The 228965-nt window shown below is 56.5% G+C and carries 219 protein-coding genes, 2 tRNA genes, 3 rRNA genes and 2 pseudogenes (2 of these 226 running past the window's edge); 148 read left to right on the top strand and 78 right to left on the bottom strand.

Annotated elements, in window-relative coordinates; all coding sequences use genetic code 11:
* Both tatC and tatD read left to right on the top strand, forming a co-directional pair.
* Positions 1–574: the 3' portion of a Sec-independent protein translocase subunit TatC gene (tatC, locus tag G7090_RS22485; protein ID WP_166184682.1), read on the top strand. 188 nt of this gene lie to the left of the window's left edge; only the last 574 of its 762 coding nucleotides appear in the window; the start codon falls outside the window, past its left edge; it ends in the stop codon at positions 572–574.
* Positions 575–615: 41 nt separating this feature from the next.
* Positions 616–1398: a 3'-5' ssDNA/RNA exonuclease TatD gene (gene tatD / locus G7090_RS22480; RefSeq protein WP_166184679.1), complete on the top strand. Its 783-nt coding sequence runs from the start codon at positions 616–618 to the stop codon at positions 1396–1398.
* On the opposite strand, the gene rfaH is transcribed toward tatD, so the two are convergent.
* The gene (rfaH, locus tag G7090_RS22475) at positions 1395–1886 is read right to left on the bottom strand and encodes a transcription/translation regulatory transformer protein RfaH (RefSeq protein ID WP_106995902.1); all 492 of its coding nucleotides are present in this window, start codon (positions 1884–1886) and stop codon (positions 1395–1397) included. The genes tatD and rfaH overlap by 4 nt on opposite strands.
* 183 nt (positions 1887–2069) lie before the next feature.
* Here rfaH and ubiD point away from each other — a divergent pair, with 183 nt between their 5' ends.
* Positions 2070–3554, top strand: coding sequence for a 4-hydroxy-3-polyprenylbenzoate decarboxylase (ubiD, locus tag G7090_RS22470; RefSeq protein WP_106995901.1), 1485 nt, complete (start codon positions 2070–2072; stop codon positions 3552–3554).
* Positions 3555–3596: 42 nt separating this feature from the next.
* Positions 3597–4298, top strand: a complete 702-nt coding sequence (fre, locus tag G7090_RS22465) for an NAD(P)H-flavin reductase (RefSeq protein WP_106995900.1) — start codon at positions 3597–3599, stop codon at positions 4296–4298.
* A 16-nt stretch (positions 4299–4314) separates the two neighbouring features.
* Here fre and G7090_RS22460 read toward each other — a convergent pair whose 3' ends face one another.
* From G7090_RS22460 to fadB, 3 genes are all read right to left on the bottom strand, one after another.
* Positions 4315–4662 (bottom strand): hypothetical protein, encoded by a 348-nt coding sequence (locus G7090_RS22460; RefSeq protein WP_166184676.1) that lies wholly within the window; start codon positions 4660–4662, stop codon positions 4315–4317.
* A gap of 142 nt (positions 4663–4804) precedes the next feature.
* On the bottom strand, positions 4805–5968 hold the full coding sequence (gene fadA, locus G7090_RS22455; protein WP_166184673.1) for an acetyl-CoA C-acyltransferase FadA: 1164 nt from the start codon (positions 5966–5968) through the stop codon (positions 4805–4807).
* A gap of 9 nt (positions 5969–5977) precedes the next feature.
* Positions 5978–8167 carry a fatty acid oxidation complex subunit alpha FadB gene (fadB, locus tag G7090_RS22450; protein ID WP_166185543.1) on the bottom strand — a complete coding sequence of 730 codons (2190 nt, stop codon included), beginning with the start codon at positions 8165–8167 and terminating at the stop codon, positions 5978–5980.
* Between the two features lie 187 nt (positions 8168–8354).
* On the opposite strand from fadB, the gene pepQ reads away from it, so the two are divergent.
* The 14 genes and pseudogenes from pepQ to G7090_RS22380 all read left to right on the top strand — a co-directional run.
* Complete coding sequence (gene pepQ, locus G7090_RS22445; protein ID WP_166185540.1) at positions 8355–9686, top strand: Xaa-Pro dipeptidase; 1332 nt, start codon at positions 8355–8357, stop codon at positions 9684–9686.
* Positions 9686–10300: an IMPACT family protein gene (locus tag G7090_RS22440; protein WP_106995895.1), complete on the top strand. Its 615-nt coding sequence runs from the start codon at positions 9686–9688 to the stop codon at positions 10298–10300. Before pepQ ends, G7090_RS22440 begins: the two co-directional genes overlap by 1 nt.
* A 40-nt stretch (positions 10301–10340) precedes the next feature.
* Entirely contained in the window at positions 10341–11792 is a 1452-nt protein-coding gene (trkH, locus tag G7090_RS22435) for a Trk system potassium transporter TrkH (RefSeq protein WP_106995894.1), read from the top strand.
* Positions 11793–11804: 12 nt separating this feature from the next.
* A complete protein-coding gene (hemG, locus tag G7090_RS22430) occupies positions 11805–12347 on the top strand; it encodes a menaquinone-dependent protoporphyrinogen IX dehydrogenase (protein WP_166184670.1) in 543 nt (180 codons plus the stop codon).
* Between the two features lie 360 nt (positions 12348–12707).
* Positions 12708–14247, top strand: a 16S ribosomal RNA gene (locus G7090_RS22425).
* Positions 14248–14318: 71 nt separating this feature from the next.
* A tRNA-Ile gene (locus tag G7090_RS22420) sits at positions 14319–14395 on the top strand.
* Positions 14396–14432: 37 nt separating this feature from the next.
* A tRNA-Ala gene (locus G7090_RS22415) sits at positions 14433–14508 on the top strand.
* Between the two features lie 207 nt (positions 14509–14715).
* Positions 14716–17622, top strand: a 23S ribosomal RNA gene (locus G7090_RS22410).
* A gap of 95 nt (positions 17623–17717) precedes the next feature.
* Positions 17718–17833: ribosomal RNA gene (rrf, locus tag G7090_RS22405) — 5S ribosomal RNA — on the top strand.
* The 16S, 23S and 5S rRNA genes sit together here with 2 tRNA genes alongside, the layout of an rRNA operon.
* A gap of 152 nt (positions 17834–17985) precedes the next feature.
* A complete protein-coding gene (murB, locus tag G7090_RS22400; protein WP_166184667.1) occupies positions 17986–19014 on the top strand; it encodes a UDP-N-acetylmuramate dehydrogenase in 1029 nt (342 codons plus the stop codon).
* Complete coding sequence (gene birA / locus G7090_RS22395) at positions 19011–19973, top strand: bifunctional biotin--[acetyl-CoA-carboxylase] ligase/biotin operon repressor BirA (protein ID WP_166184664.1); 963 nt, start codon at positions 19011–19013, stop codon at positions 19971–19973. Before murB ends, birA begins: the two co-directional genes overlap by 4 nt.
* A gap of 196 nt (positions 19974–20169) precedes the next feature.
* Positions 20170–22176, top strand: coding sequence for a biofilm formation regulator HmsP (gene hmsP, locus G7090_RS22390; RefSeq protein ID WP_207630089.1), 2007 nt, complete (start codon positions 20170–20172; stop codon positions 22174–22176).
* A gap of 158 nt (positions 22177–22334) precedes the next feature.
* The gene (dctA, locus tag G7090_RS22385; RefSeq protein ID WP_106995966.1) at positions 22335–23621 is read left to right on the top strand and encodes a C4-dicarboxylate transporter DctC; all 1287 of its coding nucleotides are present in this window, start codon (positions 22335–22337) and stop codon (positions 23619–23621) included.
* Between the two features lie 225 nt (positions 23622–23846).
* Positions 23847–25265: pseudogene (locus G7090_RS22380) on the top strand (M16 family metallopeptidase); the annotation flags it as partial.
* A 96-nt stretch (positions 25266–25361) separates the two neighbouring features.
* Here G7090_RS22380 and G7090_RS22375 read toward each other — a convergent pair.
* On the bottom strand, positions 25362–26291 hold the full coding sequence (locus tag G7090_RS22375; RefSeq protein ID WP_166184657.1) for a sugar kinase: 930 nt from the start codon (positions 26289–26291) through the stop codon (positions 25362–25364).
* Between the two features lie 232 nt (positions 26292–26523).
* Here G7090_RS22375 and pdeH point away from each other — a divergent pair, with 232 nt between their 5' ends.
* Together pdeH and G7090_RS22365 are read left to right on the top strand one after the other, a co-directional pair.
* The gene (gene pdeH, locus G7090_RS22370; protein ID WP_106995969.1) at positions 26524–27294 is read left to right on the top strand and encodes a cyclic-guanylate-specific phosphodiesterase; all 771 of its coding nucleotides are present in this window, start codon (positions 26524–26526) and stop codon (positions 27292–27294) included.
* Positions 27295–27410: 116 nt separating this feature from the next.
* Positions 27411–29453 (top strand): AsmA family protein, encoded by a 2043-nt coding sequence (locus G7090_RS22365; RefSeq protein ID WP_166184654.1) that lies wholly within the window; start codon positions 27411–27413, stop codon positions 29451–29453.
* Positions 29454–29527: 74 nt separating this feature from the next.
* On the opposite strand, the gene G7090_RS22360 is transcribed toward G7090_RS22365, so the two are convergent.
* The 3 genes from G7090_RS22360 to G7090_RS22350 all read right to left on the bottom strand — a co-directional run bounded on the left by G7090_RS22360 (position 29528) and on the right by G7090_RS22350 (position 33114).
* Positions 29528–30850 carry an MFS transporter gene (locus G7090_RS22360; RefSeq protein ID WP_166184651.1) on the bottom strand — a complete coding sequence of 441 codons (1323 nt, stop codon included), beginning with the start codon at positions 30848–30850 and terminating at the stop codon, positions 29528–29530.
* Positions 30851–31122: 272 nt separating this feature from the next.
* Positions 31123–32163: an inner membrane protein YhjD gene (gene yhjD / locus G7090_RS22355; RefSeq protein WP_166184647.1), complete on the bottom strand. Its 1041-nt coding sequence runs from the start codon at positions 32161–32163 to the stop codon at positions 31123–31125.
* Positions 32164–32214: 51 nt separating this feature from the next.
* Entirely contained in the window at positions 32215–33114 is a 900-nt protein-coding gene (locus tag G7090_RS22350) for a LysR family transcriptional regulator (protein ID WP_166184644.1), read from the bottom strand.
* A 119-nt stretch (positions 33115–33233) separates the two neighbouring features.
* Between G7090_RS22350 and G7090_RS22345 the strand changes: the two genes are divergently transcribed.
* On the top strand, positions 33234–33992 hold the full coding sequence (locus G7090_RS22345; protein ID WP_166184641.1) for an SDR family NAD(P)-dependent oxidoreductase: 759 nt from the start codon (positions 33234–33236) through the stop codon (positions 33990–33992).
* Positions 33993–34024: 32 nt separating this feature from the next.
* Here the strand turns inward: G7090_RS22345 and G7090_RS22340 are convergent, their stop codons facing one another.
* The gene (locus G7090_RS22340; protein WP_166184638.1) at positions 34025–34552 is read right to left on the bottom strand and encodes a GNAT family N-acetyltransferase; all 528 of its coding nucleotides are present in this window, start codon (positions 34550–34552) and stop codon (positions 34025–34027) included.
* A 153-nt stretch (positions 34553–34705) separates the two neighbouring features.
* Here G7090_RS22340 and G7090_RS22335 point away from each other — a divergent pair, with 153 nt between their 5' ends.
* Complete coding sequence (locus G7090_RS22335; RefSeq protein ID WP_166185534.1) at positions 34706–36301, top strand: STY4199 family HEPN domain-containing protein; 1596 nt, start codon at positions 34706–34708, stop codon at positions 36299–36301.
* Positions 36302–36313: 12 nt separating this feature from the next.
* Here G7090_RS22335 and G7090_RS22330 read toward each other — a convergent pair whose 3' ends face one another.
* On the bottom strand, positions 36314–37963 hold the full coding sequence (locus G7090_RS22330; protein ID WP_166184635.1) for an alpha,alpha-trehalase: 1650 nt from the start codon (positions 37961–37963) through the stop codon (positions 36314–36316).
* A gap of 748 nt (positions 37964–38711) precedes the next feature.
* Here G7090_RS22330 and G7090_RS22325 point away from each other — a divergent pair.
* The 18 genes from G7090_RS22325 to G7090_RS22240 all read left to right on the top strand — a co-directional run bounded on the left by G7090_RS22325 (position 38712) and on the right by G7090_RS22240 (position 59047).
* Positions 38712–38906: a DUF4762 family protein gene (locus G7090_RS22325; protein WP_166184632.1), complete on the top strand. Its 195-nt coding sequence runs from the start codon at positions 38712–38714 to the stop codon at positions 38904–38906.
* Between the two features lie 131 nt (positions 38907–39037).
* The gene (locus tag G7090_RS22320; protein WP_166184629.1) at positions 39038–39712 is read left to right on the top strand and encodes a DsbA family protein; all 675 of its coding nucleotides are present in this window, start codon (positions 39038–39040) and stop codon (positions 39710–39712) included.
* On the top strand, positions 39712–40659 hold the full coding sequence (locus G7090_RS22315; protein ID WP_166184626.1) for an ABC transporter: 948 nt from the start codon (positions 39712–39714) through the stop codon (positions 40657–40659). The genes G7090_RS22320 and G7090_RS22315 overlap by 1 nt, the downstream gene beginning before the upstream one ends.
* Positions 40660–40722: 63 nt before the next feature.
* Positions 40723–42861 (top strand): peptidase domain-containing ABC transporter, encoded by a 2139-nt coding sequence (locus tag G7090_RS22310; protein WP_166184623.1) that lies wholly within the window; start codon positions 40723–40725, stop codon positions 42859–42861.
* 26 nt (positions 42862–42887) lie between these two features.
* A complete protein-coding gene (locus G7090_RS22305) occupies positions 42888–44048 on the top strand; it encodes an efflux RND transporter periplasmic adaptor subunit (protein WP_166185531.1) in 1161 nt (386 codons plus the stop codon).
* On the top strand, positions 44041–45987 hold the full coding sequence (locus G7090_RS22300) for an ABC transporter permease (protein WP_166184620.1): 1947 nt from the start codon (positions 44041–44043) through the stop codon (positions 45985–45987). The genes G7090_RS22305 and G7090_RS22300 overlap by 8 nt, the downstream gene beginning before the upstream one ends.
* A complete protein-coding gene (locus G7090_RS22295) occupies positions 45984–47378 on the top strand; it encodes an efflux transporter outer membrane subunit (RefSeq protein ID WP_166184617.1) in 1395 nt (464 codons plus the stop codon). The genes G7090_RS22300 and G7090_RS22295 overlap by 4 nt, the downstream gene beginning before the upstream one ends.
* 3 nt (positions 47379–47381) lie before the next feature.
* Complete coding sequence (locus tag G7090_RS22290) at positions 47382–48650, top strand: beta-ketoacyl synthase (protein WP_166184615.1); 1269 nt, start codon at positions 47382–47384, stop codon at positions 48648–48650.
* The gene (locus G7090_RS22285) at positions 48650–49462 is read left to right on the top strand and encodes a MaoC/PaaZ C-terminal domain-containing protein (RefSeq protein ID WP_166184612.1); all 813 of its coding nucleotides are present in this window, start codon (positions 48650–48652) and stop codon (positions 49460–49462) included. The genes G7090_RS22290 and G7090_RS22285 overlap by 1 nt, the downstream gene beginning before the upstream one ends.
* Before the next feature lie 73 nt (positions 49463–49535).
* Positions 49536–49784: an acyl carrier protein gene (locus G7090_RS22280; RefSeq protein WP_166184609.1), complete on the top strand. Its 249-nt coding sequence runs from the start codon at positions 49536–49538 to the stop codon at positions 49782–49784.
* A 3-nt stretch (positions 49785–49787) separates the two neighbouring features.
* The gene (locus tag G7090_RS22275) at positions 49788–50522 is read left to right on the top strand and encodes an SDR family NAD(P)-dependent oxidoreductase (RefSeq protein ID WP_166184606.1); all 735 of its coding nucleotides are present in this window, start codon (positions 49788–49790) and stop codon (positions 50520–50522) included.
* 1394 nt (positions 50523–51916) lie between these two features.
* Positions 51917–52447: a fimbrial protein gene (locus G7090_RS22270; protein WP_166184603.1), complete on the top strand. Its 531-nt coding sequence runs from the start codon at positions 51917–51919 to the stop codon at positions 52445–52447.
* A 78-nt stretch (positions 52448–52525) separates the two neighbouring features.
* Positions 52526–53212 (top strand): molecular chaperone, encoded by a 687-nt coding sequence (locus tag G7090_RS22265; RefSeq protein ID WP_166184600.1) that lies wholly within the window; start codon positions 52526–52528, stop codon positions 53210–53212.
* Positions 53213–53304: 92 nt separating this feature from the next.
* Complete coding sequence (locus tag G7090_RS22260; RefSeq protein ID WP_166184595.1) at positions 53305–55854, top strand: fimbria/pilus outer membrane usher protein; 2550 nt, start codon at positions 53305–53307, stop codon at positions 55852–55854.
* An 8-nt stretch (positions 55855–55862) separates the two neighbouring features.
* Positions 55863–56957, top strand: coding sequence for a fimbrial protein (locus tag G7090_RS22255; RefSeq protein WP_166184592.1), 1095 nt, complete (start codon positions 55863–55865; stop codon positions 56955–56957).
* 23 nt (positions 56958–56980) lie between these two features.
* Positions 56981–57526 carry a fimbrial protein gene (locus tag G7090_RS22250; protein ID WP_166184589.1) on the top strand — a complete coding sequence of 182 codons (546 nt, stop codon included), beginning with the start codon at positions 56981–56983 and terminating at the stop codon, positions 57524–57526.
* 102 nt (positions 57527–57628) lie between these two features.
* Positions 57629–58339: a response regulator transcription factor gene (locus G7090_RS22245; protein WP_225760014.1), complete on the top strand. Its 711-nt coding sequence runs from the start codon at positions 57629–57631 to the stop codon at positions 58337–58339.
* 57 nt (positions 58340–58396) lie between these two features.
* On the top strand, positions 58397–59047 hold the full coding sequence (locus tag G7090_RS22240; RefSeq protein ID WP_166184585.1) for a LuxR C-terminal-related transcriptional regulator: 651 nt from the start codon (positions 58397–58399) through the stop codon (positions 59045–59047).
* Between the two features lie 132 nt (positions 59048–59179).
* On the opposite strand, the gene gorA is transcribed toward G7090_RS22240, so the two are convergent.
* Both gorA and G7090_RS22230 read right to left on the bottom strand, forming a co-directional pair.
* On the bottom strand, positions 59180–60532 hold the full coding sequence (gorA, locus tag G7090_RS22235; protein ID WP_166184582.1) for a glutathione-disulfide reductase: 1353 nt from the start codon (positions 60530–60532) through the stop codon (positions 59180–59182).
* Positions 60533–60602: 70 nt separating this feature from the next.
* Complete coding sequence (locus tag G7090_RS22230; protein ID WP_166184577.1) at positions 60603–61445, bottom strand: 23S rRNA (adenine(2030)-N(6))-methyltransferase RlmJ; 843 nt, start codon at positions 61443–61445, stop codon at positions 60603–60605.
* Between the two features lie 203 nt (positions 61446–61648).
* Here G7090_RS22230 and prlC point away from each other — a divergent pair, with 203 nt between their 5' ends.
* Together prlC and rsmJ are read left to right on the top strand one after the other, a co-directional pair.
* Positions 61649–63691, top strand: a complete 2043-nt coding sequence (gene prlC / locus G7090_RS22225; RefSeq protein WP_166184574.1) for an oligopeptidase A — start codon at positions 61649–61651, stop codon at positions 63689–63691.
* Between the two features lie 7 nt (positions 63692–63698).
* A complete protein-coding gene (gene rsmJ, locus G7090_RS22220; RefSeq protein ID WP_106995299.1) occupies positions 63699–64451 on the top strand; it encodes a 16S rRNA (guanine(1516)-N(2))-methyltransferase RsmJ in 753 nt (250 codons plus the stop codon).
* 87 nt (positions 64452–64538) lie between these two features.
* Here the strand turns inward: rsmJ and uspA are convergent, their stop codons facing one another.
* Positions 64539–64976, bottom strand: coding sequence for a universal stress protein UspA (gene uspA / locus G7090_RS22215; protein ID WP_032615029.1), 438 nt, complete (start codon positions 64974–64976; stop codon positions 64539–64541).
* A 282-nt stretch (positions 64977–65258) separates the two neighbouring features.
* Between uspA and uspB the strand changes: the two genes are divergently transcribed.
* Complete coding sequence (gene uspB / locus G7090_RS22210) at positions 65259–65594, top strand: universal stress protein UspB (RefSeq protein WP_106995298.1); 336 nt, start codon at positions 65259–65261, stop codon at positions 65592–65594.
* A gap of 59 nt (positions 65595–65653) precedes the next feature.
* Here the strand turns inward: uspB and pitA are convergent, their stop codons facing one another.
* A complete protein-coding gene (gene pitA, locus G7090_RS22205) occupies positions 65654–67150 on the bottom strand; it encodes an inorganic phosphate transporter PitA (RefSeq protein WP_106995297.1) in 1497 nt (498 codons plus the stop codon).
* Between the two features lie 230 nt (positions 67151–67380).
* Here pitA and G7090_RS22200 point away from each other — a divergent pair, with 230 nt between their 5' ends.
* Entirely contained in the window at positions 67381–68577 is a 1197-nt protein-coding gene (locus tag G7090_RS22200) for an NAD(P)/FAD-dependent oxidoreductase (RefSeq protein ID WP_166184569.1), read from the top strand.
* 139 nt (positions 68578–68716) lie between these two features.
* Positions 68717–69742 carry a TerC/Alx family metal homeostasis membrane protein gene (locus G7090_RS22195; RefSeq protein WP_166184566.1) on the top strand — a complete coding sequence of 342 codons (1026 nt, stop codon included), beginning with the start codon at positions 68717–68719 and terminating at the stop codon, positions 69740–69742.
* An 82-nt stretch (positions 69743–69824) separates the two neighbouring features.
* On the opposite strand, the gene G7090_RS22190 is transcribed toward G7090_RS22195, so the two are convergent.
* The 3 genes from G7090_RS22190 to G7090_RS22180 all read right to left on the bottom strand — a co-directional run bounded on the left by G7090_RS22190 (position 69825) and on the right by G7090_RS22180 (position 72291).
* Entirely contained in the window at positions 69825–70487 is a 663-nt protein-coding gene (locus G7090_RS22190; RefSeq protein WP_207630088.1) for an HAD family hydrolase, read from the bottom strand.
* Between the two features lie 94 nt (positions 70488–70581).
* Positions 70582–71376 carry an SDR family NAD(P)-dependent oxidoreductase gene (locus tag G7090_RS22185; protein ID WP_166184561.1) on the bottom strand — a complete coding sequence of 265 codons (795 nt, stop codon included), beginning with the start codon at positions 71374–71376 and terminating at the stop codon, positions 70582–70584.
* Positions 71377–71430: 54 nt separating this feature from the next.
* Positions 71431–72291, bottom strand: coding sequence for a LysR family transcriptional regulator (locus tag G7090_RS22180; RefSeq protein WP_166184557.1), 861 nt, complete (start codon positions 72289–72291; stop codon positions 71431–71433).
* A gap of 99 nt (positions 72292–72390) precedes the next feature.
* On the opposite strand from G7090_RS22180, the gene G7090_RS22175 reads away from it, so the two are divergent.
* Positions 72391–72897, top strand: a complete 507-nt coding sequence (locus tag G7090_RS22175; RefSeq protein WP_166184555.1) for a phenolic acid decarboxylase — start codon at positions 72391–72393, stop codon at positions 72895–72897.
* A gap of 5 nt (positions 72898–72902) precedes the next feature.
* Here the strand turns inward: G7090_RS22175 and acpT are convergent, their stop codons facing one another.
* Genes acpT through G7090_RS22080 form a run of 19 tightly spaced genes read right to left on the bottom strand, consistent with a single transcriptional unit; the run spans position 72903 to position 89189 of the window.
* Complete coding sequence (acpT, locus tag G7090_RS22170; RefSeq protein WP_106995290.1) at positions 72903–73484, bottom strand: 4'-phosphopantetheinyl transferase AcpT; 582 nt, start codon at positions 73482–73484, stop codon at positions 72903–72905.
* A gap of 2 nt (positions 73485–73486) precedes the next feature.
* Positions 73487–74716 (bottom strand): beta-ketoacyl-ACP synthase, encoded by a 1230-nt coding sequence (locus G7090_RS22165; RefSeq protein WP_166184552.1) that lies wholly within the window; start codon positions 74714–74716, stop codon positions 73487–73489.
* Complete coding sequence (locus tag G7090_RS22160) at positions 74713–75444, bottom strand: 3-ketoacyl-ACP reductase FabG2 (protein ID WP_166184549.1); 732 nt, start codon at positions 75442–75444, stop codon at positions 74713–74715. Before G7090_RS22160 ends, G7090_RS22165 begins: the two co-directional genes overlap by 4 nt.
* The gene (locus G7090_RS22155; RefSeq protein ID WP_166184546.1) at positions 75441–75914 is read right to left on the bottom strand and encodes a 3-hydroxy-fatty acyl-ACP dehydratase; all 474 of its coding nucleotides are present in this window, start codon (positions 75912–75914) and stop codon (positions 75441–75443) included. Before G7090_RS22155 ends, G7090_RS22160 begins: the two co-directional genes overlap by 4 nt.
* Positions 75911–77077: a beta-ketoacyl-[acyl-carrier-protein] synthase family protein gene (locus G7090_RS22150; protein ID WP_166184543.1), complete on the bottom strand. Its 1167-nt coding sequence runs from the start codon at positions 77075–77077 to the stop codon at positions 75911–75913. The genes G7090_RS22155 and G7090_RS22150 overlap by 4 nt, the downstream gene beginning before the upstream one ends.
* Position 77078: 1 nt before the next feature.
* Positions 77079–77663, bottom strand: coding sequence for a DUF3261 domain-containing protein (locus G7090_RS22145; RefSeq protein WP_166184539.1), 585 nt, complete (start codon positions 77661–77663; stop codon positions 77079–77081).
* On the bottom strand, positions 77660–79978 hold the full coding sequence (locus tag G7090_RS22140) for an MMPL family transporter (RefSeq protein WP_166184535.1): 2319 nt from the start codon (positions 79976–79978) through the stop codon (positions 77660–77662). The genes G7090_RS22145 and G7090_RS22140 overlap by 4 nt, the downstream gene beginning before the upstream one ends.
* Positions 79947–80552 carry an outer membrane lipoprotein carrier protein LolA gene (locus G7090_RS22135; RefSeq protein WP_166184532.1) on the bottom strand — a complete coding sequence of 202 codons (606 nt, stop codon included), beginning with the start codon at positions 80550–80552 and terminating at the stop codon, positions 79947–79949. The genes G7090_RS22140 and G7090_RS22135 overlap by 32 nt, the downstream gene beginning before the upstream one ends.
* Positions 80549–80971 carry a thioesterase family protein gene (locus tag G7090_RS22130; RefSeq protein ID WP_166184529.1) on the bottom strand — a complete coding sequence of 141 codons (423 nt, stop codon included), beginning with the start codon at positions 80969–80971 and terminating at the stop codon, positions 80549–80551. Before G7090_RS22130 ends, G7090_RS22135 begins: the two co-directional genes overlap by 4 nt.
* 3 nt (positions 80972–80974) lie before the next feature.
* Positions 80975–82666 carry a glycosyltransferase gene (locus G7090_RS22125; protein WP_166184526.1) on the bottom strand — a complete coding sequence of 564 codons (1692 nt, stop codon included), beginning with the start codon at positions 82664–82666 and terminating at the stop codon, positions 80975–80977.
* A complete protein-coding gene (locus G7090_RS22120) occupies positions 82657–83010 on the bottom strand; it encodes a hydroxymyristoyl-ACP dehydratase (RefSeq protein ID WP_166184523.1) in 354 nt (117 codons plus the stop codon). Before G7090_RS22120 ends, G7090_RS22125 begins: the two co-directional genes overlap by 10 nt.
* Positions 82997–84358 (bottom strand): AMP-binding protein, encoded by a 1362-nt coding sequence (locus tag G7090_RS22115; protein ID WP_166184520.1) that lies wholly within the window; start codon positions 84356–84358, stop codon positions 82997–82999. The genes G7090_RS22120 and G7090_RS22115 overlap by 14 nt, the downstream gene beginning before the upstream one ends.
* Positions 84351–84938, bottom strand: coding sequence for a hypothetical protein (locus G7090_RS22110; protein WP_166184517.1), 588 nt, complete (start codon positions 84936–84938; stop codon positions 84351–84353). The genes G7090_RS22115 and G7090_RS22110 overlap by 8 nt, the downstream gene beginning before the upstream one ends.
* Before the next feature lie 6 nt (positions 84939–84944).
* The gene (locus G7090_RS22105; protein ID WP_106995277.1) at positions 84945–85199 is read right to left on the bottom strand and encodes an acyl carrier protein; all 255 of its coding nucleotides are present in this window, start codon (positions 85197–85199) and stop codon (positions 84945–84947) included.
* A gap of 13 nt (positions 85200–85212) precedes the next feature.
* On the bottom strand, positions 85213–85470 hold the full coding sequence (locus G7090_RS22100) for a phosphopantetheine-binding protein (protein ID WP_106995276.1): 258 nt from the start codon (positions 85468–85470) through the stop codon (positions 85213–85215).
* Positions 85451–86266, bottom strand: a complete 816-nt coding sequence (locus G7090_RS22095) for a 1-acyl-sn-glycerol-3-phosphate acyltransferase (protein WP_166184514.1) — start codon at positions 86264–86266, stop codon at positions 85451–85453. The genes G7090_RS22100 and G7090_RS22095 overlap by 20 nt, the downstream gene beginning before the upstream one ends.
* On the bottom strand, positions 86263–86985 hold the full coding sequence (locus tag G7090_RS22090; protein ID WP_166184511.1) for a beta-ketoacyl synthase chain length factor: 723 nt from the start codon (positions 86983–86985) through the stop codon (positions 86263–86265). Before G7090_RS22090 ends, G7090_RS22095 begins: the two co-directional genes overlap by 4 nt.
* A gap of 57 nt (positions 86986–87042) precedes the next feature.
* Positions 87043–88107: a methyltransferase gene (locus tag G7090_RS22085; RefSeq protein ID WP_166184508.1), complete on the bottom strand. Its 1065-nt coding sequence runs from the start codon at positions 88105–88107 to the stop codon at positions 87043–87045.
* A gap of 8 nt (positions 88108–88115) precedes the next feature.
* Entirely contained in the window at positions 88116–89189 is a 1074-nt protein-coding gene (locus tag G7090_RS22080; RefSeq protein WP_106995272.1) for an AI-2E family transporter, read from the bottom strand.
* Positions 89190–89288: 99 nt separating this feature from the next.
* Here G7090_RS22080 and G7090_RS22075 point away from each other — a divergent pair.
* A pseudogene (locus tag G7090_RS22075) lies at positions 89289–90537 on the top strand (MFS transporter).
* Between the two features lie 4 nt (positions 90538–90541).
* Here the strand turns inward: G7090_RS22075 and G7090_RS22070 are convergent.
* On the bottom strand, positions 90542–91099 hold the full coding sequence (locus G7090_RS22070; RefSeq protein WP_106995270.1) for a DcrB family lipoprotein: 558 nt from the start codon (positions 91097–91099) through the stop codon (positions 90542–90544).
* A 72-nt stretch (positions 91100–91171) separates the two neighbouring features.
* Positions 91172–91837, bottom strand: a complete 666-nt coding sequence (locus G7090_RS22065) for a 7-cyano-7-deazaguanine/7-aminomethyl-7-deazaguanine transporter (protein ID WP_106995269.1) — start codon at positions 91835–91837, stop codon at positions 91172–91174.
* A 170-nt stretch (positions 91838–92007) separates the two neighbouring features.
* Here G7090_RS22065 and tusA point away from each other — a divergent pair, with 170 nt between their 5' ends.
* The 4 genes from tusA to G7090_RS22045 all read left to right on the top strand — a co-directional run bounded on the left by tusA (position 92008) and on the right by G7090_RS22045 (position 95267).
* Positions 92008–92250: a sulfurtransferase TusA gene (gene tusA, locus G7090_RS22060; protein ID WP_106995268.1), complete on the top strand. Its 243-nt coding sequence runs from the start codon at positions 92008–92010 to the stop codon at positions 92248–92250.
* A gap of 226 nt (positions 92251–92476) precedes the next feature.
* Complete coding sequence (locus G7090_RS22055; RefSeq protein WP_166184502.1) at positions 92477–93448, top strand: TRAP transporter substrate-binding protein; 972 nt, start codon at positions 92477–92479, stop codon at positions 93446–93448.
* A 12-nt stretch (positions 93449–93460) separates the two neighbouring features.
* Positions 93461–93970, top strand: a complete 510-nt coding sequence (locus tag G7090_RS22050; protein WP_166184499.1) for a TRAP transporter small permease — start codon at positions 93461–93463, stop codon at positions 93968–93970.
* A gap of 10 nt (positions 93971–93980) precedes the next feature.
* Positions 93981–95267 (top strand): TRAP transporter large permease, encoded by a 1287-nt coding sequence (locus G7090_RS22045; RefSeq protein ID WP_166184496.1) that lies wholly within the window; start codon positions 93981–93983, stop codon positions 95265–95267.
* 79 nt (positions 95268–95346) lie between these two features.
* Here the strand turns inward: G7090_RS22045 and zntA are convergent, their stop codons facing one another.
* Together zntA and G7090_RS22035 are read right to left on the bottom strand one after the other, a co-directional pair.
* Positions 95347–97533 (bottom strand): Zn(II)/Cd(II)/Pb(II) translocating P-type ATPase ZntA, encoded by a 2187-nt coding sequence (zntA, locus tag G7090_RS22040; protein ID WP_166184492.1) that lies wholly within the window; start codon positions 97531–97533, stop codon positions 95347–95349.
* 76 nt (positions 97534–97609) lie between these two features.
* On the bottom strand, positions 97610–98236 hold the full coding sequence (locus tag G7090_RS22035; RefSeq protein WP_106995263.1) for a lysoplasmalogenase: 627 nt from the start codon (positions 98234–98236) through the stop codon (positions 97610–97612).
* Between the two features lie 128 nt (positions 98237–98364).
* Here G7090_RS22035 and G7090_RS22030 point away from each other — a divergent pair, with 128 nt between their 5' ends.
* Positions 98365–98724, top strand: a complete 360-nt coding sequence (locus G7090_RS22030) for a DUF2500 domain-containing protein (protein ID WP_166184489.1) — start codon at positions 98365–98367, stop codon at positions 98722–98724.
* 105 nt (positions 98725–98829) lie between these two features.
* Here G7090_RS22030 and G7090_RS22025 read toward each other — a convergent pair whose 3' ends face one another.
* Entirely contained in the window at positions 98830–99111 is a 282-nt protein-coding gene (locus tag G7090_RS22025; protein ID WP_106995261.1) for a DUF1145 family protein, read from the bottom strand.
* The gene (gene rsmD, locus G7090_RS22020) at positions 99095–99697 is read right to left on the bottom strand and encodes a 16S rRNA (guanine(966)-N(2))-methyltransferase (RefSeq protein WP_166184486.1); all 603 of its coding nucleotides are present in this window, start codon (positions 99695–99697) and stop codon (positions 99095–99097) included. The genes G7090_RS22025 and rsmD overlap by 17 nt, the downstream gene beginning before the upstream one ends.
* 136 nt (positions 99698–99833) lie before the next feature.
* On the opposite strand from rsmD, the gene ftsY reads away from it, so the two are divergent.
* From ftsY to G7090_RS21995, 5 genes are all read left to right on the top strand, one after another.
* Positions 99834–101327 carry a signal recognition particle-docking protein FtsY gene (gene ftsY / locus G7090_RS22015; protein ID WP_166184483.1) on the top strand — a complete coding sequence of 498 codons (1494 nt, stop codon included), beginning with the start codon at positions 99834–99836 and terminating at the stop codon, positions 101325–101327.
* Between the two features lie 2 nt (positions 101328–101329).
* Entirely contained in the window at positions 101330–101995 is a 666-nt protein-coding gene (gene ftsE, locus G7090_RS22010) for a cell division ATP-binding protein FtsE (RefSeq protein WP_106995258.1), read from the top strand.
* Positions 101988–103046 carry a permease-like cell division protein FtsX gene (ftsX, locus tag G7090_RS22005; RefSeq protein WP_166184481.1) on the top strand — a complete coding sequence of 353 codons (1059 nt, stop codon included), beginning with the start codon at positions 101988–101990 and terminating at the stop codon, positions 103044–103046. The genes ftsE and ftsX overlap by 8 nt, the downstream gene beginning before the upstream one ends.
* A gap of 254 nt (positions 103047–103300) precedes the next feature.
* Entirely contained in the window at positions 103301–104158 is an 858-nt protein-coding gene (gene rpoH / locus G7090_RS22000; RefSeq protein ID WP_106995256.1) for an RNA polymerase sigma factor RpoH, read from the top strand.
* A gap of 296 nt (positions 104159–104454) precedes the next feature.
* Positions 104455–105555: a branched-chain amino acid ABC transporter substrate-binding protein gene (locus G7090_RS21995; protein ID WP_106995255.1), complete on the top strand. Its 1101-nt coding sequence runs from the start codon at positions 104455–104457 to the stop codon at positions 105553–105555.
* Positions 105556–105652: 97 nt separating this feature from the next.
* On the opposite strand, the gene panM is transcribed toward G7090_RS21995, so the two are convergent.
* Positions 105653–106036 (bottom strand): aspartate 1-decarboxylase autocleavage activator PanM, encoded by a 384-nt coding sequence (panM, locus tag G7090_RS21990; protein ID WP_166184478.1) that lies wholly within the window; start codon positions 106034–106036, stop codon positions 105653–105655.
* A 424-nt stretch (positions 106037–106460) separates the two neighbouring features.
* Between panM and livK the strand changes: the two genes are divergently transcribed.
* The 10 genes from livK (at position 106461) to ugpQ (ending at position 116525) form a co-directional block, all read left to right on the top strand.
* A complete protein-coding gene (gene livK / locus G7090_RS21985; RefSeq protein ID WP_166184475.1) occupies positions 106461–107570 on the top strand; it encodes a high-affinity branched-chain amino acid ABC transporter substrate-binding protein LivK in 1110 nt (369 codons plus the stop codon).
* Positions 107571–107620: 50 nt separating this feature from the next.
* Positions 107621–108547, top strand: a complete 927-nt coding sequence (gene livH, locus G7090_RS21980) for a high-affinity branched-chain amino acid ABC transporter permease LivH (RefSeq protein ID WP_106995250.1) — start codon at positions 107621–107623, stop codon at positions 108545–108547.
* Positions 108544–109821, top strand: a complete 1278-nt coding sequence (locus G7090_RS21975; RefSeq protein WP_106995249.1) for a high-affinity branched-chain amino acid ABC transporter permease LivM — start codon at positions 108544–108546, stop codon at positions 109819–109821. Before livH ends, G7090_RS21975 begins: the two co-directional genes overlap by 4 nt.
* Complete coding sequence (livG, locus tag G7090_RS21970) at positions 109818–110585, top strand: high-affinity branched-chain amino acid ABC transporter ATP-binding protein LivG (protein ID WP_106995248.1); 768 nt, start codon at positions 109818–109820, stop codon at positions 110583–110585. Before G7090_RS21975 ends, livG begins: the two co-directional genes overlap by 4 nt.
* A gap of 1 nt (position 110586) precedes the next feature.
* On the top strand, positions 110587–111300 hold the full coding sequence (gene livF / locus G7090_RS21965) for a high-affinity branched-chain amino acid ABC transporter ATP-binding protein LivF (protein WP_156264803.1): 714 nt from the start codon (positions 110587–110589) through the stop codon (positions 111298–111300).
* A gap of 243 nt (positions 111301–111543) precedes the next feature.
* Positions 111544–112860: a sn-glycerol-3-phosphate ABC transporter substrate-binding protein UgpB gene (ugpB, locus tag G7090_RS21960; RefSeq protein WP_166184471.1), complete on the top strand. Its 1317-nt coding sequence runs from the start codon at positions 111544–111546 to the stop codon at positions 112858–112860.
* 126 nt (positions 112861–112986) lie between these two features.
* Positions 112987–113874 (top strand): sn-glycerol-3-phosphate ABC transporter permease UgpA, encoded by an 888-nt coding sequence (gene ugpA / locus G7090_RS21955; protein WP_106995245.1) that lies wholly within the window; start codon positions 112987–112989, stop codon positions 113872–113874.
* The gene (ugpE, locus tag G7090_RS21950; RefSeq protein ID WP_166184469.1) at positions 113871–114716 is read left to right on the top strand and encodes a sn-glycerol-3-phosphate ABC transporter permease UgpE; all 846 of its coding nucleotides are present in this window, start codon (positions 113871–113873) and stop codon (positions 114714–114716) included. Before ugpA ends, ugpE begins: the two co-directional genes overlap by 4 nt.
* Position 114717: 1 nt before the next feature.
* The gene (locus G7090_RS21945) at positions 114718–115788 is read left to right on the top strand and encodes a sn-glycerol-3-phosphate import ATP-binding protein UgpC (RefSeq protein ID WP_166184466.1); all 1071 of its coding nucleotides are present in this window, start codon (positions 114718–114720) and stop codon (positions 115786–115788) included.
* Positions 115785–116525 carry a glycerophosphodiester phosphodiesterase gene (gene ugpQ, locus G7090_RS21940; RefSeq protein ID WP_166184463.1) on the top strand — a complete coding sequence of 247 codons (741 nt, stop codon included), beginning with the start codon at positions 115785–115787 and terminating at the stop codon, positions 116523–116525. The genes G7090_RS21945 and ugpQ overlap by 4 nt, the downstream gene beginning before the upstream one ends.
* Here the strand turns inward: ugpQ and G7090_RS21935 are convergent.
* A complete protein-coding gene (locus tag G7090_RS21935) occupies positions 116522–116899 on the bottom strand; it encodes a DUF2756 family protein (RefSeq protein ID WP_106995241.1) in 378 nt (125 codons plus the stop codon). The two genes, ugpQ and G7090_RS21935, sit on opposite strands and share 4 nt — an antisense overlap.
* Before the next feature lie 122 nt (positions 116900–117021).
* On the opposite strand from G7090_RS21935, the gene ggt reads away from it, so the two are divergent.
* Entirely contained in the window at positions 117022–118767 is a 1746-nt protein-coding gene (gene ggt / locus G7090_RS21930; protein ID WP_207630087.1) for a gamma-glutamyltransferase, read from the top strand.
* A 38-nt stretch (positions 118768–118805) separates the two neighbouring features.
* Here the strand turns inward: ggt and yhhY are convergent, their stop codons facing one another.
* A complete protein-coding gene (gene yhhY, locus G7090_RS21925) occupies positions 118806–119294 on the bottom strand; it encodes an N-acetyltransferase (RefSeq protein WP_166184460.1) in 489 nt (162 codons plus the stop codon).
* A 218-nt stretch (positions 119295–119512) separates the two neighbouring features.
* A complete protein-coding gene (locus G7090_RS21920) occupies positions 119513–120163 on the bottom strand; it encodes a polymer-forming cytoskeletal protein (protein WP_166184457.1) in 651 nt (216 codons plus the stop codon).
* A 173-nt stretch (positions 120164–120336) separates the two neighbouring features.
* Here G7090_RS21920 and G7090_RS21915 point away from each other — a divergent pair, with 173 nt between their 5' ends.
* From G7090_RS21915 to gntU, 5 genes are all read left to right on the top strand, one after another.
* Positions 120337–121374, top strand: coding sequence for an oxidoreductase (locus G7090_RS21915; protein WP_166184454.1), 1038 nt, complete (start codon positions 120337–120339; stop codon positions 121372–121374).
* Between the two features lie 123 nt (positions 121375–121497).
* Positions 121498–122193 (top strand): pirin family protein, encoded by a 696-nt coding sequence (locus G7090_RS21910; RefSeq protein ID WP_106995237.1) that lies wholly within the window; start codon positions 121498–121500, stop codon positions 122191–122193.
* Between the two features lie 93 nt (positions 122194–122286).
* The gene (gene gntR, locus G7090_RS21905) at positions 122287–123282 is read left to right on the top strand and encodes a gluconate operon transcriptional repressor GntR (RefSeq protein ID WP_106995236.1); all 996 of its coding nucleotides are present in this window, start codon (positions 122287–122289) and stop codon (positions 123280–123282) included.
* Between the two features lie 126 nt (positions 123283–123408).
* Positions 123409–123936, top strand: coding sequence for a gluconokinase (gntK, locus tag G7090_RS21900; protein ID WP_039032525.1), 528 nt, complete (start codon positions 123409–123411; stop codon positions 123934–123936).
* Between the two features lie 3 nt (positions 123937–123939).
* The gene (gene gntU, locus G7090_RS21895; protein ID WP_166184451.1) at positions 123940–125280 is read left to right on the top strand and encodes a gluconate transporter; all 1341 of its coding nucleotides are present in this window, start codon (positions 123940–123942) and stop codon (positions 125278–125280) included.
* A gap of 81 nt (positions 125281–125361) precedes the next feature.
* Here the strand turns inward: gntU and G7090_RS21890 are convergent, their stop codons facing one another.
* Positions 125362–125955: a YhgN family NAAT transporter gene (locus G7090_RS21890; RefSeq protein WP_032614883.1), complete on the bottom strand. Its 594-nt coding sequence runs from the start codon at positions 125953–125955 to the stop codon at positions 125362–125364.
* Between the two features lie 177 nt (positions 125956–126132).
* Between G7090_RS21890 and asd the strand changes: the two genes are divergently transcribed.
* The 6 genes from asd to glgP all read left to right on the top strand — a co-directional run bounded on the left by asd (position 126133) and on the right by glgP (position 136859).
* Positions 126133–127236 carry an aspartate-semialdehyde dehydrogenase gene (asd, locus tag G7090_RS21885; RefSeq protein WP_106995234.1) on the top strand — a complete coding sequence of 368 codons (1104 nt, stop codon included), beginning with the start codon at positions 126133–126135 and terminating at the stop codon, positions 127234–127236.
* 249 nt (positions 127237–127485) lie between these two features.
* A complete protein-coding gene (glgB, locus tag G7090_RS21880) occupies positions 127486–129672 on the top strand; it encodes a 1,4-alpha-glucan branching enzyme (RefSeq protein WP_166184448.1) in 2187 nt (728 codons plus the stop codon).
* A complete protein-coding gene (glgX, locus tag G7090_RS21875) occupies positions 129669–131645 on the top strand; it encodes a glycogen debranching protein GlgX (RefSeq protein ID WP_166184445.1) in 1977 nt (658 codons plus the stop codon). The genes glgB and glgX overlap by 4 nt, the downstream gene beginning before the upstream one ends.
* An 18-nt stretch (positions 131646–131663) precedes the next feature.
* Positions 131664–132959, top strand: a complete 1296-nt coding sequence (gene glgC, locus G7090_RS21870; protein WP_106995231.1) for a glucose-1-phosphate adenylyltransferase — start codon at positions 131664–131666, stop codon at positions 132957–132959.
* Positions 132959–134392, top strand: a complete 1434-nt coding sequence (glgA, locus tag G7090_RS21865; protein ID WP_166185519.1) for a glycogen synthase GlgA — start codon at positions 132959–132961, stop codon at positions 134390–134392. The genes glgC and glgA overlap by 1 nt, the downstream gene beginning before the upstream one ends.
* 19 nt (positions 134393–134411) lie before the next feature.
* On the top strand, positions 134412–136859 hold the full coding sequence (gene glgP / locus G7090_RS21860; protein ID WP_106995229.1) for a glycogen phosphorylase: 2448 nt from the start codon (positions 134412–134414) through the stop codon (positions 136857–136859).
* Between the two features lie 90 nt (positions 136860–136949).
* On the opposite strand, the gene glpD is transcribed toward glgP, so the two are convergent.
* Positions 136950–138458 (bottom strand): glycerol-3-phosphate dehydrogenase, encoded by a 1509-nt coding sequence (glpD, locus tag G7090_RS21855; protein ID WP_166184440.1) that lies wholly within the window; start codon positions 138456–138458, stop codon positions 136950–136952.
* Positions 138459–138665: 207 nt separating this feature from the next.
* Here glpD and glpE point away from each other — a divergent pair, with 207 nt between their 5' ends.
* The 3 genes from glpE to G7090_RS21840 are packed head-to-tail and all read left to right on the top strand — an operon-like array spanning position 138666 to position 140647.
* Positions 138666–138995 (top strand): thiosulfate sulfurtransferase GlpE, encoded by a 330-nt coding sequence (gene glpE, locus G7090_RS21850; protein WP_032614862.1) that lies wholly within the window; start codon positions 138666–138668, stop codon positions 138993–138995.
* 44 nt (positions 138996–139039) lie between these two features.
* The gene (glpG, locus tag G7090_RS21845; RefSeq protein ID WP_166184437.1) at positions 139040–139870 is read left to right on the top strand and encodes a rhomboid family intramembrane serine protease GlpG; all 831 of its coding nucleotides are present in this window, start codon (positions 139040–139042) and stop codon (positions 139868–139870) included.
* Positions 139871–139888: 18 nt separating this feature from the next.
* Positions 139889–140647, top strand: a complete 759-nt coding sequence (locus G7090_RS21840) for a DeoR/GlpR family transcriptional regulator (protein WP_166184434.1) — start codon at positions 139889–139891, stop codon at positions 140645–140647.
* A gap of 130 nt (positions 140648–140777) precedes the next feature.
* Here G7090_RS21840 and malT read toward each other — a convergent pair whose 3' ends face one another.
* Positions 140778–143483 (bottom strand): HTH-type transcriptional regulator MalT, encoded by a 2706-nt coding sequence (gene malT, locus G7090_RS21835; protein WP_166184430.1) that lies wholly within the window; start codon positions 143481–143483, stop codon positions 140778–140780.
* 585 nt (positions 143484–144068) lie between these two features.
* Between malT and malP the strand changes: the two genes are divergently transcribed.
* Positions 144069–146462 (top strand): maltodextrin phosphorylase, encoded by a 2394-nt coding sequence (gene malP, locus G7090_RS21830; protein ID WP_166184425.1) that lies wholly within the window; start codon positions 144069–144071, stop codon positions 146460–146462.
* Positions 146463–146471: 9 nt separating this feature from the next.
* Positions 146472–148556 (top strand): 4-alpha-glucanotransferase, encoded by a 2085-nt coding sequence (malQ, locus tag G7090_RS21825; protein ID WP_166184423.1) that lies wholly within the window; start codon positions 146472–146474, stop codon positions 148554–148556.
* A 53-nt stretch (positions 148557–148609) separates the two neighbouring features.
* Here malQ and gntT read toward each other — a convergent pair whose 3' ends face one another.
* The 3 genes from gntT to gntX all read right to left on the bottom strand — a co-directional run bounded on the left by gntT (position 148610) and on the right by gntX (position 151546).
* The gene (gene gntT / locus G7090_RS21820; protein WP_166184421.1) at positions 148610–149926 is read right to left on the bottom strand and encodes a gluconate transporter; all 1317 of its coding nucleotides are present in this window, start codon (positions 149924–149926) and stop codon (positions 148610–148612) included.
* 302 nt (positions 149927–150228) lie between these two features.
* On the bottom strand, positions 150229–150804 hold the full coding sequence (gene nfuA, locus G7090_RS21815) for a Fe-S biogenesis protein NfuA (protein ID WP_039031502.1): 576 nt from the start codon (positions 150802–150804) through the stop codon (positions 150229–150231).
* A 58-nt stretch (positions 150805–150862) separates the two neighbouring features.
* Positions 150863–151546: a DNA utilization protein GntX gene (gene gntX, locus G7090_RS21810; protein ID WP_166184418.1), complete on the bottom strand. Its 684-nt coding sequence runs from the start codon at positions 151544–151546 to the stop codon at positions 150863–150865.
* A gap of 36 nt (positions 151547–151582) precedes the next feature.
* Between gntX and bioH the strand changes: the two genes are divergently transcribed.
* Both bioH and G7090_RS21800 read left to right on the top strand, forming a co-directional pair.
* Positions 151583–152356, top strand: a complete 774-nt coding sequence (bioH, locus tag G7090_RS21805; RefSeq protein ID WP_166184416.1) for a pimeloyl-ACP methyl ester esterase BioH — start codon at positions 151583–151585, stop codon at positions 152354–152356.
* A gap of 113 nt (positions 152357–152469) precedes the next feature.
* Positions 152470–152739, top strand: a complete 270-nt coding sequence (locus G7090_RS21800) for a YdgH/BhsA/McbA-like domain containing protein (RefSeq protein ID WP_166184414.1) — start codon at positions 152470–152472, stop codon at positions 152737–152739.
* A 40-nt stretch (positions 152740–152779) separates the two neighbouring features.
* Here G7090_RS21800 and feoC read toward each other — a convergent pair whose 3' ends face one another.
* The 5 genes from feoC to greB all read right to left on the bottom strand — a co-directional run bounded on the left by feoC (position 152780) and on the right by greB (position 158851).
* Positions 152780–153016, bottom strand: coding sequence for a [Fe-S]-dependent transcriptional repressor FeoC (gene feoC, locus G7090_RS21795; protein WP_166184412.1), 237 nt, complete (start codon positions 153014–153016; stop codon positions 152780–152782).
* A gap of 8 nt (positions 153017–153024) precedes the next feature.
* Positions 153025–155343, bottom strand: a complete 2319-nt coding sequence (feoB, locus tag G7090_RS21790) for a Fe(2+) transporter permease subunit FeoB (protein WP_166184410.1) — start codon at positions 155341–155343, stop codon at positions 153025–153027.
* A 30-nt stretch (positions 155344–155373) separates the two neighbouring features.
* A complete protein-coding gene (gene feoA / locus G7090_RS21785; protein WP_106995215.1) occupies positions 155374–155601 on the bottom strand; it encodes a ferrous iron transporter A in 228 nt (75 codons plus the stop codon).
* A gap of 349 nt (positions 155602–155950) precedes the next feature.
* Entirely contained in the window at positions 155951–158275 is a 2325-nt protein-coding gene (locus G7090_RS21780; protein ID WP_166184408.1) for a Tex family protein, read from the bottom strand.
* Between the two features lie 102 nt (positions 158276–158377).
* Complete coding sequence (greB, locus tag G7090_RS21775; RefSeq protein ID WP_166184406.1) at positions 158378–158851, bottom strand: transcription elongation factor GreB; 474 nt, start codon at positions 158849–158851, stop codon at positions 158378–158380.
* A gap of 227 nt (positions 158852–159078) precedes the next feature.
* Here greB and ompR point away from each other — a divergent pair, with 227 nt between their 5' ends.
* Positions 159079–159798 (top strand): two-component system response regulator OmpR, encoded by a 720-nt coding sequence (ompR, locus tag G7090_RS21770; protein WP_001157751.1) that lies wholly within the window; start codon positions 159079–159081, stop codon positions 159796–159798.
* Positions 159795–161138: a two-component system sensor histidine kinase EnvZ gene (gene envZ / locus G7090_RS21765; protein ID WP_106995212.1), complete on the top strand. Its 1344-nt coding sequence runs from the start codon at positions 159795–159797 to the stop codon at positions 161136–161138. Before ompR ends, envZ begins: the two co-directional genes overlap by 4 nt.
* Before the next feature lie 95 nt (positions 161139–161233).
* Here envZ and pckA read toward each other — a convergent pair whose 3' ends face one another.
* From pckA to G7090_RS21740, 5 genes are all read right to left on the bottom strand, one after another.
* Positions 161234–162850, bottom strand: coding sequence for a phosphoenolpyruvate carboxykinase (ATP) (pckA, locus tag G7090_RS21760; RefSeq protein ID WP_166184404.1), 1617 nt, complete (start codon positions 162848–162850; stop codon positions 161234–161236).
* A gap of 379 nt (positions 162851–163229) precedes the next feature.
* Positions 163230–164108, bottom strand: a complete 879-nt coding sequence (gene hslO / locus G7090_RS21755; protein WP_106995210.1) for an Hsp33 family molecular chaperone HslO — start codon at positions 164106–164108, stop codon at positions 163230–163232.
* 23 nt (positions 164109–164131) lie between these two features.
* Entirely contained in the window at positions 164132–164533 is a 402-nt protein-coding gene (gene hslR, locus G7090_RS21750; protein ID WP_032614815.1) for a ribosome-associated heat shock protein Hsp15, read from the bottom strand.
* On the bottom strand, positions 164530–165213 hold the full coding sequence (gene yrfG, locus G7090_RS21745; RefSeq protein ID WP_166185516.1) for a GMP/IMP nucleotidase: 684 nt from the start codon (positions 165211–165213) through the stop codon (positions 164530–164532). Before yrfG ends, hslR begins: the two co-directional genes overlap by 4 nt.
* 64 nt (positions 165214–165277) lie before the next feature.
* Positions 165278–167413 carry an intracellular growth attenuator family protein gene (locus G7090_RS21740; RefSeq protein ID WP_166184401.1) on the bottom strand — a complete coding sequence of 712 codons (2136 nt, stop codon included), beginning with the start codon at positions 167411–167413 and terminating at the stop codon, positions 165278–165280.
* Positions 167414–167738: 325 nt separating this feature from the next.
* Between G7090_RS21740 and nudE the strand changes: the two genes are divergently transcribed.
* Positions 167739–168299 (top strand): ADP compounds hydrolase NudE, encoded by a 561-nt coding sequence (nudE, locus tag G7090_RS21735; RefSeq protein WP_106995207.1) that lies wholly within the window; start codon positions 167739–167741, stop codon positions 168297–168299.
* Positions 168300–168339: 40 nt separating this feature from the next.
* On the opposite strand, the gene mrcA is transcribed toward nudE, so the two are convergent.
* Entirely contained in the window at positions 168340–170892 is a 2553-nt protein-coding gene (mrcA, locus tag G7090_RS21730; protein ID WP_166184399.1) for a peptidoglycan glycosyltransferase/peptidoglycan DD-transpeptidase MrcA, read from the bottom strand.
* A gap of 120 nt (positions 170893–171012) precedes the next feature.
* Between mrcA and G7090_RS21725 the strand changes: the two genes are divergently transcribed.
* The 12 genes from G7090_RS21725 (at position 171013) to trpS (ending at position 180988) form a co-directional block, all read left to right on the top strand.
* Positions 171013–171795: a DNA utilization protein HofM gene (locus G7090_RS21725; RefSeq protein ID WP_166184397.1), complete on the top strand. Its 783-nt coding sequence runs from the start codon at positions 171013–171015 to the stop codon at positions 171793–171795.
* Complete coding sequence (locus tag G7090_RS21720) at positions 171792–172331, top strand: PilN domain-containing protein (protein ID WP_166184395.1); 540 nt, start codon at positions 171792–171794, stop codon at positions 172329–172331. The genes G7090_RS21725 and G7090_RS21720 overlap by 4 nt, the downstream gene beginning before the upstream one ends.
* The gene (locus G7090_RS21715; RefSeq protein ID WP_166184393.1) at positions 172315–172776 is read left to right on the top strand and encodes a hypothetical protein; all 462 of its coding nucleotides are present in this window, start codon (positions 172315–172317) and stop codon (positions 172774–172776) included. The genes G7090_RS21720 and G7090_RS21715 overlap by 17 nt, the downstream gene beginning before the upstream one ends.
* Positions 172766–173113, top strand: coding sequence for a HofP DNA utilization family protein (locus tag G7090_RS21710; protein ID WP_166184391.1), 348 nt, complete (start codon positions 172766–172768; stop codon positions 173111–173113). The genes G7090_RS21715 and G7090_RS21710 overlap by 11 nt, the downstream gene beginning before the upstream one ends.
* Positions 173076–174311: a DNA uptake porin HofQ gene (gene hofQ / locus G7090_RS21705; protein WP_166184389.1), complete on the top strand. Its 1236-nt coding sequence runs from the start codon at positions 173076–173078 to the stop codon at positions 174309–174311. The genes G7090_RS21710 and hofQ overlap by 38 nt, the downstream gene beginning before the upstream one ends.
* A gap of 296 nt (positions 174312–174607) precedes the next feature.
* A complete protein-coding gene (gene aroK, locus G7090_RS21700) occupies positions 174608–175129 on the top strand; it encodes a shikimate kinase AroK (protein WP_010436374.1) in 522 nt (173 codons plus the stop codon).
* A gap of 57 nt (positions 175130–175186) precedes the next feature.
* The gene (gene aroB, locus G7090_RS21695) at positions 175187–176275 is read left to right on the top strand and encodes a 3-dehydroquinate synthase (protein ID WP_166184387.1); all 1089 of its coding nucleotides are present in this window, start codon (positions 175187–175189) and stop codon (positions 176273–176275) included.
* 91 nt (positions 176276–176366) lie between these two features.
* Complete coding sequence (gene damX, locus G7090_RS21690; protein WP_166184385.1) at positions 176367–177638, top strand: cell division protein DamX; 1272 nt, start codon at positions 176367–176369, stop codon at positions 177636–177638.
* A gap of 67 nt (positions 177639–177705) precedes the next feature.
* Positions 177706–178518, top strand: a complete 813-nt coding sequence (dam, locus tag G7090_RS21685; RefSeq protein WP_166184383.1) for an adenine-specific DNA-methyltransferase — start codon at positions 177706–177708, stop codon at positions 178516–178518.
* Between the two features lie 41 nt (positions 178519–178559).
* Entirely contained in the window at positions 178560–179237 is a 678-nt protein-coding gene (rpe, locus tag G7090_RS21680) for a ribulose-phosphate 3-epimerase (RefSeq protein WP_106995198.1), read from the top strand.
* Positions 179230–179991, top strand: a complete 762-nt coding sequence (gene gph / locus G7090_RS21675; protein WP_106995197.1) for a phosphoglycolate phosphatase — start codon at positions 179230–179232, stop codon at positions 179989–179991. Before rpe ends, gph begins: the two co-directional genes overlap by 8 nt.
* Positions 179984–180988: a tryptophan--tRNA ligase gene (gene trpS / locus G7090_RS21670; protein WP_166184381.1), complete on the top strand. Its 1005-nt coding sequence runs from the start codon at positions 179984–179986 to the stop codon at positions 180986–180988. The genes gph and trpS overlap by 8 nt, the downstream gene beginning before the upstream one ends.
* 147 nt (positions 180989–181135) lie before the next feature.
* Here trpS and G7090_RS21665 read toward each other — a convergent pair whose 3' ends face one another.
* The 5 genes from G7090_RS21665 to nirB all read right to left on the bottom strand — a co-directional run bounded on the left by G7090_RS21665 (position 181136) and on the right by nirB (position 186593).
* The gene (locus tag G7090_RS21665) at positions 181136–181306 is read right to left on the bottom strand and encodes a YhfL family protein (RefSeq protein ID WP_032614785.1); all 171 of its coding nucleotides are present in this window, start codon (positions 181304–181306) and stop codon (positions 181136–181138) included.
* A gap of 134 nt (positions 181307–181440) precedes the next feature.
* Positions 181441–182814 (bottom strand): siroheme synthase CysG, encoded by a 1374-nt coding sequence (cysG, locus tag G7090_RS21660; protein ID WP_166184378.1) that lies wholly within the window; start codon positions 182812–182814, stop codon positions 181441–181443.
* A 14-nt stretch (positions 182815–182828) separates the two neighbouring features.
* The gene (gene nirC, locus G7090_RS21655) at positions 182829–183638 is read right to left on the bottom strand and encodes a nitrite transporter NirC (RefSeq protein WP_166184376.1); all 810 of its coding nucleotides are present in this window, start codon (positions 183636–183638) and stop codon (positions 182829–182831) included.
* 88 nt (positions 183639–183726) lie between these two features.
* Positions 183727–184053 carry a nitrite reductase small subunit NirD gene (gene nirD / locus G7090_RS21650; RefSeq protein WP_166184374.1) on the bottom strand — a complete coding sequence of 109 codons (327 nt, stop codon included), beginning with the start codon at positions 184051–184053 and terminating at the stop codon, positions 183727–183729.
* Positions 184050–186593: a nitrite reductase large subunit NirB gene (gene nirB, locus G7090_RS21645; RefSeq protein WP_106995193.1), complete on the bottom strand. Its 2544-nt coding sequence runs from the start codon at positions 186591–186593 to the stop codon at positions 184050–184052. Before nirB ends, nirD begins: the two co-directional genes overlap by 4 nt.
* Positions 186594–186833: 240 nt before the next feature.
* Between nirB and G7090_RS21640 the strand changes: the two genes are divergently transcribed.
* Positions 186834–188150, top strand: coding sequence for a cytosine deaminase (locus tag G7090_RS21640; RefSeq protein WP_166184371.1), 1317 nt, complete (start codon positions 186834–186836; stop codon positions 188148–188150).
* Positions 188151–188154: 4 nt separating this feature from the next.
* On the opposite strand, the gene tsgA is transcribed toward G7090_RS21640, so the two are convergent.
* Positions 188155–189339: an MFS transporter TsgA gene (gene tsgA, locus G7090_RS21635; RefSeq protein ID WP_166184369.1), complete on the bottom strand. Its 1185-nt coding sequence runs from the start codon at positions 189337–189339 to the stop codon at positions 188155–188157.
* Between the two features lie 278 nt (positions 189340–189617).
* Here tsgA and ppiA point away from each other — a divergent pair, with 278 nt between their 5' ends.
* The 5 genes from ppiA (at position 189618) to G7090_RS21610 (ending at position 192960) form a co-directional block, all read left to right on the top strand.
* Complete coding sequence (ppiA, locus tag G7090_RS21630) at positions 189618–190190, top strand: peptidylprolyl isomerase A (RefSeq protein WP_032614775.1); 573 nt, start codon at positions 189618–189620, stop codon at positions 190188–190190.
* Positions 190191–190298: 108 nt separating this feature from the next.
* Entirely contained in the window at positions 190299–190466 is a 168-nt protein-coding gene (locus tag G7090_RS21625; RefSeq protein ID WP_166184367.1) for a YhfG family protein, read from the top strand.
* Positions 190456–191058: a putative adenosine monophosphate-protein transferase Fic gene (locus tag G7090_RS21620; protein WP_166184365.1), complete on the top strand. Its 603-nt coding sequence runs from the start codon at positions 190456–190458 to the stop codon at positions 191056–191058. Before G7090_RS21625 ends, G7090_RS21620 begins: the two co-directional genes overlap by 11 nt.
* Before the next feature lie 30 nt (positions 191059–191088).
* Positions 191089–191652: an aminodeoxychorismate synthase component 2 gene (gene pabA / locus G7090_RS21615; protein WP_166184362.1), complete on the top strand. Its 564-nt coding sequence runs from the start codon at positions 191089–191091 to the stop codon at positions 191650–191652.
* Positions 191653–191739: 87 nt separating this feature from the next.
* Positions 191740–192960, top strand: coding sequence for an aspartate aminotransferase family protein (locus tag G7090_RS21610; protein WP_166184360.1), 1221 nt, complete (start codon positions 191740–191742; stop codon positions 192958–192960).
* 35 nt (positions 192961–192995) lie between these two features.
* Here the strand turns inward: G7090_RS21610 and G7090_RS21605 are convergent, their stop codons facing one another.
* Positions 192996–195083, bottom strand: a complete 2088-nt coding sequence (locus tag G7090_RS21605) for a YccS/YhfK family putative transporter (protein WP_166185511.1) — start codon at positions 195081–195083, stop codon at positions 192996–192998.
* A 57-nt stretch (positions 195084–195140) separates the two neighbouring features.
* Complete coding sequence (gene crp / locus G7090_RS21600) at positions 195141–195773, bottom strand: cAMP-activated global transcriptional regulator CRP (protein ID WP_000242758.1); 633 nt, start codon at positions 195771–195773, stop codon at positions 195141–195143.
* Positions 195774–196082: 309 nt separating this feature from the next.
* On the opposite strand from crp, the gene G7090_RS21595 reads away from it, so the two are divergent.
* The gene (locus G7090_RS21595; RefSeq protein WP_142487354.1) at positions 196083–196487 is read left to right on the top strand and encodes an OsmC family protein; all 405 of its coding nucleotides are present in this window, start codon (positions 196083–196085) and stop codon (positions 196485–196487) included.
* A gap of 42 nt (positions 196488–196529) precedes the next feature.
* Here G7090_RS21595 and G7090_RS21590 read toward each other — a convergent pair whose 3' ends face one another.
* Genes G7090_RS21590 through G7090_RS21580 form a run of 3 tightly spaced genes read right to left on the bottom strand, consistent with a single transcriptional unit; the run spans position 196530 to position 198667 of the window.
* A complete protein-coding gene (locus G7090_RS21590; RefSeq protein WP_166184357.1) occupies positions 196530–197399 on the bottom strand; it encodes a phosphoribulokinase in 870 nt (289 codons plus the stop codon).
* A 30-nt stretch (positions 197400–197429) separates the two neighbouring features.
* The gene (locus G7090_RS21585; protein WP_106995183.1) at positions 197430–197648 is read right to left on the bottom strand and encodes a YheU family protein; all 219 of its coding nucleotides are present in this window, start codon (positions 197646–197648) and stop codon (positions 197430–197432) included.
* Positions 197645–198667, bottom strand: a complete 1023-nt coding sequence (locus G7090_RS21580) for a hydrolase (RefSeq protein ID WP_166184355.1) — start codon at positions 198665–198667, stop codon at positions 197645–197647. The genes G7090_RS21585 and G7090_RS21580 overlap by 4 nt, the downstream gene beginning before the upstream one ends.
* A gap of 227 nt (positions 198668–198894) precedes the next feature.
* Here G7090_RS21580 and mdcA point away from each other — a divergent pair, with 227 nt between their 5' ends.
* The 8 genes from mdcA to mdcH all read left to right on the top strand — a co-directional run bounded on the left by mdcA (position 198895) and on the right by mdcH (position 205949).
* Positions 198895–200550, top strand: a complete 1656-nt coding sequence (gene mdcA, locus G7090_RS21575; RefSeq protein WP_106995181.1) for a malonate decarboxylase subunit alpha — start codon at positions 198895–198897, stop codon at positions 200548–200550.
* Positions 200550–201407: a triphosphoribosyl-dephospho-CoA synthase gene (locus G7090_RS21570; RefSeq protein WP_166184352.1), complete on the top strand. Its 858-nt coding sequence runs from the start codon at positions 200550–200552 to the stop codon at positions 201405–201407. Before mdcA ends, G7090_RS21570 begins: the two co-directional genes overlap by 1 nt.
* 9 nt (positions 201408–201416) lie before the next feature.
* Entirely contained in the window at positions 201417–201716 is a 300-nt protein-coding gene (gene mdcC / locus G7090_RS21565) for a malonate decarboxylase acyl carrier protein (protein WP_106995179.1), read from the top strand.
* A complete protein-coding gene (locus G7090_RS21560; protein ID WP_106995178.1) occupies positions 201709–202542 on the top strand; it encodes a biotin-independent malonate decarboxylase subunit beta in 834 nt (277 codons plus the stop codon). The genes mdcC and G7090_RS21560 overlap by 8 nt, the downstream gene beginning before the upstream one ends.
* A complete protein-coding gene (mdcE, locus tag G7090_RS21555; protein ID WP_166185507.1) occupies positions 202542–203342 on the top strand; it encodes a biotin-independent malonate decarboxylase subunit gamma in 801 nt (266 codons plus the stop codon). Before G7090_RS21560 ends, mdcE begins: the two co-directional genes overlap by 1 nt.
* A gap of 128 nt (positions 203343–203470) precedes the next feature.
* Entirely contained in the window at positions 203471–204430 is a 960-nt protein-coding gene (locus G7090_RS21550) for an AEC family transporter (RefSeq protein WP_106995176.1), read from the top strand.
* A 2-nt stretch (positions 204431–204432) separates the two neighbouring features.
* A complete protein-coding gene (locus G7090_RS21545; protein WP_166184350.1) occupies positions 204433–205053 on the top strand; it encodes a malonate decarboxylase holo-ACP synthase in 621 nt (206 codons plus the stop codon).
* Complete coding sequence (gene mdcH, locus G7090_RS21540) at positions 205050–205949, top strand: malonate decarboxylase subunit epsilon (RefSeq protein WP_166184348.1); 900 nt, start codon at positions 205050–205052, stop codon at positions 205947–205949. The genes G7090_RS21545 and mdcH overlap by 4 nt, the downstream gene beginning before the upstream one ends.
* Here mdcH and G7090_RS21535 read toward each other — a convergent pair.
* Together G7090_RS21535 and G7090_RS21530 are read right to left on the bottom strand one after the other, a co-directional pair.
* Positions 205939–206877, bottom strand: coding sequence for a LysR family transcriptional regulator (locus G7090_RS21535; protein WP_166184346.1), 939 nt, complete (start codon positions 206875–206877; stop codon positions 205939–205941). The two genes, mdcH and G7090_RS21535, sit on opposite strands and share 11 nt — an antisense overlap.
* A gap of 15 nt (positions 206878–206892) precedes the next feature.
* Positions 206893–208797, bottom strand: coding sequence for an ABC transporter ATP-binding protein (locus G7090_RS21530; protein WP_166184344.1), 1905 nt, complete (start codon positions 208795–208797; stop codon positions 206893–206895).
* Positions 208798–208918: 121 nt separating this feature from the next.
* Here G7090_RS21530 and kefG point away from each other — a divergent pair, with 121 nt between their 5' ends.
* The 4 genes from kefG (at position 208919) to slyD (ending at position 212175) form a co-directional block, all read left to right on the top strand.
* Positions 208919–209473 carry a glutathione-regulated potassium-efflux system ancillary protein KefG gene (gene kefG / locus G7090_RS21525; RefSeq protein WP_166184342.1) on the top strand — a complete coding sequence of 185 codons (555 nt, stop codon included), beginning with the start codon at positions 208919–208921 and terminating at the stop codon, positions 209471–209473.
* On the top strand, positions 209473–211278 hold the full coding sequence (gene kefB / locus G7090_RS21520; protein WP_166184340.1) for a glutathione-regulated potassium-efflux system protein KefB: 1806 nt from the start codon (positions 209473–209475) through the stop codon (positions 211276–211278). Before kefG ends, kefB begins: the two co-directional genes overlap by 1 nt.
* An 11-nt stretch (positions 211279–211289) precedes the next feature.
* On the top strand, positions 211290–211490 hold the full coding sequence (locus tag G7090_RS21515; protein WP_166185502.1) for a YheV family putative zinc ribbon protein: 201 nt from the start codon (positions 211290–211292) through the stop codon (positions 211488–211490).
* Positions 211491–211584: 94 nt separating this feature from the next.
* Complete coding sequence (slyD, locus tag G7090_RS21510; RefSeq protein WP_106995169.1) at positions 211585–212175, top strand: peptidylprolyl isomerase; 591 nt, start codon at positions 211585–211587, stop codon at positions 212173–212175.
* Between the two features lie 52 nt (positions 212176–212227).
* Here slyD and G7090_RS21505 read toward each other — a convergent pair whose 3' ends face one another.
* Positions 212228–212446: a protein SlyX gene (locus G7090_RS21505; RefSeq protein ID WP_106995168.1), complete on the bottom strand. Its 219-nt coding sequence runs from the start codon at positions 212444–212446 to the stop codon at positions 212228–212230.
* Between the two features lie 236 nt (positions 212447–212682).
* Here G7090_RS21505 and fkpA point away from each other — a divergent pair, with 236 nt between their 5' ends.
* The 11 genes from fkpA (at position 212683) to bfr (ending at position 220876) form a co-directional block, all read left to right on the top strand.
* Positions 212683–213501: an FKBP-type peptidyl-prolyl cis-trans isomerase gene (gene fkpA, locus G7090_RS21500; protein WP_166184337.1), complete on the top strand. Its 819-nt coding sequence runs from the start codon at positions 212683–212685 to the stop codon at positions 213499–213501.
* Positions 213502–213665: 164 nt separating this feature from the next.
* On the top strand, positions 213666–214388 hold the full coding sequence (locus tag G7090_RS21495; protein ID WP_106995166.1) for a transcriptional regulator: 723 nt from the start codon (positions 213666–213668) through the stop codon (positions 214386–214388).
* The gene (gene tusD / locus G7090_RS21490) at positions 214388–214774 is read left to right on the top strand and encodes a sulfurtransferase complex subunit TusD (protein WP_106995165.1); all 387 of its coding nucleotides are present in this window, start codon (positions 214388–214390) and stop codon (positions 214772–214774) included. Before G7090_RS21495 ends, tusD begins: the two co-directional genes overlap by 1 nt.
* A complete protein-coding gene (tusC, locus tag G7090_RS21485) occupies positions 214774–215133 on the top strand; it encodes a sulfurtransferase complex subunit TusC (RefSeq protein WP_166184334.1) in 360 nt (119 codons plus the stop codon). Before tusD ends, tusC begins: the two co-directional genes overlap by 1 nt.
* A gap of 7 nt (positions 215134–215140) precedes the next feature.
* Positions 215141–215428, top strand: coding sequence for a sulfurtransferase complex subunit TusB (tusB, locus tag G7090_RS21480; RefSeq protein ID WP_166184332.1), 288 nt, complete (start codon positions 215141–215143; stop codon positions 215426–215428).
* 124 nt (positions 215429–215552) lie between these two features.
* Positions 215553–215927, top strand: coding sequence for a 30S ribosomal protein S12 (gene rpsL, locus G7090_RS21475; RefSeq protein ID WP_003023654.1), 375 nt, complete (start codon positions 215553–215555; stop codon positions 215925–215927).
* 96 nt (positions 215928–216023) lie between these two features.
* Complete coding sequence (gene rpsG, locus G7090_RS21470; protein WP_106995162.1) at positions 216024–216494, top strand: 30S ribosomal protein S7; 471 nt, start codon at positions 216024–216026, stop codon at positions 216492–216494.
* A 96-nt stretch (positions 216495–216590) separates the two neighbouring features.
* A complete protein-coding gene (fusA, locus tag G7090_RS21465; RefSeq protein ID WP_106995161.1) occupies positions 216591–218705 on the top strand; it encodes an elongation factor G in 2115 nt (704 codons plus the stop codon).
* Positions 218706–218772: 67 nt separating this feature from the next.
* Positions 218773–219957, top strand: a complete 1185-nt coding sequence (gene tuf, locus G7090_RS21460; protein WP_166184330.1) for an elongation factor Tu — start codon at positions 218773–218775, stop codon at positions 219955–219957.
* A gap of 177 nt (positions 219958–220134) precedes the next feature.
* The gene (bfd, locus tag G7090_RS21455; RefSeq protein ID WP_003863268.1) at positions 220135–220329 is read left to right on the top strand and encodes a bacterioferritin-associated ferredoxin; all 195 of its coding nucleotides are present in this window, start codon (positions 220135–220137) and stop codon (positions 220327–220329) included.
* Positions 220330–220399: 70 nt separating this feature from the next.
* Positions 220400–220876, top strand: a complete 477-nt coding sequence (gene bfr / locus G7090_RS21450) for a bacterioferritin (protein WP_106996079.1) — start codon at positions 220400–220402, stop codon at positions 220874–220876.
* Here bfr and G7090_RS21445 read toward each other — a convergent pair.
* Positions 220860–221333 (bottom strand): A24 family peptidase, encoded by a 474-nt coding sequence (locus G7090_RS21445; protein WP_166184328.1) that lies wholly within the window; start codon positions 221331–221333, stop codon positions 220860–220862. The two genes, bfr and G7090_RS21445, sit on opposite strands and share 17 nt — an antisense overlap.
* A gap of 386 nt (positions 221334–221719) precedes the next feature.
* Between G7090_RS21445 and rpsJ the strand changes: the two genes are divergently transcribed.
* The 17 genes from rpsJ to rplF form a co-directional block, all read left to right on the top strand.
* The gene (gene rpsJ, locus G7090_RS21440; protein ID WP_001181005.1) at positions 221720–222031 is read left to right on the top strand and encodes a 30S ribosomal protein S10; all 312 of its coding nucleotides are present in this window, start codon (positions 221720–221722) and stop codon (positions 222029–222031) included.
* 32 nt (positions 222032–222063) lie between these two features.
* Positions 222064–222693: a 50S ribosomal protein L3 gene (gene rplC, locus G7090_RS21435; protein WP_016538466.1), complete on the top strand. Its 630-nt coding sequence runs from the start codon at positions 222064–222066 to the stop codon at positions 222691–222693.
* A gap of 10 nt (positions 222694–222703) precedes the next feature.
* Positions 222704–223309, top strand: coding sequence for a 50S ribosomal protein L4 (gene rplD, locus G7090_RS21430; protein ID WP_106996077.1), 606 nt, complete (start codon positions 222704–222706; stop codon positions 223307–223309).
* Positions 223306–223608 (top strand): 50S ribosomal protein L23, encoded by a 303-nt coding sequence (gene rplW / locus G7090_RS21425; RefSeq protein ID WP_004868363.1) that lies wholly within the window; start codon positions 223306–223308, stop codon positions 223606–223608. Before rplD ends, rplW begins: the two co-directional genes overlap by 4 nt.
* Positions 223609–223625: 17 nt before the next feature.
* A complete protein-coding gene (gene rplB / locus G7090_RS21420; protein WP_000301869.1) occupies positions 223626–224447 on the top strand; it encodes a 50S ribosomal protein L2 in 822 nt (273 codons plus the stop codon).
* A gap of 16 nt (positions 224448–224463) precedes the next feature.
* Entirely contained in the window at positions 224464–224742 is a 279-nt protein-coding gene (gene rpsS, locus G7090_RS21415; RefSeq protein ID WP_001138115.1) for a 30S ribosomal protein S19, read from the top strand.
* Positions 224743–224756: 14 nt separating this feature from the next.
* Complete coding sequence (gene rplV, locus G7090_RS21410; RefSeq protein WP_002919773.1) at positions 224757–225089, top strand: 50S ribosomal protein L22; 333 nt, start codon at positions 224757–224759, stop codon at positions 225087–225089.
* 17 nt (positions 225090–225106) lie between these two features.
* A complete protein-coding gene (gene rpsC, locus G7090_RS21405; RefSeq protein ID WP_000529945.1) occupies positions 225107–225808 on the top strand; it encodes a 30S ribosomal protein S3 in 702 nt (233 codons plus the stop codon).
* A 12-nt stretch (positions 225809–225820) separates the two neighbouring features.
* Positions 225821–226231, top strand: a complete 411-nt coding sequence (gene rplP / locus G7090_RS21400; protein ID WP_002919759.1) for a 50S ribosomal protein L16 — start codon at positions 225821–225823, stop codon at positions 226229–226231.
* Positions 226231–226422: a 50S ribosomal protein L29 gene (rpmC, locus tag G7090_RS21395; protein ID WP_032614707.1), complete on the top strand. Its 192-nt coding sequence runs from the start codon at positions 226231–226233 to the stop codon at positions 226420–226422. Before rplP ends, rpmC begins: the two co-directional genes overlap by 1 nt.
* A complete protein-coding gene (gene rpsQ / locus G7090_RS21390; protein ID WP_008503489.1) occupies positions 226422–226676 on the top strand; it encodes a 30S ribosomal protein S17 in 255 nt (84 codons plus the stop codon). Before rpmC ends, rpsQ begins: the two co-directional genes overlap by 1 nt.
* Positions 226677–226841: 165 nt before the next feature.
* Entirely contained in the window at positions 226842–227213 is a 372-nt protein-coding gene (rplN, locus tag G7090_RS21385; RefSeq protein ID WP_004160583.1) for a 50S ribosomal protein L14, read from the top strand.
* Between the two features lie 10 nt (positions 227214–227223).
* Entirely contained in the window at positions 227224–227538 is a 315-nt protein-coding gene (rplX, locus tag G7090_RS21380; protein WP_016538464.1) for a 50S ribosomal protein L24, read from the top strand.
* Between the two features lie 14 nt (positions 227539–227552).
* The gene (rplE, locus tag G7090_RS21375) at positions 227553–228092 is read left to right on the top strand and encodes a 50S ribosomal protein L5 (RefSeq protein ID WP_032614703.1); all 540 of its coding nucleotides are present in this window, start codon (positions 227553–227555) and stop codon (positions 228090–228092) included.
* A 14-nt stretch (positions 228093–228106) separates the two neighbouring features.
* On the top strand, positions 228107–228412 hold the full coding sequence (rpsN, locus tag G7090_RS21370; RefSeq protein ID WP_032614701.1) for a 30S ribosomal protein S14: 306 nt from the start codon (positions 228107–228109) through the stop codon (positions 228410–228412).
* A gap of 30 nt (positions 228413–228442) precedes the next feature.
* Positions 228443–228835, top strand: coding sequence for a 30S ribosomal protein S8 (gene rpsH / locus G7090_RS21365; RefSeq protein WP_032614699.1), 393 nt, complete (start codon positions 228443–228445; stop codon positions 228833–228835).
* A gap of 12 nt (positions 228836–228847) precedes the next feature.
* On the top strand, positions 228848–228965 hold the start of the coding sequence (rplF, locus tag G7090_RS21360) for a 50S ribosomal protein L6 (protein ID WP_166184325.1). Its footprint extends 416 nt past the window's final position; the window shows 118 of its 534 coding nt (coding positions 1–118); the start codon lies at positions 228848–228850; its stop codon lies beyond the right edge, outside the window.

Here is a 228965-nt window from a genome sequence, read left to right as displayed (position 1 = left end):
CGTGGCATCGCCCTTCTTTACGCCGATCAAGCTGACTTTCTGGGTCTCGCTGATTGCCTCAGCGCCGGTGATCCTCTACCAGGTCTGGGCCTTTATTGCCCCCGCGCTGTATAAGCATGAACGCCGCCTGGTGATCCCGCTGCTGGTGTCCAGCTCGCTGCTGTTTTATATCGGTATGGCCTTTGCCTACTTTGTGGTCTTCCCGCTGGCCTTTGGCTTCCTGGCAAATACCGCGCCGGTAGGGGTCCAGGTTTCCACCGATATTGCCAGTTATCTGAGCTTCGTGATGGCGCTGTTTATGGCCTTCGGCGTGGCATTTGAGGTACCGGTTGCCATCGTGCTGCTCTGCTGGATGGGGATCACCACCCCGGAGGAATTACGCAAAAAACGGCCATACATTCTGGTGGGCGCGTTTGTGGTGGGCATGCTGTTAACACCGCCGGATGTCTTCTCGCAAACCCTGCTGGCGATCCCGATGTATTGCCTGTTTGAAGTCGGCGTCTTCTTCGCGCGCTTCTATACCGGCAAGCGACGTGAAGATCACGACGAAGAGTCCGAAGGGACAGAAGAGTAACCCCAACCGCCCGCCAGGGCGGTTGTCATATGGGAGCCAGTATGTTTGATATCGGTCTGAACCTGACCAGCCCGCAGTTTGCCCAGGATCGTGACGAGGTGGTGGCCAGAGCCGTCGCCGCCGGGGTTAACGGCTTACTGCTGACGGGCACCAACCTGCACGAAAGCGAGCAGGCGCGGCAGCTGGCGCAGCGCTATGACCGCTGTTGGTCAACGGCGGGCGTCCATCCGCACGACAGCAGCCAGTGGACGGCGCAGAGTGCCGACACGCTCCGGGCCTTAGCCGCCTCCCCTGAAGTGGTAGCGATCGGCGAGTGTGGTCTCGACTTTAATCGCAACTTCTCCACCCCCGCCGAACAGGAATATGCCTTTAGCGCCCAACTGGCGTTAGCGGCGGAGCTGGGCATGCCGGTATTTATGCACTGCCGTGATGCTCACGAACGGTTTCTGGCATTGCTGGAACCCTGGCTGGATAAACTCCCTGGCGCGGTGCTGCACTGTTTTACCGGCACGCGGCAGGAGGCAATAGCCTGTCTGGATCGTGGTTTGTATCTGGGGATCACCGGCTGGGTCTGCGATGAACGACGTGGGCTGGAACTGCGCGAGCTGCTGCCGGTTATTCCTGCCGATCGACTGCTAGTGGAGACCGATGCACCTTATCTGCTGCCGCGCGATCTCCGTCCAAAACCGGCATCGCGACGCAATGAACCGGCGCATCTGGGTCATATTATTGAGCGGGTCGCCCACTGGCGCGGCGAAGAGGCGCAGTGGCTGGCAGCGCAGACGGATGACAACGTGCGTCGTCTGTTTGGCGTCGAATTTTAAACTTTGCGGAAGCTGGTATTTTTGACGCTCTGCTTCACTTCTTTATTCAGTAAGTTCAGCAGCAGCATGGAGCGGGCTTCCCCGTCCGGCTCAGCGAAAATGGCCACCAGTCCTTCAAAGGCCCCTTCGGTGATCACTACATCGTCGCCGGAGAAGGGGGTGTCGGGATCGGTAATGCCTTCGGGCTGTTTGTAGACCGAGAGCTGGTGGATCACGGAAGAGGGCACCGTAGCCGGGTGCGCGCCAAAGCGCACAAAGTGGCTGACACCGCGCGTCGCATTGATGGTGGTGGTGTGGATCACTTCGGGGTCGAATTCAACAAACAGGTAGTTAGGGAACAGTGGTTCACTGACGGTGGTGCGTTTACCACGGACCATTTTTTCCAGCGTGATCGCAGGCGTCAGACAGTTCACCGCCTGGCGTTCCAGATGTTCCTGAGCACGTTGAAGTTGCCCACGCTTGCAATACAGTAAATACCAGGCCTGCATAATGACTCTTTTCCGCTTGTTATGCCGGCAAGCATATCAAAACCCTGGCGGGATCGCTAAGCTGATTATAATGGCCGTACGCAGAAGAAGCCGTGAATCTTCACGCTTATTTAACAAAAATACAGCATCAGGCAGTCTTACGCCGTATAATGAAACGCTTACAGAGAGAGCTTGACTAACTGCATGAAATACAACGATCTACGCGACTTCCTGGAACTGCTGGAAAAGCAGGGCGAACTCAAACGCATCACCCTTCCTGTCGATCCTTATCTGGAGATGACAGAAATTGCCGACCGCACACTCCGTGCGGGTGGGCCAGCGCTCCTGTTTGAAAATCCGAAAGGCTACACCATGCCGGTGCTCTGCAACCTGTTTGGCACACCAAAACGTGTGGCGATGGGAATGGGGCAGGAGGATGTCAGCGCGTTGCGTGAAGTGGGTAAGCTGCTGGCCTTTTTAAAAGAGCCTGAGCCACCTAAAGGCTTTCGCGATCTCTTCGATAAGCTGCCGCAGTTTAAGCAAGTCCTGAACATGCCGACCAAACGTCTGCGCGGCGCACCCTGCCAGCAGAAAATCGTGGAAGGCGACGCGGTCGATCTGACGCGTATCCCGATCATGCAGTGCTGGCCTGAAGACGCGGCCCCGTTGATCACCTGGGGTCTGACCGTCACGCGCGGTCCGCATAAAGAGCGGCAGAATCTCGGCATCTATCGTCAGCAGCTGATTGGTAAGAATAAATTGATTATGCGCTGGCTGTCGCATCGCGGCGGCGCGCTTGATTTCCAGGAGTGGTGCGCGGCCCATCCGGGCGAACGCTTCCCGGTCGCCGTGGCGCTGGGCGCCGATCCGGCCACCATTCTCGGTGCGGTCACCCCGGTGCCAGACACCCTGTCGGAATACGCCTTTGCCGGGCTGCTGCGCGGCACCAAAACCGAAGTAGTGAAGTGCGTATCGAACGATCTGGAAGTGCCCGCCAGCGCTGAAATCGTACTCGAAGGCTATATCGAGGCGGGTGAGATGGCCCCGGAAGGGCCCTATGGCGACCACACCGGCTATTACAACGAAATCGACAGCTTCCCGGTGTTTACCGTGACGCACATTACCCAGCGTGAAGATGCCATTTACCACTCCACCTACACGGGCCGTCCGCCGGATGAACCTGCGGTGCTCGGCGTGGCGCTGAACGAAGTGTTTGTGCCGATCCTGCAAAAGCAGTTCCCGGAAATCGTTGATTTCTATCTGCCGCCGGAAGGTTGCTCCTATCGCCTGGCGGTGGTAACCATTAAGAAGCAGTATGCGGGTCACGCTAAACGGGTGATGATGGGCGTATGGTCTTTCCTGCGCCAGTTTATGTATACCAAATTTGTGATCGTTTGCGATGATGACGTCAACGCCCGTGACTGGAATGACGTGATCTGGGCCATTACCACCCGTATGGATCCGGCACGCGATACCGTGTTAGTTGAAAACACGCCCATTGATTATCTGGATTTTGCCTCGCCGGTTTCCGGTCTTGGCTCAAAAATGGGACTGGATGCCACCAATAAATGGCCCGGCGAAACCCAACGTGAATGGGGTCGTCCGATCAAAAAGGATCCTGAGGTGACTGCGCGAATTGACGCGATCTGGGATGAACTGGCCATAATGAATAACGGTAAAGACGCCTGAATGCGCCGTTATGCCCTTTAGACTTCCCGACAGAGAGAGCGAATGACAACCTTAAGCTGTAAAGTGACTTCGGTAGACGCTATCACCGACACCGTATATCGCGTCCGTTTAGTACCTGAATCGGCGTTCTCCTTCCGCGCTGGCCAGTATTTAATGGTGGTGATGGATGAGCGGGATAAGCGCCCTTTCTCAATGGCCTCGACGCCGGACGAGCAAGAGTTTATCGAGCTGCACATTGGGGCGTCAGAGCTTAACCTGTATGCGATGGCGGTGATGGATCGCATCCTGAAAGAGAATGAGATCGAGATTGATATTCCTCACGGCGAAGCCTGGCTGCGCGATGACGAAGAACGTCCGCTGATCCTGATTGCGGGCGGCACCGGTTTCTCCTACGTGCGTTCCATTCTGTTGACGGCGCTGGCGCGAAACCCGGACCGCGACATCACCATCTACTGGGGCGGTCGCGAGGCGAAGCATCTCTACGATCTCTCTGAGCTGGAAGCGCTGAGCGTGACCCACCCGAACCTGCGCGTTGAGCCGGTGGTTGAGCAGCCGGAAGAGGGCTGGCGCGGTCGCAGTGGCACCGTGTTAACGGCGGTACTGCAGGATCATGGCACGCTGGTCAATCACGACATCTACATTGCCGGTCGTTTCGAAATGGCAAAAATTGCCCGGGACCTGTTCTGCAATGAGCGCGGTGCGCGGGAAGATCGTCTGTTTGGCGACGCGTTTGCGTTTATCTGACGCGCCGCCGCACCACTTAGTGCTGTTCGGTGTTAAAGAAGGTTTTGTAGAGAATTTTATCCTCGTCGAGCAGGCACAGGATCTGCCCGACGACCCGATCGCGGCGCTCGACGGTGGCTTTCAGTTCTGAGGCAATGTGCTGGCTGCCAACCTTCGCATCGTAGCGATCGAGCGCAACGCTATTGTCTTTCACGCGCGTCCCTTCAAGTAATGCCATGACTTCCGGGTTCGTTTTGTACAGGGCCTGGATTTCGCTCAGACAATGATTTGCCATCAGACGATCGTCTGCGACGGGCTGTTGGGCAAACGTGTGGGATACGCAGAAAAGTAGTGAAAGGCCGAGCGCAGATACGCTTTTTTTCATCTTCATCATCCTTAATTGAAAGGCATTCGTCATTGAATGCGCGTCCTCAGAATACACCGTTCAGAATAAAAAAACCCGCCCCTGACAGGCGGGAAAACGGCAACTAAATCTTCGCCGGACCGCTCTGCGACCCGGCTTTTTATTACACTCTCTCAAACACTGTCGCGATCCCCTGGCCCAACCCGATACACATGGTCGCCAGACCAAACTGGGCATCCTTGCGTTCCATCAGGTTAATCAGGGTGGTGCTGATACGCGCTCCGGAACAACCCAGCGGGTGACCCAGTGCAATGGCACCGCCGTTGAGGTTAATCTTCTCGTCGATCTGATCCATCAGCCCCAGATCCTTAATGCACGGCAGGATCTGCGCGGCGAAGGCTTCGTTCATCTCGAAGAGGTCGATATCGCTGGTGGAGAGCCCGGCTTTTTTCAGTGCCAGCTTTGAGGCCGGCACCGGGCCGTAACCCATGATTGACGGGTCGCAACCCACTACCGCCATCGAGCGGATACGGGCGCGCGGCGTCAGGCCCAGCTCGCGGGCGCGGCTTTCGCTCATCACCAGCATCGCCGCCGCACCATCAGACAGGGCGGAAGAGCTGCCCGCCGTCACGGTGCCGGTTACCGGATCAAAAGCCGGCCGCAGCGTCGAGAGTGCTTCAACGGTGGTTTCCGGGCGGATCACTTCGTCGAAATAGAACTGCTTCAGCACGCCATCGGCGTCGTGACCGCCGGTGGGCAGAATCTCATTTTTAAACGCGCCGGACTGCGTCGCGGCCCAGGCACGGGCGTGAGAGCGGGCGGCAAAGCTATCCTGCATTTCACGGCTGATACCGTGCAGGCGGGAGAGCATCTCTGCCGTCAGGCCCATCATGCCCGCGGCTTTCGCTACCGTGCGGCTCATGCCGGGATGGAAATCGACACCGTGGTTCATTGGCACGTGGCCCATGTGCTCCACGCCGCCAATCATGCACACCTGCGCATCGCCGATCATGATCATGCGTGCCGCATCGTGCAGGGCCTGCATTGACGAACCACACAGGCGGTTGACGGTGACAGCCGGTACCGAGTGCGGGATTTCCGCCAGCAGGGCCGCATTACGGGCGATGTTAAAACCCTGCTCCAGGGTCTGCTGCACGCAGCCCCAGTAGATATCGTCCAGCGCGGTGGCGTCCAGCGCCGGGTTGCGCGCCAGCAGGCTACGCATTAAATGTGCGGAGAGATCTTCCGCGCGCACGTTACGAAATGCGCCGCCCTTCGAACGGCCCATCGGGGTGCGAATTGCATCGACAATGACAACCTGTTCCATTGTGACTCCTTAAGCCGTTTTCAGTGCGCCAACCGGACGGGCAGGCTCAACCGGGGGATAGTACGCTTCATTATTACGCGCTTTGGTACGCAGACCTTCCGGAGCCTGATACAGCGCGCCGAGATGCTCATACTGCTGCGTCATATCCAGATAGCGGGCGCTACCCTGCGTATCCAGCCAGCGGAACGCGCCGCCGTGGAACGGAGGGAAGCCCAGGCCGTAGACCAGCGCCATATCCGCTTCCGCAGGACTGGCGATGATGCCCTCTTCAAGACAGCGCACCACTTCGTTGACCATCGGGATCATCATGCGGGCAATAATCTCTTCGTCGCTGAAATCGCGCTTCGCGTGGCTGACTTCTGCCAGCAGGCTATCCACGGCAGCGTCTTCCTCTTTCTTCGGTTTGCCTTTGCTGTCTTCTTTATAACGCCAGAAGCCGAGGCCATTTTTCTGACCGTAGCGGTTCGATTCAAACAGGGCGTCGATGGCATCGCGGTAATCTTTCTGCATCCGCTGTGGGAAGCCTGCCGCCATCACCGCCTGGGCGTGATGCGCGGTATCAATCCCGACCACGTCCAGCAGATAGGCCGGGCCCATCGGCCAGCCAAACTGTTTTTCCATCACTTTGTCGATCTTGCGGAAATCCGCCCCGTCGCGCAGCAGCTGGCTGAAGCCGGCAAAGTACGGGAACAACACGCGGTTGACGAAGAAGCCCGGGCAGTCATTTACCACAATCGGGGTTTTGCCCATCTTGCTGGCCCAGGCCACGACTTTGGCGAGGGTTTCGTCAGAGGTTTTCTCCCCGCGGATCACTTCAACCAGCGGCATACGGTGCACCGGGTTAAAGAAGTGCATGCCGCAGAAGTTTTCCGGGCGCTTGAGGACGCTGGCCAGTTCGCTGATTGGAATGGTGGAGGTGTTGGACGCTAGTACCGTATCCGGGCGCACCTTGTCTTCCGTCTCTGCCAGTACCGCTTTTTTCACTTTCGGGTTTTCGACCACCGCTTCGACGACCACATCCACGCGATCGAAACCGCTGTATTCCAGGGTCGGATGAATCGTGGAGATCACGCCGGAGAGCTTCAGGCCATCGATCTTGCCGCGTTCGAGCTGTTTGTTCAGCAGCTTGGCGGCTTCGGTCATGCCGAGTGTCAGTGACTTCTCGTTAATGTCTTTCATCACCACCGGCACGCCTTTCCAGGCCGACTGGTAGGCGATGCCGCCGCCCATAATGCCTGCGCCCAGTACCGCCGCCTGTTTTGGCGTCTCGACATTTTTGGTGAGCTGCTTCGCTTTGCCCTTCACGAACTGATCGTTGAGGAAAATACCGACCAGCGCGCGGGCCTCGTTGGTATGAGCCAGCGGGACGAAGCTTTGGTTTTCTAATTTCAGTGCTTCGTCACGGCCGAGTCGTGCGGCCGCTTCGATGGTTTTCACCGCGGTGATCGGCGCCGGATAGTGTTTACCCGCCGTCTGCATCACCATGCCTTTGGCGATAGTGAAACTCATGGTGGCTTCAATTTTACTTAAGTGCAGCGGCTCCAGCTTCGGCTGACGCTTCGCTTTCCAGTCGAGGTCGCCGTTGATCGCCTGACGCAGAATGGCCAATGCCCCTTCATGCAGTTTTTCAGGCTTAACCACGCCATCCACCAGACCGAGTTTTAACGCCTGATCGGCACCCACGTCTTTACCGGCAGCAATGATCTCCAGGGCACTGTCGGCACCCAGCAGGCGCGGCAGACGGACTGAACCGCCAAAGCCCGGCATAATGCCCAGTTTGGTTTCCGGCAGGCCGATGCGCAGATCCGGGGTGGCCAGACGGTAATCGGTGGCCAGCACGCATTCGCAGCCGCCGCCCAGCGCATAGCCATTAACGGCAGAGATCGTCGGGACCGGCAGATCTTCCAGGCGGTTAAAGACGCTGTTGGCAAAATGCAGCCACTGGCTCAACTGCTCCTGAGGGACCAGGAACAGGGAGAGGAATTCGGTGATGTCTGCGCCGACGATAAATGCCGCTTTCTCAGAACGCAGCAGCAGACCTTTTAAGTCGGACTCTTTTTCAAGCACGTCCAGCGCATGGCCAAGGCTGGCCACGGTTGCGGTGTCCAGTTTATTCACTGAGCCGGGGGCGTCGAACACCAGTTCGGCAATGCCACCTTCCAGCCAGTCTACGTACAGGGTGTCGCCTTTGTAGAGCATGTCGGTCTCCTGAATCCAGCAATTGGATCTGGTCATACCAGATGATTCGGAGTGTGGGTTTTGTGTTAATGAAATGCAAATTAGTCATTAAATAATTGTAGGTCTGATCACGCTCGGCGGAGATCACGCAGCCTTTCTGAGGTGTGCTAAGATGCGGTGACTTGAGGTCAAGACAAAAGGAAGAATGATGGACTCACTGGCCGCGCTGTATAAAAATCACATTGTTACGTTACAGGAACGTACCCGCGACGTACTGGCTCGCTTCAAGCTGGATGCCTTACTCATCCACTCCGGCGAACTGTTCAATGTCTTTCTCGACGATCACGCTTATCCCTTCAAGGTGAACCCGCAATTTAAAGCCTGGGTGCCGGTAACCCAGGTTCCCAATTGCTGGTTGCTGGTGGATGGCGTGAACAAGCCGAAACTGTGGTTCTATCTGCCGGTGGATTACTGGCACAACGTGGAACCGCTGCCGACCTCCTTCTGGACAGAAGAGATCGAGGTGATTGCCCTGCCGAAAGCCGACGGCATTGGCAGCCAGTTACCTGCTGCCCGCGGCAACATCGGCTATATTGGCCCGGTTCCAGAACGTGCGCGCGGTCTGGAGATCTCAGCGGATAACATCAACCCGAAAGGCGTTATCGACTATCTGCACTACTATCGCTCCTATAAGACCGACTATGAGCTGGCGTGCATGCGTGAAGCGCAAAAAACGGCGGTCAACGGCCATCGTGCGGCGCATGAAGCTTTCCTGTCCGGCATGAGCGAGTTCGATATTAACCTGGCTTACCTGACGGCTACTGGCCATCGTGATATTGATGTGCCATACAGCAACATTGTGGCGCTGAATGAGCACGCAGCGGTGCTGCACTACACTAAACTCGATCACCGTGCGCCGTCCGAAATGCGCAGCTTCCTGTTGGATGCCGGTGCGGAGTACAACGGCTATGCCGCGGACCTGACCCGTACCTGGGCCGGGAACAGCGATACCGAATTCGCCCAGCTGATCAAAGACGTCAATGACGAGCAGCTGGCCCTGATCGCCACCATGAAGGCTGGCGTGAGCTACGTGGATTACCACGTTCAGTTCCATCAGCGTATTGCGAAGCTGTTGCGTAAGCATCAGATCGTCAGCGATATGAGCGAAGAGGCGATGGTGGAAAACGACCTGACCGGGCCGTTTATGCCGCACGGTATCGGCCACCCGCTGGGTCTGCAGGTGCACGACACCGCAGGCTTCATGCAGGATGACACCGGTACGCATCTGGCCGCGCCGTCCAAATATCCTTACCTGCGTTGCACCCGCATTCTGCAGCCGCGCATGGTGTTGACCATCGAGCCGGGGATCTACTTTATTGAGTCCCTGCTGGCGCCGTGGCGTGAAGGGCAGTTCAGCAAGCACTTCAACTGGCAGAAAATTGAGGCGCTGAAGCCGTTTGGTGGCATCCGTATCGAAGATAACGTGGTGATCCATGAAAACGGTACTGAAAACATGACGCGAGATCTGAAGCTGGCGTAATGGAAAGCTGGCTCATACCGGCAGCGCCGGTCACCTTTACGGAAGAGATCAAAAAAAGCCGTTTCATCACGTTGCTGGCGCATACCGACGGCGTGGAGGCGGCAAAGGCTTTTGTTGAGTCAGTACGGGCAGAACATCCTGACGCCCGCCACCACTGCGTGGCGTGGGTGGCCGGGCCCCCTGATGATTCACAGAAGCTGGGGTTCTCGGATGATGGTGAACCGGCGGGCACGGCGGGCAAACCGATGCTCTCTCAGTTAATGGGCAGCGGCGTGGGAGAAATCACCGCCGTCGTGGTGCGTTACTACGGCGGCGTATTACTGGGAACGGGCGGGCTGGTTAAAGCCTATGGCGGCGGCGTCCAGCAGGCGCTGAATCAACTGACAACGATCCGCAAAACGCCACTTACCGAATATACTTTATTGTGCGATTACGCCCAGTTATCCGGCATCGAATCGTTGCTGAAGCTGTATCAGGGCCTGATCGTGCACAGTGATTACCAGGCGGCGGTGCAATTACGTGTGGCGCTACCCCAGGCATCGCTTCCGGCATTCTCAGCAAAACTGGCTGATTTTAGTCGTGGTTCGTTGCAATTACGGCCGATTGAAGAATAATCCCCACCTTACTTTTTGAATACCTAAGGAAGCGGCAGAGATGCATTTTCGTGCCATAACCCGAATCGTTGGATTGCTGGTCATACTCTTTTCCGGGACGATGATCCTCCCCGGACTGGTGGCGCTTATTTATCGGGATGGTGCGGGCCGGGCCTTTACGCAGACCTTTTTCGTCGCGCTGATGATTGGCTCCCTGCTGTGGTGGCCTAACCGCCGTGAGAAGGGGGAGCTGAAATCCCGCGAAGGCTTCCTTATCGTGGTGTTGTTCTGGACCGTGCTGGGCAGCGTGGGAGCATTACCCTTCATTTTTTCTGAACAGCCCAACCTGACTATTACCGATGCGTTCTTTGAATCCTTCTCCGGGCTGACTACCACCGGGGCTACCACGCTGGTGGGGCTGGATTCACTTCCCCATGCCATCCTCTTTTACCGGCAGATGCTGCAGTGGTTCGGCGGGATGGGAATCATCGTATTAGCCGTGGCGATCCTGCCGATACTGGGCGTCGGGGGGATGCAGCTCTATCGGGCAGAGATGCCGGGGCCGCTGAAGGATAACAAGATGCGTCCGCGTATCGCCGAGACGGCCAAAACGCTGTGGCTCATCTATGTGCTGCTGACCGTCGCCTGTGCGCTGGCGCTGTGGTTTGCCGGAATGCCGGCCTTTGACGCTATCGGCCATAGCTTCGCCACCATCGCGATTGGCGGGTTCTCCACCCATGATGCCAGCATCGGCTATTTTGACAGCCCGACCATCAACACCATTATTGCAATCTTCCTGCTGATCTCCGGCTGTAACTATGGTCTGCACTTCTCTTTACTCAGTGGCCGTAACCTGAAGGTCTACTGGCGCGATCCGGAATTCCGCATGTTTATCGGCGTGCAGCTGACGCTGGTGGTGATCTGTACTCTGGTGCTGTGGCTACACGATGTCTATGCTTCGGCAGTTACCACCCTGAACCAGGCCTTCTTCCAGGTGGTATCGATGGCGACGACCGCAGGCTTTACCACCGACAGCATTGCGCGCTGGCCGCTGTTCCTGCCGGTCCTGCTGCTCTGTTCGGCCTTTATCGGCGGCTGTGCCGGTTCGACGGGCGGTGGCTTGAAAGTGATCCGCATCCTGCTTCTGTTCAAGCAGGGCAACCGCGAGCTTAAACGTCTGGTGCACCCGAATGCGGTCTACAGCATCAAGCTGGGTAACCGCGCGCTGCCGGAACGTATTCTCGAAGCGGTGTGGGGTTTCTTTTCCGCCTACGCACTGGTCTTTATCGTCAGCATGCTGGCGATTATCGCGACGGGGGTGGATGACTTCTCGGCGTTTGCCTCTGTTGTGGCCACACTGAATAACCTGGGACCCGGCCTTGGCGTGGTCGCAGATAACTTTGCCAGCATGAATCCGACCGCGAAGTGGATCCTGATTGCCAACATGCTGTTCGGGCGTCTTGAGGTCTTTACGTTATTGGTCCTCTTTACGCCAACATTCTGGCGCGAATAAAGGGAGCCATTTATGAAAACATTAATTCTATTTTCGACCCGCGACGGACAAACGCGCGAGATTGCCGCTTTCCTGGCGTCTGAGTTAAAAGAGCAGGGCATCTATGCCGACGTCATTAACCTGAACCGCACCGAAGAGATTGCGTGGCAGGAGTATGACCGCGTGGTGATCGGCGCCTCTATCCGCTACGGCCATTTCCATCCAGCGGTGGATCGCTTTGTGAAAAAGCATACGGCAACGCTGAACAGCCTGCCGGGCGCTTTCTTTTCGGTGAACCTGGTGGCGCGTAAAGCAGAAAAGCGTACCCCGCAGACCAATAGCTACACGCGTAAGTTCTTGCTGAACTCGCCCTGGAAGCCAGCGGCCTGTGCCGTCTTTGCCGGTGCTCTGCGTTATCCACGCTATCGCTGGTACGATCGCTTTATGATCCGTCTTATTATGAAGATGACCGGCGGCGAAACGGATACACGCAAAGAAGTGGTCTACACCGACTGGTCGCAGGTGGCCAGTTTCGCCCGGGAAATCGCGCAATTAACCCGCAGTTCGCGGCTTTAATAAACGTAAAGTGTGAAAAATAAGCGAACGGAAAACTTTTTGAGATTTATGCTTGTCACCGCCGAAGAACTCCCTATAATGCGCCTCCACTGACACGGAACAACGGCAAACAAGCCGCCGGGTCAGCAGAGAAAAGCGTGAAATTATCGCTTGACTCTGAAAGAGGAAAGCGTAATATACGCCACCTCGCAACGGTGAGCGAAAGCCGCGTTGCACTGCTCTTTAACAATTTATCAGACAATCTGTGTGGGCACTCAAAGTGACATGGATTCTTAACGTCGCAAGACGATAAATGAATACCAAGTCTCTGAGTGAACATACGTAATTCATTACGAAGTTTAATTCACGAGCATCAAACTTAAATTGAAGAGTTTGATCATGGCTCAGATTGAACGCTGGCGGCAGGCCTAACACATGCAAGTCGAGCGGTAGCACAGGGAGCTTGCTCCTGGGTGACGAGCGGCGGACGGGTGAGTAATGTCTGGGAAACTGCCTGATGGAGGGGGATAACTACTGGAAACGGTAGCTAATACCGCATAACGTCGCAAGACCAAAGAGGGGGACCTTCGGGCCTCTTGCCATCAGATGTGCCCAGATGGGATTAGCTAGTAGGTGGGGTAATGGCTCACCTAGGCGACGATCCCTAGCTGGTCTGAGAGGATGACCAGCCACACTGGAACTGAGACACGGTCCAGACTCCTACGGGAGGCAGCAGTGGGGAATATTGCACAATGGGCGCAAGCCTGATGCAGCCATGCCGCGTGTATGAAGAAGGCCTTCGGGTTGTAAAGTACTTTCAGCGAGGAGGAAGGCGGTGAGGTTAATAACCTCATCGATTGACGTTACTCGCAGAAGAAGCACCGGCTAACTCCGTGCCAGCAGCCGCGGTAATACGGAGGGTGCAAGCGTTAATCGGAATTACTGGGCGTAAAGCGCACGCAGGCGGTCTGTCAAGTCGGATGTGAAATCCCCGGGCTCAACCTGGGAACTGCATTCGAAACTGGCAGGCTAGAGTCTTGTAGAGGGGGGTAGAATTCCAGGTGTAGCGGTGAAATGCGTAGAGATCTGGAGGAATACCGGTGGCGAAGGCGGCCCCCTGGACAAAGACTGACGCTCAGGTGCGAAAGCGTGGGGAGCAAACAGGATTAGATACCCTGGTAGTCCACGCCGTAAACGATGTCGACTTGGAGGTTGTTCCCTTGAGGAGTGGCTTCCGGAGCTAACGCGTTAAGTCGACCGCCTGGGGAGTACGGCCGCAAGGTTAAAACTCAAATGAATTGACGGGGGCCCGCACAAGCGGTGGAGCATGTGGTTTAATTCGATGCAACGCGAAGAACCTTACCTACTCTTGACATCCAGAGAACTTTCCAGAGATGGATTGGTGCCTTCGGGAACTCTGAGACAGGTGCTGCATGGCTGTCGTCAGCTCGTGTTGTGAAATGTTGGGTTAAGTCCCGCAACGAGCGCAACCCTTATCCTTTGTTGCCAGCGGTCCGGCCGGGAACTCAAAGGAGACTGCCAGTGATAAACTGGAGGAAGGTGGGGATGACGTCAAGTCATCATGGCCCTTACGAGTAGGGCTACACACGTGCTACAATGGCGCATACAAAGAGAAGCGACCTCGCGAGAGCAAGCGGACCTCATAAAGTGCGTCGTAGTCCGGATTGGAGTCTGCAACTCGACTCCATGAAGTCGGAATCGCTAGTAATCGTAGATCAGAATGCTACGGTGAATACGTTCCCGGGCCTTGTACACACCGCCCGTCACACCATGGGAGTGGGTTGCAAAAGAAGTAGGTAGCTTAACCTTCGGGAGGGCGCTTACCACTTTGTGATTCATGACTGGGGTGAAGTCGTAACAAGGTAACCGTAGGGGAACCTGCGGTTGGATCACCTCCTTACCTTAAAGAACCTGCCTTTGTAGTGTCCACACAGATTGTCTGATGAAAAGTAAGCAGTAAAAAATCTCTGCAGGCTTGTAGCTCAGGTGGTTAGAGCGCACCCCTGATAAGGGTGAGGTCGGTGGTTCAAGTCCACTCAGGCCTACCAAATTTGCGACGCAAATTTGAAGAGATTTAACTACGATGGGGCTATAGCTCAGCTGGGAGAGCGCCTGCCTTGCACGCAGGAGGTCTGCGGTTCGATCCCGCATAGCTCCACCATCCTTTTACTGCGACAACACAAAAACTTCAGAGTGTACCTGCGAAGGTGCGCTGCGAAGTTTTGCTCTTTAAAAATCTGGATCAAGCTGAAAATTGAAACGACACACTGTGTCTGCTCTCCGTAATAAGGGCAGATGAAGGTGTGTTCGAGTCTCTCAAATTTTCGCAAAACGATGATGGATCGAAAGAGACATCTTCGGGTTGTGAGGTTAAGCGACTAAGCGTACACGGTGGATGCCTAGGCAGTCAGAGGCGATGAAGGACGTGCTAATCTGCGATAAGCGTCGGTAAGGTGATATGAACCGTTATAGCCGACGATTTCCGAATGGGGAAACCCAGTGCAATCCGTTGCACTATCGTTAAGTGAATACATAGCTTAACGAAGCGAACCAGGGGAACTGAAACATCTAAGTACCCTGAGGAAAAGAAATCAACCGAGATTCCCCCAGTAGCGGCGAGCGAACGGGGAGCAGCCCAGAGTCTGAATCAGCATGTGTGTCAGTGGAAGCGTCTGGAAAGTCGCAGGGTACAGGGTGATACTCCCGTACACGAAGATGCATGTGCTGTGAACTCGAAGAGTAGGGCGGGACACGTGGTATCCTGTCTGAATATGGGGGGACCATCCTCCAAGGCTAAATACTCCTGACTGACCGATAGTGAACCAGTACCGTGAGGGAAAGGCGAAAAGAACCCCGGCGAGGGGAGTGAAAAAGAACCTGAAACCGTGTACGTACAAGCAGTGGGAGCCTACTTGTTAGGTGACTGCGTACCTTTTGTATAATGGGTCAGCGACTTATATTCTGTAGCAAGGTTAACCGTATAGGGGAGCCGAAGGGAAACCGAGTCTTAACTGGGCGTTAAGTTGCAGGGTATAGACCCGAAACCCGGTGATCTAGCCATGGGCAGGTTGAAGGTTGGGTAACACTAACTGGAGGACCGAACCGACTAATGTTGAAAAATTAGCGGATGACTTGTGGCTGGGGGTGAAAGGCCAATCAAACCGGGAGATAGCTGGTTCTCCCCGAAAGCTATTTAGGTAGCGCCTCGTGAACTCATCTCCGGGGGTAGAGCACTGTTTCGGCTAGGGGGCCATCCCGGCTTACCAACCCGATGCAAACTGCGAATACCGGAGAATGTTATCACGGGAGACACACGGCGGGTGCTAACGTCCGTCGTGAAGAGGGAAACAACCCAGACCGCCAGCTAAGGTCCCAAAGTCATGGTTAAGTGGGAAACGATGTGGGAAGGCACAGACAGCCAGGATGTTGGCTTAGAAGCAGCCATCATTTAAAGAAAGCGTAATAGCTCACTGGTCGAGTCGGCCTGCGCGGAAGATGTAACGGGGCTAAACCATGCACCGAAGCTGCGGCAGCGACACTATGTGTTGTTGGGTAGGGGAGCGTTCTGTAAGCCGTCGAAGGTGGACTGTGAGGTCTGCTGGAGGTATCAGAAGTGCGAATGCTGACATAAGTAACGATAAAGCGGGTGAAAAACCCGCTCGCCGGAAGACCAAGGGTTCCTGTCCAACGTTAATCGGGGCAGGGTGAGTCGACCCCTAAGGCGAGGCCGAAAGGCGTAGTCGATGGGAAACAGGTTAATATTCCTGTACTCGGTGTTACTGCGAAGGGGGGACGGAGAAGGCTATGTTGGCCGGGCGACGGTTGTCCCGGTTTAAGCATGTAGGCGGAGGTTCCAGGTAAATCCGGAACCTTATTCAACGCTGAGGTGTGATGACGAGGCACTACGGTGCTGAAGCAACAAATGCCCTGCTTCCAGGAAAAGCCTCTAAGCATCAGGTAACATCAAATCGTACCCCAAACCGACACAGGTGGTCAGGTAGAGAATACCAAGGCGCTTGAGAGAACTCGGGTGAAGGAACTAGGCAAAATGGTGCCGTAACTTCGGGAGAAGGCACGCTGATGGTAAGTGAAGCGACTTGCTCGTGGAGCTGAAATCAGTCGAAGATACCAGCTGGCTGCAACTGTTTATTAAAAACACAGCACTGTGCAAACACGAAAGTGGACGTATACGGTGTGACGCCTGCCCGGTGCCGGAAGGTTAATTGATGGGGTTAGCGGCAACGCGAAGCTCTTGATCGAAGCCCCGGTAAACGGCGGCCGTAACTATAACGGTCCTAAGGTAGCGAAATTCCTTGTCGGGTAAGTTCCGACCTGCACGAATGGCGTAATGATGGCCAGGCTGTCTCCACCCGAGACTCAGTGAAATTGAAATCGCTGTGAAGATGCAGTGTACCCGCGGCAAGACGGAAAGACCCCGTGAACCTTTACTATAGCTTGACACTGAACACTGGTCCTTGATGTGTAGGATAGGTGGGAGGCTTTGAAGCGTGGACGCCAGTCTGCGTGGAGCCAACCTTGAAATACCACCCTTTAATGGCTGGTGTTCTAACGTGGACCCGTAATCCGGGTTGCGGACAGTGTCTGGTGGGTAGTTTGACTGGGGCGGTCTCCTCCTAAAGAGTAACGGAGGAGCACGAAGGTTAGCTAATCCTGGTCGGACATCAGGAGGTTAGTGCAATGGCATAAGCTAGCTTGACTGCGAGAGTGACGGCTCGAGCAGGTGCGAAAGCAGGTCATAGTGATCCGGTGGTTCTGTATGGAAGGGCCATCGCTCAACGGATAAAAGGTACTCCGGGGATAACAGGCTGATACCGCCCAAGAGTTCATATCGACGGCGGTGTTTGGCACCTCGATGTCGGCTCATCACATCCTGGGGCTGAAGTAGGTCCCAAGGGTACGGCTGTTCGCCGTTTAAAGTGGTACGCGAGCTGGGTTTAGAACGTCGTGAGACAGTTCGGTCCCTATCTGCCGTGGGCGCTGGAGAATTGAGGGGGGCTGCTCCTAGTACGAGAGGACCGGAGTGGACGCATCACTGGTGTTCGGGTTGTCATGCCAATGGCACTGCCCGGTAGCTAAATGCGGAAAAGATAAGTGCTGAAAGCATCTAAGCACGAAACTTGCCCCGAGATGAGTTCTCCCTGACCCTTTAAGGGTCCTGAAGGAACGTTGAAGACGACGACGTTGATAGGTCGGGTGTGTAAGCGCAGCGATGCGTTGAGCTAACCGATACTAATGAACCGTGAGGCTTAACCTTACAACGCCGAAGCTGTTTCGGCGGATTTGAAAGACGATTTTCAGCTGATACAGATTACTCATCACGCCTGAGGGCGGGGTGAACAACAGAATTTGCCTGGCGGCTGTAGCGCGGTGGTCCCACCTGACCCCATGCCGAACTCAGAAGTGAAACGCCGTAGCGCCGATGGTAGTGTGGGGTCTCCCCATGCGAGAGTAGGGAACTGCCAGGCATCAATTAAAGAAACCCCGTACCGGAAGGTGCGGGGTTTTTTGCCGTCTGCGCCTTCCCCGGCCTGCAACACCCCGCAGGCCCGGCAATTCCAGCCGACAAAGATCCCCCGATGGGGTAAACTATCCCGGTTTTTGCATCTGGATAGCGTCTATGAATCACTCCCTTAAGCCCTGGAATACCTTCGGTATCGACCGAAATGCCCGACAGATCGTGCGAGCCGACGATGCGCAGCAGCTGCTGACCGCATGGAATCATGCTACGCAACACCACCAACCTGTTCTTATTCTGGGCGAGGGGAGTAACGTTCTCTTTCTGGAAGACTTTTCCGGGACGGTGATCGTGAACCGCATCCGCGGGATCACGGTTGAAGAGACGCAGGAATGCTGGCGTCTGCACGTAGGTGCCGGCGAAAACTGGCACGATCTGGTGCAATATACCCTTGAACACAACATGCCGGGGCTGGAAAACCTTGCCCTGATCCCTGGCTGTGCCGGTTCATCCCCAATTCAGAATATCGGTGCCTATGGCATCGAGATCAGGCATGTCTGCGAGTATGTTGATTGTATTGAGCTGGCAACCGGCGAAGCGCGTCGCTTACAAGCCGATGAGTGCCGTTTCGGCTACCGCGACAGCATTTTCAAACATGAATATCAGGACAAATACGTCATCGTTGCGGTCGGTCTGCGCCTGACAAAAAACTGGCAGCCGGTTCTCTCCTACGGTGATTTAACCCGCCTGGATCCCGCGACAGTAACCGCGAAAGAGATTTTTACGGCGGTTTGCCAGATGCGTATGAGCAAATTGCCCGATCCGAAAGTGAACGGTAATGCCGGCAGTTTCTTTAAAAACCCGGTCATCTCCGCTGAAAACGCGCAAACCCTGCTTGCTGAATGGCCAAACGCGCCGCACTATCCGCAGGCAGATGGCAGCGTTAAGCTGGCTGCTGGCTGGTTGATCGATCAATGTCAACTTAAAGGCACTACCTGCGGCGGCGCGGCGGTTCATCGCCAGCAGGCGCTGGTACTCATCAATGAAAATAATGCTACCAGCGATGATGTCGTGCAGTTGGCCCATCAGGTGCGTCAGCGCGTGGGTGAGAAGTTTAACGTCTGGCTGGAGCCGGAAGTGCGCTTTATCGGCCATCACGGTGAAGTGAACGCGGTGGAGACCATTGCATGAAAGACCATACCGTCCCCCTGAAGCTGATCGCCATTCTGGCCGACGGCGATTTTCATTCCGGTGAACAGCTCGGTGAACATCTGGGAATGAGCCGTGCCGCTATTAACAAGCATATTCAGACCCTGCGTGACTGGGGGGTGGATGTCTTTACCGTGCCGGGCAAAGGCTACAGCCTGCCGGAGCCGGTTCAGCTGTTGAACGAAAGCTTTATCCATAGCCAGATCGCTGACAACAGCGTCGCCGTTTTGCCAGTCATTGACTCCACCAATCAGTATCTGCTCGACAGGCTCAACGAACTGCAGTCTGGCGACAGCTGCGTGGCTGAGTATCAGCAGGCCGGACGCGGTCGCCGGGGGCGTAAATGGTTCTCGCCTTTTGGCGCCAACCTCTACCTGTCCATGTACTGGCGTCTGGAACAGGGACCTGCAGCCGCCATCGGCCTAAGCCTGGTGATTGGCATTGTGCTGGCAGAGGTTCTGCAATCTCTTGGCGCCGACGACGTACGGGTTAAGTGGCCGAACGATCTCTATCTGAAGGATCGTAAACTGGCCGGGATCTTAGTCGAACTGACGGGTAAAACTGGCGATGCGGCACAGATCGTGATGGGTGCCGGGATCAATCTGGTGATGCGTAACGTGCAGGCAGATGATATTAACCAGGGGTGGATCAACCTGCAGGAAGCGGGGATCGCCATCGATCGTAACGTGCTGGCGGTACAGGTCATCAATGAGCTGCGCCACTCGCTGAGGATCTTCGAGCAGGAGGGGCTGGCACCGTTCCTTCCTCGCTGGGAGAAGCTCGATAATTTTGTTCACCGTCCGGTGAAGCTGATCATTGGCGATAAAGAGATCTTCGGCACGTCGCGCGGTATAAACGAGCAGGGCGCACTGATGCTTGAGCAGGATGGGGTTATCAAACCCTGGGTAGGCGGAGAGATTTCCCTGCGTAGCGCCGAATAAGGTATCAGGCCGCAGCCCCCGTTATTCGGGCCTGTAGCCGCCCTGAACAACCGCTCCATACTCTGTACGGAGCGGGAACCAGAATAATCCCTAAACGGTTGGTTACACTCTCTTAAACACATCACGATAAGGTATACTCTGAAAGCAGCGGGGTAACAGTTGATTAACCTGCGTTTCGCGTTTCTGGAGATTCATTTTGCGTGTCAGCCGCTCTTTAACTATCAAACAAATGGCGATGGTAACTGCCGTCACCATGGTGTTTGTCTTCGTCTTTTGCGTCATTCTGCTGTTTCATGCCATTCAGCAGAATCGCTACAACACGGCTACGCAGCTCGAAAGCATCGCCCGCTCCATCCGTGAGCCTCTCTCTTCTGCCATTCTGAAAGGCGATATTCCGCAGGCGGAATCCATTATTAAGAGCATCAAGCCGGCAGGCGTCGTCAGCCAGGCGGATGTGGTATTGCCCAATCAGTTCCAGGCTCTGCGCATGAACTTTATCCCGGAGCGTCCGGTGCCGGTGATGGTCAAACGCCTGTTTGAGATGCCGGTACAAATCTCCCTGCCGGTCTATTCCCTGCAGCGCCCGGCGAACCCGCAGCCGCTGGCCTATCTGGTGCTGCAATCTGACTCCTGGCGGATGTACAAATTCGTTATCAGTTGGGTCTCGACGTTGGTAACCACTTACTTATTATTGACGCTGATGCTGACCGTGGCGCTGACCTGGTGCATCAACCGACTGATCGTCCATCCGCTGCGGCGGATTGCCCGCGAGCTGGATACCATTTCGCCGCAGCAACAGGTGGGGCATCAGCTACCCGTCCCGCGCCTGCATCATGACGACGAAATCGGCATGCTGATACGCAGCTATAACCTGAACCAGCAGCGCATGATGCGTCAGCATGAAGAGCTGAACCATAACGCCACCCGCTTCGCGGTTTCGGATCTGCCCAACAAGGCGTTTCTGATGGCACTGCTGGAGCAGGCGGTGAAACGCCAGCAGCCCATCGCCCTGATGGTAGTGGCCTGTGAAACCTTGCAGGACACCGCTGGGGTGCTGAAAGAGAGCCAGCGGGAAATGGTGCTGCTGACGCTGGTTGAGAAGCTCAAATCTGTACTGGCGCCGCGGATGGTGCTGACCCAGGTGAGCGCCTATGACTTTGTGATTATCGCTAACGGCGTCAATGAGCCATGGCACGCCATCACATTGGGTCAGCAAGTACTCACTGTTATTAACGAACGGCTGCCGGTACAGGGGATCCAGCTGCGCCCGAGCGCCAGTATCGGCATCGCCATGTTTAACGGCAACCTGACCGCCGAGCAGCTCTTCCGTCGGGCCTTCTCGGCTGCCTTTACTGCCCGGCAGAAGGGTAAGAACCAGATCCAGTTCTTCGAATCCGAGCAGATGGAGAAGGCGCAGCAGCGGCTGTCAGAAGAGAACGATATCCTGACCGCGCTGGACCAAAACCACTTCGCCCTCTGGCTGCAGCCGCAGGTCGATCTGCATACCGGTAAGATAAAGAGTGCCGAAGCGCTGCTGCGGATGCGTCAGGCCGATGGTAGCTGGGAGCTCCCTGAAGGGCTGATCGACCGCATTGAGAACTGCGGCCTGATTGTGACGGTGGGTCAATGGGTGCTGGAAGAGTCCTGCCGCTTGCTGTCGGTCTGGCAGTCGCGGGGGATGATGATGCCGCTGTCGGTTAACCTGTCGGCGCTGCAGCTGATGCACCCGAACATGGTTCCGGAGCTGCTGGCGCTGATTACTCGCTACCGCATCCAGCCTGATACCCTGATTCTGGAAGTGACCGAGAGCCGCCGGATCGACGATCCTAACGAAGCCGTGGCGATACTCCGCCCGCTGCGTAATGCCGGCGTGCGCATTGCGCTGGACGATTTCGGCATGGGGTACGCCGGGCTGCGTCAACTGCAACATATGAAAGCCCTGCCGGTAAACGTGCTGAAAATTGATAAGGCCTTTGTTGAGGGCCTGCCTGATGACAGCAGCATGGTAGAGGCGATTATCCAGATGGCGCATAGCCTGAAGCTGGAAATTATCGCCGAGGGTGTTGAAACCGAAGCCCAGCGGAGCTGGCTGGCTAATGCCGGGGTTGAGTGCGGACAAGGTTTCCTGTTTGCTAAAGCCGTGCCGCGCGATGTTTTTGAAAGCCGTTACCTTCAGCCGAATGACCATCACACTGATGACTGAATTGTTGCTGGTTTGTGCGAGCCAGCTCAAATTTCTTAACATTTGTGTTTCAAATTCGGCCTGAGCTTCTATTTGTCCTGATTATTGGGTGCTATTTTAAGGCCGCAGGTGAGCAGTAACCCTACATTGCCTGCGGTTTTTCTTCCCAAGGACATCTTATGAAAACCTCTCTCTTCAGAAGTCTTTATTTTCAGGTCTTAACCGCCATCGCCATCGGTATTCTGCTTGGCCATTTCTACCCTGAATTAGGCACCCAAATGAAACCGCTTGGCGATGCCTTCGTTAAGCTGATTAAGATGGTGATCGCTCCGGTAATTTTCTGTACCGTCGTGACCGGTATCGCAGGCATGGAAAGCATGAAAGCCGTGGGCCGCACGGGTGCGGTTGCGCTGCTCTATTTTGAAGTGGTCAGCACCCTCGCGCTGATCATTGGCCTGGTGATTGTGAACGTGGTTCAGCCGGGCGCAGGCATGAACGTTGACCCTTCAACGCTGGATGCAAAAGCGGTGGCGGTTTACGCCGATCAGGCGAAAGACCAGGGCGTGGTCGCCTTCCTGCTGGACGTGATCCCCGGCAGCGTGATTGGCGCCTTCGCCAGCGGTAACATCCTGCAGGTGCTACTGTTCGCCGTGATGTTTGGCTTTGCCCTGCATCGTCTTGGCAGCAAAGGCCAGCTGATATTCAACGTAATTGAAAGCTTCTCGCAGGTCATCTTCGGCATCATCAATATGATTATGCGCCTGGCACCCATCGGGGCATTCGGGGCGATGGCCTTTACCATCGGCAAATATGGTGTCGGCACCCTGGTGCAGCTCGGCCAGCTGATTATCTGCTTCTACATTACCTGCATCCTGTTTGTGGTGGTGGTACTGGGCAGCATTGCTCGTGCCACGGGCTTCAACATCTTCAAGTTCATCCGCTATATCCGTGAAGAGCTGCTGATTGTACTGGGTACCTCCTCGTCAGAATCGGCGCTGCCGCGTATGCTCGATAAGATGGAGAAGCTGGGCTGCCGTAAATCGGTGGTGGGGCTGGTTATCCCGACCGGCTACTCCTTTAACCTTGATGGCACCTCGATCTACCTGACCATGGCGGCGGTGTTTATCGCTCAGGCCACCAACAGCCATATGGATATCTTCCATCAGATCACGCTGCTGGTGGTGTTACTGCTCTCCTCGAAAGGCGCCGCAGGGGTGACGGGCAGCGGCTTTATCGTGCTGGCAGCGACCATCTCTGCCGTCGGACATCTGCCGGTAGCCGGACTGGCCCTGATCCTCGGTATTGACCGCTTTATGTCCGAAGCCCGCGCCCTGACTAACCTGGTGGGCAACGGTGTAGCAACCATCGTGGTGGCGAAGTGGGTGAAAGAGCTGGACCACAAAAAACTCGACGATACGCTGAATAATCGTGCGCCAGACGGCAAAACGCACGGTTTATCCTCATAAAATCTTCTCTCTGGCCCGCATTCCCTTGTCGGGGTGCGGGCTCCTGCGCATAATGGCCCTGAATACTTGTCATAAACGGACAAGATTTATTTCGGGTATATTTCACTTCTTGCCGTGACGTTTCGCTTCACGCGCGGTCTAATCGGAGTGTTTTGAACATTATCTTTAGAGTGCGACAGGGCGTGTGGCACTCTTTGTAACCAGGAATGTTGATCAGGGGTTCACATGCAGGGCACAAAAATTCGACTCTTAACCGGCGGTTTGCTCATGATGGCAGCAGCCAGTTATGTGCAGGCTGACGCGCTCCAGCCTGACCCGGCCTGGCAACAGGGTACGCTGGCGAACGGTTTTCAGTGGCAGGTTTTAGCCACGCCGCAACGCCCCAGCGACCGCATTGAAATTCGCCTTTCCGTCAATACCGGCTCCCTGACCGAGAGTACGCAACAGAGCGGTTTCAGCCATTTTATTCCCCGTCTGGCGCTGACCCAAAGCGGCAGCCTGCAGGCCGTACAGGTCCGTTCATTGTGGCAACAGGGTATCGATCCTAAACGTCCTTTGCCGCCTGCCGTCGTCTCCTATGACTACACCATGTTTAACCTCAGCCTGCCAAACAACCGTAACGATCTGCTTAAAGAGGCATTGACCTGGCTGTCTGATACCGCCGGTAACGTCTCGATTACGCCTGATACCGTGAATTATGCTCTGAGCAACAGCGATATGGTGGCGACCTGGCCTGCTGATACCAAAGAGGGCTGGTGGCGCTATCGCCTGAAAGGCTCTGCGCTGTTGGGTCACGATCCGGCGGAGCCGCTGAAGCAGCCGGTTGATATTGAGCAGGTGAAGTCGTTCTACCAGAACTGGTACACCCCGGACGCCATGACCCTGATTGTGGTCGGCAACATTGATAGCCGCGCGGTGATCGAGCAGATCGGTAAAACCTTTGGTGAACTGAAGGGCAAACGCACCACCCCTGCGCCAGTACCCACCCTGTCGCCGCTGCGCGCAGAGCCGGTCAGCATCATGACCGATGCCGTGCGCCAGGACCGACTCTCTATTATGTGGGATAGCCCATGGCAGCCAATTCGTGAATCTGCCGCGCTGCTGCGCTACTGGCGCGCCGATTTAGCCCGGGAGGCGCTGTTCTGGCATGTTCAGCAAAACCTGAGCAAAAACAACGCTAAGAACATTGGTCTGGGCTTTGATTGCCGGGTGCTGTTCCAGCGCGCCCAGTGCGCCATTAATGTGGAGTCGCCGGGCGACAAGCTGAACGCCAATATGGCGCTGGTCGCCAAAGAGCTGGCGAAGGTGCGTGAGAACGGCCTGAGCGAAGAGGAGTTTAACGCGCTGGTGGCGCAGAAAAACCTCGAGCTACAAAAACTGTTCGCCACCTATGCCCGTACCGATACCGATATTCTGATCAGCCAGCGTATTCGCTCTCTGCAAAACCAGGTGGTGGATATTGCGCCGGAACAGTATCAGAAACTGCGTCAGGATTTCCTCAATAGCCTGACTGCAGAGATGCTGAGCCAGGATCTGCGTCAGCAGCTTTCACAGGATATGTCGCTGATTCTGATGCAGCCGAAAGGTGAGCCAGAATATGACATGAAGGATCTGCAGGCGACGTGGGACGGAATTATGACGCCCGCGAAATAAAAGCAAAAAGGCAACGTAAGTTGCCTTTTTTAATGTTTGCTCCCTCTCCCGGTGGGAGAGGGGCGGGGTGAGGGCACCAGACCGCACTTATGCAGGCATCGCTTCCCGCGGGATGATCGCGCCACGATACTGAATCACCGTGCTGGCGGTCAGGTGGCCGCGCTGGGCTGCGGCTTCCGGCGTACCGCCCGTCAGACGCACAGCCAGATACCCGGCGCTGAAGGAGTCACCCGCCGCAGTGGTATCAATCACCTTCTCTTTAGCCAGCTTCACCGCAGGCACCTCAATAATCGCTTCGCCGGCAACGGCCACCAGGCAGGAGTCTGCCCCGCGCTTAATCACAACTTCAGATACACCAGCAGCCTGAGTACGGGCGATCACCTCATCAACTGGCTTCTCGCCCCACAGGGCATCTTCGTCATCGAGAGTCAGGAAGGCGATATCGGTGCACTCCAGCATCCGGGTATAGACCTGCTGCGTCTCTTCGCGACTGGCCCACAGACGTGGACGGTAGTTGTTGTCGAAAATCACTTTCCCGCCGTTGGCGCGGCATTCGCGCAGCAGGGAGAACAGTTTTTCACGGCTGTCAGGGCTGAGGATCGCCAGGCTGATGCCGCTCAGATAGAAGTAGTCAAACTGGGCCAGCGCTTCGCAGATGTGGGCCGCGCTGTCGCTCTCCAGCCAGAATTTGGCGGCAGCTTCGTTGCGCCAGTAGTAGAAGGTGCGCTCGCCGGTACTGTCGGTCTCAATGTAATAGAGGCCCGGCAGGCGGTTTTCCATCCGCTGGGTCAGGGAGATATCGACATTTTCACTCTGCCAGGCGTCCAGCATCTGCTGACTGAAATTGTCTGTGCCCAGGGCCGTCACATAGTTGACCGCCAGCGCGTCAGCATCAACCTGACGGGCAATATACACCGAGGTGTTTAACGTATCGCCACCAAAGCCACGGTTCACTTCCGCGCCTTTCTGGGAGAGTTCGATCATACATTCGCCGATCACGGCAATTTTCTTAGACATAGTCGTGAACCTGAACAGTTAAATTAGCGCTAGTGTGCGCTGCGGCCCGGGAGTGGTCAACTGTATTAAAACGACGTTCCATTATTTTTTTGAACCAGGACAAGTTCCGGGTAAGTTTCAGATCTCAGATTTTCATTTTCGTCCGCAACCGAACATAAAGTTCTCATACCTGGGGCCGATAATCCTTTGACCAGCCCCGACAGGTTCTTCCCCAATCAACAGGATATCTGAAATGAAGTTAAGGCAGGACATCCAGCTGCTGAGCATCCCTGAGGCAAGTATTGAGAACTTGCAGGAACATCGCTACTGGCTGCAATGTGAGCGTGCTTATACTTATCAGCCCATTTACCGCACCGACGGTAAACTGATGGCGATCGAGATCCTGACCGTCGTGACCCATCCTTCAAACCCGGCACAGCGGATCGCCCCGGATCGCTATTTTGCGGAGCTGCCCGTGCGCCATCGTCTGGATATCCTTGAAGAGCAGCTCAGCATGCTGACGGCAAAACAGGATTTCTTTGCCGACAACACTATTCTGGCCTCGGTTAACGTCGATGGCCCAACCCTGCTGGCGGTCCGTCAGGATGAGAGCCTGCAGAAGCTGATCCACTGCCTGCCCTGGCTGCGCTTTGAGCTGGTGGAGCACGTGCGTCTGCCGCAGGACTCTTCCTTTGCCACCATGTGCGAATTTGGCCCGCTGTGGCTGGACGATTTTGGCACCGGCATGGCGAACTTCTCCGCCCTGAGCGAGGTGCGTTACGACTACATCAAAGTGGCGCGGGATCTGTTCATTATGCTGCGTCAGACCCCGGAAGGTCGCAATCTGTTCACCCTGTTGCTGCAGCTGATGAACCGCTACTGTCAGGGCGTGATCGTCGAAGGCGTTGAGACGCTGGAAGAGTGGCGCGATGTGCAAAACTCACCTGCCGCCGCCGCACAGGGCTATTTCCTCTCCCGTCCGGTGCCGATGGAGATGCTCGACAACGTTATCGTCACCCTGTAACCCCGGCTGCTTCCCATAATAGCGCGTGGCTAACGCGTTATTACCGGACGCTGCCGCCCCTTTTTTCTTTGTCTGAACTATATTCATGACTGGCAAGGTAAAAAAGGAATTATGGGATGACAAAAACAGCGAAGATTATCACCTGGTCCGGGGGGGTCTTCTTGTTGCTGATTGTGGTGCTCATTGTCGTGATCGCGACATTTGACTGGAACCGCCTCAAACCGACCATCAACCAGAAAGTCTCAACTGAACTCAACCGTCCGTTCGCCATTCGCGGCGATCTGGGCGTCGTGTGGGCGCGTCAGAAGGATGAAACAGGCTGGCGCAGCTGGATCCCGTGGCCGCACGTGCATGCCGATGACGTTGTGCTCGGCAATCCGCCCGATATTCCCGAAATCACCATGGTACATCTGCCACGCGTCGAAGCCACACTGGCTCCGCTGGCGCTGCTGACCAAAACGGTCTATCTGCCGTGGATCAAACTGCAGAAACCCGATGCCCGGCTGATCCGCCTGTCGGAAAAGACCAACAACTGGACCTTTGATTTCGCCGACAGCAAAGATAAAGAGGCTGACGCTAAACCCTCGACCTGGTCGTTCCGTCTCGACAACATCATTTTCGATCGCGGGCGTATCGCCATTGACGATGCGGTGAGCAAAGCCAATCTTGAGATCTTCGTCGATCCGCTGGGTAAAGCGCTGCCTTTCAGCGAAGTGACCGGCGCGAAGGGCAAAGATGAGAAGGGCAAAGTGGGCGATTACGTCTTTGGCCTGAAAGCCGAAGGGCGTTACAACGAACAGCCTCTGAAGGGTAGCGGAAAAATTGGCGGCATGCTGGCGCTGCGCGGGGAAGGCACGCCGTTCCCGGTGCAGGCCGATTTCCGCTCTGGTAATACCCGTGTGGCCTTTGTCGGTACGGTGAGCGATCCTATGAAGATGGGCGGGGTCGATCTGCGCCTCAAGTTTTCCGGCGATTCGCTGGGTGAGCTGTACGATCTGACCGGCGTCCTGCTCCCGGATACCCCACCGTTTGAAACCGACGGCCATCTGGTGGCGAAGATCGATCCAGAAAAATCGTCTGTCTATGATTACCGTGACTTTAATGGCCGGATCGGGGACAGCGATATTCATGGCTCGCTGACCTACAGCACCGGTAAACCGCGACCGAAGCTTGAAGGCGACATGGAATCTAAGCAGCTGCGGCTGGCCGACCTGGGACCGCTAATTGGCGTTGACTCCGGCAAAGGTACCAAGGCGCAGAAAGTCAGAAAAGAGGCGCCGCCGTCCGGGAAAGTGCTGCCTAACGACCGCTTCGAAACCGATAAATGGGATGTGATGGATGCCGACGTGCGCTTCAAAGGACGCCGAATCGAGCATGGCAGCAGCCTGCCGCTCAGCGACCTCTCGACCCACATCATTCTTAAAAATGCTGACCTGCAGCTGAAGCCGCTGAAGTTTGGTATGGCGGGCGGGACGATCTCGGCCAACATCAAGCTGGAAGGGGATAAGAAGCCGATGCGCGGCGAGGCAGACATTCAGGCCCGACGACTGAAGCTTAAACAGCTGATGCCCGATGTGGAGCTGATGCAGAAAACCCTCGGCGAGATGAGCGGTGATGCAACCATTCGCGGTACGGGTAACTCCGTGGCAGCCCTGCTGGGTAACGGTAACGGTAACCTGAAGCTGCTGATGAACGATGGGCTGGTCAGCCGTAACCTGATGGAGATCCTGGGCCTTAACGTCGGTAACTTCCTGGTTGGGCAGATTTTTGGTGACGATGAGGTACGGGTTAACTGTGCGGCGGCCAATATCGACCTGGTAAACGGTGTCGCCCGTCCACAGATCTTTGCCTTTGATACTGAAAATGCCGTCATTAACATCACCGGCACGGCCAGCATGGCCTCGGAACAGCTGGATCTCACCATCAATCCGGAAAGTAAAGGTATTCGCATCGTGACGCTGCGATCGCCGCTGTACGTACGCGGTAGCTTTAAAGATCCGGATGCCGGGGTGAAGGCGGGGCCGTTAATTGCCCGTGGTGCGGTGGCGGCAGCGCTGGCAACCCTGGTGACGCCAGCGGCGGCACTGCTGGCGCTGATCTCCCCGTCCGAGGGGCAAGCTAATCAGTGTCAGGTCATTCTGTCGCAGATGAAGAAATAGTACGGAGGTATTGCCCGGCCTACGGAAGTTGTAGTTGTAGGCCGGGTAAGCGCAGCGCCACCCGGCGTTAAGGATCACAGCGACTGATGGCGGGTCTCGTGGGTCATCAACAGGGCAATCAGCGTCAGCGCTGCCATGGCCGCCAGGTAAAACCCGACATACGCCAGACCGTAATTTGCCTGCAGCCAGGTGGCGATATAGGGTGCTACCGAGGCGCCAAGAATCGAGGAGACGTTATAGGAGAATGACGCTCCGGTATAACGCACTTCCGTCGGGAACAGCTCTGGCAGCAGGGCGCCCATCGGGCCGAACGTCAGCCCCATCAGGCTCAGACCAATCAGCAGATAAGCCATCACCAGCGCCGGATTACCGGAACCGAGCAGCGGCGGGAAGACGAACAGCGCAAACAGAATGATCAGCGAGGTGATGACAATCATGCTCGGGCGACGACCAAAGCGGTCAGCCAGCAGCCCGGCAATCGGCACCATCACGCCAAAGCCAATCACCGCCATCATCAGCATCCACAGTACTTCATTACGCGGCAGACCCAGGCCCACCGGCGCTGGCGTGGTGCTGTAGGTCATGGAGTAGACGGTCATGATGTAGAACAGCGTATAGGTCGCCAGCATGATGAAGGTGCCAAGCACCGTCACGCGAATGTGTTTAGTCAGCAGCGTACCGAGCGGAATTTTTACCTGTTTCTTCGCAGCGGCCACTTTGGCAAACACCGGGGTCTCATGCAGGGAGACGCGCACATACAGGCCGATCAGCACCAGCACCGCCGAGAAGATAAAGGGTATACGCCAGCCCCAGGTCATGAACTGCTCGTCGGTCAGCAGCCAGGAGAGCAGCAGGAAGGTGCCATTGGCAAAGAAGAAGCCAATCGGTGCGCCCAGCTGCGGGAAGGAGCCATACAGCGCACGCTTGCGCGGCGGAGCATTCTCGGTCGCCAGCAGCGCCGCACCGCCCCATTCACCGCCCAGACCCAGACCCTGGCCAAAACGGGCCAGCGCCAGCAGCACCGGAGCCAGAATACCGATGGTCTCGTAGGTCGGCAGCAGGCCGATGGCAACGGTGGAGATCCCCATGGTCAGCAGCGAGGCGACCAGCGTCACCTTACGCCCGACGCGATCGCCGAAGTGGCCGAACACCGCCGAACCAATTGGACGCGCGATGAAGGCGATGGCGAAAGTTGCCAGCGATTGCAGCGTGGCCGCCGTCGGGTCGCCCTGCGGGAAGAAGATATGCGGGAAAACGATGACCGCCGCAGTGGCGTAAATATAGAAGTCGAAGAATTCGATGGCGGTGCCAATCAGCGATGCGACGACGACTTTATTGCGCGAGTTAACCGGGGCGTTTTCCTGCTCTGAATTGAGTGTTGTGGCTGTGGCTTGCATAAACTTTTCTTATTTTTGGCGAACGAAAGGCCATATTACGCACAGCAAAAGCGACATTTCAATCTGTAACAAACGCAGCGGATGGCGAAAAAACCAGCAAAAAGCGAATAATTTTCAGACCAGGGAAATCACATCTATGAAATGCTTCACAGAAATTAATACTTAGAGGATAAAACTGCTTTTTGGTTAAATAAAAGTTACAGGCTGGATTTATATGCTGAAATGATGAATCGGGCTGAAATATTGCGTTCCTGTTCAGCCCGATGGGGTGCTTAACGGTGTGATTTGCCGGGCATTCTCCGGTCATCCGGGTACTCGGCGGTGGCGATCCACGCCGCGCAGAACAGCGTCAGTCTGGCGAAGAAGTAGAAGAAGGCCATCAGCCCCAGCACGGAACCAAATGCCGCCCCGGACGGCGAGGAGACCAGCGACGGCAGGGTATAGGTCATCACGATTTTGATTACCTCAAACCCGATAGCGGCAATGAAGGTACCGCGGATCAGCGCCTTGCGTCGTGGCCGGTGGCGCGGCAGACGCCAGAAGATCCAGAAGAACAGCAGATAGTTCGCCAGCATTGAGATACATAATCCCACCAGATGCCAGACCGGTTTCAGCCACTCGATGGTGTCGAGATAGAGGGCGGAGATGATCATCTGCTGCGCCGAACCTGCCGCGGAGGTAATGGAAAGGGTGATAACCAGTGCCACCAGCAGACCAATCAGCGAGATGAAGTCGCGGAAATATTTCATCCAGATCTTCTCCTCATCCTGGGGCTTACGCTCCCAGACGTCACGCGACTGGGCGCGGATCGCCTCCCGCAGGTTACCCATCCAGTTAATCCCGGAGTAGAGCGCCACGAACAGTCCGACAATCCCCACGGTAGTACGCTGCTCTACGGCGGTACGGATAGTGCTTTTCAGGGTAGTGGCCAGCGTCGGATCGCTGACGTTCTGCAGTATTTTATCGAAGATATCCTGGAGCAGCGTCGGGTTGGAGACCAGAAAAAAACCCGCTGCGGCAAAAGAGAGCATCAGGATCGGGATCATCGATAAAAATGAGAAGTAGGTGATCGCCGCGCCAAACTGATTGCCCAGCCGATCGTTAAACCGCTCGGTGGCACGCAGCAGGTGGGCAATGACCGGCTGCTGCTGAATCAACTGGAAGGCGTCCTTCGCTTTGTCCAGCAGGCTCCCCGTTTTACGTATAGAGGTGACTTTAGGTTCAGCCGCCGGAGGCGGACTGTTTTCCAGTTTTTTAATCGGTTCGAAGTCCAGATCATGGGTGGGGCGTTGCTCACTATTTTCCGGCGTCACGCGCACTTTCCTTATTAATTAGCGGGAGGTCCTTAAAATTATAGCCTGCACTCAGTCAACGTACGCTTTCATGATATCTGTGAGCCAGGCCATAAACAGATGCACCCGGCGGGAGAGGTTGCGGCGGTGGGGATAGATGAGCGATACCGGCATCGGTCGGGCGCGGTACTGGGGCAGGATCTCCAGCAGCTTTTTGGCGCGCAGCGCGTCACGCACGCCCACCCGTGGGACCTGAATAATTCCCAGCCCGGCGAGCGCAGAGGCGTGGTAGGTCTCAGTGCTGTTGACCGTCAGTACCCCGCCGGTCTTGATCCATTGGGTCGACTCGCCGTCGTAATATTCGAACCCCTGTGGCCGGGTGCCGAGATGCGTCGCGTAGTGCACCACGGCATGGGAAGATAAATCATCCAGCCCGTCGGGATAGCCAAAACGCGACAGATAATCCGGGCTGGCGCAGTTGATCACCGACAGCCGGCCGAGCGGACGGGCGATTAAGCCAGAATCCTTCAGGATGCCGACGCGCACCACACAGTCAAACCCTTCCCGCACCACATCCACCAGACGATCGCTGCTGCTCAGCTCCAGTTCAATTCCAGGATACTGCTGTAAAAAAAGCGGCAGTCGGGGGATGACTAAATTTCGCGCAACGCCCGTGGGCATATCCACCCGAATTCTTCCGCTGACGCTGGTGGGATCGTGCAAAAAAAGACCATCCAGTTCATCCATGTTAGCCAGTAGATCTTTGGCCCGCTCGTAATAGACCATCCCGTCCTGCGTCAGGCTGACGCGCCGCGTGGTGCGGTGCAGCAGCTGGGTGCCCAGCCCGTTCTCAAGGGCCTGGATCTGACGGGATACGCTACCTTTAGGAAGGCCCATAGAGTCCGCTGCGCGGGAAAAGCTCTCCAGTTCCGCGACGCGAATGAACAGCTGCATTGCCTGAATTTTATCCATAGGGAGCGCTCATTGTTGTTAGCTATGAAACAGTGAAGCGTTGTTAGCCATATTTATTGATTTTCTATCACCTAATAAGCTCTTTCTCAATCACCACCACAGCCGAAACGAGGTTTCTTATGACTGAACGTATTGCATTAGTGACTGGCGGTAGCCGCGGGCTCGGTAAAAACGCGGCGCTGAAGCTGGCAGACAAAGGTGTCGGGATCCTCCTGACCTGGAACCGCAGCCAGCAGGAGGCGCTGGATGTCGTGCGCGAAATTGAGCAAAAAGGGGTAAAGGCGGCGGCATTACAGTTAAACGTCGGGGATATTGCCAGCTTCGAACTGTTTGCCAGGCAGATGGAAGAAAAGTTGCATGCGGTATGGCAACGCAACAGCTTCGATTATTTGTTGAACAACGCGGGCGTCGGTTTATATGCTCCCTACGTTGATACCACCGAAGCGCAATTTGACGAGGTAATGAACATCCATTTTAAAGGCCCTTTCTTCCTGACCCAGCGCCTGGTACCGCTGATGAAAAACGGCGGGCGGATCCTGAATGTCTCTTCCGGCCTCGCGCGTTTTGCTCAGCCGGGTTCCAGCACTTACGCGGCGATGAAGGGGGCGATGGAAGTGCTCACTCGCTATCAGGCGAAGGAGCTGGGCGCACGCGGCATCACCGCCAATATCATTGCCCCCGGCGCCATTGAAACCGACTTTGGTGGCGGGCGCGTGCGTGATAACAAGGAGATCAATCAGCATATTGCCTCCCAGACGGCGCTGGGGCGCGTCGGCTTGCCGGACGACATTGGCGATGCGATTGCAGCTCTGCTCAGCGATGAGCTTGGCTGGATGAATGCGCAGCGGATTGAAGTCTCCGGAGGTATGTTCCTGTAGCGCGGTGCCGGGGAGGGATCCCCGCGGCACGCTCAGGGGTACTCTTTTTTTAACAGCCCAAACAGCCAGTCGTTATGCCACTGGCCTGCCAGCCAGTAGCTTTCGCGCAGTTCTCCCTCCAGCACAAACCCCACTTTTTCCAGCAGGCGTTTCGAGGCCACATTGCCTGCCGTTACCGTGGCGGTTAAGCGGCGAATGCCGCCCTGGCCGAAAGCGTAATCACACACCGCCTGTAAAGACTCATAGCCGTAGCCTTTTCCCTGGGCTTGCGGGGCGAATAAAAACCCGACTTCGGCGCAATCATCATCATGATGAATATACCCGGTGACCCCGAGCGGCATCTGGCTGGTGGTGTCGCGCACTACCAGGCACAGCCAGTGGTCGCTGCCTGGCGTCCACGCCGGCAGACGCGCGGTAAAAGCCTCGCGGATGGCGGCCTCCGGGCGGGCTTCGGCCACGTAGCGCATCACGTCGGGGTGCTGCTGAAGCGAGAGAAAAAAGGGCCAGTCTTCGTCCTGCAGCGGGGAGCAGGTTAAACGCGGGGTGTGCAACACGGGCATGCCAGATCTCCGGGAACTTTTGTAAATGGTTTTAACATTATCACTGAAATAGTACCCGTTATCGGGTATGTTTAATCTGGTATAACCACTTGAAATAAAAAACACTCTCCGACAGCAGCCCCTGCCTGGGTGCGCAGCATTTAAAGGAACATGATGACCCTCAGTAAATCGCACCTGATCCGCGAGCAGTTTGAACGCTGTCTGGGAATTATTCGTCAGGCCTCCGTGGAGATCCTGCTCCTGTTAAAGGTGCATGTTGCCGAAGGCAAAGATCCCCGTTGGTTCCTTGAGCAGCTTGACTCCGCCAGGCTGGCACTGGGGGGCTGGGCGAGGGTGGCTAAGCGGCTCAATCTGAATGATGCCGAGCTGTCGCAGTTCACCCTGCAACTGCGGCTGTTACAGCAGCGGGTGCCGCAGTATGAGAGCGGGCAGGAGGTGAGCGACAACCAACTGATCGCCGCGACGCGCTTTGTGACGGCGCTTGAACATCTCCGTCTGCAGCAGCCGCTACTGACCTACAGCACCGAAATGGGTCCCAGCGATGAGCTTCGCCAGCAGCAGGCGCAAAAGCAGGTGCGCACGCTCGAGCTGATGATTAAAGGGCTGATTATGCAGGCGTGGCCGGATCCGACGCGTCTGAACAATCATCTGAAAACGCTGTTCAATGCCGATCGGGTGCGCGGCTGGCTGCAGCAGGGTGAACGTAACGACGCCCTCGGCGGGATGATGTTCAGCGAGCTGGCCCTGATGCTGGTGGATAAAAAAGAGTACTCCCGCTCCTATTCGGCGCTGTTCAGCGATCCGACCCTGCTGACGCTGATGGTGGAGCCGCGCAAAACGCTCCAGACCTTCCTGGATGATATCCGGCTGATTCGTAATAAAATTATTGCCCAACAGCCGCTGACCTCCACGCAGATCCTGCTCCTGGACAACTATTACGCCCAGATCGCCAGCCCCGTGCAGCGCGCATTTAATGAAGGCCGCACCACCGTCAACCCGGCGGGACTGATGTCTGAGGACCTGGACGAGCTCGATCGCTTCTGGGAGAACGCCCGGATAAAAAACAGCGCCACCGGCGACGACATTTTTGAGGTGCGCGACACCATTGATAAACCGAACCGTCGGCCTGTGCGTACCCCGGAGCAACGCGATCACCTGATTTCGGTGGTGCTGTGGGGCGTGGTGGGGGTCATGGTGATGGGGATGTTGATGATGGGCACCTGGCTGCTCATTGAAAGCAGCACCCCGACCCAGGCGGCCAGCACCGTAGCGCCCGTCCAGACGGTGGCGGAAGAGATGCGTGAGACGCCTTCCTCCCGCGAGACGCTGACGCGGATGGGGGTCACCTGGGATGAGAATAACTTCCGCGCGGCGATAGACCGCAACGATACCCGGGTGGCATTGCTGTTCCTGAAAGCGGGAATGGACTGGAAGCTCTCCTGGACGGAGCATGCGCTCGCCGTCAACCATCGTGAGGTGCTGGATTTACTGATGCGCTATCGTCTGCAAATGACGCAGGAGAAGCCATGTCGGCAGTTTATTACCAACCTCGGCCACGCAATGTCAGCAGGCCAATCCCTGACGGGCCTGCGTAAGGAGTATCTTCAGGCATTTTGTACCGTCCCGGCGGTAGTCGAACGCCAGCGACGCGAGATGGACCAGGCGAAGCGGCGGGCACAGGCGCAGCCGAACGACAGCACTAAAAAATGGCAGTCGATCCAGACGGCCATTTATGAGGTGATCCGCTGATAAAGCGGGGAGCTACGGCTCCCCGTACAGACCAATCAGGCGTCGTACCACGCCGTTAGTCCAGCCAAACCCATCCTGCAGGGGATACTCACCCCCGCCCCCTTCACGAGGCTGGCTGCTGGCGATGTGATATTTTTCAATCAGCTTGTAATGCGTCTTGTAAAAATGATTCACGGTGTGCAGCCAGCTCCAGGCAATTTCATCCCCCAGCGAGTCGTTGCCGTATTGCTTGAACCCCTGGATCGCCATCCACTGCAATGGCGCCCATCCATTGGGTCTGTCCCACTGCTCGCCGGTTTCGTACTCGGTGGCGAGAATACCCCCCGGCGTCAGCAGGCGGGCTTTAACCGCATCCGACAGACGTTCAGCCTGCTCGTGGGTCGCCATACCGACGTAAAGCGGCACGATACTGGCGGCAGAAAAGAGCGCCAGCTCCTCCCGACGCCAGTCGTAATCACGGTAGCAGCCATTTTCGTCATCCCACAAATAGCGGTTTACCGCCGCGCGGCGATCGCTCGCCTTCTGGCGGAAGATCTCTGCTGTCTCTTTGTCCCCTTTCGAGGCCGAGATATTGGCGATGGCGCTCTCCAGCTTAAACAGGAAAGCGTTGAGATCGATAGGGATAAACTGAGTGGTGCGAATACTCGCCAGCCGGCTCGGATCCCGTAGCCAGCGGGAGGAGTAGTCCCAGCCGGAGGCGGCTCCGGCGCGCAGATCGCGATAGACCTCGTTGGGCGGACGACCGGAGTGACGAGCGGTTTCGACGTCCTCTATCCAGGACTCATCCCGCGGCGTGTCGCGATCATCCCAGTAACGGTTGAGCAGCGAGCCATCCGGCATACGCACTGCGCTGCGGTAGGCCTGATTAAGCAGTAGCGACTCCGCGCCGTCCATCCAGAAGGCGTACTCCATTTTCAGGTGATCCAGATAGCGCTTGGCCCCGCGTACACCGTCCTCTTCAAACAGCTCAACCATCAGGGCAAACACCGGTGGTTGAGAGCGGCTCAGATAGTAGGTGCGGTTCCCGTTGGGAATATGGCCATAGCGTTCAATCATCCATGCAAAGTTATCCGCCATGCATTTGAGCATGTCGTGGCGCCCGCTTTCGGCCAACCCCAGCATGGTGAAGTAGGAGTCCCAGTAGTAGGTTTCGCTGAATCGCCCGCCGGGCACAATATAGGCCTGCGGCAGCGCCAGCAGCGACGACCAGGGGATGTGATCCTGCGGCTCGCGGGTCAGCACCGGCCACAGGTTGTCGATATGTTCCTTGAGCGAGAGGGATGGATCGGAAACATACTCGCTCGACAGGACTTCCGGCAGCCAGAAATGATTTTCTACAAACTGGCGCAGGTCAAAGTCCCGATGGCGTCTCACCTTACGGTAGCGGATGAGGATATCCAGCGGATCCATCTTTGGTGCGCAGTCGGGGAAGGTTTTGCTGTCAGCAAACAGTCGCGTCGACTGCACATGCTCAAAGAGTTCAAGGTAGCGATCGGCAGGGGTGAGCGCATCGGATGCGGGCAGCCCTTCAATCATTTCAGGTTCCGGCTCCGCCTCGAGCATTTCATCCAGTTTTAACTCACAGGGATCGATTTCGTAGAGAAGTTCTTGTTCTATATCGAACTCTACGGTCTCTACAGTGCGTATATTCTGGTTGAACATGGTGGTCAGGACCTCCGGTTAGCGTTATCTCTAATAAGGGTGTTTCCCGGTCTCTATAAGCGTAGACACTCGCTTCGGTCTCCGCGGAGGGAAACGTGCGGAAGATCACATTTAACGTCAGAGCAAAATCACATGAACTGCCAACATCATTATGATTTCGTGGCAAAAAAAGGAGAATGATACGTAACCGAGTGAGAATAAAATTCAGAGCATTCGTTTAGCAGCGATTTTATGTATTGTCGAATGATCGGCTTGTGCTCATCGGTGCAACAGGCTTTCACTTCTGTGCGTAAAGAGAACTCACATGTGAGTCATCGACGTTAACCATGCTCCGCCTCTTCGCAAGTATTTCTTCTCATTTTATTAAAAAAAAATGCTATTACGCAAACCTGTTATCCGGGATTTTCGTAAGAATAATCCTGATATATTAATGCGTAAATTGAGTGAAGGATAAGGTAATATTCAGGGCGTTGATTAATATCTTATATTTTTCTAAGAAATATCCTGCAATATATCCATTGTGTTGGCATGTGTAAATTAACCTGCCTTTTTTGTATGTATTGCTCTCTAAAAAAACCATCGTTACAATGCGACGGATCCGATAATAACAGCCTGAGCGTTTTTCGCCTGGGTTATTGTTACGGTATGCAGGGATGTGTTGCTAAAACCCTCTCTATAGTGACATAACATTGGAAATATGCCAGTGGATATTATGTTAAAAAATTCATTATAAATAAGGATATCTAAGATGAAAAAGATGACCATGACAGAAGCACGTTCAATCGTTGGCGGTACTTCTCAAACTTGTGTTGATACCTACACCTCCGCTTTAGTAAACAATCAGACTGCTTGCTTCGCCGTTAAAACCTGTACTGATAAAAATGGCGTCGAGTCTAAGACCTATACCCCGGCTGTGCTGGCTGATTGCGGTAATGCAAACTAAGAAGTATCCGTTTTTAATTAAGGCAGAGTAAGTCACATTTATTCTGTCAGGGCGTTGTATCGTTGTGCAACGCCTGTTTACTCATTTCAGTGAGTGAATCGTAATATTGTTTTCAGAGCGAAAAACTTCCTATGAAAAAAAGAATCCTTCCCATTCTGATTTATACTGTTTTTGTCGCGGTTATTTCAGCACTGATCACCACTGCCTGGTTTCAAAACTTTGTATTAAATCAAAAAAATGATTCCGGTCAGAAATCACTGGTGTCACTGTCAGCGAAAGAGGTCGACGCGAGCCCGATCGGCGCCGGGGAGGATATTATTGAAATCTTCTCTTATGGTTGCCATTTTTGCGAACGCAATGAAAAGAATGTGGATGCGCTGGAAAAACGTATGCCAGCGGGCACGAAGCTGGTACGCCTTCATTACAGCCTCGATACCCAAAATGGGTTAGCGCGCTTTGCACCGGTCTTTGCCACCTTGCAGGTAATGGGTATTGAAGAGACGTATCGCCAAAGCGCTTATGATGCGGTTATCAAGAAAAAGATTGATTTAGGCGATCCGGAAAAACGCACTGCGTGGCTGGCAGGTAATAAAATCGATGTCGATGAATATAACAAAGTGAGCCAATCAGAGAAGGTTAAGAACCTTCTTGATTATATGACTCGCGTTACCAAATATTATAATGTTAATGCCACTCCGGCATACATTGTGGCGAAGAAATGGGTTGCGCTTCAGGATACGGACTTTCCGTCATTCTCCGACAAATTAATTTCAATGCTAGAAACACAACAGGCTCCGGAGGAATAATGAAATTCTTCGCCCTGTGGTGTGCAATGTTTTGGAAAAACCTCACTGTCAGATGTCAGTGGTTTTTGTATAAACTTAAGGTAATTGCCTACAGGGGACATTGTTTATTATTCCGGCACCTGCATTATCGCGTCGTTTTTGCCTTCTCACATGTCAGCCGTTTTCTGGGGCTAACATCACGCGATCTGAAATTGCGGGCTATCGTTGCGCAGTCTAACCGACACTCCCTGCTGAATGATAACAAGAAATTTGACTACATCTGGCTGACTCAGCGACGGCAGCTGCTGGTGCAGGCGGTGACGTACGGGCAGAATCAACAGGCATTGCAAGAGCTTGCCGACTGTTCTGCACAGCTCAATGCTATCGTCGAACCCCTGCAACGTGCAGGCCAGCCAGTGATCCTCGCGCCGCTGCACATGGTTTCGGACATTCTGAGCACGATGGTCGGTGCTTCGGCTTTCCCGGGGAAAGCAACGGTTATTACGTCACGCAGTGCCGACGCCCATTCGGCGGCCGAACGGCAGTTGGGTGGTCTGGATATCACCTATTGTTCAATTCATGAAGGCAACAAGAACATCGCCGGAAACCTGATGGCTTCGGTAATGGACGCGGCGGATAACCAGCGGAATATTATTTTATTTCCGGATATTACCCCGGACTTTACGCAGTTTGCCAGCAAAGATAAAGCGGAGAAATTAAGCTGTCAGCTATTTGATCGCGCAGCCAGTTTACACAGCGGTATTATCCGTCTGGCGAGAATAATGTCAGCCAAGGTGGTCTTTTACCATCTTTATTATGATAAAGGTTTGAAGATTTATATTCATGAGCCTGTTTCGGCTAAAAAATTAAAAGATGAAATGCCGCGCATTATCGAACAAAGCATTCGTGATCATTCAACTGACTGGATGCTATGGCATTCACACTCGCTGTTTTTCATTAATGATTGAATATGAATAAAAAGCAGTGCTGAGATTTTACTAAAGAGAACAGGGCGTTCTGAGATGTCGATTATGGACAATATTATTCCTAAAATGGTTTATCAGGCAGAAACCAACGAATGTGCGCTGGCCTGTATTTCTATGCTGGCGGAAACCCAGGGCATCAATGCCCCTCTTGAAACGCTACGCGAAAGTTTCCCGGCATCTGCCCACGGTACCGCGCTCTCCACCATGTGCGACATCCTCTCTGAACTGGCGATCCCTGCCTGTCCGGTGGCTTTCGATCTGCATGAACTCGCCGAAATCCCTTTACCCGCCATTCTGCACTACGGTGCGAGCCATTATGTTCTGCTGGCCTATCGCCAGGGGAGCTACGTGTGTGTGATGAATCCAGCTATTGGCGAACAGCTATTACCTGTTGCCGCGCTGAAATCTGAAATCAGCGGTTATGCGCTGGTGCTCGACAGGGAAGCCGGGATCGCTACTCCCTCCGTTGAGAAAGATAAACGTACGCGGCGTTTTCGCGCGCTGGAGTGCATGAGCCTGAAGCAGACGGCAGACATTCCCGGCATTTACCGGTTAATGATGCTGGCATTTCTGGTCTCGCTGACCTTATTCATTATGCCGGTGATGGTCAGTTCTGCGATTAACAACGTTTTTTCTTCCGCCGGTAAAATAGACTTTCCGTATTTTTATTATCTGCTGGCATTCGTCGTCTCGACGCTGCTGGCCTTCATTGTCCGCAGCGTAACCGAACGCGTTATCAAACGTTTTGTGGTCATGCAAAGCGTAAGTGGTTTTGCTCGACTTCTGACTAACTCACTGTCTTACTTCGAAAAGCGCAGTCCCGGTGAGATCTACAGTCGCTTCTCGAACTGGCAACTAGCGGCAGCCCAAAAAATTGAGCTGGATAATGGCCTGCGCGTGGATTGGGTGGTTGGCGTGATTGCGCTGGCGGTGATGTGTTACATCAGTCCGTTGCTTGCAGGCATTTCCGCCATTGGTGTGACATTGATGGGGTTAGTCAGCGTATGGGCGATTTTCCGTGACCGCTATTACACCCAGCAAATCCAGGTGAAAAGCGCCGAGCAAAGCGACTTTTTACTGGAAACCATTCAGGGTTTCGCCACGCTGAAATCCGCCGGATTACACAGCTATCGTCAAACCGTCTTTGCTCAGTATGCGTTATCCCTGTTTGACTGCCGCCAGAGACAGAAAGTGTATGAGCAGGTTAAGAGCAGTCTGTATCAGTTAATCGGCAGTCTTGAGATGGTCTTCTTCATGCTGCTGGCGTTGCCACTGCTGAAAGAAAACCTCATCTCACTGGGCGAGTTCTTTGCCTATAGCTTCGTACGCCAGATTTTCACGGCTTACATCACACAAATTTTCTTTTCGGTACTGCGCAAAAATCAGCTGCACGTGATCGATACGCGCGCGGCCGATCTGTTCCCGCCGGTTAAAGAAGAGAGTCACGACCCCGTACTGCAGCCCGTGCACTTTAGTCAGCAGCTCAACTACCGTGCCCTGCAGTTTGCTTACGATCCCGGTAAACCGGTTCTCGACCAGGTGTCAGTGATGCTTCACCGGGGGGAAACACTGGCTATTGTCGGTGAGTCTGGCGCGGGGAAGAGTACGTTACTGAAAGTCATCACCGGGATGATCGAACCTCAGGCAGGCGAAATCCGTGTGGATGGACATCCCGTCACCAGCCGTCAGGCGCAGAAACTGTTCTTCCTGCAAAGTCAGGAGGACATCTTATTTAACGCCAGCGTGCTGCAAAACATCTCGTTGTTCGATCGTGAGTACGATGCGAAAAAGCAGCTGCGCATCGATAAATCACTGCACGGGCTGAATTTGACGGAGGTGATTGACCGTCTGCCAGGGAAACAAAATGCGTTGATCCGCGAAAGCCATCCCGCGCTGTCCCTGGGTCAGCGTCAGCGCCTGATGCTGGCGCGTGCGATGTATAGCGATTGCCCGGTGATGGTGCTGGATGAGCCGACCGCGAATCTGGATGAACAGACTGCGCAGCAGGTGATGCGAACCCTGATTGACCATTGCCATGAATACGGAAAAACGCTGATCACTGTTACGCACAGTGAAACTGCGCTCCCCCTGTTTGACCGTGTTTTCACAATGAAAAATGGCCGTGTACACGCGGCGCAGGAGGAGTTTATCTCCGCTATCGTGCCTGACGGAGTACCGGCGTGAACGACTCAATCAAGCGGATACTCCTGATGGTCACCCGCCACCGCAAGGGATTCTATGCACTGGCGACGCTGGTGCTTATCCTGCTGGTTGCTGGCGCAGTAGCTCTGTACGTCAGGGTGTCCAGTACCGCTGCCCCTCAGGCGTCCGTGGTGATTGAGCGTGGCGATATTGAAAAGACCGTACTGGCAACCGGGATCCTCAAACCTTCTGTGCAAGTGAATGTCGGGGCGCAGGTCAACGGTCAGTTAAAAAAACTGTATGTTAACGCTGGCGATCGTGTCACCAAAGGTCAGTTACTGGCCGAAATCGACCCGACCCTACAAGAGAGTGAACTGCGGAAATCTGAAGCCGCGCTGGTCAGCGCGGTCGCGCAAAAAGAGGCCGCACAATTCACGCTTATCCAGTATCAACTTGAGCTGAAACGCCAGTTGCGGATGGATCGCGACGGTTCGGGTACAAAGAGTAATCTCGAGGATGCGCAAACCAAGGTCGATACCCAGAAAGCGCAGATTAAGGTTAACCAGTCACAGATCATACAGGCGCAGATGGCGCTGGAAACGGCAAAAGCCAATCTCGGCTATACGCGGATCCTGGCGCCCGTGGACGGGCAGGTTCTGGGCATCGTGACCAAAGAGGGGCAAACCGTCGTCTCCTCACAGACTGCCCCGACCATTCTGGTTCTGGCGAATGTCGATACGATGACCGTGCAAACGCGAATTTCAGAAACGGACATTCTGAAAGTACGTCCCGGCCAGCCGCTGTGGTTTTACGTTGTCGCCGATCCTAAACGTCGCTACCAAAGCGTAATGGGTATCCTGCAGGATGCGCCGAACGAGGCTCTGCAGGACGACAACACGCGTGCTCAGTCGCAGCAATCTTCTGCCGTCTATTACAACGGTGTTTTCAGCGTGCCCAACCCGGAGCATTTACTGCGCACGTCAATGACGGCGCAGGTCTTTATTGTCACCGAGCAGGCAAAAAATGTGCTGCGTCTGCCGATGATGGCGCTTGGCCAGCCGCAAGGGCGCGATAGCTATTATGTGCAGGTCATAAAAGGTGATGCGATCGAGAAGCGGTTGATCCAGGTAGGCATCAACGATCGTCAGTTTGTTGAAGTGAAGGAAGGCCTCAGCGAAGGTGAGCATGTGGCGATCGTGCAAAATGAGGCAGGGACGGCAAATGGCTAATTCCCCGGTCATTGAACTTTCACATATCTCACGCCATTTTGGTTCGGGCAACGCGGCGGTCACCGTGCTGAACGATATCTCCCTGCGCGTGGATGCCGGTGAAATGGTGGCCATCATCGGCGCATCGGGTTCCGGTAAATCCACCTTGATGAATATTCTCGGCTGTCTGGATCAACCGTCGGAAGGCGAAATGCGCATCATGGGTATCCCTGCGCAGGTGGCGAGCAGCGAGCAACTGGCGCAGCTGCGCAGTCAGTATCTGGGTTTTATCTTTCAGCGATATCATCTGATGCCCTATCTGACGGCAAGTGAAAACGTCACTATTCCTGCGCTGTATACCGACATGCCCGCCGCTGCTCGGCAAGCGCGCGCGGAATACCTGCTGACCCGTTTGGGTCTCGGTGAACGTATGCATTACCGGCCTGCTCAGCTCTCCGGCGGACAGCAGCAGCGCGTCAGTATTGCTCGCGCCCTGATGAACGGCGCGTCGGTGATTCTGGCGGATGAGCCGACTGGCGCGCTCGACAGTACGAGCGGCCAGGAGCTGATGACCATTTTGCATGGCCTGCATCAGGCCGGACACACGCTGATCATCGTGACCCATGACCGCAGTATCGCCGAACAGTGCCAGCGGATTGTCGAAATCCACGACGGCAAGATTGTCGCTGACCACATTAATTCCGTCATGACCCAGGTGAAATCTCAGGGATTACCGGCGATTGCCGCCACCGGGCGAACGCCTGTCGGGGAGAGTATAAAAGAAGCGGTGCGCATGGCGTGGCGCTCTTTACTTGGACACAGGGTCCGCGCCTTTCTTTCTATGCTCGGCATCATTATCGGCATCTCTTCCGTGGTGTCTTCCATGGCCGTGGGCGAGGGGGCGCGGCAAAGCATTCTCAGCCAGATAAGTCAGCTCGGCACCAGCACCATCGAAATTCGGCCTGGCCAGGGTTGGGATAAACCTCGTCCGGATTTTGAGCGTTCGCTGACTCTGGATGATGTGGATCTGCTTAGCAAGCAGGCGTACATCGACAGCCTTTCGCCGGTGGTAAGTAAAAGGGTAGTGGTGGTTGAGGGAGGGAAGCAGGTTCTTGTCTCCCTGTCCGGTGTCAGCAACGGATTCTTTCGCGTGCAGGGGCTGAATTTCATAAGTGGAAATTCGTTTTCCTCCCGCGATCTGGACGAACGTGAGCCGGTGATCATCATCGATCCGAACGTCAGCAGCACGCTGTTTCCTGATGGAAAGGCGTCCGTGGGCGAAATTATTCAACTTTCCGGCGTTCCTTACCGGGTTATCGGTGTTGCGGCTAAAAAGGGGCCGAAGCATATCGGTGAGCAGCCCGGTGCATGGATCCCCTACACCTCAATGCTGGAGCGTATGTCGGGTGATATGCCGTTGCAGTCCATCACCTTGCGCATCGCTGAAGACTATCCGATAGAGCTCGCACAGCGGAACGTCGAGCAACTGCTGGACTCAGTACACGGCAAGCGAGATTTCTTCACAATGACCAACGATCAACTGACGAAGACGATCCGCAAGGCGTCGGAATCCATGACGCTGCTGATCACCGCGATTGCAGGTATTTCGCTGCTGGTGGGCGGCGTGGGCGTGATGAACATTATGCTGGTGTCGGTGACGGAAAGGACGCATGAGATTGGTATTCGCCTCTCGGTCGGTGCCCGGCCTGCAGACATAATGCGTCAGTTTCTGATTGAGGCGATGGTGATTTGTACGCTTGGCGGCGTGATCGGCATTATTGGATCCGGTGTCGCGGGGCTGATTTTTTCTCAGGTTACCCAGGAATTCACCATGATTTTCACCTGGCCACCCATCCTTCTGGCCTGCGGGTTCTCCGCGTTGATCGGCCTCGGATTTGGTTTTTTCCCGGCGCGCAATGCTGCACGTCTGCATCCGACAGAGGCACTGGCTCGCGAATGAAAAAACGACATGTACTTTCACTGGTGGCGATGGCACTCATTTTGACCGGCTGTGGTCAGGCGCTGAAAAGTGACTATCAACAGCCGTTGCTGTCGATATCAGACGGCTGGCGGGTACCGGATACTGGCGAGGGCGTTGCGCAATTTTCTCCGCACTGGTGGGATAATTTTGGCGACCCGCAGATGTCGCGGCTGATCGTAGCCACCTTGCAAAGCAATAACGATTTGGCGCTGGCAGGCATAAAATTGCGCCAGGCGCGGCTGACTGCGGGGTTATCCAACCTTAATCTGACGCCTGATTTTGCTGTCAGTGGCGCGGCCCGCAACAGCAAAAATCTGGATCACGCCACAACCCCAACGGAAAGCTACGATAGCTCACTTTCGGCCTCTTATGAGCTGGATCTGTGGGGAAAACTGGCCCGCACGCGTGAGCAGTCCGAGTGGCTGGCAAAAGCATCCGAACAGGATTTACACGCTACTGCATTAACGCTTATTGGCACCACTGCGCAACTGTACTGGCAGATAGCAAGCCTGAATCAACAGATCGGTAATCTTCAGCAAAGTGTGGCTATTGCCAGGGAAACCCTGGTCGCGGTGACCTCCCGCTGGAAGGCGGGCGACCTGGGTCAGCTTGATTATTTGCAGGCGCAGCAGACGGTGTTGAGCCGTGAAAATAGCCTTCGTGATTTATCTCAACAGCGTGATGAGACGCGTAATGCGCTGGCAATTTTACTCAGCCGCCCCCCAGGGCAATATCCTGCGGAGCGGCAGGCGCTGGAGCTTCAACAAAGCGTGCCAGTGGCGCAGCGTTTGCCGCTGGAGGTTATCGCTAAAAGGCCGGATGTGCAGTCGGCTGAAATGAGACTGCGTGCTGCGCTGGCGGGTTCTGATGTTGCGCGACTGAGTTTTTATCCGTCCCTGACGCTGAATGCGTCCCTGAATGCGGGAGCCGCAATATTCCAGCAGTGGTTCAGCAATCCGGCCAGAACGCTCGGTTCTGCACTCGATCTGCCTTTTATTCAGTGGAATCAGGTGCAGATGAACATCGAAAAGTCTGGTCTGGATGTACAAACTGCGGCGATTCAGTTCAAAAGTGCTTCTTACAGTGCACTGCAGGACATCGACAACGCGATGTCACAGCGCCTGACCTGGCAGCAGGAAAAGTTGCGGCAATGGCAGGATCTGGCGTTGAGCAAGCAACGTCTGGCGCTGGTGGAAAGCCAGTATCGTCATGGTTCCGTGGCGTATCAGACGCTGCTTGATGCACAGAATGCATTACTGAACAGCGAGAACACGCTGGTACAAATTCAATATAACTATCTGTATTCCAGGATGAAACTCTGGCTGGCGCTGGGTGGCGGGGAAAATAGTACGATGAAGAAACAAGGATAAGTTATGGACATCGACGTTTCACAGACAAGGGGCGCGCCGCGTCGGGTTGTGGTCACCGGTTATGGTGCGGTGACGCCGCTGGGTATGAATTCCACCCAGAGCTGGGCAGCCATCATGGATTACCAGGTTGGTTATCGTTACTGCGATAAATCAGCCGCCGGGATTAAATCCCGTTTTTATGGCCTCATTGATGAGGAGCCTTCGCTCAAAGGCGTGCCTGCCGCGATCAGACGTCGGCTGCCTCGCTATGCGCGGTTGACTCTGGCCTCTGCGCGTGAAGCCATGCAGATGGCGTTTGGCGATGAGAAGCCAGAGCAGCATTACGATCTGCGCGACTGCGGCGTCATCATGGGCACCGGCTGGGCTGGCCAGGACGAGACGCAGCAATACTACGATGACTATCTGCGTACCGGTGTCGGTTCACCCTTTGGCTGTTTTTTCTCGATGCCTAACGTATCCACGGCAGCGGTCAGCCTTCTTTGGGGGCTGCGTGGCTATCAAAATACACCGGTGGCGGCTTGCGCGACGGGCACGATCGCGATTGGCGATGCATTCGAAGTGATCCGCAATGGCCGCGCAAGCATGATGCTGGCTGGCGCGGGTGAATCTCTACGCTCCGATTCAGCAGTATGGAATATCGATGTGCTGGGCGCGCTGGCCAGCGAGCAGGAGGAGATCACGCGTGCCTGCTGCCCGTTCAGCCCCCATCGCAACGGCTTTGTACTGAGTGAGGGCGCGGCGGTGTTGTGTCTGGAGGAGCGTGAATCTGCTATCGCGCGCGGGGCTAATATTCTGGGCGAAATTTTGGGTTACGGAAGTTTCTCTGATGCCTGTGATTTTACCGCACCGGCTGAGGATAAAATTGCGCGGGTACAGACTATTCGCAATGCGCTTAAACAGGCCGGCATTACTGCGAGCGATCTGGATTACATCAACGCTCACGGCACCTCAACACCGCTCAACGATCTTAATGAAACTGAGGCGATCAAGATTGCCCTGGGTGAGGCGGCCTATGTGACGCCATGTTCGAGCACCAAATCCTACACTGGCCATCTGATCGCAGCAGCAGGCAGTTTTGAATCGATTTTATGCCTTCAGGCCATGGAACATCAGATAGTGCCTGCGACCTGTCACCTTGATGCGTCCGATCCGCAATGCGATCTGGATTATGTACCGAATGTGCATCGTCCGGCGAAACTTAATACCACGCTCAATCTGAGTTTTGGGTTTGGTGGGGCAAATGCGGCGTTGGTTATCGGGCGAGGAAAATAATGTTCCTGAACTACAGTCTGCGTGATGCCGAACGCTGGGCGGAATTTTCCGGTGACTATAATCCGATTCATTTTGACGTTGCGAAGGCGAAGCAACTTGGCATGGACGGATTATGCGTACACGGTATGCGCGCGATGCTGGATGTAAAATCTGCGCTCAGTGCTACCCTGGAAAAACGCGCGTTAGCATCCTGCGGCCTGGTGTTTAGCTGCCGTTTGCGTGAGCCGGTGGCGTGCGGAACGCCCTATCAGTTATCCGTCGGTGAAACATGCCGCAATGAACAGGTGCAGGTTAGCGGGAAATTGCTGAATGCTCATACGCAGCAGATCGGTATGAGCAGCAGGCTGACCAGTAACGGTGCGCTGGTTTTATCGCCCATCAAGCAGGTGAAAACGCTCGATGGAGAAACACTGGCAACGCTTTACGCTCCCTTTCTTGCCGTGCAAAGCCAGGCCGCACCCCTGTGGAACTTTCTCGACGCGCTGTTGTTCCGCCAGATGGTAAATGACCCGGCTACGCTGGAAACCGTGCATAGCATTATCCCTCAGTCTGAGGCTGCCAGTTTGAGCGACGTTTTCAGCCAGGTACAGGTCGTACAGACCCACCATGAAACGCATTTCTCTCCACGTCTGTTGAGCCCGTGGCAGGAAAGGCAGCCACTTGAATCCCTGGATTACTGTATTCAGCCGACGCTGGTGATGGGTGAAAAAAACAGTGGGCTGGTTTTACTGGCCAACATTCAGGCCTGGAGCGCCGGTGAGCCGCTCATGTCTGTCACAGTTACCTTAAAAGCCAGTCCGCTGGTGGGTTAACCGACCCGGATCTTCAACAAAACACAATCAATCTCAACATACAACTGAGATGTCTGAATTAAAGGAATAAAACATGACGCAATTTGATGAAGTTTACAGCAAGGTTTGTGAGATGTTATGCGACGCGAAGGACCTGGAAATGGACGATCTGAATCCGGATATGCCGCTCTATCAACTGAAACTCGATAGCCTGGATTATGTGGAACTGATGGTGCTGGCCAAAAAAGAGTTTGGTGTCACCGTGGAATCCGAGCTGTTCGTGGATAACATCAACATGACGCTGCGTGAGTTATGCCAGTACCTCAGCGATAAAAGTCATTAAATCATGAGCAAGAAATGGATTTTAGTGACCGGTGGAAGCCGGGGGATCGGGCGTGCCGCGGTGCTGCGCCTGGCAAAAGAGTGGAACGTGGTGTTCACGTGGTATCAGAATGAAAATGCAGCCCTGGAAGTAGAACAGGCCTGCGCGGGATTACCGGGCAGGGTAGAAAGCTATCAGTGTGACGGATGTGATGAGCAGGCAGTATTTCGTCTTTCTGGCGAATTGCTGGCACAATATGGTGCGCCTCATGCGATTGTGCACAATGCGGGTATCACGCTCGACGCTCTGCACATCCACCAAAACTCCGATAACTGGCGCAAAGTGCTGGATACCAACCTTAACGCCATCTTCTACTGGAACCATCAGCTGATCGAACCGATGATGATGCAGGGCAGAGGTTCTGTGGTGATGATGTCTTCCGTTACCGGTGTGAAAGGTAATAGTGGGCAAAGCGCCTATGGGGCGAGCAAAGCAGCAATGATTGGTCTGGCACGGACAATGGCGGTGGAGTTAGGGCGTTTTGGCGTGCGGGTCAATTGCCTGCTGCCCGGTTATATCGACACTGAAATTATGGCCGATATGCCCAAAGAAAAGCGGGTAGCGCTGCGTCAGACCATTCCAATGAAACGCTTCGGAAAAGTAGAAGAAGTGTCCGGGGCGGTGGCGTGGCTGGTCAGCGATGACAGTACTTATATGACCGGGCAAACGCTTATTCTGGACGGGGGTCTTTCCGCCTGATCCGGACCTTGACAGAATATTTTTCATAAAAAGGACGCTATGCGTCCTTTTTTTTTACTGATGTGTAAAGTCCCTGCTTGCGAAAACCTCCTTAATTTGAAGAAAAAACGCTGCTGAATCACAAAAAAAGCAGCAAACCTCTAAGAAATTTCCTTGCGTAACGCGCCATTCCTAAGGAGTAAATACCATCTATTTGTTTGAAGTATGCAAGCTAAAGAGATGGTTTGATTTTTATTTGATGTTTTAAGTGGGCTGGAAATACCACCAAATCTTTTTATCTTAAATCTAAGGAGTTTAAGAACATCTTTTTATTGTAATCAACAACCCTGTTTCGTACATGCTGATCACAGTGCTCATCGTCATTGGTTCTTTTCTTTCTTGATATGCCTTGTTAAGCACTAATATTTAACGGAGATGATTTTTTGCTTCTCTTCAATGGGCGGTTTAGAAAGCGACTGAACAGAGAGGTGAATAATAATTAGAGCTTAAAACCCCACTGCGCAAAAATAATATTAAGCATTTTTCTAAAACATCATGTAAACGAAAAAGATCCATACTATCCGGCCCATCTGCGTTAACGAAATTGCGTAATGTTATGCTGCAAAAAAAACGAGGCTTTTTTGCTATTGATTTATATTGCTTTTATAGTGGCTGCTGCACCTGCAAGACCAGCGGCAGCGCTGTCAGATAACGTGATGGGAAGTACCATTTTCATCCCTTGATTAAATAATTAATTTCAAATCCAGTTATATTTATAACCAGGAGGCGTTATTAATGTTTTTACTATGTAACATACAGTGATGACATTGGCTCTTATTTTCCACTTCTGACACCAGCAAGGTGTAAAGTTATCAGGTTAAACAGTTCCTATGTAAAGGTGAGTTTCATTAAGTTGGCGCATTTTAAATGCGAAGAATAATCCATAGATAATACAGCGCTATTATATTATCGCCATGCTCATAACGCAGTGGATATATGAGTGGAGAGTAAGGAATTAGATCTTGTTTAGTGATGATGTACGAAAGTCTCTCCTGAAGGGCGCGTGGTTTGAATTTCATTTTATAAATAAGTGTGATGAATATAAGAAATAACCGAGAGGATTAATTATGACACGATACAGGAGAACACGGTAAGGCATTGAAGTATCTATCTTAAAAATAAATCAATCCGGGTTGCGGGAGTCAGTATTGACATCAATTATCCAGCTCACTACATTTAGCGCCAATTTAGTTCAAAATGGATTGTGTGTTTGGATAATTCCATACATTGAATTTATTGAATGAAGTCGGAAGCTTCATGAGCTAAATAAAAGGAATGACATACGGCTTTGTCAAAAGTAATTCGATATCCGGTTTCAGGCACATCGATATACATTGTTAATAGGGATACATTTAATGAAAAAGAATCTTCTTGCTGTTGCACTGATGGCTACCTCTGTATTTGCTTCTTCTGCTATTGCTGCTATTGCTGCTAGTGGTTCTGTGAATTTCATCGGTACCATCACCGATAACGTCTGTGTGGTTGATGCTGCGTCAAAAAACCAGGACGTTCAGATGGGTAATATTGACCGTCTCGAATTCCCTGTTGCAGGTGCTACGGCAGCTGCTAAGAAATTCACACTGGTACTGAAAGACTGCCCAGAAACCGTGACCGGTGCGACCGTGCGTTTCGACGGTAACCAGGTCCCGGGTGATAACAGCGTACTGGCCCTGACTGCTGGTTCCGATACTGCAACTGGCGTGGGTATCCAGATTTCTGACAACCAGAACAAAGTGATGCCACTGTACGAAGACTCATCCGTTTATGAACTGAAGAAAAATGTCGAAAACAAACTGGACTTCACCGCACGTTATATCGCCCTGACTGACAGCGTTACAGTAGGTAAAGCGAACGCTGTAACCCAGTTCACTATCGATTATAAGTAATTTCCGCTGAGCTAAATCAGACCGGGGGCATTTCCTGCCTCTGGTCTTTTTTAAACGGTTAAGACAGGCAGGGACAGCATGAAAACATGGCGCGCTACAGTAGCGGCAGCATTATTAATCGCCTTTGGTACAACGGCGCAGGCTGGTATTGTCGTAGGTGGCACACGTCTGGTCTATGACGGCGGCAAGAAAGAGTCATCCATTAATGTCGGTAATCCTGATAATAATACCTATCTCATTCAATCATGGGTGGATAGTGGGGATACACCGCAGGGCACACGAGCGGCAAAAGCTCCCTTTGTTGTTACTCCACCTTTATTCCGACTGGACGCTAACCAACAAAATATTCTGCGTGTAGTGCGTGCCGGGGGCAATCTACCAGAGAATAAAGAATCTCTGTTCTGGTTAAACATCAAATCGATTCCTTCAGCAGAGAAGAGAGAAAACACGCTGCAAATTGCGGTGAAAACCCGTATCAAACTTATTTTCCGTCCTGCCGGGGTTAAAAGCATGCTGGATGAGTCAGCGAAAAGCTTGACCTGGAAACGGGCAGGGAACCGGCTTCAGGTAACCAATCCCTCTCCGCATTACATCACTTTTTTCAACGTTAAAATCAATGGTTCTACGCTGAAAAACGTCACCATGGTGGCGCCGCAATCGGATGCCAGTTTTGATTTACCAGCTAATGTGGCGGGAGGTTCGCTGAGTTGGCAGTTTATCAATGATTACGGTGGCATCAGTAAAGTTCTGTCTGCCAGTCTCTGATCTCCATTGTCGGAGTTCTGTTTCGTTGATTAAACAAGGAAGTCAATAAAACGTTAGTCATCCAAGCTGCGTTAACAAATGGAAAAATAAAAATGAACAATATAACGAAGAGCCATACTTCGAGAGGTTTTTCACGTTCTCGTCTTGCCTTATTGGTGACATGTCAGATAGCCATGTTAATGAGCGGGACGGGACTGGCTAACGCTGCGGGCTATTTTAACCCCGCTTTACTTGAAATTGATAATCCAAACCAGGGCAATGCGGATTTATCTATATTTGAAGACGGGGCGGTGCAGCCTCCGGGTACTTACCGTGTCGATATTTACCTCAATGGGATGGAAGTCGACAGTCGGGATGTAAAATTTGTTCTGGCGACAGATGCTTCCGGGAAACAAAGTCTCCAGCCATGTCTGAGTGGTGAGTTGCTTCAGAATATGGGCGTAAGAATAGGGATGTTCCGCAGCCTGAAAGCTTCTGATGAATGCGCCGATTTTACCGGCGCGATAGCGAAATCCTCTGCTGATTTCCGCTTCAATCAGCAACGCCTGGATCTGAGCATACCTCAGGCGGCGCTAAGCTCTCAGGCCCGCGGTTACGTTTCTCCCGATAAATGGGATTCAGGGATCCCTGCCTTGCTGATGAATTACAGCTTCAGCGGCGCAAACACGGAGGCGCGAAATAGTGACGGTAGTGACTCTGATACCTATTACCTGAACTTGCGTTCAGGAGCGAATCTGGGTGCCTGGCGTCTTCGCAATTATTCAACCTGGAACCGTGACAGCAAGGGTAATGAGCACTGGGATTCAATCAATACCTATCTCCAGCGTGACATTCAGGTATTAAGAGCTCAGCTGACCCTGGGCGACAGCAACTCACCCACGGATATTTTCGATACTGTGCCATTCCGCGGCGTGCAGCTGGCCTCTGACGATGACATGCTGCCAGATAGCATGAAGGGCTATTCACCCGTGGTTCGTGGTATTGCCCAGAGCAACGCCCAAGTCACTATCCGCCAGAACGGCTACGTCATCTACCAAAGCTACGTTCCTGCCGGCGCATTTGCCATTTCTGACCTCTACCCGACGGCGGGCAGTGGTGACCTTAACGTAACAATTAAAGAAGCCGATGGTACCGAACGTACCATGGTCGTGCCTTTTGCTTCCGTGCCAGTACTTCAGCGTGAAGGACATCTGAAATACAGTATCACCAGTGGCCAGTACCGCTCATATAACGATGATGTCGAAAAGACCATGTTCACCCAGGGGACTGCAATTTACGGTTTGCCGCACGGTGTCACTATTTATGGCGGGGCGCAGGCCGCGAGTAAATACCAGTCGCTGGCAATGGGTTTTGGTAAAAACCTTGGCATCATCGGTGCTCTGTCCGCCGATATCACGCAGGCGTGGACCAAGCAGGAGCATATGGCCAAAGACAGCGGACAATCTTACCGACTGCGCTATGGCAAAAGCTTCGTTGAAACCGGAACTAACTTCAGTCTTGCCAGCTATCGCTATTCCACTTCCGGGTTTTATACCCTGCAAGAGGCGCTGGATAGCTATGCCGGTGGAAACAATTATTCCAGCGATCATAAAAAGAGCCGTGCTGAACTGACCCTTAGCCAGAACCTGTGGAAAGAGGGGGGCGCACTCTCGTTGAATCTGGTGAAAGAAGAATACTGGAACAACAACCGTTCTACCGAATCTGCCGGTGTGGGTTACAACAACACCTGGAAAGGGATCGCTTATGGGATTAACTACACCTATAACCGCAATGGTCTGGATAGCAGAAACAAACGGACTTACTACACCGATCAAATTGTAGCGGTAAACGTCAGTGTCTCATTAGATCAATGGTTACCAGGCAGCTACGCCACTTACAACCTCAATAGCAGTGAAAATGGTAACACTTCACAAAACATCGGCCTCAGTGGTACGGCGCTGCCTGATAACAACCTGAATTACAGCATCAGTCAGGGATACACCTCTCAAGGAGAAGGTGCTAACGGTTACGCCAGTGCAGATTATAAAGGCGGCTACGGTGAAGTGAATGTGGGTTATGGATATGACCGCAGTCAGCGACGTATGGATTACGGCCTGCAAGGCGGCATTCTGCTGCATGAAAACGGTGTGACCCTTTCGCAACCCTTGAGCGAAACGGTGGCGTTAGTTAAGGCTCCGGGTGCAGACGATGTAAGCATCACCAGCAATACCGGTGTGAAAACGGACTGGCGTGGCTATGCAGTTGTCCCTTACGTCACCGCGTACCGTCGTAACCAAATTTCTCTCGATACCGCAACCTTGCCAGACGATGTGGATATGACCCTGACCAGTGCGTCGGTGATCCCAACCCGCGGGGCGGTGGTGCGTGCAGACTTTAATCCGAACGTTGGTCAACGTGCACTGATGACGCTGATCCGTGCTAATGGTGAGGCTGTTCCTTTTGGTGCAACCGTGAGTCGTGAAGACGACAAAAAGAACGGTGGCAGCATTGTCGGCGATGGTGGACAGGTTTATCTGTCGGGCATGTCCGATAGCGGAACGCTCAAGGTGACATGGGGCAGCAGAGCGGATCAGACCTGCCGGGTGAGCTACAGCGTATCAACCACACCGGGAATTCAACTTATCAACGGAGACTGCCGGTAAGGCGGGATATGGAAATGAACGATTGTACGAATCAATTTTTCGCAGAGGCCACTTCACGCCGCAATCTATTTCGCCGTTATCTGGGTGGAAAAAACGGTGCGTTGATCTGCCTGATGCTGGCGGGTGGGATGTTAAGCACGGCTGCCCGGGCGGGAACGTGTGAGGCGCAAGGAGGATCAAAAGCCTTTAACTTCATAATGGACTACAGGTTAGACAATCCGACGGAAAACACCGCAGGAAGGGTAGTCCAGAATGCCTATCAGTGGAACCTAAACCAGGACTACGGCGTAGTCTGTGCTTGTACTGGACAATATACCGAAGCTTTTATCACGGCAAAAGTGCCGGATACCGGGGAGGTCTATAGCGATGGTAGCCTCCATTATTTCCGTATCAATGATTATCTGGCTGCCGCCACTTCAGTATTCGTTGGAGGGAATCTTGGAAAGAATTTGCCAACACCCTTCCCAAGCACCAGTAATCTACAGTCGGTGTCACAAAACTGTAGCTTCGCCGTCTATAGCACAGGATCGAAAGGGAATGTATCCCTTTACTTCATACGGCCATTTGTAGGGGTACAAACCATACCTCTGACCAAACTGGTAGATGTGTATGTCGCTACTGACCCCACATCGCAATCGTCTACACCAGTCTCAGTCGTCTGGATGAGCGGAACGGTGACAGTGCCTCAGTCGTGCGTCATTAATGGCGGTGGCGTAATTAACGTGCCGTTCGGCGACATCCTGTCCGGGAATATTGCCACTAAAGGGGAAAAGGCCAAAAACTTCACGCCAAAAACCGTCAACTTTGATGTTGCGTGCACCAACATTTCAGAAGGGGTGAAAGTCAGCCTCACTTTCCAGGGCACCCCGGATGCGACCGACCCTACTGCGCTGGCCACAACCAATAAAGATGTTGGTGTCAGAATTCAGAACCCTGCAGGGGCACCTGTCGCCCCTCAGAGCGGGGAGCTACCGCTGACAATGGACTACAGCAGTCAGGTGGGAACCTCGGCGATCAGCTTATTTCCATTTAATACCACTGGTAAAGCCCCTGAGACGGGTGACTTCACCGCAACAGCCACTATCCGTGCTGAAATACAATAAACCCGGAAAACCGGTAAGGGAAAATGATGAAGGAATCAACGTTTTTATTGACGAATAAGCGAAAAGCGCCAGCGTTACTTCTGGGTCTGGTGGCCGTTATAGCGTCGCATTCAGCTATTGCTGATACTCAGCTGAACATTACAGGTACCATTAAAGCCTCGCCGTGCACTATCAACATACCTACTGGCGGAGTAAATGTGGATCTGGGGGACAGTATTGAAGCTTCATCCCTGATTACGGCAGGCTCGGCAACTGCCTGGAAACCTATTGCAATTGAAGTGAATAGTTGCCCTGCAACGACGACGTCAGCCACCATGACGCTGAACGGTACGGCGGATACCACCGAAACCCAAATGTACAAAAACACCGGATCAGCAACTGAGGTGCAAATCGAGCTGCAAAGCGCTGCAGGTGCATCCCTGGGAAATGGCTCGACGATGGTTCAGGATATTGATTCCAAGACCAATGGCACGACTTTTAATATGCAGGCCCGTGCTTACAGCTCGGCGGGTAAAGCGACACCGGGTGACATCAACGGTGTCGTACAGCTTAGCTTTGTATACCAGTAAAAGAAGTCAGTGCGGAAACAGGACGTTTCCGCACGTAAATTAAAGCAGCATTCTCGGTCAAACTTCCGCGCGGAACGCTACTAAGAATTCAAGGAAAGTAAGATGAGCAGTGTAGATAGCTCAACATCTGACCCTTTTGCATCATGCACCTCTCCCTCAGATACAGTAAGGAAAGGCGTATTGATCATGGACGCATGTCCCGTCACTGCAATGGGTATCAAACGCGTATTGACGCAGTCCTGTGGGCTCACCGCGCCTGTAAACTACGTCCAAAATCTTGCCGGGATCTCGCAGTGCATCGACAGCATGTTGCCAAAGTTGCTTATCATGGATCTCTGTGGTGAAAAGGAACTTATGCTTGATGGGTTGCGTTTGTTAGCCCATCTGCACGACTCACATCCTTTAATGAAAATTATAGTTTGTACTGATTTTAGCGATCATCGTGTTCTTGAGCTGTTGGTGTCATCGAAGGTCAGCGGCATTTTACTGAAGCAAGAGCCAGTACTGGCTCTGGCACAGTGTGTCACCAACGCGTTGTCCGGAAAACCTCAGTGGCTGAGCCCAAGAGCAAAACTGCTGCTCTCTAAAGCGACCCCAGCCTATCCGTCGCTGACCGCCCGGGAGCTGGACGTGCTTGCCTGTCTTTTCTCAGGTCAGAGTGTTTCTCGAGTGGCGCAGACGATGCATCGCAATATCCGAACTGTGAGCACACATAAGCGTAATGCAATGGTGAAACTGGGTTTTCATAATGACAGCGAACTCTTTGCTCAGGGCACCTGGATGGCAAAAGTTGGCCCCGTTGTCTGCCATTAAAGATTGTGCATATGAACCTGTGGGGGAAACTCCGGCTCAGTCAGGAGTAACGACGTTATGAATTTATCTTACTCACCTGCGCGAACGGTCGCATTGATGGATAGCCAACCTCTGTCACTTTTCGGACTATCGACACTCATTCAGACTATTGATCCGACATGCGATATCCAGATCAAAGAGTCGAGCCTGGGCAAAATCGCAGAAGCAATGATGTATCAGTCCGTGGATATTCTCGTTACCGATCTGCAAAGCGCAGAAGAAGATCTGCAGCAAGGCCTGGATATTCTCTTACGTCTGGGGTCGCATTATCCCGACTTGAACGTAGTGGTATACACGTTCTGCCATGACTGCAACGCGTTGTGGAAGTTACTCAATCAACAAAACTTCAGCGTAATCGCGCGCGGTGAGTCAATGGAAGATACAGAAGGATTCTTCAAAAAAGCGTTTGCCCACAAGCGGGTATTAAGCCCTGTAATCTGCAGCGATCTCAGCCGTATTAATCAGAAAAATGAGACAGTGTTATCCAGATTAACGCCAAGTGAAACGGATGTGCTAAAGCATCTGTTTAACGGGATGGATTTGCAGCAAGTTGCCAGTATGAAGCAATTAAGTATCAAAACTATCAGCGCGCATAAGTGTAATGCAATGCGTAAACTCGGGGTACAAACTGATTCAGAACTTTTTGTTTTATTAAATAATACGTTTTAACGAGTCGTAATAATTTTTTATAATGACGTGTCGACCCGGTGAATTAACGTTGTACTGAAACCGTAAATGAAAAACTGGCAGTAAACTGCCAGTTTTCATGGATGCGCAAGGCGCCGGGCTTATTACTTTGCATTAACGCATAGTGACAAACTCTTCTGCCGCCGTCGGGTGGATCGCCACGGTATTATCGAAGTCTTTCTTGGTCGCACCCATTTTCAGCGCCACCGCAAAGCCCTGCAGGATCTCATCCATACCGAAGCCAATCCCGTGGATACCGACGATCTTCTCCTCCGGGCCGACGCAGACTAACTTCATACGGCACGGCTGACGGTGAGCGGTTACGGCGGTATACATGGCGGTGAAGGCGGATTTATACACTTTCACCTGGTCGTCGCCATAGTGCGCGCGCGCCTGCGGTTCGGTTAAACCAACGGTGCCGATTGGCGGGTGGCTGAAGACCACGGTCGGGATATTGCTGTAGTCCAGATGCTCGTCCGGTTTGTTGTTAAACAGACGCTCGGAGAGACGACGACCCGCGGCCACGGCCACCGGCGTCAGCTCAACCGCACCGGTGTTATCGCCCACGGCGTAAATGCCCGGCACGCTGGTGTTCTGGAACTTATCGACAACGATGTAGCCTTTCTCATTGGTTTTCACGCCAGTGGCGGACAGGTTGAAGTTGTCGTTTGCCGGTTCGCGGCCAATGGCCCAGATCAGGCAATCGACGGTCTGGCTACGACCATCTTCCAGCTCCAGGGTCAGGCTACCGTCGGCGTTTTTGACGACTGCTTTTGGAATAGATTCGGTATGCAGATGCGGACCTTCTGCATTCATCACTTCCACCAGCGTATCAACGATCAGCGGGTCGAAGCTGCGCAGCGGAGCGTGTTTACGCACAAACAGGTGCGCTTCTGCGCCCAGGCCGTTAATCACGCCCGCCAGCTCTACGGCGATATAACCCGCGCCCACAACGGCAACGCGTTTTGGCAGAGCAGGCAGTTCAAAGAAACCGTCGGAGTCGATGCCGTATTCCGCACCCGGAATAGACGGGTGGCTCGGACGACCGCCGGTGGCGATCAGGATATGATCGGCAGTGATCGTTTCGCCGTTCACTTCGATCGTCTTCGCATCAACGAAACGGGCGAAACCGCGGATCACATCGACGTTGTTCTTACCCAGCACATTGTCGTAAGAGGTGTGAATGCGGTCAATGTAGGCGGTACGGCTGGCGATCAGACGATCCCAGTCGAAGTTATTGATGGTGGTGTCAAAACCATAGTCCGGGCCATACAGGTGGATGGCTTCACGGATCTGCGCCGCATGCCACATCACTTTTTTCGGTACACAACCGACGTTGACGCAGGTGCCACCGAGGTCTTTCGCTTCAATCAGGGCGCACTTCTGGCCATACATGGCCGCACGGTTAATCGAGGCGATGCCGCCGCTGCCGCCGCCGATAGCGATGTAGTCATAATGCTTAGTCATGGTCTTATCCTTAATCGTTAATTGCCGCGATTGTATACCTGAAATCAATAGCTTCCACCGATTGCTGTAATTACTCAGGCACGATCCAGCTGACGGTGGCGTGGCCGGTACCGGCCGGAACCAGCTTTTTGTGCAGCCACGGCAGGACGTTATTCATCTGCGCTTCCAGCTTCCACGGTGGGTTAACCACGATCATGCCGGAGGCGGTCATGCCGCGTCGATCGCTGTCCGGGAGAACCGCCAGCTCAATTTGCAGGATCTTACGGATGCCTGTCGCTTCCAGATCCTTGATCATGCGTTTGATTTGCGAGCGCAGCACCACCGGATACCACAGGGCATAGGTGCCGGTGGCAAAGCGTTTGTAACCTTCGTGGATGCCCGCGACCACCGCCTGATAGTCACTTTTGATCTCATACGGCGGGTCGATCAGCACCAGGCCGCGACGGGACACCGGCGGGAGCTTCGCTTTCAGCTGCTGGTAACCGTCCGATTTTTCCACGCGTGCGCGGCTGTCTTTCTGGAATTCAGAGCGCAGCAGCGGGAAATCGCTCGGGTGCAGTTCGGTCAGCTGAAGGCTGTCCTGCTCGCGCAGCAGCTGGCGGGCAATCAGCGGTGAGCCCGGATAGTAACGTAGCTGGCCGCTGCGGTTGAAGTGGTTAATCACGTTGATGTACGGCTCAAGCTCTGCCGGCAGATCGTCCTGCTGCCAGATACGGGCGATGCCCTCGAGGTATTCCCCGGTACGCTCGGCGTGTGCACTGCTCAGCTGATAGCGGCCCGCGCCAGCATGGGTATCCAGATAGAGAAAAGGTTTATCTTTCTCTTTAAGGGCCTCGATAATCAGGCTCTGAACGGTATGTTTAAGAACGTCGGCGTGGTTGCCCGCGTGAAAGCTGTGGCGATAACTGAGCATGGGTAAATGTGTTCCGATAATGTCGATTGGCCACAGTTTACAGCAGAAAGGTGCAGATTACCCGCAGGCCTGGTAAGCGCAGCCCTGGCGGGCGTTTTTCTGTCACCTCAGCCATTGAAATTCACTACACTTAACCCCATCCTGGAAACAATATGCTCGCGCAGGATGCGCGCTTCATTCACTCATTTAACAGGACAGTGCTTATGACCAATCCATTACTGACGCCTTTTTCGTTGCCACCGTTTTCCTCCATTCTGCCTGAACACGTTGTTCCCGCTGTCACCAAAGCACTGGACGATTGCCGTACCGCCGTCGAAAGCGTGGTTGCGCAGGGGGCCCCTTACAGCTGGGAAAACCTGTGTCAGCCGCTGGCGGAAGTGGATGATGTGCTTGGCCGCATCTTCTCCCCGGTCAGCCACCTGAACTCAGTGAAAAACAGCCCGGAGCTGCGTGAAGCCTACGAACAAACCCTGCCGCTGCTGTCGGAATACAGCACCTGGGTCGGCCAGCACGAAGGGCTGTACCAGGCGTACCGCGATCTCCGTGAGGGCGATAACTATGCCACCCTCAACATCGCCCAGAAAAAGGCGGTTGATAACGCCCTGCGCGATTTTGAACTGTCGGGCATCGGTCTGGCGAAAGACAAGCAGCAGCGTTACGGCGAAATCGCCACCCGCCTGTCCGAGCTGGGCAATCAGTACAGCAACAACGTGCTGGACGCTACCATGGGCTGGACGAAGCTGATTACCGACGAAGCCGAACTGGCAGGTATGCCTGAGAGCGCACTGGCGGCGGCGAAAGCCCAGGCCGAGGCGAAAGAGCAGGAAGGTTACCTGTTGACCCTGGATATCCCCAGCTATCTGCCGGTGATGACCTACTGCGACAACCAGGCCCTGCGTGAAGAGATGTACCGCGCCTACAGCACCCGCGCCTCCGATCAGGGTCCGAATGCCGGTAAGTGGGATAACACCCCGGTGATGGCGGAAATCCTCGCCCTGCGTCACGAGCTGGCGCAGCTGTTGGGCTTTGACAGCTACGCGGATAAATCCCTCGCCACCAAAATGGCGGAAAACCCACAACAGGTGCTGGACTTCTTAACCGATCTGGCCAAACGCGCCCGTCCTCAGGGCGAGAAAGAGCTGGCCCAACTGCGTGCCTTTGCCAAAGCGGAGTTCGGCGTCGATGAGCTGCAGCCGTGGGATATCGCGTATTACAGCGAGAAACAGAAGCAGCATCTCTACAGCATCAGCGATGAGCAGTTGCGCCCATACTTCCCGGAAAACAAAGCCGTTAACGGCCTGTTTGAAGTGGTGAAACGCATCTATGGCATCACCGCCAAAGAGCGCAACGATGTGGAAGTGTGGCACGACGATGTCCGTTTCTTCGAACTGTATGACGATAAAAACGAACTGCGCGGCAGCTTCTATCTCGACCTCTATGCTCGCGAAAACAAACGCGGCGGCGCGTGGATGGACGACTGCGTGGGCCAGATGCGTAAAGCCGACGGCTCGCTGCAAAAGCCGGTGGCCTACCTGACCTGTAACTTCAACCGTCCGGTCAGCGGCAAACCTGCGCTCTTCACCCATGACGAAGTGATCACCCTGTTCCACGAGTTCGGTCACGGTCTGCACCATATGCTGACCCGTATCGAAGCCGCAGGCGTGGCCGGTATCAGCGGTGTGCCGTGGGATGCGGTCGAACTGCCAAGCCAGTTTATGGAAAACTGGTGCTGGGAGCCGGACGCACTGGCCTTTATCTCCGGCCACTACGAGACCGGTGAGCCGCTGCCAAAAGCGCTGCTGGATAAAATGCTGGAAGCGAAAAACTACCAGGCGGCGATGTTTATCCTGCGTCAGCTGGAGTTCGGCCTGTTCGATTTCCGTCTGCATGCTGAGTTCAGCCCGGAGCAGGGCGCGAAGGTGCTCGAAACCCTGGCGGAGATCAAGAAGCAGGTTGCCCTGATCCCTGGCCCGGCCTGGGGTCGTTTCCCGCATGCGTTCAGCCATATCTTTGCGGGTGGTTATGCGGCGGGTTACTACAGCTACCTGTGGGCCGACGTGCTGGCGGCAGACGCCTACTCCCGCTTCGAAGAAGAGGGGATTTTCAACCGCGAAACCGGTCAGTCGTTCCTCGATAACATCCTGACCCGCGGCGGTTCCGAAGAGCCAATGGAGCTGTTCAAACGCTTCCGTGGTCGCGAGCCACAGCTGGATGCGATGCTTGAGCATTACGGCATCAAGGGTTAGTTGATTCGTGAAGATTCACTTAGTAGATGAGACAGGCGCCGGAGACGGCGCCTTATCTGTTCTGGCGGCCCGCTGGGGGCTGGAACACGATGAAGAAAACCTGATGGCGCTGGTGATGACGACAGCGCATCTGGAATTGCGTAAACGCGACGAACCGAAACTCGGCGGCATTTTTGTTGATTTCGTCGGTGGCGCAATGGCCCACCGGCGCAAGTTTGGCGGCGGTCGCGGTGAAGCGGTCGCCAAAGCGGTGGGGATCAAAGGCAGCTATCTGCCGGATGTGGTGGATGCCACCGCCGGACTGGGGCGCGATGCGTTTGTGCTGGCCTCGGTGGGCTGTCGGGTGCGGATGCTGGAGCGCAACCCGGTGGTCGCCGCCCTGCTGGATGACGGCCTGGCCCGCGGCTATGCCGATCCGGAGATTGGTTCATGGTTGCAGGAGCGGTTACAGCTGATCCATGCCTCCAGCCTGACGGCGCTGACGGATATCACCCCGCGTCCGCAGGTGGTCTATCTCGACCCCATGTTCCCGCATAAGCAGAAAAGCGCGCTGGTGAAGAAAGAGATGCGGGTGTTTCAGTCGCTGGTGGGGCCGGACTTAGACGCAGATGGTCTGCTGGAACCTGCTCGCCTGCTGGCAACGAAGCGGGTAGTGGTTAAACGTCCGGACTATGCCCCGCCGCTGGCGGAGGTCGCGACGACCAATGCGGTGGTGACCAAAGGGCACCGGTTTGATATTTATTCCGGCACCCCGGAATAAAAAAGCCGGATGGCGGCTTCGCCTTACCCGGCCTACGGTTTGGTTTTGTAGGCCCGGTAAGCGTTAGCGCCACCGGGCATTTCGCACTTACTCGTCGTCTTCGTCGCGCAGCGGCACAATCAGCATATCCACGTGCACGGTGTTAATTAGCTGACGCGCTGAGGACATCAGCTTGCTCCAGAAGTCCTGGTGATGGCCGCAGACCACCAAATCCATATCGTATTTCTTGATTGCATCGACCAGCACCTGTCCCAGGTCGCCGCTGCCGCTCAGGGTTTCGGTGATTGGATAGCCCGCGTTGGTGGAGAGTTCGGTCAGCGCCTGGTGAGTCTCTTCGGAGATACGCTTCTGCATGTCGCCCAGATTCACATCAATCAGGCCGGTATAGAGATCGGAGTAGTTAACGTCCACGTGAATTAAGGAAACTTTCGCATTGTACGGACGCGCCATGGATACCGCTTTATCAACCAGCACCTTGCTCTCCGGGGAGAGGTCAACCGCGATAAGAATGTGTTTATAAGCCATAGTGTTACTCCTTCCTTAAGTTATCGATGACCAATGCGTTTAGCAGTCGTCTACCTGCTTTCATTACGGCCCAGTTAAACAAAATTTTCAAGCATTGGTGTTGATAACGATTAACCTTGTGGCAAAAAAATTAGCGGATCTCCTACACTATGAATAAGCCGTTCGGATACTAAAATGTGAAGCCGATCGGCTTTTGAGTCTCTCTTTCACTGAACCGTCTGTCAGGGCATGGGTGCGGTAGTCCCGAAGCATTGCTTCGCGGGCGGACGCCGGGGAGGAAGTATGATTAGCACCGTCGCATTGTTTTGGGCGTTATGTGTGGTTTGCATCGTGAATATGGCGCGTTATTTCTCGTCCTTACGCGCGCTATTAGTAGTACTTCGTGGCTGCGATCCGTTGCTTTATCAGTATGTCGACGGTGGGGGCTTCTTCACCTCGCATGGGCAACCCAGTAAACAGATGCGCCTGGTGTGGTATATCTATGCCCAGCGTTATCGCGATCATCATGATGATGAGTTTATCCGCCGCTGCGAGCGCCTGCGCCGTCAGTTCATTCTGACCAGCGCGCTGTGCGGCCTGGTAGTGGTGAGCATGGTGGCTCTCCTCATCTGGCATTGAGCGCAAAAAAAAGCGGGCCAGTTACCTGACCCGCTTTTAGCGTTGTTATCTGCCTGCGATTAGAGGAATTGCAGGGAGGTCCAGTACAGACCGCCAGACAGCAGAATGGAAGCCGGCAGGGTAAACACCCAGGCCATCAGAATGCTGGTCACGGTTTTGCGCTGCAGACCGCCGCCATCAACCAGCATGGTACCCGCCACGGACGAAGAGAGAACGTGGGTAGTGGATACCGGCATACCGGTGTAGCTTGCCAGACCGATAGAGACCGCTGCCGTCATCTGAGCAGACATCCCCTGGGCATAGGTCATGCCTTTCTTACCGATCTTCTCGCCAATCGTTGTCGCCACGCGACGCCAGCCGACCATCGTACCGAGGCCCAGCGCCAGCGCCACCGCCATGATGATCCAGATCGGTGCGTACTCGATGGTATTCAACATGTCGACTTTCAGCTTCTTCAGCAGACGTTTGTCGTCAGCAGAAACTTCCGGCAGTTTGGACACTTTTTCGGTCACGTCGGAGATGCACAGCATGATACGACGCATCTGGCCACGCTGCTCAGGCGTGAGCTTGTCGTAGCTTTCAACATCGGTCAGCATGCCTTTCGCCCGCTCCAGCGCGTTGATCGCATTGGCCGGATGGCAATGGAACTCAGCCGGTTGGGTTGCGCCTGCTTCCGGAGAAGGGATCAGCTGATCAACGCCGGTGGCTTTTTTCAGCAGGTCAGGACGCTGCTGGAAATAGGTTTCGACGTTATTGATTGCGTCACGGGTACGGGTAATTTCGTAGCCGGTGGCATTCATATTCACCACGAAGCCCGCCGGTGCCACGCCGATCAGCACCAGCATTACCAGACCAATCCCTTTCTGGCCGTCGTTCGCGCCATGAGAGAAGGCCACGCCGATAGCAGAGACGATCAGGGCAATACGCGTCCAGAATGGCGGCTTTTTCTTACCGTCTTTCTTTTCACGCTCGGCTGGCGTCAGGTGGATACGGGCACGTTTTTTGGTGCCGCTCCAGTAACGACGCAGCAGGAAGATCAAACCACCCGCGACAACCAGACCGACAATCGGAGAAATAATCAGTGAACCGAAGATACCTATTACTTTAGGGATATTCAGCGCGTCCACCACAGACGTACCGGTCATCAGCGCATTGGTTAAACCAATACCGATGATGGCGCCGATCAGCGTGTGAGAACTGGATGCTGGCAGGCCGAAATACCAGGTACCGAGGTTCCAGATAATTGCAGCAAACAGCAGCGAGAACACCATGGCCAGGCCATGGCCGGAACTGACATTGAGTAGCAGATCCGTTGGCAGCATATGCACAATGGCGTAGGCTACGCTCAGACCTCCCAGAAGAACACCAAAGAAGTTAAACACCGCGGCCATCACAACCGCAACTTGCGATCGTAAAGCACGAGTGTAGATAACCGTTGCGACTGCGTTCGCAGTGTCATGGAAGCCGTTAATCGCTTCGTAGAACAATACAAAGGCCAGAGCAAGCAAGAGTAAAAGCCCGGTATGAAAATCCAGGCCAGCAAACAAATGTAGCATAGGACGTTACGCCATCTTGAGGACATGAACGCGGCGCATTATCCAGGACAAATGCGCAACGGGCAAAGTGAAATATAGACTTTTTTTGATTTGCCTACTGACATAAGCGTAGCAGTAAAAGAATTATTTATTAAATTTCAATTAAATGAATGAGATCGCGGATATTTAAGCTGGAACGCTTCTTGAGGAAACTTTACAATTCGCGCCCTCAAAATCAGGAGAATCGAGACGTGGAAAAGTATGATGCCATTATTATTGGCGCCGGTGCGGCAGGTTTATTCTGTGCGGCGATGGCCGGACAGGCAGGGCGCCGGGTTCTGCTGCTCGATAACGGCAAAAAACCAGGTCGTAAGATCCTGATGTCTGGCGGGGGCCGCTGTAATTTTACTAATCTTTATATCGAACCCGCGGCTTATTTGAGTCAGAACCGTCATTTCTGTAAATCTGCACTGGCACGCTACACTCAGTGGGACTTTATTGAACTGGTAGGCAAACACGGTATCGCCTGGCATGAGAAAACTCTCGGCCAGCTGTTTTGCGACGACTCGGCGCAACAGATTGTCGATATGCTGGTAGCCGAGTGCGAAAAAGGTCAGGTTACCCTGCGTTTGCGCAGCGAAGTGCTGGAAGTTGCCCGCGATGAGACGGGTTATACCCTGCAGCTGAACGGTGAAACGGTGAGTGCGGAAAAGCTGGTGATCGCCAGCGGCGGGCTCTCAATGCCAGGGCTGGGCGCGTCGCCGTTTGGCTATAAAATTGCCGAACAGTTTGGTCTGAAGGTGCTCCCGACCCGTGCCGGTCTGGTGCCGTTCACCCTGCATAAACCCTTACTGGAGCAACTGCAAACGCTCTCCGGCGTCTCGGTACCTTCGGTGATCGCCGCTGAAGACGGCACCGTATTTCGTGAGAACCTGCTCTTTACCCACCGCGGTCTCTCCGGCCCGGCGGTACTGCAAATCTCCAGCTACTGGCAGCCGGGGGAGTTCGTCACCGTCAATCTGGTGCCGGATTGCGATCTTCAGAATTTCCTCGACGAACAGCGCGCGGCGCATCCTAACCAGAGCCTGAAAAACACCTTAGCCATGCAGCTGCCGAAGCGGCTGGTGGAGTGCCTGCAGCTGCTGGGGCAGATTCCCGATGTGTCGCTGAAGCAGCTCAACAGCCGTGACCAGCAGGCGCTGGTGGAGACCTTAACCGCCTGGCGCGTGCAGCCCAACGGCACCGAAGGCTATCGCACCGCGGAAGTGACCCTCGGCGGCGTCGACACTAACGAACTTTCGTCCCGCACCATGGAGGCCCGCAACGTGCCGGGACTCTATTTTATCGGGGAGGTGGTGGACGTGACCGGCTGGCTGGGCGGCTACAATTTCCAGTGGGCCTGGGCCAGCGCCTGGGCCTGTGCTGAAGCGCTGGCAGCGGGTGAATAAAAACGCAGAACTACGTTAATGTAAGGTAAAATACGGCGGTTTACTTTTTAAGGGGAGAAGGTCGTTAACGGTCCCCCCTTTTCTTTACTGGCTTCGCCAGTCTGCATGGTTTGTATTTTGTCTTCAAAAAGGGTTGTGTATGTCATCTGCTCATCTCGGTTTCCCGACGGAAACCGTTGTTGTATTTGTGGTTATGGCTGTCGGGGCGATGTTTATCGACCTCTTCATGCATCGCCATGACAAACCGATTTCACTGAAAAGTGCCGCGCTCTGGTCGATCTTCTGGGTAATGACCGCAATGGCGTTCGCCGGGTTCCTGTACGTTCATCACGGTGCCGAAGTGGCGAGCCTGTTCCTCACCGGTTATGCGCTGGAGGAGGTGCTCTCCGTTGATAACCTGTTCGTGATGATGGCGATTTTCGCCTGGTTCGGCGTGCCGGATCAGTATCGTCACCGGGTGCTCTACTGGGGGGTGATTGGCGCTATCGTCTTCCGCGGGATCTTCGTCGCCATCGGCACCAGCTTGCTGAGCCTCGGGCCGTACGTGGAAGTGGTCTTTGCCCTGATTGTGGCCTGGACGGCGGTAATGATGCTCAAGCGCGGCGAAGAGCAGGACGAGATTGAGGATTACTCTCAGCACCTGGCTTACCGGGCGGTCAAACGCTTCTATCCGATCTGGCCGAAAATCACCGGCAACGCCTTCCTGCTGAGCCAGAAAGAGGTGGATGCCGAGCTGGAAAAACCGGAGAACCAGGATGTGATGGTCGGACGGGTGAAGAAGGCGAAGCGCTATGCCACGCCGCTGCTGCTCTGCGTGGCGGTGGTGGAGCTTTCCGACGTGATGTTCGCCTTTGACTCGGTACCGGCGATCATCGCCGTCAGCCGCGAGCCGCTGATCATCTACAGCGCGATGATGTTTGCGATCCTCGGCCTGCGTACCCTCTATTTTGTGCTTGAGGCGCTGAAGCAATACCTGGTGCATCTGGAGAAAGCGGTGATCGCGCTGCTGTTCTTCGTGGCCTTTAAGCTCGGCCTGAACGCTACGGATCACTTCTGGCATCACGGCTATGGCATCGGGGCCACGGCGAGTCTGTTAGTGGTACTGGGCGTGCTGGCGATGGGAATTGTGGCGAGCCTGCTATTCCCGGGGAAACGGGAAGCCTGAGTGGTATTGCCCGGCGGCGCTGCGCTTGCCGGGCCTACGGATGTTGTAGGCCGGGTAAGGCGACGCCGCCACCCGGCATGTTTTACGGCTTAATAGGTGAATTCCGGCGCGCACGCGGCGGATGGAAATGCCGCCAGTGCGGATCCTGCGCCGCAGCCAGCAGTTCGTGATCGCCGCGGGTATCGCCCCAGGCGCGCACATGGTAATTGTTCAGGCTGCCGTAGACGTTCTCCAGTCGGGCCACCTTCTGCGCACAGCGACAGTTATGCCCGGTGATCCGCCCGGTCAGCTTGCCGTCTTTCACTTCCAGCTGGGTGCCAATAAGCTTAATGCCGAGCTTGTCGGCCCAGGGCTGCAATACCAGCGCCGGTGATGCCGAGCAAATCGTCACTTCCGCACCGGAGTTCACTTCCGCGGCCACCGCCAGTACGCCCTGCGGGCGCATCAGTTTGTTCCAGTATTTCTCGCAGAACAGTTCGGCCTGCTGACGCAGCCAGCGCTCATCCACGCCGGTCAGGAAGGTCCGAATCAGCACCTCTTTCAGCTCGTCACGGGTCAGCTTGCGGCGCACACAGTGAATGGTCGGTAAGGCCATCCGCACCAGGCGACCGGCAAAATAGCGTTTGCCGAACGCAAAGCGTAAGAAAGGGATAAAGCTGTCGTGATGCGTCAGCGTGCCGTCGAAATCAAATACGGAAAGCACGCTGGATTTTGCCACTGCCTCATCGGCAATCATATTGGTCATAACGAAGTCTTAGCTGAAATATAGATTCTGCCCCCAGTTTACCTGCTTTAGCAGCAGATGCCACCCGCCAGCGGACGGGCGGCCACTGGCATGGCTAGATAATATCGTCCACCACGCCGCCATCGACGCGCAGCGCCGCGCCGGAGGTAGCAGACGCCTGCTGGGAACAGACATAGACCACCATGTTCGCCACCTCGTCTACCGTGGCAGCCCGCTGAATGACCGAGCTTGGGCGGTGAGTCATGACGAACTCTTTCGCCAGCGTCTCCAGTGATTTCCCGGTTTTCGCTATCTCGTCTTTCATCATCTCCGCGAAGCCGTCCGACATCGTCGGGCCTGGCAAGACGCTGTTCACGGTGACACCGCTGCCGGCGACAAATTTGGCCAGCCCGCGCGCCAGTGACAGCTGGGCGGTTTTCGTCACGCCGTAGTGGATCATGTCCGCCGGAATATTGCAGGCCGACTCTGAAGAGATAAACACCACCCGGCCCCAGCCTTTTTGTACCATGCCGGGCAGTAGGGCGCGGGACAGACGTACCCCGGACATCACGTTGGTTTGCCAGTAGTTATTCCAGGTCTCGTCGTCGGTGGCGTAAAAATCCTGCGGCCCGTAAATTCCGGCGTTGTTCACAAGAATATCGACGCCAGAGGCGACCTTCAGCAGCTCCTCCACGCCGTCAGCAGTGCTGAGATCGGCCATCGCCGCCCGCACCTGCACGCCGGGTATCGCCTGCTGCAGCTCCTGGATGCCCCGGTTGACCGAGTCGATGCTGCGTCCGTTAACAATCACCTCTGCACCGCTTTCTGCCAGCCCTCTGGCGATGGCGAAGCCAATGCCGCCGGTGGAGGCGGTTACGAGCGCCACTTTCCCCGTAAGATCGATTTTCATGGTCTGCTCCATGTCATAGTTGAAGTTCAGACCGTTAAGCGTAGCAGTTCACCTTTACGACGGCTGGCTGAAGAGGTGCAGTAAGGTTTCAACCTGTTCGTCGAGCGGGGCGAGCGTGCGTTTTACAATCAGATGCAGCGGTGTGGCTCGGCGCGTGCCGTGGTTCAGGGGCACTGTTTTCAGCACACCGCTTTCCAGCTGTTGCTGAATTCGCTCTTCCGGCAGCCAGCCATACCCCACCTGATACATCACCGCATCGATAGCAGCGTCGATGGTGGAGAAGGTCCAGGCTTCGCCGCCGGGAGGCGCGGCGTAGTTCTGCCCGGCGATCTGGATGAGCGGCCAGGGGCGTAGCATTTCATCAGTGAGCGGCGTGTCGTGTGCAAACAGCGGATGATCCCGATGCGCCACGGCGACAAAATCGATATTCATCAGCCACTCGCCGCGCCCGGTCACATCCTGGCGGCGGGTTAGCACCATCACGTCGGCTTCGCCCGGGATCAGCGCCTCGCCGGCGTTCTCAAGTATTTCGGTCAGATGCACCTCGGTTTGCGGATAGCGCTGCTGAAACTGGCGCAGAATGGCAAACAGATGACGGCGAGGGAAAATACTGTCCACCACCACATCCAGTCGGGTACGCATCCCGTTGCGTAGCGTCATGGCGCGAGTCTCCAGCAGGGTAAAGGCGTTCAGCAGCGGTTTGACCTGATTTAACAGCAGCTCCCCTTCCGGGGTCAGCACCGCCTTACGACCCGCCTGAACCAGGAGCGCCACGCCCAGCCGCTCCTGCAACAACGCCAGGTTATAACTGACGGACGACTGGCTGCGATGCGTCTCCTCTGCGGCGCGGGCAAAGCTGCCCAACTCAACGACGCGTTCAAGCAATGACCACTGCTCAAGGGTAGTTTTGTGCATGACTCATCTAATTTTTGAATGAATTTGATTAAATCATAGCGTTATTCATCTAATTTTTGCAGGCGTAAGATGGCCTCATTGAAACAGAGGAGACAGAATATGAGCCATTTTGATAAACATGATTTGAGCAGTTTCGTCGGCAAACATCTGGTATACACCTACGATAACGGCTGGAATTACGAGATTTATGTCAAAAACGAACAGACCCTCGACTACCGTATTCACAGCGGGATCGTGGCGAACCGTTGGGTTAAAGATCAGCAGGCGTATATCGTTCGCGTGGGCGAGAGTATTTATAAAATTTCGTGGACTGAACCGACCGGTACCGATGTGAGCCTGATTGTGAACCTCGGCGACAAGCTGTTCCACGGCACTATCTTCTTCCCGCGCTGGGTGATGAATAACCCGGAAAAAACCGTCTGCTTCCAGAACGATCATATTCCGCTGATGGTCTCTTATCGCGAGGCGGGCCCGGCCTATCCAACCGAGGTCATAGATGAGTTCGCCACCATTACCTTTGTGCGCGACTGCGGTGCCAATAACGATGCTGTCATTGACTGTGCTGCCAGCGAGCTGCCGGCAGACTTTCCGAATAATTTGAAATAAGCGGGTTACAGAACCTGAAGTGCACCGTTATGAAGAGTGAAGGGCGTTGGCGTACAGACGGCGAGGCTGAGTTCGCCGTGCTGGAAATGGCTGACGCTCAGCGCAGAGGTAAAGGTGCTGTCAACGCTGACAATCTGCCAGGCGCTGCCGCCGCGCTGTTTAACGATCGCCTCTTTGCGCGTCCAGATGCGCCAGAAAGCCGACAGTTTTGCCTCCGGCGCCTCCCGCTCCAGCTCGTCATGTTCCGCGACGCTAAAGACGGCATTCGCCAGCGCCTGCCAGTTATCCCGGGGGCGGATCACTTCGATGTCGCAGCCCACTTCCCCCTCATCGCTTAACAGCAGGGCGATATCATCCCCGCTGTGGCTCAGGTTAAACCAGTACGGATGGGCATCGACGAAGGCGGGTTTCCCCTGTTCTCCGAAGATGATTTCCGGCACCGGGGAGGGCGACAGGGCCCGGGCGAGCAGAGTTCGCCCGGCCAGCCAGGGGTTGCGACGCGCCCCCTGGGGCGCCTGTTCGGCCAGCACTGACGCCAGAGGGTCAGCGCTGAGGGTAGAAATTTTTCCCAGTACAAACTGGTACATAGTCACGCCCAGCGTTTAATGATTATAGAAGTGTTGATGCCGCCGAACGCGAAGTTATTGCTTTGTAGATATTCGCAGTCAATATGACGGGCTTTTCCCATAATATAATCTAATGCACCGCATTGCTCATCTGGTTGTCTTAAATTGATGGTCGGAACGAACCAGCCCTCGCGCATCATCTCCAGACTCATCCAGGCTTCCAGCGCCCCGCAGGCCCCCAAAGTATGACCAAAATAGCTCTTTAAGGATGAAATTGGCACGCTGTCGCCAAACACCGCGGCGGTGGCCTGACTTTCGGCGATATCGCCCCGATCGGTCGCCGTACCGTGCGCCGATATGTAGCCTATAGCCTGCGGGCTCAGTCCGGCGATTTTCAGCGACTTCTCCATGCAGATCTGCATCGTTTCCCGCTGCGGCTGGGTGATATGCGCCGCGTCGCAGTTGGTGGCGAAGCCGACAATTTCCCCGTAAATGGTCGCGCCACGCGCCTTTGCATGCTCCAGCTCTTCCAGGATTAAGGTTCCGGCCCCTTCGCCAATCACCAGCCCGTCGCGCTGGATATCAAAGGGAGACGGCGTGGCCTCCGGCGCGTCGTTACGCTGGCTGGTGGCGAACAGGGTATCGAACACCGCCGCTTCCGACGGGCAGAGCTCTTCTGCGCCACCCGCCACCATCACCGTCTGATAGCCGTGGCGAATCGCTTCCCACGCATAGCCAATCGCCTGGCTGCCGGATGTACAGGCGCTGGAGGTCGGGATCACCCGCCCACGCAGACCGAAGAACAGGCCAGTGTTAACGGCCGTGGTGTGCGGCATCATCTGCACGTAGGTGGTGCCGGTGATGTTATTGGTGTGCTTCTCGGTGAGCATGGTGGCGAACTCGCTGATCGGCCCGGTGCTGCCGGTGGACGAGCCATAGGCAATCCCGGTTTCACCCTGGGTCAGAACCGGGTCGTCAATCAGCCCCGCCTGCGTCAGCGCCAGTTCGGTGGCGCGGGTCGACAGCAACGACACCCGGCCCATCGCGCGGATGCGCTTGCGGGTGTAGTGCTCCGGCAGGGTAAAATCGTCGATCGGCGCGCCCAGCAGGGTATGCAGACCTTCATACATCGCCCACTCCGGCATCTTACGCACCGCGTTTTTATAGTCCAGCAAGCGGGCAGCAACCGCCTGCCAGTTTTCCCCAAAGGCGGTGATGCCGCCCATGCCGGTAATCACCACGCGACGCGTCATAACATTCCTCCATTAATGGAAATGACCTGACGCGTTACGTAGCCCGCACTATCCGACATCAGATAGCTGGCCAGTCCGGCCACCTCGTCCGCCTGGCCCATTCGTTTCATGGGGATGCTGGCCATCGCCTCTTTCAGCGCGGCCTCTTCCATCTCGATCATCCCGGTATCAATCAGCCCGGGTGCGATGCAGTTAACGGTGATATTGCGCTTCGCCAGCTCGATCGCCAGCGCTTTGGTAGCACCGATAATGCCCGCCTTTGCCGCGCTATAGTTCACCTGACCCCGGTTGCCCATCACCCCGGAAACGGATGAGAGGGTGATAATGCGCCCGCCTTTGCGGGTGCCAATCATCGGCATGATGCAGGGGTGAATGACGTTGTAAAAGCTGTCGAGATTGGTGTGGATCACGCTGTCCCAGTCCTCTTCGCTGAGCGCCGGGAAAGCACCATCGCGGGCGATCCCGGCGTTGCTGACCACGCCATACCAGGGGCCATGAGCCTCGATATCCTGCTCCAGCACCTCGCGGCACTGCGCGCGGTTACCCACGTCAAAAGAGAGCAGACGCCCGTGGCCACCCGCCAGTTCGATAGCCTTCAGGGTTTCCTCTGCGCCAGCGGCATCGCGGTGGTAATGCACCCCGAGGGTAAACCCGTCTGCGGCAAGTTTAAGGGCGATGGCCCGGCCAATGCCTTTGCTGGCGCCGGTGACCAGAACGGAACGACTCATTGACTTACCCCCTGTTTAAACAGTGTTGCTAATTCCTGCTGACTGGGCTGAAAGGTGTTCACCCGCCCGGTGGCCAGCGTGGCCCCATCGGCAATGATGGCGCACTCGAAGCTGCTAAAGCGTTCATCCTGCATCAGCAGGGTAACAGTGACCGTTAAGACGCTGTTGGCGGGAAAGATCCCCGCAGCGCACACCAGTTCGCGCGCCCCAACCACCATACCAAGCGACAGGCTCTCCTGTCCCTGCTGCTGACGATGCCAGCCTGACCAGACCCCAACCGTCTGGGCCATCAGTTCGAGGGCATACCAGCCCGGCAGATCGCCCGTGGCGTTCAGGAACGGCACCAGCACGCCATGCGGATCGACCGTGACGCGGCAGTCGGCGGACTCTGCGGTGACGCTCTCGACCGATTCGAGCAGCAGCATGGGCGCGTCGTGAGGCAGATAGTCGGTCGGGGATAAATAACTCATGACACTCTCCCCAGCAGGATGCTGGCGTTATTGCCGCCAAAGGCGAAGGAATTGGACAAAATCACCGCTTTTTTCAGCGCGATGGGCTGATGCAGCACGCCGCAGGCGGCGAGGGTCGGATCCGGCGCATAGCGGTCAAAATCCTGGGCGGGCAGCGGCAGGTCGCGGGTCAGGATCAGCCAGCTCAACGCGGCCTCGGTGATCCCCGCCGCGCCCAGCGTATGGCCGGTCAAATGTTTGGTTGAACTGCAGGGCACGGCCTCGCCAAACAGATCATGCACCACCCGGGATTCAATCTGATCGTTAAGTGGGGTCGCGGTACCGTGCAGATTGATATAGCCCACCTCATCCGGGGTTAATCCGGCGTCGTTCAGCGCCTGGGTAATGGCGCGGATTGCCCCTTCACCTTGCGGGTGCGGGGCAGAAATATGATACGCATCGCTCGACTCGCCGGTTCCCAGCAGCGCCACTGGCTGCGGCTCGCGGGTAAGCACCATCAGGGCTGCCGCTTCGCCAATGGTGATCCCCCGCCGGTCACGGCCAAACGGCTCGCACAGCGTGGTGGAGAGCGATTCGAGGCTGCTAAAGCCATTCACCGGCATCCGGCTCAGCGTGTCTGCCCCGCCAACGATGGCGATATCCACCAGTCCGGCATCAATCAGCCGACGCCCGCTGATGATCGCCCGCGCGCTGGAGGAGCAGGCGGTCGACAGGGTGTAAGCCGGGCCTTCCAGATCCAGCCAGTTCGCCAGAAAGCGCGACGGATCGCCCAGCTCCTGCTGCGCGTACCGCCAGTTAACGCTGGTTTCACCGTTATGCGTCAGGCGCACATGCGCGTCGCCCTCGTCGAGCCCGGAGGTGCTGGTGCCCATGACCACCGCCACCCGGTCGCGGCCGTAACGGGCAATGGCCTCATCGACGGCAGGCTGGATCTGCGCCAGCGCGGCCAGCAGCAGCTGATTGTTGCGCGTACGGTGCGCGGCAAGGTTATCCGGGATCGCCGGTAATTCACCCTCAACGCCGCCCAGTACCGCGTCCTGGCCCTGCAGCCAGCCGCGGCGAATATGCATCCCGGGGGCCACGCCGCGCGTCAGGTTAGCGGCAACCTCGTCGGGGGCGTTGCCCAGGGCGTTGACCAGGCCCACGGCAGAAATGTAGATCATCTCAGTCATCCAGATATTGAATGGTGATGTGGTAATTAAAGACGTGCTGCTCGATGCTGATTGGCTCGCGCTTGCCTTTACGCTGCAGGTAGACGATCTCCGTCACCAGCTTGCCGTCAGCATTGCGCAGCTCACGCCGGTCGCCCTTATCCTTCAGCGTCCAGCCCTTAGGCAGTTGCGGCAGCCAGGCGTCGATCGGCCAGTGGCTGAGCATCACATCGGCCAGCACCTGGCTGGCCGGAGGCAGCTGCGGCACGATAATCGACTGCTCAGTATGAATGCCGGTGGCATCGTAGGTGGCGAGGAACAGGCGAATACCCACCGAGGACAGCCCGGCGAGCGTCACCTTCTGCGCATCGGCATTCAGCATCACCAACAGGGACTGGCTCTTGCCGTTGAAGCTCCCGGTCAGCAACTGCTGCGAGTTCAACGCCGGAGTGATGCCTGGCGCAGGCAGCGTCACTTTGGTGCCCGGCTGCAGCCAGGCCTGCGGGCGCGTACTGTCACTGTTTTGCGTGGTGTGGCTGCAACCGGTCAGCAGCAGCGCGCCGATCAGCACGGCAGCGCGGTAAAAAGGGGCGATCATCGTTTTCTCTCTTTTTTAGCTGGCATCGCCAGCGGCGCCAGCAGGAAGGCGGTGAAAATACCGCTGACCAGCACAATCCCGAAGCTGCTGATCGCCTGCGTGGCGCTGAAAACCAGCATGCCGAGGGTCAGCAGGGTGGTCATCATCGCCAGGGTGATGGCCAGCATGGAGGTCAACGGCGTACCGCGCGGGTTGTTGAAGAATAGCGTGTAGTTGATACCAATGCCGAGCACCAGTACCAGCGCCAGCAGCGAGAACAGGTTAACCGGGTGTCCTGTGACCGACAGCGCCGCCAGGCCACAGCCCAGCGACAGCAACGAGGGCACCAGAGTGATCAGTCCCTTACGCCAGCCGAGGCGCAGCATCGCGCCGCAGGCGATGGTCGCCAGCGCAACCGCCAGTAAACCGGTGAGCACGCTGCGGTAGAGGGCAAACAGGCTGTCGAAACTGGCCTTGCGATCCACCCACACCACCCCCGGATGCTTGTCGGCCAGCGCCGCCAGGGCCGGGCTGTTGTTTACCCCATTAACCGGCACCAGGACGCCGCTTTCTCCGTCGGGCAGCGTCAGCCAGAGCAGGCGCCAGCCTTCGCTGGCCGGGCTGGCAAGCCAGGTCTCAACCTGTACCGGGGTCGCATTGAGATCCGGCGACACCGTTGTCAGCCCGGCATTTTGCAGCACTTTCGTTACCGCCGGGGCCGCATTTTTCAGCAGGGCCAGATCGCTTGTCTGTCGTGCCAGCGAGTTCAGCGGCAGGGTGCGCCAGGACTTCAGGTCTCCCGCCTGCTGCGCCTGCGCCAGCGCCGGGGTAAAGGCCTCCAGCCGTTCCAGCGTCTGCTGGGCCGACGCGCCATGCACCACGAACCACTTCTGATCGACACTCTGCCCGGTCAGGGCGGTGATGCGTTTTTCCTGGGCCAGGATATCCTGCGGCAGGGCCTGGAGCTGGGCGATATCGTCATCCACCCGCAGCGTGGCCATGCCTGCGACAGCCAGCATGGCCAGCAACACCGGCAGCCCCACTGACAGCCTTTTATTTCGTCGCCATGCCGCCAGCCAGCGCAACATTAGCCCGCTGGCCGGAACCGGACGCACCGGTAAGCCACGACACAGCCACGGGTGCCAGAAGATCACCGTCAGGCAGGAGGCGCTCAGTCCCACGGCGGCAAATACCGCCATCTGGCGAATGCCCGGGAACGGGGCCAGCATCATAATGAGATACGCCGCCACGGTGGTGAGCAGCGCCAGCAGCAGGGCGTTACGCACCTTCGCCAGGCTCTGCCACGGCGAGATCTCTCCGCCGTGAACCATCCGCTCGGTCAGGTAGTAGAGGGTGTAATCCGCTGAAATACCGATGATGCTCATGCTCATCACCAGGGTCATCAGATGCAGTTCACCAAACAGCAGCAGGGTCGCCACCGTGCCCGCCAGCGCGCCGGTGGCGATGGAGATCAGGCACAGCATGAGCGGACGCAGGGAGCGGAACACCGCCACAATCAGCAGGATCACCCCCAGAATAGTGGCCACGCCGAGGGTCGAAATATCCCGTTTCGCCTGCTGGCTGGCGTAGTCGCTGTAAAACACGGTGCCGCGCGACAGCAGCTGCGCCTGCGGATACTGCGTTTTCAACTGGCCTTCCAGCCCGCGCAGCGTCGTGACCAGCCGGTGGGTTTGCTGCATATCGAACGAGGAGGCGGCCAGCTCGCCGTGCAGCAGATACCAGTAATTACCGGCCTCGTCTTTGGTCACCAGCCAGCCGTCCATCAGCCGCAGCTTCTGGCTGTTTTGCGCCAGCGCCAGCTGGGAACCGCGCATCAACATCAGCGGGTCGTTTTGCAGCTCTTTACCGCTGACGCCGGAGAAGGCGGAGTAAAGCTGGGACAAAATCCACTGTGCCTGTGCCTCGCCGCCGTTTTGCAGACGCGCCCGGGTGGCCGGGTCGATCAGGCCGTTGCGGTGCTGCCAGAAAAATTCTCCCCAGGCTTTTTGCCCGGCGGCGTCCATCGGCCCTTTTACCTCATGCAGCGACCCCGACTCTTGCAGCAGGCTCAGCCACTGTTGCGCCACCTGCGGATCGGGCTGTTTACCGGGGCTGACCAGCCACACCAGCTGGCGGTCAAGGCGTTCAATAAAGCCGTCGTTCAGCGCCGGAGGGATCGCCCCGAGGCTCTGTTTCGGCAGCATCGCCAGCACGCTGCTGTTCAACCGGGCACCGGGCAGCAGCGACAGCAGCACACCCAGCAGGATCGCACAGGTCAGCGCCCACAGCAGCGCCGGGCGGCGATTATGGTGCGGCAAAGCGTTGGCGTTCGGCATCGGTCAGGCTGGCGGGCGTCAGTTGGTGGCGGGAGAGGTCGATATCGGTCCGGTCGCCCTGCTTATCGTTCAGCACGATGGATTCCAGATAGGTCGCGCCACCCAGATCCATCGAGGCGAAAATCTTGTCCAGCGGGGTGGTGGTGGGGGTCAACACCAGCGACCAGCGGCCATTGCCGAGGTCTTTAAAGTCGATGCGGAAGTTCTCTTCCAGCACCTTGCGATCCGCCTGGAATAGGGCGCGCAGCAGATGGTTGAACTGGAACATCTGCGGATTGGTGTCGGCGGTGATGGTCTGCGGCGGTTGACCGTTGATGGTCTGCACCATCCGGCTGTCATCCAGCAGCAGCGTCATCGGGAAGGGGGCCTTTTGATCCCACAGCAGCCCGCTGTCGCGGGCGATCAGCATCTCGCCGTTGGATCGCAGCGGCTGCGGCATATCCTTGATGGTGCGTGTCTGCTCAAAGTGGGCGCGCACCACCGGCTGTTCGGTAAAGCGCTGCTGGAGTTCGTCCAGCGTGACGGCGCTGACGAATGGGCTTATCAGCAGGGTAAGCAGCAGTAACCCTTTCATAGCGTGACTCCCATACGTTCAAACAGGATCGCCGGGCTGACAAAACAGAGCTCGCGGCTCTTCTCCTCCACCGCCACCTGAATGGTGTAGCCGGTGGTGGTCCGTTTGCCGCTGGTGGCGTCAAAAATCTGATAGGCGATACGCAGACGGTTCTCAAACTCCTCGATATGGGCCCGGACGCGGATCCGTTGCTCAAAGGTGAGGACATCGCGGTATTTCACCCGGGTATCGACCACCGGCCAGAGATAGCCGGAGGCTTTCATCTGGCGATAGCCATAATCGAACTGGTTGAGCAGGGCCTCGCGGGCAATTTCAAAATAACGGAAATAGTTGCCGTGCCAGACCACGCCCATCATATCGACGTCGTGAAACGGTACGGTCAGCTCTACTTCGGTCGTAAAGCGGGGATCGGTCAGCACCCTTTACTCCTTCTCTTTAGCATCCGGCAGACGCCAGAAATCGAAAAAATTGAACCAGTCGAGCGGGGCCTGCAGGGCGTAATGCTCCAGCCGCTGCGCATAGCGATCCACCGCCTCCTGTAGCGCCTGCTGGCGTTCGCCGCGCGGCAGCGTCAGCGGGTTGGCGAAGGGTTCGCAGTGAACAGTGAGCTTCCCGTGCTGGCGCAGGGCAAATATCAACACCACCGGGCAGGCCAGGATCGAGGCCAGAATAAATGGCCCCTGTGGGAACGGCGCGGGCTGGCCCATAAACGGGCTCCAGGTGACGCGCCAGTCTCCGCCCCGCTGCGGGGTCACGGCGATACGGTCGCCGACAATGGCCACCCACTCCCCCCGGTCCAGCTTCTCGACCAGATCGATGGCTGTTTCTGGTCCGAAATTGTTCACCGGGATCAGATTCAGCCCGGCCTGAGGAGCCATCTCATCCATAATTTGTTTAAAGCGCCGGGCATTATCGCTGAACACCAGCGCATTAATGACCTGGCCTGCTTCCAGCTGCGCCAGTGCCCGGCAGGCTTCCACATCGCCAAGGTGCGAGGCCAGCAGCAGTTTGCCGGCAGGAGCGTCGATCGCCAGGGCCTCACGTGCGCCCGGTGCAAGCACCACGTCGCGATCCCACTTGAGCTCACCCCGCCAGCTGGCCACTTTATGGAGCATCGCGTTGCCAAACCGCATGAAGTGGAAAAAGCTGTTCAGGCGTGCGGGCTTTGGCTGGTGGCGTTGTTCCAGGGTCTCGCTCACCCGGGTGATCCACTGTCGCGAGGCCTGGCGGGCGGTGGTGGCTGTCAGCCAGTAGACACCAATCACCGGCCACAGCAGCAGGTTAAAAGCCCTGCGGCCCAGCAGCTGCCAGACCCGCAGCATCAGGCGCATTCCCCACAGCCCTTTCACCTCCTCCTGCTGCGCCCAGTGCCGGCTGCGGCGGCGAAACAGCAGGGAAGGGATGCGCGGTAACATGCCGAAGAACAGCCGGGTGTGCATCCAGGAGATCAGCAGGTTGTCTTTCAGGGCATCGAAATGGGAGATGCCATCCCGGGGATAGGTCACCCGGGTCGGCAGAAAATAGCTGGGGTTGCCCTGCCAGTAGAGGCGCACCATCACTTCGGTATCAAAATCCATCCGCTTGCCGAGCGACGCAGAGTTGATGACCTGTAGCGTCGGCGCCACCGGGTAGACCCGAAAGCCGCACATGCTGTCTTTGAGCTGCAATGACAGGGTTTCGATCCACACCCAGACATGGGTGACCCAGCGGCCATACCGGCGCGAGCGGGGAATCGAGTCATCATAAACCGGCTGGCCGGAGATCAACGCCTGCGGGTGGCGCTCTGCCAGCGCCAGCAGCTGCGGAATGTCCTCAATGGCATGCTGTCCGTCGGCATCCACCTGCACCGCATGGGTAAACCCCGCCCCGGCGCAGACTTTCAGCCCGCGGATCACCGCCCCGCCTTTACCGCTGTTGTGCGTCAGCCGCACCAGCGTCAGATGGGCATGCTCGTTGGCCAGCTGGTCCAGCGTCTGCCGGGTATCGGCATCGCTGCCATCGTCGACCACAATAATGGGCAGCTGAAACGGGGCCAGACGCGCCAGCACGTTAGCCATCATCGCCCCATGGTTGTAGCAGGGGATCAGGATGCAGGGACGGAAGGTTAGCGACATAGGCGAATCTTCCCGCTGCTGGCGGTGTGGCGGTGTTCGCCGTCATGGCGCTGATAGCTAAACGTCAGCATCTCGCGCTCCGCGTTCCAGTCGAGGACGAGCGTCACGGTGGCTCCCGGGAGTAACGGTGCCTGGAATTTCACATTCTGGATACTGTGAAAACGGTGGTCTGGTGCCAGTACCCCGGTGGCGTAGTGCATCACCCAGTCGAGCTGGGCGACGCCGGGCAGCAGGGGCTGTACGGCAAAATGGCCCTGGAACCAGAACAGCGCCGGATCGAGGTGCAGGACAATCTCAAGCTGCTGCGGTTGTGCCTGATGGCGCCCGATTTCATGGATTTTCATGAAATAACTCCTGTAACTGCGCATAGACACGCTTGTTCATACTGTTCACCGGCATTTCATCAAGGATGCGCCAGTGACGGGGTAGGGCGACCGGCTCGAGCCACGGCTGCAGGGCGCGTCGCCAGGCAAGGATCTGCGCGTTACGCCCGCGCTGGCAGAGCTGCTGACGCGCGGTGTCATTCAGTACCAGCAGCACGCCAATGGTCTGGCGTCCGTCGCGCGTTACCGGCAGCGCCGCCGCCTCGCAAACGCCCTCCAGCGCCAGCAGGCGCTGTTCGATTTCGGTCAGCGAGATACGTTTGTCTTCGATTTTCACCACCCGACCCCGGCGACCGATGATGCTGAACTGGCCGTTATCCTCCAGGTGCAGGATGTCGTCGAGCAGGAGACCTTCAGGCTCGCGGATCAGGGGGGAGATAACGCGCACGGCGTCATCGATGGGGTTCATCTTCACGCCCGGGAAGGGGTGCCAGAGAACGGCGTCCCCCTGACGATGACGCCAGGCGAGCACCCCGGTTTCGCTGCTGCCATATATTTCATCCGGCCAGAGCCCCAGCCAGCGATGGGTAACGCAGGCCGATTCCCACGTCAGCACGCCACCGGCCGAGACCAGCACGGCGACGGGCGGCGGCGCGAGCCGGGTATCGAGCCGCTTGAGGAACGCCGGGCTGGTGATAAACAGGTAACGCTGAGCGTGATCCAGCGCCGCCACCTGTTCGGCATAGGTCAGCATCTCCGCATGCAGCGGCAGCCCCAGTGCCATCGGCAGCACAATACGAAACGTCAGGCCGTACAGATGCTGGGGCACCACAGAGGCCACCACGCGGCAGCCGCTCAGGCGCTCGCCAAACCGTGCTGCCAGCAGCATGGCCTCCTGGTCGAGCTGGGCAATATGCTTGATGATACGCTCAGGCTTGCCGGTCGAGCCGGAGGTAAACAGCTCGATAACCTGGGTGTCAGGAATGGCGGGCAGCGGCGTAAAACCAGTGGCACTGCAGCGGGCAGCGTCGACCACAATCAGACGGCCCCGGACGTTCAGCGTCCTGTCGCTCAGCACGCCACTGAACAGCGCGTGCTGCTCATCCAGCAGCGACTCGCGGCTGTGGCCAGGCAGCACCGGGGTTTTGCCCGCATGCAGCGTTGCCAGCAGGGCGACGATAAACAGATAGCTGTTGTCAAAACAGAGCGCCCAGCGATCGCCATCCTGCTGCTGTAAACAGGCCGTCAGGGCGCTGACGTCATCGCGCAGCTGCCCGAGCGTCCAGCAGCGATCGCCAGACCAGGCGACAGGGGTGTCGTCCGGACGAGGGGCGTTCAGCCACTGGCTCACAGGGAGAGGCTTATGCATCGTGCTGCTCTTTTTTAATCATTCGCTGACGCACCAGCCATTCGGTGGCCATTAACGTGCCCATCAGGAGGTAGGCAATCATGCCGTTCCACAGCGTCCAGAGTCGCATATCGCCCCGCAACGCGGTGAACAGCGCCATCCCGCCGTTCAGGATGAAAAAGCCGCACCATATCCGGGTAACAACGCGGGTATAGCGCACCCCGGAAGGGGGTAAATTCGGTTCGCGCAGCCGGGCCAGCCGTTCGACGATGGGCATCGATGTCCACAGCGATCCGCCAAAGACAGCCAGCATCACAAGGTTGACCACCACCGGATAGAACAGCAGCCACTGATGCGCTTTCAGCAGGTAACTTGCCGTACACAGGACGATGCCCACCAGCGCGACGCCCTGCACCGCATAGCGCATAGGCCCGGCGTTATGCCGCGCCTGACGAAAACGGAACAGCAGCAGGACCGCCAGCAGCGGCAGCAGCCAGTGCAGGCTGTTATGGGTCAGCCCAAAGCCAATCAGAAAGGGCCATGCGAGCAGCATCAACCCTGTCAGCAGGGGAAGCGCCGGAAACGACCGTCCGCCACGCATGGTCTTTTACGCTTCGCGCAGGAGTTTTTCTACCGCGTCCACTACGTCCTGAACGGTACGTACCGACTTGAAGGTTTCCGGTTTGATCCGGGCGCCCGTTTTCTTCTGCAGGTGAACAACCATGTCGACGGCGTCGATGCTGTCCAGCTCCAGATCTTCATACAGGCGCGCTTCAGGGGTGATGGCGTCCGGGGCAACTTCAAACAGGGTGATCAGGAGAGTGGAGACTTCCTGATAAACGGCGTTGTGTTCTGTAGTCATTTTAAATTCGATCTCAGGCGCGTTGAGCGGTGATAAAAGAGGCCAGGGTGGCGACGGAGTAGAAATGCTGACGCATCTCTTCGCTTTCGGCAGATAACACCACGCCGTACTGGTTTTTTACTGCCAGGCCCAGCTCAAGGGCATCGATCGAGTCAAGGCCCAACCCATCGCCAAACAGCGCGGCATCCGTATCGATATCCTCTGCGGTCAATTCGTCCAGATTGAGGGTGGTAATGATTAGATTTTTAATTTCAAGGTAGAGCGCTTGCATCATTAATTCCTGACAAAGATTGAAGACCGGCAGTTAAGCGATGCTGCAGGTGCCGGTTGAGTTCTCTTGCCGCCAGAGCCGGTTCATGTACTGCTGCATCGTAAAAATCATGAATACCTATTCGCTCCCGGACAGCGACCGTGAAGAACGGTTTGTTCGGCGGTATGTTATACCAACGGCTCTGTTTATCGAGCAGATGCTCGCTGCAGTGGATAATGACCACCCGCAGATCGCTGCCGCAGCGCACGGCAATATTGGCCGCACCGCGTTGCAGCTTAATGGCTTTTCCCACCTGTGTGCGCGTGCCTTCCGGAAAGATCAGTAACGTCTCACCCTGCGCCAGCCGCTGCTGACAGGTGCTTAACAGGGTGTCGGCTTCGCTGTTGATCAGGTAATCCGCCGCGCGGATCGCCCCGCTGACAAAGGGGTTACGCAGCAGGGCACCTTTCACCAGACAGTCGGTTTCCGGCATTACCGAGGCGATAAGCACGTAATCAATCAGCGTCGGATGGTTCGCTACTACCAGGCAGCCGCGCTCGTGGCGCAGCGCGTCGACATTATCGACGCGATAATCCAGCACGCCCAGGGCACGGGCGACGGATAAAAATGCCCGGAAGCTGGTGGCAATACTGCGTCGGGCGAGGCGACGACGACGCGCGCGATCGCGCTGGACCAGGTTCAACAGGTTGAACCACACCAGCGACAGCAGCAGCCCGCCCACGCCAAACAGCACGAAGCACAAGCCGGTCATCAGCCGTCGCCAGCCGCGGTTGAGGATTGCCATGAGTCCTGTCATGCACGCGTCCACTGCCACCGCAGGCGCTCGCCGGGCACCGCAAACTGCCGATCGTCACGCAGATAGTGGCGCAGAAACTGCAGGCTCTGCGGCAGGGGGGGCTCCTGGTTACAACCGGCGGGCTGGGTTTCGCAGCGCAGGGTGTCCCCGGCTTCGATGACCAGCGCCATGGCATAGGGCCAGGTCGGCATCTGAGCCGGAAGCGCGGGGCGGTAAAAATCGGGCAGGGCACCATCAAAATCGACCATTAACACCCGGGAATACCCGGCGTGCAGCAGGCTTAGCACCTCGCACAAACCCTGCTGAAAAGTATCCATACCGGCGGAAAGGGACGACGAAACAATCGGCTGACGCGCGGCGATAGTCAGATTGCCCACCGCGGAGTTGTGGACCGACATGGCAAAGTCGGTCGGGGAAACATCCTGCCCGGTAGCCAGCGCATGCAGGAGGCGATAGTTACGCTCCAGCTCGCCATGACGGCTGGTATAGACCACGGCATCAACGGCGTGTTTTCGCACCAGCGCCAGGCCGCAATCCACCGCCAGCTTACTGCCGGAACTGAGGCGGCGGGCGGTCATCATCGGCAGATCGGTAAGTTTGGCCTGCGGCGCAGCAGGATCGATAGCGTGCAAGCCCTGCGACCATGCCTGCCATTGACTGGCATCGCAAAGGCCTGGCGCTCTTGCATGCCAGTCGAGAATGTTAAGTGCAAATTTCATCTGCGCGCGTCCGCGATCAATTCGTCTTTCGGTAACGCCGCCAACAATCAGACCGCGTTATTGTTCATTTTTCTGACAAATCAGTAAGGTATGGCCCACCCCGAGATTGTCATGCCGTTGTTCTACCCGGAAGCCTGCGCTCTCCAGATAGTGGTAAAATTTCTCTACGCTATAAAAACGGCTGTTGCCGTTCGCCATACAGGTGAAATAGAGCGAGGTGGCGTTCAGGCTGAAGGAGGCCGCTTCGAATTTTTGCGCATCCCAGAACGGTTCCAGAATGCACAAACGGGCACCGGGCTTCATTACCTTCGCTACCTTGCCCAGCAGGGTAACAATCTGATCGGGAGAGAAGCAGTCCAGGAACTGGCTCATCCACCAGATATCAGCCTCATCCGGCAGAGCAGCGTCGCTAAGCATATCGACAGGATGGAATCCAATACGATGAGATAATCCTGCATTTGCGATATTTGCCTCGGCCAGTGCAATTTGCTGCGGCAGATCGAGCAGCGTCACGGCGATATTTTCATCGTATCTGCAGCAGCGTAGCGCCCATTTACCCGTATTGCCGCCGACATCGTACAATTTTGTCGGCGAGCTTGCGAATATAAGGGGCAATGCGGCGTCGAATGCGCCATCGGAATAGAAGTGATCGAAAGCAAACCAGCTCCGCTGCGCCTGCTCTGGCAACGCCGACAGGGCCGGATAAATGGTCGGCCATTCGCCAAAGACTGCCAGGCCAGCCGGTTTCTCCGCGCTCAGTGAATCGGCAAGATGAAACAGGCCCTGATAGCAAACATCCTGGGTGAAATCCATATTGATGCGGGTCATGCTGTCATGCAGCAGATAATGACCAATTTTGGCCAGATAATAGCGTCCCTCCCGGCGCGTCACTATCCGCCCGCTCAATCCCATATCCAGCAATACGCCCACGCCATACTCACTGAGGGTGCTGTTCGCCACGATCTCATCAACTGAAGCGCCGCGCGCTCCCTGTTGGTCCAGCCAGGCGAGAACGCCGGTATTACGCAGACAGAGCGCGGTCTGAAACAGCATCGGGGCAAAGGCGATGCGCTGCGCTTCGGTGATGGCCTCAAGCGCACTGAGGGTGTCCTTTTCGTACATGTGCAGCGTTACCCCGGTAAGCGGCTTTTTGGTCGGCCCGGCCCGAGCAGGATCGCCAGCTTGCTGCCCCCCTGGGTGGTCTCCATCCAGATCTTACAGACGCTGGTAAGCGGAACGGACAACAACATCCCCACCGGCCCCAGCAACCAGCCCCAGACCAGTAACGACAGGAACACCACCATGGTGGACATCCCCAGCCGGTGGCCCATCATCCGTGGCTCCAGGATATTGCCCAGCACCATATGGACGATCAGGAACAGCGCCCCCACCATGGCGCACTCATAGAGGCCATTAAACAGAAACGCCTGGATCATCGGCGGGACGGCGGAGATCACCGCGCCAATGTTGGGCACGTAGTTGAGCAGGAAGGCCAGCACGCCCCACATCAGCGCGAACTGCACCCCCAGCAGGGTCAGCCCCAGCCAGACAATGGCACCTGTCCATAGACTGAGCAGCGTCTTCAGCGCCAGATAATGGGAGACGCCCTTCAGCGCCCGGTGCAGGCCCGCGATGTGGATCTGCGGATTATTGAGGGCAAAACGCATTTTGTACGGCACGTGGCGCACTTCAAACAGCATAAAGACCACCGTCATCACCAGCAGCAGGACGCTGGCCATCGCCCCGGACAGTTGGGTCATTAAGGCGGTGGCAAAGGTCATCACCTTTTCCGAATCCATCCGTCGTAGCATTCGCTCCGGGGAGATATGCAGGTTGAGGAACGGGAACATCTCCTGCACATCGACCAGTTTGCGCGTCAGCTCTTTGTTGTATTTCGGCAGCATGGCGGCAAATTCATTGAGCGAAGCCGCCAGCACCCCAAACAGCGCCGTCAGGCCAATCAGCATCACCACCACCACAATGGTGATGGCCAGCGGGCGGCTAACCCCGCGACGCAAAAACCAGGTGACGAGAGGGTTAAGGACGATGGCGAAAAAAAGCGCCAGCAATAGCTGCACGAGAATATCCGCTGCGGCGTGGATGCCGGCGAGGATCACCACCAGGCAGGCCAGTTTGAGCAGAATGTGCAGACCGGATTTATCAGGCTGTGTAAGACCCGGTTTAGCGGGTGGGGTGGTTAACATAGTGTTTCCTCTTCTAAGATGCTCATAAGTGTAGTGCGCGCGCAGCGCTTCGGCGGAGGCCGTTAATCTTAAAGTCGCTGCTGCATTTCTGCCCCTGGCATGGTAATAGTGAAACACTGTTGTAAAAATTCTGGTGAACCTGATGCCCGAACCCGCCGCCGAACCGGCACTGAGTGGATTACGCCTCAACCTGCGTATTGTTTCCGTCGTTATTTTCAACTTTGCCAGCTACCTGACTATCGGTCTGCCGCTCGCCGTTCTGCCGGGCTATGTCCATGACATCATGGGCTTTAGCGCCTTCTGGGCGGGTCTGGTGATCAGCCTGCAATACTTCGCCACCCTGTTAAGTCGCCCTTATGCCGGGCGCTATGCCGACCTGTTTGGCCCGAAAAGCATTGTGGTGCTGGGACTCTGCGGCTGCTTCCTGAGCGGGGTGAGCTATTTTCTCGCCGGGTTAACCAGCGCCTGGCCGATGGTGAGCCTGGTGCTGCTCTGTCTGGGCCGGGTGATCCTCGGCGTCGGGCAAAGTCTTGCCGGAACCGGCTCCACGCTGTGGGGCGTGGGGGTGGTGGGGGCATCGCACATCGGGCGGGTGATCTCCTGGAACGGGATTGTGACCTACGGCGCGATGGCGATGGGGGCCCCGCTGGGGGTGCTCTGCTATCGCTACACCGGCCTGAGCGGGCTGGCGCTCACCATTATGGTGGTGGCGCTGCTGGCGATTTTATTTGCGCTGCCGCGGCCAAAAGTTAAAGCCAGCAAAGGCAAGCCGATGCCGTTTCGCGCGGTGCTGGGGCGGGTCTGGCCCTACGGCATGGCGCTGGCCCTCGGCTCGGCAGGCTTTGGGGTGATCGCCACCTTCATTACGCTGTTTTACGCCGATAAAGGCTGGGACGGCGCAGCCTTTGCGTTGACCCTGTTCAGCTGTGCCTTCGTCGGGACGCGGCTGCTGTTCCCGAACGGTATCAATCGGCTGGGCGGGCTGAACGTGGCCATCATCTGCTTTGCTGTTGAGATTATCGGCCTGCTGCTGACCGGTATCGCCGATGCGCCGTGGATGGCGCGGATCGGGGTCTTCCTCGCGGGGGCGGGTTTCTCGCTGGTGTTCCCGGCGCTGGGGGTGGTGGCGGTCAAAGCGGTGCCGCAGCAGAATCAGGGCGCGGCGCTGGCGACCTACACGGTGTTTATGGATATGTCGCTGGGGATTACCGGGCCGCTGGCCGGGTTGGTGATGGCGTGGGCCGGGGTGCCGGTTATCTATCTGGCGGCCGCGGGGCTGGTGGCGGTGGCGTTACTGCTGACGTGGCGGCTAAAAAAATGGCCTCCAGCGGAGGCCATTTCATCGTGAGAACTTACTGAATCACCAGGGTATTGATGATGTTCTCTGCGGCAGTTTGCGCTTTCTGCTGATCGTCAGCAGGCAGGGTGATCTGCAGGGTCAGCAGCTTGTTGTCCACTTTGCCCAGCACCACGGAGGAGTAAGCGGTCTGGCCTTTGGCAGAGATAATGCTGTCCAGCTGCTGCATTTTGTGGTCTTTCAGCTCGATGGATTTGTTGGTCACCACTTGCAGCTGCGGATCACGGCTGCGCTGCTGATCTTCCAGACGTTTTGCCAGCACGCCCAGGTCTTCATTGGTGTCATCCCCGACGATCACAATCACCGCTTTTTGCCCGGTGGCATCGGAATAGACGTGCATGTTGTTCGCCTGGGTGCCCAGCTTGCCGCTCTGATCGGTCATATCGGCTGGCAGAGAGAAGCTGAGTTTGCCATCCATCAGGCTGACCGGTTGACCCGTCGCGTTGCTTTCAGCAGACGCAGCCTGAGCAGGCGTTTTGGTGTCGCTGTTATCACAGGCTGCCAGCCCCATCACCAGCAGGCCAATCCCGACATATTTAACCAGATTGCGCATTACATTCTTCCTTTCGATAAACGGCCATAACGGCGCATCAATCCATCTTATCACAACTGTTCAGGGGAACCTTTAACCAGCCTGCAATCCCGGGATTTCAGATTTATCCGCGAATCTTTTCAGCAACATATTCAGCAGCACGCCGTACATCGGCAGGAAGAACACCAGGCTGATAAGCACCTTAAAGGCGTAGTCCACGAGGGCAATTTCCATCCAGTGTTGCGCCATGAACGCATCCGGGCTGCGCCAGAAGGCGATAAAGAAAAAGGCCAGCGTATCGCTGACGTTGCCAAACAGCGTGGAGGCGGTGGGGGCCATCCACCAGCGATGGTTCTGTCGCAGGCGGTTAAACACATGCACGTCGAGGATCTGCCCCAGCGCATAGGCCATAAAGCTGGCGGCGGCGATACGGGCGACGAACAGGTTGAAGTGCGTCAGCGCCTCAAAGCCCTGCCAGCTGCCCATATAGAACAGCGAGGAGATCACGTACGAAACAAACAGCGCCGGAAGCATGACGGCAAAAATAATGCGTCGGGCCAGCGGGGCGCCAAAGATACGGACGGTGAGATCGGTCGCAAGGAAGATAAACGGGAAACTAAACGCGCCCCAGGTGGTATGAAAACCAAAGATGGAGATCGGCAGCTGCACCAGGTAGTTACTGGAGGTGATCACCAGCAGATGGAAAAGCGAAAGCCAGAACAACGCTTTTACGCGCTGCGATTGAGAGAACTGCGTCATATTGTGACCTTTTTGATTAGTATTTGGGGTGAGGGAACCCAATAAAGCCGCCGCATGATACTGCTTTAACGACAGTTTGCAATGGCTAATTTTCACGCAATCGTTAACCTGGTTTGCTTTGCTCCGCCTGCGGCGTAAACTACTGCCGTTTTTATCTGGACGAGACCAAGATGACCGATCTGCTTACCCACCCGGACCATACCCTTGATGCTCAGGGCCTGCGCTGCCCGGAACCCGTGATGATGGTGCGCAAAACCGTGCGCAATATGCAATCCGGCGAAACGCTGTTAATTATTGCCGACGATCCGGCCACGACCCGCGATATTCCGGGCTTCTGTACCTTTATGGAACATGAGCTGCTGGCGCAGGAGACCGGGGCGCTGCCGTATAAATATCTTATCCGCAAAGGCTAATGCCATTTTGCCCGGCGGCGCTTCGCTTGCAAGGGCCTACGCGTAGGCCGGGTAAGGCGTAGCCGCCCCCCGGCATGACATCCCGCACAAATCTGAACCACCATTTCAATTTTTAGCGCTTTTTGTGAGGCGCTTCACCTACGCTTTCCAGGCATTAGGCTAATTTCTAAACGTCAAAACTAAAACAACGTTCCGATACTTACCTCACTACCCTGGAGTTGACTCAATGAAAACGACCCTCAAGCCGTTGCTGGCCGCTCTGTGCCTGTCTGCTTTTGCTGCCTCTGTTTCGGCGCAAACCATTAAAGCCGCCGATGTGCATCCTGAAGGCTATCCGAACGTGGTGGCAGTGCAGCACATGGGTGAAAAACTCAAACAACAAACCGACGGCAAGCTGGATATCAAAGTCTTCCCGGGCGGCGTGCTGGGCGATGAGAAGCAGATGATTGAGCAGGCGCAGATGGGGGCGATTGACATGATTCGCGTCTCCATGGCCCCGGTTGCCGCCATCCTGCCGGACATCGAGGTCTTTACGCTGCCCTACGTATTCCGCGACGAAGACCATATGCACAAAGTCATCGATGGCGATATCGGTAAATCCATCGGCGACAAACTCACCGCCAACCCGAAATCGCGCCTGGTGTTCCTCGGCTGGATGGACTCCGGCACCCGTAATCTGATCACCAAAGATCCCATCGTGAAACCGGAAGATCTGAAAGGTAAGAAAATCCGCGTCCAGGGTAGCCCGGTGGCGCTGGCCACGCTGAAAGATATGGGGGCCAACTCCGTGGCGATGGGGGTAAGTGAAGTCTACAGCGGCATGCAGACCGGCGTTATCGACGGGGCCGAGAACAACCCGCCAACCTTTATTGCCCATAACTACATGCCGATTGCCAAAAACTACACCCTCAGCGGCCACTTTATCACCCCGGAAATGCTGCTCTACTCCAAAGTGAAATGGGACAAGCTGAGCGCCGACGAACAGCAAAAAATCCTGACCCTGGCCCGTGAAGCGCAGTTCGAGCAGCGCAAGCTGTGGCAGGCCTATAACGACGAAGCCCTGCAGAAGATGAAGGCGGGCGGCGTGCAGTTCCACGACATTGATAAAGCGGTCTTCGTGAAGGCGACAGAGCCGGTGCGCGCGCAGTATGGCAACAAGCATCAGGATCTGATGAAAGCCATCGCTGACGTTCAGTAACCCGGGGAACTTATGTCCGAACTCTATCTTAAGTGGATGGACCGTCTCTATTTGCTGGCGATGGGCGTGGCAGGCCTGTCGCTGCTGGTGATGACCATTGTTATTCCGATTGGCATCTTCTCACGCTATGTCCTTAACCGTGGTGAGTCCTGGCCGGAGCCGATTGCCATTATTTGTATGGTGACATTCACCTTTATCGGCGCGGCGGTGAGCTACCGCGCCGGTTCGCATATTGCGGTGAATATGCTCACCGACCGGTTGTCTGACGCGATGAAAATCGTGTGCGCGCGGATCGTGGATCTTCTGATGCTGGTCATTTCGGGCCTGATGTTGTGGTACAGCTATTTGCTGTGCGTTGAACTGTGGGAACAGCCGGTAGCGGAGTTTCCCATTTTGACCTCCGGTGAAAGCTACTTGCCACTGCCGATTGGCTCGGCGATTCTGCTCCTGTTCGTTCTTGAGCGCCTGCTGTTTGGCTCTCAGGAACATCGCCCGGTCGTCATGATCGGCAACCACAGTTAAGGGGTGAGTGATGGACGCATTTGTTTTGTTATTCACCCTCGCCATCTTACTGGCGCTGGGGATGCCGGTGGCCTTTGCCGTCGGCTTAAGCGCCGTGGCTGGCGCGCTGTGGATTGACCTGCCGCTGGAGGCGCTGATGATCCAGATCACCAGCGGGGTGAATAAATTTACCCTGCTGGCGATCCCGTTCTTTATCCTGGCGGGGGCGATCATGGCGGAAGGGGGCATTGCCCGCCGACTGGTGAACTTTGCCTATATCTTTGTCGGCTTTATTCGCGGCGGACTGTCGCTGGTGAATATCGTCGCCTCGACCTTCTTCGGTGCGATCTCGGGCTCGTCGGTGGCAGATACTGCCTCCATCGGTACCGTGATGATCCCGGAGATGGAGAAGAAGGGCTATCCGCGTGAGTACGCAGCGGCGGTGACCGCCAGCGGCTCGGTGCAGGCGATCCTGATCCCACCCAGCCATAACTCGGTGATCTACTCCCTGGCGGCAGGCGGTACGGTGTCGATTGCGACGCTGTTTATCGCGGGCGTCCTGCCGGGCTTGCTGCTAGGGGTCTCTCTGATGTTGCTGTGCCTGGGTTTTGCCCATAAGCGCGGTTATCCGAAAGGCGAAAGGATCCCCTTTAAGCAGGCGCTGAAGATTTTCTTCGATGCTCTGTGGGGGCTGATGACGGTAGTGATTATTCTCGGCGGCATTTTGTCGGGGATCTTTACCGCTACCGAATCCGCGGCGGTTGCCTGTCTGTGGGCGTTCTTTGTCACCATGTTTATCTACCGTGACTACAAGTGGAACGAACTGCCGAAGCTGATGTGCCGCACGGTGAAGACGGTGACGATCGTGATGATCCTGATCGGCTTCGCAGCGGCGTTTGGCGCGGTGATGACCTACATGCAGCTGCCGATGCGCATCACCGAGTTCTTCACCTCGCTGTCGGACAACAAGTATGTGATCCTCATGTACATCAACATCATGCTGCTGCTGATTGGCACCCTGATGGACATGGCGCCGATCATTCTGATCCTGACCCCGGTGCTGCTGCCGGTAACCAATGCGCTGGGTATCGATCCGGTGCATTTCGGGATGATCATGATGGTGAACCTCGGGATGGGGCTGATTACCCCGCCGGTGGGATCGGTGCTGTTTGTTGCCAGTGCGGTGAGTAAGCAGAAGATCGAAGCCGTCGTGCGTGAGATGCTGCCGTTCTACGGCATGCTGCTGGTGGTGTTGGGGTTAGTGACCTACATCCCGGCGATATCGCTGTGGTTACCGCGGATGTTAGGGATGCAGTAGTGATAATGCCGGGCGGCGCTGCGCTTGCCCGGCCTACAAGACCGTAGGCCCGGTAAGGCGCAGCCGCCACCGGGCGCTTTTACCGACCACGCAATAACCGCAACGCGTTCGCCGTCACCAGTACCGTCGCCCCGGTATCTGCCAGTACTGCCAGCCACAATCCGGTCATTCCCAGCAGGGTGGTCACCAGGAAAATCCCTTTCAACCCCAGCGCGATGGCGATGTTCTGCCGGATATTGGCGCGGGTGGCGCGGGCCAGACCGATCATCTGCGCCAGCCCGGTCAAACGGTTGTGAGTCAGCGCCGCATCGGCGGTCTCCAGTGCCACGTCGGTGCCGCTGCCCATCGCAATGCCTATCGTCGCCGCCTTCATCGCCGGAGCGTCGTTAATCCCGTCTCCGACCATCGCCAGCGGCGTTTGCGCATTCAGGGCCGTCACCGCCTGCACTTTATCCGCCGGCAGCAGCCCGGCGCGGAAATCGAGCCCCAGCTCCCCGGCAATGGCCCCTGCAGCGCGCGGGTTATCGCCGGTCAGGATCGCTCCCTTGATGCCCAATTGATGCAGTGCGGCTATGGCCTCTTTCGCGTCATCCCGCAGGGTATCCCGCAGCGCGATCAGACCTTTTGCCTCGCCGTCCTGAACCACCATCACCACCGTCTGTCCGGCCTGCTCCAGGGTCTCGATTTGCGCCGTAAAGCGCGGGTCAGGGAAGGTAGCCGCGGCGCAAATCAGCACCTTGCTGCCCGCGATTTCGGCTTCAATCCCCGACCCCATCAGCGCACGCTGGGCGGTAGCCGCCGGAACAGTCAGCCCGCGGGACTGTGCTTCACGCACAATCGCCTGCGCCAGCGGGTGAGTCGAACCTTGCTCCACCCCGGCGGCCAGTGCCAGCAAATCCTGCTCGCGGATCTCATGCGGATAAATGCCCGTCACCTGTGGTTTGCCCACCGTCAGGGTACCGGTTTTGTCGAACGCCACCTGCTGCACCTGCGCCAGCTGCTCCAGCGCCGCGCCGCCCTTAATCAGCGCCCCACGACGTGCGGCGGCCGCCAGTCCGGAGGTGATGGCCGCCGGGGTGGAGATCACCAGCGCACAAGGACAACCAATCAGCAGCAGGGTCAGCCCTTTATAGATCCAGCCTTCCCATGCAGCGCTGAACAGCAGCGGCGGCACCACGGCCACCAGCAGCGCGACCAGCATAATCACCGGGGTATAGATCCGGCTGAAGCGGTCTATAAAACGCTCCACCGGCGCACGGCGCTCTTCTGCCTCTTCAATCAGCTTCAGGATACGGTCGATGGCGCTGTCGCCCGGTTCGGACAGGACCGTCAGCTGCACCAGACGATCGACGCTGGTGGCCCCGGCCGGGACTTTTTCCCCCGCCGAACGATCGACCGGGATAGATTCCCCGGTCAGGGCACTTTCATCAAAGCTGGCCGTCGCGGTCAGCAGCGTCCCGTCGGCAGGCAGACGTCCCCCGGCGGCTACCTCAATCACATCTCCGGGACGCAACGCGGCAATGGGGACGGTTTTGCGCTCATTGTGAATGACCTGGATGGCGGTTTCCGGCTTCAGCGCCATCAGCGCGCTGACCCCTTTCCGCGCCCGGCTTGCCGCCCAGCCTTCGAGCCTTTCACCAATCAGAAACAGCAGCAGGACCATCGCCGCTTCCGCCGTGGCACCGATAAACAGCGCTCCGATGGCGGCCACGCTCATCAGGGTTTCAATCGCGAACCAGCTCCCGCTTTTCATCAGGCGCAGCGCCTGACGGGCCACCGGCCAGAGCCCGACCAGGGTAGTGGCGATAAAGGCGAGGTTGCCGAGCGGATGGTTGAACTGCTCCAATGCCCAGCTCAGGGCCATCAGCAGGATAAGCGTGATGAGCGGCAGGTTGTCGCGCAGCGGGGACGTTTTTTCTGCCGGGACATTCTCATTGCGCAGCGTATAGCCCGCATTGATCACCGCCGCTTCGACCTGGGCGCTGACGTTGCTCCCCGCATCCACCAGCAGCTTTTCGGTAGCAAACAGGACCTGGACGTGATTGACGCCCGCCACCTGTCTGACGGCAGTTTCTACTTTGCGGGCGCAGGCGGCACAGTCCATGCCGTTGACCACCCAGCTATAACGCTGGCCCTGAACGGGAGGCCCAGGTTCGGCCTGCACCGGGGCGTGATCCGCAGCGCAGCAGGTCTCTTTGGCGGGAAGGGGTGCGAGCTTAAGCGCCGAAAATTGCGGCACTTTTTTAGGTGTTTCTGGAGTCGACATGGCACTCTCCGGTAATGATAATTTTCTCATTAGCCGCAGTATGCACTCTGGAGTCGACTCCAGAGTCAAGCGCTATTTAAATATACAGCGAGCGCACAATCAGGAAGTGCCCGGCGAAGTAGCACGCGGCGGCAATGGCATTATCGGCGCGGAAACGGCGGCGATAGTGACTGCCCAGCCAGACGATATTACCCAGCAGCAGGAGCGTGGCGCCGATGAAGGCCGACAGAGCCGGCGCCGTCGGACGGAAGAACCATAGCTCACCCGCCAGCCAGACCATCACCAGGGTCATGGCGATAAAGGTACACACCGCCCAGCGCAGCTCCTCCAGCCGCGTCCAGACTACGGCGATCAACAGCGCGCCAATCACCAGCAGCGCCAGCGGTAGCGGCCAGAAAAACGACAGCGTCATCTGACTGGCGAAATAGATGGTGTAGAGCAGATGCGATAAGAAGAACGCCCCCACGGCATACAGCAGTCGCTGGCGCGGCAGCAGGGTCAGGGCATCACCGGCCAGTGAGGCGCAGAGCCCGGCGAGCACCAGGTAGCTGATGGCGTTAAACATCGGCGCCTGCCAGGCCAGCAGCAGGAGCAGCAACAAGGTGACGGGTTTAAACAGCCAGCGCTGCCAGGCAGGGCCGCGGTAGGACGCATCGACATACAGCCATGCGGAGAAACAGACAGCGATAAATGACCAAAGCATATTAAGTCCCTGTATCTGTTATTGTTGGATAAACAGTTTCACTTCAGTGTAGTGGTGCAGACGGGCCAATAGCAATGCACAGCGTGGCACGCTATCCTGATTTCAGCCTGGTCTTAAAGGATGGTTCAATGAGCAAGATGCCGCTTTTTTTTATTATCGTACTGGCGATTATCGTCATTGCGGCCTCATTCCGCTTCGTGCAGCAGCGCCGGGAAAAGGCGGATAACGACGCCGCCCCGCTGCTGCAAAAGCGAGTAGTGGTGAGCAATAAACGGGAAAAACCGATTAACGACCGCCGTTCCCGCCAGCAACAGGTGACGCCCGCCGGCACCGCCATGCGCTATGAAGCGAGCTTTAAGCCGGAAAGCGGTGGTCTGGAGATGACGTTTCGCCTCGACGAGAAGCAGTACCATCAGCTGACGGTGGGGGATAAAGGGACGTTGAGTTACAAGGGATCGCGGTTTGAGGGGTTTAGTCCGGCGCCGTGATATCCCCTCGCCCTAACCCTCTCCCCACAGGGGAGAGGGGATCGCCCGGAGCCGTCTTTTCACCCTCGCCCCTTTGGGGTGTACGGTCCGGGGTGAGGGGAAAAATTATTTCTTCGCCTGCGCCTTAAACTTATTCATCCACACCAGCAGCTCAAACACGCCAAAAATAAACACCCGCAGCTGCTGCCAGCCGGTCATTTTCGGGCCATCTTTTGGCATACCGTTTTTCAGCATCACCATCTGCAGGGCATGCATAAATGAGGTAAAAATCAGCGCCACGTTGACGAAAATATTCATCGGACGCGGGAAGGGATGGACGAGGTTGAGGATCAGAAACGCCCAGACCCCCAGCATCAGTAAACGACCCAGATTAATCAGTACCGGCATCGGTCTCTCCTTGAGATTGACGGTGATAAAGACGATAGGCGACCTGCCCGGCCACTTTTTCCCGGTGCAGATCCCAGTGGGCAGGCACCGGCGGTAAACCGTTTTCTACCTCACTCTCGACGTAGATTAGCGCATCATCCGCCAGCCAGCCGTTGTTTTCCAGCAGCGTCAGCGTCTCTTCCAGCAGCCCTTTGCGGAACGGTGGATCGACAAACACCACATCGTGCGGCGTGCCCGCCTGCGCAAGGAAGGCGAGAGCGTTAGTATTGACCACGTTGGCGTGTGTCGCTTTCAGCGAGGCCAGGTTTAGCTGAAGCTGTTGAGAAACGCTGCGGTCCATCTCCAGCAGCGTGGCGCTGGCGGCGTAGCGCGACAGGGCTTCGAGCCCAAGCGCGCCGCTTCCGGCGAAGCAGTCCAGGCAGCGGGCATCTACCATTGAAGGAGCCAGCCAGTTAAACAGCGTCTCGCGAACGCGGTCGGTGGTCGGGCGCAGACCGGGGCTATCCGGTACCGGCAGTTTACGGCCTCGCCACTGACCGCCGATAATACGTATCTGGCCCGCTGCGGCACGGTTGGGTTTCTTCATATCTTTGCTCGGGTACACCGACGGCCTGCGCTTGCAGGCGGTGATGTGCGTTAAGTTAAGTGATAAACTATTTCATCATTTTTTTAGCTTCCATGTATATAGCGCCAGTAATTAACCGCGAGGGGTGTAGTCGCAGATGGCAAAAGAGAAAAAACGTGGCTTCTTTTCCTGGCTGGGCTTTGGTCAAAAAGAGCAGGAAACCGAGCAGCAAAACGAAGAACAACAGATCGCCGAACAGCCTGCTGTTGTTGAACAGCCGCAGCCTGAAACCCCTGTTGAGACCGTCGCTGACGTAGAAGCAGAAACGCCTGCCCACAGCAAAGAAGAGACAGAAGCCTTTGCCGAAGAGGTGGTTGAGTTTACTGAGCAGGTCCAGGAGAGCGAAAAACCACAGCCGGTTGAGCCAGAGCCAGTGGCCGTTGCGCCAGGGCCTGTGGAAGAGATTGTCGAGCCGGTCGCTGAGGTGGAACCTCCGCAGGCGGTTGAGCATGAAGAATTACCGCTGCCGGAAGAGATCCTCGATGAAATTGAGGAAGCGATCCCGGAAGAGTACCTGCCAGAGACCGACGTTGAAGAGCCCATTAGCGATGAAGAGCTCGAAGCTCAGGCGCTGGCGGCCGCAGCCGCAGAAGAAGCGGTGCTTGTCGTCCCGGTAACTGAAGAGGAAGAGCCGGTTGAAGAGCTTGCCCAGGAGCAGGAAAAACCAACCAAAGAAGGTTTCTTCGCCCGCCTGAAACGCAGCCTGGTCAAAACCAAAGAGAACCTCGGTTCCGGATTTATCAGTCTGTTCCGCGGCAAGAAAATCGACGATGATCTCTTTGAAGAGCTGGAAGAACAGCTCCTGATTGCTGACGTTGGCGTGGAGACTACCCGCAAAATCATCACCAGTCTGACCGAGAGCGCCAGCCGTAAACAGCTTCGCGACGCCGAGGCGCTGTACGGCCTGCTGAAAGAAGAGATGGGTGAAATCCTCGCAAAAGTTGACGAACCGCTTAATATTGAAGGCAAAATGCCCTTTGTTATTCTGATGGTCGGCGTGAACGGCGTGGGTAAAACCACCACCATCGGCAAGCTGGCGCGTCAGTTCGAACAGCAGGGCAAATCGGTGATGCTGGCTGCGGGGGATACCTTCCGTGCCGCCGCCGTTGAGCAGCTGCAGGTGTGGGGCCAGCGCAACAACATTCCGGTGATTGCCCAGCATACCGGCGCCGACTCCGCATCAGTGATTTTCGACGCCATCCAGGCCGCGAAAGCGCGTAACGTGGATGTGCTGATTGCCGATACCGCCGGGCGTCTGCAGAATAAATCGCACCTGATGGAAGAGCTGAAGAAGATCGTCCGCGTAATGAAGAAGCTGGACGAAGATGCACCGCATGAAATTATGCTGACTATTGATGCCAGCACCGGGCAGAACGCTATCAGTCAGGCGAAGCTGTTCCATGAAGCGGTAGGACTGACCGGGATCACGCTGACCAAGCTGGATGGCACCGCGAAAGGCGGGGTGATCTTCTCGGTGGCGGACCAGTTCGGGATCCCTATCCGTTACATCGGTGTTGGCGAACGTATCGAAGATTTACGTCCGTTTAAATCGGGCGACTTTATTGAGGCACTTTTTGCCCGAGAGGATTAACAATGATTCGCTTTGAACACGTCAGCAAGGCCTATCTCGGTGGGAGACAAGCGCTGCAGGGGATTAACTTCCATCTGCAGCCGGGCGAGATGGCATTCCTGACCGGTCACTCCGGCGCCGGGAAAAGTACCCTGCTCAAGCTTATCTGTGGGATCGAACGGCCCAGCGCCGGGAAAATCTGGTTTAGCGGCCACGACATCAGCCGCCTGAAAAACCGTGAAGTGCCGTTCCTGCGTCGGCAGATCGGCATGATTTTCCAGGATCACCATCTGCTGATGGACCGCACGGTATTCGACAACGTGGCGATCCCGCTGATTATTGCGGGTGCCAGTGGGGATGATATTCGTCGTCGCGTCTCCGCGGCGCTGGATAAGGTCGGGCTGCTGGACAAAGCGAAGAACTTTCCGATTCAGCTCTCCGGCGGTGAACAGCAGCGCGTGGGCATTGCCCGCGCGGTGGTGAACAAACCGGCGGTGCTGCTGGCGGATGAACCTACCGGTAACCTGGACGACGCCCTTTCCGAAGGGATCCTGCGTCTGTTTGAGGAGTTTAACCGCGTTGGGGTGACAGTACTGATGGCGACGCACGACATGGGGCTTATCTCCCGTCGGTCGTACCGCATGCTGACGCTGAGCGACGGTCATTTGCACGGAGGCCTCGGTGAATAAGCGTGATGCAATGAACCAGATGCGGCAGTTTGGCAGCAAGCTCGACCGTTTTCGTAAATCGGCGGGCGGCCCGGGTGACGGCAACCGCAATGCGCCGAAGCGCAGCAAATCCGCGCCAAAACCCAACTCGCGCAAAACCAACGTCTTTAACGAACAGGTGCGGTACGCCTTCCAGGGCGCGCTGCAGGATCTGAAAAGCAAACCGCTGGCCACCTTCCTGACGGTGATGGTGATTGCCATCTCCCTGACCCTGCCCAGCGTCTGCTACATGGTCTACAAAAACGTAAACCAGGCGGCGTCGCAGTACTATCCTTCCCCGCAGATCACCGTCTATCTCGACAAAGCGCTCGACGATAACGCGGCGGCGCAGGTGGTGGGGCAGCTGCAGGCGGAGCAGGGCGTTGAGAAAGTAAACTACCTGTCACGGGATGAGGCCTTAGGCGAGTTCCGTAACTGGTCCGGGTTTGGCGGCGCGCTGGATATGCTGGAGGAGAACCCTCTGCCCGCGGTGGCGGTGGTGATCCCGAAACTGGATTTCCAGGGCACCGAGTCGCTGAACACCCTGCGCGATCGCGTATCCCGCATCAACGGCATCGATGAAGTGCGGATGGACGACAGCTGGTTTGCCCGTCTGACGGCGCTGACTGGCCTGGTCGGACGCGTCGCAGCCATGATCGGCGTGCTGATGGTGGCGGCAGTGTTCCTCGTTATCGGCAACAGCGTGCGGCTGAGTATCTTCGCCCGTCGCGACACCATTAACGTACAGAAGCTGATCGGCGCCACCGACGGTTTCATCCTGCGTCCCTTCCTGTATGGCGGCGCATTGCTCGGTTTTTCCGGCGCATTTCTTTCACTGATATTGTCAGAAATTTTGGTGATGCGACTTTCTGCGGCCGTCACCGATGTGGCGCAGGTTTTTGGAACGAAGTTTAATATCAGTGGCTTAGCCTTCGATGAGTGCCTGTTATTGCTGCTGGTGTGCTCGATGATCGGCTGGATCGCAGCATGGTTAGCAACCGTGCAACATTTACGTCACTTTACCCCTGACTAAAAAATCTCTGGTATAATCTTTCCCTGCATTGAGAATCACCGTGCAGGGAAAGAGTCCCCTGTTGACTCTGTCCCGCATAATCATCCCCGTGTCACATTTTGTGCGTAATTTATTCACAGTTTCACTCGGAACTTGTGGATAAAATCACTGTCTGATAAAAGAGTGAATGATATTCTCGTTGCTCATTAATTCTGGCATGTTCGTTGCCTGATGGGGACAAACCGCCGCCAGAAAGAATCGATTGAGAGGAATGAATGACCAAAGAAATGCAAACTTTAGCTTTAGCCCCTGTTGGTAACCTGGAGTCTTACATCCGGGCTGCGAACACCTGGCCGATGTTGACGGCCGAGGAAGAAAAGGAGCTCGCTGAAAAGCTGCATTACCAGGGCGATCTGGAAGCAGCTAAGACGCTGATCCTGTCACACCTGCGCTTTGTTGTTCACGTTGCTCGTAACTACGCGGGCTATGGCCTGCCGCAGGCGGATTTGATTCAGGAAGGCAACATCGGCCTGATGAAGGCGGTGCGTCGCTTCAACCCGGAAGTGGGTGTGCGTCTGGTCTCCTTCGCCGTGCACTGGATCAAAGCGGAAATCCACGAATACGTGCTGCGTAACTGGCGTATCGTGAAGGTCGCAACCACTAAAGCTCAGCGTAAACTGTTCTTTAACCTGCGTAAAACCAAGCAGCGTCTGGGCTGGTTTAACCAGGATGAAGTCGAGATGGTTGCCCGCGAGCTGGGCGTATCCAGCAAAGATGTGCGCGAGATGGAATCCCGTATGGCCGCGCAGGACATGACTTTTGATATGTCCTCTGACGATGATGCGTCCGACAGCCAGCCGATGGCCCCGGTCCTCTATCTGCAGGATAAGTCGTCCAACTTTGCCGACGGCATCGAAGATGACAACTGGGAAGAGCAGGCCGCCAACAAGCTGACCTTCGCAATGGAAGGCCTCGACGAGCGTAGCCAGGATATTATCCGTGCCCGCTGGCTGGACGAAGACAACAAGTCCACCCTGCAGGAGCTGGCCGACCGCTACGGCGTCTCCGCTGAACGTGTGCGTCAGCTTGAGAAGAACGCCATGAAAAAACTTCGCGCCGCTATCGAAGCCTAATCCCCGCGAAGTACCCCGATAACCCTCGAATGCAAATTCGGGGGTTTTGTTTTTTTAGCGCCCGTCGGGCGTTTTCCCCCTGCCGGCAAACACTTACCCCTGTGTTGTGCGCTGACTCGTTAAAGCCTTCCTTACCTTATATACATTTCAAAATAGCTATTCCAAATAGATAAAAATGGGGTATGTTTTAGCAGAGTATGCTGAAAAGGCGCGCACGGCAGACGCATAATCGAAATAAAGCGCCATAAAACAACATCACAACAAACACAATAACCATCACAATGGGGATTCTCAGGATGAATATGAAGGGCAAAGCCTTACTGGCAGGATGTATCGCGCTGGCATTCAGCACCATGGCTCAGGCTGATATTAAAGTGGCCGTGGTTGGCGCCATGTCCGGTCCGGTAGCGCAGTACGGCGACCAGGAGTTTACCGGCGCAGAACAAGCGGTTGCCGACATTAATGCCAAGGGCGGTATCAAAGGCGAAAAGCTGCAGATCGTAAAATATGATGATGCCTGTGACCCGAAACAAGCGGTTGCGGTAGCCAACAAAGTGGTCAACGACGGCATCAAATACGTGATCGGCCACCTGTGCTCCTCTTCCACGCAGCCTGCGTCTGACATCTACGAAGACGAAGGTATTCTGATGATCACCCCTGCTGCCACCGCGCCGGAACTGACCGCCCGTGGCTACAAGATGGTAATGCGTACCACTGGCCTGGACTCTGACCAGGGTCCAACCGCGGCGAAATATATTGTCGATAAAGTGAAGCCGCAGCGTATCGCTATTGTCCATGACAAGCAGCAGTACGGTGAAGGCCTGGCGCGTTCCGTGCAGGACAACCTGAAAAAATCCAATGCCAACGTGGTGTTCTTCGACGGTATTACCGCCGGTGAGAAAGATTTCTCTACCATGGTGGCGCGTCTGAAGAAAGAGAACATCGATTTCGTCTACTACGGTGGTTACCACCCTGAGATGGGCCAGCTCCTGCGTCAGGCGCGTGCTGCCGGTCTGAAAACCCAGTTTATGGGCCCGGAAGGGGTGGCAAACGTGTCGCTGTCTAATATCGCTGGTGAATCGGCTGAAGGCCTGCTGGTCACCAAACCGAAGAACTACGACCAGGTTCCAGCCAACAAACCGATCGTAGATGCGATCAAAGCCAAGAAACAGGATCCAAGCGGCGCATTCGTCTGGACCACCTACGCCGCACTGCAAACCCTGCAGGCGGGTCTGAATCAGTCTGCTGAACCGGCTGAGATTGCGACCTGGCTGAAAGCCAACTCCGTTGAGACCGTGATGGGGCCGCTCTCATGGGATGAGAAGGGCGATCTGAAAGGCTTCGAGTTCGGCGTATTCGACTGGCATGCTAACGGTACCGCGACCGACGCCAAATAAAAGCAAAAAGGCAACGTAAGTTGCCTTTTTTAATGTGTGCTCCCTCTCCCTGTGGGAGAGGGCCGGGGTGAGGGCATCAGGCCGCACCCGTGGTTTTTTAATGCTTCTCCCACCCATTGCTTTGCGCCGTAAACCCCAGCGCCTGCATAAACGCCGCCATCACGCCCCGGTCTTCCACGCCGATATCCGCCATCCACCACGAGGCCACGCTCGGGTTATCGCGCATCACCTCTTCAATCAAATATTGCCCTACGCCGCGACGACGGGTGACCTCGCGCACGCGCAGGGAGTCCAGTGCCCCTTGCGTACCGCTCAGCGTTACCCGTACCGCGCCTAACAGCCGCTCGTTAAAGCGCGCTGCATAAATACGGTGTGTTTCATCAACGGTGAGTGAGGAGGGGGAATATTCCGGCCAGATCTTGTTGAGGTCGATATGATCCTGGTCGCTAAATTTCTCCAGACGGTGGATGGTCAGTTTCATTAGCCGCGTGTCCAAATCAAAAAGAGTAGGGGCAGTGTACTCAATTTATTTAGCCAGACGCTTCCACTTTTTAAATCCATTCCCCAGGTGATTGCTTTTTTAGCAGGTAAAAGCGCAGCCAGAAAACGCAGGGATCGAAAAATAAGCAGAATATTAACCTAAATGGCAGTGATTTATTCCGCTTATTCGTCCGTTATTTTATGCTGCAAACTGCACTTTTATTTGTTTATCTCTGCCAGATTTCAGAATATTATCTTTGCTTAATAGCCTGAAATATAGAGATTTTAGTCTGGTTTTAGGCAAAAAACCTCGCTAAACCATTAAAGGCAATAGCAAAAGTTGCGTTGTTTAATAAAAGTACAGAATGCTTTTTAACCATAATAAAACAAAATATATACACCACGTCACGAATGGGGATTCACAGATGAAAAGGAACGCGAAAACTATCATCGCGGGGATGGTTGCACTGGCGATCACCCATACCGCTGCGGCGGAAGATATTAAAGTTGCTGTTGTAGGGGCGATGTCCGGCCCTGTTGCCCAGTGGGGCGATATGGAGTTCAACGGCGCGCGCCAGGCCATTAAAGACATCAACGCCAAAGGCGGTATTAAAGGCGACAAACTGGTCGGCGTGGAATATGACGATGCCTGTGACCCGAAACAAGCCGTCGCCGTCGCCAACAAAATTGTTAACGATGGCATTCAGTATGTGATTGGCCATCTCTGCTCCTCCTCCACCCAGCCTGCGTCTGACATCTACGAAGACGAAGGCATCCTGATGATCACGCCAGGCGCCACTAACCCGGAGCTGACCCAGCGCGGCTACCAGTACATCATGCGTACCGCCGGGCTCGACTCCTCTCAGGGGCCGACCGCGGCGAAGTACATCATCGAAAGCGTCAAGCCGCAGCGTATCGCCATCATTCACGATAAGCAGCAGTACGGCGAAGGGCTGGCCCGCTCGGTGCAGGATGGCCTGAAAAAAGGCGGCGCCAACGTGGTCTTCTTCGACGGCATCACCGCGGGCGAGAAAGACTTCTCCGCGCTGCTGGCCCGTCTGCAGAAAGAGAACATCGACTTCGTCTACTACGGTGGTTACTACCCGGAAATGGGTCAGATGCTGCGTCAGGCCCGCGCTGTCGGTCTGAAAACCCAGTTTATGGGGCCGGAGGGGGTGGGTAACGCCTCGCTGTCGAACATTGCCGGCGACGCGGGCGAAGGCATGCTGGTGACGATGCCAAAACGCTATGACCAGGATCCGGCCAACGCTGCTATCGTCGATGCCCTGAAAGCAGAGAAGAAAGACGCGAGTGGTCCGTACGTGTGGATCACCTATGCCGCCGTGCAATCTCTGGCGACCGCCATGGATCGTACCGGCAGCAAAGCACCGCAGGATCTGATTAAAGATTTAAAAGCACACGGGGCAAACACCGTGATTGGGCCGCTGAACTGGGATGAGAAAGGCGATCTGAAGGGATTTGAGTTTGGTGTCTTTAAGTGGCACGCCGACGGTTCATCCTCGGTCGCCAAATAATCATTATCCCACCGCCCGGCATGACCGGGCGGGAATAGAAAGGTTACCTTATGTCCGAGCAGTTTCTCTATTTCCTGCAGCAGATGTTTAACGGCGTCACGCTGGGAAGCACCTATGCACTGATCGCCATCGGCTACACGATGGTGTACGGCATTATCGGCATGATCAACTTCGCCCACGGCGAGGTGTACATGATCGGCAGTTATGTCTCCTTTATGATTATCGCCGCGCTGATGATGATGGGGATCGACAGCAGCTGGCTGCTGGTGGCCGCCGGGTTTGTCGGGGCGATTATCATTGCCAGCGCCTACGGCTGGAGCATCGAGCGGGTGGCCTATCGCCCGGTGCGTAGCTCTAAGCGCCTGATCGCGCTGATCTCCGCCATCGGGATGTCCATCTTCCTGCAAAACTACGTCAGCCTGACCGAAGGGTCGCGCGATGTGGCGCTGCCAAGCCTCTTCAACGGCCAGTGGATTGTTGGCGCCAGCGAGAACTTCTCGGCGTCGATTACTACCATGCAGCTGGTGATCTGGATTGTGACCTTCCTCGCCATGCTGGCCCTGACCATTTTCATCCGTTACTCCCGCATGGGTCGCGCCTGCCGCGCCTGCGCGGAAGATCTGAAGATGGCGAGCCTGCTCGGCATTAACACCGACCGCGTGATCGCCCTGACCTTTGTGATTGGTGCGGCGATGGCGGCGGTTGCGGGCGTGCTGCTTGGTCAGTTCTACGGCGTAATCAACCCGTACATCGGCTTTATGGCCGGGATGAAAGCCTTTACCGCCGCGGTGCTGGGCGGGATCGGCAGTATTCCGGGGGCGATGATCGGCGGCCTGATCCTCGGCGTGGCCGAAGCTCTCTCCTCTGCCTACCTGAGTACCGAATATAAAGACGTGGTCTCCTTCGCGCTGCTGATTCTGGTGCTGCTGGTGATGCCGACCGGGATCCTGGGTCGTCCGGAGGTAGAGAAAGTATGAAACCGATGCATTTTGCAATGGCGCTGCTTTCGGCGGTCATGTTCTTCGTGCTGGCGGGCGTCTTTATGGGCGTTCAGCTGGAGCTGAGCGGCACCAAACTGGTGGTGGATGTTGCGTCTGATATCCGCTGGCAGTGGGTGTTTGTCGGTACGGCGGTGGTCTTCTTCTTCCAGCTGCTGCGTCCGATTTTCCAGAAGACACTGAAAAACGTCTCCGGGCCGAAGTTTGTGCTGCCGGCCATCGACGGTTCGACCATCAAACAGAAGCTGTTCCTCGTGGCGCTGCTGGTGGCGGCTGTGGCCTGGCCGTTCATGGTTTCACGCGGGACGGTGGATATCGCCACCCTGACCATGATTTATGTGATCCTCGGTCTCGGTCTGAACGTAGTGGTGGGCCTGTCCGGCCTGCTGGTGCTGGGCTACGGCGGCTTCTACGCCATCGGCGCTTACACCTTCGCCCTGCTGAACCACTATTACGGCCTCGGCTTCTGGACCTGTCTGCCGCTGGCGGGGCTGGTCTCTGCCGCGGCGGGTTTCCTGCTCGGCTTCCCGGTGCTGCGCCTGCGCGGCGACTATCTGGCGATTGTGACCTTAGGCTTCGGCGAAATCGTCCGTATCCTGCTGCTCAACAATACCGAAGTGACCGGTGGTCCCAACGGTATCAGCCAGATCCCGAAACCGACCTTCTTTGGCCTGGAGTTCAGCCGTTCCGCGCGTGAAGGCGGCTGGGATACCTTCAGCAACTTCTTTGGTATCAAGTACGACCCGTCCGACCGCGTGATCTGGCTCTATCTGGTGGCTCTGCTGCTGGTGGTCCTCACCCTGTTCGTGATTAACCGCCTGCTGCGTATGCCGCTGGGCCGCGCGTGGGAAGCGCTGCGTGAAGATGAGATCGCCTGCCGCTCCCTGGGCCTGAACCCGACCCGCATCAAGCTGACCGCTTTTACCATCAGCGCCGCGTTTGCCGGTTTCGCCGGGACGCTGTTTGCCGCGCGTCAGGGCTTTGTCAGCCCGGAATCCTTCACCTTTGCGGAATCCGCTTTCGTGCTGGCGATTGTGGTCCTCGGCGGGATGGGCTCGCAGTTCGCGGTTATTCTCGCGGCGATCCTGCTGGTGGTCTCCCGTGAGCTGATGCGTGACTTTAACGAATACAGCATGTTGATGCTGGGTGGTCTGATGGTACTGATGATGATCTGGCGTCCGCAGGGCTTGCTGCCGATGACCCGTCCACAGTTGAAGCTGAAACGCACTCAGGCGAAAGGAGAGCAGGCATGAGTCAGCCATTATTATCCGTTAACGGCCTGATGATGCGTTTTGGCGGCCTGCTGGCAGTCAACAACGTGTCGCTGGATCTGCATCAAAAAGAGATCGTCTCCCTGATCGGCCCGAACGGCGCGGGTAAAACCACGGTGTTCAACTGCCTGACCGGCTTCTATAAGCCGACGGGCGGCACCATCATGCTGGGTGATAAACATCTGGAAGGGCTGCCGGGCCAGCAGATTGCCCGCATGGGCGTGGTGCGTACCTTCCAGCACGTGCGTCTGTTCCGCGAGATGACGGTGATTGAGAACCTGCTGGTGGCGCAACATCAGCAGTTGAAAACCGGGCTCTTCGCCGGCCTGCTGAAAACCCCGGCGTTTCGCCGGGCGCAGGATGAAGCATTAGATCGCGCCGCCACCTGGCTCGACCGTATCGGCCTGCTCCAGCACGCCAACCGTCAGGCCAGCAACCTGGCCTATGGCGACCAGCGTCGTCTGGAGATTATTCGCTGTATGGTGACCCAGCCGCAGATCCTGATGCTTGATGAACCGGCGGCAGGGCTGAACCCGAAAGAGACCAAAGAGCTGGACGAGCTGATTGTCGAGCTGCGTGACCATCACGACACCACCATCCTGCTGATTGAGCATGATATGAAGCTGGTGATGGGCATTTCTGACCGCATCTACGTGGTAAACCAGGGCACGCCGCTGGCGAACGGTACGCCGGAAGAGATTCGCAACAACCCGGACGTGATCCGCGCATACCTTGGTGAGGCATAAGATGGAAAAAGCGATGTTAACGTTCGACAAGGTCAATGCGCATTACGGCAAGATCCAGGCCCTGCACGACGTCAGCCTGCACATCAATCAGGGGGAGATTGTGACCCTGATCGGGGCCAACGGCGCGGGGAAAACCACCCTGCTCGGTACCCTGTGCGGCGATCCGCGCGCCACCAGCGGGCGTATCGTCTTTGATGGTAAAGACATTACCGACTGGCAGACGGCGAAAATCATGCGTGAAGCGGTGGCGATTGTCCCGGAAGGGCGTCGCGTCTTCTCACGCATGACGGTGGAAGAGAACCTGGCGATGGGCGGCTTCTTTGCCGAGCGCGAGCAGTTCCAGACCCGCATCAAGCGTGTATACGATCTTTTCCCGCGCCTGTTTGAGCGTCGTATTCAGCGGGCGGGCACCATGTCCGGTGGAGAGCAGCAGATGCTGGCGATCGGCCGCGCGCTGATGAGCCAGCCGCGTCTGCTGCTGCTGGACGAGCCTTCGCTCGGGCTGGCGCCGATCATTATTCAACAGATTTTCGACACCATCGAACAGCTGCGTAGCGAAGGGATGACCATCTTCCTCGTGGAGCAGAACGCCAACCAGGCGCTGAAACTCGCGGATCGCGGCTACGTGCTGGAGAACGGTCGTGTGGTGCTGGAAGACACCGGCGACGCGCTGCTGGCTAACGAAGCGGTGCGGAGTGCTTACCTGGGCGGATAATAAAAGCAAAAAGGCAACGTAAGTTGCCTTTTTTAATGTTTGCACCCTCTCCCTGTGGGAGAGGGCCGGGGTGAGGGCATCAGGCCGCACCCAATCCCTTTCACACAACCATCATCCCCCTGACGCCTTGTTGTCACATCTCTGTAAACAAACGGTTATTTTTCTGTAATTCGCGCATGTCATGTTACCTCGCGAGCAGAAAACGCGTGATATCGCGCATCCGGCACAATAAGAGAGATGACAATGACATCGTTACGACACACAGCTTTGGGTCTGGCAATGGGTCTGGTTTTTGCGGGCAACGCAATGGCCGTCACCACTATTCCGTTCTGGCATTCCATGGAAGGGGAGTTGGGTAAAGAAGTTGACTCCCTGGCGCAGCGTTTCAACGACACCCACCCGGATTACAAAATTGTGCCGGTGTACAAAGGTAACTACGAGCAGAGCCTGAGCGCCGGTATCGCCGCGTTCCGTACCGGCAACGCCCCGGCGCTGCTGCAGGTTTACGAGGTGGGCACCGCTACCATGATGGCCTCCAAAGCTATCAAGCCGGTGTACGAAGTGTTCAAGGACGCGGGCATCAACTTCGACGAATCCCAGTTTGTGCCGACCGTTTCCGGGTACTACACCGACTCCAAAACCGGGCACCTGCTTTCTCAGCCGTTTAACAGCTCCACCCCGGTGCTCTACTACAATAAAGACGCCTTCAAGAAAGCCGGCTTAGATCCTGAGCAGCCGCCAAAAACCTGGCAGGATCTGGCCGCGTACACCGCCAAACTGAAAGCGGCGGGCATGAAGTGCGGCTACGCCAGCGGCTGGCAGGGCTGGATCCAGATCGAGAACTTCAGCGCCTGGCACGGTCAGCCGGTTGCCACCAAAAACAACGGCTTCGACGGCACCGATGCAGTACTGGAGTTCAACAAGCCGGAGCAGGTGAAGCACATCGCGCTGCTGCAGGAACTGAACAAAAAGGGCGATTTCAGCTACTTCGGGCGTAAAGACGAATCCACCGAGAAGTTCTACAGCGGTGATTGCGCCATCACCACTGCCTCGTCCGGCTCGCTGGCGGATATCCGTCACTACGCCAAATTCAACTACGGCGTGGGCATGATGCCGTACGACGCCGACTCGAAAGGCGCGCCGCAAAACGCCATCATCGGCGGGGCCAGCCTGTGGGTGATGCAGGGCAAAGACAACACTACCTACAAAGGCGTGGCGGAGTTCCTCGACTTCCTGGCGAAACCAGAAAACGCTGCCGAATGGCACCAGAAGACCGGCTACCTGCCGATCACCAAAGCCGCATATGACCTGACCCGCGAGCAGGGCTTCTATGACAAGAACCCGGGGGCAGATATCGCCACGCGTCAGATGCTGAACAAGCCACCGTTGCCGTACACCAAAGGCCTGCGTCTGGGCAATATGCCGCAGATCCGTACCGTGGTGGATGAAGAGCTGGAAAGCGTGTGGACCGGTAAGAAAACCCCACAGCAGGCGCTGGATTCAGCGGTAGAGCGTGGCAACCAACTGCTGCGCCGCTTCGAGCAGTCGACCAAATCGTAATTAACACCTTACCCCTCACCCTAACCCTCTCCCCATAGGGGAGAGGGGACTGCGCGGAGCCGTCTTTTCTCCCTCGCCCCTTTGGGGAGAGGGCCGGGGTGAGGGGAAACCAACTTGAGCTAACCTATGTCATCTTCCCGTCCGGTGTTCCGTTCCCGTTGGCTGCCGTACCTGCTGGTCGCGCCGCAACTGGTCATCACCGTTATCTTCTTTATCTGGCCTGCGGGCGAAGCGCTGTGGTACTCGGTGCAGAGCGTCGATCCGTTCGGGCTCTCCAGCCAGTTCGTCGGCCTGGATAACTTCGCCGCTCTGTGGCACGACAGCTACTACCTCGACGCCTTCTGGACGACGATCAAATTCAGCACCCTGGTCACCGTCAGCGGCCTGCTCGCCTCACTGTTCTTCGCCGCGCTGGTTGATTACGTGGTGCGTGGCAGCCGTCTCTATCAGACCCTGATGCTGCTGCCCTATGCCGTGGCCCCCGCGGTCGCCGCCGTGCTGTGGATCTTCCTGTTTAACCCCGGCCGCGGGCTGATCACCCATTTCCTCGGCGAGTTTGGCTATGACTGGAACCATGCCCAGAACAGCGGCCAGGCGATGTTCCTGGTGGTGTTCGCTTCGGTATGGAAGCAGATCAGCTATAACTTCCTTTTCTTCTTTGCCGCGCTGCAGTCCATTCCGCGTTCGCTGGTGGAAGCCGCGGCGATTGACGGTGCAGGCCCGGTCCGCCGCTTCTTTAAGCTTTCGCTACCGCTGATCGCCCCGGTGAGTTTCTTCCTGCTGGTGGTCAACCTGGTCTACGCCTTCTTCGACACCTTCCCGGTGATCGACGCCGCCACCGCCGGCGGCCCGGTACAGGCTACCACCACGCTGATCTACAAGATCTACCGCGAAGGCTTTGCCGGTCTGGATCTCTCGGCCTCTGCCGCCCAGTCGGTGGTGCTGATGTTCCTCGTCATCATCCTCACGGTGGTGCAGTTCCGCTATGTTGAAAGTAAGGTGCGCTACCAATGATTGAGAACCGTCGCGGGCTGACGATTTTCAGCCACACCATGCTGATCCTGGGCATTCTGGTGATCCTGTTCCCGCTGTACGTGGCTTTTGTCGCCGCCACGCTGGACCGCAACGCTATCTTTGAAACCCCGATGACGCTGATCCCGGGTGGTCATCTTTTCGAGAACATGGCGACCATCTGGACCCAGGGCGTGGGGGTGAACAGCGCGCCGTTCTGGCTGATGATGCTCAACAGCTTCATCATGGCGTTTGGCATCACCGTCGGCAAAATCACGGTGTCGATGCTCTCGGCCTTCGCCATCGTCTGGTTCCGCTTTCCGCTGCGCAACCTGTTCTTCTGGATGATCTTTATCACCCTGATGCTGCCGGTGGAGGTGCGTATCTTTCCGACGGTGGAGGTGATCGCCAACCTCGGCATGCTCGACAGCTACGCGGGCTTAACCCTGCCGCTGATGGCCTCGGCCACCGCCACCTTCCTGTTCCGCCAGTTCTTTATGACCCTGCCGGACGAGTTGATTGAAGCCGCGCGCATCGACGGCGCTTCACCGATGCGCTTTTTCCGCGACATCGTGCTGCCGCTGTCCCGCACCAACCTCGCGGCGCTGTTCGTCATCACCTTTATCTACGGCTGGAACCAGTACCTGTGGCCGCTGCTGATCGTGCAGGACATCAACCTCGGCACCGCCGTGGCGGGCATCAAAGGGATGATTTCAACCGGCGAAGGCACCACCCTCTGGAACCAGGTGATGGCGGCGATGCTGCTTACCCTTATCCCACCCGTAGTCATTGTTTTAGCCATGCAGCGTGCATTTGTCCGCGGCCTGGTCGATAGCGAGAAATAAAATGGCAGGTTTAAAACTTCAGGCAGTCACCAAAAGCTGGGATGGCAAAACCCAGGTCATTCAGCCGTTAACGCTCGACGTGGCGGACGGGGAATTTATCGTGATGGTCGGCCCGTCGGGCTGCGGTAAATCGACCCTGCTGCGGATGGTCGCCGGGCTCGAGCGCGTCACGTCGGGCGATATCTGGATTGACCGCCAGCGCGTCACTGAGATGGAACCGAAAGACAGGGGCATCGCGATGGTGTTCCAGAACTACGCCCTCTACCCGCATATGAGCGTGGAGGAGAACATGGCCTGGGGGCTGAAAATTCGCGGGATGGGCAAAAGCCATATCGACGAGCGCGTCAAAGAGGCAGCGCGGATTCTGGAGCTGGACGGCCTGCTGAAGCGCCGCCCGCGTGAGCTCTCCGGCGGCCAGCGTCAGCGCGTGGCGATGGGCCGCGCCATCGTGCGTGACCCGGCGGTGTTCCTGTTTGATGAACCCTTGTCTAACCTCGACGCCAAACTGCGCGTGCAGATGCGCCTCGAGCTACAGCACCTGCACCGTCGCCTGAAAACCACCTCCCTGTATGTGACCCACGATCAGGTGGAGGCCATGACCCTCGCCCAGCGGGTGATGGTGATGAACAAAGGCATTGCCGAGCAGATTGGCACCCCGGTGGAGGTGTATGAAAAGCCCGCCAGCCACTTTGTGGCGAGCTTTATCGGCAGCCCGGCCATGAACCTGCTGGAGGGGCGCATCAGCGCTGCGGGTACCCATTTTGAGCTGGAGAGCGGCATGGCGCTGCCGATCAACTGGTTCTATCGCGGCTACGCCGGACGCAAAATGACGCTGGGTATCCGCCCGGAACATATTGCGCTAAGCTCCCAGTCGGAAGGCGGGGTGCCGCTGGTGATGGACACCCTCGAGATGCTGGGTGCCGATAACCTGGCGCACGGACGCTGGGGCGAGCAGAAGCTGGTGGTGCGCATGTCGCATCAGGAGCGCCCGCAAGCGGGCAGCACGCTGTGGCTGCATCTGCCGGAAAATCATCTGCACTTATTCGATGGTGAAACAGGACAACGCGTATGAGTAACTGGCCTTATCCCCGCATCGTCGCCCACCGGGGCGGCGGTAAACTGGCCCCGGAGAACACCCTGGCGGCGATTGACGTCGGGGCGCGCTATGGCCACACGATGATCGAGTTCGACGCCAAGCTCTCGCAGGACGGGGAGATCTTCCTCCTGCACGATGACAACCTCGAGCGCACCAGCAACGGCTGGGGCGTGGCAGGTCAACTGCCGTGGCGCGATCTGCTGAAGGTGGATGCCGGGAGCTGGTTTGGCAAGGAGTTTAAAGGCGAGCCGCTGCCGCTGCTGGCCGAGGTGGCCGACCGCTGCCGGAAGCACGGGATGATGGCCAATATCGAAATCAAACCGACCACCGGCACCGGGCCACTCACCGGTAAAGTCATCGCGCTGGCGGCACGCGAGCTGTGGGAAGGGATGACCCCACCACTGCTGTCGTCGTTTGAGATCGACGCGCTGGAAGCGGCGCAGGCTGCAGTGCCCGAGCTGCCGCGGGGTTTACTGCTGGATGAGTGGCGTGAAGACTGGCGGGAGTTAACGACCCGGCTGGGTTGCGTGTCGATTCACCTCAACCATCGTCTGCTGGATGAGGCGCGGGTGAAGGCGATTAAGGCCGCCGGCCTGCATATTCTGGTCTATACCGTTAACCAGCCCCAGCGGGCAGCGGAACTGCTGCGCTGGGGCGTGGATTGCATCTGTACCGATGCGATTGCCCTGATTGGTCCGGACTTCCAGCCCTAAGGGTTATTCAGCATAGAGCCGTTCTGCTGCTGCGGCAGCATATGTTGCTGCTGCACACCGCCCGACGACTCTACGCCGCTAAGCATCCCGCCGCTGGTGTTAGGCAGAACCTGCACGCCCGGCTGGCTCTGCTGAACCCGCAGGGTGTTGTTGTTCATCTGCGTTTGCAGATGCTGCTGCTGGACGCGAGTCTGCGTCTGCAGCTGCTGATTGAGCATCCCTGTCTGCTGCTGCTGCTGGATCATCATCTGATTTTGCATCCGCTGCTGGCTGGGGTTCTGGTACCCCGGCTGGTTTGGGTTGTTCAGGGTATTGATGGGTTGCGCGAGCACGGCAAACGGCAGTAACGCCGCAACAAGAATCAGTCGTTTCATTGTTACTCCCTCCTTCTGAGGCCTCCTCTAAGTTTACCTCTAATCCCGCACTACGATGATTTTTTAAGAGTTATGAACCAGGCTTAAGCGGGAGCATGAGTCCCTGTACCTGGAGAATAAGAATGATCAAACCAACGTTTTTACGCTGGGTAGTGATTGCTGCCCTGACGGCAGGCGGTACGTTTGGCGTGGCAGCCAATCCGCCTGCCGCACCCCCGGTATCCTATGGTGTGGAAGAAGATGTGTTCCATCCCGTGCGGGCGCAAAAGGGAATGGTCTCTTCGGTGGATGCCTTTGCCACTCAGGTGGGGGTAGATATCCTCAAGCAGGGAGGTAATGCGGTGGATGCGGCGGTGGCGGTGGGTTATGCGCTGGCGGTGACGCACCCGCAGGCGGGTAACCTCGGCGGTGGCGGCTTTATGATGCTGCGGACCAAAGATGGCGTGACCACGGCGATCGACTTCCGTGAAATGGCGCCGTCCCAGGCCACGCGCGACATGTTCCTCGACGACCAGGGTAACGCCGACAGTAAAAAATCTCTCACCTCCCATCTGGCGACCGGCACGCCGGGTACGGTAGCGGGCTTCTCGCTGGCGCTGGATAAGTACGGCACCCTGCCGCTAAACAAAGTGGTGCAGCCGGCGATCAAGCTGGCGCGCGACGGCTTTGAGGTCAACGACGCCCTGGCTGACGATCTGAAAACCTACGGCAGCGAAGTGCTCCCCAACCATGAGAACAGCAAAGCGATCTTCTGGAAGGAGGGCGAGCCGCTGAAGAAGGGCGACAAGCTGGTGCAGACCAACCTCGCCAAAAGTCTGGAGATGATTGCCGAGAACGGCCCGGATGCCTTCTATAAAGGGGTGATTGCCGACCAGATTGCCGAAGAGATGAGCAAAAACGGCGGGCTGATCACCAAAGCCGATCTCGCCGAATACAAAGCGGTGGAGCGCACGCCGATTAGCGGGGACTATCGCGGGTATCAGGTCTACTCCATGCCACCGCCGTCTTCCGGCGGGATCCACATCGTGCAGATCCTCAATATCCTCGAAAACTTCGATCTGCATAAGTTCGGTTTCGGCAGCGCCGATACCATGCAGGTGATGGCCGAGGCGGAAAAATATGCCTACGCCGACCGCTCGGAGTATCTGGGCGACCCGGATTTCGTCAAGGTTCCGTGGCAGGCGCTGACCAATAAAGCCTATGCCAAAACCCTGGCTGACCAGATCGATATCAACAAAGCCAAACCATCTAGCGAGATCCGCCCGGGCAAACTGGCGCCGTATGAGAGCAACCAGACCACCCACTTCTCGGTGGTGGATAAAGAGGGTAACGCGGTGGCGGTCACCTACACGCTGAACACCGTGTTTGGTACCGGGATCGTGGCGGGCAACAGCGGCATTCTGCTTAACAACGAGATGGATGATTTCTCCGCCAAACCGGGCGTGCCGAACGTCTACGGGTTGGTGGGCGGGGATGCCAACGCCGTCGGGCCGAAGAAGCGTCCGCTGTCGTCGATGTCACCGACCATCGTGGTGAAAGACGGCAAAACCTGGCTGGTGACCGGCAGCCCTGGCGGGAGCCGCATTATTACCACCGTGCTGCAAATGGTGGTCAACAGCATCGACTACGGAATGAACGTGGCAGAGGCCACCAACGCGCCGCGCTTCCATCACCAGTGGCTACCGGATGAGCTGCGGGTGGAGAAGGGCTTTAGCCCGGATACCCTGAAGCTGCTGGAACAGCGCGGGCAAAAAGTGGTGGTGAAAGAGGCGATGGGCAGTACCCAGAGTATTATGGTGGGGCCGGATGGCGCGCTGTATGGCGCATCAGATCCGCGGTCGGTGGATGATTTGACGGCGGGATATTAAATCTTTTACCTCTCCCCAATGGGGAGAGGTTTTCATGCTTACTTGATGCGCGCCATAAAGTGCGCATCGACAAACTCACCGTTACGCAGGGCGAACTTCTTCCCGGTGCCTTCCACCACAAAGCCGTACTTACGATACAGGGTGATGGCAGAGGCGTTGTCGACAAACACCGTCAGCTCGATACGCTCGATGCGCAGCCAGTTGTCGCACAGGTTGATCATCTCCCGCATTAACGCGCTGCCCGCGCCGCGGCCCTGCACCTCGGCTGACACACCAATTCCGAACGTCGCCACATGGCTGCGGCGTGGATTTTCCATCACGTCCAGCACCAGATGACCGATAACCTGTCCGTCCAGGCAGGCAACCAGATGACGCCTGCCCGGCTTTTGCATCACCCGTTCTTTCCACATGTCCATCGCAGGATGAGGAAGTTGTAGAGTGTCGTGATAAACCCCTGGATGGGCATTCAGCAGGCGTAAAGCTTCGGCATCGGCGGCTTCAACGTGGCGTATCACTATCTCACTCATTCCTTCTTCCTCAGTTAGTTAGGTTCCCTTTCAACATCCATGAGTTTGAAATGTGAGTCAACAAGCATTTTTTGCAAAAAATCAGTAGACAAGTGCGAATGAGAATGATTATTATTGTCTTGCCTTCAGAAGTACCGACACGGGAACCTGAAAGCACGACATTGCTCACATTGCTTCCAGTATTATTTTAGCCAGCTTATCGCTGGCTTTTTTTTGCCCTACAGCTTTTGCAGCGGCACGAGATCGAGCGGGTCTGGCGCGCTCTCTTTCATCAGGCCCACTACGTTGGTCTTTTCCGCGACGGCGGGTAACACCTCTGCCTGGCCGGAAAACAGCCCGCCTTTTTTCACCGCCAGGGTGCGGTAGGCAAGGGTCCCGGTGACCTGGCCGTTCTCGCAGATTTCAATCACATCGCTGCTACACTGGCCGAGCACCTTGCCATCAACGATCAGCTCCCGGCAGGTGATATTTCCCTCCACCTGACCCCCACGCATGATCTTGATCAGGCTCTCTTTGGAGTCGATATTGCCGATAAGCGTCCCGTGAACGTAGACATGACCACCGGAAACGATATTGCCTTCAAACCGCACATCGCTGGCGATAACGGTGGTGCCGTGTTTCTCCGTGGCGGTGGGCTCTTTTTCAATGACGGGCACCGGGGGAAGGATGAGTTCTGGCTTGCCAGTCTCGGGTGTTTTGCTCTTTTTAAACATGATCTTAACCTGATTGAGTAGAAGGGAGATGCCAAAGCTCAGCAAAGAGACTGCAGCGAACAGCCACGTCAGGAAGAGGGCGCCTGAGCACCAGGCGACCAGCGCGAGCAGCCAGAAGAGAAGGGCGCTATTTAACGCGAGATATTTTCTGTCCATAGAAAATGAGCGCGACTCCTTTCGCGAGCAGGGGGATTTGGCCGTCTTCTTATCCTGGTAATTTCACCCAGGATCAAGCTTTCGACCGCCATTTTAGGATTCGTTATAGAAATATATTTCGCCGCCAGGTTGCGCTATGGTTGAAAGCAGAGACCTAAGCCAGGAAAACCACTATGACACTACACTGCGCATTTATTGGATTTGGCAAAAGCACCACCCGCTATCACCTCCCGTACGTTCTCACCCGTAAAGCCAGCTGGCATGTGGCGCACATCTTCCGCCGCCACTCGAAGCCGGAAGAGCAGTCACCGCAGTACTCCCATATTCATTTCACCAGCGATCTCGATGAGGTGCTGAACGACCCTGAGGTCAAGCTGGTGATCGTCTGCACGCACGCCGACAGCCACTTTGAGTATGCGAAACGCGCCCTGGAAGCCGGGAAAAACGTGCTGGTGGAAAAGCCCTTCACCCCGACGATGGCCGAGGCGAAAGAGCTGTTCGAACTGGCCCGCAGCAAAGGGCTGACCGTCAGCCCGTATCAGAACCGTCGCTTTGATACCTGCTTCCTGACTGCTAAACAGGCGATTGAGAGCGGCAAGCTGGGCGAGATCGTCGAGTTCGAAAGCCACTTCGATTACTACCGCCCGGTGGCAGAGACCAAACCCGGTCTGCCGCAGGATGGCTCTTTCTATGGCCTGGGTGTGCACACTATGGATCAGGTCATCTCTCTGTTCGGCCGTCCGGACCATGTGGCGTACGACATCCGCAGCCTGCGCAATAAAGCCAACCCGGACGATACCTTTGAAGCTCAGCTGTTCTACGGCGACCTGAAGGCGATCGTCAAAACCAGCCATCTGGTGAAGACCGACTACCCGAAATTCATTGTCCATGGCACCAGAGGCTCGTTTATCAAGTACGGCATCGACCAGCAGGAGACCAGCCTGAAGGCCAACATCATGCCGGGTGAACCAGGCTTTGCGGCGGATGCGTCCGTGGGCGTGCTGGAGTACGTCAACGACGCGGGAGTAACGGTAAAAGAGGAGATCAAACCGGGCACCGGCGACTACGGCCAGGTCTACGATGCGCTGTATGAGACCCTCACAAAAGGTACCCCTAATTACGTCAAGGAAATTGAAGTGATGACCAACCTGGAAATCCTTGAACGGGCCTTTGAACAGGCCTCACCTGCCACGGTAACCCTTGCCAGATAAGCCTGAAAGACTCCTCTGTGCTTGTTCAGTTATTTTGAACAGAGGAGTCAATTTTCACCCTCTATGATCCCAGGTCGATTGCGTCCACACTTACTCCATCGAAACGAACTGAGGGTAAAAACAATGATCTTCTTACGCAAAGCAAACGACCGCGGTCACGCAAATCATGGTTGGCTGGACTCATGGCATAGCTTCTCGTTTGCCGATTATTACGACCCGAACTTTATGGGTTTCTCGGCACTGCGAGTCATTAACGATGACGTGATCGATGCCGGTCAGGGCTTTGGTACCCACCCGCATAAAGACATGGAAATCCTGACCTATGTGCTGGAAGGCGCCGTTGAGCACCAGGACAGCATGGGCAACAAAGAGCAGGTTCCGGCGGGTGAGTTCCAGATTATGACGGCGGGTACCGGGGTGCGTCACTCCGAATACAACCCAAGCAAAACCGACCGTCTGCGTTTGTACCAGATCTGGATCATTCCGGAAGAAAAAGGCATTACCCCGCGCTACGAGCAACGTCGTTTTGACGCCGAGCAGGGGAAACAGCTGGTACTGTCACCGGATGCCCGTGACGGCTCGCTGAAAGTGCACCAGGACATGGAGCTTTACCGCTGGGCGCTGGCGAAAGACGAGCAATCTGTGCATCAGATCGCCGCGAACCGCAAAGTGTGGATCCAGGTGGTTAAAGGCGAAGTGACTATCAACGGCACCAAAGCGACCACCAGCGATGGTCTGGCCATCTGGGATGAGCAGGCGATCTCCGTGCATGCCGACAGCGCCGCTGAGATTCTGCTGTTCGACCTGCCGCCGGTCTAAATAAATAACCAGCCTTCCCCATTCCCAGGGGAAGGTTGGCCTTTGTCCGTGATAAACTGAAGGAATCTATCACTACCGGTTTCTCTCAGGACGATGAAAAAGAAAAGACCCGTACTTCAGGATGTAGCCGATCGCGTCGGTGTGACTAAAATGACGGTCAGCCGTTTTTTACGTAACCCGGAACAGGTTTCCGTGGCGTTACGTGGCAAGATTGCCGCTGCTCTTGATGAACTGGGTTATATCCCCAACCGCGCCCCCGATATTCTCTCCAATGCCACCAGCCGTGCGGTAGGCGTCCTGCTCCCCTCCTTAACCAACCAGGTCTTCGCGGAAGTGCTGCGTGGCATCGAAAGCGTCACCGACGCCTTTGGCTATCAGACCATGCTCGCTCACTACGGCTACAAACCGGAACTGGAAGAGGAACGTCTGGAGTCGATGCTCTCCTGGAACATTGACGGCCTGATCCTCACCGAACGCACCCACACCGCCCGCACGCTGAAGATGATCGAGGTGGCAGGTATTCCGGTGGTCGAGCTGATGGACAGCCAGTCGCCCTGCCTCGACATCGCCGTCGGGTTCGATAACTTCGAAGCTGCCCGCCAGATGACAGCGGCGATTATCGCCCGCGGTCATCGCCATATCGCCTATCTTGGCGCACGTCTGGATGAACGTACTATCATCAAACAGAAGGGATACGAGCAGGCGATGCTCGACGCCAACTTAACGCCCTACAGCGTGATGGTAGAGCAGTCCTCTTCCTACACCTCCGGCATTGAGCTGATGCGTCAGGCCCGTCGCGAGTACCCGCAGCTTGATGGCATCTTCTGTACCAACGATGACCTCGCGGTCGGCGCCGCCTTTGAGTGCCAGCGTCTGGGGCTTTCTATCCCGGGTGATATGGCGATTGCCGGTTTCCACGGCCACGACATCGGTCAGGTCATGGAACCGCGTCTGGCGAGCGTTCTGACGCCGCGTGAGCGCATGGGCCGTATCGGTGCAGAACGCCTGCTGGCGCGCATTCGTGGTGAGGCGGTGACGCCTAAGATGTTAGATTTAGGTTTCACATTGTCACCGGGTGGATCGATTTAACCTGACAAGTTTGAACTAGCTCACACTTATTCACTTCGCACACGTTTGGATATTGCTTCTCGTCAGCCCCGGCAGGACAATGTTACCGATAACTGTTACCCGTAACAATCGACTGAGGGACATACCTTGAGCACCACAAATCCAGATCACCACGTTTATGTCCTGATGGGCGTTTCCGGTAGCGGTAAATCTGCCGTTGCCAGCGAAGTGGCGCATCAAATTCATGCCGCGTTTCTTGATGGTGACTTTCTCCATCCGCGCAGCAACATCACCAAGATGGCCTCTGGCGAGCCGCTGAACGACGACGATCGTAAGCCGTGGCTGCAGGCTTTGAATGATGCCGCCTTTGCTATGCAGCGCACCAACAAAGTGTCGCTGATCGTCTGCTCCGCACTGAAAAAGACCTACCGCGACCAGCTGCGTGAAGGCAACGCTAATCTCTCCTTTATCTACCTGAAGGGCGATTTCGACGTGATCGAAACCCGTCTGAAAGCGCGTAAAGGCCACTTCTTCAAAACCCAGATGCTGGTGACGCAGTTCGAAACCCTGCAGGAGCCGGGCGCGGATGAAAGCGATGTCCTGGTCGTGGATATCGATCAGCCGCTGGACGGTGTTGTTGCCAGCACCATTGAGGTCATTAATAAAAGGCAGTAAGTTTTGAGTACGTTAACGCTTGTTTTAACAGCAGTCGGCTCCGTGCTGTTGCTGCTGTTTTTGGTGATGAAGGCCCGTATGCACGCCTTCGTTGCTTTGATGGTGGTATCTATTGGTGCAGGTCTCTTTTCCGGAATGCCGCTCGACAAAATCGCCGCGACCATGGAAAAGGGGATGGGGGGCACGCTAGGCTTCCTGGCCATTGTCGTCGCCCTGGGCGCGATGTTTGGCAAAATCCTGCATGAAACCGGCGCGGTCGATCAGATCGCCGTCAAAATGTTGAAATCATTCGGCCACAGCCGGGCGCACTATGCGATTGGTCTGGCCGGTCTGATCTGCGCGCTGCCCCTGTTCTTCGAGGTGGCGGTGGTGCTGCTGATTAGCGTGGCCTTCTCCATGGCGCGCCATACCGGTACTAACCTGGTGAAGCTGGTTATTCCTCTGTTTGCCGGTGTGGCAGCGGCGGCGGCCTTTCTGCTGCCAGGGCCTGCGCCGATGCTGCTGGCTTCCCAGATGCACGCTGACTTTGGCTGGATGATCCTGATTGGTCTCTGCGCCGCGATCCCGGGCATGCTGATCGCCGGTCCGCTGTGGGGCAACTTTATCAGCCGTTACGTTGAACTGCACATTCCTGACGACATTACCGAGCCGCACCTGGGCGAGAGCAAAATGCCGTCGTTCGGCTTTAGCCTCGCGCTGATCCTGCTCCCGCTGGTGCTGGTAGGGCTGAAAACCATCGCTGCGCGCTTTGTGCCGGTCGGTTCAAGCGCTTACGAGTGGTTTGAGTTTATCGGCCATCCGTTCACCGCGATCCTGGTCGCCTGTCTGGTTGCCATTTATGGCCTGGCGATGCGTCAGGGTATGGCGAAGGATCGGGTGATGGAGATCTGCGGCGCGGCGCTGCAACCGGCAGGGATTATTCTGCTGGTGATCGGTGCGGGCGGGGTGTTCAAGCAGGTGCTGGTGGATTCCGGCGTCGGCCCGGCACTGGGCGAAGCGCTCACCGGAATGGGCCTGCCAGTTGCGGTCACCTGTTTCGTGCTGGCTGCGGCGGTGCGTATCATTCAGGGCTCCGCGACCGTAGCCTGTTTAACGGCGGTCGGGCTGGTGATGCCGGTGATTGAGCAGTTGAATTACTCCGGCGCGCAGATGGCAGCGCTGTCTATCTGTATCGCGGGTGGGTCGATTGTGGTGTCCCACGTCAACGATGCGGGCTTCTGGCTGTTCGGTAAATTCACCGGCGCCAGCGAAGCGCAAACCCTCAAGACCTGGACGATGATGGAAACCATCCTCGGCACCACCGGGGCGATTGTCGGGATGATTGCGTTTACGCTGCTGAGCTAGTGTTTCTTGTCTCCCTCTCCCACAGGGAGGGGTGCAAACACTAAAAACGACAACTTTCGTTGTCGTTTTGCTTTTACCTTGCTAGCCCTTCATCCACGCCCTGATCCCATCCAGGAACATCTGCGTCGCCATCATCACCAGAATCAATCCCATCAGCCGCTCCAGCGCATTAACCCCTTTCTCCCCCAGCAGGCGTAAAAACAGCGACGACTGCAGCAGGATGATAAAGGTCCCGCCCCAGGCAATCAGCAGGGCAATCACCAGATGGCTCATCTGATTCGGGTACTGATGCGACAGCAGCATCAAGGTTGCCAGAATCGTCGGCCCGGCGACCAGCGGGATCGCCAGCGGCACAATAAACGGCTCTTCACCCGCAGGCAGGCCGCTGCTGCTCCCTTCGCTGCTCGGGAAAATCATTTTGATGGCAATCAGGAACAGAATAATCCCGCCGGAGATGGAGACCGTTTCAGCGCGTAAATTCAGGAATGCGAGGATTTTCTCGCCGGCAAACAGGAAGATAAACATTACCAGCAGGGCGATGAGCAGTTCGCGGATCATGATCGCCCGACGGCGCTTCGGCTCGGTGTGCTTCAGCACCGACATGAAGATAGGCAGATTTCCGAGTGGATCCATAATTAGGATCAATAAAACAGCGGCGGAAATGATTTCACTCATCGTAGATTATCCCTGATACTTGTATGGTTATCCCGATGATTAGCTCTTTTTCTGATAGCCGGGCAATCATCGATTAATTTCGCTTGCGACTTTGGCAGCATTTTGTAATGTGAAGCATATCCCAGTTCAATACTGGCTTGCATAAACAGCACACACCCTCTGCAGGAAAAAAATGCTATGAAAAACGTTGGTTTTATCGGCTGGCGCGGTATGGTCGGCTCTGTACTCATGCAACGCATGGTTGAAGAGCGCGATTTCGACGCTATCCGCCCGGTCTTCTTCTCCACTTCCCAGCTCGGCCAGGCTGCACCGTCCTTTGGTGGTACCACAGGCACGTTGCAGGATGCTTACGATCTGGAAGCGTTGAAGGCGCTGGACATTATTGTCACCTGCCAGGGCGGCGATTATACCAACGAAATTTACCCAAAGCTTCGTGAAAGCGGCTGGCAGGGCTACTGGATTGACGCGGCCTCTTCGCTGCGCATGAAAGACGATGCGATCATCATTCTTGACCCGGTCAACCAGGACGTCATCACGCACGGCCTGAATAACGGCGTTAAAACCTTCGTTGGCGGTAACTGTACGGTCAGCCTGATGCTGATGTCGCTGGGCGGTCTGTTTGCCCAGGATCTGGTGGAGTGGGTTTCTGTCGCCACCTACCAGGCGGCATCCGGCGGCGGTGCGCGTCATATGCGCGAGCTGCTGACCCAGATGGGCCAGCTGCAGCACAGCGTGGCGGAAGAGCTGGCCAACCCGGCGTCCGCTATTCTTGATATCGAGCGTAAAGTCACTCAGCTGACCCGCAGCGGCGAGCTGCCGGTGGATAACTTCGGCGTACCGCTGGCCGGTGGCCTGATCCCGTGGATCGACAAGCAGCTGGACAACGGCCAAACCCGCGAAGAGTGGAAAGGCCAGGCCGAGACCAACAAAATCCTGCGTACCTCTTCGGTGATCCCGGTTGACGGTCTGTGCGTGCGCATCGGCGCGCTGCGCTGCCACAGCCAGGCATTCACAATTAAAATGAAAAAAGATGTATCCATACAAACTGTGGAGGAATTGCTCGCGTCGCATAACCCGTGGGCAAAAGTCATCCCTAACGACCGCGACATCACCATGCGTGAACTGACCCCTGCTGCGGTCACCGGCACATTATCTACCCCTGTAGGACGCCTGCGTAAACTAAATATGGGGCCGGAGTACCTTTCCGCCTTTACCGTCGGCGACCAGCTTTTGTGGGGTGCCGCCGAGCCGCTGCGCCGGATGCTACGCCAACTGGCGTAATAAATACTTAATACTTAGGGGTGATTTATCACCCCTTTTTTTGCGTACTAAAGGACGAAAACGCAAATGATTCATTATTTTTCGGGAGTCATATAAAGCGTTGGCTATGCTTTATGCGGGATGTCACATATTCCGCCTGGAGGTTGGATGGAACAGAGAGGATGCACAAGGTGCTGTTCCGTTCAGGTCACATTAAGGTCGTACCCGGTGCGCGACAGGGGCGGCAACTAGAAAAACAGGATGAATACCATGTCCGTTCGTATTGATAGAGACGTGATTAATGCGCTTATTGCGGGTCACTTTGCGGATCCATTTTCTGTACTTGGCATGCACCGCACTGACGCTGGACTGGAAGTCCGGGCACTGCTACCTGACGCGACGGAAGTGTGGGTCATCGAACCCAAAACCGGTCGCAAGGTCGGTAAACTCGAATGTATTGATTCACGCGGCTTCTTCGCTGGCGTGATGGCCCGCCGTAAAAACGTCTTCCGTTATCAGCTCGCCGTCATCTGGCATGGCCAGCAAAACCTGATCGACGATCCCTATCGCTTCGGTCCGCTGTTGCAGGATATGGATGCCTGGCTGCTGTCGGAAGGGACGCACCTGCGTCCTTATGAGACGCTCGGCGCCCACGCCGATACCATGGACGGCGTGACCGGCACCCGCTTTACCGTCTGGGCACCGAATGCCCGCCGTGTCTCCGTAGTGGGGCAGTTCAACTACTGGGATGGCCGTCGCCACCCGATGCGCCTGCGTGGCGAGACCGGCATCTGGGAGCTGTTTATCCCGGGTGCGCAAAACGGCCAGCTGTACAAATACGAGCTGATCGATGCCCACGGCAAGCTGCGGATCAAAGCTGACCCCTATGCCTTCGAAGCGCAGATGCGCCCGGAAACCGCATCACTCATTTGTGGTCTGCCGGAGAAGGTTGCCCAGAGCGAAGAGCGCATCCGGGCCAACCAGTTCGATATGCCGATCTCCATTTATGAAGTCCATCTTGGCTCCTGGCGTCGTCATACCGATAACAACTTCTGGCTCAGCTACCGGGAGCTGGCCGACCAGCTGATCCCATATGTGAAATGGATGGGCTTTACCCATCTGGAGCTGCTGCCAATTAACGAACACCCGTTTGACGGCAGCTGGGGCTATCAGCCGACCGGCATGTATGCCCCGACCCGTCGCTTCGGCACCCGGGATGACTTCCGCTACTTTATCAACGCCGCCCACGCCGCCGGGCTGAATGTGATCCTCGACTGGGTGCCGGGCCACTTCCCGTCCGATGACTTTGGTCTGGCGGAGTTCGATGGCACCAACCTGTATGAGCACAGCGATCCGCGCGAAGGCTATCATCAGGACTGGAACACCCTGATCTACAACTATGGCCGTCGGGAAGTGACCAACTATCTGGTGGGCAACGCGCTCTACTGGATCGAGCGCTTCGGTATTGATGCCCTGCGCGTGGATGCCGTCGCCTCGATGATCTACCGCGACTACAGCCGTAAAGAGGGGGAGTGGATCCCGAACGAATTCGGCGGGCGTGAAAACCTCGAAGCCATTGAGTTCCTGCGTAACACCAACCGTATTCTCGGGGAGCAGACACCGGGCGCGGTGACGATGGCGGAAGAGTCCACGGACTTCCCGGGCGTCTCCCGACCACCTTCGATGGGCGGCCTCGGCTTCTGGTTCAAGTGGAACCTCGGCTGGATGCACGACACCCTGGATTACATGAAGCTTGATCCGGTCCATCGCCAGTTCCATCACAACAAACTGACCTTCGGTATGCTCTACAACAGCACCGAAAACTTTGTTCTGCCGCTTTCCCACGACGAAGTGGTCCACGGCAAAAAATCGATTCTCGACCGCATGCCGGGCGACGCCTGGCAGAAGTTTGCCAATCTGCGCGCCTACTACGGCTGGATGTTCGCCTTCCCGGGCAAAAAACTGCTGTTTATGGGCAACGAGTTCGCCCAGGGCCGCGAGTGGAACCACGACACCAGCCTCGACTGGAACCTGCTGGAAGGGGGCGACAACTGGCACCACGGCGTGCAACGCCTGGTCCGCGACCTTAACCATACCTATCGCCACCACAAGGCCCTGCACGAGCTGGACTTTGACGACTACGGCTTCGAGTGGCTGGTGGTGGACGACAACGAGCGCTCGGTGCTGATCTTTGTCCGTCGTGACAAGGTGGGTAACGAAATCATCGTCGCCAGTAACTTCACCCCGGTCACGCGTCATCACTACCGTTTCGGCATCAATCAGCCGGGCAAATGGCGTGAAGTGCTGAACACCGACTCCATGCATTACCACGGCAGCAACGCGGGCAATGGCGGGCTGGTGCAGAGTGATGAGCAGGAGAGCCATGGTCGACCACAGTCCCTGAGCCTCACTCTGCCGCCGCTCTCTACCATCTGGCTGGTGCGGGAGGGGGAATGACGCAGCTCGCTGCAGGTAACCCGGCCCCGCTCGGCGCACGCTATGACGGCAAAGGGGTGAACTTCACCCTCTTTTCCGCCCATGCGGATCGGGTTGAACTCTGCGTGTTTGACGGCAAAGGCATTGAACACCGCTACGATCTGGTGGCCCGCAGTGGCGATATCTGGCATGGCTACCTTGAACATGCCAGGCCCGGCACGCGGTATGGCTTCCGGGTTCATGGCCAGTGGGATCCGGCAAAAGGGCTGTTCTTTAACCCGGCCAAACTGCTGCTCGACCCCTGCGCGTATCAGGTCGAAGGCACGCTGGACGATGACGTCCTGCTGCATGCCGGCAAACATACTCCCGATCACCGGGACAGTGCCGCGGTGGCACCCAAAAGCGTGGTGGTCTGCGACGATCGTTACGACTGGGAAGAGGATGCTGCCCCCAATATTCCCTGGGGCAGGACGGTTATCTATGAGGCCCACGTTAAGGGGCTGACGTACCTGCACCCCGGCATTCCGGAGGAGATCCGCGGCACCTACCGGGCGCTCGGTCATCCGGTGATGATTGCCTATTTTAAGCATCTCGGGATCACCGCCCTGGAATTATTACCGGTAGCCCATTTCGCCTCCGAGCCGCGTTTGCAGCGCCTCGGTCTGAGCAATTACTGGGGCTACAACCCGATGGCTATGTTTGCCCTCGATCCGCGCTATGCCTCGCATCCCGAGCAGGCGCGGGATGAGTTTCGTGATGCGGTGAAGGCGCTGCACGAAGCGGGTATTGAGGTCATTCTGGATATCGTGCTGAACCACAGCGCGGAACTGGATCTGGAAGGCCCGACGTTCTCCCTGCGCGGAATTGATAACCCTAGCTATTATTGGTTAAGGGAAGATGGCGATTACCACAACTGGACCGGCTGCGGTAACACGCTCAACCTCAGCCATCCGGCGGTGACGCAATACGCGTATGAATGCCTGAAGTACTGGGTGGAGACGTTCCACATAGACGGTTTTCGTTTTGACCTGGCGTCAGTGATGGGACGCACGCCGGAATACAGCCAGCAGGCGCCGCTGTTTGAGGCGATTAAGAACTGCCCGCTGCTGTCGGGCGTGAAGCTGATTGCGGAGCCCTGGGATATCGGCCCTGGCGGTTATCAGGTGGGGAATTTCCCGCCGCCGTTTGCCGAGTGGAACGACCAATATCGTGATACCGCGCGCCGCTTCTGGCTGGCACGCGATCTGTCACTCGGTCAGTTTGCCGGGCGTTTTGCCGCTTCCAGCGATCTGTTCAAGCGCAACGGGCGTCTGCCCTCCGCGTCGATCAATCTGGTTACGGCGCACGACGGTTTTACCCTGCGTGACTGCGTTTGTTTCAATCAGAAACACAATGAAGCCAATGGCGAAGAAAATCGTGACGGTACCTTCAATAACCACAGTTTTAACCATGGTATAGAAGGATTAAGTGGCAATCTGAATGTGATTGAGCGACGCCGCGCCAGCGTGCACGCGCTGCTCACCACGCTGCTTTTGTCGCAAGGAACGCCGATGTTGCTGGCAGGCGATGAACATGGCCACAGCCAGCACGGCAACAACAATGCTTATTGCCAGGATAACCCGTTAACCTGGCTGGACTGGCAACAGGCCAACAGTGGATTAGCCGACTTTACCGCTGCGCTGATCCATCTGCGTCAGCAGATCCCGGCGCTCACCCTGAATCAGTGGTGGGAAGAGGGCGACGGCAATGTTCGCTGGTTGAATAAAAAGGCGCAACCGTTGGAAGCGCGTGAGTGGCAAAGCGGCGTGCCGTGCCTGCAAATCCTGCTTTCGGATAGCTGGCTTATCACGCTTAACGCCACAGATGAGGTCGCAGAAATAGTTTTACCCGAAGGGGAGTGGCGGGCTATCCCCCCATTTGCCGGAGAGGATAATCCGGTCGTTATGACTGCCTGGCATGGGCCTGCGCACGGTGTATGTGTATTCCAGAGATGATAATAAAAGGAGTTGATCATGGTTAGGTTAGATAAGAACGACCCTCTAATGTTGGCGCGCCAGCTGCCATTAAAATCTGTTGCCCTGATTCTGGCTGGCGGCCGCGGTACCCGATTAAAAGATTTAACCATTAAGCGCGCCAAGCCCGCCGTTCACTTCGGCGGTAAATTCCGTATTATCGATTTTGCCCTGTCAAACTGCCTGAATTCAGGCATTCGCCGTATTGGCGTGATCACCCAGTACCAGTCACACACCCTGGTGCAGCATATTCAGCGCGGCTGGTCGTTCTTCAGTGAGGAGATGAACGAGTTTGTCGACCTGTTACCTGCCCAACAGCGCGTTCACGGTGAAAACTGGTACCGCGGCACTGCCGATGCGGTGACGCAAAACCTCGATATCATTCGTCGCTACGACGCCGAGTACGTGGTGATCCTCGCCGGGGACCACATCTACAAGCAGGACTACTCGCGCATGCTCATCGACCACGTCGAAAAAGGGGCGCGCTGCACCGTGGCCTGTATGCCAGTGCCCGTTGCTGAAGCGACGGCCTTTGGCGTAATGGCGGTAGACGAAAACGACAAAGTGATCGAGTTCGTTGAAAAACCGGCGAACCCGCCATCAATGCCAGGGGATGACACCAAAGCGCTGGCCAGTATGGGTATCTATGTCTTTGATGCAGATTACCTTTACCAGCTGCTGGAAGAAGACGACAAGGATGAAAAATCCAGCCACGACTTCGGCAAAGATATCATCCCGAAAATCACCAAATCTGGCATGGCCTATGCACATCCGTTCCCATTGTCCTGCGTGCAGTCCGATCCAAATTCAGAACCCTACTGGCGCGATGTCGGCACCCTGGAGGCGTACTGGAAAGCGAACCTCGATCTGGCGTCGGTAACCCCTGAACTGGATATGTACGACCATAACTGGCCGATCCGTACCCATATGGAATCGCTGCCGCCGGCAAAATTTGTTCAGGACCGCTCGGGCAGCCACGGCATGACGCTGAACTCGCTGGTCTCCGGCGGGTGCATTATCTCGGGCTCGGTGGTGGTGCAGTCGGTACTGTTCCCGCGCGTGCGGGTGAACTCCTTCTGCAATATTGATTCGTCAGTATTGTTACCCGACGTCTGGGTTGGCCGCTCGTGCCGCCTGCGTCGTTGCGTTATCGACCGTGCCTGCATCATTCCGGAAGGCATGGTAATTGGAGAAAATGCGGAAGAGGACGCGCGCCGTTTCTACCGCTCAGAAGAAGGCATCGTGCTGGTTACGCGTGAAATGCTGCGTAAACTGCAGATCAAACAGGAGCGATGATGCAGGTTTTACACGTTTGTTCTGAGATGTTCCCGTTGCTGAAAACCGGCGGGTTAGCGGATGTGATTGGTGCGCTACCGGCGGCGCAAATTGCCGGTGGGGTCGATACTCGCGTGCTGTTACCCGCTTTTCCCGATATTCGTCGCGGCATCCCTGACGCCCAGATTGTCAGCCGCCGCGATACCTTTGCCGGGCGCATCACATTACTGTTTGGTCATTACAATGGCGTGGGCATCTACCTGATTGACGCGCCGCATCTGTATGACCGCCCAGGGAGCCCGTACCACGACACCAACTTATTTGCCTATACCGATAACGTGCTGCGTTTCGCGCTGCTCGGCTGGGTCGGGGCGGAGATGGCCTCCGGGCTGGATCCGTTCTGGCGCCCGGATGTAGTGCATGCCCACGACTGGCACGCCGGGCTCGCACCCGCGTACCTGGCGGCGCGTGGCCATCCGGCAAAATCGGTCTTTACCGTGCACAACCTGGCCTATCAGGGGCTCTATTTAGCCAAACATATGGATGACATCGAACTGCCATGGTCGTTCTTTAATATCCATGGGCTGGAGTTCAACGGGCAGATTTCGTTCCTGAAAGCCGGGCTGTATTACGCGGATCACATCACCGCCGTCAGCCCGACCTATGCGCGGGAGATCACCGAGCCGCAGTTTGGCTACGGCATGGAGGGGCTGCTCGCGCAACGTCAACGGGAAGGGCGCCTGTCGGGCATTCTCAACGGCGTGGATGAAAAAATCTGGAGTCCGGAGACCGATCTGCTGCTGGGCGCACGCTACAACCGTGATTCCGTGGAAGATAAGGCCGAGAACAAACGTCAGCTGCAGGTCGCCATGGGGCTGAAGGTCAACGACAAGGTGCCGCTGTTTGCGGTGGTGAGCCGTCTGACCAGCCAGAAAGGGCTGGATCTGGTGCTGGAGGCGCTGCCGGGCCTGCTGGAGCAGGGCGGGCAGCTGGCGCTGCTGGGCGCGGGCGATCCGGTATTGCAGGAGGGCTTCCTCGCGGCGGCCGCCGAGCATCCGGGCCAGGTTGGGGTGCAGATTGGCTATCACGAAGCCTTCTCGCACCGCATCATGGCGGGTGCTGACGTTATCCTGGTGCCGAGTCGTTTTGAGCCCTGCGGCTTAACCCAGCTGTATGGCCTGAAGTACGGCACGCTGCCGCTGGTGCGGCGTACCGGCGGGCTGGCGGATACCGTATCCGACACCTCGCTGGAGAACCTGGCAGACGGAATCGCCAGCGGATTTGTCTTTGAGGACAGTAATGCCTGGTCGCTGTTACGCGCGATACGTCGTGCCTTTGTATTGTGGTCTCGTCCTTCTTTGTGGCGTTTTGTTCAGCGCCAGGCGATGGCCATGGATTTTAGCTGGCAAGTTGCGGCGCAGTCCTACCGCGATCTTTATCAACGCTTGATGTAACAATGCTGGAATCAGAGATATGAATGCACCTTTTTCCTATGCGTCTCCCACGGTGAGCATTGAGGCGTTAAAGCACTCGATCGCTTACAAGCTGATGTTCACCATCGGCAAAGATCCGGTGATTGCCAACAAACACGAATGGCTCAACGCCACCCTGTTTGCGGTACGCGACCGGCTGGTTGAGCGCTGGCTGCGCTCTAACCGCGCCCAGCTCTCACAGGAGACCCGTCAGGTTTACTATCTGTCGATGGAGTTTTTGATTGGCCGTACCCTCTCCAATGCCCTGTTGTCGCTCGGTATCTATGACGACGTCAAAACCGCGCTGGAAGAGATGGGGCTGGATTTAGAAGAGCTGATTGACGAAGAGAACGACCCCGGCTTAGGCAACGGCGGTCTTGGTCGCCTGGCGGCCTGCTTCCTCGATTCGCTGGCGACCCTCGCCCTGCCGGGACGTGGCTACGGTATTCGCTACGATTACGGCATGTTCAAACAGAACATCGTCGATGGACGGCAGAAAGAGTCCCCGGACTACTGGCTTGAGTACGGTAACCCGTGGGAGTTCAAGCGCCACAACACCCGTTATAAGGTTCGCTTCGGTGGCCGTATCCAGCAGGAAGGTAAAAAAATCCGCTGGGTCGAAACCGAAGAGATCCTCGCCGTGGCCTACGACCAGATTATCCCCGGCTACGACACCGACGCGACCAACACCCTGCGTCTGTGGAATGCCCAGGCCAGTAGCGCGATTAACCTCGGTAAATTCAACCAGGGCGACTACTTCGCGGCGGTGGAAGACAAAAACCACTCCGAGAACGTCTCCCGCGTGCTGTACCCGGATGACTCGACCTATTCCGGGCGTGAGCTGCGTCTGCGTCAGGAGTACTTCCTGGTCTCGGCGACTATCCAGGATATCCTGAGCCGCCACTACCAGCTGCACAAAACCTACGCCAACCTCGCGGAAAAAACCGCGATCCACCTTAACGACACCCACCCGGTGCTGTCGATCCCGGAACTGATGCGCGTGCTGATCGACGAGCACAAATTCAGCTGGGACGAGGCGTTTGAGGTGACCTGCCAGGTCTTCTCTTACACCAACCACACGTTGATGAGCGAAGCGCTGGAAACCTGGCCGGTGGACATGCTCGGCAAAATCCTGCCGCGCCACCTGCAGATCATCTTTGAAATTAACGACTTCTTCCTGAAAACGTTGCAGGAGCAATATCCGCACGACACCGGTCTGCTGAGCCGCACCTCCATCATTGAAGAGTCCAACGGCCGCCGGGTACGCATGGCGTGGCTGGCGGTGGTGATCAGCCACAAGGTCAACGGCGTGTCGGAGCTGCACTCCAACCTGATGGTGCAGTCGCTGTTTGCCGACTTTGCCAAAATCTTCCCGATGCGCTTCTGCAACGTGACCAACGGCGTGACGCCGCGTCGCTGGCTGGCGCTGGCGAACCAGCCGCTCTCTGAGGTGCTGGACGAGAATATCGGCCGCAACTGGCGTACCGATTTAAGCCAGCTGAGCGAGCTTGAACAGCACTCTGACTTCCCGACGGTAAATAAAGCGGTACGTGATGCCAAGCTGCTGAATAAAAAGCGGCTGGCGGTGTGGATGGCGCTGCACCTGAACGTGGTCGCCAACCCGAAAGCGCTGTTCGACGTGCAGATCAAACGTATCCATGAGTACAAACGTCAGCTGATGAACGTGCTGCACGTCATCACCCGCTACAACCGCATCAAGGCCGATCCCGATGCCGACTGGGTGCCGCGCGTGAACATCTTCGCTGGTAAAGCCGCCTCGGCTTACTACATGGCGAAGCACATCATTCACCTGATCAATGACGTGGCGAAGGTGATCAACAACGATCCGCAGATTGGTGACAAGCTGAAGGTCGTCTTTATCCCGAACTACAGCGTGAGTCTGGCCCAGCTGATCATCCCGGCGGCGGATCTCTCCGAGCAGATCTCCACCGCGGGCACTGAAGCCTCCGGCACCAGTAACATGAAATTTGCCCTTAACGGCGCGCTGACCATCGGCACGCTGGATGGCGCGAATGTCGAGATGCTGGAGCATGTGGGCGAAGAGAATATCTTCATCTTCGGTAACACCACGGAAGAGGTTGAAGCGCTGCGTGCCAAAGGCTACTCGCCACGGGATTATTACGAGCAGGATGAAGAGCTGCGTCAGGTGCTGACCCAGATCGGCACCGGCCTGTTCAACCCGGACGAGCCTGGCCGCTATCGCGACCTGGTGGATTCGCTGATTAACTTCGGGGACCACTACCAGGTGCTGGCGGACTACCGCAGCTATGTGGACTGTCAGGACAGGGTTGATGAGCTGTATCGCAAGCCGGAAGAGTGGACCACTAAAGCGATGCACAACATCGCCAACATGGGCTACTTCTCGTCAGACAGAACCATCAAAGAGTATGCCGACACCATCTGGCATATTGATCCGGTTAGGTTGTAAAAAATGCCGGGTGGCGGCTTCGCCTTACCCGGCCTACGATCCTGTGTCTTTTGTAGGCCCGGTAAGCGTTAGCGCCACCGGGCATTACCCTCAGGACGCCAACGACAATTCACGCTTTCCCGCACGCTGGGCCAGCCACAGCGCCACGCGGGACTCCTGCTCCGCATTCAGCCACATCCCCTGCTTAGTACGACGCCACAGCGCATCGTCCGCGCGGCGTACCCACTCGTGGTCGACTAGATAGCGCAACTCCGCCTCGTAGAACTCGTGACCGAAATGCTCCCCCAGATCGCTGAGATCCTTCGCGTCACTCAGGATCACCTCACTATTGCTGCCGTAGGTGCGGGCAAAGTGCCGGGCCATGGATTCGCTGATAAACGGATAGCGACGGCGCAATTTCGCCGCGTAGTCATCGCGGTTGCCGCCGATATCACCGCCGGGCAGCACTGCGCCTTTGGTCCACGCCGGGCCGATACCCTGATAGAACGGAGCCAGTTTTTCCATCGCGTGCTCAGCCAGCTTACGATAGGTGGTCAGCTTGCCGCCAAACACCGACAGCAACGGCGCCTTACCGTGGTCATCGTGAATATCCAGGGTGTAATCGCGGGTAATGGCCTGCGGTGAGTCGGACTCGTCATCGCACAGCGGACGCACCCCGGAGTAACTCCAGACCACATCGTCACGCCCCAGCGTTTTCTTAAAGTGGGCGTTATAGACCTTCAGCAGATAGCTGATTTCGCTCTCGTCGATCTCGACATTTTTCGGATCGCCTTTGTACTCCACGTCGGTGGTGCCGATGATAGAGAACTCATCCATCCACGGGATCACAAACACGATGCGCTTATCTTCGTTTTGCAGGATATAGGCCTGCTTCTGGGTATGCACCCGCGGCACCACGATATGGCTGCCTTTAATCAGGCGAATGCCATACGGCGACGGGAGCTGCATCCCCTGGTCAAAGAACTGCTTCACCCACGGGCCGGTGGCATTCACCAGTCCGCGCGCCTGCCAGCTGAAACGCTCCCCGGTATCAATATCTTCGGCCTCGACGATCCACAGCCCGTTTTCGCGACGCGCGGAGACCGCGCGGGTGCGGGTTTTCACCTCACCGCCTTTGCGTTCAACCATTTGCGCGTTAGCGAGCACCAGGCGGGCATCGTCCACCCAGCAGTCGGAATATTCGAATCCGCGCACGATTTCAGGCTTCAGTACCGAGTCTGCGCCAAAACGCACACCGGCAGAGGCGGGCAGGCTGGTGCGTTTACCCAGGTGATCGTACATAAACAGACCGATGCGGATCATCCACGCCGGACGCAGATGCGGGCGGTGCGGCAGACGAAAACGCATCGGGGTAGCGATATGGGGGGCCATTTTCAACAGCACTTCACGCTCGGCCAGCGCTTCACTGACCAGGCGGAACTCGTAATGCTCCAGATAACGCAGGCCACCGTGGATCAGCTTAGAGCTGGCGGAGGAGGTGGCGCAGGCGAGATCCTGCGCTTCCAGCATCAGGACAGATAAGCCGCGGCCGGCAGCGTCCGCCGCAATGCCCGCCCCGTTAATTCCGCCACCGATAACAATCAGATCTTTGGTTTCCATTGTATCCTCACGCACTTTCGTTAAAGCTCAAAAATGTTCGATATCGCTCATATTAGCAAAGGAAATGGATTTTAGTAACATCAAAAAAACAATTTTGAGTGATACAGCTAACATAATGGCGTTTACCCGCCGCCAGGACGTACACTAGCCGATAATATAGTGAGGGCATCAGGCCGCACTGCACCTGAATAGACAACAGAGAGCACCATGGAACAATTTGAATGTATTAACGTAGAAGAAGCCCACCAGAAGATGCACCAGGGACTGGCGGTGCTGGTGGATATCCGCGATCCGCAAAGTTTTGCGATGGGCCATACACCGGGCGCGTTTCACCTGACCAACGCCTCCCTGAGTGAATTTATGCGCGATAACGACTTCGAGACCCCGGTGATGGTGATGTGCTATCACGGCAACAGCAGCAAAGGCGCGGCGCAATACCTGCTCCAGCAGGGCTTTGAAGCGGTCTACAGCGTGGACGGTGGATTCGATGCCTGGCACCGTCATTTCCCGGCAGAAGTCGAGCACGCCGGCATTTAGGGTATATACTGTCCCCTTTTGTGTGGAATAAGCGACTGTCGCCGATGCTGATGATTACCTCTTTTACCAACCCGCGCGTCGCCCAGGCGTTTGTCGACTATATGGCGACGCAGGGTGTTATCCTCACCATTCAACAACATAACCAGACTGACGTCTGGCTGGCGGATGAAAGCCAGGCTTCACGGGTTAACGCCGAGCTGGCGCGTTTTTTGGAAAACCCCGGCGATGCACGCTATCTGGCGGCAAGCTGGCAGTCCGGCCATACCGGCAGCGGGCTGCATTACCAGCGCTTTCCTTTCCTGGCAACTCTGCGTGAACGCGCGGGTCCGTTCACCCTGGTGTTAATGGCGGCCTGTATCCTGGTCTTCATTCTGATGAGTGTGGTGGGCGATCAGCAGATGCTGCTGATACTGGCCTGGCCGTATGACGCCTCCGTTGAGTTCGAATTCTGGCGCTACTTCACCCACGCGCTGATGCACTTCTCGATTATGCATATCCTCTTTAACCTGCTGTGGTGGTGGTATCTCGGCGGGGCGGTGGAGAAACGACTCGGCAGCGGCAAGCTCATCGTCCTCACCCTTATTAGCGCGTTGCTCAGCGGCTTTATCCAGCATAAATTTGGCGGCCCGTGGTTTGGCGGCCTCTCCGGCGTGGTCTACGCCCTGATGGGCTATGTCTGGCTGCGCGGCGAGCGCGATCCGCAGAGTGGGATTTACCTGCAGCGCGGGTTAATGGCCTTTGCGTTAATCTGGATTATTGCCGGATGGTTTGATCTGTTCGGAATGGCGATTGCCAACGGTGCCCACATGGCCGGACTGGCGGTCGGGCTGGCGATGGCGTTTGCCGATACGCTACATGCGCGAAAACGAACATAATTCTGGCAGGGAACTCTGATGAAACAAACACAACGTCATGACGCCATTATTGATCTGGTGAAAAAGCAGGGATACGTCAGCACCGAAGAGCTGGTGGAGCAGTTTGCCGTCAGCCCGCAGACCATCCGTCGGGACCTCAACGATCTGGCCGACCAGAACCGCATTCTGCGCCACCACGGCGGCGCGGCGCTGCCGTCCAGCTCGGTGAATACCCCCTGGCACGATCGCAAGGCGACGCAGACCTCCGAGAAGGAGCGCATTGCCCGCAAGGTGGCGAGCCAGATCCCGAACGGCGCGACGCTGTTTATCGACATCGGCACCACGCCGGAAGCGGTGGCCCACGCCCTGCTGAACCATGAGAACCTGCGGGTCGTCACCAACAACCTTAACGTGGCCACCACCCTGATGCAGAAAGAGGATTTTCGCATCATCCTGGCAGGCGGCGAGCTGCGCAGCCGTGACGGCGGCATTATTGGCGAAGCGACCCTCGACTTTATCTCCCAGTTCCGCCTCGACTTCGGCATTCTCGGCATCAGCGGCATCGATACCGACGGTTCACTGCTGGAGTTTGACTATCATGAAGTGCGCACCAAGCGGGCGATCATTGAGAACTCGCGCCACGTGATGCTGGTGGTGGATCACTCGAAGTTTGGCCGTAACGCGATGGTCAATATGGGCAGCATCAGCATGGTGAACGCGGTCTATACCGACGTGATGCCGCCTGAAGGGGTATTACAGGTGATTCGCGATCATAAGTTGCAGTTAGAACTGTGCTGAGTTTGTGCCGGGTGGCGGCTTCGCCTTACCCGGCCTACAAAACCGTAGGCCCGGCAAGCGTAGCGCCGCCGGGCAATGAATGGCAACAAAACCGTAGGCCCGTGCAAGCGTAGCGCCGCCGGGCAATGAATTACACCCCGTACCCCATCATCTTCAACAGCTGCTGCGCATGCAGCACCGCATCCTGACGGTGGGCGACGCCCAGCTTCTGATACAGATTGCGGATATGCGTTTTGATGGTGGTGGCCGCCACGGCCAGCTCACCGGCAATCTGCTCGTTGCTGTAACCTGAGTAGATCAGCCCCAGCACCTGCCACTCACGCTGGGTCAGCGGGCTGGTGCGGATCAGTTCCGGCACTTCCGGATGGGTCAGCAGACGCTCCACGAAGGTCTCATCGAAATGGGCAAACTTGTGGCGGTGATGCTGGTTAATCTCCCGCAGGATGCGCTGGGCGCGATGCTGGTCCAGCTCCGGCAGGGTGTTGAGCTGAATCAACTGGCGCAGCTGCTGCGCCATGGTCTCGCCTTCAATCACAAAGTGGCTGATAAACCCGGTGCGGTTCGCCAGCTGCAGCGCTTCGAGCAGCACGCGCTGGGCATCATTCTTGCGACCGGCCTGCCAGTAAAGCTGGTTCTGCAGCAGCAGGTTGCGGTTCACATCGCTCATCAGACGCAGGCTGCGGGCATTTTCATTTAACTCTTCCAGCACCATCTCGGCCGGTTCAAATTCGCCTAACAGGATCTGCGCCCGGGCAATGTTGCGCCACTGGCTCTGCAGGAAGTGGTTATTGGCAAACTCCGGCTTCGGCGTCTGGCGCAGCCAGTTGGCCGCCGATTTTTTGTCGCCGGTCATCTGCCAGTAAATCACCCGTACCTTATCGGCGTTGGATACCCAGTCGCTGTGATACTGACCGTTGCCGAGCAGGTTCTCCAGACGGTTAAGGTGGTTACGGGCGTTATCCAGATCGCCGCGTGCCAGCGAGCACTGCACCAGCAGGCCCAGACACTGCAGCTGCTGCTGCGGCTGATAGGTGGAAAGCACGTTCACCCCATGACGGGCGGTGGTTTCGGCTTCGTCCAGTCGGGCCCATGCCCACAGCAGCTGAGCGCGAATGCGCAGCAGGAACTCGTGCATCGGCAGCTGTTCCAGGTGCTGATCGCGGATCAGGGTGAAGGCTTTCTCCTGGGTCTCCCAGGCGGCCTGCAGGAATCCCTGGGCAAACAAAATTTCGCTCTGCTGGATCAGGCTCCAAAGGGCGTAATGCCAGACGTCATGGCGGCGCGCCATCTGTTCCGTCTGCTGCATCAGCGACAGGGAGCGGGTAAGATCGCCCTTACAGTGCAGCACTTCGCCATGTACCGAGGTGGCGACGATACGGCTGTAGAAGTTTGCCAGCGGCAGCGCCTCCAGCGCACCCAGGGCCAGGCGCTGAGCCTCTTCCGGGTTGCCGTCGTTGATGGCCACCTGCGCGCGCAGGGCGTTGAATTCGCCGTGCAGGGCGGCGTCCATCTCGCCTTTCATCTCCTGCTCGGCGCGGGCCAGCAGGGTATTCACTTCGCTGTAGCGGTGCTGGCTCTGCATCAGCCAGGCCTGCAGCAGCACCAGACGCGGGTTCTCCAGCAGGCTCTCCCACGGCAGGGCGCGCAGCGACTCCTCCAGCAGGGCCAGCTCGCTGTGGTTAAACAGGCTCCAGGCGTGATTGAGCAGAATATCGCGCAGCATATGAGCATCGCCCGCTGCCAGGGCGTGGTGAATGGCCTCGCTCGGGAAGCCCTGCGCCATCCAGCTCTCGGCGGCGGCGCGGTGGATTTCCGGTAATTCGGTGGCCAGCTCCCACTGACAGCGCTGGCGCAGGAAGCTGCCAAACAGCGGGTGGTAGCTGAACCATTCGCCGGAGTCGTCCATGCGCTGCAGGAACAACCCCTGACGCTCGATCTCTTCCAGACGCATCTGGCCGTTATCTTCCCCGGTGACGCGCACGATCAGCGCATCGTTCATCGAGCGCAGCAGGGAGCTTTTCAGCAGGAACTGACGGGTGGATTGATCGACGCTGTCGAGCACCTCATCCACCAGGTAATCGGAGAGATGGCTGGCATTGATCCCCGACAGGCGACGGGCAGATTGCTGCGTCGAGTTGTTGTTATGCCGGGCCGACAGGGCAATCAGCTGCAGGGCGGTCGCCCAGCCTGCCACGTCGTCGCACAAGCGGCTGCTCTCAGCCACCTCGATAGGGGATTTCAGACGGCAGTCAAAGAACTGCTTTGCCTCCTGATGGGTAAAGGAGAGCTGTTGGCTGCCCACTTCCAGCAGCTGATCGCGCACCCGCAGGTTGGCAATGCCCAGCTGCGGCAGGTTGCGCGAGAGGATCACCAGGGTCAGGTTTTCCGGCTGGTGGCGCAGGAAAAAGCGCATCGACTCGTGGATAACCGGGTTGGTGATCAGGTGGTAGTCATCAATCACCAGATAGAGCGGGCGATGCCATTCGGCCAGCTCGATAAACAGCTGCGAAAACAGGGAAGAGAGGCTGGCGTACTGGCGCTTTTGCACCATCACTTCGCTGGTCACACAGTGTCCGTTGGTCGCCTGCTGAATGGCGGCGATCAGATAGCTGGCAAAACGCTCCTGCTGGTTATCGCCCTCATCGAGGGAGTACCAGCCGAGATCGGTCTTGCCGGAAGCCCACTGTGAAATGAGCGTGGTTTTGCCGTAGCCTGCAGGGCTCGTTACCAGCGCCAGTCGAAAATTGTTCGCGCCGGAAAGTTTCGCCAGCAGGCGTTCGCGGACCACAGTATGGTCAAGACGAACCGGGCGACTTAATTTGGACGGAATCAACATAGGTTTCACTTCACTGTGTGGAAATCGAGATTTTTGATTTTTTTTGCGCTTCGTAATTAATCCTTATAAGGTCGGTCAGAAAGACTTTTATTGCAAGTTATGTCGGGGTTTTATGTCCCTTAATTTGCACTTGGTCACAAAAATATATGCAGGGGTGAGGGAACTTTTCCGATGGGCCTCGAAAGCGCATGGATACTGGGATGACGCGTTTCCAGGAGGTTAAGCATAAAAAGGAACAGAGAAGCGTAAAGGCGGTGAAAAGTTAATTAAGTCCCGGGATGGTTGCGCGCGTAAAATAACATTCCGGGATAGAGTAAATTCTGAGTGTTATTACTTCGGGTAAGTAATTATTTCCGCGCGTATATATTCCAGGCGAAACCGCATTTCATTTTTTTGAACCCCTTCCGGGAAATCTCCCGGCTAATGCCCCACACTCCCGCTGCAGAAAGTGGTCGCGATCACACTTTATCGCTCATCCCTGCTACTCCTCCCTGTCTAATCCCCGGCAGGAGGAGGAAGAGCCCTGATGAGCCAGGCACACTAGCACCAACGCCTTATTTTCTCTCTACAGGATGCAGATTCCCTATGTCACAGCCTACTTTCAACAAAGCTCAATTCCAGGCTGCCCTGACGCGTCAGTGGCAGCGTTTTGGTTTGCACGCCGCCGAAGACATGACCTCCCGCCAGTGGTGGCAGGCCGTCAGCGGAGCGCTCGCCGAGCTGCTGAGCGCCCAACCCGCGGTGAAGCCCGTGCAAGGCCAGCGCCACGTTAACTATATCTCCATGGAGTTCCTGATTGGCCGTCTGACCGGCAACAACCTGCTGAACCTCGGCTGGTATCAGGAGGTCAGCGAGGTGCTGAGCACCCATAACATCCACCTGACCGACCTGCTGGAAGAGGAGATCGATCCAGCGCTGGGCAACGGCGGTCTGGGTCGTCTGGCGGCCTGCTTCCTCGACTCGATGGCAACCGTGGGCCAGCCGGCCACCGGCTACGGTCTGAACTATCAGTACGGCCTGTTCCGTCAGTCCTTTGCCGGCGGCCAGCAGATGGAAGCCCCGGACGACTGGCATCGCGGCAGCTACCCGTGGTTCCGCCACAACGAAGCGCTGGACGTGCAGGTTGGCATCGGCGGTAAAGTGACGAAAGCGGGCCAGTGGGAGCCGGGCTTTACCATTACCGGCCAGGCCTGGGATCTGCCGGTGCTGGGCTACCGTAATGGCGTGGCACAGCCGCTGCGCCTGTGGCAGGCAACACATGCTCACCCGTTCAACCTGACCAAATTCAACGACGGCGATTTCCTGCGTGCTGAGCAGCAGGGCATCGACGCCGACAAGCTGACCAAAGTGCTCTACCCGAACGACAATCATCTGGCGGGCAAAAAGCTGCGCCTGATGCAGCAGTACTTCCAGTGCGCCTGTTCCGTGGCCGACATTCTGCGTCGTCATCATCTGGCGGGCCGCAAGCTGTCTGAGCTGGCGGATTACGAAGTGATCCAGCTGAACGACACCCACCCGACCATCGCCATCCCGGAACTGCTGCGCGTGCTGATCGACGAGCATCAGATGAGCTGGGACGACGCCTGGGCGATCACCAGCAAGACCTTCGCCTACACCAACCACACCCTGATGCCAGAGGCGCTGGAGTGCTGGGACGAGAAGCTGATTAAAACCCTGCTGCCGCGCCATATGCAGCTGATCAACGAGATCAACAACCGCTTTAAGAAACTGGTGGATAAAACCTGGCCGGGCGATAAAGCCGTCTGGGCGAAGCTGGCGGTGGTATTCGACAAGCAGGTTCGCATGGCTAACCTCTGCGTGGTCAGCGGCTTTGCGGTGAACGGCGTGGCCGCGTTGCACTCTGACCTGGTGGTGAAAGATCTGTTCCCGGAATATCACCAGCTGTGGCCTAACAAGTTCCACAACGTCACCAACGGCATCACGCCGCGTCGCTGGATCAAACAGTGCAACCCTCAGCTTGCTGAGCTGCTGGATAAGACGCTGGATAACGAGTGGGCCAACGATCTCGACCAGCTGATCAACCTGGAAAAATATGCCGACGATGCGGCGTTCCGCGAGACCTACCGCACCATCAAGCTGGACAACAAGGTGCGTCTGGCAGCCTTCGTCAAAACCCGTACCGGGATTGAGATCAACCCGAACGCGATTTTTGATATCCAGATTAAACGTCTGCACGAGTACAAACGTCAGCACCTGAATCTGCTGCACATTCTGGCGCTGTACAAAGAGATCCGCGAGAACCCGCAGGCCGACCGCGTACCGCGCGTGTTCCTGTTCGGTGCGAAAGCGGCACCAGGATATTACCTGGCAAAAAACATCATCTTCGCCATTAATAAAGTGGCCGACGCGGTAAACAACGATCCGCAAGTAGGCGACAAGCTGAAAGTGGTCTTCCTGCCGGATTACTGTGTCTCGGCGGCGGAGCTGCTGATCCCGGCGGCGGATGTCTCTGAGCAGATTTCTACCGCGGGCAAAGAGGCCTCCGGTACCGGCAACATGAAGCTGGCCCTGAACGGTGCGTTGACCGTCGGGACGCTGGACGGTGCTAACGTTGAGATTGCCGAGCAGGTGGGCGACGAGAACATCTTTATCTTCGGCCATACTGTGGAAGAGGTGAAAGCCATTAAAGCCAAAGGTTACGACCCGGTGAAATGGCGTAAAAAAGACAAGCTGCTGGATGCGGTACTGAAGGAGCTGGAGAGCGGCAAATACAGCGACGGCGACAAGCACGCGTTTGACCAGATGCTGCACAGCATCGGCAAACAGGGCGGCGACCCGTACCTGCTGATGGCCGATTTTGCGGGCTACGTTGAGGCCCAGAAACAGGTCGACGTCCTGTATCGCGATCGGGAAGCCTGGACCCGGGCGTGCATTCTGAATACCGCGCGCTGCGGCATGTTCAGCTCTGACCGTTCAATCCGCGACTACCAGGCCCGTATCTGGCAGGCAAAACGCTAAGGAAGCGCGATGGAAAGTAAACGTCTCGATAATGCCGCCCTGGCGGCGGGGATCAGCCCCAGCTATATCAATGCTCATGGTAAACCGCAGTCTATTGGTGCTGAGACCAAGAGGCGTTTGCTGGATGCCATGCACAAAGCCAAACCCGTCGCGAAAGCGGCGGTTACCGCCGTCCCGAACGTGATGGTCTATACCGCGGGCAAAAAGATGCCGCTGATGATTGAAGGCAGCGGCGACTTTAGCTGGCTGCTGACCACAGAAGAGGGGCATCAGCATAAAGGCCACGCCACGGGCGGCAAAAATCTCAACCTGCCGGCAAAACTGCCGGAGGGTTATCACACCCTGACGTTGACCCAGGATGCCCATCGCTGGCACTGCCGGGTGATCGTCGCGCCAAAACGCTGCTACGAGCCGCAGGCGCTGAAAGAGGGCAAGAAGCTGTGGGGTGCCTGCGTGCAGCTCTACACCCTGCGCTCTGAGGCGAACTGGGGCATTGGCGACTTCGGCGATCTGCAGAAGATGCTGACCGATATCGGCAAACGCGGCGGGGCCTTTATCGGCCTCAACCCGATCCATGCCCTTTATCCGGCGAACCCGGAGAGCGCCAGCCCGTACAGCCCGTCATCCCGCCGCTGGCTGAACGTGATTTATATCGACGTGAACGCCGTGGAGGATTTCCGTAACAGCGACGAGGCGCAGGCCTGGTGGAAGATGGACACCACCCGGCAGGCGCTGCAACGCGCCCGCGATGCCGAGTGGGTCGATTATGCGTCCGTTACCGCGTTGAAGATGGCCGCGCTGCGCATGGCGTGGAAAGGCTTTGCTCAGCGTGATGACGAGCAGATGGCGGCCTTCCGGGCGTTTGTGGCCCGGGAAGGGGAGAGCCTGTACTGGCAGGCGGCGTTTGATGCGCTGCATGCGTATCAGGTGAAAGAGGACGAAATGCGCTGGGGCTGGCCGGTGTGGCCTGAGCAGTACCAGTCCGTTGACTCCCCGGCGGTAAAAGCGTTTTGCGAAGCGCATACCGACGAGGTCGATTTCTACCTCTGGCTGCAGTGGCTGGCGTACAGCCAGTTTGCCGCCTGCTGGCAGAAGAGTCAGGGCTACGACATGCCGATTGGCCTGTACCGTGACCTGGCGGTCGGCGTGGCCGAGGGCGGGGCGGAGACCTGGTGCGACCGCGAACTCTACTGTCTGAAAGCGTCCGTCGGGGCGCCGCCGGATATCCTTGGCCCGCTGGGTCAGAACTGGGGCCTGCCGCCGATGGACCCGCACGTCATCGCCGCCCGCGCCTATGAGCCCTTTATCGAGCTGCTGCGTGCCAACATGCAGAACTGCGGTGCGCTGCGTATCGACCACGTAATGTCGGTCCTGCGTCTGTGGTGGATCCCGTACGGTGAAACCGCCGACCATGGGGCTTACGTTCACTATCCGGTAGACGATCTACTCTCCATCCTTGCGCTGGAGAGTAAGCGCCATAACTGCATGGTGATCGGAGAAGATCTCGGCACCGTCCCGGTGGAAATCGTCAGTAAGCTGCGTGACAGCGGCGTTTACTCCTACAAAGTGCTCTATTTTGAAAACGACCTTGAGAAGAACTTCCGCGCGCCGGAGGCGTATCCAGAACAATCAATGGCAGTCGCGACGACGCATGACCTTCCTACGCTTCGTGGCTGGTGGGACAGCGGCGACCTTACCCTGGGCAAAACGCTGGGGCTCTACCCTGACGAAGTGATGCTGCGCGGGCTGTATCAGGATCGCGAGCTGTCCAAGCAGGGGCTGCTGGATGCACTGCACGAGCACGGCTGCCTGCCGAAACGCACCGGGCACAAGGCGTCATTGATGTCGATGACTCCGACACTTAACCGCGGGTTGCAGCGCTACATTGCCGACAGCAACAGCGCCCTGCTGGGGCTACAGCCGGAAGACTGGATTGATATGGCGGAGCCGGTGAACATCCCGGGGACCAGCTATCAGTACAAGAACTGGCGTCGCAAGCTTTCAACTTCTCTTGAGGCGATGTTTGCCGATGACGGGGTGAATAAGCTGATTAAGGATCTCGATAAGCGGCGAAAAGCGGCTGCGAAGAAGTGACAAAAAAACCCGCCAGATGGCGGGTTTTTTATTGCCCGATGGCAACTGTCACATCAAACAACCATACCCAGCAGCAGACACCCGATCAGCCCGCAGACGGAGATGATGGTTTCCAGCATCGACCAGGACTTGATGGTCTCACCGATGGTCAGGTTGAAGTACTCCTTGAACAGCCAGAAGCCCGGATCGTTTACGTGAGAGAAGATCACGCTACCGGAACCCACCGCGATAACCATCAGCTCAGGGCTGACGCCGGTGGTGGCAATCAGAGGTGCCACAATACCGCCCGCGGTGATGGCTGCAACGGTGGCCGAACCCAGCGCAATACGCAGAACCGCCGCGATAGACCACGCCATCAGGATGGGGGAGATGTTGGTGTCATGCATCATGGAGGCGATGTACTTGTCCACGCCGCTATCAACCAGAACCTGTTTGAACGCACCGCCACCGCCGATGATCAGCAGCATCATGGCGATGATTTTGATCGAGGAGCTCAGGGTGTCGTTGATTTGATCCATGGAGCGGCCACGGTTCAGACCGAAGGTGAACAGCGCAATCAGGACCGCAATCAGCGTCGCCATGACCGGGTCACCGAGGAACTCAGCCACGCCGAGAACCGGATGGCCTTTCGGCAGCACCATTTCGCAGACCGCACGCAGGGCCATCAGTACCACCGGTACCAGAGAGGTCCAGACGCTGACGGCAAAGCTTGGCATTTCTGCTTCAGTGAAGGTCTTCGCGCTGTACAGACCTTCCGGGATCGGCTTGTCGATGCCTTTGAGGGTGCGGGCAAACACCGGACCGGCCAGAATGACGGTCGGGATCGCCAGGATAGTACCGAACAGCAGGGTTTTACCCATGTCCGCATGGAAGATGGTAGCGATAGCGGTCGGGCCCGGGTGCGGCGGCAGGAAGCCGTGAGTCACGGACAGCGCTGCGGCCATCGGTACACCCACATACAGCAGCGGAATGCTGGCAGAGGCGGCGATGGTGAACACCAGCGGCAGCATCAGAACGAAGCCCACTTCGTAGAACAGCGCAAAACCGACGGTGAAACCGGTTAATACCACGGCCCACTGGATGTGCTGCTTACCGAATTTAGCAATCAGCGTGGTTGCGATGCGCTGTGCGCCACCGCAGTCGGCCAGCAGTTTGCCCAGCATAGCTCCGAAGCCCATGATCAGCGCGAGGCTACCGAGGGTACCGCCCACGCCGGCTTTAATCGAGCTGATAACTTTTACCAGCGGCATACCCTGCATCAGGCCGACAGCAAGTGCCACCAGGACAAGGGCAATGAAGCCGTTCATTTTGAAACGGATCATCAGGAGCAGTAACAGGACGACACCGATAGCGACGATGACTAATGGCATGATTATCTGGCCTTAAATATTGTTATGGGTAACGTCATTATTTCAACGACATAGTAATGTTGCCCCAACTGGGAACGGCGTACTTACGGCACTAAGACAGGCTGCCTTCTAAATCATTAAGCTTAGTCGGTCGGCGTAAAGGTGTTTAAGTGCCCGCGAGAATGATACGGGTAACATGGTCAGGTTGAGAATGACCCTGGCGGGCAAAATGTGAATTCTGAGACGCAGGTCATGTTATGAGGGAGGGGGAAACGCGGGAGAGGCCCGGATCGCTACGCGTCACCGGGCAAACAGACGGGCAATCAGTAGTAGGAGTGTTCGCCGCGCTGGTGTTCGGTAAGATCGCGCACGCCTTTCAGCTCCGGGAACTCGTTCAGCAGCTGCTTCTCGATCCCCTCTTTCAGGGTAACGTCGACCATGGAACAGCCGTTACAACCGCCGCCGAACTGCAGAATCGCCAGACCGTCTTCGGTGATCTCCATCAGGGAGACACGACCACCGTGGCCCGCGAGCTGCGGGTTGATCTGGGACTGCAGCAGGTACTCAACGCGCTCCATCAGTGGGGCATCGTCGGTTACTTTGCGCATTTTGGCGTTTGGCGCTTTCAGGGTTAACTGAGAACCCAGTTGGTCGGTCACAAAATCAATTTCCGCATCTTCCAGATACGGGGAGCTCAGCTCATCGACATAGGCAGTGAGTTGCTCAAATTTCAGGGCAGTGTCAGTTGCTTCCACAGCATCCGGTGGGCAATAAGAGACGCCGCATTCTGCATTCGGGGTGCCTGGGTTGATCACGAACACGCGGATCTGGGTCCCTTCTTCCTGATTTGCCAGCAGTTTGGCAAAGTGCGCTTGTGCAGCATCGGAAATACGGATCATAGCATTGGCCTAATAGTTGACTAAAATACCTGGGTATAATACGCCCAACCTGAGGGCGCTACAAGGTTCGACACAGACACCATACCTGAACCGACGCCGCGCCGCTTCGCAAAAGCAGGCGGGAGAGTTCCGCGACGGTAGCGCCTGTTGTCACGACATCATCCACCACAGCGATATGGCGCCCGGCAACCGGTAATTCAAGCGTAAAAGCGTGCTGCAGGTTACGTTTACGCAATCTGGCGCTGAGTTGATGCTGCGCCGGAGTGGCGCGGATCCGGCGAATAGCCTCCGGAACATAGCGGCAGTTCAGCCAGCGGGCCAGCGGGCGACAGAGCAGGTCACTCTGGTTAAACCCGCGCCGCCAGTGACGCCGGGACCACAGCGGCACGCAGACCAGCATATCAACGTTCGGCAACCCACGGCTGCGCCTGGCCCGCAGCAGCGCCAGCAGCAACAGTCTGGCCAGCGGTTTTGCCAGCTGACTGCGGCGGGAAAACTTCAGCTGATGCACCAGCTGGCTCACCGGCGGGGTATAGTCGCAGACCGCAACCAGCGCCTGCCACGGCGGCGGTCTGCGCAGACAGCGGCCGCAGGGCAGGTGAGGATGAATGGCCGGTAAGCCGCACTGCGGACATATACCCTCGCGGGGCATAATCCCCTTTTCGCACACGGAACAGACCCCCCAGTGGCTGAGTGCAAGCGGCATCCGGCATAGCCAGCACGAGCCGGGCACTGTTAGCATAGACAACCTCCTTGTGAAAAAAGAGAACAGTAATCGATGAACACGCTTTGGTGGCAGACCGTTGGGACAGGAAATTGTCATCTTGTGCTGCTGCACGGATGGGGACTGAATGCTGAAGTATGGCGTTGCATCAGTGAGGAACTGGCCTCGCAGTTCACGCTGCACCTGGTGGATCTGCCGGGCTTTGGCCGCAGCCGCGATTTTGGTGCGATGCCGCTGGCCGATATGGCGGAACAGGTGCTGGCTCAGGCGCCGGATAAGGCGATCTGGCTGGGCTGGAGTCTGGGCGGGCTGGTAGCGAGCCAGATTGCCCTGACCCATCCCGAACGGGTGCAGGCCCTGGTGACTGTCGCCTCCTCCCCCTGTTTTAGCGCCCAGGGGGAGTGGCCGGGGATCAAATCCGAGGTGCTGGCCGGTTTCCAGCAGCAGTTAAGCAACGATTTCCAGCGTACGGTGGAGCGTTTCCTCGCCCTACAGACCATGGGGACGGAAACCGCGCGCCAGGACGCCCGGACACTGAAGACTACGGTGCTGTCATTACCGATGCCGGATGTAGAAGTGCTGAATGGCGGGCTGGAGATCCTGAAAACGGCCGATCTGCGGGAGCCGCTGGCGTCCCTGACGCTGCCGCATCTGCGTATTTATGGTTATCTCGACGGGCTGGTACCGCGCAAGATCGTGCCGCTGCTGGATGAGCAATGGCCGCAGAGCGAAGCCTTGATCATCACCAAAGCAGCGCATGCGCCCTTTATCTCGCACCCCGCCGAGTTTTGCGCGGCGTTAATGGCCTTAAGTCAGCGTTTAGGCTGATTATTTTTTATTCCCGCTGGAAAAAGTGACGTACCGCAACAATACTCAATATATCGTTGCGGGTATCCCGCCTTCGATAATCAAAACTACAATCCTCTTTGGGAGTCATGGCTATGAAACTTGTTACAGGTATTGTTGCTTCTCTGGTTATTGGTTCACTCTCTTTTGGCGTGATGGCGGCAGAAGAGATCCAGAAAGATAAAGTGAAAGAGATGAATTTGACGAAGGTTGGCCATATCTCTACGTCTGACACCACCGCGCCAATGGATGCGAGAAAAGAGCTTTCCAAGAAAGCTGATGAGATGGGCGGTAAGTACTTTGTCGTCACCAGCGCCAACAAAGATTCGAAAGACATCCGCGCGACCGCAGAAGTCTACAAATAATCGCATAAAGCCGGGCAGAGTTGCCCGGCTTTATTAACGACTAACGCAGTACCCACCACTCCCTGAGACAGGCCTTTCCTTCAGGACAGCTTTTGCAACTGCCGGATAAGCAGCCGTCGGCATCCTCCTGGATGCGCTTCGCTTTGCCCATCGCCTCCAGACGCTCCAGCATCGCCTCGATCATCGCCTGTGGCGTGCGCAGGATCTGGCTGAGCTGGATGGCTTCCATTCTTCCCTGCAGCGCCAGTAAATCACGAACCTCAATTAACGATGCCATGCCGCCTCCTAATGACAGTCGCTGGCCGGGCTGTCGCAGCAGGCCGCTGCGGTTCTGCCTTTCGCCAGCAGGTTGACATCCACGCGGCTGCGCGCCCGGCGCAGCAGGCCCATCACTACCACGTTAAACAGCACCACCGCCAGGATACAGACCAGGCTGTAGTGCGGATGCTGGCTGAAGTTCACCGTCTGGTAGTACACCGTTGCCAGCGAGTAGGCAATATTCAGCCCCCAGAGGACAGAAAAGCCCATCCAGCCGCGGCTCGATTCGCGGGCGATGGCCCCCATCACCGAGATGCATGGAATGTAGAGCAGGACGAAGATCAGGTAGCTGTAGGCCGCCGAGGCGCTGCCAAACTTCTCGCTCATCACGCCCATCGCGCCGGTTGCCATCTCCCCATCGCCTTTGCTGGCTTCAATCGGGTTGGCCAGCACGCTCAGACTGAAGGTCTCTTTCAGGCTCTGCCAGGTTTCATCCACCGCGCTGAACAGTTCGTCCCCGAGGTGGAACTCCGCCGGGTTGAATTCCTCGTCCTGAATATTTTCTGCGGTGTAGAGGGTGTTCAGTGTGCCGACCACCACCTCTTTCGCCATCGCGCCGGTGAATAGCCCGACGGTGGCCTGCCAGTTGTCTTCATGCACGCCAATCGGTTTGAACAGCGGGGTGATGACGCGGCTGACGGAGGCCAGCGCCGAGTCGTTAATGTTGTCCGCCGCCTGGCCGCTGAGCGTAAAGCTGTTCAGGGCGCTGAGGAAGATACTGACCACCACAATTACTTTACCCGCCCGCAGGACAAAGCCTTTCAGCCGCTGCCAGGTCTGGATCAGCAGGCTTTTCAGATGCGGGACGTGGTAGACCGGCAGCTCCATCACGAACGGCGATGCTTCGCCACGCATGATGGTGTGTTTGAGCATCAGGCCGGTGAGGATCGCCATCACGATGCCCAGCACGTACAGCGAGAAGACCGCCAGCGCCCCCTCCTGGCCGAAGAAGGCCGCAGCAAACACCGCGAAGATTGCCAGCCGGGCGCCACAGGACATAAACGGTGCCATCATGATGGTCATCAGGCGTTCGCGGGGCGCATCCAGGGTGCGGGCACCCATCACCGACGGGACGTTGCAGCCGAAGCCGACAATCAGCGGCACGAACGATTTACCCGGCAGGCCGAGGGCCTGCATCAGGCGATCCATCACGAAGGCCGCGCGGGCCATGTAACCGGAGTCCTCCAGGAAGGAGAGGAACAGATACATCATGCCGATCTGCGGCACCAGCGGCAGGACGGTGTTGATGCCGCCGCCCAGCCCCTGGGCAAGGAAAATGGTCAGCCACTCCGGCAGGTGCAGGGTGTAGCCCAGCCACTGAATGCCGTGAATGAAGATCGCCACCGAGCCGACATCAAACAGCGGCTGTAACGCGCCGCCGATGTTAATGGCCAGCAGGAACATCACGTACATCACCAGCAGGAACACCGGCAGGCCAAGGAAACGGTTGAGGATCACGCTGTCCATCGCCCGGGTAAAGCGGCTTGGCTCGGCGGTGAGGGCGTTGCTGACCACGTCGCAAATGGCATTAATGCTCTGATAGCGGGCATCGGCAATGTGCAGGGCCGGGTCGTCCAGCTCATCGTTTAACCGTGCAAGGGAGACATCCAGATACTGCGCGGCATCACCGGCATAGGCGCGGCTGTAGATATCCCCTTCCAGCATCTGCAGGCCGAGCCAGTGACGCTGTTTGAACGGCATGCTGTGCGCCATCTCCTGGGCGAGGATCCCGGCTTCCCGCAGCAGCGGCTGGGCGTAATGCACCAGCTCTACGTCGGCATTATGGCTGTGGCGGTCAATCGCCAGCTTAAGGGCGTCGATCCCGCGGGCGCGGGTAGAGACCAGTGGCACCACCGGGCAGCCGAGACGGGCGGAGAGGGCGTCGACGTCGATGCGGATCTGCTGCTTTTCCGCAATATCGAGCATGTTCAGCGCCACCACGCAGGGGATGCCCAGCTCCAGCAGCTGTAAGGTCAGGTAGAGGTTGCGCTCGAGGTTCGAGGCATCCACCACGTTGATCAGCAGGTCAGCGTCGCCGCTCAGAATGTAGTGGCAGGCGATCTGCTCATCCAGCGAAGTCTGGGAGGAGATGGTGGTTAATGAGTAGGTGCCGGGCAGATCGACGAGGGTGACCTGATTATCGGTCGTCGCGAACTGACCCTCTTTACGTTCGACGGTGACACCCGCCCAGTTACCGACCCGCTGGCGCGCGCCGGTAAGCTGGTTAAATAAGGTGGTCTTGCCGGAATTGGGATTGCCAATTAAGCCAATGGTTAATTTTTTCATTCTTTTCGACTCGCTACGGGAGCTGGCGTGTTATTGAGACAGGGCTTCAACTTCTATTAAGGCGAGATCTTTCTTACGCAGAACCAGATTCACACGTCGGGTTTCGATATGCACCGGATCGCCCAGTGGCGCAACGCGCACCACATTGAAAGAGGAGCCGGGCAGCATCCCTAAAGAGAGCAGTTTCTGCCGATAGGCCGGGCTGATGTCGCGGGTGAAGCCGGTAATTTTCCACGCGCTGTCTGGAGTGAATTGCATAGTGCCTACTTAACGGACGGTTAAATAATCAACAGGCACAATGGTAATGAGAATGGTTTCCGTCATCAATAATTAATATGTGACGGAATGTAGATACGGCTATTAATTTGCGGACTGATTGACCTTGCTCAATATTTGCGGGCAATGATGGTAAGAGATAAAAAGATTTATTGTTAATGGAGTGATAATTATTAGTTTAAATACGGATATGCAATCGGTTTCATATTTATAAAATAGGTGAGTATGTTTTTATTTTAATTCTTGCGGTCTGCTTGCCGGGCGGCACTGCGTTTGCCCGGCCTACAAACCGTAGGCCCGGTAAGCGAAGCGCCACCGGGCATTACGTATGTTAGCGTTTTTTACCCATTGCCGCCGCCAGCGCATCCATCATCGCGCTGTTGCCGGATGGCTGTACTTCCCGCCCGCGCGGTTTCGCCGCCGGACGCTGCTGCTGACGGGCATCGCTGTTCCCGCCGCCACGACGGGCGTTGGTCTCGCCGGGCTGCTCGTCCAGACGCATGGTCAGGGCGATACGCTTGCGCTGCAGATCCACCTCCAGCACTTTCACCTTCACGATGTCGCCGGCTTTCACCACGGTGTGCGGATCCTGCACGAACTTGTCGGCCAGAGAGGAGATATGCACCAGACCGTCCTGATGCACGCCGATATCGACAAAGGCACCAAAGTTAGTGACGTTGGTGACCGCGCCTTCCAGTACCATGCCCGGCAGCAGGTCGTTCATCGTCTCCACGCCGTCGGCAAAGGTCGCGGTTTTGAATTCCGGACGCGGGTCGCGGCCCGGCTTCTCCAGCTCTTTGATGATGTCGGACACTGTCGGCACGCCGAACTTCTCATCGGTGAAGTCGACCGCTTTCAGGTTACGCAGCTCGCTGCTGTTACCCATCAGCGTCTTCAGCGCCTGCTGAGTGGCCGCCAGAATGCGCTCAACAACCGGGTAAGCTTCCGGGTGAACGGTGGAGGCATCCAGCGGGTTGTCGCCGTGGTTGATACGCAGGAAGCCTGCGCACTGTTCGAACGCTTTCGGCCCCAGACGGCTCACCTTCAGCAGCTGCTGGCGGTTCTGGAACTGACCGTTCTCGTCACGCCAGGCAACGATGTTTTGCGCCATCATACGGGTTAAGCCCGCCACGCGGGTCAGCAGGGCGACGGAAGCGGTGTTCAGGTCAACGCCGACGGCGTTCACGCAGTCTTCCACCACCGCATCCAGCTTGCGCGCTAGCTGCGTCTGGCTGACGTCATGCTGGTACTGGCCCACGCCGATGGATTTCGGGTCGATCTTCACCAGCTCGGCCAGCGGATCCTGCAGGCGGCGGGCGATAGAGACCGCGCCACGCAGGGAGACGTCCAGATCCGGGAATTCGAGGGCGGCCAGTTCAGAGGCGGAGTACACCGAGGCACCCGCTTCGCTGACAATCACCTTTTGCGCCGTCACTTTCGGGAACTGCTTCTGCAGATCGAGGAAGAAACGCTCGGTTTCACGTGAGGCGGTACCGTTGCCGATCGCCACCAGCTCAACGTTGTGCTTCTCACACAGCGCTGCCACGGCGACGGCCGCTTTGGCCGCCTGGCCGGTGTGCGGGTAGATGGTGTCGGTAGCAACCAGCTTGCCGGTGCCGTCCACGACCGCCACTTTTACGCCGGTACGCAGGCCTGGATCGAGACCCATGGTAGCGCGCAGGCCCGCCGGAGCGGCCATCAGCAGATCGTGCAGGTTACGGGCAAAAACGTTAATCGCCTCGTCTTCGGCGCGTTCGCGCACGGTGCCCATCAGTTCGGTTTCGAGGTGCATCAGCACCTTGATGCGCCAGGTCCAGCTCACCACCCCTTTGCGCCAGCTGTCCGCCGGGGCGTTGTTCAGGCGCAGGCCGAGATGGTCGATAATAATCTGCTCGCCGTGGCTCTCTTTCGGCGGCTCGTCAAACTGCGGGTCGGCATTCAGGGAGAGCTGCAGCACGCCTTCATTGCGGCCACGGAACATCGCCAGCGCGCGGTGCGACGGCGCGGTCGAAATCGGTTCGTGGTGATCGAAGTAGTCGCGGAATTTCGCCCCTTCTTCCTCTTTACCGGCGACGACGGTGGAGACGATATGGGCGTTCTTCCACAGGTAGTCACGCACTTTTGCCAGCAGGGCAGCATCTTCGGCAAAGCGTTCCATCAGAATGTAGCGTGCGCCATCGAGGGCGGCTTTGGTGTCAGCCACGCCTTTATCGGCATCGATAAACGTCGCGGCTGCGGTTTCCGGGTCGTGGGACGGCGTGGTCCACAGCAGATCCGCCAGCGGCTCGAGGCCGGCTTCAATGGCGATCTGCCCGCGGGTGCGACGTTTTTGTTTGTACGGCAGGTAGAGGTCTTCGAGTTCGGTTTTATTCAGGGTGGTGTTAATGGCTTTGGCCAGATCGTCGGTCAGCTTGCCCTGTTCACCGATGGATTTCAGGATCGCCTGACGCCTGTCTTCCAGTTCACGCAGATAGCCAAGGCGGGTTTCCAGGTTACGCAGCTGCGTATCATCCAGACCGCCAGTCACTTCCTTACGATAACGTGCGATAAACGGCACGGTGTTCCCTTCATCAAGCAGGCGAACGGCAGCTTCTACCTGTTCCGCCCTTGCCTGAAGTTCACCCGCAATAATGCGGCAGAGCGAATCTTTCATCATGGCTATTTCATCTTGTGGGTCGAAAAAATCAGGGGATAGTTATACGGACTGACACGGCAAAATGCCAGCCGCCGCGCCAGGCTCTCGGATTGTTCCGGCGGGTTATTTCACATAGTCGATGGCGTTCACATACCAGGTCGCTTCCCCGGCGGGGGTATGCACCACGGCCAGATCGCCAACCTCTTTTTTCAGCAGCGCCCGGGCCATTGGCGAGTCGATCGAGATGTAATCCTTACGACCAAAAATTTCATCGTAGCCGACAATCCGAAAGCGCTTCAGATCGCCATCGTCGTTTTCGATCTCCACCCACGCGCCGAAGAAGACTTTGCCCTCCTGCTGCGGGGAATAATCGACAATTTTCAGGTGCTCGAGGCATTTGGTCAGATAGCGCACCCGGCGATCGATTTCCCGCAGCCGCTTTTTGTTGTACTGGTAATCGGCGTTTTCACTGCGGTCACCGAGGCTGGCAGCCCAGGTCACTTTTTTGGTCACCTCCGGGCGCTCTTCCCGCCACAGCGTGTCCATCTCTTTCTTCAGATTTTCATACCCTTCGCGGGTGATCAGGGGCGTTTTCATTCTCTGGCCTTACGACTTTGGTTGCATACCTTGCGCACATTACGTATCACTTAGCTTAACAGACAAGATTAATAATGAGTTATGTGACGAATTGTGCAGATAAGCTGCTGTAAAATATGCTTTGTAACAATTTCGACTAGAATTTATACCAGAATTAGCTGGTCGTGAACGCCCACTTTTTTAGAATACGCTGTTCAAGATTATCCGAACCTTTGGGAGTACTGACAATGCAAGAGAATTATAAGATTCTGGTGGTGGATGACGACATGCGCCTGCGTGCGCTGCTCGAGCGTTATCTGACCGAGCAGGGCTTCCAGGTTCGTAGCGTCGCCAACGCCGAACAGATGGATCGCCTGTTGACCCGCGAATCCTTCCACCTGATGGTGCTGGATCTGATGCTGCCGGGTGAAGATGGGCTCTCCATCTGCCGCCGCCTGCGTAGCCAAAGCAACCCGATGCCGATCATTATGGTCACGGCGAAAGGGGAAGAAGTTGACCGTATCGTGGGCCTGGAGATTGGCGCCGACGACTACATTCCAAAACCGTTTAACCCGCGTGAGCTGCTGGCCCGTATTCGTGCCGTACTGCGTCGTCAGGCGAACGAACTGCCGGGCGCGCCGTCGCAGGAAGAGGCGGTGATCGCCTTCGGTAAGTTCAAGCTGAACCTCGGTACCCGCGAGATGTTCCGTGAAGACGAGCCGATGCCGCTGACCAGCGGTGAATTTGCGGTCCTCAAAGCTTTAGTCAGCCACCCGCGTGAGCCGCTCTCCCGCGACAAGCTGATGAACCTGGCGCGTGGCCGTGAATACTCCGCGATGGAGCGTTCCATCGACGTACAGATCTCCCGCCTGCGTCGCATGGTGGAAGAGGATCCGGCGCATCCGCGCTATATCCAGACCGTCTGGGGTCTGGGCTACGTGTTTGTCCCGGACGGCTCTAAAGCATGAGGCGAATGCGTTTCTCGCCGCGTAGCTCGTTTGCCCGCACCCTGTTACTGATCGTCACCCTGCTGTTTGTCAGCCTGGTGACGACCTATCTGGTGGTGCTGAACTTTGCGATCCTGCCGAGCCTCCAGCAGTTTAATAAGGTCCTGGCCTACGAAGTACGTATGCTGATGACCGATAAACTGCAGCTGGAGGACGGCACGCAGCTGGTGGTACCACCGGCGTTTCGCCGTGAAATCTACCGTGAGCTGGGGATATCGCTCTATTCCAACGAAGCGGCGGAAGACGCAGGCCTGCGCTGGGCACAGCATTACGAATTCCTCAGCCAGCAGATGGCGCAGCAGCTGGGTGGCCCGACGGAAGTTCGCGTTGAGGTCAACAAAAGCTCGCCGGTGGTCTGGCTAAAAACCTGGCTGTCACCCAACATCTGGGTGCGCGTGCCGCTGACCGAAATCCATCAGGGCGACTTCTCGCCGCTGTTCCGTTACACCCTGGCGATTATGTTGCTGGCGATAGGCGGCGCCTGGCTGTTTATCCGTATCCAGAACCGACCGCTGGTCGACCTGGAGCACGCGGCGCTTCAGGTCGGTAAAGGTATTATCCCGCCTCCGCTGCGCGAGTATGGCGCGTCGGAAGTGCGGTCGGTGACCCGCGCCTTCAACCATATGGCGGCTGGCGTTAAGCAGCTGGCCGACGATCGAACCCTGCTGATGGCCGGGGTCAGCCATGACCTGCGCACTCCGCTGACGCGTATTCGCCTCGCCACTGAAATGATGGGCGAGGAGGACGGCTACCTGGCGGAGTCCATCAATAAAGACATCGAAGAGTGCAACGCCATTATCGAGCAGTTCATCGACTACCTGCGCACCGGGCAGGAGATGCCGATGGAGATCGCCGAGCTGAACGCGGTGCTGGGCGAAGTGGTGGCGGCCGAGAGCGGTTACGAGCGTGAGATCGAAACCGATCTGCAGCCGGGGGATATCACCGTTCGCATGCATCCACTCTCCATCAAGCGTGCAGTGGCGAATATGGTGGTTAACGCCGCTCGCTACGGCAACGGCTGGATCAAGGTCAGCAGTGGGTCTGAACTGAACCGCGCCTGGTTCCAGGTGGAGGATGACGGTCCGGGCATTAAGCCGGAGCAGCGTAAACATCTGTTCCAGCCCTTTGTGCGTGGCGACAGCGCGCGCAGCACCAGCGGCACCGGTTTAGGCCTGGCGATTGTTCAGCGTATCGTGGATAACCATAACGGTCTGCTGGAGATTGGTACCAGCGAGCGGGGCGGGTTATGCATCCGCGCGTGGCTACCGGTTCCGTTTACGCGACAGGTGAAAGAGAGTTAAAAAAGTGGGTGCGGCCTGATGCCCTCACCCCGGCCCTCTCCCACAGGGAGAGGGTGCAAATATCAAAAAAGGCAACTTGCGTTGCCTTTTTGCTTTTACCTTGGTCCCGCACTCACCAACGCCGCACCTGCTGGCGTATCGGTGTACTTCTCGAAGTTTTCCTTGAACAGTTTCGCCAGCTGGGTGGCTTTTTCCTGCCACTGCTCCGGTGAACCGTAGGTATTGCGTGGGTCGAGGATATGGCTGTCCACGCCCGGCAGTTCGGTCGGGATTGCCAGATCAAACATCGGCAGGGTGAAGGTCTCTGCATCATCCAGGGAACCATTCAGAATGGCGTCGATAATGGCGCGGGTATCTTTGATCGAGATACGCTTGCCGGTGCCGTTCCAGCCGGTGTTGACCAGGTACGCCTGGGCGCCAGAGGCCTGCATGCGCTTCACCAGCACTTCAGCGTACTGGGTCGGGTGCAGCGACAGGAAGGCTGCGCCGAAGCAGGCGGAGAAGGTGGGGGTTGGCTCAGTCACGCCGCGCTCGGTCCCGGCCAGCTTGGCGGTAAAACCGGAGAGGAAGTGATACTGGGTCTGGCTGGCGGTCAGGCGTGAAACCGGCGGCAGCACGCCGAACGCGTCGGCGGTGAGGAAGATCACCTTGGTCGCGTGACCGGCTTTCGACACTGGCTTAACGATGTTGTCGATGTGATAGATAGGGTAGCTGACGCGGGTGTTCTCGGTTTTTGACGCATCGTCAAAATCGACCGAGCCGTCGGCACGTACCGTCACGTTCTCCAGCAGCGCATCGCGGCGGATCGCCTGGAAGATATCCGGCTCCGCTTCTGCCGACAGACGAATGGTCTTGGCGTAGCAGCCGCCTTCAAAGTTGAACACACCGTCATCATCCCAGCCATGCTCGTCGTCGCCAATCAGGCGGCGTTTCGGGTCGGTGGAGAGGGTGGTTTTCCCGGTGCCGGACAGGCCGAAGAACACCGCCACGTCGCCTTTCTCGCCGACGTTTGCCGAGCAGTGCATGGAGGCAATGCCCTGTAACGGCAGCAGGTAGTTCATTACCGAGAACATCCCTTTCTTCATTTCGCCGCCGTACCAGGTCCCGCCGATCAGCTGGATACGCTCCGTCAGGTTAAAGGCGACAAAGTTTTCTGAGTTCAGCCCCTGTTCTTTCCAGTTCGGGTTGGTGCACTTCGCACCGTTCATCACCACAAAGTCAGGTTCGAAGCTCTGCAGCTCTTCATCGGTGGGGCGAATGAACATGTTCTTCACGAAATGCGCCTGCCAGGCGACTTCGGTGATGAAGCGGACGGAAAGACGGGTGTCGGCGTTAGCGCCGCAGTAAGCATCCACAATGAACAGACGCTTACCGGAGAGTTGTTGGGTGACGAGGGATTTCAGCTGCTGCCAGATTTCCGGGGAGATCGCTTTGTTGTCGTTCTTCCCTTTACCATTATCCGCCCACCACAGGGTGTCGCGGGTGGTGTCGTCACGGACAATGTACTTATCTTTTGGCGAACGGCCGGTAAAGATACCGGTATCGACAGCGATAGCGCCGGTGGTCGTCAATATACCGCGTTCGTATCCTTCCAGTGCTGGATTGAGCTCTTCCTGATACAGCGTATCGTAATCGGGGTTGTAGACGATATCGTGAGCATCGTTGATACCATAAGCCTTGAGATCTTGCGGGGTTAAACCATTAACACGCATATCACTGCTCCTTAGCCAATATATACTGCCTTAAATTGTAGGGTTTTTCCTCGAATGTTAACCGCGACCGGGCTCATAGATTTGCGTATCTGGACAAAAACCCTTTATGACGGAAAACGCTGTGACTCCTGTCACTTCGCGGAGCAGATTATGGCAGGAATCACTTTTTGGTTGGTGAAAATGTTCTGAAAAGGTTAATTGCTGGTAAATTTAACTGCGAGAATGTGAGTGTAAGCGCATACATGAAAGTAAATTACCAAAGACTTACATTACTGATAACGATTCAGCAGGAGCGGAAGGAATAGTGAGTAAAATGAAAGGGTAGCGGAGCGGAGAGAAAGGTCAACTGCCCCCGGGAGAGGGCAGTTAACGGAACAACTTAGTGCAGCTGAGGATCGGCCGGGGAGGCGTTATTGCGGATCTCGGCAATGTCCATTGCGTTGAAGACGTAATGCGAACCGCAGTAATCGCAGTGCATGTCGATCTCGCCTTCTTCCGCCATGATGCTGTCAATCTCTTCATCCGGCAGGGTTTTCAGCGCGCCCGCGCAGCGTTCACGGGAACAGGTGCATTTGAACTCCACGTCCTGCGGATCGTACAGCGTCACCTCTTCTTCGTGGTACAGACGCCACAACACGTCATTCGCTGGCAGGGTGAGCAGCTCTTCCGCTTTGATGGTTTCGGTCAGCGTGGCCAGATGCTCGAAATCATTGGTCTGAGCATCCTGCGCAGGCAGAACCTGGAGCAGCATACCGCCGGCTGCAGGCTGGCCATCCACTTCACCGGTACGGATGAACAGGCGAGTTGGCAGCTGTTCGGAACGCATGAAGTAATCTTCCAGGCAGGCCGCCAGAGTATCGCCTTCCAGACCGACCACGCCCTGATAGCGTTCACCCTCTTCCGGAGAGATGGTGATCACCAGGTAGCCGTTACCGACCAGCGTTTTCAGGTCGGCGCCTTCGGGGATCTCCCCCTGTACGCGCGCCACGCCGCGCATCTGCTGCTGGTTGTTGCCGTTGATCACCGCCAGGTTCATCGGGCCATCGCCCTGCAGCTGCACGGTGATATCACCGGCAAATTTCAGGGTGGCGGTCAGCAGGCTGGTGGCTACCAGCAACTCACCCAGCACGGTTTTCACCGGCTGCGGATAGTTGTGGTTTTCCATGATCTGTTTCCAGGTTTCGGATACCGTTACCAGCTCGCCGCGAACGGCAAATTGTTCAAACAGATAGCGGTGTAATTGGTCGTGTTGGGCCATAGTCATCTCTCGTTCAGCAAGAATCACTCATTCTCGCCATTTTTAAATTTAATCAGATCGCGACGTTCTTTCTTGTCCGGTCGCCTGTCGGGATGCGGCATGGTCAGGGCATTTAACTTACGCGCCTGCGCCATCTTCTCGCGCTTTTCAACGCTTTCGGCCGTCTCTTCATACAGGGTGCTGGCTTCCGTTGCCGGGCGACGCTGTTCGGTGATGTTTTTCACGATCACCGTCCGTTCGTCGTTGCCCTGACGCAGGGTCAGGGTGGCGTTCAGCTCCACGAGCTTGCTCGGTTTGCTGCGCTGCCCGTTGTAATGCACTTTGCCGCCTTCAATCATTTCCCGGGCGAGGGCGCGCGTTTTGTAAAAGCGGGCAGCCCACAGCCATTTATCCAGTCTTACCCCTTCGGAGGGTTTCTCTTTCATGGCTTCTCCTTCACGGTGAGTGAGGGGATCATCCGGCGATAGTCGTTCAGCCCCGGATGCCGCAGATAGCTTTTTTCAGCCAGGCCAGAATCAGGATTGGTGACGCCAAGGCAATAACGAATGCCAAAGGTTGCCGCCGCATCCAGAATCGGTTCGCTGTCATCAATGAACAACGTACGTTCTGGCTGCAGGCCGGTCTCTTCTGCCACCGCCTGCCACAATCGCTGATCCTCTTTCGGATAACCAAATGTGTGGGTGGAAAGTAATAAATCAAGGTGTGAAGCCAGTCCGGTATGTTCCAGCTTCACCGCCAGATTATGCGGATGCGCGTTGGTCAGCAGTATGCGCCGCTTGCCGCTCGCTTTCAGGGCATCAAGAAAGGGAACGGTATCTTCACGCAGCACGGCATGCGGGCCCTGAGCGGTGGTCATCGCGCAAATATCCAGACCGAGGCGTTCGCTCCAGTAGTCCAGGCAGTACCAGTTTAGCGTATGTTGTACGGCGGTATATTGCTGGCGGATGAATTCCTGCGCTTCTGCCAGGGAGATCCCCTGCTGCTCGCCGTAGGTTTCCGGTACCAGTTTTTGCCAGAAGTGATTATCAAACGCGAGATCGAGCAGTGTGCCGTCCATATCCAGCAGGACGGTATCGACCTCCTGCCAGGCGATATCAAAATGCATCGGGGAATACTCCAGCCAGAAGAAACGTGCGCGACAGGGTAGCATATCCTGCCGCGCGGGAGCGTTATCCGATCAGGCTCTCAGGCGCGGGGATAAGCTTCGGGTTGAGGCAATTTTCGTAGTATTGCTGAATATCGGCCAGGCGGGTACGCGAGCGCTGGTAGCGGCGCAGGGCCATAAAGGCGTTCCAGAGCATACACACCACCATTGTCAGCATCAGCAGGGAGGTGGCGATGTAGCGCCATAGTCCGGCGCTGTCCGGCATGCTGTGCAGCTCGACATGGCGGGTGCCGTTGGCATCGGTAAAGAGGCCCGTCACAATCCCTTCCGCGCTGAACGGCGTGCGCATCAGCATCTGCGCCAGGCGTTGAAACTCGCCCCACTGCTCCTGAGCCGGGTAATCATACAGCGCCACCGACGGGTAGGGCTGATCCACCAGCTCACTGCCTTCGTCGCTGACGATCACAAAGCCGCCGGGAGCCGGGCTGTTAAGCGCCTGGGCGGCACGTGAGGTTTCGCGCATGACGAACGGTGCGGTAGAAGTGGCGACCAGGTTTTCCAGCGACTCGGCGCTAACCGGACGCAGCAGAACGTTGACGCCATCGAGACGGCCGCCATCGGCACGTTTGACCAGCGCCTCCCAGTCTTTGCTGTTGCCGAGGTTCACCAGCGCATTTTTCAGCCTGATGCACTCATCCTGCTCGGCACACAGCTCCTGGGTTTTCAGCACGATATCGCCAAAGTCATCCAGCAGGATCATGCCCGATTTCTGAATGGCGGAGCGTAATGCCGGGCTGACGCGGGAGTTATCTTCCGGTTTAGGGTGCAGCTGGCTCGACAGCGCCTGGGTCAGGGCCGTGGCTTTGTTGACGATATCGGATTCTGGCAGCGGCAGGGGGGCTGCGTCATTCCAGATCACCTGTGAGCAATCAAACGGCGTAAAGGGTGAGCTCTGGCGTGCATTCCAGGTGCCAGGGGCATGGATATTACACATCCCGGTCCCCTTCAGACGCAGCGTATCGCCAATGCGTACGCCCGCGCTTTCGAGCTCCCCGACGCTGGTGGCCTCGATGGTCTGAGCGCCTTTAATCCACGACAGGGTAAATTTGATCGGCATATCCAGCGGGACGAGGAAAACCAGCATCGCCAGTACCAGCCCGGCGCCGCCGGCAATTACCGTGCTGCGCAGCCAGTGCTGTAGCGGAAAGTTTTTGACCTCGTCATGCAGGGATAAATAGCGCCCCTGACGCACGACGTGCCGGTCCAGATAGATATCAATATCGGTTTTTTGCCCTAAATCCTGGGCCAGCCACGGCTGCCAGTGGCGGGGGTAGATCAGGTCGATAATGCCGAGTGAGATATTGTTGACGTGGTCCTGATCGTTTTCGCCAAACAGGCCCCAGCGTTTTGGTGTGCCGCGCAGGCAGTGGATCTCACGCAGCGCATTTTTAGCCGGTGGGGCGAATAATCCCCAGAGTCCTGCCGCCAGCAACAGCACGCCACCCCCGGCAAGCCACGGGGCAAAAACATCCGGGCTCATCAGGCAGAAGAAAAAGAGCAGGAATGCGGTGACAATCAGCAGCGCTTCGCGAATGCCGTCCGGACGGCTCAGGGCGTACTCTTCGTGCGTCTCCTGGCGAATATTCAGCAGCTCAATCTGCTCGGTCTCTTCACCACGAATCGAGGCCTGGGTTGAGCTGACGTGCTCCAGCACAAAGTTCGGTGCTTCCTGAACATACTCCGCGATGGAGTGACCATTGAGGGCGATCACCAGCGGGATGGAGTCGGTGTGGATCAGCTCAACGCTGTTTTCATCATTGATGTACTGCTCCCAGGACGGCGGGAGATGCACCTCAGCCGAGTCGAGGTAGTAACGCCATTTATTGGGATCGTCAGTGGTAATACCGTAGCGGGTAATGGAGCGCGTCACGCAGAGCACGGTATTGCTCTCAGCATTGAGGCTTAACGAGACCGGCGCGGCGCTGGCACCTGTCGCCGGCGTCTGCTGGATACGGTTGAAAGACTCAAGGTATTGCTCAATCGCGCTGCGTTCTTCAGCGGTGAGCTTGCGGGTATTCGCCCCGGCAAAGGCATTATGATAAGGCAGGCGATATCGACGCTGCGCCCGACGTCTGTACAACCACCCTGCAATGCATGCGCAGGCCAGCACAGCAGCGATGACAATCAAAATGGTGCTCATGCTTTCCCCATCTTACTTTTTCTTACAGGTGTAGTCAGTAGCACCTTTTTAACAGTGAACGCGTGTCTGTGGTTGGCTATCGGCATGTAAGGCGTTGAACTTGAGCAAATTGAAGCGCATCCCAGTGATCGCTGATGATAGCAAAGCTAAACCTGACGGGATATCAGCAAATTCCTGGAATAATTTCAAGCTCTTGACTTTTGACCTGAATTAAGGAATGAATCTGCATAGGTTACATAAATGTAAATAAAGCGCGATTGACATTGCCGAAACCGTGCGGCGTATCGCACAATGAGGGCAGTTCACCCAGCAAAGACCCGTCAAAATGAGCAAACCCTTACAAAAGCCCACCATCCTGAATGTTGAAACCGTCGCTAAATCGCGTCTGTTTAATGTTGAAAGTGTGGACCTGGAGTTCAGTAACGGCGTGCGCCGCGTCTACGAGCGTATGCGTCCCTCCACGCGCGAAGCCGTCATGATTGTGCCCATTGTTGACGAGCATCTGATCCTGATCCGCGAATACGCGGTGGGAACCGAATCTTACGAGCTCGGCTTCTCCAAAGGGCTGATTGATCCTGGTGAATCGGTGTTTGAAGCTGCGAACCGTGAGCTGAAAGAAGAGGTGGGGTTTGGTGCGAAGGAGTTAACCTTCCTGAAAAAACTCAGCATGGCGCCCTCCTATTTTTCCAGCAAAATGAATATTGTGCTGGCGGAAGATCTCTATCCGGAATGGCTGGAGGGGGACGAACCCGAGCCGCTGCCGCAGGTGCGCTGGCCGCTGGCGCATCTGATGGACCTGCTGGAAGAGCCTGATTTTAACGAAGCCCGGAACGTGAGCGCGCTGTTTCTGGTGCGGGAGTGGCTGAAAGGGCAGGGCAGGTTGTAGCAGGATCCCCCCTCTCCCAACGGGAAAGGGGGCAGACGTTTTAGAACAGCTCTTGTGTCTCGCCGTTATCAATCAGTGTTGTACCCACCTCATGCACCGCCTGATGCGTTGGCTGCGTGCCTTCGATGAAATACTCTTCCCGACTGCTGCCGCCATTGGACAGCTGACCGCTGTAGCGATCGATATTGACCGTCACTACGCCTGGCGGTGGCGTTAATGGCTGCTCCGGCACACCGTCCAGCAGCATCTTCATAAAGGCATCCCACGCTGGCTGAGCACTTTTGGCCCCGCCTTCGTAACCGGAAATCTGATCCTTAATCGCCCCGGACGCCGTGGTACGGCCTAAATCACGGCGGTGATCGTCAAAGCCGATCCACACCGAGGTCACCGCACCAGGACCGTAACCTGAGAACCAGGCATCTTTCGAACTGTTGGTGGTCCCGGTCTTGCCGCCAATATCCTTGCGCTGCAGATCGCGACCGGCACGCCAGCCTGTACCCTGCCAGCCCGGCTCGCCAAAGATATTGCTGTTCAGCGCGCTTTTGATCAGGAACGCCAGCGGCGTGTTAATTACATGCGGGGCGTACTCCTGAGCACCGGTCTGCGCAACCAGCGCCTGGTTAGCCTGCTCAAGCTGCGGCATCGGCACCGCCGCGTTTTGTTGCGACTGAGAAATGGCGACATCTTCCATGTCCTGATTGTTCAGGGATTCTGATTTTGGCGTATCGCCATAAATCACCGGAATGTCACACTCTGCGCAGGCAATTTTCGGTTTCGCTTCGAACAGGACGCCGCCCTGATCGTTCTCGATTTTGCTGATGAAGAACGGATCGACCAGGAAGCCGCCGTTCGCCATCACCGCATAACCGCGCGCAACCTGCAGCGGGGTAAAGGAGGCAGAGCCCAGCGCCAGCGACTCGGTATGCACGATGTTCTGTGCCGGGAAGCCGAAGCGTTGCAGATACTCCGCCGCATAATCGACGCCCATGGCGCGCATGGCGCGAACCATCACCACGTTCTTCGACTGCCCCAGCCCCTGACGCAGGCGAATCGGTCCGGCGTACTCGGCCGGTGAGTTTTTTGGCCGCCAGTCGGAACCGGCCCCGGCATCCCAGCGGGAGATTGGCACGTCATTGAGGATACTGGCGAGGGTCAGGCCTTTATCCATTGCCGCGGTGTAGAGGAACGGCTTGATATTGGAGCCGACCTGGCGCAGCGCCTGGGTAGCACGGTTAAATTTGCTCTGGTTGAAATCGAAGCCGCCCACCAGCGCCAGCACCGCGCCGTTGTGCGGGTCGATGGAGACCAGTGCGGAGTTAACGTCCGGGATCTGCCCCAGCCACCAGGCGTCGTTCACCTGACGGACCCAGATCTGCTGACCCGCCTGTACCGCATCGGTCACTTTGCGCGGGGTTGCGCCCTGCTGCGTATCTGAACGATACGGACGCGCCCAGCGGATGCCCTCCATGCGCAGCGACACCGAAGTGCCGTCCGCGAGCATCGCGGTGGCTTCCTGCGGATTGGCATGGGTCACCACTGCCGCCACAAACGGCCCGTAGCCCGGGAGCGGTTTCAGGGTATCGGTGATCTTTTTGCTGTCCCAGGCGGGCTCGCCCACCTTCCACAGCACGTTTGACGGGCCGCGGTAGCCGTGGCGCATGTCGTAATCAATCACGTTGTTACGTACCGCCTGCTGCGCGCCCTGCTGGACGTTGCGGCTGATTGTGGTGTAGACGCGGTAGCCATCTTCGTAGGCCTGCTCACCGTAGCGGGAGACCATCTCCTGACGCACCATCTCGCTGAGATAGGGTGCGGAGAAGGCAATTTCCGGCGCATGGTAGTTGGCGTCAATCGCCTCGTTACGCGCCTGATCGTACTGGGTCTGGCTGATATAGCCTTCGCTCAGCATACGCGACAGCACCACGTTGCGGCGGGCGGTAGCGCGATTGAGTGAGTAGAGCGGGTTGAAGGTGGAGGGCGCCTTCGGCAGACCGGCGATGGTCGCCATTTCACTCAGGGTTAACTGTTCAATGGATTTGCCAAAATAGACCTGCGCCGCCGCACCCACGCCATAGGCACGGTAGCCGAGATAGATCTTGTTGAGGTACAGCTCCAGGATCTCATCTTTATTCAGCATCTGCTCAATGCGGATCGCCAGGAACACTTCCTTCACCTTACGTATCAGCGTTTTTTCAGGGCTCAGGAAGAAGTTACGTGCCAGCTGCTGGGTAATGGTACTCGCACCCTGAGAGGCATGGCCGGAGAACAGCGCTACGCTGGCGGCACGGAAAATCCCCACCGGATCGACGCCATGGTGCTCATAAAAGCGGCTGTCCTCGGTGGCAATAAAGGCTTTCACCATGACGGGTGGGATCTGATCCAGGGTCAGCGGGATACGGCGTTTCTCACCGTACTGGGCGATAAGCTCGCCATCCGTGCTGTAGACCTGCATCGGGATCTGGAGTCGTACATCACGAAGCGTGGCGACATCAGGCAGTTGCGGCTCAATATATTTGTACAAACCAAAAATCGAGCCTGCTCCAAGCAGAATGCAACAGACTGCAAGGATCAATAAATACTTTACGAACTTCACTGGAGATTTCCCATTTAGTTTGAACTGGGCAGTTTCTAAACAATCGCGCGGTAGTATAAAGGCAAGCCTGTAGCATTGATATAGCCGTTATCCCCCGGGACGATAAGGAGATCGTGAAACATGGCGTTTAAAACATGGCATACAGGCGTTCATATTCAACAGGATAAGGTGCTGGCCGTCGCGCTGGTGCGCGAAAAGTCGGGATGGGGGTTGCGCCGCTGGTGGCAGCTCCCCCTGGCGGTGGGCATTATTCGCGACGGGCAAATTCTTCAGCCCGAACAACTGGCTGCGGCGCTGCGTGAATGGCGCCAGATGCTGCCTCATCAACATCACATTTTTCTCGCCTTTCCGGCCGCCCGTACCCTACAGCGCACGCTGCCGCGTCCGTCGATGACCCTGCGGGACAGCGAACAAGCCGCCTGGATCGCCGCGGCGATAAGCCGTGAGCTGGAGATGCCCCCCGATGCCCTGCGGTTTGACTATGCGGAAGATACCTTCAGCCAGGCGTATCACGTGACGGCGGCGCAGAATAAGGAGATCGCGACGCTGCTGGAGCTGGCCCGGGTACTGCGTTTACGGCTGGCAACGGTCACACCTGATGCCGGGGCGCTGGCGCACCTGCTGCCCTTTGTGCAAGCCCCGGCCCAGTGCGTTGCCTGGCGCGACCGGGACCAGTGGCTCTGGGCGATGCGCCACCAGTGGGGCCGACGCGGGCTGGCGGAGGCCCCGGACGTCGATCGGCTGGCCGCCCTGCTGGCGCTCAGGGTCGACGAAATCGCCTGCTGTGGGGCGGGCAACTTCGATCCCTGGAGCGTGCTATCCCGCACCCAGCCGCCGCTGCCGGAAAACGGGGCAGATTTCAGCGTCGCGCTGGCGCTGGCGACCGGAGAGCACTCCCGATGAGGACCGCCAATCTCCTGCCGTGGCGTCAGCAGCAACGACGTCGCTGCCTGCGCTTCTGGGGGCTGATGTTTACCGGCTCGCTGCTGCTGGCGCTAATGCTCTGCGCCGCTATTCGGGCCAGCAATCCTCTGGTGACACGCGCTTACTTGCTACGACAACAAAGCGATCTGGCCCTGCGTCAGGGGCTGGAGCAGCGGCAAAAGCAGTGGATGGCGTTACAGGCCCGGCAGCAGCAACAGCAGCGGTGGGCAGTTCACAAAGCGAAGACGGAAGCCTGGCAACCGGCATTGATCGCCTTATCCCGCCTCCTGCCGGAGCAGGCGTGGCTGGCGCAGCTGCGCTTCCAGCATCCAACCCTCTCGCTGACCGGCTACGCCGCCACGCAGCCCGCCCTTACGGCGCTGGAGACGGCCCTGGGTCAGATACCAGGCTTTACCCCCGGTGCTCCGGGGGAGATGCGACAGGATGCCCAGGGCCGCTGGCAGTTTAGCTGGACGCTGACCCGTAAGGAGAGTGGTGATGCGGATCCCTCCTGACAGCTGGTATGCCATGACGCCGCGCGGCCGCTGCCTGTGTTGGGGGCTCAGTTCAGCGCTACTGCTGAGCTGCCTCACCGGGATGCAATGGCGAATGCAGGATCGGCAGACCGCGACGCAGCAGGCTCAGCACACGCGTAATGTCGAGGCCCATGCCCGACTGTGGACCGCCGTGCGTAAGCTCTCACCCCCTGACGACGCACAATCTGCCGTGGCAGCAGAGCCATTTTCGCCGCTGGCGTTTGATACCGATGCGCTGCGGATGGTTCGCTGGCAGCCCGGGGGAGCAGGGGGCGAACTGGTGATGGAGGCGACGTGGGCGCAGATCCCCTCCCTGTTTGCCACTCTCGCCCGGCGCGACGTTGCGGTGGGGCGTTTTAGCATTCAGCCCGGGCAGAACAGGTTACAGATAGTCATGCAGCTGGAGCGCCAGGATGCGGGTTAAGTGCGGAGTGCTGCTATTACTGCCGCTGCTTCTTGGCCTGCGCGATCCCTTTCAGGCCCCGGAATCACGCTGCCCGACTGCCACGCTGCGGCAGTGGCGTTATGTCGGGGTGGTGCTGGGTAAGGTGCCGGTGGCGATCGTCAGGGATGAAAGGTCGCGCTGGCTGCGCCTTCGTTACGGCGACACGCTGGCGCAAGGCGGACGGGTGGCGGCGCTGGATGAAACAGAACTGGTCATCGATATGCCCGGGACGTGTGAACCGGCGCAGTGGCGATGGCAACGACAAGGAACCAAACAGGATGAAAACAGGGATCGTGGCATTACTGCTGGTAAGTAGCCAGGCGCTGGCCGCGGAGCCAGCACCGGTAAGCCTGGTGGTGGATGAGGTGCCGGTCGCCCAGCTTCTGCAGGCGCTGGCGGAGCAGGAGAACCGCAACATGATTATCTCCCCGGGCGTCAGCGGCAATGTCTCTCTGCGTCTGCAGGAGGTGCCCTGGCAGCAGGCGATCCAGACGGTAGTCACCAGCGCCGGGCTGGTCATGCGCCAGCAGGCGGGCATTTTTTATATCCATACCGCCGACTGGCAGCAGCAACAGCAGGCCAAAAAAGAGGCCGAGCGAACAAAACGGCAGCTCAGCGCGCCGCTGGAGGCGCGGAGTTTTCCCCTCTCTTATGCCGATGCAGGAGATTTACAGGCGGCTGCCGAAAAGCTCCTTAGTCCAAAAGGCAGCCTGGCGGTAGACAAACGCACCAATCGCCTGCTGGTGCGCGATACCCGGGCTGCGCTGGAGGCACTCCAGCACTGGGTAGCGCAGATGGATCTCCCCGTGGCTCAGGTAGAGCTGGCCGCGCATATCGTCAGCATGAGTGAGAAAAGCCTGCGCGAGCTGGGGGTGAAGTGGAATCTGGCTCAGGGGCAGCAGCCCGGTAAATCCGGACAGCTGACGATGCTCAGCAGCGATCTGTCTGTCAACAATGCCACTGCCCAGGTGGGGTTTAATATCGGGCGGATCAACGGTCGGCTGCTGGATCTCGAACTCTCCGCCCTGGAGCAGAAGCAGCAGGTCGATATCATTGCCAGCCCGCGCCTGCTGGCGTCGCACATGCAGCCCGCCAGCATCAAACAGGGCAGCGAGATCCCCTATCAGGTCTCCAGCGGCGAGAGCGGCGCGACGTCGGTTGAATTTAAAGAGGCGGTGCTGGGGATGGAGGTGACGCCGGTGGTGCTGGCCAACGGACGGGTACGCCTGAAGCTGCGTATCAGTGAGAACGCCCCGGGTCAGGTTCTGCAGCAGGCCGATGGCGAAACGCTGGCGATCGATAAGCAGGAGATTGAAACTCAGGTCGAGGTCAAAAGCGGTGAAACGCTGGCCTTAGGCGGAATTTTTTCTCAGAGGCATAAAACCGGCAGCGAAACTGTGCCAGGCTTGAGCCGTATTCCTTTACTGGGGCAACTTTTTCGTCATCAGGGAAAAGACAACGAACGCCGGGAGTTAGTGGTTTTTATCACGCCTCGTCTGGTTGCGACGCCTTAATGTCCCACAATGCCCCGCGTGATTTTGCATACTGTTTGTTGCAGATGTTTGACGTGGGGCATGAATTAGCATACAAGGAGTACCGATTTGAGAATCAGCTTACTCAATCTCACTCCTTAATAACTTAAGCGGCATGCAGGGTGATTTAATCTGTTGCCAAACAAGCAAGAGTATTGAGATAATTTTTAGTCTGACTCTCGCTCTATCGCATATGAGGTTTCAGTTCATGTCCTGCTACGCACGATATCGGTGCAGCGGGTTTACCATTAACGAATAGTCTTAGTAGTACCGAAAAAATGGCAGAGAAACGCAATATCTTTCTGGTTGGGCCTATGGGTGCCGGCAAAAGCACTATTGGGCGCCAGTTAGCTCAACAACTCAATATGGAATTTTACGATTCTGATCAAGAGATTGAGAAACGAACCGGAGCTGATGTGGGCTGGGTCTTCGATGTAGAAGGCGAAGAGGGTTTCCGTGACCGTGAAGAAAAAGTCATTAATGAACTTACGGAAAAACAGGGCATTGTGCTGGCTACTGGCGGCGGCTCTGTAAAATCTCGCGAAACTCGCAACCGTCTCTCCGCCCGCGGTGTCGTGGTCTATCTCGAAACGACCATCGAAAAACAGCTGGCGCGTACGCAGCGTGATAAAAAACGCCCGTTGCTGCAGGTTGAGACACCTCCACGCGAAGTTCTGGAAGCCCTGGCTGGTGAACGCAATCCGCTGTACGAAGAGATTGCCGACGTCACCATTCGCACAGACGACCAGAGCGCTAAAGTGGTCGCAAACCAGATTATTCATATGCTGGAAAGCAACTGATTCTGGCTTTATATACACTCGCCTGCGGGTAAAAGCATTTAAGGTGGATGTCGCGCTATGGAGAGGATTACAGTCACTCTCGGTGAACGGAGTTACCCTATCACTATCGCGGCTGGTTTGTTTAACGACCCAGCTTCCTTCTTACCACTGAAAGCGGGTGATCAGGCAATGCTGGTCACCAACGAGACGCTGGCTCCGCTTTATCTCGACTCTGTGCGTCAGCGCCTTGAACAGGCTGGCGTGAAGGTCGACAGTGTGATTCTGCCTGATGGCGAGCAGTATAAAAGCCTGACGGTACTGGATACCGTCTTTACCGCATTACTGCAAAAACCGCATGGTCGCGATACTACACTGCTGGCGTTAGGCGGCGGTGTTGTTGGCGATCTTACGGGGTTTGCTGCGGCAAGCTATCAGCGTGGCGTACGTTTTATTCAAATTCCTACCACGCTGTTGTCGCAGGTCGACTCTTCTGTTGGCGGCAAAACAGCCGTTAACCATCCGCTTGGCAAAAACATGATTGGCGCGTTCTACCAGCCCGCTTCGGTGGTGGTGGATCTCGACTGTCTGCAAACCCTGCCTCAGCGTGAGCTGGCGTCGGGCCTGGCGGAAGTGATCAAGTACGGCATTATTCTGGACGGCGCGTTCTTTAGCTGGCTGGAAGAGAATATGGATGCCTTATTGCGCCTGGATGGTCAGGCGATGGCGTACTGTATTCGCCGCTGCTGTGAGCTGAAAGCAGAAGTCGTGGCCGCAGACGAGCGCGAAACAGGCTTACGTGCTTTACTGAATCTGGGACATACCTACGGTCATGCTATCGAAGCCGAAATGGGCTACGGTAACTGGCTGCATGGCGAGGCCGTGGCGGCGGGAATGGTAATGGCCGCGCGCACCTCGGAACGTCTGGGTCAGTTCAGCAAGGCGGATACGCAACGCATTATCACGCTGCTTGAGCGTGCCGGGTTACCGGTGACGGGGCCGCGTGAAATGTCTGCGCAGGCCTACCTGCCGCATATGATGCGTGATAAAAAAGTATTAGCAGGCGAGATGCGTCTGGTACTCCCGCTTGCGATAGGTAAGAGTGAAGTGCGTGGCGGTGTGCCGCACGATGTAGTTCTTGGCGCTATTGCTGATTGTCAGCAGGCGTAACTATTAGAAAGGTCCGGCTGCGGTAAACGTAGCCATTTTGCTTCAGGTGATGTGCAAAGTCGTAGGCATAAGCCTTTTAGTGGGGTGTTAAATGGATGAATTCAAACCAGAAGACGAGCTGAAACCCGATCCCAGCGATCGTCGTACTGGTCGTACTCGCCAGGCTTCAGAACGCGATAACGAGCCGCAAATTAACTTTGACGAGGTCGATGTAGAAAACGATGACCCTCGTCCTTCGCGTGGCCGTGCTGCCCGCGACGAGCGTGAAGAAGATGTTGAGTCTGAAGATGATTCAATGGACGAAGCGCCCGTAGAGCGCCGCCCGCGTAAGCGTAAAGCCGCTCCGGCGAAACCCGCTTCCCGCCAGTATATTATGATGGGGCTGGGGGTGCTGGTCCTGCTGCTGCTGATTATCGGCGTCGGCTCTGCACTTAAAGCCCCGTCGAGCAATCCAGCCGATCAGCGCGCCTCTACTGAGAAGAGTGTCGATCTTTCCGGTAATGCTGCCGATCAGGCCAACGGCACCCAGCCTGCGCCAGGGACCACCTCCGCCGAGAATACTCAGCAGGAGATCTCTCTGCCGCCAGTCGCATCCACACCAACCCAGGGCCAGGCACCGGCAACCCCGGAAGGCCAGCAGCGTGTTGAAGTGCAGGGCGATCTGAACAATGCGCTGACGCAACAGCAGAATCAGCAGCAGGTTAACAACGTGGTGGTCAACTCCACGCTGCCGACCGAGCCTGCCACCGTAGCGCCAATCCGTGGTGCGACCGGGCAACAGCAGACCGCGGCGACAGAAACTGCGCCACGTCAGACTAAGCCTGCCCAGCATCAGGAACGTAAGCAGACGGTGATTGAGCCGAAGCGTGAAGTGAAGCCGCAACCAGTGGCGAAAGCGGAAACGCCAAAAGCCGTCGCCCAGCCGAAGCACACTGAAACTGCAGCCAGCGCACCAGCGAAAGCCCCTACTGCGACAGCAACGGCACCGAAAGCGACCGCAACGCCAGCACCGACGGCGACAGCCGCGGCACCAGCGGCAGCTGCACCTGCGGCCACTGCCAGCACCGGTAAATCGTCAGGGAATGTGAGTTCACTGAAGTCTGCGTCATCCAGCAACTACACGCTGCAGCTGAGCAGTTCTTCCAACTATGACAACCTGAACAGCTGGGCGAAAAAGACGAACCTGAAGAACTTTGTCGTCTATGAGACCACCCGTAACGGTCAGCCGTGGTATGTGCTGGTAAGCGGCGTGTATGCTTCGAAAGATGAAGCAAAACGCGCGGTCGCCACACTGCCAGCCGATGTTCAGGCGAAAAACCCATGGGCGAAGCCGATCCGTCAGGTTCAGTCCGATTTGAAGTAATCTGTGAAGCGCAGGATGCTGTCGGAGCTTTCTCCACAGCCGGAGAAGGTGTAATCAGTTAGTCAGCATGAAAAAAAATCGCGCTTTTCTGAAATGGGCAGGGGGGAAATACCCCCTGCTCGATGATATTAAACAACGCCTGCCTGCGGGCGAGTGTCTTGTCGAACCCTTTGTGGGCGCGGGCTCGGTATTCCTCAATACCGACTACTCCCGCTATATCCTTGCGGATATCAACAGCGACCTTATCGACCTCTATAACATCGTAAAGCTGCGTACCGACGAGTACGTGGATGAGGCGCGTAAGCTGTTTACCCCTGAGAACAACAACCCGGACGTTTACTACCAGCTCCGCGCTGAGTTTAATCAGTGCGAGGATAAGTTCCGTCGGGCGCTATTGTTCCTCTACCTCAACCGCCATGGCTACAACGGCCTGTGCCGGTATAATCTGCGTGGACAATTCAACGTGCCCTTCGGTCGCTACAAGCGTCCTTATTTCCCTCAGGCCGAGTTGTATCACTTTGCTGAAAAAGCGCAGAATGCGGAGTTCCATTGTCTCTCGTATGAAGAGTGTATGGATAAAGCGGACGCCGACTCGGTGGTCTACTGCGATCCGCCGTACGCCCCTCTGTCAGCAACGGCGAACTTCACCGCTTATCACACCAACAGCTTCAGCCCTGCCGAGCAGGCGCGTCTGGCGGAAATGGCGGAAAAGCTGGTCAGCAAAAGAATTCCGGTGTTAATTTCGAATCACGACACGCCTGATACGCGCGAATGGTACAAAACCGCAGAGCATTTTCAGGTCAAAGTCCGGCGCAGCATCAGCAGCAACGGCGGTACACGTAAAAAGGTGGACGAACTGCTGGCTCTCTATCTCCCCTGAGCCGTTTCGCCCGCCGTTAAACAAAGTTCAAGGAGATGCGGATGAAACAGTATTTGATTGCACCCTCAATTCTTTCGGCTGATTTTGCCCGGCTGGGCGAAGATACCGCGAAAGCCCTCGCTGCCGGTGCGGATGTCGTTCATTTCGACGTTATGGATAACCACTACGTGCCTAACCTGACCATCGGCCCGATGGTCCTCAAGGCACTGCGCAACTACGGCGTGACCGCCCCTATTGACGTGCATCTGATGGTGAAGCCGGTCGACCGCATCGTGCCGGATTTTGCCGCCGCAGGTGCCAGCATCATCACCTTCCATCCTGAAGCTTCCGAACACGTTGACCGCACCCTGCAGCTGATCAAAGAGCACGGCTGTAAAGCTGGCCTGGTGTTTAACCCGGCCACGCCGCTGAGCTATCTCGATCACGTGATGGACAAGCTGGACGTGATCCTGCTGATGTCCGTGAACCCGGGCTTCGGCGGCCAGTCTTTCATTCCACACACTCTGGATAAGCTGCGCGAAGTGCGTCGTCGCATCGACGAATCCGGTTTTGATATCCGTCTCGAAGTGGACGGCGGCGTGAAGGTGAGCAACATCGGTGAAATCGCCGCGGCGGGCGCAGATATGTTTGTGGCCGGTTCAGCGATCTTCGATCAGCCGGACTACAAAAAAGTTATTGATGAAATGCGCAGTGAACTGGCGAAGGTAAGTCATGAATAATTTGCAGGCAATTCGGGGCGTAGCGTTTGACCTCGACGGCACGCTGGTAGACAGCGCGCCAGGCTTAACCGCGGCGGTAGATCAGGCGCTGTATGCGCTGGAGCTGCCGGTAGCGGGCGAAGATCGCGTGATCACGTGGATCGGTAACGGGGCAGACGTGCTGATGGAGCGCGCGCTGACCTGGGCGCGTCAGGAGCGTGCCATTCAGCGAGCAGCGCAGGGCAAACCTGGCGTCGATCACGCGGATATCCCTCAGGAAGAGCAACTTCGCGTGCTGCGTAAGCTGTTCAACCGTTTCTATGAAGAGACGGTGGAAGAGGGCAGCTTCCTGTTTCCGGATGTGGCCGGCACGCTGAGCGCGCTGCATGCTGAAGGCATGCCGCTGGCGCTGGTGACCAACAAACCAACGGCCTTTGTCGCACCCTTGCTGGAAGCGCTGGATATCGCCAAATACTTCTCGGTAATTGTCGGCGGCGATGACGTGCAGAATAAGAAGCCGCATCCCGAACCGCTGTTGCTGGTGGCAGGAAAATTATCCTTAACACCGGACGCGCTGCTCTTTGTCGGGGATTCACGCAATGATATTCTGGCGGCCAGGGCTGCAGGTTGCCCGTCCGTTGGCCTGACCTATGGCTATAACTATGGTGAATCCATTACGCTGAGTGAGCCGGATTTCGTCTTCGACCACTTCAAAGATTTACTGCCCGTTCTCGGGCTTTCGCACAGTGAAAATCAGGAATTGAAAAATGACTAAGCCCATCGTATTTAGTGGCGCACAGCCCTCAGGTGAACTGACCATTGGCAACTATATGGGTGCGCTGCGTCAGTGGGTGGGCATGCAGGATGACTATCATTGCATCTACTGCATCGTTGACCAGCACGCCATTACCGTGCGCCAGGATCCGCAGCAGTTGCGTAAAGCGACGCTCGACACTCTTGCGCTGTATCTGGCCTGCGGTATCGATCCTGAGAAAAGCACCATCTTCGTTCAGTCTCACGTTCCGGAACATGCCCAGCTGGGCTGGGCCCTGAACTGCTACACCTATTTCGGCGAACTGAGCCGAATGACCCAGTTCAAAGATAAGTCTTCCCGTTACGCTGAAAACATCAACGCTGGCCTGTTTGATTACCCGGTACTGATGGCGGCGGACATTCTGCTGTATCAGACCAACCAGGTCCCGGTGGGTGAAGACCAGAAGCAGCACCTGGAGCTGAGCCGCGATATTGCCCAGCGTTTCAACGCGATTTACGGCGATGTCTTCAAGGTGCCAGAGCCGTTCATTCCGAAGTCCGGTGCCCGCGTGATGTCCCTGCTGGAGCCGACCAAAAAGATGTCCAAGTCGGACGATAACCGCAACAACGTGATCGGCCTGCTGGAAGATCCGAAAGCGGTGGTGAAGAAGCTTAAGCGTGCGGTCACCGACTCTGACGAGCCGCCAGTGGTGCGTTACGACGTGCAGAACAAAGCGGGCGTCTCTAACCTGCTGGATATTCTCTCGGGCGTGACTGGCCAGAGCATTCCTGAGCTGGAGCAGCACTTCGAAGGCAAGATGTACGGCCACCTGAAAGGTGAAGTGGCTGACGCGGTCTCCGGTATGCTGACCGAGCTGCAGGCGCGCTACAACCAGTTCCGTAACGACGAAGCCTTCCTGCAGAAGGTGATGAAAGACGGCGCCGAGAAAGCCAGCGCGCACGCCTCTGAAACGCTGAAAGCGGTGTACGAAGCGATTGGGTTTGTAGCTAAACCGTAGGTAAATGTAAAACGGTAACATGGTTACCGTTTTTAGGGTTTGTACCCTCTCCCTGTGGGAGAGGGCCAGGGTGAGGGCATCAGGCCGCGATGCTCTCGCCAATAAAAAAACCGGGAAATTCCCGGTTTTTTTATGCCTGAAAAAGGCTTACTGATTTGCTGCCGGGCCGCAGCCGCCGATGATCTTGGAGATCGAGATCGCCGGGTGCAGCAGGTAGTCGTAGCTGCAGTTATTTTTGGTGTTTTGCACGTGGCCGGTGCACGCCGTCAGGGTAGTTAAGATGCCTGCAACCAGGGCAATCTTTGCCAGTTTGAACATAACGCTTCCTTGTGTGTAACTTAAGGGAATATATAGAGAATGTGCTTTCGCGGAAGGTATGTTATCGATAGCGGTAAGAGAGGAGTAGTCCATAACAGGACTACTCATTTTGCGGGGAATATGTTCAGTCTGGCTTAGTGATTTGAGAACCAGTTAAGCTTGTCACGCAGCGCCACCACCCGGCCCACCACGATCAGCGCCGGGCTTTCCACCTGCTGGGCCAGCTCGCCCAACTGGGTTAACACGCCACTGACCACACGCTGTTTAATCGAGGTGCCGTTCTCCACCAGCGCAACCGGCATCTCTGCATCCATACCGTGATCGAGCAGTTTAGCCTGAATGGTCGCCGCCTGGTTTAGCCCCATATAGAACACCAGAGTCTGTTTCTCTGCGGCCAGGTTATGCCAGTCCAGCTCGCTGCCGGTTTTCAGATGGCCGGTAACCAGGCGCACGCTCTGGGCGTAGTCACGGTGGGTCAACGGGATACCAGAATAGGCCGAGCAGCCGGAGGCGGCAGTAATGCCCGGCACCACCGAGAACGGAATGCCCGCCTCACACAGCGTCTCCAGCTCCTCACCGCCGCGCCCGAAGATAAAGGGATCCCCGCCTTTCAGACGCACCACGCGTTTGCCCTTCTGCGCTTCACGCAGCAGGATCTGGTTAATCTCTTCCTGGGGGACGCAGTGATACCCGGCACGTTTGCCAACAAACACCCGATCCGCATCCCGGCGCACCAGGTTCATGATGTCGTCGGATACCAGACGGTCATAAACCACGATATCCGCCTGCTGGATCTGCTGTAATCCTTTCAGGGTTAACAGCCCGGCATCGCCCGGACCAGCACCCACCAGCACCACTTCACCCCGGTGATCGAGCGGGGCATTGATCAGCTGCTCGGTGATTTCTTCCACGGCTTTCCGATCCTGATTCGCCAGCGACTGCGCCAGCCGATCGTTTACGAAGAATTTTTCCCAGAAGCGGCGGCGTTCACCTACGGTAGCGAACTGCTTTTTCACCCGGGAGCGCAGCTGCCCCGCGTAGTGAGCCACCTGGCCCAGATGCTGCGGCAGGATCGCTTCCAGCTTTTCGCGCAGCAGACGCGCCAGCACGGGAGAGGTCCCGCCGGAGGAGACGGCGACCATCAACGGGGAGCGGTCAATAATCGACGGCATGATAAAGCTCGCCTCTTTCGGCGCATCCACCACGTTGCAGAAGATCCGTCGCGCTTCGCAGGCGTCGCTGACCCGCTGGTTAACCGCATCGTTATCAGTAGCGGCAATGGTCAGCCAGCAGGTATCGAGCAGTGATTCCTTGAACTCACCCTCGACGAGAGTGAGCATCCCTTCCTGCGCCCACACGGTGAATTGCGGGGCGAAGCCGAGGGCATTGACGGTGAGTCGGGCACCTGCCTCTAACAGCAGGCGGGCTTTACGTTCAGCTACATCGCCACCCCCTACCAGCAGGCAGTCGCGATTGCGTAATTGACAGAATATTGGCAGGTGATCCACGACATTACCTCTTCTTACTGGTTGGCTTTCGCCTGAACGGTTGCGATGGTAGCCGGAGTCGGACGCTCCGCTTTAGGGGTAGCATACCAGTAACCCCAACCCATAAATACAACCCCAGAAAGGGTATTGCCAAGCGTTACCCACAACAGGTTATGACCGATACCTGACAGCGTATAGGCTTCGCTGTGGTGGCCGAACCAGGAGAGGGCAAACAGGGTCATGTTGGCGACGGAGTGCTCGTAGCCGGAAGCGATAAAGGCCAGCAGACACCACCAGATCGCGATAAATTTCGCGGCACCTTCGGTACGGATTGCCATCCAGATAGCAAGACAGACCAGCCAGTTACAGAGCGCGCCCTTGAAGAAAAGTACCATCGCCGGTGCGGAGGTTTTTGCCAGCGCGACGGTGTGCACGAGGCTGGTATCCACCGGCAGCAGGCTACCGCCGCCCCAGCTGTAGAGCAGGGCGACAAACACCGATCCCACCAGGTTACCCAGCCAGGTTTGCGGCAGGATGCCCCACATCTGGCCCTGCGTGATGGTGCCCGCTTTGACGCCCAGGGTCAGGAACATGGTGTGACCGGTAAACAGTTCAGAACCGGCGATGATCACCAGGGTCAGGGCGATACCAAAGGTGGCACCCATTACCAGCGGACGCACGGACGGATCGACCAGATTACCGAGGGTGAAAATTAAAATGATCCCGAGGCCGACATAGGCACCCGCCATGGCGGAGCTGATCCAGAAGCCGAGAGGACTATTTTTGCTGAGGCGTGCAATACGCGCAGCATTAGCCGCACACTTATTAATAGTGTCTGTAAACATTTGATTACCCGTAATATTAAAAAGAAAAAATAAATAAATTAAATCAATTTTGATAAAACAATGGGAGGCATTGCACCTCCCATATTTGTTAGCCTCGCAGCTGCACCTTGCCGTCTTTGACGCGGACGTCATAGTGCTTCACGGAGCGGCTCTCATCTTCCATACAGTGACCGTCGCTCAGACGGAAACGCTGCTTTTTCAGCGGGCTGGCAACCCACAGCTCGCCCTGATGCTCAGCGATGATCCCGCGGGAGAGCACGCTGGCCTCGAAGAACGGGTCGATATTGCTGATGGCAAAGACCTGTTCGTCGTGGCGTGGACGGAAAATGGCGACCTGCTCATGGCCTAACAGCGCGCACACGCCGGTGGCAGGCAGGATCTCGTCGACTTTGCAGATGTTGACCCACTGGCTCATACGTTTTCCTCCACCAGCATGACCGGAATGCGTTCATAAGGTGTCGCCGGGCGATGCTGCTCGCGCTCTGGCACTACCTGCACGCTCGGGTCGCGCTGGGTGCTGTTGATAAAGTGTTTGAAGCGAACCTGCGCCGCCGGGGTATTGACGGTTTCAGTCCATTCGCAAATCACGGCGTCACGCAGGCGCGCCATCTCTTCTTCCAGCGTTGCGTTCAGGCCGAGTTTGTCGTCGATGATGACCGACTTCAGGTAGTCGATGCCGCCTTCCAGGTTATCCAGCCACGGCGCGGTACGGGTCAGTTTGTCCGCGGTACGGATGTAGAACATCATGAAGCGGTCGAGGTATTTGATCAGCGTTTCGCGGTCGATATCCGCCGCCAGCAGGTCCGCATGACGCGGTTTCATCCCGCCGTTACCGCAGACGTACAGGTTCCAGCCTTTCTCGGTGGCGATGATGCCCACGTCTTTACCCTGCGCTTCGGCACATTCACGGGTACAGCCGGAGACGCCGAACTTCATTTTGTGCGGGGTACGGATGCCTTTGTAGCGGTTTTCCAGCTCGACGCCGAAGCCGACGCTGTCGCCCACGCCGTAGCGGCACCAGGTGCTGCCCACGCAGGTCTTCGCCATACGCAGCGCTTTGGCATAGGCATGACCGGTTTCGAAGCCCGCTTCAATCAGCTGACGCCAGATTTCCGGCAGGTCGTCTTTCTGCGCGCCGAACAGACCGATACGCTGGGAACCGGTGATTTTGGTGTAGAGGTTAAATTCGCGGGCGATGCGGCCCACCGCCACCAGACCTTCCGGCGTGATTTCACCGCCGGCAGAGCGTGGGATCACCGAGTAAGTACCGTCTTTCTGGATGTTGGCCAGGAAGTTGTCGTTGGTGTCCTGCAGCGGAGTGTGCTGCGGCTTGAGCACGTACTCATTCCAGCAGGAGGCCAGCAGAGAACCGACGGTCGGTTTACAGACTTCACACCCGTAGCCCTGGCCATGTTTCTGCAGCAGTTCGTCGAAGGATTTGATGCCTTCCACGCGGATCAGGTGGTACAGCTCCTGGCGAGAGTAAGCGAAGTGCTCGCACAGGTTGTTGTTCACTTCGATACCCTGTTTCGCCAGTTCGGCGTTGAGCACCTGCGTGACCAGCGGGATACAGCCGCCGCAGCCGGTCCCGGCTTTGGTTTCGGCTTTCAGCGCCGCCACGGTATGGCAGCCCTTGTTGATGGCGGAGATCAGCATGCCTTTGGTGACATCGAAGCAGGAGCAAATCTGCGCGCTGTCCGGCAGTTTATCGACACCAATCGACGGCTTACCGCTGGCCGCATGGGCTGGCAGGATCAGTGCGTCCGGGTTCTCCGGCAGTTCGATGGCGTTCAGCACCAGTTGCAGCAGGTTGCCGAAGTCGCTGGTATCACCCACCAGCACCGCCCCGAGTAGGGTTTTGTTGTCCGGGCTGACGATAAGACGCTTATAAACCTCTTTGCTTTCATCGAGGTAGACGTAGCTGCGGGAGTTTGGTGTGCGGCCATGTGCATCACCAATACCGCCCACGTCCACGCCCAGCAGTTTCAGCTTGGCGCTCATGTCAGCGCCAGCGAAGGCGTTATCATTACCGAGGATGTGGTCAGCGGTGACCTGCGCCATTTTGTAGCCAGGGGCAACCAGACCGTAGACGTGATTATTCCAGCTGGCGCACTCACCGATGGCATAGATATCCGGATCTGAGGTCTGGCAGGTATCGTTGATCATGATACCGCCGCGCTGGGCAACGGCCAGGCCGCACTGGGTGGCCAGCTTGTCGCGCGGGCGAATACCGGTGGAGAAGACGATGAAGTCCACTTCCAGCTCGCTGCCGTCGGCAAAGCGCATGGTTTTACGCGCCTCGGTGCCTTCCTGAACAATCTCTTTGGTGTTTTTGCTGGTGTGAACTTTCACACCCATGCTCTCAATTTTGCGTTTGAGCTGATCGCCACCCATGTGGTCGAGCTGCTCTGCCATCAGCATCGGGGCAAATTCGATGACGTGGGTTTCAACGCCTAAGTTTTTCAGTGCGCCAGCGGCTTCGAGGCCGAGCAGACCGCCGCCAACCACCGCGCCGCGTTTGCTGCGGCGAGCGCAGGATTCGATGGCGTTGAGATCTTCAATGGTACGATAGACGAAGCAATCCTGAGTTTCTGACCCTTTGATCGGTGGGATCCACGGGTAAGAGCCAGTCGCCATGATCAGTTTGTCGTAAAAAACCGTGCGTCCCGCACTGGAGTGAATCACTTTTTCCTGACGGTTGATGGTGATAGCGCGTTCGCCCACCAGCACCTTCACGCCATGTTTCTCGTAAAAACCTTCACGCACCAGAGAGAGCTCTTCGGCGGTGTGGTGAGAGAAGTAGGAGGAGAGGTGTACGCGGTCGTACGCTTTACGGGGTTCTTCACAGAACACGGTAATGTCGAACTGGGCGGCATCGGCTTTATCAAGAAGATCCTCAATAAAGCGGTGACCGACCATGCCGTTACCGATAATCGCGAGTCTGACTTTGCTCATTTTTGCCTCGATTTCTTTTCTATTACTGCCTACCTTAACGATTCAGCAACGGCACTTATTGATGCAAATCAAATACGCCTTAGACTACTCCTTAGTGAGTAGATTGCTGATTTGTCAGGTTTTTTCTAAGTGACGGAAATCGCAGGCTTTTCGTGATAGCCGATTTTATGTACAAATTAGGGGGCTAATCTTATTGATCTGCTACTCCTAAATTTCAGCGCTCTTTTTCGGGAGAATACGATGTCTACAGCACCGCTTTGGCTTATCCAGAACGTCCGGTTACCGGGTCGGGACGGGTTATGGCAACTGGCTATCGAGAACGGTCGTTTTGGCGAAATCACCCCGATGGGCGAAGGGCAGAACGAGAGCCATGAAGTCTTAAACGCGCGCGGTGGGCTGGCCCTTCCGCCGTTTATCGAACCGCATATTCATCTCGATACCACCCAGACCGCCGGGGAGCCGAACTGGAACCAGTCCGGCACGCTGTTTGAGGGCATCGAACGTTGGGCAGAGCGCAAGGCGTTGCTCAGCCATGAGGATGTCAAAGCCCGGGCGTGGAAGACCCTCAAGTGGCAGATCGCCAACGGCATCCAGTTTGTGCGTACCCATGTGGATGTCTCCGACCCCACGCTTACCGCCCTGAAGGCGATGCTGGAGGTGAAACAGGAGGTCGCCCCGTGGGTTGAGCTGCAAATCGTCGCCTTCCCGCAGGAGGGGATCCTCTCTTATCCCAACGGCGCCGCCCTGCTGGAAGAGGCGCTACGGCTGGGGGCTGACGTGGTGGGTGCCATCCCGCACTTTGAGTTCACCCGCGAGTACGGCGTGCAGTCCCTGCATATCGCTTTTGAACTGGCGAAGAAGTACGACCGGCCGCTGGATATTCACTGCGATGAAATCGACGACGAGCAGTCGCGGTTTATCGAAACGGTGGCGACGCTGGCGTATGAGGCCGGGATCGGCCCGCGCGTCACCGCCAGCCATACCACCGCGATGCACTCTTATAACGGGGCCTATACCTCCCGGCTGTTCCGCCTGCTGAAGCTCTCAGGGATTAACTTTGTCGCCAATCCGCTGGTGAATATCCATCTGCAGGGGCGGTTTGACGACTACCCAAAACGGCGCGGCATCACCCGCGTGAAGGAGCTGCTGGAGGCGGGGATTAACGTCTGCTTCGGCCATGACGACGTGTTTGACCCCTGGTATCCGCTGGGCACCGGCAACATGTTGCAGGTCCTGCATATGGGGCTGCACGTCTGCCAGATGATGGGCTATCAGCAGATCGACAGCGGGCTGAATCTGATCACCCATAACAGCGCGCGGACCTTTGGCCTGGCCGATTACGGTATCGAACCGGGTAACCCGGCTAACCTGGTGATCCTGCCTGCGGAGACGGGCTTTGACGCGGTGCGGTGTCAGGTGCCGGTACGCTGGTCGATACGTCAGGGGAGGGTGATCGCCACCACGCAGCTGGCGCAGACCTGGATCCAGATGGATAACGGGGGAGAAGAGGTGTGCTTTACCAGAAACAGCCCCTCTGCGGGAAGCAAAGGGGCGTGAGGGATCAATGAGACGCTGCTGCCACGTTATGCTGGCGGTGGCGGGTCACGAAGCCCAGCACCAGGCACATCACGAACACCACGGCGTAGAGACCGTTAGCGGTGTGTAACGCCGCCAGCGGGCCGCTGTGGGCCACAATCGGGCCGGTGACCACGAAGGTCAGCATGGTGCCGATGGTGCCGCAGGTGAGCACGAAGTTAACCAGTTTCGGCGAGGCCACTTTGGTCTGCAGGGAGCCCAGAGTAATGATCGAGGTATAAATGGCGCTGGAGAAGAAGCCGAGCGTCAGGATAAACCACGGCATCTGCTCCGGCGAACCGTTGATGAACAGATACATCAGGACGGTGGCGGCACCTGCCAGTACGGTGAGGATCCGCTGCAGATCGAAGAAGCGCAGGATAAAGCTGAACGCCCACATACCAAACATGTACGACATCCAGAAATCACTGACCAGCTGACCGGCATCGTTCAGGCTCATGCCCAGCCCTTTGGCATACTCTGGCACCCAGGAGATAAAGCCCAGCTGGCCGAGGATGTAGCACAGGGCGGCAACGGAGAGGAACAGCACGCCGATACCCCATTTCTCTTTCGCCACCGGTTCGCTGGTGGTCTGGGCTTTTTTGCCGAGTACCGGGAAATCACAGCCGAAGGTCAGGACGAAAATCGCCACGTAGACCAGGCCGATGCAGGCATAAACCCAGTACCACTCAATGCTGCGAGCCAGCAGAGCCGCAGCCACCATCGGGAAGATCATCCCTGCCATGCTGAAGAAGGAGTCGGTAAACAGCAGACGCGCGCCGCGCTGGCGACCTTCATACATATGCGTAATGAGGAACGTGCCGATCGACATGGTGATCCCGCTGACCAGCCCGAGCACAAACATGGCGGCAGAGAACAGGGCGATGCTGTGGCTGAGCATCAGGCCCGCGACGGCGGCGACCATCAGTACAAAGCCGAAACGCAGCTGGGTTTTCAGGGGGACGATTTCCATCAGCCAGGCGTTCAGGAAGATGGAGATCAGGATCCCGGCGTTAAGGAAGGTGAAGGTGTTACTCATGCTGGAAACCGGCAGATTAAAATAGTCTGCGATATTTCCCATCACCATCCCGGTGACAATCACCAACGCACCGGTAAGGGCGTAGGAGAAGAAGCTGATCCATGTGAGCTTGATACGATTGCTGTTAGTCATGACTGGCCTGTGAATAGAAATGTAAAGCGCGTTGACGGCGCTGCGGGCGGCCAGATTTTAAGCGTGAATGTGATCTATTTAAATCTTTTATGGTTAATTAAACAAAAATTGCATGTTTTGATGTGATTTAGATCACGTTAACATCGGTGGCGTCAGTTTGCCCGGCGGTTACAACTGTTTCAAATGCGTAAAATTAGGTAAATGGCTGGCCTGGATCCATACTGCTCTTTAGAATCAAGCCATTCGCTTTCTTTACTGCGCTTTGTTAAGGAATTCTCATGCTCAAATCAACTCTGGCGGCTGTCGCGGCTGTACTCGCTCTCTCAGCCCTCTCTCCTGCTGCGCTGGCAGCAAAAGGAGACCCGCACGTTCTGTTGACCACCTCTGCCGGTAACATTGAGCTGGAACTGAACAGTCAGAAAGCCCCTGTTTCTGTGAAAAACTTCCTCGATTATGTGAACAGCGGTTTTTATAACGGCACCACCTTTCACCGCGTGATCCCGGGCTTTATGCTGCAGGGTGGCGGCTTCAACGAGCAGATGCAGCAGAAACAGCCGAACCCGCCAATCAAGAACGAAGCGGATAACGGCCTGCGCAACAGCCGCGGCACCATCTCGATGGCGCGTACTGCCGATAAAGACAGCGCCACCAGCCAGTTCTTCCTCAACGTGGCGGATAACGCCTTCCTCGACCACGGCCAGCGTGATTTTGGCTACGCGGTGTTTGGTAAAGTTGTGAAAGGCATGGATGTGGCCGATAAAATTTCTCAGGTGCAGACTCACGATGTCGGTCCGTACCAGAATGTGCCGACAAAACCGGTAGTTATCCTCTCTGCGAAAGTCCTGCCTTAATCCCTCATAGCGCGGGCAGGTTTTGCCCGCGTTACCTTTACCTCCCTGCGAAACCGCAGTTTGCTGCTTATACTTGTGGCAACACGGGCACAAGCAGGGAGGTAACAGGTGAAAAAACTCACTGATAAGCAAAAATCCCGTCTCTGGGAACAACAGCGAAACACGAATTTTCAGGCCAGCCGCCGCCTTGAAGGGGTCGACAGTCCATTAGTCACCCTCAGCGCAGATGAGGCGCAGCATCGTCTTGAGGAGTTAGGGAGGCAGCATGAGCGATAAATACGGCAACGATCGCGACCCCTATCTCTACCCGGAACTGAACGTGATGCGTAACCGGCTGGGCATTCGTCAGGCGGAACGCCTTGCGCAGGCCGCATATGAATTCACCGCGCTGCGCGCCGCGACCTTGCCTCTGGGGCCGCTGTTGCGCGGACTGCCGCACCTGTGCGCCATCCACCAGCATCTTTACCAGGATATTTTTGACTGGGCGGGCGATATTCGCGAAATGGATATTTATCAGGGGGATACCCGGTTCTGTCACTTCGCCTATATCGAAAAAGAGGGCAATGCCCTGATGCAGGATCTGGAGGAGGAGGGGTATCTCGTCGGACTGGAGAAAGCGGATTTTATTAATCGCCTTAGCCATTACTACTGCGAAATCAACGTCCTGCACCCGTTCCGCATCGGCAATGGGATTGTTCAGCGCATCTTCTTTGAACAGCTGGCGATCCATGCCGGGTATCAGCTCGACTGGCGTGGTATCGACCCAGAGGAGTGGGCCCAGGCCAACCAGAGCGGTGCGATGGGCGATCTGAGCGCGCTGAACACAATCTTCAGCAAAGTGGTAAGCGAAGCCCGGGAAACTGAGTAGAATAGGGCGGCCATTTTTTCAGGAGCCGCCATGATTCTGCTGATTGATAACTACGATTCCTTCACCTGGAACCTGTACCAGTATTTTTGCGAGCTGGGGGCGGAGGTGGTGGTCCGGCGCAACGACGTGCTCTCTCTGGAGGATGTCGCGGCGCTGAATCCCCAGAAAATTGTTATCTCTCCCGGCCCCTGTACCCCGGATGAGTCCGGGATCTCGCTGGCGGTGATCCAACACTATGCCGGTAAATTGCCGATCCTCGGCGTCTGCCTTGGGCATCAGGCCATCGGTCAGGTCTTTGGCGCGACGATCGTTCGTGCCGCCAAAGTGATGCACGGCAAAACCGCCCCGGTAACCCACAACGGCACGGGTGTCTTCTCTGGCCTGAATAATCCTCTCACCGTGACCCGCTATCATTCGCTGGTTATTGACCCGCCCACCTTACCCGACTGCTTTGAGGTCACCGCCTGGAGCGAGACTCAGGAGATCATGGGTATCCGCCATCGCGAATGGGATCTGGAAGGAGTGCAGTTCCACCCGGAAAGCATTCTCAGCGAACAGGGCCACCAGCTGCTGGCTAATTTCCTGAATCGTTGATTTTTAGTTGCCATAAAGTGATTTTTTAAGCATATTTCGTGATTATATTTTCACTTCTGCTTTTTGCTTAAAAAAGGGTGGGGTTACATGGCAACTGAACAATCTGCAATTACGCGCGCAACATTCGATGAAGTTATCCTGCCAATTTATGCACCGGCCGAGTTTATCCCGGTGAAGGGGAAAGGCAGCCGCGTCTGGGATCAGCAGGGTAAAGAGTACATTGATTTTGCGGGCGGCATTGCGGTGACGGCGTTAGGCCACTGTCACCCGGCGCTGGTCGAGGCGCTCAAAACCCAGGGCGAAACCCTGTGGCACACCAGCAACGTCTTTACCAACGAACCGGCTTTGCGTCTGGGGCGTAAAATTATCGACGCTACCTTTGCCGAGCGCGTGCTGTTTATGAACTCCGGCACCGAAGCCAACGAAACGGCCTTTAAGCTGGCGCGCTACTACGCTTCCACCCGCCACAGCCCGTTCAAAACCAAAATCATCGCCTTCCACAACGCCTTCCACGGTCGTTCGCTGTTTACCGTGACCGTGGGCGGTCAGCCAAAATATTCCGACGGCTTTGGCCCGAAACCGGCCGACATCATCCACGTCCCGTTTAACGATCTGCATGCGGTAAAAGCGGTGATGGACGATCACACCTGCGCGGTGGTGGTTGAGCCGATTCAGGGTGAAGGCGGCGTGATGGCGGCAACCCCCGAGTTCCTGCAGGGGCTCCGCGAGCTGTGCGATCAGCACCAGGCCCTGCTGGTATTTGATGAAGTGCAGAGCGGCATGGGCCGCACCGGGGATCTGTTTGCCTACATGCACTACGGCGTGACCCCGGATATCCTGACCAGCGCTAAAGCGCTCGGCGGCGGTTTCCCGGTCAGCGCGGTGCTGACCACTCAGGATATTGCTTCGGCGTTCCACGTGGGCTCTCACGGCTCCACCTACGGCGGTAACCCGCTGGCGTGCGCGGTGGCTGAGGCAGCGTTCGATATCATCAACACCCCGGAAGTGCTGAGCGGCGTCAACACGAAGCGCGAGCAGTTTGTGAAGCACCTCCAGCAGATCGATGCCCAATACGATCTCTTCAGTGATATTCGCGGCATGGGGCTGCTGATTGGTGCCGAGCTGAAGCCGCAATACAAAGGCCGGGCGCGCGATTTCCTCTACGCCGCCGCCAGCGAAGGGGCGATGGTGCTCAATGCCGGGCCGGACGTGATGCGCTTTGCGCCGTCGCTGCTGGTGGAGAGCGAGGATATCGACGAAGGGATGAGCCGTTTTGCCGCCGCGGTGAAGCGCGTGGTTCAGCCGTAAGTGAGATGCCGGGTAAGCGCAGCGCCACCCGGCGTTTAATACGGCGTCCGTTTCAAACGCCGCATCAACCAGATCCCATGATGCGGACGCTGTCGCCACGCCACTGACGAAATGGTGTGCATGGTATTCAGATGCCCCAGGATGCGCTGCAGATGCTGCTCCAGGGTGCTCATAGGCCCGTAGGTCAGGGTTTCGGGAGCTTCCAGGATATTCTCATCGCCGCTTTCACCCGGCGAATCATACTCCAGACGCTGCTGACAGCGCTGAAGCGCAATTTCACACGACTGCAGATAACGCTGCGCCAGGTCTGGCGTCAGCATCGTATGCTCCCGCGCCAGGGTCGTCATCGCGTTGATATGCTCGACGATAAACTGGCTGTGCGTTACCCACAGTTTCATATCCGCCAGATAGGCCGAATTGAAGCCCGGCTCCTGCATCGCCTGGTTGAGGGAGTTGAACAGGGCGTTGTGCGCCTGGTTGACCTTCATGCGCTGCCAGGCCAGCGGCGTCGGCTGCGGATCGTCGCTGAGGATCAGGCGGATGGCCTCCTGATCGGCCTCCAGCGCGTCGTGGGCATTCTGCCGCAGCAGCCCGCTCTGCCACTGCGGCCACAGCCAGACCATGCCGCCGAAGGCAATCAGACAGCCAATCAGGGTATCGGCCAGCCGGGCGATAATAAATTGCTCACCGTTCAGGGTCAGCAGTTGCAGGGTATATACCGCCGTGACCGTAAAGCCCACCGTCGCCCAGCCGTAGTTCTTACGAATAAACAGGTAACTTACCAGAGTGATCACCAGCATCCCGGCGAGGGTATAGCCTTCCGGAACGTGGAAGTGCAGGGTGACACCGGCGATGATCAGCCCCACCATGGTGCCGGCCGCCCGGTGGAGAATACGCACCCGCGTCGCGCTGTAGCCGTTTTGCGTTACCAGCAGGACGGTCATTAAGATCCAGTAAGGTTTCGGCAGGTGCAGCGCCATGCCCATCAGGCTGGCGATACTCAGCATCACGCTGATACGCGCCGCATTACGCAGGGCGGCAGACTTCAGCGACAGATAGCTTTTCAGGGCGGGGATCAGCGGCAGGCGTTTCTGCTTGTCGGCCATCAGATCGCGCGGGTAGAGCGGACGCTGGGTGCGCAGCACCCGGGCGATACGGCTGAAGTGCCAGGCGCAGAACTGTCCCACCGGGTTATCCGGGTGCTGACGGGCGATTTTTTCCAGCGCGCCGAGCTGTTTGTCCATGCTAAAGCGGGTGGGGTAGCGATGATAGAGGATGTCGTCTGCCAGCACCCGCAGGCGGGCCGCCACGGTCTGTGCGTTCCAGCGGATCACCGCTTCGGCGTGGCTGCGCTCCACCAGCTTTTGCACCTCCTTCGGGTGGTGCAGACTGACGGAGATGTGCTCCTGCAGATCCAGCCCCACCTGGAAGGTGCGCAGCAGGCGTTTGTATTCGTGATTTCTGTTGGCCGCCAGCATATGCAACTGCTGGTAACAGAGGCTGATCAGATCCACTACCTTCTGCTGGCGGGCCAGCAGCGGTGGCAACGATTTCTCAGGGTCAGTGTGCTGGGTCAGCAGGGTATATTTCGCTTCGCAGTAATCCGCCAGCTGTTGATAGAGCATGCTCAGCGACTCGCGCAGCGGCTGTTCGCGCCACATCCAGAACCAGAACCAGTTAAACAGCCCGTACCAGAGGGTGCCCAGCGTATAGAGGAGCAGCGGTTCCCAGACCGGCATGTTCCCGGCAAGACTCAGGGTAAAGATGGCCGCAATCAGCGAGGCGGGCAGGAGTCGCGCATGCAGGGCGCTGATCTCAGCCGTGACCCCTAGCGTCATCGCCAGTACCGTCAGAATGAGCGGCAGTGGAATATCCCGCGCCAGCAACAGCTGGACGGCCAGGCTACATCCGGCAAACAGGCAGCCGCCAATAGTCAGACGTTTAAAAAAGCGTTTATGCGGTGTGTCCAGGCCAGCGATGTTGCAGCAGGCTGGAACCAGAGAAAAGAGGAGTCCCTGTTGCAGATGACCGAAAATCAAACCCACAGCCACGGGGAGACACAACACCAGGGTTTGCCGCAGTGCGTAGTTAACTTCCGGGTGATAAATGAGCCTGCGCCACATGGATGATAGAGACAAAAACGGCGTGACATCCTGCGATGCCACGCCGTTTGAGCGGAATTAACGTGTTCCGTAAACCACGATGGTTTTACCGTGGGCGGAAATCAGGTTTTGATCTTCCAGCATTTTCAGAATACGACCGACTGTCTCACGCGAACATCCGACGATCTGACCAATTTCCTGACGGGTAATTTTAATTTGCATACCGTCCGGGTGGGTCATGGCGTCTGGCTGTTTCGCCAGGTTCAGCAGGGTCTGAGCGATACGGCCCGTTACGTCGAGGAAGGCGAGGTTACCCACTTTCTCGGACGTGACCTGCAGACGGCGAGCCATCTGCGAGGAGAGGCGCATCAGGATATCCGGGTTAACCTGGATCAGCTGGCGGAACTTCTTATAGGAGATCTCAGCCACTTCACACGCGGTCTTCGCACGCACCCAGGCGCTACGCTCCTGACCTTCTTCAAACAGGCCCAGCTCGCCGATGAAATCTCCCTGATTCAGGTAAGAGAGGATCATCTCTTTGCCTTCTTCATCTTTGATCAGCACTGCCACTGAGCCTTTGACGATGTAATACAACGTTTCCGCTTTTTCACCCTGGTGAATCAGCGTGCTCTTCGATGGGTACTTATGAATATGGCAATGAGACAAGAACCATTCGAGAGTCGGGTCTGTTTGCGGTTTGCCAAGCACCATGCGCTGTTATCCTCTGTTATAAGCTGTCTCCAGAGTCTGGCTATGTACCTGTACTCTGGGGTTGCAATCGAATTCTTTCCCCTGCCTGGGGTCTGGCTGGCACAATAATTAGCAGCCTGGAATGTGTGATGTCCTCTGCATACATGTGCAACGTCAATGTATTACTGTAGCAGCCCGACTGTTTTAGCATAGCTTTTGCCGCGTGTCTCCTGGTGTCTCGCTTCAGCTTGATGCAGGTCGACTTCCGTTGTCAGAATTGTTACTGACGCGTAATCTGTCAGCAAAAATGCACTCCTGGAGTTAATACAAATGCAAGCACGTGTGAAATGGGTAGAAGGGTTAACGTTCCTCGGTGAATCCGCTTCCGGGCACCAGATTTTGATGGATGGCAACTCCGGTGACAAAGCGCCAAGCCCGATGGAAGTAGTCCTGATGGCGGCAGGCGGATGCAGCGCCATCGACGTGGTGTCGATTCTGCAAAAAGGGCGTCACGATGTGACCGACTGTGAAGTGAAGCTGACCTCAGAGCGCCGTGAAGAGGCGCCGCGCCTGTTTACCCATATCAACCTGCACTTCGTGGTCACCGGCAAAGCGCTGAAAGATGCGGCGGTATCCCGCGCGGTGGATCTCTCTGCGGAGAAGTACTGCTCCGTGGCGCTGATGCTGGAGAAAGCGGTCAACATTACCCATTCGTATGAAGTGATCGAGGCGTAAGCGCCTTGCCCGGTGGCGCTGCGCTTACCGGGCAACCAAACCTCAATCGATCTTCTTGCCTTCCATCAACCGCTGCACCAGCGGCATCATGATCAACTCCATCGCCAGACCCATCTTCCCGCCCGGTACTACCAGCGTATTGATGTGCGAAATAAACGAACCCTGCAGCATCGCCAGCAGCCAGGGGTAGTCAATATTGTCCAGATTGCGGAAGTGGATCACCACGAAGCTCTCGTCCAGGGACGGGATGCCTTTTGCGGCAAAGGGGTTAGAGGTGTCCACGGTCGGGACGCGCTGGAAGTTAATATGGGTGCGGGAAAACTGCGGCGTCAGGAAGTTAATGTAATCCTCCATCGAGCGCACTACCGAGTCCATCACCGCCTCGCGGGAGTGGCCGCGTTCGCTGGTATCCCGCGTCAGCTTCTGGATCCACTCCAGGTTGACGATCGGTACCACGCCCACCAGCAGGTCGACATGGCGCGCCACGTCGTGATGCGGCGTCACCACTCCGCCATGCAGGCCTTCATAAAACAGCACGTCGGTCGGTTCCGGCAGCGGCTGCCAGGGGGTGAAGGTGCCCGGCACCTGGTTCCAGGGGACCGCTTCGTCATAGGTGTGCAGGTATTTGCGTGCCTGGCCGGTGCCGCTGCGCCCGTATTCGGCGAAGGTTTGCTCCAGCAGGCCGAAGTCGTTGGCATCCGGGCCAAAGTAGCTGATGTGTTTGCCGAGATCGCGGGCCTTGCGGATGGCCATGTCCATCTCAGGGCGGGTGAAGCGGTGAAAGCTGTCGCCTTCTACTTCCGCAGCACGCAGATGCAGCTGCGAGAAGATCTTACGAAAGGCGAGGCTGGTGGTAGTGGTACCCGCACCACTCGACCCTGTAACGGCAATAACCGGATGTCTGGCGGACATAGCAACTCCCTGAATGGAAAGAGGTCGCGGTTAACCGCGAAATTGATTGCGAGGCATGATGTTGACGGTTTCGTGCAGCTCAGACCATACCACCAGCACCTCACCGCTTTGCAGCTGGCGCCTGACGTCGGCGACCTTCTGCTCAAGCGAAAGCTCCTGTTCACCATAATCGGTGCCTTCGCGTAACACAAAGCTTTCAATCAGATTATCCAGCGTTTCGGGAGCCAGATCTTGCCAGGGAATAATCATCTTATCGGTTCCAGGTATGTGGTCAGCCAGTCCGGGATACGCGTTTCCAGCCACATCTGCGGGCGGCGCAGCGTGCCGCTGACAAAGCCCACGTGTCCGCCGTGTTCGGTCAGCTGATACTGCACGTTAGCGGGCAAAAATTCCTGCGCGGGTATCGAGTGATGATCCATAAAGGGGTCGTCTTTAGCATGAATAATCAGTACCGGTTTGGTGATGTTGCTCAGCACCGGCATGGCGCTGCACTGGCGATAGTAGTCAATCGCATCGGCAAAACCGTGAATTTTGGCGGTGATCAGATCGTCAAATTCGCGCAGGCGGCGCACTTTCTTCAGCTGTCGCAGACTGACCGGGAGCGTATCCGGGTAAGCTTTAAGTTTGCGTGCCGCATTGGCTTTGAGCAAGTTAAGCAGATAACGCTGATAAATTCGCGAGAAGCCCTTATCCATATGATAGCTGCAGTGCTCCAGCATGAACGGGGCAGAGACGATGGCGGCGGCATCCAGCGGGATGGTATCGCCCTCTTTTGCCAGCAGGCAGGCGAGCATGTTTCCACCCAGCGAATAGCCCACTGCCGCCGTAGGGGCCGGGCCGTGAGTCTCTGCCAGCCAGCGCAGGAACCAGGTGCCATCTTCAGTTTCACCGGAGTGATAGATGCGTTTCTGGCGATTGGGTTCGCCGCTGCACCCTCTGAAGTGCATCACCACGCCCAGCCAGCCGCGCGCTTTCGCCGCCTGAATCAGACCGTGCGCGTAGGGGCTGTGCAGGCTGCCCTCCAGACCATGGAAGACCACCAGTCGGGGTTTGTGCCGGGCCTGCTGCGGATCTTCGCTCCAGGCTAAATCAACGAAGTCATCATCCGGCAGGTCAAGGCGCTGCCAGACGGGGGTAAAAAGCACTTTACGGCGGATGAGACGCGGCAGCATGGTCTGCAGGTGTCGGTTCGACACGCCCCGCATGGGGACAAATTCCGCGCTTTCGTCGGCTGCAATGTTGAAGTCTGAGGGGATGATTTGGGTCATAAAGGTGATGCTAATTATTGTCTGTTATTTACGATACCTTCCGAATTGTACCCCGTTTAGCCTGGTTTTCCGAAACATGAACTGATCCCGATCACAAATATTTACCTTGATTATTACTCTCATGCTAATGATTCCTCTCTACGCTTAATTGATGACTTTATCGCCAGGGGGCACACTTAACTCAACGTTAAGCAAATCTAAAGATGAGCTGAATCAGGAGGTTAACAATGTTATCAGGGCAAATGCCAGCCCGGAACTGGAACACGCGTCGCACTGAAAAAGCGCGCCGCCTGGCTTCCGTCCCGGTACAGGGCAAAGTACTACCAACAGGCGACCTTGTCGCCATGCTGGAAAAACTGATCGCCCCAGGCGACAAAGTCGTACTGGAAGGGAATAACCAAAAGCAGGCAGATTTTCTTTCCCGTTCTCTGGCCGAAGTGAACCCGCAAATTGTTCACGATCTGCATATGATTATGCCGAGCGTCGGTCGCAGCGAGCACCTGGATATTTTTGAGAAGGGTATCGCCCGCAAACTCGACTTCTCATTCTCGGGTACCCAAAGCCTGCGTATTTCGCAGCTGCTGGAAGACGGGCAGCTGGAAATTGGTGCCATCCACACCTACATCGAACTCTATTCCCGCCTGTATGTTGATCTGTCGCCAAACGTGGCGCTGATTGCCGGTTTTAAAGCGGACCGTAAAGGTAACCTCTATACCGGTGCCAGCACCGAGGATACCCCGGCGCTGGTCGAAGCCGCCGCCTTCCACGACGGTATCGTTATCGCTCAGGTGAACGAGCTGGTGGACGATGAGTGCGATCTGCCGCGCGTGGATATCCCTGGCTCCTGGATTGATTTCGTGGTCGTAGCCGATAAGCCGTTCTTCATCGAACCGCTGTTCACCCGTGACCCACGCCTGATCAAACAGGAACATATCCTGATGGCGATGATGGCCATCAAAGGCATCTATGCGGAACATCAGGTTCAGTCCCTGAACCATGGTATCGGCTTCAACACCGCCGCCATTGAACTGCTGCTGCCGACCTACGGTGAACAGCTCGGCCTGAAAGGCAAAATCTGTAAACACTGGACGCTGAACCCGCATCCGACGCTGATCCCGGCGATTGAAAGCGGCTGGGTCGAGAGCGTGCACTGCTTCGGCGGTGAGCTGGGGATGGAAGAGTACATTCGTGCCCGTCCTGATGTGTTCTTCACCGGTGCCGACGGCTCCATGCGTTCTAACCGCGCCTTCTGCCAGCTGGCAGGCCAGTACGCGGTGGATATGTTTATCGGTTCTACGCTGCAGGTTGATGGCTATGCCAACTCCTCAACCGTGACCCGTGGTCGTCTTTCCGGCTTCGGTGGAGCGCCAAATATGGGCCACGACCCGCACGGTCGTCGTCATGCCACCCCGGCCTGGCTGAACATGATCACTGAACCCGATCCGATGCAGCGCGGTAAAAAGCTGGTGGTGCAGATGGTCGAAACCTTCCAGGCGGGCGTGAAACCGACCTTCGTGGAAAAACTCGACGCCGTCGAGGTGGCTAAAGCCTCCGGTATGCCGCTGGCCCCGGTCATGATCTACGGGGATGACGTCACTCACGTGCTGACGGAAGAGGGGATTGCCTACCTCTACCGGGCCAAAGATCTTGAGGAACGTCGGGCCATGGTCGCTGCGGTAGCAGGGATCACCGATATCGGTCTGGGAGTGGACGCCAAACGCGTCGCCGAGCTGCGCCAGAGTGGCAAAGTGGTCTACCCGGAAGACATGGGTATTCGCCGCACTGATGCTACCCGCTCTCTGCTGGCGGCTGGCAGCGTGTCTGACCTGGTTGAATGGTCGGGCGGTCTGTACAACCCACCTGCGAAATTCCGGAGCTGGTAATGAAACTACTCCCCCGGATCCAGGTTGAAGGCGGTGCCGAATGGCTGGCGCGAACCGCCACGCAGTGTCTGATTGACGAAGCGCGACTAAGCCCGAAACCCGGTCTGGTGGACAGTCGGGGGAATGGCGCGCATCACGATCTCTCGCTCGCGCTGATGGAGCGTTCGGCGCACAGCCTGACCCCCACGTTTCAGGCGCTGGCGCTGCAAAGCTGGCAGCGTCCGGCCGATATCGCGCTACGGCAGACCGTAGGTCGGCTGGGTCGCGAAGGCGAGCAGCAGATGATGGCCGCCACCGGCGGGGTGAATACTCACCGGGGCGCGATCTGGGCGCTGGGCTTGTTAGTCAGCGCCGTGGCGATGCTCGGCGGCAATGCGCAAGCCCGGACGGTAGCCGATACCGCCGCGCAGCTGGCGAAACTGCCGGATGACGCCGCGCCGAAAGTATTCAGTAAAGGGCTGCGCGCCGCCCACCGCTATCGGGTGCCGGGCGCGCGCGAAGAGGCGCAGCAGGCGTTTCCGCACATTATGCAGCGGGCGCTGCCACAGCTTCGCCTGAGCCGGCTTAACGGCGGTACCGAAGCCCACGCCCGGCTCGATGCGTTAATGGCGATCATGACCTCGTTAACCGATACCTGCGTGCTCTCCCGCGCCGGTATGGAGGGGCTGGATGCCATGCAGAACGGCGCCCGGGCGGTATTAGCCGCTGGCGGCACCGCTCACCCTGAGGGGCAACGCATCTTAGCCGTATTAGACAAACAGATGCTCTTGCTCAATGCCTCTCCGGGCGGCGCGGCCGACCTGCTGGCCGCCACGCTGTTCCTTGACCGCATAGAGACGCCTTATTTAGCGAATTAAGAGGATGTTATGGAAAAAATTACATTAACTCTGCCCGCCAGCCGTACCCTGAACGGCAAAGCGCTGGCAGGCGTTGTTGGCTCCGGGGATATGGAGGTGTTATTTACCGCCGACCAGGGCCAGACGCTGGCAATTGAAATCACCACCTCCGTCGATAACAGCCGTGGCCGCTGGGATGCGCTGTTCAACAGATTGCAGACCGTCAGCAGCCTGCCGGCGGGCAAACTGACCATCCACGACTTTGGCGCCACGCCGGGCGTGGCACGCATTCGTATCGAACAGGTCTTTGAGGGGGTGAGCCATGCGTGATGACAGCAGCTTTATCGAATTAAAAGCGCGCCAGCGTGCGCAGGCTCTGCTCGACGAGGGCAGCTTCCGCGAACTGCTGGATCCGTTCGAAGAGATTATCTCTCCGTGGCTGGGTGCGCAGGGCATTGTGCCGCAGGCTGATGACGGCATGGTAGTGGCGAAAGGCACCATCAACGGCAAACCCGCGGTGGTGGTCGCCATCGAAGGGGCGTTCCAGGGCGGCAGCATGGGCGAAGTGTCCGGGGCCAAAATGGCGGCAGCGCTGGAGCTGGCGGCGGAAGATAACCGCAACGGTATTCCAACCCAGGCAGTATTGAGCCTGGAAACCGGCGGCGTACGTCTGCAGGAAGCTAACCTTGGCCTGGCAGCGATTGCGGATATTCACGCTGCGATTGTCGATCTGCGTCGCTATACCCCGGTGATCGGCATTGTCGCCGGTACCGTCGGCTGCTTCGGCGGGATGTCCATTGCGGCCGCGCTGTGCAGCTATCTGATTGTGACCCGCGAAGCGCGTCTCGGCCTCAACGGCCCACAGGTTATCGAGCAGGAAGCCGGGATTGAAGAGTACGACTCCCGCGACCGTCCGTTTATCTGGAGCATGACCGGGGGCGAAATTCGCTATCAAAGCGGGCTGGTGGACGCCCTGGTGGGCGACGGTGTGAACGCGGTGAAAGCGGCGATGAACGACGCGATTGCGAAAGGCGTGCCGGCTAAACACCGCACCGACAATTACGACTGGTATCTCGAACGCCTGACCAAATTCGACACCCGTAAACAGGCGGATACCGAACAGATTCACGCGCTCTTTGCCCGGGAGGTGAAATGATGAGTACTTCAATTAGCCGTGGTGAGCTCTGGCTGGAAACCCTTGCGCCGCATGCCAAACGTCTGGAAGGGCTCTGCCCGTCGGTGCAGGCGGCAGACGGCGAGCTGAATGGCGAAGCGGTGCGCTTTGTTGCGGTGGTGCCGGATGCTAACAACCACTACCCGCGTGCCGCACGTGGCGAAGTGGGTCTGCTGGAAGGCTGGACCCTGGCCAAAGTGGTAAGCGAAACCGTCGCGGCCGATGCTGACAACGCGGTGAAACGCCCGATTGTGGCGGTCATCGACGTACCGAGCCAGGCCTATGGTCGTCGTGAAGAGGGTTTTGGTATTCACCAGGCGCTGGCCGGTGCTGCTGCGGCCTATGCTAACGCGCGTCTGGCGGGCCATCCGGTGATTGGCCTTATCGTCGGGAAAGCGATGTCCGGGGCGTTTCTGGCCCACGGCTATCAGGCCAACCGGCTGATCGCCTTTAACGACCAGGGCGTATTGATCCACGCGATGGGTAAAGAGTCTGCCGCACGCATCACGCTGCGTACCGTCGACGCACTGGAAAAACTGGCGGCAACCATTCCGCCAATGGCGTATGACATCAGTAACTACGCCACGCTGGGGCTGCTGGAAAACCTGCTGGATATCAGCAACCCGGACGCACCTTCTTCTCTCGATCTGGCGCTGGTGAAAACCACCTTACAACAGGCCATTGATGACGCTCGCCGGGATCCGACGCTGAAAAGCCGTCTGGGTGCCGACAATCGCCATAGCTCAGCTCTTGTACGCGAACGTATGCGAGCCAGCTGGTAATACTAAAAAGAAAAGACCTGCCAGATGCACGCCCCGTGGGCGCACCCGTTGCGCCCACGCGGGAACCTGCATCCTGAAAATAATAACCATCGCGTCAGTGCTTAAACTTCTTTTTTTACAGGTGATTTATGACTTATGTGATTGTTCATGCCCTTGCACCCATTTTTGTCATCATGCTGCTCGGCTTCTGGGCCGGTAAAGCCAAAATGGTGGATAACAAAAATGTCTCTCTGCTTAATATCTTCGTGATGGATTTTGCATTGCCCGCCGCGCTGTTCAGCGCCACGGTGCAAACGCCCTGGGCAGGTATCATTGCTCAGTCGCCGCTGATCCTCGTCCTGACCCTGGCGATGTGGATCACCTATGCGGCCATCTACTTCCTCGCCACTAAAGTCTTCAAAAAATCCCCGCAGGATGCCGCGGTGCTGACCCTGACCGTGGCACTGCCGAACTACGCGGCGCTGGGCCTGCCGATTCTGGGCAGCGTGTTGGGTGAAAGCCCGGCGACCTCGCTCTCGGTGGCGGTCTCCATTGCCTGTGGTTCTGTTCTGATGACGCCGTTCTGTCTGCTGATTCTTGAGCGTGAGAAAGCCCGTGCGGAAGGCACAAACAGTGGTTCTACGCTGGCGATGCTGCCGGTTCTGATGTGGCGCTCAATCAAGAAACCGATTGTGATGGGGCCACTGCTGGGTGTGATTCTGTCCGCGATTGGCATCAAAATGCCGGACCTGGTCCTGGCGTCCATCAAGCCTCTGGGCCTGTCGGCCACCGCGGCGGCACTGTTCCTGACCGGCGTGATCCTGTCGGCCCGTAAGCTGCAGATCAACACCATGGTGATTAGCGCAACCATCACCAAGCTTCTGATTCAGCCGGCGATTGCCTGGGGCATTGTGCTGGTGTTTGGCCTCCACGGTTCGGTGGCGATCACCGCGATCCTGATGATTGCCCTGTCCGCCGGCTTCTTCGGTGTGGTGTTCGGTAACCGCTTTGGCGTGCAGTCACCGGATGCAGAAGCCGTGCTGCTGTTAAGCTCCGTCCTGTGTATCCTGTCTCTGCCGCTGTTTATCTCGCTGACTTCAGGAATGTAATCATGACCACAACATTACGCCCCCACGACCTTATCTGGCTTAATGCGCGTGACGCGCTGGAAGGGATTGCCGACGCCTGGGTAGATGGCGCCTGGCACACCGGCCTGCCGGTGGTGGTGCGGCGTGATGTTGATGGTAACGGACGTATTCCGGTGGGCGTTCGTGGCCTGAAGCGCGATCAGCGCGCGGCGGGCTGGGTTAACCCGGACCAGATTGTTCGTGTCATCTCCCCCGAACAGCTGAGCGCAGAAGCAAATCTGCTGCGCTCGCCCTTTATCACTCAGCCACCGGTTCAGGTGGCTGCACAACTTTCCCGCACACCCTGGCCCTGGACCTGGGGCATTACCGGCAGCACCGGCTATGCGCTGGCGACCGGCATTGCGGTGATCCACGCCGACAGCGATCTCGATCTGCTGATCCGCGCCCCGCAGCCGCTTTCGCGCGAGATGTTACTCAGCTGGCAGACCCAGCTTGAAGGCGCGCTCTGCCGGGCCGATACCCAGGTCGAGACGCCGCTGGGCGGCTTTGCGCTCAACGAATGGCTACGTGATGGAAAAACGTTGCTGAAAACCGACCAGGGGCCACGCCTGACGGCCAACCCCTGGGCATGGGAGGAACAATGAAGATCCTGTTTACCTTTCCGGGGCAGGGGACGCAGCATCCCGGTATGCTGCAAAACTTGCCGGGAACCGAGCTGGCTCAGGCGCGTGACGTGCTGGGCGCCAGTGAGGTGGACGCGCTGGACTCCACAGCGGCGCTGCAACACACCCGCGCGGTACAGCTCGCGCTGCTGATCGCGGGTGTCGCCTGGGGGCGTGAACTGGCGCGTCGCGGCGTCGTGGCGGATATCGTCAGCGGCCTCTCAATCGGCGCCTATCCTGCGGCGGTCATCTCCGGGGCGCTCGATTTTGCTGATGCCCTGAAACTGGTGGCCCTGCGTGGCGATCTGATGGAGCAGGCTTATCCTCAGGGCTACGGCCTGACGGCGATTATGGGGTTAACGCTTCCCCAGGTAGAAACCCTGATGGAAGGCACCGGCACCTATATCGCCAACCTGAATGCCGAGACACAGATTGTGATCGCTGGTGCCGATGACGGCATGGCAGAAGTGGCGACGCGCGCGCTGGCGAAAGGGGCCAATAAAGCCCGCCGCCTGACGGTCAGCGTCCCGTCGCACTGCGAACTGCTGGCGGAACCGGCGCAAAAACTGGTAGAGGCGTTCAGCCGGGTTACGCTCTCTCGTCCCCGCTGTGCATATCTGAGCGGCAGCACCGGGCGCGTACTCTGGCAGCCAGAGAAAATTGCCGACGATCTGGCCATGAACATGGCCCGGACGGTGCGCTGGCAGGAGGCGGTGATTGCCGCGAACGAGCGTGAAGCGCGGCTGGCGATCGAGATGCCTCCCGGCGGAGTGCTGACCTGCCTGACACGTCAGGCGGCCTGGGAAGGGGAGTCTGTCTCTCTGGAACGCAGCGGCATTGATGTCGCGGTGCATCTCGCCCGGCGTCTTAAGGCGTAGCGTTCTGCTCAAGGCGGCGGGCGTACATGCGGCCTTCTGCCGCCAGCGCCCGCAGGCTCGGGTCCTGCTCGCGGTTGCGGGCAAAGACGATGGCGATCAGCTGCTGCATTTGATACGGCTCGGCCAGCTTTAACAGCTGCACCGAGTTTTCATACACTTTTTTCATCCTGCCCGGCATCAGCGTAAAGCCGACACCCGCCTGCACCAGACTCAGCATCGAGAAAATATCATTAACCCGGGTAACGATCTCCGGCTCAAATCCGGCGATATGAAACGCCTCCTGAAAACCGGCGTAGGTGGCGAAACCTTCCGCAAGGGCGACAAACTTCTGGTCTTTGTAGTCACGTAAATCCGCCAGCGCGTCGGTATTGAGCTGCGCCGAGGCGGGGGCGGCAAGACAGATATCGTCGTGGAACAGAGGCAGCACTTCGAGGTTGTTGCGGTCGATTTCGCTTTCAGAAATGGAGATCAGAATCGCATCCAGCAAGCCTTCTTCCAGCATATGCAGCAGGGTCTCGTTGGATCCCATGGTGAGATCCATCTCCAGATCAGGGCGGCGTAGCTTCATGCCCATAATCAACTGCGGCACCGTCTCGAGCGTCAGGGAGTAGAGCGTCCCCACCCGCAGACGGCCCTGGCCGACACCGGCCGTTTTACGCGCCTCTTCCAGCCCGCGCTCCATGACCTGCATCACCTCCTGGCAGTACTCCAGCAGCGTCCAGGCGGCGGGCAGGGCAATCAGATTCCGGCCTTTGTGGGTGAACAGCGGGCAGCGGACGTTCTCTTCCAGCGTGTGCAGGGCGCGATGGACGCTGACCCCGCTGAGGTTCAGCACCTCAGCGGCCCGGGCGATATTGCCCGTCTCCATAAATGTCATGAAGATGCTCAGTTTGCGAAAGGTAATCTCGCTGGTCAGGTCAGGTATCATCGCTCCTCCACCGGGTTAATCGCTCTGAAGCATCCCTTCGAGCTGTTCCTGCGCATCCAGCCAGGCCATCTCGCACTCTTCAAGGCTGGATTTGGTCGTGGCCTGCACCTGCAGGCATTCGGTCAGCTCGGCTTTACGCGTCTGGTCATACAGTCCGCTGTCACCCAGTTTTTCTTCCACGGTAGCCAGCTGCGCGTTGAGCTTCTCCATCTCTTTTTCCAGACGGGTGATCTCTTTGCGCAGCGGCTGGGTTTGGGTGCGCAGCTCCGCGTCGCGACGCTTCTGATCTTTACGTGCCTGGGCGCTGTTGGCGTTATCTTTGGCGCCTTCGGCAGGCTGGCTCTCCTGCTTCTGCACGTCGCTCAGCCACTGCTGATAATCTTCCAGATCGCCATCGAAAGGTTCCACTTTGCTGTCATGGACCAGATAGAGATCGTCGGTGGTGGAGCGCAGCAGGTGACGGTCGTGCGAGACCACCACCAGCGCGCCTTCAAACTCGATCAAGGCTTCGGTCAGGGCCTGGCGCATGTCCAGATCCAGGTGGTTAGTCGGTTCATCGAGCAGGAGCAGATTCGGGCGCTGCCAGACGATAAGCGCCAGCACCAGACGTGCTTTTTCGCCGCCGGAGAAGCGCTCGGTGTTTTCAGTGACTTTATCACCCTGGAAGCCGAAGCCGCCCAGGTAATCCCGCAGCTTCTGCTCCATCTCCTGGGGGGCCAGACGCGCCAGGTGCTGTAGCGGGGATTCATCCGCACGTAAAAATTCCAGCTGATGCTGGGCGAAGTAACCCAGCTTAATGCCCTTCGCCAGACCGATATCGCCGCGGACCGGAGCCAGCTCGCCCGCCAGCAGCTTAATCAGGGTCGATTTACCGGCGCCGTTGCGCCCGAGCAGACCGATACGGGAACCCGGAACAAGGTTGAGCTTGATGGAATCGAGAATGATGCGGTCGCCATAACCGGCGCTGACCTTTTCCATTTTCAGCAACGGGTTGGGCAGGCTTTCCGGTGCCCGGAAGCTGAAGTGGAACGGGTTGTCGACGTGCGCCGGGGCAATCATCTCCATCCGTTCCAGCATCTTGATGCGGCTCTGGGCCTGTTTGGCTTTGGAGGCCTTGGCCTTGAAGCGATCGACAAAGCTTTGCAGATGCGCCACCCGCTGCTGCTGGCTTTCGTACATCGCCTGCTGCTGGGAGAGACGCACCGCGCGCTGACGCTCAAACGAGCTGTAGTTGCCGGTGTATTCGAACATCGATTCCTGTTCGATATGAATAATTTTGTCCACCACCGGATCGAGGAAGTCACGGTCGTGGGAGATCAGGATCAGCGTGCCCTGATAGCTCTTCAGCCACTTCTCCAGCCAGATGACGGCATCCAGATCGAGGTGGTTAGTCGGTTCATCGAGCAGCAGCAGGTCAGAGCGGCAGATCAGCGCCTGGGCCAGGTTGAGACGCATACGCCAGCCACCGGAGAAGTCGCTGACCGGGCGTTCCAGCTGTTCATTGCTGAAACCCAGACCGTGCAGAAGCGTGGAGGCGCGAGAGCGGATGGTCCAGGCGTCGATGGCATCGAGTTTGCCGTGGACGGTGGCAATCGCGTGACCGTCGTTGCGTTCGTTGGCGGCGTGCAGTTCGGCTTCCAGCTTGCGGTACTCCCGGTCGCCGTCAATCACATAGTCCATCGCCGGTATGCTCAGGGCGGGCGTCTCCTGGTTTACCCAGGCCAGCTGCCAGTTGCCCGGATAGGTAAAGTTACCGCCGTCCGCGCTGATCTCGTTTTTCAGCAATGCCAGTAACGTGGATTTACCGCAGCCGTTTTTGCCCACCAGGCCCACTTTCTGGCCCGGGTTAATGGTGGCTGTAGCGTTGTCCAGCAGGACGCGTACGCCGCGACGAATTTGTAATGAGGAGAAAACAATCATAGAGCGCCGTGTGTTCCGACTATGTTAAGTTGTCATTATAATCAGGTTAAATGTGCCGCCACGCGCCGCGTGGGTGTGCCATGGTAGCCCAAAATAACAGTGATGACGACCCGGGAGAGGAATGATGTCCCAGACAGCAAAAGTGCTGCTGCTGTATGCCCATCCGGAGTCGCAGGACTCGGTCGCCAACCGGGTTTTGCTCCAGCCGGCATTACGGCTCAGTAATGTGACGGTGCACGATCTCTACGCGCACTACCCCGATTTTTTTATCGACATCCCTTATGAGCAAGAGCTGCTGCGCCAGCATGACGTCATCGTGTTCCAGCATCCGCTTTACACCTACAGCTGCCCGGCGCTGCTGAAAGAGTGGCTGGATCGCGTGCTGAGCCGCGGTTTTGCCAGTGGCCCGGGAGGAAACCAGCTGGCGGGAAAGTACTGGCGGAACGTCATTACCACCGGCGAGCCGGAGAGTGCCTATCGTCACGACGGGCTTAACCGCTATTCGATGAACGATATTTTACGCCCGTTCGAGCTGACGGCGGCCATGTGCCACATGCACTGGCTGAGTCCGATCGTGGTCTACTGGGCGCGTCGGCAGCAGCAGAGTGAACTGGCCAGCCATGCCAAAGCCTACGGCGACTGGCTGGCTGCGCCTAATCTGACGGGAGGTCGCTGATGGAAGGTTCCGATCTGTTGCTGGCGGGGGTGCTGTTTCTGCTCGCGGCCGTGGTGGCGGTGCCGCTGGCTTCGCGTCTGGGTATCGGCGCGGTGCTTGGCTATCTGCTGGCGGGTATCGCCATTGGTCCGTGGGGGCTGGGATTTATCAGCGATGTGGACGAAATCCTGCACTTCTCGGAGCTGGGCGTCGTCTTCCTGATGTTTATTATCGGCCTCGAGCTGAATCCGGCGAAGCTCTGGCAGCTACGGCGATCCATCTTCGGCGTGGGCGCCGCGCAGGTGCTGTTTAGCGCAGTGATCCTCGGCGGCCTGCTGATGCTGGGCCATTTCTCATGGCAGGCGGCGGTGGTCGGCGGGATTGGGTTGGCGATGTCCTCCACCGCGATGGCGTTACAGCTAATGCGCGACAAAGGCATGAACCGTAATGAAACGGGACAGCTGGGTTTCTCCGTGCTGCTGTTCCAGGATCTGGCGGTGATCCCGGCCCTGGCCCTGGTGCCGCTGCTGGCGGGTTCGGGCGACGAGCATTTCGACTGGATGAAAATCGGCATGAAGGTGCTGGCCTTTGCCGGCATGCTGGTAGGTGGGCGCTATCTGCTGCGTCCGGTGTTCCGCTTTATTGCGGCGTCCGGAGTGCGGGAGGTGTTTACCGCCGCCACGCTGCTGCTGGTGTTGGGCTCGGCTCTGTTTATGGATGCGCTGGGGCTGTCGATGGCGCTGGGAACTTTTATTGCCGGCGTGCTGCTGGCAGAGAGTGAGTACCGGCACGAGCTGGAGATTGCCATCGATCCGTTTAAAGGGTTGCTGTTAGGGCTGTTCTTTATCTCGGTCGGCATGGCCCTGAATCTTGGCGTGCTGTATACCCATATCCTGGTCGTGCTGCTCGGCGTTGCGGTGCTGGTGACCGTCAAAATGCTGGTGCTGTATGGGCTGGCGCGGGTGTACGGTCTGCGTCACCCGGAACGCGCGCAGCTTGCCGGGGTGCTGAGCCAGGGGGGAGAGTTCGCTTTTGTGCTCTTCTCCACAGCATCGTCCCAGAGATTGTTCCAGCATGACCAGATGGCCCTGCTGCTGGTCACCGTCACGCTGTCGATGATGACCACGCCGCTGCTGATGAAGCTGATTGATAAACGTCTGTCACGCCGCATTAATGCTGCTGACGATGAGCATGAAGCACCCTGGGTGGATGATGACAAACCGCAGGTGATCGTGGTGGGCTTCGGGCGCTTTGGTCAGGTGATTGGCCGCCTGCTGATGGCGAACAAAAAGCGTGTCACCGTCCTGGAGCGCGATATCAGCGCGGTGAACCTGATGCGAAAATATGGCTACAAAGTGTATTACGGTGATGCCACCCAGGTGGAACTGTTACGTTCCGCCGGGGCAGAAGCGGCGGAGTCGATCGTCATCACCTGTAATGATCCGGAAGACACCATGAAGCTGGTGCAGATCTGCCAGCAGCATTTTCCGCATCTGCATATCCTGGCGCGAGCGCGCGGGCGTGTAGAGGCCCATGAACTGCTCCAGGCCGGGGTGAAGCAATTTACCCGTGAGACCTTCTCCAGTGCGCTGGAACTGGGGCGCAAAACCTTAGTGACGCTGGGAATGCATCCGCATCAGGCCCAGCGCGCGCAGTTACACTTTCGCCGTCTGGATATGATGATGCTGCGCGAGTTAATGCCGGTGCACACCGACACGGTGCAAATTTCCCGGGTGCGGGAGGCGCGCCGCGAGCTGGAAGAGATCTTCCAGCGCGAGATGCAGCAGGAGCGTCGGCAGCTGGATGGCTGGGATGAATTTGAATAAAGAGGTAGATGATGGCGATTCGTAAACGCTTTATCGCCGGTGCGAAATGCCCGGCCTGCCAGGTTCAGGACACGCTGGCGATGTGGCGAGAGAACAATATCGATATTGTTGAGTGTGTTAAGTGCGGACACCAGATGCGTGAAGCGGATAAAGAGGCTCGCGAGCATGTTCGCAAAGAAGAGCAAGTGATCGGGATTTTTCATCCGGACTAGCGATATGCCCTGAGTTTTTTTAAGCTAAAGGGTACACGGGTGCAGATTTCCGTTACAATCTGCGCCAGCAATTTTCCCACGCTCAGGAGATATCATGAAAGTAGCAAAAGACCTGGTGGTCAGCCTGGCCTATCAGGTACGTACAGAAGACGGTGTGTTGGTTGATGAGTCTCCGGTGAGTGCGCCGCTGGACTACCTGCACGGTCACGGTTCCCTGATTTCCGGTCTGGAAAACGCGCTGGACGGTCATGAAGTTGGCGATAAATTTGACGTTGCTGTAGGCGCAAACGACGCTTACGGTCAGTACGATGACAACCTGGTGCAGCGCGTTCCTAAAGACGTGTTCATGGGCGTTGACGAACTGCAGGTTGGCATGCGTTTCCTGGCTGAAACTGACCAGGGTCCGGTTCCAGTAGAAATCACTGAAGTTGAAGATGACCACGTTGTGGTTGATGGCAACCACATGCTGGCTGGCCAGAACCTTAAGTTCAACGTTGAAGTGGTAGCTATCCGCGAAGCCACTGAAGAAGAGCTGGCTCACGGCCACGTTCACGGTGCGAACGGTCATGACCACGACCACGATCACGGTCACGACGGTTGCTGCGGCGGTCACGGCCACGATCACGACCATGGTCACGACCACGGTAAAGGTGGTTGCGGTAATGGCGGTTGCGGTTGCCACTAAGCTTCACGGCTTAAAGCTCAAAAAAGCGGGAATATCCCGCTTTTTTTACGTCTCAATAATGGGGCGGTGGCGTCTCTTCCGACTGCGACGCAATGTGTGATGACTGCGACGCTTTCACTTTTTCGGTTAACAGACGCAGCAGATCCCGCAGCTTGGCCATTTCAAGCTCGTGGGCCGTTACGGTCTGATTCAACTCATCGATGGTGATCTCCTGAAAAGCCAGGCGGCTTTCGAGTTCAGCCAGTCGTGCTTCCATATCTGTATCCTGCATGATTCACCTCGTTGGTCTCTGTTGCCCCGTCCGGGGCTGGCGGCGGCGAATTTTACCCGAGATTATCTTCGCGCGCAGTAAACATCCCATTGCTGCGAAACTAATTTAAACAAAAATAGTCTGAAATGTGGTGCGAATCAGGGGTGTCTACCTGTAGATTTGTTCCTCAACGTTTTATAGTACGCTTCTCAATTACGCTTAATACGGGGTGAGAGTCCCCGGCCCTGGAGAAATGGATGAAATCACTGTTTAAAGTAACGCTGCTGGCGACCACGATGGCCGTCGCTCTGCATGCGCCGCTGACTTTCGCTGCCGATACTGCAGCAAAGCCTGCTGCGACTGCTGACAGCAATGCGGCGTTCAAAAATGACGACCAGAAGTCAGCCTACGCGCTGGGCGCATCTCTGGGCCGTTACATGGAAAACTCTCTGAAAGAGCAAGAAAAACTGGGCATCAAGCTGGATCAGGCTCAGCTGATCGCCGGTGTTCAGGATGCATTTGCTGATAAGAGTAAACTGTCAGACCAGGAAATCGAGCAAACTCTGCAGGCTTTCGAAGCGCGCGTGAAAGGCGCAGCGCAGGAGAAGATGGAGAAAGACGCGACTGAAAACGAAACGAAAGGCAAAACCTACCGTGAAGCTTTCGCTAAAGAGAAGGGCGCAAAAACCTCTCCAACTGGCCTGGTCTATAAAATAGAGAAAGAAGGTACCGGCGACGCACCGAAAGACAGCGATACCGTAGTGGTAAACTACAAAGGTACCCTGACCGACGGTAAAGAGTTCGATAACTCTTACACCCGTGGTGAGCCGCTCTCCTTCCGTCTGGATGGTGTTATCCCTGGCTGGACTGAAGGCCTGAAGAACATCAAGAAAGGCGGTAAAATCAAGCTGGTCATCCCACCGGATCTGGCCTACGGCAAAACTGGCGTCCCGGGTATCCCGGCTAACTCCACCCTGGTATTCGACGTAGAGCTGCTGGATATCAAACCAGCACTGAAGGCGGATGCTAAGCCGGACGCGAAGCCAGAAGCGCCAGCTGAAGCCACCAAGAAGTAAATCGGTAACAACCGCCGCTCCTGAAGCGGCGGTTTTTTTATTATGGTGCAGATATAATTAACACTGGAAGCGCTACCTACGCTGTATTAATTTAGTTGCCCGTGTAAATAATGAGCCTGCCCTGAAAACCTACCGACAGGCTCCTGAAAAGGAGTGTTTTTTTCATGACCAGGTCGCTTTTAACCAACGAAACCAGCGAACTTGATCTGCTGGATCAACGTCCTTTCGATCAGACCGATTTCGATATTCTGAAATCCTACGAAGCGGTAGTGGACGGGTTAGCGATGCTCATTGGGTCCCACTGCGAAATCGTATTGCACTCCCTGCAAGATCTGAAATGTTCTGCCATCCGCATTGCCAATGGTGAGCATACTGGCCGTAAAATTGGCTCGCCAATCACCGACCTTGCACTGCGTATGCTGCACGACATGACCGGTGCGGACAGCAGCGTCTCGAAATGTTATTTCACCCGCGCCAAGAGCGGTGTCCTGATGAAGTCCGTGACGATTGCCATCCGCAACCGCGATCATCGGGTAATTGGTTTGCTGTGCATCAACATGAACCTCGATGTGCCGTTCTCCCAGATCATGAACACCTTTATTCCACCAGAAACGCCGGATGTCGGATCCGCTGTTAACTTTGCCTCCTCGGTAGAAGACCTCGTCACCCAGACGCTGGAGTTCACCATCGAAGAAGTGAATGCCGATCGCAATGTGTCTAACAACGCCAAGAATCGTCAGATCGTGCTTAACCTCTACGAGAAAGGCATTTTTGATATCAAAGATGCGATTAACCAGGTGGCCGATCGTCTCAATATCTCTAAGCACACGGTGTATCTCTACATCCGTCAGTTCAAAAGCGGCGACTTCCTGGGGCACGAGAAGTAATGCGTTTTGCATTAATGGTGACAGGCCCGGCGTACGGTACGCAGCAAGCCAGCAGTGCGTTGCAGTTTGCGCGCGCGCTGCTGGGCGCCGGACACGAACTGGTCAGTATCTTTTTTTATCGTGAAGGCATTTATAACGCCAACCAGCTGACGTCCCCCGCTTCCGATGAGTTTGACCTGGTGCGCGCATGGCAATCCCTGAACCAGCAGCACGGGGTTGAGCTGCATATTTGTGTAGCGGCAGCGCTCCGTCGCGGCGTGAGCGATGCAAATGAAGCGCAGCGTCTGGGCCTGTCAGCCGCCAATCTTAATGACGGCTTTTCACTCAGTGGCCTTGGGGCGCTGGCTCAAGCCGCATTAACCTGCGACAGAATGGTGCAATTCTGATGAACCGCGTTGCTTTTGTCTTTGCCTCTGCTCCGCATGGCAGTGCCGCCGGAAGGGAAGGGCTGGATGCGTTACTGGCGACCTCCGCGCTGACGGAAGAGATCGGCGTATTCTTTATCGGCGACGGCGTGTTTCAGCTGCTGGCCGGCCAGCAACCGCAGGCCGTGCTGGCGCGCGACTACATCGCGACCTTTAAGGTCCTGCCGCTGTATGACATCGAGACGTTCTACGTCTGTGCCGCCTCCCTGCAGGCGCGCGGTCTGAGTGAAAGCTCCCCCTTTGTTCTCGACGCTACGGTGGTGGTGCCGGAGATGCTGCGTGAACATCTCTCCCACTTCGATACCATCCTGACATTCTGAGGCCGTCATGCTCCATACTTTGAGCCGCTCCCCCTGGCACTGCGACATCGATAGCCTGATGAGAATGGTGCGGGAAGGTGATGCCCTGCTGCTGATCCAGGATGGCGTTCTGGCGGCGGTAGAAGGCAACCGCTTTGTTGATATTCTCAGTAATGCCCCCATCTCAGTCTCTGCGCTTAAAGATGATATCGATGCTCGCGGTCTTACTGGTCAAATTTCAACCAAGATTGACGTGGTTAGCTATACTGATTTCGTTAATCTGGCCGTCCAGCACGCCGGTCAAATGAACTGGTGATGTGAGATCGCTGTATATTTCTTGACACCTTTTCGACGTAGCCCTAAAATTTCGCGTCCTCATATTGTATGAGGTCGTTTTATTACGTGTTTACGAAGCAAAAGCTAAAACCAGGAGCTATTTAATGGCAACAGTTAACCAGCTGGTACGCAAACCACGCGCTCGCAAAGTTGCAAAAAGCAACGTGCCTGCGCTGGAAGCATGCCCGCAGAAACGTGGTGTATGTACTCGTGTGTATACCACTACCCCTAAAAAACCAAACTCCGCACTGCGTAAAGTATGCCGTGTGCGTTTGACTAACGGTTTTGAAGTGACTTCCTACATCGGTGGTGAAGGTCACAACCTGCAGGAACACTCCGTGATCCTGATCCGTGGCGGTCGTGTAAAAGACCTTCCGGGTGTTCGTTACCACACCGTTCGTGGTGCGCTTGACTGCTCCGGCGTTAAAGACCGTAAGCAATCTCGCTCTAAGTACGGCGTGAAACGTCCTAAGGCTTAATGGTTCTCCGTTAAGTAAGGCCAAACTGATTTATCTTAATGTCACACTAAACTCTTAGAGTTTTGGACAATCCTGAATTAACAACGGAGTATTCCCATGCCACGTCGTCGCGTCATTGGTCAGCGTAAAATTCTTCCAGATCCGAAATTCGGATCAGAACTGCTGGCAAAATTTGTAAACATCCTGATGGTAGATGGTAAAAAATCTACTGCAGAAGCAATCGTATACAGCGCGCTTGAGACCCTGGCTCAGCGCTCTGGTAAAACCTCACTGGAAGCTTTCGAAGTCGCTCTCGACAACGTTCGCCCGACTGTTGAAGTTAAGTCCCGCCGCGTAGGTGGTTCTACTTATCAGGTTCCAGTTGAAGTTCGTCCGGTCCGTCGTAATGCTCTGGCAATGCGTTGGATCGTTGAAGCTGCTCGTAAACGCGGTGATAAATCCATGGCTCTGCGTCTGGCGAACGAACTTTCTGATGCTGCAGACAACAAAGGTACTGCAGTTAAGAAACGTGAAGACGTTCACCGTATGGCAGAAGCCAACAAGGCGTTCGCACACTACCGTTGGTAATCCCTTCGGAGTCATAGTCACCAGGCGGGCGCTTCAGCGAAGCAGCCCGCTTTGGGTTACTTAACTGAACGCCTAAAAAGATAAACGAGGAATCAAATGGCTCGTACAACACCCATCGCACGCTACCGTAACATTGGTATCAGTGCGCACATCGACGCCGGTAAAACCACTACCACCGAACGTATTCTGTTCTACACCGGTGTAAACCATAAAATCGGTGAAGTTCATGACGGCGCCGCTACCATGGACTGGATGGAGCAGGAGCAGGAGCGTGGTATTACCATTACCTCCGCAGCGACTACTGCATTCTGGTCTGGTATGGCTAAGCAGTATGAACCGCATCGCGTAAACATCATCGACACCCCGGGGCACGTTGACTTCACTATCGAAGTAGAACGTTCCATGCGTGTTCTTGATGGTGCGGTAATGGTTTACTGCGCAGTTGGTGGTGTTCAGCCACAGTCTGAAACCGTATGGCGTCAGGCAAACAAATACAAAGTTCCACGCATTGCGTTCGTTAACAAAATGGACCGCATGGGTGCAAACTTCCTGAAAGTTGTTGGTCAGATCAAATCCCGTCTGGGCGCGAACCCTGTTCCGCTGCAGCTGGCAATTGGTGCTGAAGAAGGCTTCACCGGCGTTATCGACCTGGTGAAAATGAAAGCCATCAACTGGAACGATGCTGATCAGGGCGTTACCTTCGAATATGAAGATATCCCGGCTGACATGCAGGACCTGGCTGACGAATGGCACCAGAACCTGATCGAGTCCGCTGCAGAAGCTTCAGAAGACCTGATGGAGAAATACCTGGGTGGTGAAGAACTGACTGAAGAAGAGATCAAAACAGCTCTGCGTCAGCGCGTTCTGAACAACGAAATCATCCTGGTAACCTGTGGTTCTGCGTTCAAGAACAAAGGTGTTCAGGCGATGCTGGATGCGGTAATTGATTACCTGCCAGCTCCGACTGACGTACCTGCAATCAACGGTATGCTGGATGACGGTAAAGATACCCCATCCGAGCGTCATGCTAGTGATGACGAGCCGTTTGCTGCACTGGCATTCAAAATCGCTACCGACCCGTTTGTAGGTAACCTGACGTTCTTCCGCGTGTACTCTGGCGTGGTTAACTCTGGTGATACCGTATACAACCCGGTTAAATCAGCTCGTGAGCGTTTTGGCCGTATCGTTCAGATGCATGCTAACAAGCGTGAAGAGATCAAAGAAGTTCGCGCGGGCGACATTGCTGCGGCAATCGGCCTGAAAGACGTGACTACAGGTGACACCATCTGTGATCCGGATAACGTGATCATTCTTGAGCGTATGGAATTCCCGGAACCGGTAATCTCCATCGCAGTAGAACCGAAAACCAAAGCTGACCAGGAAAAAATGGGTCTGGCTCTGGGCCGTCTGGCTAAAGAAGACCCATCATTCCGCGTATGGACTGATGAAGAATCTAACCAGACCATCATCGCTGGTATGGGTGAACTGCACCTCGACATCATCGTTGACCGTATGAAGCGTGAATTCAACGTTGAAGCTAACGTAGGTAAACCTCAGGTTGCTTACCGTGAAGCGATTCGTCAGAAAGTTACCGATGTTGAAGGTAAACACGCTAAGCAGTCTGGTGGTCGTGGTCAGTATGGTCACGTTGTGATCGACATGTACCCACTGGAGCCGGGCTCTAACCCTAAAGGTTACGAGTTCATCAACGACATCAAAGGTGGTGTAATTCCTGGTGAATACATCCCTGCCGTTGATAAAGGCATCCAGGAGCAGCTGAAGTCTGGTCCACTGGCTGGTTACCCGGTTGTAGACATGGGTGTTCGTCTGCACTTCGGTTCTTACCATGACGTTGACTCCTCTGAACTGGCGTTTAAACTGGCCGCTTCTATCGCCTTTAAAGAAGGCTTTAAGAAAGCGAAACCAGTTCTGCTTGAGCCGATCATGAAGGTTGAAGTAGAGACTCCGGAAGAGAATACCGGTGACGTTATCGGTGACCTTAGCCGTCGTCGTGGTCAGCTGAAAGGTCAGGAATCTAACGCTACTGGTGTTCAGATTCATGCTGAAGTTCCGCTGTCTGAAATGTTCGGATATGCAACTCAGCTGCGTTCTCTGACCAAAGGTCGTGCTTCTTACTCCATGGAGTTCCTGAAGTATGATGATGCGCCGAACAACGTTGCTCAGGCCGTAATTGAAGCCCGTGGTAAATAAGCCGTAGGGTTAAAATCTAAGTCCCGTGCCCCTTCGGTGAGGGGGCACTTTAGTAAGGAATATAGCCGTGTCTAAAGAAAAATTTGAACGTACAAAACCGCACGTCAACGTTGGTACTATCGGCCACGTTGACCACGGTAAAACTACCCTGACCGCTGCAATCACTACCGTTCTGGCTAAAACCTACGGTGGTTCTGCTCGTGCATTCGACCAGATCGATAACGCACCAGAAGAAAAAGCTCGTGGTATCACCATCAACACTTCCCACGTTGAATATGACACCCCGACTCGCCACTACGCACACGTAGACTGCCCGGGCCACGCCGACTATGTTAAAAACATGATCACCGGTGCTGCGCAGATGGACGGCGCGATCCTGGTTGTTGCTGCGACTGACGGCCCTATGCCTCAGACCCGTGAGCACATCCTGCTGGGTCGTCAGGTAGGCGTTCCTTTCATCATCGTGTTCCTGAACAAATGCGACATGGTTGATGACGAAGAGCTGCTGGAACTGGTTGAGATGGAAGTTCGTGAACTTCTGTCCCAGTACGACTTCCCGGGCGACGATACCCCAATCGTTCGTGGTTCTGCACTGAAAGCGCTGGAAGGCGAAGCAGAGTGGGAAGAGAAAATCGTTGAACTGGCTGGCTACCTGGATTCTTACATCCCAGAGCCAGAGCGTGCGATTGACAAGCCGTTCCTGCTGCCTATCGAAGACGTATTCTCTATCTCCGGCCGTGGTACTGTTGTTACCGGTCGTGTAGAGCGCGGCATCATCAAAGTGGGTGAAGAAGTTGAAATCGTTGGTATCAAAGATACTGCGAAATCAACCTGTACCGGCGTTGAAATGTTCCGCAAACTGCTGGACGAAGGTCGTGCAGGCGAGAACTGCGGCGTTCTGCTGCGTGGTATCAAGCGTGAAGAGATCCAGCGTGGCCAGGTTCTGGCTAAGCCAGGCTCTATCAAGCCACACACCAAGTTCGAATCTGAAGTGTACATCCTGTCCAAAGACGAAGGCGGCCGTCATACTCCGTTCTTCAAAGGCTACCGTCCACAGTTCTACTTCCGTACTACTGACGTGACCGGTACCATCGAACTGCCAGAAGGCGTTGAGATGGTAATGCCAGGCGACAACATCAAGATGGTTGTTACCCTGATCCACCCAATCGCAATGGACGATGGTCTGCGCTTCGCAATCCGCGAAGGCGGCCGTACCGTTGGCGCGGGTGTTGTTGCTAAAGTTCTGGGCTAATTAATTATCCCTGAATTAAAAAGGACGCTTCGGCGTCCTTTTTTGTTGTCTTACATTTCTCCCTGTCACAAATTTTCGCATTTTTTGTTGGCTCCCGCCCCGCCTCTTAGTGCTTGTGCTATTGTAATCATAATTATTCTCACTTACACTTTGCGCATATTTTGAACGGGAGTGGTTATGTACGTTTGTTTATGTAATGGTGTGAGTGATAAAAAAATCCGTCAGGCCGTTCGCCAGTTTCAACCACAATCTTTTCAGCAGCTGCGTAAGTTTGTTCCGGTGGGAAATCAATGCGGTAAGTGCGTTCGCGCTGCCCGTGAGATCATGCAGGACGAATTGATGCAGATCCCGGAATTCAAAGAGATTGCCTGAGGCTCATTCTTTTTTTTGACATCCCTGTAGCCCCATCTACGCTTCAATAAGTGGAAGCGGAGGGACTATAATGAAAGGTGATATTAAAATCATAAGTTATCTCAATAAATTATTGGGAAATGAGCTTGTCGCAATCAATCAATACTTTCTCCACGCGAGAATGTTCAAGAACTGGGGTCTGACTCGCCTCAACGACGTCGAATACCATGAATCCATTGATGAAATGAAACACGCCGATAAGTACATCGAGCGTATTTTGTTCCTTGAGGGGATCCCCAACCTGCAGGATCTCGGCAAGCTGGGTATCGGTGAAGATGTCGAAGAGATGCTGCGATCCGATCTGACGCTGGAACTCGAAGGCGCAAAAGATCTGCGTGAAGCTATCGCTTACGCAGACAGCGTTCACGATTACGTCAGCCGCGATATGATGATTCAGATCCTGGCTGATGAAGAAGGACATATCGACTGGCTGGAAACGGAGCTGGATCTAATCGGTAAAATCGGTCTGCAGAATTATCTCCAGTCGCAGATTAAAGTGGAAAGCTGATCAGGCTTGGCCCACCCATAATTAAACCTGCTGCCGCCATGAAAGGTCCAAAGGGCAGTGGGTTTTTTAATATCTGTTCTTCGGGTTTAAACAGGGAGCGTATCAATAGATAGAGAATCGCCAGCAAAGCTGCCGATAAGGCCAGAGCAGGAAGCACACACCAGCCATGCCATGCGCCCAGCGCCCCCAGATATTTCACGTCGCCGTATCCCAGCCCCTCACGTTTACGTATCAGTTTGTAAGCCCAATAAATAATCGCAAAGCCGGCGTAACCCGTTATTGCACCTAAGACCGCGCTGGCCAGAAAGTCGGGTTGAAGACAGAGGTGATAGAGCAAACCTGCCCAGAGTAGTGGACACAGGTATCTGTCCGGAAGCAGATGTGAGCGGATATCCTCACGAACTAATAAGCAGGTTAAACCCAGATAGACAACAAGGAAGGGGAGGGTAGTGAGCATCGTTAATGGCCTCTATGAAATCTGTACGGCCATACTCCACTCAATTCCTGGGGTTAAACAAACAGCAAAACTCAACCCTGCGTGAAGCCTTCCCGACTAACGTCTTACCGTCGCAACGTTACATCGTTTTTACGAGCCGCCATGCAAAACTGACCTGTCCCGTCTATTTCCTAAACGGGGCTTGCGTCCTGCTCAGATTTACGTATAATGCGCGGGCTTGTCGTAATTGACAGCTGGTTCAATCTGAACCCAGGCAATACTGTTTTCGTTGCCTAACAATGCTCCCAATTGGGGAGCTACGTAAGAACGGTTACACTCTCCCATCAATCGTAATGGGTTTGAGTAGTAATCATTTTCGTTTATAAAATAATTGGAGCTCTGGTCTCATGCAGAACCAAAGAATCCGTATCCGTCTTAAAGCGTTTGATCATCGTCTGATCGATCAATCAACCGCGGAAATCGTCGAGACTGCTAAGCGCACTGGTGCGCAAGTCCGTGGTCCGATCCCGCTGCCGACCCGCAAAGAGCGCTTTACCGTTCTGATCTCTCCGCACGTTAACAAAGACGCGCGTGATCAGTACGAAATCCGCACTCACAAGCGTCTGGTTGACATCGTTGAGCCAACCGAGAAAACCGTTGATGCTCTGATGCGTCTGGATCTGGCTGCCGGTGTAGACGTGCAGATCAGCCTGGGTTAATCAGGTCATCGAGCGATTGAGAGGTTGATACAATGATTGGTTTAGTCGGTAAAAAAGTGGGCATGACCCGCATCTTCACTGAAGATGGCGTATCTATCCCAGTAACCGTAATCGAAGTTGAAGCAAACCGCGTTACTCAGGTTAAAGACCTGGCTAACGATGGCTACCGTGCCGTTCAGGTTACCACTGGTGCTAAAAAAGCTAACCGTGTAACCAAACCGGAAGCGGGTCACTTCGCTAAAGCTGGCGTTGAAGCTGGCCGTGGTCTGTGGGAATTCCGTCTTGCTGAAGGCGAAGAGTTCACCGTAGGTCAGGACATTAGCGTTGAGCTGTTTGCAGAAGTTAAAAAAGTTGACGTAACCGGTACCTCTAAAGGTAAAGGTTTTGCTGGTACCGTTAAGCGCTGGAACTTCCGTACTCAGGATGCCACGCACGGTAACTCCTTGTCCCACCGCGTACCGGGTTCTATCGGTCAGAACCAGACTCCGGGCAAAGTGTTCAAAGGCAAGAAAATGGCAGGTCAGCTGGGTAACGAACGTGTGACCGTTCAGAGCCTGGACGTAGTACGTGTTGACGCTGAGCGCAACCTGCTGCTGGTTAAAGGTGCTGTTCCGGGTGCAACCGGTAGCGACCTGATCGTTAAACCAGCTGTGAAGGCGTAAGGGGATAGCAATGGAATTAGTATTGAAAGACGCGCAGAGCGCGCTGACTGTTTCCGAAACTACCTTCGGTCGTGATTTCAACGAAGCGCTGGTTCACCAGGTTGTTGTTGCTTATGCAGCTGGTGCTCGTCAGGGTACTCGTGCTCAGAAGACTCGTGCTGAAGTAACTGGTTCCGGCAAAAAGCCGTGGCGCCAGAAAGGTACCGGCCGTGCGCGTTCAGGTTCTGTTAAGAGCCCGATCTGGCGTTCTGGTGGCGTGACCTTCGCTGCTCGCCCGCAGGACCACAGTCAAAAAGTTAACAAAAAGATGTACCGCGGCGCGCTGAAAAGCATCCTGTCCGAACTGGTACGTCAGGATCGTCTGATCGTTGTCGAATCTTTCTCTGTAGAAGCGCCTAAAACTAAGCTGCTGGCACAGAAACTGAAAGACATGGCTCTGGAAGATGTGCTGATCATCACCGGTGAGCTGGACGAGAACCTGTTCCTGGCCGCACGTAACCTGCACAAGGTTGACGTACGCGATGCGACTGGTATCGACCCGGTTAGCCTGATCGCCTTCGACAAAGTCGTAATGACTGCTGATGCTGTTAAGCAAGTTGAGGAGATGCTGGCATGATTCGTGAAGAACGTCTGCTGAAGGTGCTTCGTGCACCGCACGTTTCTGAAAAAGCGTCTGCTGCGATGGAAAAAACTAACACCATCGTTCTCAAAGTTGCTAAAGACGCGACCAAAGCAGAAATCAAAGCTGCTGTGCAGAAACTGTTTGAAGTCGAAGTCGAAGTCGTTAACACCCTGGTAGTTAAAGGGAAAGTTAAACGTCACGGACAGCGTATCGGTCGTCGTAGCGACTGGAAAAAAGCTTACGTCACCCTGAAAGAAGGCCAGAACCTGGACTTCGTTGGCGGCGCTGAGTAAGTCGGAGGAGTAATACAATGGCAGTTGTTAAATGTAAACCGACATCTCCGGGTCGTCGCCACGTCGTTAAAGTGGTCAACCCAGAGCTGCACAAGGGCAAACCTTTTGCTCCGCTGGTTGAAAAAAACAGCAAATCCGGTGGTCGTAACAACAATGGCCGCATCACCACTCGTCACATCGGTGGTGGTCACAAGCAGGCTTACCGTATTGTTGACTTTAAACGCAACAAAGACGGTATCCCAGCTGTTGTTGAGCGTCTTGAGTACGATCCGAACCGTTCCGCGAACATCGCGCTGGTTCTGTACAAAGATGGCGAGCGCCGTTACATTCTGGCCCCTAAAGGCCTGAAAGCTGGCGACCAGATTCAGTCTGGCGTTGATGCTGCAATCAAAGCAGGTAACACCCTGCCGATGCGCAATATCCCGGTTGGTTCTACCGTTCATAACGTAGAAATGAAACCAGGTAAAGGCGGTCAGCTGGCACGTTCCGCTGGTACTTACGTTCAGATCGTTGCGCGCGATGGTGCTTATGTCACCCTGCGTCTGCGTTCTGGTGAAATGCGTAAAGTCGAAGCAGACTGCCGCGCTACTCTGGGCGAAGTTGGCAATGCTGAGCATATGCTGCGCGTTCTGGGTAAAGCAGGTGCTGCACGCTGGCGTGGTGTTCGTCCTACCGTTCGCGGTACTGCGATGAACCCAGTCGACCACCCACATGGTGGTGGTGAAGGTCGTAACTTTGGTAAGCACCCGGTAACTCCGTGGGGCGTTCAGACCAAAGGTAAGAAGACCCGCAGCAACAAGCGTACTGATAAATTTATCGTACGTCGCCGTAGCAAATAATATTAGAGGATAAGCCATGCCACGTTCTCTCAAGAAAGGTCCTTTTATTGACCTGCACTTGCTGAAGAAGGTAGAGAAAGCGGTGGAAAGCGGAGACAAGAAGCCCCTGCGCACTTGGTCCCGTCGTTCAACGATCTTTCCTAACATGATCGGTTTGACCATCGCTGTCCATAATGGTCGTCAGCACGTTCCAGTCTTTGTTTCCGACGAAATGGTCGGTCACAAACTGGGTGAATTCGCACCGACTCGTACTTATCGCGGCCACGCTGCTGATAAAAAAGCGAAGAAGAAATAAGGTAGGAGGAAGAGATGGAAACTTTAGCTCAACATCGCCATGCTCGTTCTTCTGCTCAGAAGGTTCGCCTTGTTGCTGACCTGATTCGCGGTAAGAAAGTGTCGCAGGCCCTGGACATCCTGACCTATACCAACAAGAAAGCTGCGGTATTGGTTAAGAAGGTACTGGAATCTGCCATTGCTAACGCTGAACACAACGATGGCGCTGACATTGACGATCTGAAAGTCGCGAAAATCTTCGTAGACGAAGGCCCAAGCATGAAGCGCATTATGCCGCGTGCGAAAGGTCGTGCAGATCGCATCCTGAAGCGCACCAGCCACATTACTGTGGTTGTGTCCGATCGCTGAGACTCTGGAGACTAGCAATGGGTCAGAAAGTACATCCTAATGGTATTCGCCTGGGTATTGTAAAACCATGGAATTCAACCTGGTTTGCGAACACCAAAGAATTCGCTGACAACCTGGACAGCGATTTTAAAGTACGTCAGTACCTGACTAAGGAACTGGCTAAAGCGTCTGTATCTCGTATCGTTATCGAGCGTCCAGCTAAGAGCATCCGTGTGACCATTCACACTGCTCGTCCTGGCATCGTAATCGGTAAGAAAGGCGAAGACGTAGAAAAACTGCGCAAGGTCGTAGCGGATATCGCTGGCGTTCCTGCACAGATCAATATCGCTGAAGTTCGTAAGCCTGAACTGGACGCTAAATTGGTTGCTGACAGCATCACTTCACAGCTGGAACGTCGCGTTATGTTCCGTCGTGCTATGAAGCGTGCTGTACAGAACGCAATGCGTCTGGGCGCTAAAGGTATCAAAGTTGAAGTTAGCGGCCGTCTGGGCGGCGCGGAAATCGCACGTACCGAATGGTACCGCGAAGGTCGCGTACCGCTGCACACTCTGCGTGCTGACATCGACTACAACACCTCTGAAGCGCACACCACTTACGGTGTAATCGGCGTTAAGGTATGGATCTTCAAAGGTGAGATCCTGGGTGGTATGGCTGCTGTTGAACAACCGGAAAAACCGGCTGCGCAACCTAAAAAGCAGCAGCGTAAAGGCCGTAAATAAGGAGCGTCGCTGATGTTACAACCAAAGCGTACAAAATTCCGTAAAGTGCACAAAGGCCGCAACCGTGGTCTGGCGCAGGGTACGGATGTTAGCTTCGGCACTTTCGGTCTGAAAGCTGTTGGCCGTGGTCGTCTGACTGCACGTCAGATCGAAGCAGCACGTCGTGCTATGACCCGTGCAGTTAAGCGTCAAGGTAAAATTTGGATCCGTGTATTCCCGGACAAACCAATTACCGAGAAGCCGCTGGAAGTTCGTATGGGTAAAGGTAAAGGTAACGTGGAGTACTGGGTTGCCTTGATCCAACCGGGCAAAGTCCTATATGAAATGGACGGCGTTCCGGAAGAGCTGGCCCGTGAAGCCTTCGGCCTGGCAGCAGCGAAACTGCCTATCAAAACCACCTTTGTAACTAAGACGGTGATGTAATGAAAGCAAATGAGCTGCGTGAAAAAAGCGTAGAAGAGCTGAACGCTGAGCTGCTGAACCTGCTGCGTGAGCAGTTCAACCTGCGTATGCAGGCTGCAAGTGGCCAGCTGCAACAGACTCACCTGCTGAAGCAAGTGCGTCGTGATGTTGCACGCGTTAAGACTTTACTGACTCAGAAGGCGGGTGCGTAATGACCGATAAAATCCGTACTCTGCAAGGTCGTGTTGTTAGCGACAAAATGGAGAAATCCATCGTTGTAGCTATCGAACGTATTGTGAAACACCCGATCTACGGTAAATTCATCAAGCGTACGACCAAACTGCACGTACATGACGAGAACAACGAATGTGGTATCGGCGACAAGGTTGAAATCCGTGAATGCCGTCCACTGTCCAAGACTAAGTCCTGGACGCTGGTTCGCGTTGTAGAGAAAGCGGTTCTGTAATAGAGTAGCCTTCTCGATACGAATAAACGGCTCAGCAATGAGCCGTTTATTTTTTCTACCCATATTGTAGAAGCGGTGTTATAATGCCGCGCCCTCGATATGGGGCTTTTTAACGGCTCTGATTTTAGAGTCTCAGGTAGTAGTTGACATTAGCGGAGCACTGAAATGATCCAAGAACAGACTATGCTGAACGTCGCCGACAACTCCGGTGCACGTCGCGTAATGTGTATCAAGGTTCTGGGTGGCTCGCACCGTCGCTACGCAGGCGTAGGCGACATCATCAAGATCACCATCAAGGAAGCAATTCCACGTGGTAAGGTCAAAAAAGGTGATGTGCTGAAAGCGGTAGTGGTGCGCACCAGGAAGGGTGTTCGTCGCCCTGACGGTTCTGTCATTCGCTTCGATGGTAATGCATGCGTTATTTTAAATAATAACAGCGAGCAGCCTATCGGCACGCGTATCTTTGGGCCGGTAACTCGTGAACTTCGTACTGAAAAGTTCATGAAAATTATCTCTCTGGCACCAGAAGTACTCTAAGGAGCGAATCATGGCAGCGAAAATCCGTCGTGATGACGAAGTTATCGTGTTAACCGGTAAAGATAAAGGTAAACGCGGTAAAGTAAAAAATGTTCTGTCTTCCGGCAAGATCATTGTTGAAGGTATCAACCTGGTTAAGAAACATCAGAAGCCGGTTCCGGCCCTGAACCAACCAGGTGGCATCGTTGAAAAAGAAGCTGCTATTCAGGTTTCTAACGTTGCACTCTTCAATGCGGCAACCGGTAAGGCTGACCGTGTAGGCTTTAGATTCGAAGACGGCAAAAAAGTCCGTTTCTTCAAATCTAATAGCGAAACTATCAAGTAATTTGGAGTAGTACGATGGCGAAACTGCATGATTACTACAAAGACGAAGTAGTTAACAAACTCATGACTGAGTTTAACTACAATTCTGTCATGCAAGTCCCTCGGGTCGAGAAGATCACCCTGAACATGGGTGTTGGTGAAGCGATCGCTGACAAGAAACTGCTGGATAACGCAGCAGCTGATCTGACAGCAATCTCCGGTCAAAAGCCGTTGATCACCAAAGCACGCAAATCTGTTGCAGGCTTCAAAATCCGTCAGGGCTATCCGATCGGCTGTAAAGTAACTCTGCGTGGCGAACGCATGTGGGAGTTCCTTGAGCGCCTGATCTCTATTGCTGTACCTCGTATCCGTGACTTCCGTGGCTTGTCCGCTAAGTCTTTCGACGGTCGTGGTAACTACAGCATGGGTGTCCGTGAGCAGATCATCTTCCCAGAGATCGACTACGATAAAGTCGATCGCGTGCGTGGTTTGGATATTACCATTACCACTACTGCGAACTCTGACGAAGAAGGCCGTGCTCTACTGGCTGCGTTTGACTTCCCGTTCCGCAAGTAAGGTAGGGTTACTGAATGGCTAAGCAATCAATGAAAGCACGCGAAGTAAAACGCGTAGCTTTAGCTGATAAATTCTTCGCTAAACGCGCTGAACTGAAAGCGATCATTTCTGATGTGAACGCTTCCGACGAAGATCGTTGGAATGCTGTTCTCAAGCTGCAGTCTCTGCCGCGTGATTCCAGCCCGTCTCGTCAGCGTAACCGCTGTCGTCAAACAGGTCGTCCACATGGTTTCGTGGGCAAGTTCGGGTTGAGCCGTATCAAACTGCGTGAAGCCGCCATGCGCGGTGAAGTACCAGGCTTGAAAAAGGCTAGCTGGTAATTACCAATTGAATCACGGGAGTAAAGACAGATGAGCATGCAAGATCCGATCGCGGATATGCTGACCCGTATCCGTAACGGTCAGGCCGCGAACAAAGTTGCGGTCACCATGCCTTCCGCCAAGCTGAAAGTGGCAATTGCCAACGTGCTGAAGGAAGAAGGTTTTATCGAAGATTTTAAAGTTGAAGGCGACACCAAGCCGGAACTGGAACTTACTCTTAAGTATTTCCAGGGTAAAGCTGTTGTAGAAAGCATTCAGCGTGTCAGCCGCCCAGGCCTGCGCATCTATAAGAAAAAAGATGAGCTGCCAAAAGTTATGGCCGGCATGGGTATCGCAGTTGTTTCTACCTCTAAAGGTGTTATGACTGATCGTGCAGCGCGCCAAGCTGGTCTTGGTGGCGAAATTATCTGCTACGTAGCCTAATCGGAGGAAAGAATGTCTCGTGTTGCTAAAGCACCGGTCGTTATTCCTGCCGGCGTTGATGTAAAAATCGACGGTCAGGTTATTACGATCAAAGGTAAAAATGGCGAGCTGACTCGTACCCTCAACAAAG

Source organism: Leclercia sp. 29361 (assembly GCF_011290365.1).
GTDB classification, from domain to species: Bacteria; Pseudomonadota; Gammaproteobacteria; order Enterobacterales; family Enterobacteriaceae; genus Enterobacter; species Enterobacter tamurae.
This window is presented reverse-complemented; position numbering and strand designations above follow the sequence as displayed.

Bases quoted from the DNA above. Each gene is read 5' to 3' on its own strand.
- G7090_RS22025 (WP_106995261.1), bottom strand. From the start codon at position 99,111: ATGCCGGTACTGATTAATCTGGGTCGTTTACTGATGCTGGGGGTCTGG.
- ugpQ (WP_166184463.1), top strand. From the start codon at position 115,785: ATGAGTAACTGGCCTTATCCCCGCATCGTCGCCCACCGGGGCGGCGGT.
- damX (WP_166184385.1), top strand. From the start codon at position 176,367: ATGGATGAATTCAAACCAGAAGACGAGCTGAAACCCGATCCCAGCGAT.
- hslO (WP_106995210.1), bottom strand. From the start codon at position 164,108: ATGGCCCAACACGACCAATTACACCGCTATCTGTTTGAACAATTTGCC.
- G7090_RS21530 (WP_166184344.1), bottom strand. From the start codon at position 208,797: ATGATTGTTTTCTCCTCATTACAAATTCGTCGCGGCGTACGCGTCCTG.
- G7090_RS22150 (WP_166184543.1), bottom strand. From the start codon at position 77,077: ATGATCTACATTTCTGCCGTGGGCCTGGTCAACGCCCTGGGCAACGCC.
- nirB (WP_106995193.1), bottom strand. From the start codon at position 186,593: ATGAGCAAAGTCAGACTCGCGATTATCGGTAACGGCATGGTCGGTCAC.
- G7090_RS22335 (WP_166185534.1), top strand. From the start codon at position 34,706: ATGACCCTCAGTAAATCGCACCTGATCCGCGAGCAGTTTGAACGCTGT.
- G7090_RS22100 (WP_106995276.1), bottom strand. From the start codon at position 85,470: ATGCAAGCGCTCTACCTTGAAATTAAAAATCTAATCATTACCACCCTC.
- rsmD (WP_166184486.1), bottom strand. From the start codon at position 99,697: ATGAAGAAACCCAACCGTGCCGCAGCGGGCCAGATACGTATTATCGGC.
- ompR (WP_001157751.1), top strand. From the start codon at position 159,079: ATGCAAGAGAATTATAAGATTCTGGTGGTGGATGACGACATGCGCCTG.
- rplW (WP_004868363.1), top strand. From the start codon at position 223,306: ATGATTCGTGAAGAACGTCTGCTGAAGGTGCTTCGTGCACCGCACGTT.
- prlC (WP_166184574.1), top strand. From the start codon at position 61,649: ATGACCAATCCATTACTGACGCCTTTTTCGTTGCCACCGTTTTCCTCC.
- livH (WP_106995250.1), top strand. From the start codon at position 107,621: ATGTCCGAGCAGTTTCTCTATTTCCTGCAGCAGATGTTTAACGGCGTC.
- G7090_RS22195 (WP_166184566.1), top strand. From the start codon at position 68,717: ATGTCATCTGCTCATCTCGGTTTCCCGACGGAAACCGTTGTTGTATTT.
- kefB (WP_166184340.1), top strand. From the start codon at position 209,473: ATGGAAGGTTCCGATCTGTTGCTGGCGGGGGTGCTGTTTCTGCTCGCG.
- G7090_RS21720 (WP_166184395.1), top strand. From the start codon at position 171,792: ATGAGGACCGCCAATCTCCTGCCGTGGCGTCAGCAGCAACGACGTCGC.
- envZ (WP_106995212.1), top strand. From the start codon at position 159,795: ATGAGGCGAATGCGTTTCTCGCCGCGTAGCTCGTTTGCCCGCACCCTG.
- gorA (WP_166184582.1), bottom strand. From the start codon at position 60,532: ATGACTAAGCATTATGACTACATCGCTATCGGCGGCGGCAGCGGCGGC.
- G7090_RS21740 (WP_166184401.1), bottom strand. From the start codon at position 167,413: ATGAGCACCATTTTGATTGTCATCGCTGCTGTGCTGGCCTGCGCATGC.
- rpsL (WP_003023654.1), top strand. From the start codon at position 215,553: ATGGCAACAGTTAACCAGCTGGTACGCAAACCACGCGCTCGCAAAGTT.
- G7090_RS21780 (WP_166184408.1), bottom strand. From the start codon at position 158,275: ATGATGAAAGATTCGCTCTGCCGCATTATTGCGGGTGAACTTCAGGCA.
- pckA (WP_166184404.1), bottom strand. From the start codon at position 162,850: ATGCGTGTTAATGGTTTAACCCCGCAAGATCTCAAGGCTTATGGTATC.
- G7090_RS22085 (WP_166184508.1), bottom strand. From the start codon at position 88,107: ATGTACGAAAAGGACACCCTCAGTGCGCTTGAGGCCATCACCGAAGCG.
- dam (WP_166184383.1), top strand. From the start codon at position 177,706: ATGAAAAAAAATCGCGCTTTTCTGAAATGGGCAGGGGGGAAATACCCC.
- gph (WP_106995197.1), top strand. From the start codon at position 179,230: ATGAATAATTTGCAGGCAATTCGGGGCGTAGCGTTTGACCTCGACGGC.
- G7090_RS22285 (WP_166184612.1), top strand. From the start codon at position 48,650: ATGTTCCTGAACTACAGTCTGCGTGATGCCGAACGCTGGGCGGAATTT.
- nirC (WP_166184376.1), bottom strand. From the start codon at position 183,638: ATGTTTACAGACACTATTAATAAGTGTGCGGCTAATGCTGCGCGTATT.
- malQ (WP_166184423.1), top strand. From the start codon at position 146,472: ATGGAAAGTAAACGTCTCGATAATGCCGCCCTGGCGGCGGGGATCAGC.
- G7090_RS22280 (WP_166184609.1), top strand. From the start codon at position 49,536: ATGACGCAATTTGATGAAGTTTACAGCAAGGTTTGTGAGATGTTATGC.
- livK (WP_166184475.1), top strand. From the start codon at position 106,461: ATGAAAAGGAACGCGAAAACTATCATCGCGGGGATGGTTGCACTGGCG.
- rpe (WP_106995198.1), top strand. From the start codon at position 178,560: ATGAAACAGTATTTGATTGCACCCTCAATTCTTTCGGCTGATTTTGCC.
- G7090_RS21945 (WP_166184466.1), top strand. From the start codon at position 114,718: ATGGCAGGTTTAAAACTTCAGGCAGTCACCAAAAGCTGGGATGGCAAA.
- G7090_RS22305 (WP_166185531.1), top strand. From the start codon at position 42,888: ATGGTCACCCGCCACCGCAAGGGATTCTATGCACTGGCGACGCTGGTG.
- rplE (WP_032614703.1), top strand. From the start codon at position 227,553: ATGGCGAAACTGCATGATTACTACAAAGACGAAGTAGTTAACAAACTC.
- rpmC (WP_032614707.1), top strand. From the start codon at position 226,231: ATGAAAGCAAATGAGCTGCGTGAAAAAAGCGTAGAAGAGCTGAACGCT.
- G7090_RS22345 (WP_166184641.1), top strand. From the start codon at position 33,234: ATGACTGAACGTATTGCATTAGTGACTGGCGGTAGCCGCGGGCTCGGT.
- pdeH (WP_106995969.1), top strand. From the start codon at position 26,524: ATGAAGTTAAGGCAGGACATCCAGCTGCTGAGCATCCCTGAGGCAAGT.
- aroB (WP_166184387.1), top strand. From the start codon at position 175,187: ATGGAGAGGATTACAGTCACTCTCGGTGAACGGAGTTACCCTATCACT.
- G7090_RS22330 (WP_166184635.1), bottom strand. From the start codon at position 37,963: ATGTTCAACCAGAATATACGCACTGTAGAGACCGTAGAGTTCGATATA.
- ggt (WP_207630087.1), top strand. From the start codon at position 117,022: ATGATCAAACCAACGTTTTTACGCTGGGTAGTGATTGCTGCCCTGACG.
- G7090_RS21545 (WP_166184350.1), top strand. From the start codon at position 204,433: ATGACCACAACATTACGCCCCCACGACCTTATCTGGCTTAATGCGCGT.
- glgP (WP_106995229.1), top strand. From the start codon at position 134,412: ATGAATGCACCTTTTTCCTATGCGTCTCCCACGGTGAGCATTGAGGCG.
- glgB (WP_166184448.1), top strand. From the start codon at position 127,486: ATGTCCGTTCGTATTGATAGAGACGTGATTAATGCGCTTATTGCGGGT.
- uspA (WP_032615029.1), bottom strand. From the start codon at position 64,976: ATGGCTTATAAACACATTCTTATCGCGGTTGACCTCTCCCCGGAGAGC.
- glgX (WP_166184445.1), top strand. From the start codon at position 129,669: ATGACGCAGCTCGCTGCAGGTAACCCGGCCCCGCTCGGCGCACGCTAT.
- tusB (WP_166184332.1), top strand. From the start codon at position 215,141: ATGCTCCATACTTTGAGCCGCTCCCCCTGGCACTGCGACATCGATAGC.
- G7090_RS22295 (WP_166184617.1), top strand. From the start codon at position 45,984: ATGAAAAAACGACATGTACTTTCACTGGTGGCGATGGCACTCATTTTG.
- G7090_RS21725 (WP_166184397.1), top strand. From the start codon at position 171,013: ATGGCGTTTAAAACATGGCATACAGGCGTTCATATTCAACAGGATAAG.
- G7090_RS22080 (WP_106995272.1), bottom strand. From the start codon at position 89,189: ATGTTAACCACCCCACCCGCTAAACCGGGTCTTACACAGCCTGATAAA.
- G7090_RS22275 (WP_166184606.1), top strand. From the start codon at position 49,788: ATGAGCAAGAAATGGATTTTAGTGACCGGTGGAAGCCGGGGGATCGGG.
- G7090_RS22125 (WP_166184526.1), bottom strand. From the start codon at position 82,666: ATGTCGCTAACCTTCCGTCCCTGCATCCTGATCCCCTGCTACAACCAT.
- G7090_RS22460 (WP_166184676.1), bottom strand. From the start codon at position 4,662: ATGAAAAAAAGCGTATCTGCGCTCGGCCTTTCACTACTTTTCTGCGTA.
- rpsC (WP_000529945.1), top strand. From the start codon at position 225,107: ATGGGTCAGAAAGTACATCCTAATGGTATTCGCCTGGGTATTGTAAAA.
- G7090_RS22070 (WP_106995270.1), bottom strand. From the start codon at position 91,099: ATGCGCAATCTGGTTAAATATGTCGGGATTGGCCTGCTGGTGATGGGG.
- G7090_RS22165 (WP_166184552.1), bottom strand. From the start codon at position 74,716: ATGACGCGTCGCGTGGTGATTACCGGCATGGGCGGCATCACCGCCTTT.
- G7090_RS21580 (WP_166184355.1), bottom strand. From the start codon at position 198,667: ATGACCCAAATCATCCCCTCAGACTTCAACATTGCAGCCGACGAAAGC.
- pitA (WP_106995297.1), bottom strand. From the start codon at position 67,150: ATGCTACATTTGTTTGCTGGCCTGGATTTTCATACCGGGCTTTTACTC.
- glpE (WP_032614862.1), top strand. From the start codon at position 138,666: ATGGAACAATTTGAATGTATTAACGTAGAAGAAGCCCACCAGAAGATG.
- glpG (WP_166184437.1), top strand. From the start codon at position 139,040: ATGCTGATGATTACCTCTTTTACCAACCCGCGCGTCGCCCAGGCGTTT.
- bfd (WP_003863268.1), top strand. From the start codon at position 220,135: ATGTACGTTTGTTTATGTAATGGTGTGAGTGATAAAAAAATCCGTCAG.
- G7090_RS22260 (WP_166184595.1), top strand. From the start codon at position 53,305: ATGAACAATATAACGAAGAGCCATACTTCGAGAGGTTTTTCACGTTCT.
- malP (WP_166184425.1), top strand. From the start codon at position 144,069: ATGTCACAGCCTACTTTCAACAAAGCTCAATTCCAGGCTGCCCTGACG.
- kefG (WP_166184342.1), top strand. From the start codon at position 208,919: ATGATGTCCCAGACAGCAAAAGTGCTGCTGCTGTATGCCCATCCGGAG.
- dctA (WP_106995966.1), top strand. From the start codon at position 22,335: ATGAAAACCTCTCTCTTCAGAAGTCTTTATTTTCAGGTCTTAACCGCC.
- G7090_RS22440 (WP_106995895.1), top strand. From the start codon at position 9,686: ATGGAAAGCTGGCTCATACCGGCAGCGCCGGTCACCTTTACGGAAGAG.
- rplV (WP_002919773.1), top strand. From the start codon at position 224,757: ATGGAAACTTTAGCTCAACATCGCCATGCTCGTTCTTCTGCTCAGAAG.
- G7090_RS21715 (WP_166184393.1), top strand. From the start codon at position 172,315: ATGCGGATCCCTCCTGACAGCTGGTATGCCATGACGCCGCGCGGCCGC.
- yrfG (WP_166185516.1), bottom strand. From the start codon at position 165,213: ATGCATTTTGATATCGCCTGGCAGGAGGTCGATACCGTCCTGCTGGAT.
- ugpA (WP_106995245.1), top strand. From the start codon at position 112,987: ATGTCATCTTCCCGTCCGGTGTTCCGTTCCCGTTGGCTGCCGTACCTG.
- G7090_RS22190 (WP_207630088.1), bottom strand. From the start codon at position 70,487: ATGACCAATATGATTGCCGATGAGGCAGTGGCAAAATCCAGCGTGCTT.
- gntT (WP_166184421.1), bottom strand. From the start codon at position 149,926: ATGCCATTAGTCATCGTCGCTATCGGTGTCGTCCTGTTACTGCTCCTG.
- G7090_RS21840 (WP_166184434.1), top strand. From the start codon at position 139,889: ATGAAACAAACACAACGTCATGACGCCATTATTGATCTGGTGAAAAAG.
- rpsH (WP_032614699.1), top strand. From the start codon at position 228,443: ATGAGCATGCAAGATCCGATCGCGGATATGCTGACCCGTATCCGTAAC.
- tusC (WP_166184334.1), top strand. From the start codon at position 214,774: ATGAACCGCGTTGCTTTTGTCTTTGCCTCTGCTCCGCATGGCAGTGCC.
- gntR (WP_106995236.1), top strand. From the start codon at position 122,287: ATGAAAAAGAAAAGACCCGTACTTCAGGATGTAGCCGATCGCGTCGGT.
- ugpB (WP_166184471.1), top strand. From the start codon at position 111,544: ATGACATCGTTACGACACACAGCTTTGGGTCTGGCAATGGGTCTGGTT.
- trkH (WP_106995894.1), top strand. From the start codon at position 10,341: ATGCATTTTCGTGCCATAACCCGAATCGTTGGATTGCTGGTCATACTC.
- rpsS (WP_001138115.1), top strand. From the start codon at position 224,464: ATGCCACGTTCTCTCAAGAAAGGTCCTTTTATTGACCTGCACTTGCTG.
- G7090_RS22045 (WP_166184496.1), top strand. From the start codon at position 93,981: ATGGACGCATTTGTTTTGTTATTCACCCTCGCCATCTTACTGGCGCTG.
- aroK (WP_010436374.1), top strand. From the start codon at position 174,608: ATGGCAGAGAAACGCAATATCTTTCTGGTTGGGCCTATGGGTGCCGGC.
- G7090_RS22105 (WP_106995277.1), bottom strand. From the start codon at position 85,199: ATGACTACAGAACACAACGCCGTTTATCAGGAAGTCTCCACTCTCCTG.
- rpsJ (WP_001181005.1), top strand. From the start codon at position 221,720: ATGCAGAACCAAAGAATCCGTATCCGTCTTAAAGCGTTTGATCATCGT.
- rpsG (WP_106995162.1), top strand. From the start codon at position 216,024: ATGCCACGTCGTCGCGTCATTGGTCAGCGTAAAATTCTTCCAGATCCG.
- G7090_RS22090 (WP_166184511.1), bottom strand. From the start codon at position 86,985: ATGAAATTTGCACTTAACATTCTCGACTGGCATGCAAGAGCGCCAGGC.
- hslR (WP_032614815.1), bottom strand. From the start codon at position 164,533: ATGAAAGAGAAACCCTCCGAAGGGGTAAGACTGGATAAATGGCTGTGG.
- G7090_RS22095 (WP_166184514.1), bottom strand. From the start codon at position 86,266: ATGACAGGACTCATGGCAATCCTCAACCGCGGCTGGCGACGGCTGATG.
- mdcC (WP_106995179.1), top strand. From the start codon at position 201,417: ATGGAAAAAATTACATTAACTCTGCCCGCCAGCCGTACCCTGAACGGC.
- G7090_RS22340 (WP_166184638.1), bottom strand. From the start codon at position 34,552: ATGCCCGTGTTGCACACCCCGCGTTTAACCTGCTCCCCGCTGCAGGAC.
- G7090_RS21915 (WP_166184454.1), top strand. From the start codon at position 120,337: ATGACACTACACTGCGCATTTATTGGATTTGGCAAAAGCACCACCCGC.
- birA (WP_166184664.1), top strand. From the start codon at position 19,011: ATGAAAGACCATACCGTCCCCCTGAAGCTGATCGCCATTCTGGCCGAC.
- ugpE (WP_166184469.1), top strand. From the start codon at position 113,871: ATGATTGAGAACCGTCGCGGGCTGACGATTTTCAGCCACACCATGCTG.
- tusD (WP_106995165.1), top strand. From the start codon at position 214,388: ATGCGTTTTGCATTAATGGTGACAGGCCCGGCGTACGGTACGCAGCAA.
- G7090_RS21515 (WP_166185502.1), top strand. From the start codon at position 211,290: ATGGCGATTCGTAAACGCTTTATCGCCGGTGCGAAATGCCCGGCCTGC.
- G7090_RS21570 (WP_166184352.1), top strand. From the start codon at position 200,550: ATGAAACTACTCCCCCGGATCCAGGTTGAAGGCGGTGCCGAATGGCTG.
- feoB (WP_166184410.1), bottom strand. From the start codon at position 155,343: ATGAAAAAATTAACCATTGGCTTAATTGGCAATCCCAATTCCGGCAAG.
- G7090_RS21665 (WP_032614785.1), bottom strand. From the start codon at position 181,306: ATGTTCAAACTGGCAAAGATTGCCCTGGTTGCAGGCATCTTAACTACC.
- G7090_RS22175 (WP_166184555.1), top strand. From the start codon at position 72,391: ATGAGCCATTTTGATAAACATGATTTGAGCAGTTTCGTCGGCAAACAT.
- G7090_RS21610 (WP_166184360.1), top strand. From the start codon at position 191,740: ATGGCAACTGAACAATCTGCAATTACGCGCGCAACATTCGATGAAGTT.
- trpS (WP_166184381.1), top strand. From the start codon at position 179,984: ATGACTAAGCCCATCGTATTTAGTGGCGCACAGCCCTCAGGTGAACTG.
- G7090_RS21710 (WP_166184391.1), top strand. From the start codon at position 172,766: ATGCGGGTTAAGTGCGGAGTGCTGCTATTACTGCCGCTGCTTCTTGGC.
- G7090_RS21560 (WP_106995178.1), top strand. From the start codon at position 201,709: ATGCGTGATGACAGCAGCTTTATCGAATTAAAAGCGCGCCAGCGTGCG.
- G7090_RS22265 (WP_166184600.1), top strand. From the start codon at position 52,526: ATGAAAACATGGCGCGCTACAGTAGCGGCAGCATTATTAATCGCCTTT.
- ubiD (WP_106995901.1), top strand. From the start codon at position 2,070: ATGAAATACAACGATCTACGCGACTTCCTGGAACTGCTGGAAAAGCAG.
- ftsY (WP_166184483.1), top strand. From the start codon at position 99,834: ATGGCAAAAGAGAAAAAACGTGGCTTCTTTTCCTGGCTGGGCTTTGGT.
- G7090_RS21910 (WP_106995237.1), top strand. From the start codon at position 121,498: ATGATCTTCTTACGCAAAGCAAACGACCGCGGTCACGCAAATCATGGT.
- mdcE (WP_166185507.1), top strand. From the start codon at position 202,542: ATGAGTACTTCAATTAGCCGTGGTGAGCTCTGGCTGGAAACCCTTGCG.
- G7090_RS21620 (WP_166184365.1), top strand. From the start codon at position 190,456: ATGAGCGATAAATACGGCAACGATCGCGACCCCTATCTCTACCCGGAA.
- hemG (WP_166184670.1), top strand. From the start codon at position 11,805: ATGAAAACATTAATTCTATTTTCGACCCGCGACGGACAAACGCGCGAG.
- G7090_RS22185 (WP_166184561.1), bottom strand. From the start codon at position 71,376: ATGAAAATCGATCTTACGGGGAAAGTGGCGCTCGTAACCGCCTCCACC.
- G7090_RS22325 (WP_166184632.1), top strand. From the start codon at position 38,712: ATGAAAAAGATGACCATGACAGAAGCACGTTCAATCGTTGGCGGTACT.
- rpoH (WP_106995256.1), top strand. From the start codon at position 103,301: ATGACCAAAGAAATGCAAACTTTAGCTTTAGCCCCTGTTGGTAACCTG.
- G7090_RS21595 (WP_142487354.1), top strand. From the start codon at position 196,083: ATGCAAGCACGTGTGAAATGGGTAGAAGGGTTAACGTTCCTCGGTGAA.
- pepQ (WP_166185540.1), top strand. From the start codon at position 8,355: ATGGACTCACTGGCCGCGCTGTATAAAAATCACATTGTTACGTTACAG.
- zntA (WP_166184492.1), bottom strand. From the start codon at position 97,533: ATGTCGACTCCAGAAACACCTAAAAAAGTGCCGCAATTTTCGGCGCTT.
- murB (WP_166184667.1), top strand. From the start codon at position 17,986: ATGAATCACTCCCTTAAGCCCTGGAATACCTTCGGTATCGACCGAAAT.
- G7090_RS22135 (WP_166184532.1), bottom strand. From the start codon at position 80,552: ATGAAAGGGTTACTGCTGCTTACCCTGCTGATAAGCCCATTCGTCAGC.
- feoC (WP_166184412.1), bottom strand. From the start codon at position 153,016: ATGGCATCGTTAATTGAGGTTCGTGATTTACTGGCGCTGCAGGGAAGA.
- livF (WP_156264803.1), top strand. From the start codon at position 110,587: ATGGAAAAAGCGATGTTAACGTTCGACAAGGTCAATGCGCATTACGGC.
- hofQ (WP_166184389.1), top strand. From the start codon at position 173,076: ATGAAAACAGGGATCGTGGCATTACTGCTGGTAAGTAGCCAGGCGCTG.
- G7090_RS22155 (WP_166184546.1), bottom strand. From the start codon at position 75,914: ATGAGTTATTTATCCCCGACCGACTATCTGCCTCACGACGCGCCCATG.
- G7090_RS22255 (WP_166184592.1), top strand. From the start codon at position 55,863: ATGGAAATGAACGATTGTACGAATCAATTTTTCGCAGAGGCCACTTCA.
- fkpA (WP_166184337.1), top strand. From the start codon at position 212,683: ATGAAATCACTGTTTAAAGTAACGCTGCTGGCGACCACGATGGCCGTC.
- glpD (WP_166184440.1), bottom strand. From the start codon at position 138,458: ATGGAAACCAAAGATCTGATTGTTATCGGTGGCGGAATTAACGGGGCG.
- nudE (WP_106995207.1), top strand. From the start codon at position 167,739: ATGAGCAAACCCTTACAAAAGCCCACCATCCTGAATGTTGAAACCGTC.
- G7090_RS21590 (WP_166184357.1), bottom strand. From the start codon at position 197,399: ATGTCCGCCAGACATCCGGTTATTGCCGTTACAGGGTCGAGTGGTGCG.
- G7090_RS21640 (WP_166184371.1), top strand. From the start codon at position 186,834: ATGTCTACAGCACCGCTTTGGCTTATCCAGAACGTCCGGTTACCGGGT.
- G7090_RS22120 (WP_166184523.1), bottom strand. From the start codon at position 83,010: ATGAAAATCCATGAAATCGGGCGCCATCAGGCACAACCGCAGCAGCTT.
- tsgA (WP_166184369.1), bottom strand. From the start codon at position 189,339: ATGACTAACAGCAATCGTATCAAGCTCACATGGATCAGCTTCTTCTCC.
- G7090_RS21585 (WP_106995183.1), bottom strand. From the start codon at position 197,648: ATGATTATTCCCTGGCAAGATCTGGCTCCCGAAACGCTGGATAATCTG.
- rplX (WP_016538464.1), top strand. From the start codon at position 227,224: ATGGCAGCGAAAATCCGTCGTGATGACGAAGTTATCGTGTTAACCGGT.
- rplB (WP_000301869.1), top strand. From the start codon at position 223,626: ATGGCAGTTGTTAAATGTAAACCGACATCTCCGGGTCGTCGCCACGTC.
- glgA (WP_166185519.1), top strand. From the start codon at position 132,959: ATGCAGGTTTTACACGTTTGTTCTGAGATGTTCCCGTTGCTGAAAACC.
- tusA (WP_106995268.1), top strand. From the start codon at position 92,008: ATGACCGATCTGCTTACCCACCCGGACCATACCCTTGATGCTCAGGGC.
- asd (WP_106995234.1), top strand. From the start codon at position 126,133: ATGAAAAACGTTGGTTTTATCGGCTGGCGCGGTATGGTCGGCTCTGTA.
- G7090_RS21445 (WP_166184328.1), bottom strand. From the start codon at position 221,333: ATGCTCACTACCCTCCCCTTCCTTGTTGTCTATCTGGGTTTAACCTGC.
- feoA (WP_106995215.1), bottom strand. From the start codon at position 155,601: ATGCAATTCACTCCAGACAGCGCGTGGAAAATTACCGGCTTCACCCGC.
- livG (WP_106995248.1), top strand. From the start codon at position 109,818: ATGAGTCAGCCATTATTATCCGTTAACGGCCTGATGATGCGTTTTGGC.
- G7090_RS22290 (WP_166184615.1), top strand. From the start codon at position 47,382: ATGGACATCGACGTTTCACAGACAAGGGGCGCGCCGCGTCGGGTTGTG.
- malT (WP_166184430.1), bottom strand. From the start codon at position 143,483: ATGTTGATTCCGTCCAAATTAAGTCGCCCGGTTCGTCTTGACCATACT.
- slyD (WP_106995169.1), top strand. From the start codon at position 211,585: ATGAAAGTAGCAAAAGACCTGGTGGTCAGCCTGGCCTATCAGGTACGT.
- G7090_RS22360 (WP_166184651.1), bottom strand. From the start codon at position 30,850: ATGCAAGCCACAGCCACAACACTCAATTCAGAGCAGGAAAACGCCCCG.
- tatD (WP_166184679.1), top strand. From the start codon at position 616: ATGTTTGATATCGGTCTGAACCTGACCAGCCCGCAGTTTGCCCAGGAT.
- mdcA (WP_106995181.1), top strand. From the start codon at position 198,895: ATGTTATCAGGGCAAATGCCAGCCCGGAACTGGAACACGCGTCGCACT.
- G7090_RS22180 (WP_166184557.1), bottom strand. From the start codon at position 72,291: ATGCACAAAACTACCCTTGAGCAGTGGTCATTGCTTGAACGCGTCGTT.
- G7090_RS22035 (WP_106995263.1), bottom strand. From the start codon at position 98,236: ATGCTTTGGTCATTTATCGCTGTCTGTTTCTCCGCATGGCTGTATGTC.
- G7090_RS22320 (WP_166184629.1), top strand. From the start codon at position 39,038: ATGAAAAAAAGAATCCTTCCCATTCTGATTTATACTGTTTTTGTCGCG.
- G7090_RS21920 (WP_166184457.1), bottom strand. From the start codon at position 120,163: ATGGACAGAAAATATCTCGCGTTAAATAGCGCCCTTCTCTTCTGGCTG.
- ppiA (WP_032614775.1), top strand. From the start codon at position 189,618: ATGCTCAAATCAACTCTGGCGGCTGTCGCGGCTGTACTCGCTCTCTCA.
- G7090_RS22110 (WP_166184517.1), bottom strand. From the start codon at position 84,938: ATGCGTGGCGGACGGTCGTTTCCGGCGCTTCCCCTGCTGACAGGGTTG.
- G7090_RS22245 (WP_225760014.1), top strand. From the start codon at position 57,629: ATGAGCAGTGTAGATAGCTCAACATCTGACCCTTTTGCATCATGCACC.
- rpsQ (WP_008503489.1), top strand. From the start codon at position 226,422: ATGACCGATAAAATCCGTACTCTGCAAGGTCGTGTTGTTAGCGACAAA.
- rplD (WP_106996077.1), top strand. From the start codon at position 222,704: ATGGAATTAGTATTGAAAGACGCGCAGAGCGCGCTGACTGTTTCCGAA.
- yhhY (WP_166184460.1), bottom strand. From the start codon at position 119,294: ATGAGTGAGATAGTGATACGCCACGTTGAAGCCGCCGATGCCGAAGCT.
- G7090_RS22055 (WP_166184502.1), top strand. From the start codon at position 92,477: ATGAAAACGACCCTCAAGCCGTTGCTGGCCGCTCTGTGCCTGTCTGCT.
- rpsN (WP_032614701.1), top strand. From the start codon at position 228,107: ATGGCTAAGCAATCAATGAAAGCACGCGAAGTAAAACGCGTAGCTTTA.
- G7090_RS22300 (WP_166184620.1), top strand. From the start codon at position 44,041: ATGGCTAATTCCCCGGTCATTGAACTTTCACATATCTCACGCCATTTT.
- acpT (WP_106995290.1), bottom strand. From the start codon at position 73,484: ATGTACCAGTTTGTACTGGGAAAAATTTCTACCCTCAGCGCTGACCCT.
- nfuA (WP_039031502.1), bottom strand. From the start codon at position 150,804: ATGATCCGTATTTCCGATGCTGCACAAGCGCACTTTGCCAAACTGCTG.
- G7090_RS21550 (WP_106995176.1), top strand. From the start codon at position 203,471: ATGACTTATGTGATTGTTCATGCCCTTGCACCCATTTTTGTCATCATG.
- G7090_RS21975 (WP_106995249.1), top strand. From the start codon at position 108,544: ATGAAACCGATGCATTTTGCAATGGCGCTGCTTTCGGCGGTCATGTTC.
- G7090_RS21605 (WP_166185511.1), bottom strand. From the start codon at position 195,083: ATGTGGCGCAGGCTCATTTATCACCCGGAAGTTAACTACGCACTGCGG.
- rplC (WP_016538466.1), top strand. From the start codon at position 222,064: ATGATTGGTTTAGTCGGTAAAAAAGTGGGCATGACCCGCATCTTCACT.
- G7090_RS21495 (WP_106995166.1), top strand. From the start codon at position 213,666: ATGACCAGGTCGCTTTTAACCAACGAAACCAGCGAACTTGATCTGCTG.
- G7090_RS21800 (WP_166184414.1), top strand. From the start codon at position 152,470: ATGAAACTTGTTACAGGTATTGTTGCTTCTCTGGTTATTGGTTCACTC.
- fusA (WP_106995161.1), top strand. From the start codon at position 216,591: ATGGCTCGTACAACACCCATCGCACGCTACCGTAACATTGGTATCAGT.
- G7090_RS22030 (WP_166184489.1), top strand. From the start codon at position 98,365: ATGAGCAAGATGCCGCTTTTTTTTATTATCGTACTGGCGATTATCGTC.
- G7090_RS22365 (WP_166184654.1), top strand. From the start codon at position 27,411: ATGACAAAAACAGCGAAGATTATCACCTGGTCCGGGGGGGTCTTCTTG.
- G7090_RS22050 (WP_166184499.1), top strand. From the start codon at position 93,461: ATGTCCGAACTCTATCTTAAGTGGATGGACCGTCTCTATTTGCTGGCG.
- uspB (WP_106995298.1), top strand. From the start codon at position 65,259: ATGATTAGCACCGTCGCATTGTTTTGGGCGTTATGTGTGGTTTGCATC.
- rplN (WP_004160583.1), top strand. From the start codon at position 226,842: ATGATCCAAGAACAGACTATGCTGAACGTCGCCGACAACTCCGGTGCA.
- nirD (WP_166184374.1), bottom strand. From the start codon at position 184,053: ATGAGCCAGTGGGTCAACATCTGCAAAGTCGACGAGATCCTGCCTGCC.
- G7090_RS22270 (WP_166184603.1), top strand. From the start codon at position 51,917: ATGAAAAAGAATCTTCTTGCTGTTGCACTGATGGCTACCTCTGTATTT.
- greB (WP_166184406.1), bottom strand. From the start codon at position 158,851: ATGAAAACGCCCCTGATCACCCGCGAAGGGTATGAAAATCTGAAGAAA.
- bfr (WP_106996079.1), top strand. From the start codon at position 220,400: ATGAAAGGTGATATTAAAATCATAAGTTATCTCAATAAATTATTGGGA.
- G7090_RS21535 (WP_166184346.1), bottom strand. From the start codon at position 206,877: ATGATACCTGACCTGACCAGCGAGATTACCTTTCGCAAACTGAGCATC.
- G7090_RS22065 (WP_106995269.1), bottom strand. From the start codon at position 91,837: ATGACGCAGTTCTCTCAATCGCAGCGCGTAAAAGCGTTGTTCTGGCTT.
- fadB (WP_166185543.1), bottom strand. From the start codon at position 8,167: ATGCTCTACAAAGGCGACACCCTGTACGTAGACTGGCTGGAAGGTGGC.
- G7090_RS21505 (WP_106995168.1), bottom strand. From the start codon at position 212,446: ATGCAGGATACAGATATGGAAGCACGACTGGCTGAACTCGAAAGCCGC.
- G7090_RS22315 (WP_166184626.1), top strand. From the start codon at position 39,712: ATGAAATTCTTCGCCCTGTGGTGTGCAATGTTTTGGAAAAACCTCACT.
- panM (WP_166184478.1), bottom strand. From the start codon at position 106,036: ATGAAACTGACCATCCACCGTCTGGAGAAATTTAGCGACCAGGATCAT.
- G7090_RS21890 (WP_032614883.1), bottom strand. From the start codon at position 125,955: ATGAGTGAAATCATTTCCGCCGCTGTTTTATTGATCCTAATTATGGAT.
- G7090_RS22230 (WP_166184577.1), bottom strand. From the start codon at position 61,445: ATGCTCAGTTATCGCCACAGCTTTCACGCGGGCAACCACGCCGACGTT.
- rplP (WP_002919759.1), top strand. From the start codon at position 225,821: ATGTTACAACCAAAGCGTACAAAATTCCGTAAAGTGCACAAAGGCCGC.
- G7090_RS22350 (WP_166184644.1), bottom strand. From the start codon at position 33,114: ATGGATAAAATTCAGGCAATGCAGCTGTTCATTCGCGTCGCGGAACTG.
- gntX (WP_166184418.1), bottom strand. From the start codon at position 151,546: ATGCTAACAGTGCCCGGCTCGTGCTGGCTATGCCGGATGCCGCTTGCA.
- mdcH (WP_166184348.1), top strand. From the start codon at position 205,050: ATGAAGATCCTGTTTACCTTTCCGGGGCAGGGGACGCAGCATCCCGGT.
- pabA (WP_166184362.1), top strand. From the start codon at position 191,089: ATGATTCTGCTGATTGATAACTACGATTCCTTCACCTGGAACCTGTAC.
- G7090_RS22140 (WP_166184535.1), bottom strand. From the start codon at position 79,978: ATGCCGAACGCCAACGCTTTGCCGCACCATAATCGCCGCCCGGCGCTG.
- fre (WP_106995900.1), top strand. From the start codon at position 3,597: ATGACAACCTTAAGCTGTAAAGTGACTTCGGTAGACGCTATCACCGAC.
- G7090_RS22160 (WP_166184549.1), bottom strand. From the start codon at position 75,444: ATGAGTCGTTCCGTTCTGGTCACCGGCGCCAGCAAAGGCATTGGCCGG.
- G7090_RS22145 (WP_166184539.1), bottom strand. From the start codon at position 77,663: ATGATCGCCCCTTTTTACCGCGCTGCCGTGCTGATCGGCGCGCTGCTG.
- rfaH (WP_106995902.1), bottom strand. From the start codon at position 1,886: ATGCAGGCCTGGTATTTACTGTATTGCAAGCGTGGGCAACTTCAACGT.
- bioH (WP_166184416.1), top strand. From the start codon at position 151,583: ATGAACACGCTTTGGTGGCAGACCGTTGGGACAGGAAATTGTCATCTT.
- G7090_RS21995 (WP_106995255.1), top strand. From the start codon at position 104,455: ATGAATATGAAGGGCAAAGCCTTACTGGCAGGATGTATCGCGCTGGCA.
- G7090_RS22375 (WP_166184657.1), bottom strand. From the start codon at position 26,291: ATGTCTAAGAAAATTGCCGTGATCGGCGAATGTATGATCGAACTCTCC.
- G7090_RS22115 (WP_166184520.1), bottom strand. From the start codon at position 84,358: ATGCATAAGCCTCTCCCTGTGAGCCAGTGGCTGAACGCCCCTCGTCCG.
- G7090_RS22240 (WP_166184585.1), top strand. From the start codon at position 58,397: ATGAATTTATCTTACTCACCTGCGCGAACGGTCGCATTGATGGATAGC.
- glgC (WP_106995231.1), top strand. From the start codon at position 131,664: ATGGTTAGGTTAGATAAGAACGACCCTCTAATGTTGGCGCGCCAGCTG.
- G7090_RS22250 (WP_166184589.1), top strand. From the start codon at position 56,981: ATGATGAAGGAATCAACGTTTTTATTGACGAATAAGCGAAAAGCGCCA.
- G7090_RS22310 (WP_166184623.1), top strand. From the start codon at position 40,723: ATGGACAATATTATTCCTAAAATGGTTTATCAGGCAGAAACCAACGAA.
- crp (WP_000242758.1), bottom strand. From the start codon at position 195,773: ATGGTGCTTGGCAAACCGCAAACAGACCCGACTCTCGAATGGTTCTTG.
- ftsE (WP_106995258.1), top strand. From the start codon at position 101,330: ATGATTCGCTTTGAACACGTCAGCAAGGCCTATCTCGGTGGGAGACAA.
- fadA (WP_166184673.1), bottom strand. From the start codon at position 5,968: ATGGAACAGGTTGTCATTGTCGATGCAATTCGCACCCCGATGGGCCGT.
- G7090_RS21935 (WP_106995241.1), bottom strand. From the start codon at position 116,899: ATGAAACGACTGATTCTTGTTGCGGCGTTACTGCCGTTTGCCGTGCTC.